Below are 226,151 nucleotides of genomic sequence, written 5' to 3' on the forward strand. Positions count from 1 at the left end.
TGGACGACCAGTACGGCGTGATCCGCGCGCAGGCCGCCACCGGACTGTGGCTGATGGGCACCAACGTGCTGCTGATGGCCTGGCTGTGTTTCCGTTGATCCTCCGCCGCCGGGATATCCGATGACGATGACGCGCACGGTGCTGCTGACCGGCTTCCAGCCGTTCGGTGGTGAACAGGTCAATCCCAGCTGGCAGGCGGTGTCCGCGCTGCACGGCACGCGCATCGCCGGGCATCGTGTGGTGGCGCGCGAGTTGCCGGTCGCGTTCGGCGCGTCACTGAAAGCGCTGCGCGCCGCGCTCAGGGACATGCGCCCTGCGCTGGTGATCTGCGTCGGCCAGGCCGGCGGTCGCGCGCAGCTCTCGCTCGAGCGCGTCGCGATCAACATCGACGATGCACGCATTCCCGACAATACGGGCCAGCAACCGGTCGATGTGCCGGTGGTCGCGGAGGGTCCGGCCGCCTACTTTTCGACGCTACCGGTCAAAGCCATGCGCCACGCGCTGAACGCAGCGGGATTTCCAGCGGAGGTTTCGCAGACCGCCGGCACCTACGTCTGCAACCACGTGTTCTACGGACTAATGCATGCGCTGCGGCGCCAACGCATCGTCCGCGCGGGCTTCATCCACATCCCCTACTCGCCTGCCCAGGCATCCATGCATCCCGGCACACCCAGTGTGGCGGTGGAGACGGTGACCGAAGCGCTCCGTCTTGCCGTGAAGGTGGCGCTGAATACACGCATGGATGCCCGCCTTGCGGCCGGCGCGGAGCACTGACGCGACGACGTTCTATCAGTTGGCGCGGATGACGCGCGTGCCCGCGATCAGGTCGTGCAGACAGCGCTGGTCCTGGCGGAAGATCATCAACGAATCGACCAGCACGTACAGCATTCCCAGGCACGGGATATTGGCGATGGCTTGCGTCGGCAGGTAGCGCTTCACCAACAGGTCCACCAACGAAGGCTTGTTGCCCTGCAGATCGACGATCCTGACGGACAGCAGCTTCTTGCCCCAGGTCTGGCCCGTCGCGTGCAAGGGGTAACCCTGGATGAGCACGAACACGACAAAGCCAATCACGGCCCATAGCAGCGTCGTACCAAGCGGCATCAGCCCGAGACCACCGGACCGTCCCGCTTCGAATGCCGCCTGCCAGTAGCCTCCGACAAACATCAGCGGCACGATCGCCACGAGCCCGATGCAGCCATCGATCAGCACGGCGGCCAACCGTAGCCAGCGCAAATCGGAATCCGGTGCCCCCGCGCCGTGCGGACCGGCAACATCGGCGTCGGGAGCGTGGTAGGGATCTTGCGGCATCTGCGGCGGTGTCTGCATGCTGATTCCTTTCAACGTGATCGAGAGACGCTCAGGTGCGCGGCAGCGTCACGCCCGTCTGGCCCTGGTACTTGCCGCCACGGTCCTTGTAGCTGGTCTCGCAGACATCGTCGGCGTCGGACTGGAAGAACAGCATCTGCGCCACGCCTTCATTGGCGTAGATGCGTGCCGGCAGCGGCGTCGTGTTGCTGAACTCCAGCGTCACGTGGCCTTCCCACTCCGGTTCCAGCGGGGTGACGTTGACGATGATGCCGCAGCGCGCGTAGGTGCTCTTGCCCAGGCAGACCACCAGTGTGTCGCGTGGAATGCGGAAGAACTCCACCGTGCGTGCCAGCGCGAAGCTGTTGGGCGGGATGATGCACTCGTCGGCTTCGATGTCCACGAAGCTCTTCGGGTCGAAGTGCTTGGGGTCGACGATGGTGGAATTGATGTTGGTGAACACCTTGAATTCGCGCGAGCAGCGCACGTCATAGCCGTAGCTGGAGGTGCCGTAGCTGACGATCCGTTCGCCGTTGACTTGCTTCACCTGCCCCGGCTCGAACGGTTCGATCATGCCTTGCTGTTCGGCCATGCGGCGGATCCAACGGTCGCTCTTGATGCTCATGCAATTCCTGGTCTGGGGGACAAAGGTCGCGCGGGCGGCGCGCGACGGACGGGGAATTGTAGGGCGGGCCCCGGCCCGCCGTCTTCGGCTGGCCGCTAGACCAGCGACGAGGCGATGGGCACGGTCGCCCGCGGCCTGAGCGCGAGCGTCGCCGCCATGACCCGCGCGGTCTGCCGGTAAGCCTGTGCCGCAGGCGAATCCGGTGCGGCCACGACGACAGGCCGCCCGGCATCCCCCTGCTCGCGGATGGCGATGTCCAGCGGCAAGGACCCCAGCAGCGGCACGCCGTACTGCGCCGCCATCCGCTCGCCGCCGCCCTGGCCGAACAGGTGCTCCACGTGGCCACAGTTCGAACAGGTGTGGACGGCCATGTTCTCGACGATACCCAGCACCGGCACTTCGACCTTCTCGAACATCTTCAGCGCCTTCTTGGCGTCCAGCGTCGCGATGTCCTGGGGCGTGGTCACGATGACGGCCCCCGCGACCGGGATCTTCTGCGCCAGCGTCAGCTGGATGTCGCCGGTACCCGGCGGCAGGTCTATCAGCAGATAGTCCAGATCGCCCCAGAGGGTGTCGTTGAACAGCTGCATCAGCGCCGACGTGGCCATCGGTCCGCGCCAGATCATGGGGGTGTCCTGATCCACCAGCAGCCCGATGGACATGGCCTCCACCCCGAACGCCCGCATCGGCTCGATCGATTTGTTGTCCGGGCTGTCCGGCCGCCCCGACAGGCCCAGCATGGCCGGCACGCTGGGCCCATAGACGTCGGCATCCAGCACACCGACCCGCGCCCCGTCGGCAGCCAGCGCCAGGGCCAGGTTCACCGCCGTGGTGGATTTCCCCACCCCACCCTTGCCGGAGCCGACTGCGATGACGTTGCGGACGCGGGGGTGCGGGGACAGGGCGCCCTGGACGGCGTGGACTCGAACTGACATGGAAACGCTACTCGGGACGTGGCAAAAGTGCGTGCCAGTGCGTCGAGAAAGCACCGCGCGCATCGGCAGGGCGGGCACGGATCATCTCATACTCAAGAACGAGGGACTTTCCTGTCCGCGCCCGCTGCACTACTCTGGCCCGCAAGCCAATGTCTGAACGAGATGTTCAGTATCGGATCATCGGACAGCATCAACCGTCCATTGGCGCCATTTCATAAGACTCCAGGGTACGAAACAGACCATGAAGATTGGAAAGGGATATTTGATCGTTGCGTCATTGCTTTTGATCACCGGCACCGCCACAGCTCGAGAAGCGATTCCGATCGAATCCTTCGCACGCCTGCCCAACATCCAGTCCGTGTCCATGAGCACGGATGGCAAGAACTTGGTTGCCATCGTGGCGATGCCCGGCTCCAACAACCAGGAAACAGGTTTGGCGACCTGGAATCTGGACGATCTGGATGCGGGCTCGGTCATCACGCCCTCCGGCGACAGGATGAAGTTCATCGCCGCCAATGCGATGAAAGCCAACCGGGTACTCGTGCTGGGGCGCCAGGAGTGGACCGGGCAGTTGGGCGGCTGCGGCGAAGGCAGCACGGTTGGCGCGACCAAGACGTTCGTCGTCAAACCGTATCTGACTGATGTCAAGCAGCAGAAGTTCGACGAGGCGTTCGCGGACAACACCCGGCGCCTCGGCGTTGGCGAGGATCTGAAGCGCTGCCTCGAGATCGCCGGCACGGCCAACCTGGTACATACCCTGCCGCTGGATCCGGACAATGTCATCATTTCGCAGACGAGCGGCCTGTCGCTCAGCGGCGCCTACTACCTGTACAACCTGCGCACCAACGACACGAAGCTGCTGTTCCGCGCCAACAGCCGTACAAGCCCCGGCCTGTTCAATCCGCGCAATGGCGAACTACTGACCCGTAGCCAGCTGGAACCGATCTCGCCTGGCGAATACGAGCAGCGCATCCTCATCCGCAACAAGGCGGGCGAATTCGAGGTACACCAGCCGCTTACCAGCAAACTCAGCGAGCGCAATGCCGTCGACATCGTGGGCATCGACGAGCAGACCGGCAAATTCTATGTACTGACCGACATGTTTTCGGATCTGGTGCAGGCATGGATGTACGACCCGGCAACGCGCAAGTTTGATAGCGAGCCACTGATCGCCCACCCCAAGTTCTCGATCAGCCGCCTGATCCTGGGCTCGCAACCAAGCAACTTCAACCGCGTGCTCGGCTTTGTCGTCGATGGTCCGGAACCGGAGGCGACGTACGTCGACCCCGAACTGACCTCGATCCACGCCGGCTTGAAGAAGGCCTATCCCGGCCGCACGGTCGCCATCACCGGTTACAACAACGATCTGTCACGGGTGCTGTTCACCACCGAAAGTGCGCAGCAGGCATCCAGCTATCGCTTGTTGATCGATCGCAAGCGTGTAGTTGATCTCGGCGACGAGCGTCCCTGGATCGACTCCAAGCAGATTGGGGAGCAGCGCTGGGTCAACTATCCCGCCCGTGATGGCCTGAGCATCCCTGCCCTCCTCGACCTGCCGGCCGGCTGGAAGGAAAGCGATGGCCCGCTGCCCACCATCATTCATCCGCACGGCGGTCCCTGGGCCCGTGACTACGGTGGCTGGGACGCGTCAGGCTGGGTGCCGTTCCTCACTTCGCGGGGTTACGCCGTACTTCGTCCTCAGTATCGTGGGTCAAGTGGCCTCGGCCGCAAGCTGTGGCTGGCTGGCGACGCCGAATGGGGCCAGAAAATGCAGGATGACAAGGACGACGGCGCCGCCTGGCTGGTCAAGCAGGGCATCGCCGATCCCGAACGCCTGGCCATCTTCGGTTATTCCTACGGCGGCTTCGCTGCAGCGGCGGCCGTGGTCCGACCCAACAGTCCCTATCAGTGCGCAATCTCCGGCGCGCCTGTGACCGACCTGACCAAGCTGGGTTGGTCATGGAGCGAGAGCCGCCTGCAGCGGATCCTGCAGGGCCGGACCGTCAAGGGTATGGACCCCATGCTCAATACGGACAAGGCCAACGTCCCGGTCCTGCTGTACGTGGGCGATCGCGATGTACGCACACCTTCCTTCCATGCCCGCGGCTTCTACGATGCTGTCAAGGACAAGGTCCCGGCCAAGTTCGAGCTGATCGCCGACATGCCTCACAGCATGCCGTGGTACTACCGCCACCAGCAGCAAGCCCTGGGCTTGATGGAGAGCTTCCTGGCCAAGGATTGCGGCCCAGGCGGACTCTGAGCCCCTTCGCAACCTCGCTCATTGAAACCCCGCCTCCCGGCGGGGTTTCTTTTTGTCGCCGGTGGCCGCCGTGTACAGAGACGGGGGCTCAAACCGGCACTCTTGGCCCATTCCGGCGTGGCGACGTGGCCCGTGACCAGACCGCTCCAGCCCTCTACCACAGCTAGGCAGTAGCGGGTACATGACCATGTCACATGTTTCTAACATTTGGTTGCTATGGGCGCCGGACGGTGCATATACTCGCTTAACCCCTGCATAACATGCAGGGGCACTCATCTAGCGGGACTCTTAGGGGATTCAACCATGCAGCAAGCAAAGAAAGGCACTGCCTTCAAGAAGTTACCTTTGTTCGTCGCCGTCCTCGGCTGCCTGTACGGCGGCAACGCCTTGGCACAAGACGAGGCAACCGAGAATGAACCGGAGGAGAAAAAAGAAGCCGTTCAGCTCGACAAGATCACGGTTACCGGCTCACTGCTCAAGCGTGTCGAATACGACTCCGTGTCACCTGTCCAGGTCATCACCGCTGATACCAACATCGCGCTGGGCCAGGTCGAAACCTCCGAGTTCCTGCAGAAGTCCAGCATCGCCGCCGGTGCCACCCAGATCAGCCACCAGTTCGGCGCGTTCGTGACCGAAGGCGGCGTGGGTGCGCAGACCTTGTCGCTGCGCGGCCTTGGCCCGAACCGCAGCCTGGTCCTGCTCAACGGCCACCGCCCCGGCCCGGCCGGTACGCGCGGCCAGGTGGGTGCGTTCGACCTCAACGTGCTGCCCTCTTCGATCGTGCAGCGCATCGAACTGCTGAAGGACGGCTCGTCCTCGATCTACGGCTCGGATGCCGTCGCCGGTGTGGCCAACGTCATCACACGCAAGAACATCACCTCGCCGGAAATCTCCGTGAGTTTCCGCGCTCCGTTCTTTGGCGGCGGCGAAGTGATCAACCTGTCCGGCGCGACCGGCTGGAACTTCGACAACGGCAGCATCACGCTGGCGGGCGAGTACTACAAGCAGTCTCCGCTGACCGTCGGCGACCGCGACTTTCTGAAGTGTGCTGAAGACCTAGTGTGGGACCAGGAAGGCAATCGCATCGACCGAGAGGACCGCTCCATCCTCGCCGGCACCCCGCTCGGTGGCTGCACCAGCGGCAACCTGTACGCGAACACCGTCAGCGACCTGCTCACGGGCGCACGCTACGTGCCTACCTGGAATGGCCAGACCATCGGCAACATCCCGGGCTACCGCCCGCGCGTAAGCACGACCTACGCGAACTCGCCGCAGGCCAGCTACACCGACGTGCTGAACTTCCCCTTCTTCGGCGAGCAGTACGTCATCCAGGATCTGGAACGCTTCAGCGGTTATCTGTCGACCGACTTCTCTTTGGGTGAGGTCAACTGGAAGACCGAACTCCTCGTCAACCGTCGCGAAAGCGAATACAGGGGTTTCCGCCAGTTCTTCCCGGTCATCGTCGGCGGTTCGGGCTACTTCTACGCCAACGATCCCGACTTCCGGAATACTGCAACACCCTCCGGTGTCTCGCAGCCGGTCATGCCTTTCCGCTCGAACAGCAGCCAGAAGGTCGACTACTACTACGTCAACACGAACTTCAACGGCTTGTTCGCCGACACGTGGTCGTGGGACGTCAACGCTTCCTACTCGCGCTCCAGCGGTACTTACAGCGACCTGTCGATCGATGCATCCAAGACCGGCGACTGGAACTACGGTGAGGACGCGCCGACCATCAACTACTTCGATCCGGGTTTCCTAAACGGCACCCGCATGGACGAACTGGTCGGCTTGATCGGCGTATGGGACACGGGTAAGACCGTCTACGACCAGACCGTCGTGACCGGCGTGGTGACCGGTGAGCTGTTCAACCTGCCGGCAGGTGCGGTGGGTGCGGCGATCGGTGCCGAGTACCGCGAATTCAGCATTGACGACCAGCCGGGCTTTTACTCGGTCAACGGTCTCCTTTGGGGCGCGTCCTCTGCACAGCAGACCAAGGGCGACGATTCGGTGAAGGAAGTATTCGCCGAAGTCGAAGTGCCGCTGCTGAAGGGCCTGCCGGGCGTCGAGTCGCTGACGTTCAATGCTTCGACCCGCTGGTTCGACTACGACTCGGTAGGCGACAGCGACAATGTCTGGAAGATCGGCCTGGGCTGGCAGATCGTGCCCTCGCTGCGCCTGCGTGCAACCAAGGGCACTTCGTACCGCGCGCCGGGTCTGTATGAGCTGTATCTGGGCAATCAGTCGGCCTTCCTGGGTCAGACAGCGATCGATCCCTGCATCAACTGGGGCGAAAGTTCCAATGCCAACATCCGTGCCAACTGCGGCGCAGCAGGTATTCCGGACAACTACAACGGCGCACCCAGTTCCGCCACCATCTACCAGGGTGGCGGTGCGGGCTTCCTGACACCGGAACATTCCAACGCCTTCACCGGCGGGCTGATCTGGACCCCGGAATTCGCCCCGGTAAGTATCGCTCTGGACTACTTCGAAATCGAGGTACTGGACCAGATCGGCGAACTGGAAGCGCAGACGATCGTCGCCAGTTGCTACGGCTCGGACGTGTATCCGAACAACTTCTGCTCGATGTTCACGCGTAACGCGCCGAATGCTGCGATCGAACCAAACGGCATCCAGGAGGTCTATGCGACCTACGTCAACATCAACAAGCAGAAGGTGCGTGGCTACGACCTGTTGGTCCGCTACCAGGACGATTTCTCGTTCGGTAAGCTCACGCTGGAATCACAGATGACCTACATGAAGGAAGATGTGGTGCAGCTGTTCGACAGTCCGCTGGAGGGCGGCTCGACGATTTCGGACTACGTTGGTGGCATCGGCCGGCCGAAGACCGTCGGCAACCTGTCGGCCTCGCTGGAACGCGGAGACTGGACCTACAACTGGGGTATCGACTTTGTCGACAGCACCCGTCGTCTGACGCCACTCACCTCCACCGGCAGCTACACCTACTTCGGCCACCCCAACGCCGTTGTCGACACCAAGGCCGACAGCCGCACCTACCACACGGTATCGGTGCAGTATGAACAGCCGAAGTGGTCGTTCCTGATGGGTATCCGCAACCTGTTCAACAAGGAACCGGACACCATCTCGGCCGCCGCTGGCTACAACCGCTACGGCAACGTACCGGTGAGTGCCACCCAGTACGACTACCTCGGCGTTTCGCTGTTCGCCCGTGTGAACTACAAGTTCTGACGGCCGATCCGCGCATCGCGGTGTGACAGGCAGGGGCGGCGAAAGCCGCCTCTGCTTTTTTTTGCGGAACCTCTGGCAACAAGTCGAGCACGACCCGTCTTCCATACCCCACCGGATGCGGTATAAAGAGGCCACCCCGCCGATCCTCGTCGGCGGGTCTGACCGACATCCCTGGGAGGGGAACATGCGCAAGACCCTGTTGGCCGCCTGCCTGGCCGTTCCGTTGCTTGGCCTGTCGCTGTCGGCCGCCGCTGCCGACGCGACCGGGCGCTGGAAGACCATCGACAGCGATACCGGCAAGCCCAAGTCCATCGTGGAAATCACCCGTGCCGCCAACGGTACGCTGAGCGGCCGGATCATCGAGCTGCTCAATCCGAGCAAGCCGAATCCGGTCTGCGACAAGTGCAAGGACGACCGCAAGAACAAGCCCATCACCGGCATGGAGATCATCCGTGGCATGAAGGCCGACGGTGCCAACGAATGGAGCGGCGGCACGATCCTGAAGCCCGACGAAGGCAAGGTGTACAAGTCGAAGATGGAACTGATCGAGGGCGGCAAGAAGCTGGAGGTCTCCGGCTGCATCGCCTTCATCTGCAAGTCGCAGACCTGGATCCGTCAGTAACCGCTGTTCCAGCAGTGCTGCGGGCCCGGTCATGCCGGGCCCGTCGCGTTCCGGGCGCAGGAAGGGCGCGCACCGGTCCATGCGATAATCGCGGCCCCCCGTCGCGAAGCACCCCATGAGCCGCACCGCCCTCGTCACCAACGCCCTGCCGTACGCCAACGGACCGCTGCACCTCGGTCACCTGGTGGGCTACATCCAGGGCGACATCTGGGTGCGGGCACGGCGCATGCGCGGCGACACGGTCTTCTTCGTCTGTGCCGATGACACTCATGGCACGCCCATCATGCTGGCCGCCGAGAAGGCGGGCGTCACGCCCGAAGTCTTCATCGCCGGCATCCAGGCCGGGCACGAACGCGACTTCGCCGCCTTCGGCGTGGCGTTCGACCACTACGACTCCACCAATTCGGTCGCCAACCGCGAGCTCACCGAAGCGTTCTACGGGCGCCTGGAGGCCGGTGGCCACATCGCACGCCGCAGCGTCGCGCAGTTCTACGACCCGGCCAAGGGCATGTTCCTCCCGGACCGCTACATCAAGGGCATCTGCCCCAACTGCGGTTCGGCCGACCAGTATGGCGACAACTGCGAAGTGTGCGGGGCCACCTACGCACCGACGGAGTTGAAGGAACCGAAATCCGTGCTGTCGGGCGCCACCCCCGAGATCCGCGATTCCGAACATTACTTCTTCGAGGTCGGCCGTTTCGAGGCATTCCTGCGCGAATGGCTGGCCGGCGACGTTGCACTGCCGGGCGTCAAGGCGAAGCTGCGCGAATGGCTCGATGCGGAGGGTGGCCTGCGCGCCTGGGACATCTCGCGCGACGCGCCCTACTTCGGCTTCGAGATCCCCGGCGCGCCGGGCAAGTATTTCTACGTGTGGCTGGATGCGCCGATCGGCTATCTGAGCAGCTTCCGCACGCTGTGCGCGCGCCTGGGCATGGACTTCGACCCGTACCTGAAGGCGGGCACCGACACCGAACTGCACCATTTCATCGGCAAGGACATCGTCAACTTCCACGGCCTGTTCTGGCCTGCCGTGCTGCAGGGCGTCGGCCTGCGCGCGCCCACGCGCCTGCACGTCAATGGCTACCTGACCGTGGATGGCGCGAAGATGTCCAAGTCGCGCGGCACCTTCATCATGGCGCGTACCTACCTGGACGTCGGCCTGGAGCCGGAGGCGCTGCGCTACTACTACGCGGCCAAGTCCGCGGGCGGCGTGGATGACCTTGATCTGAACCTGGGCGACTTCATCGCACGCGTGAACGCGGACCTGGTGGGCAAGTTCGTCAACCTGGCCAGTCGCTGCGCCGGCTTCATCGACAAGCGCTTTGGCGGGAAGCTGGCGGACGTATTGCCGGAACCGGCGATGTACCAGCGCTTCGTCGACGCAATCGGCCCCATCACCGAGGCTTATGAACGCAACGAGCCCGCCACCGCACTGCGTCTGACCATGGCGCTAGCGGACGAGGCCAACAAGTACATCGACGACGAGAAGCCCTGGGTGATCGCCAAGCAGGACGGCGCCGACGCCGAATTGCAGGCCGTCTGCACGCAGGGCCTGAACCTGTTCCGCATCCTGGCCGCCGCGCTGAAGCCGGTGCTGCCGCGCACGGCGGCGGAGGCCGAAGCCTTCCTCAGCGCGCCGGTGGTGGTCTGGGGCGACATGACTGCGCCGCTGCTCGGCCACACCATCCAGCCCTACTCGCCGCTGTTCACCCGTATCGACCCGAAACTGATCGACGCCATGACCGACGCCTCCAAGGACACCCTGGCCGCACCCGCGCCTGCCGTAGCGGAGAAGAAGACGGAAACGAAACCCGTGGCGACGGCGGAAATCCAGGATGCAGCGAGCGTCATCGGCATCGATGACTTCGCCCGGCTCGACCTGCGAATCGGCAAGGTGCTGGAATGCGGTTTCGTCGACGGTTCCGACAAGCTGCTGCGCTTCCTGCTGGACGCGGGCGACCTGGGCCAGAGGCAGATTTTTTCCGGCATCCGCACCAGCTACGGCGAGCCGGAGAAGCTGGTGGGTCGCAACGTGGTGTTCATCGCCAATCTCGCCCCGCGCAAGATGCGCTTCGGTGTCAGCGAGGGCATGATCCTGTCGGCCGGTTTCGACGGTGGCGCGCTGGCGCTGCTGGATGCGGATGCCGGCGCCCTGCCCGGCATGCCGGTGCGCTGATTCGCGAGGCCGCGCCACGGCGATGAACGCCGATCTGGTCGAACGGCTGGACCGCCTGCTGCCGCAGACCCAATGCGGCCAGTGCGGCTATGACGGATGCCTGCCGTACGCCCAGGCGATGGCGCGTGGCGACGCCCGCGTGGACCATTGCCCGCCCGGTGGCGATGAGGGCGCGCGAGCCCTCGCCAGGGTGCTGGAAGTGCCGCCGCTGCCCTACGATCGCACGCGCGGCACCCACAAGCCGGCCATCGTCGCGGTGGTGGTCGAAGCCGACTGCATCGGCTGCACGAAGTGCATCCAGGCCTGCCCCGTGGACGCCATCATCGGCGGTGCCAAACACATGCACGTGGTGATCGATCCACTGTGCACGGGCTGCGAACTCTGCGTGCCTGCGTGCCCGGTCGACTGCATCGTGATGGAGCCGGTCCAGGCGCCCTGAGTTCCAGGCGGGTCAACGACCGCCGTTCGCGCATGCCGAGCACACGCGCTCGACCGCATACCCCTGCGCCTTCAATTTCTCCACCACGCCATCCTTGCCCAGCAGATGCAAGGCGCCGACGACGACCAGCGCATCGTCGTCGCCGGGCTGGGTGAGGATCTGCCGGATCTTCGGCACCCACGCGTCGTTGCGGTCCACGTTGATGCGCTGGTACAGGCGCGGGTATTGGCGCTTCATGTCGGCTGCCATGCCGGCCCACAGGCCTTCGGCATCGCCGCGACGCCAGGCCTGGTGCAGTCGCTCGGTTTCCGCCGACCCCTTGTCGGCCTGTTCCAGCGCTTCGGTGACGAACTGGCGCTGCTCGCTGGCGTCCATACCGTCCAGCACGCCGATCTGTTCCTGCGCACGTTCCAGCCCGCCGGTCGGCTTGCCGGCGACCTTGGCCTTGTCCATGAAGTGGTTGTCCAGGCCCAGCTTCGGATCCAGTCCCTGCTTGGTCATCTCGACGATGCTGATGGTGAGACCGACGAACCAGGGCTCGAAACCGTTGAAGGTAGCCAGCGGCACACCGTTCTTGCCGGCCCACGCGTCAAGCCGGGTCCATGTCGCCGCGTCCAGGTCCTGCTGGAGCGTCTTGCCATCGGTGCGCATGGCCGCCTGCATCATCAGCTGCGGCAGCGCCGGGGATTGCATTTCCTCGGGCGACAGTTCGAACAACAGTCGCTCGGCATCGGCGAATGCGGCGTCGACGTCGACGGAAAGCGGATAGTCGCTGGTCCGCAGCAGGTGGAACGAGCCGAGCAGGTAGACCGCGTTGTCCTTGTCGGACACCTTCCACAGCAGCGGTACGGGCGCTCCCGTCACCTTGGGGGCGTCTGCCGCCAGCACGGACGCGCTGCCCAGCAGCCCGGCCAGCACGAGGGTTTTCAGCGAACGGCGCAACAGCATCGGATCCTTCCTTTCAGAGCACTTTGATGGGCTTTGCATATGCCTTTTCACCTGCGTCGACCAGCAGGTCGAGCCGGTTCTCCGCCGGTGGTAGCGGACAGGTGGCGTACGGCGTGAACGCGCACGGCGGGTTGTAGGCGCGATTGAAGTCCAGCACCACCTTGCCGTTGCTGGGTCCGTCCGCATCGAGGAAACGGCCTGCAGGATAGCTGCCGTGCCCGCTGGTGCGGTCGGCCAGCACGAAGAACAACGGCCCCTGGGGCGGACCCAGCGCTTCGAGCCGGAACGTCTTGCCATCGCGTTCGAATTCGACTGCGCCGGGATTCGGTGACTCGTTGGTCACGCCGATCACGTCCACGATGGTCAACGTCTTGCCCGGCGGGTGCGCGATGTAGCGCCCCTCCACGCGCCAGGCTTCCTGGATGGGCCAGTAGTCCAGTCCCACGAACTGCGTACGCGACTCGGCATCGGCATGCTTCACGCGCAAGGCGTGCCGTCCTCCGCGTTCGATGACCGACAGCGTGCCCTTGGCTTCATCGAATCCGACGGTGCTTGGCGAAGGATCGCGATCACTCTGCAATTCCACGCGCCCCTTCAGCGGTTCGCCGTCGAACGTCAGGTCGACACCGCGTTCGGGCGTGAAGAAGATGCGGCCTTCCTGCTGGGTCAACATGCCCATCTTCGCCGGGCCCACGGCGAGCTTGATGCCACTGGCCGGTCCGCTGCCGAGGAAGTGCGATTTCAGTTCGATCCAGTGCAGGCCGACGAGGCTGGTCCAGCCGTCCGGTGCCACGAGCTCATTCTTCCGCTGCTCGCGCCAGGCGGTGTTGTCAGCCAGGAAGCCGGCATCCACGACCTTGCCGGTCGTCGCGCCCTTCCCGCCATCACCCCCACACGCGGCCAGCAGGCCCAGCAGCATGGCCATCCCCAGCCATCCCGTGTTCTTCCCCATTTCAGCGTCCTCGCAGGAACCAGCGGTCGATCTCGCTCAACGAAAAGCGCGTCCAGGTCGGACGGCCATGGTTGCATTGCCCGGAGCGCTCGGTGATTTCCATCTCGCGCAGCAGTGCATTCATTTCAGGCAGCGTGAGGCGCCGGTTGGCACGCACGGCGCCGTGGCAGGCCATCGTCGCCAGCAGTTCGTCGCGCGCGGCGGCGACGCGCCGGCTTTCGCCATGCTCGCGCAGGTCCGCCAGCACGTCGCGCAGCAATGCCTCCGGCTCGGCATTGGACAGCAGGGCCGGGATGCTGCGCACGCTCAGCGACTGCGGACCGCTGCGGGTGACATCGAACCCCAGCGCAGCGAGCGTGGAGGCCTCGCGCTCGGCCACGTCCGCCTCACGCTCGGCCACCGCCAGCACCAGCGGCACGAGCAGCGGCTGGGTCCGCAGGCCGATGCTGTCGTGCGCGCCCTTCAGTTTTTCGTAGCCGATGCGTTCGTGGGCAGCGTGCATGTCCACCACGATCAGCCCGTCGGCGTTCTCCGCCAGGATATAGATGCCATGCAGCTGCGCGATGGCAAAGCCCAGCGGAGGAATGCCTTCCGCGTCGTTCGCCGGCATCACCGGCATGGATGACGGGGAATACATCGCCTGCGAGTCCGGGGACGTCGTGGGCGCGGACGCATAGAGCGCTGCGTATGCCGCCGGCGCTTCGGCCACGTTGAGTCCCAGCGGAGACTGCTGCGTGGGCATCCATGCAGAAGGCACGGACGTGGCGGATTGCGAGGCAAACGGTGCCGCAGCGCCGCCCTGCGGCACCATGCCCGCCCGCGTCTCCGCCAAAGCTTCATGCAGCGTGCGGTAGACGAAGTCGTGGATCAATCGCGTGTCGCGGAAGCGGACTTCGTGCTTGGCCGGGTGGACGTTCACGTCCACACGCGTGGGATCGAGCTCCAGGAACAATACGTACGCAGGCTGGCGGCCATGGAACAGCACATCCTGATAGGCCATCTTCACCGCATGCGCGATGTTGCGGTCGCGCACGGAACGCCCGTTGACGTAAACGTACTGCTGGTCGGCGCTGGCCCGTGAGTAACCGGGCTGCGCGATCCAGCCATGCAGGCGCAGGCCGGCAGCGGCATGGTCCACGCGCAGCGCGCTGCGCGCGAACTCCTCGCCCAGCGTCTCGCCCAGCCGCGCAAGCGATTCCAGTTCATCGGCCTTGTAGCGCCGCGACGGACGCCCGTTGTGCGACACCCGCAGTTCGATGTCGGGGCGCGCCAGCGCCAATGATCGCAACCACTCTTCGATGTGGCCCATCTCCGTGCGTTCGGCACGCAGGAACTTGCGCCGCGCCGGCACGTTGTAGAACAGTTCGCGCACTTCCACCGTGGTACCGACCGCGTGCGGTTTGGGCGCCACTTCACCGACCTTGCCGCCTTCCACCTGCAGCGACGCGCCATGCTCGTCCTGCGCACGGCGCGACGTCAGCGCAAAGCGGCTGACCGAGGCGATCGACGGCAGGGCCTCGCCACGGAAGCCGAGCGTGGCCACCGCCTCCAGGTCGTCGAGCGAAGCGATCTTGCTGGTGGCATGGCGCGACACCGCCAACGGCAGTTCGTCCGGCGCGATGCCGCCGCCGTCGTCGCGGATGCGGATCAGGCGGACTCCGCCCTCTTCCAGGTCGATGTCGACGCGGCGAGCGCCGGCATCGAGCGCGTTCTCCACGAGTTCCTTGACCACGGACGCGGGGCGTTCGACGACTTCGCCGGCGGCGATCTGGTTGATGAGGGTATCGGGGAGCTGGCGGATCGGCACGTGCTGGCGGCGCTGGCGCGCCGTCCCGGGGAATTCAGACGTGATGATAGCCGAGCGCGTGCGGGATCAGGGCGCGCCGGCAGCACCACCGGCGGCGACGGTACGCGCCTCGGCTTCCGCCTGCGCGCGCGCGGCGAACAACGTGCCCGGCGGCGGCTGGCGGGTGAAGTAGGACTGGATACCCTCCAGCACGGCGCTTGCCACCTTGCGCTGGTGGGCCGGGTCGAACAGGCGCTTCTCCTCGTCCGGATTGGAGATGAAACCTGTCTCCACCAGCATCGCCGGCATGTCGGAGTTGCGCAGGACTTCGAAGTTGGCGAACTCGATCTGCGGCTTGTGGGTCTTGCCCAATCCCTTCAGCGAGGTCAGCACGTGCCCTGCCGCGTCCTGCGACGCTTTCATGTGGCCGCTCTGGGCGAGATCCAGCAACACGTTTGACAGCGTGTCCTTGGTCAGGCGCACACCGCCGACCAGGTCGGAGGCGTTTTCCTTGTCGGCCAGCCAACGCGCGTGCTGCGACGATGCGCCGCGCAGGGACAGGACGTATACCGACGAACCCCACGCACTGCGGTTTTCCGCAGCATCCGCATGGATCGATACGAACATGTCGGCCTTCGCGCCACGCGCCTTGCGGGCACGTTGCGGGCGTTCCACGTAGACGTCGGTATCGCGGACCAGGTAGGCCCTCATGCCCGGCGTGGCATTGATCTGCCGGGCCAGTTCCTTGGAAATGGCGAGCACTGCATGCTTCTCGTAGCGGCCACTGGGGCCGATCGCGCCCGGATCCTGGCCGCCGTGACCGGGATCGATGGCCACGACGAGCGGCCGCGTACCGGCAACGAGGCTGCTGGAAGGCTTCGGAGCCTCCGGCGCGGGTGCGGTTCCGGTCGCCGGCGTGACGGCCGAGCCAGGTACAGGGGCCGGCTGACCGGTGGCGATGGTATAGGCAGGACGCTCGCCGCCCACCGTGGATGCCGGCGCGGTGTTCGGGATCGGCTGGCCATTGAGGATGGCCTGCGGCGAGGGCGTCGTGGCGGCACTCCCGACCGTCGTGGGTGCCGATGGTGCCGGCACGGGTGCGGAGGGCGCACTTCCCGCCTGCACCACCTGCGCGGTCAGCAGCGCGGTGGCGCGGGCGGCATCGGCCTGCGGCGAGGCAGTCGATGCGGCTGTCGACGCGGCCGTGGTCGGCACCGTCGTTGCCTGCGTGGGCGGGGCCGTCGGCGCCAGGGCCGTGGATGCGGGCATGCCATCGCCGGGCCATTCGATCACCAGGCGCGAGTTCCCACCGGCCTGTTCCATGCGGGGCTTCAGCGCGGCAACCGGCGATGCCAGGTCGAACACGATGCGCAGGGTGGTGGGATCGGGCTGGCCGGTGCGGACTGCCCGCACGATGCCCGCAGGCACGGGCAGACGCAGGCCTGCCTTCGCTTTCGAGGCCGGCAGGTCGACGACCAGCCGGTCCGGTGCTTTAAGGGTCAGGGTCTTGTACTGCCCGGCGCCCGCAAGCTGGATCTCCGCCCGTGTGCCGGTGCTGCCCTGGCTCAGGCTGACGGCGGTGACTTCACCCGCACGCAGCCCGCAAGGCGCCAACGCCAGCAGGCCCGCGAGGGCAAGGCGCAACGCGGCGGCGGTCGTGGTGGGCATCCCCGGGATCATGCCGCGGATTCAAGCACCATCGAGTCACGAATGCAAGGCGTTTTCCCTTAATAATCCGTGACCTGCCGGATGTTCCTAACCAGTCTGGAGAGATGGCGCATGCAACTGCGTTGCTTCGGCCAGCCGGAACAGCCACTGCTGCCCTGCCTCGGACGACGCGACAAGGCGCGCCGAGCGCCCCTCTCCCTCCACGTCCAGCTGCACCTTCAGGTCTGCCTGCGGCAGCGCCGCAATGCCACGCTCGGGCCATTCCACCAGCCAGAGCACCGCAGCCCCTTCATCCAGGCCCAGAAATTCGAGTTCACCGGCATCGCCGATCCGGTAGAGATCCAGATGCCAGGCTTCGCCACTTTCCAGAGGGTAACGCTCGACAAGTGTGTAGGTCGGGCTGCGTATCGCGCCGGTCACACCAAGCGCACGCAGCAGGGCGCGTGCGAGAGTCGATTTGCCCGCGCCCAGGTCACCCTGCAGGTGCACTACGGCGGGTTGCGGACGGGTGCGGGCAAGCGCGTGGCCCAACGCTTCGGTGGCGTCGCTGTCGGCGAGAAGGATGTGCATGCGGCGATTCTAAGTGCTGGCCGGTGTCGGGTGACGCGTGTGCGCGCGTCAAGGATTGGCCAATCGGCGTATGTGGGGAAACAGATCCCCGGGCAGCAGGCCGCGTTCGCCATCCCACGCCGCTGCATCACCCGCCAGCGCATGCAGCAACGCACCGGCACTCGCCGCATCGAACGCGGACAGGCCCTGCGCACGCAATGCCGCGATGACGCCCGTGAGCACATCGCCCATCCCGCCCACCGCCATGCCGGGATTGCCCGCATCGATCACCCGCGGCATCTGGTCGGGCGCGGCCACGATGGTGCCTGCGCCCTTCAACACCACGACGGATGCATGGCGTTGCGCGATGGCTGCCGCAGCGCCGAATCGATCCCGCTGCACGTCCGCCGTCGTGCAACCGAGCAATCTCGCGGCTTCGCCAGGGTGTGGTGTCAGGATCGCGTCTTCCAGTGATTGCGGCGTGTCGGCCAGCAGATTGAGTGCGTCCGCATCGAGCACCAGGGGTTTCTCACTGCGCACGGCATGCTGGAACAGGGCTCGCCCCCAGTCGTGCAGCCCGAGTCCCGGCCCGATGGCGACGACGTGCGAGCGCGCCAGCATCGGCACCAGATCGCTCGTCGACTCCGCCGCCCGCACCATCGCTTCCGGCCTGCGCGACAGCAATGCCGCGACATGCCCCGCGCGCGTCGCCACGCTCACCAGGCCGGCACCCGTACGCAGCGCGGCCTCCGTGCACAAGGCGATCGCACCGCCACTGCCTTCATCGCCGCCGATACACAGTACGTGGCCGGACTCTCCCTTGTGCGTGTTGCGGCGGCGCGGCAGCAACCAGCGTGCCAGCGCATCCTGCTGCAACAGCGACGCCTGCGCCTGCACGCCGTCATGCGTGTCGGCAGGCAGGCCGAGGTCATCCAGCGCGAGTACGCCGGTGTATTCCAGCGCATCCCCTGTATGCAGGCCCGCGTGCCGCACGATGAACTGCAGGGTGCGCGTGGCCACCACCGCAGTGCCGGGCACGCTGCCTCGATCGGCGTCCACGCCGCTGGGAACGTCCAGTGCGAACACCGGCGCCACCTGCGTGTTGACCGCATCGATCACGGCCTGGACGTCCGCATCCGGTGCGCGCGAAAGTCCGATGCCGAACAGCGCATCGATCACGATGTCGCCCTTCGGCAACGCGCCATCGAACAGCGTTACGTGCCCGCCGGCCGCCACGTAGTCGGTGCAGGCACGCTGGGCGACGGCATTGCCCGGCACGTGCGCGGGAAGGTGCACCACTTCGACGCGCCGGCCCGCGCGATGTGCGTGCCATGCAAGCACGTAGCCATCGCCGCCGTTGCTGCCCGGACCGCACACCACGACGATGCGCTGGGCCTCCGGCCAGTGCAGCAACAGGTGCTGCCAGGCCGCCTGCCCGGCACGCTGCATCAGCACGTAGGGATCGTCCCCCAACGCATGCGTGGCGCGCTCGTCCAATGCCCGCGCGGCAAGCGTGGAATGAAGGGGCAAGGTGCCGGACATGGCCGGATTCTAGGACTGGCCGGGGTTGCAGGGAAGTGAATGCGGTCCAGCCACCTATAATTCCCGCATGTTCCATCCCGGCCCGACGACGCCCTCACCCGACCCGCATGCGCTGGCGCTCCGTGTGCGCGCACTCGCGCGCGAGTTCGGCTTCCAGCGCTGCGGCATCGCCGGCATCGAACTCGGCGACGACGAACACCACCTGCGCGACTGGCTGGCGCAGGGCCTGTATGGATCGATGGCGTGGATGGCACACCACGGCGACAAGCGCGCACGGCCACAGGAACTGATTCCCGGGACGTTGCGCGTCATCTCCGTGGGACTCGACTATGGCCGGAACGACAGCGACGACGCCTGGGACACGTTGCAGGACGGCACGCGCGCCTATGTCGCGCGTTATGCGCTGGGCCGCGATTACCACAAGCTGATGCGCAACCGCCTGCAGAAGCTGGCCGAACGCCTGCAGCAGGAAGTCGGCGCGTTCGGCCATCGGGTGTTCGTGGATTCGGCGCCGGTGCTGGAGCGCGCATTGGCGCGCAATGCGGGTCTGGGCTGGATCGGCAAGCACACCTGCCTGATCGACAAGGACGGCGGCTCGTGGTTCTTCCTCGGCGAGATCTACGTCGACCTGCCGTTGCCGGTCGATGCGCCCGCATCCGCGCACTGTGGCACCTGCACGCGCTGCATCGACGTGTGCCCGACACAGGCGATCACCGCGCCGTACCGGCTCGATGCGCGCCGCTGCATTTCCTACCTCACCATCGAGCATGACGGCGCGATTCCGGAAGAGCTGCGGCCTGCCATCGGCAACCGCATCTTCGGCTGCGACGACTGCCAGCTGGTGTGTCCGTGGAACAAGTTCGCCAAGCGTACCGACGAACCCGACTTCCGCGCACGCAACGATCTGGACGTGGCCACGCTGCCACAGCTCTTCGCGTGGGATGGCGATGAATTCCTGCGCCGCACCGAAGGCTCGGCGATCCGTCGCAGCGGGCATGAGCGCTGGTTGCGCAACATCGCGGTGGCACTGGGCAATGCGCCGGCGACGCCCGACGTACTCGCCGCGCTGGAAAGCCGACGCGAGGACCCGTCCCCGCTCGTGCGCGAACACGTGGCATGGGCCCTGCACAGGCACCACGCCCTGTAGGAGCAACACGAGTCGCGACCGCACGAGTGAAGCGGACGCGGGGCATGCATCATGCGAACGGACACGGCAGGTCGTCCGTGCGGGGCCGCATCCTCTGCGATCCGTGTGATCCATCGTCGATGGCGCTTCATTCGTGCGGTCGCGACTCACGTCGCTCCTACAGAATGGATGCGTCGATGCGCAGCGCCTTCAGCCGCGCGCGGCGATCTCGGCCAGCAGCGCCCGGGTCACCGGATCCTTCACCTCGGTTTCGCCCTTGAGCGCCGGCAGCAATCCGTTGGCCAGCTGCTTGCCGAGTTCCACGCCGAACTGGTCGAAGGCATTGATGCCCCACAACACCGACTGCGCGTACACGCTGTGTTCGTACATGGCGATCAATGCGCCCAGCGACTGGGGTGTCAGCGCATCCAGCAGGATCAGCGTACTCGGACGGCCGCCAGCATAGCTGCGGTGCGGATCGTCGCTGTGCTGGCCATTGGCGAGCGCCTCGCTCTGCGCCAGCAGGTTGGACAGCAACGCGCGGTGGTTCTCCGCGTAGGGCGCGTCGCTGTTGACCGTGCCGACGAAATCCAGCGGCACGATGCCCGTGCCCTGGTGCAAGGCCTGGAAGAAGCTGTGCTGCACGTCCGTGCCCGCGCCCCCCCACCACACGGGCACCGTATCGACGCCCACCGGGCTGCCGTCCAGCTTGACCGACTTGCCCAGGCTTTCCATCACCAGCTGCTGCAGATAGGCCGGCAGCAGCGCCAGGCGCTGGTCATAGGTCATCACGCCCTGCGCCGCATGGCCGAGGACGTTCCTGTTCCACACGGCCGTCAACGCATGGCGCACCGCGATGTTGCCGGCCAGCGGGGTGCCGATGACGTGTGCATCGAACGACGACGCGCCCTCGAGCAGCTGTTCGAAACGGTCGAAACCGATCGCCAGCGCGATCGGCAGACCGACCGCCGACCACAGCGAATAACGCCCGCCGACCCAGTCCCACATCGGCAGCACGCGTTCGGCCGCGATGTCGAATGCCGCCGCCGCACGCTCGGGATTCGCGCTAACGGCATAGAGCCGTTCGCTGCCGCCCAGCCAGTCGCGCAGGATGGTGCCGTTGAGCAGCGTTTCCTGCGTGCCGAACGTCTTGGAGATCAGCACCGCCGCGGTGCGTGCCGGATCCAGCGGCGCCAGCGTACGCTGCGCGGCCGCGCCATCCACATTGGACAGGAAGTGCACGCGGAAACGACCCGGCAATGGATCACGCAGGGCATCTGCCACCAGGCGTGGCCCCAGGTCGGAACCGCCAATGCCGACACTGACGATGTCGGTCACGTCGCTGCCTTCCAGCTGCGACATCAGCGCCGCCATGCGCTGCCGGACATCCACTGCCGACGCATGCGCCTCGCGTGCGACGACGGCATCGGTGTGCTGTCCGCGCAAGGCGGTATGCAGTGCCGCGCGGCCTTCGGTGACATTGACCTTCTCACCGTCGAACAGGCGCCGGAACGCACCCGCCAGGTCGGCGGCACGCGCCTGCTCGAGCAGCGCCTGCCATGCCGGCGCATCATAGGACTGGCGCGCGAAGTTGAAGTACAGCGGCCCATTGCGCACGGCGTGCTGTGCAACGCGATCGGGCTCGCGCGCCAGCAACTCACTCAACGGGCCCCCACGCAGGCGCGTGGCGTGGGACTGCAGCGCATCGAAACCGGTGGTCATGTCAGGCAGCCTGCTTGGGGATGCTGCGGTTGGTGTGGGTGATGCGGTTCTGGCCGTCCACGTAGACGAGCGTGGGCTGGAACCGGTCGGCTTCCTCTTCGCTCATCGAGGCGAACGCGGCGATGATCACCAGGTCGCCCACTTGCACGTGGCGCGCGGCGCCGCCGTTGAGCGAGATGATGCCGCTGCCCTCGTCGGCACGGATCGCATACGTCGAGAAGCGGGCGCCATTGGTCACGTCCCAGATATGCACCTGTTCGAATTCCCGGATGCCGGTCGCGTCCAGCAGCAGACCATCGATGGCGATGGAGCCTTCGTAGTTCAGCTCGGAATGGGTGACGGTGGCGCGGTGGATCTTGGTCTTGAGCAGGCTGAGGTGCATGTCGGCGGCAAGGGGGGACGGGAACGCGAAGTTTAGCCGCTCGTGCACGCCATGGCGTGCATACCCGTGCAACACCGCGTACGGCGCCGGACTGCCTGCGCCGTCAGAATTCCAGGTTGTCGATCAGGCGCGTACGCCCCAGCTTGGCGGCGATCAGCGCGACCTTCGCGCCCTGTTCGCCATCCTGCGGCTCGCTCAGGTCGTGACGGCGGACCACGGTGTAGTCGACCGCGTAGCCCACGCCGGCAAGGTGCCGCGCGGCGTCGGACTCCACCTGCGCACGTGATTGCCCGGCCAGCAGGCCTTCACGCATCGCGATCAGGGTCCTGCGGATTTCCGCGGCACGCGGCCGCTCGTCCGCGGACAGGTACTGGTTGCGCGAACTCATCGCGAGGCCATCCGCCTCGCGCACGATGCTGCCTGCCAGGACCTGCACGGGGAATGCGAGGTCGGTGACCATCTGCCGGATCACCGCCAGTTGCTGGTAATCCTTCTTGCCGAAGGCGGCGACGTCGGGCAGCACCTGGTTGAACAGGCGACTGACCACCGTGCATACCCCATCGAAGTGCCCGGGCCGGTGCGCGCCTTCCAGCACGCTGCTGACGCCGGGCACATGCACCTTGGCCGCCAGTTCGACCCCGAACGGGTACATCGACTCGACCGTCGGCAGCCACAGGACATCGCAGCCGGCGCCTTCGAGCCCGCTCATGTCCGCCTCGGGCGTGCGCGGGTACCGGGTGAAGTCCTCGTTGGGTCCGAACTGGGTCGGATTGACGAACACACTGGACACCACGCGGTCGGCGTACTGCCGCGCCAGCATCACCAGCGAGTAGTGGCCCGCATGCAGGTTGCCCATGGTGGGCACGAAACCGACACGCAGGCCCTGCTGCTTCCATTCCCTGACGCGTGCACGCAATGCGTCAAGCTGGGTAATGGTCTCGATCATCGTGGCCCCTGTGGCGTGTCGTTGCGCGCAGCGCGGTCAGTAGGAATGGGCGTCGTCGGGGAACGCCCCGCTGCGCACCGCGTCGGCATAGGCGCGCACCGCGCCCGCGACCGAACCGCCATCGGCAAGGAAATCCTTGACGAACTTCGGACGCCGATGGCCCGTGTCCAGGCCGAGGAAATCGTGCAGCACCAGCACCTGCCCGTCGCAGCCGGGGCCGGCGCCGATGCCGATGGTGGGAATGGCGATGTCGGCGGTGATCGCGGCCGCCAGCGACGACGGCACGCATTCAAGCACCAGCATCTGCGCCCCTGCCTCCGCCACGGCGCGCGCATCGTCGCGCAACTGCGCGGCGGCCGCTTCACCGCGACCCTGTACGCGATAACCACCGAACTTCAACACCGACTGGGGCGTCAGGCCCAGGTGCGCGCAGACCGGAATGTCGCGCTCGACCAGGAAACGGATGACGTCGAGCTTGTGCCCCGCGCCTTCCAGCTTGACCATCTCGGCACCCGCCTGCAGCAATGCAGTCGCGGCGTCGAGCGCGCGCTCGGGCGTGGCATCGGACTGGAACGGCAGGTCCGACACCAGCAGCGCGCGGGTCAATCCGCGCGCCACCACGCGGGTGTGGTAGGCGATGTCGTCCACCGTCACCGGCAGCGTGGAGTCGTGGCCCTGCACCACCATGCCCAGCGAATCACCGATCAACACCAGGTCGACGCCATTGGCATCCATGACCCGGGCGAAACTGTTGTCGTAGGCCGTCAGCATCACCAGCTTGCGGCCCTCGCGCTTGGCGTCGGCGAGGGCGGGAACGGTCCAGGGCTTGCTGTCTGCGTGCGTGCTCATAGCCCCGCATTATCCACTCATAAGGGATGGATGTTGGACATTTCCAGCACGGACACAGCGTCCCGCGCGTCGCCGTAACCGGGGATACGGGCGTCCGGCATGACCTCCAGCAACGGAACCAGCGCGAATGCACGCTCGTGCAGGTGCGGGTGCGGCACGCGCAGGCCGGGTTCGTCGATCACTGCATCACCGTAGAGCAGCAGATCCAGGTCCAGCGTGCGCGGACCCCAGCGTTCGCCATCGATTCGATGACGGCCAAAGTCCGCTTCCACCGCCAGCAGCAGATCGAGCAGCGCGCGCGGCGGCAGGCGGGTCTCCAGCAACGCCACCGCATTCACGAAGTCAGGCTGGTCTTCCCTGCCCCACGCCGGCGTGCGGTAACAGCGCGACATCCGGCGCACCGTCACGTCTTCGCGTTGCCCGAGCGCGATCACGGCCTGTCGCAACGTGCCTGCGGCATCGCCGAGATTGGCTCCCAGGCCGATGCAGGCCTGGACCATTGTCTTCATTCGGGCGACGAAGCCGCGCTGCGGGAACGGCGACGGCGACGACGCTTGGATGCCGGCGCACCCTCTTCGCCGAAGGAATCGCCCGGCACTGCGACGCCGAGCGCAGCCGCGAGTTCTTCGCCGGATTGCGTCTGTGCATCACGCCAGAACGCGACGTCCTCGGCGTGTTCGGGCGATGCCGCGAGCCTCAACGCAAGGAAGTCGAACGCCGCGCGGAAACGCGGATGCGACAGCAGCCGCGTGACGCGCTTGCGCTGGCGGTTGCCGAAGCGGGTCTGCAACAACCAGATTTCCTGCATGGGCAACGAGAAGCGGCGCGGCAGCGCCACGGTGTTCAACTGGTGCAGGGTGACGCGGTCGGCGGCGCGTCGCTGGGCTTCTTCGGCATGCACGCCCTGGGCCTGCAACCCCATCAGGGCGCGGCAGTACGCCGGCCAGAGCAGCAACGCGAACAGGAAGGCAGGCGATACGGGCTCATCGTTGGCGACGCGCTGGTCGGTTCCCGCCAGCCCCGCCATCACCATCCGGCGAAGCGCACCGCTGCGGTTGGATGCCAGCGCTGCCGCGGTCTCGGGGAAGAGCACCTTCAGCAAACCGAAGTGCTCAAGCCCTTCGAAACTGGCGACCGCATGGCCGGACAGGAACAGCTTCAGGATTTCCTCGAACAGGCGGGCGGGCGCGGCTTCCGAAAGCAGCGGCGCGAGCCGGCCGATCGGTTCGGCGGTCGCTGCTTCGATCTCGAAATCGAGTTTCGCCGCCAGCCTGACCGCGCGCAGCATGCGGACCGGGTCTTCCTGGTAGCGGAGTTCCGGCTCGCCGATCAGTTTCAGGCGACGCGCCATCACGTCCTCGAAGCCGCCCACGTAGTCGCGCACGGAGAAGTCGTCGATGGCGTAGTACAACGCGTTGGCGGTGAAGTCGCGGCGCACCGCATCGTCTTCCACGGTGCCGTACACGTTGTCGCGGACGAGGCGGCCGTTGTCCATCTCGCGGTCGCCACTGCCGTCATCGACGTTGGCGCGGAAGGTGGCGACTTCGATGATCTCGCGACCGAACACCACGTGCGCCAGGCGGAAGCGGCGCCCGATCAGGCGGCAATTGCGGAACTGCTGGCGGACCTGCTCCGGCGTGGCATCGGTGGCCACGTCGAAATCCTTGGGGTGGCCGCCCACGAGCAGGTCACGCACCGCGCCACCGACCAGGTAGGCCTGGAAGCCGGCATCCCGCAAGCGGTAGAGCACGCGCAGCGCATTCGGGCTGATGTCCTTGCGCGAGATGGTGTGCTGGTCGCGGGGAATGGTTCGCAGAGCAGTGAGCGGCGTAATAGCGGCGGTTCCATGCAGGTGGGTCGCACGGCTGCCAGGATGATTGCCCTGGGCCGGGTCGCCGCCTATACTAATCCGCTGAGCCGGTTTCACCAAAAACGCTCCCTTCGTCTAGAGGTTAGGACGTGGCCCTCTCAAGGCTAAAACAGGGGTTCGAGTCCCCTAGGGAGCGCCATCCGGCACAGGGCCACGGGTTGAGAACCATGGCCGGTGAATCGACTCAAGACCCCGCTCCGGCGGGGTTTTGTGTTTCCGCTGCCCGTGCCATCGCCCCATTAAAGACTGTTTAATCGCTTCCACCTAGCATGGGGCCCCCGCCATCCCCAAGGGTCGCCCGTGTCGCGCCTGCTCCTGGTTGAAGACGATCGCATGCTCGGCGACGCACTGGCCGCCGCACTGGCACAGGATGGCTGGTCCATCGATCGTGCCGAGGATGCGTCCGCGGCGCGCCTCGCCCTGGTGGACCATGGCTACACGGCGGTCCTGCTCGACCTGGGCCTGCCTCGCGGGTCCGGACTGGACGTGCTGGCTGCGCTGCGCCAGCGCTACGACACCACACCGGTCCTGATCATCACGGCCCGCGACCAGCTGAGCGACCGCGTCCGCGGCCTGGATGCCGGTGCCGACGACTACATCGTCAAGCCCTTCGAAACCGGCGAACTCGGTGCGCGCCTGCGTGCCGTGGTGCGGCGGACCCAGGGGCGCGTCGCACCCGTGCTGCGCCACGGCGACATCGTGCTGGACCCGGCGGATCGTTCGGTCCGTCAGCAGGGCCGCCCGATCAAGCTCGGTGTGCACGAGTACCGCACCCTGCTGGCGTTGATGGAACGGCCCGGCCGCGTGATCGCGCGCGAAACACTGGAGTCGCTGGTCTATGGCGGCGATGGGGCGATCGAGAGCAACACCATCGCGGTGTACATCCACCAGTTGCGCAAGAAGCTCGGCGACGGCGTCATCGCCACCGTGCATGGCTTCGGCTACCGGCTGGGAGAGAGCGAATGAGCCACCATTCACTGAAAGCCAAACTGTTGCTGGCCGTGATGACGCCCCTGGCGTTGGGGTGGGCGTGCTGGCTGGGCGGACAGCACCTCCAGATGACGCGGCAGCAGCAAGGACACGAAGACCAGTTCCTGCAGGAGGTAGCCGAGCAGATCCTGCTGTCGATGCCGGCCAACCTCGACGCACTGAGTGAAGGGCCGCGCCTCAAGTTGCCCACGCGCGCCCGCTCCACCTACAGGAAGTTCGAAACCTTGCGCTACCAGGTGTGGATCCTCGGCCGGCGCCATCCTGTGGTGCTTTCGGCCGGCGCACCGACCGAGCCGCTGCGCGCCGATTTCGAACCGGGATTCGTGGTCAGCCAGGTGGGCGGCGAACCGTGGCGCGTCTATGCCATCACCGATGCCAGCGGCCGCATCCAGGTGCAGGCCGGCATGGCGCAATCCGCCATGCGTGCGGAACTGGCCTACTGGGTGAAGATCAGCCTGTGGAGCGGGATCGGCATCCTGCTGGTACTGGCCATGACGGTGGGCCTTGCGATCCACTGGAGCCTGAGGCCGATGAACCGCCTGCGCCGGGATATGGCGCAGCGCGAGGCACACGATCTCGCACCGCTGCCGTCCACCGGCATGCCGCGGGAGATCCGGCCGCTGGTGGATTCGTTCAACCTTCTGCTCGAACGCCTGTCGCACGCCATGCGTGGCGAGAGGCAGTTCCTTGCAGACGCCGCGCACGAACTGCGCACCCCCCTCGCCGCGCTGCTCACGCAGACCCAGGTGGCGCTGCGCGCCGGCACCCAGGCCGACGCACATGCGGCACTGGAGCAGTTGGCGCAGGGCATCCAGCGCACCTCGCGGCTCGCACAGCAGTTGCTCGACTCCGCTCGCGTGGATGCGTCGCCCCTGCGCGAAGACCGCCCCGTCGTCGCGCTGCCCGACGTGGTGACGATGGTGGCGCGCGAGTTCGAATCGATGGTATCGCGACGCCAGCAGACCCTTGCGATCCACGCCGAGCCGGCCAGCGTCCTGGGCGACCTGGACGATATCGGTATCCTCGCCCGCAACCTGCTGGACAACGCCGTGCGCTACAGCGGAGAAGGCGCCCGCATCGAGATCGCTTGCGGCATGGACCCCGATGGCGCGAGCGCCTGGCTGACGGTCCGCGACAACGGTCCCGGCGTTCCCGCCGAGGAGCGCGAGCGCATCTTCGAACGCTTCTTCCGTGGCAGCCATGGCAATGGCGAGCGCGGCAGCGGCATCGGCCTTTCGCTGGTCCAGCGCATCGCGCGTGCACACGAGGCGATGATCACGGTGAGTGACGGCATCGCCGGCCGCGGCTTCGGTTGCAGGGTCGGCTTCAGCGCGGCCCAGGACGCCTGAGCCGCGCGGCATACCTCACTCGCTGCGCCACCACGGATGCGTGCCTTCCGGTTGCCTGACCACCAGCGGCTGGCCGATCACGGGGGTGGTGATGTCCACGCCTGCCTGCCGCGACAGCGTGTACAGCGTTTCCATCGGTTCGCTCCAGCCATGGAAGGCTAGGTCGAAGGTGCTGTTGTGGATCGGCAGCAACCACTTGCCGCGGAGGTCAAGATGCGCCTGCAGGGTCTGCCCGGGCAGCATGTGGACGTCCTGCCAACGGCGATCATAGGCACCACACTCCAGCAGCGTGATGTCGAAAGGCCCCATGCGCTCGCCAATCGAGCGGAAGCCGTCGAAGTAGCCCGTGTCGCCACTGAAGAAGATCCGCAGGTCGTCCGATTCGATCACCCATGACGCCCACAGCGTGGCATTGCGGTCGAAAGGCGTGCGGCCGGAAAAGTGCTGCGACGGCGTCGCGGTGAAGCGCACGCCCTGCAGCGCGACGTCGCCCCACCAGTCCAGTTGCCGGACCTTCTCGCGCGGCACGCCCCAGCGCACCAGGCGGTCACCCACGCCCAGCGGGGTCAGGAACACATCCGTCTTGGCTGCCAGCGCACGCACCGCGTCGCGATCGAGATGATCGTAGTGGTCGTGCGACAGCACCACGGCGGAAAGGTGCGGCAGTTGCTCGATGGTCAGCGGCGGCGCGTGGAAACGCTTCGGTCCGGCCCACTGGACCGGTGACGCACGTTCGGAAAACACCGGATCGGTCAACCAGAACCGTCCGTCCAGCTTCATCAGCACCGTGGAATGCCCCAACCGGTACAGCGTGCCGTCCGTAGCGTGGTCCAACTGCGCCGCCGTCAGTGCCTGCACGGGGATCGTGCCGGCAGGCACCGTGCCCGCCGGCTTGCCGCCGATGAGGAAATCCCACCAGAGCTTGCCGGTCTGGCGCCAACCCAACGGGCGCGGCTTGCGTACGTTCTGGAATCCATCCTCGCCGAACTGGGGCGATTGCGGATACGCCACCGTGCTGCAGCCCGACAGGCCGGCATACCCGAAGGCGGTGGCGGAAACGCAGGCGGCCGCGACCAGGCGCCGCAAGTGCCTGCGCCCTTTTCGGGGCTCCGGGCGGAGTGGATGGCTTCTCGGCACGTCAGTCATGCTGCTGGTCCTGCAAGGTGGGGAACACGTACTGGATCATCGTCGCGGCACCGGCGTGGCCGGGCAGCGCGATTTCCCCGCTGCCTTGCGCCAGCGGCACCTGCCAGCGCAGGTCCACGCAGCCGAGCGTTTCGGCCATGCGACGGGCCTCGGCGAGCAACGCGACGGCGACTCCCGATGGGCGCTCGCTCGCCGGAACGAACAGCGATTCCAGGTTGAAGTAATACGCGCGCTCGATCATCGAGAAGCCCACCGTGGCGAATGCATGGCCGATGGGTTCACCGCCCCGCTCCGCCATCCAGGCCCATGCGCGCAGAGGCGGCTCGAACAACGCCTCCATCAGTTCGAGCACGCCGCCGACGCGCCTGCCAGGCACATGCGACAGTTCGGCCGTCTGGCGGTCGCACAGTTGCATCAGCGCGGCAGCCTGGGTGCGCGACACGCGTCGTATCAGGACGTCGTGATCGACGGGCACGTGTGCGCCCGCCAGTTCATCCGGCGACGGCAGGTACGCTGCGGGCATCGGACCCGGCATAGGTTCCACGCCGGCATGGGGGGATCTGGAGAACATGGGGTCGCTCCGGTGGGGGAAAGGACAACTGCGTTTCAGAACCCGCGCGACACGCCGATGAAGAGGGAAGCGCTGCGGTCCTTGTCCGCCTCGACCAGCGGACTGTCCTGCAGGGCGTCGGGCAACGCGCGGTACTCCAGGTTGCCCAGCAACGCCCACCGCTTGGCGAAGGGATGGATCAGGGTGAGGCTGGCGCGGGGCACTGTCGCGGCACCCGGACGGTAGGCGACCACGCCGCGTGCGACCTCTTCATCCAGCGTGCCGTAGTAGTAGTCGGCCATGTCCGCCGACAGGCGCATCGCGCCGATGGAAGGGACCAGGGTCGTGCGCCCCAGCGTCACCGGATAGCTGTAGTCCAGCGCGATGGAGTAGCCGTCGCTGGTGCCGGTGACATCGACGCGTGCATCCAGATCGAGCTTGCCGGCGGCGCCCTTCCAGCTCGCGCCCACACCGACATCGACGCTGTCGTCGCGATCTTCCAGCAGATCGCGGTCCACGCCGCGCCGCGCCAGTTCGGCCCTGCCGAAGTCATCGGCATCGATGCCGTCCAGGCGTCCGGCGACGAAGGCACGGAATTCGAAGCGATCGTCCTGGTAGGCCCGGTAGCCGAACGCCGCACCACGCAGGTAGAAGCGGTCACCGTCATAGGCGACATTGGGCAGCAGGCGCGTCCGGGTGCCCTCGCCGGCGTATTCGCTGTCGCGGTGGACGACCGCCAGGCCGGCGCTCCAGCGCGACGACAGCTGGTCATGCGCCTGTTTGTCGGTGCGTTCGACGACCTGTGCGGCAGCGGAGAGCGGCAACAGCAACAACAATGGCGTACAGGCGCGCAACGCACTCATGGAGACCTCGCAGGTGGGGGACCGGACATCCGGCCCACCCATGCTCCCGTACGCTCTTTAAGAACTCCTTAAATCCTTCAGAGATGGAAGATCCCGCGGCGGACCGCGATGGTGACCGCATGCGTGCGGTCGTTGGCATCCAGCTTGGCGAGGATGTTCTTCATGTGCGCCTTCACCGTTTCCTCCGCGATGCCGAGGTGGTGGGCGATGCGCTTGTTGCCGTTGCCGTCCGCCACCTGCCGGAGCACTTCGATCTCGCGCAGGGTCAACGCGTCATCCGACGCATGTTCGGCGATGCCGGACGCGATCTCGGGGGGGATGCACCGGCGACCTGCATGCACGTTGCGGATCGTGTCCACCAGTTCGCGGCGCAGCATGCTCTTGAGCAGGTATCCCGACGCACCCGCCTTGAACGCGCGCAACGCCTGCGCATCGCCCTGGTACGTGGTCAACACCACGACCCGCGCCTCCGGGAATTCGCGATGGATCGCACCGATGGCATCCACGCCATCCATTTCCGGCATCTGCAGGTCCATCAACGTCACGTCCGGGCGGCAGTCGCGGAAAACCTGCAGGGCCTCGCGCCCATTGGCGGCCTCCCCCACCAGTTGCATGTCGGATTGCCCCTCGATCACCGCCGCGATGCCTTCACGCAGCAAGGGGTGATCGTCGACGGTGAGGATACGGATGGGCATTCGGACTTCGGCCTGGACGGGCGCCACGCAATCGGCGGCGCAGCGATCCTTGCACGATACGGGCGCAGCCTCCGGACAGGCAACCCGCCCCCCAATCGGGGGATCCACCCGTCGCCCGATCGGGGCTTATGCGCCATGTGCCGCGTGAGGACCATGACGTACAAGCCCTGCGCCATACCCCTGTCCGCAGGCGCCCCCCACCGCCAACACCCGAGGACACTGCCGTGGATGGTTCCCCGTCCCTGTTCCCTCTCGCGTCGACGCTTGCGCATTCCACATCAGCCGGGATGTACGCGGACAATGTGCCGGCCCCGAGAGGCCTTGGCGCGCGCGCACTCGCACGTGCGCTTGACCACATCGAACGCCATATCGGCGACAGCCTGACGTTGACCGACATCGCGGCTGCGGCCTGCGTCAGTCGCTTCCACTTCGCCCGACTGTTCCGCGTCAGTACCGGCCAGAGCCCGATGGAATACGTGCTGGCCAAGCGCATCGCCCTGGCCAAGGCGCAACTGGCGCGCGGGCCGCAGAAGATCTCCGCCACGGCCGCCTCGCTGGGCTTCTTCGACCAGAGCCACTTCACCCGTACCTTCCGTCGGATGACGGGCTACTCGCCGCGCGAGTTCCGCCACCTGCACGCGCCGATAACCCGGCACGGGTAACCCTGCCCGGCATCGCGGCGCGATCGCCGCATTCCTCCGTCCTCCACGGGAGCCGCACGATGGCCAAGGTCCTGATCCTCTACTACTCCGCCTACGGGCATATCGAAACCATGGCCCATGCCGTGGCCGAAGGCGTGCGCGCGGGCGGCGCCAGCGCGGACATCAAACGCGTGCCGGAACTGGTGCCCGAGGAGGTCGCGCGGACGTCCCACTACAAGCTCGATCAGCCCGCCCCGGTGGCGACGATCGCGGAACTCGCCGACTACGACGCGATCATCGTCGGCACCGGCACGCGCTTCGGCCGCATGTCCTCGCAGATGGCGAACTTCCTGGACCAGGCCGGCGGCCTGTGGGCCAGGGGGGCGCTGCACGGCAAGGTCGGTGCCGCGTTCACCTCCACCGCCACCCAGCACGGCGGGCAGGAAACCACGCTGTTCTCCATCATCACCAATCTGCTGCATTTCGGCATGGTGATCGTGGGGCTGGACTACGGCTTTGCCGGTCAGATGAAACTGGATGAAGTCACCGGCGGCTCGCCCTACGGCACCACCACCATCGCGGGCGGCGACGGTTCGCGCCAACCCACGCAGAACGAGCTGGACGCCGCGCGCTACCAGGGCCAGCGCGTCGCCGAGACCGCGATCAAGCTGCACGGATGAGGTTCGCGGGCAGCGCGCACGCCGATGCAAGCCAGCGTGCGCGTGCGCGCGCCACAGTGGTGCGATTCCTACCCCATGCCCGGAGCCCGCCATGCCCACCGCCACCCCCGCCGCCGGCAAGACCCTGCTCACGCCTCACGACCACACGCTGGTCCTGATCGACCACCAGTCGCAGATGGCCTTTGCCACGCACTCCATCGACGTGGCGATGCTGCGTAACAACGTTGCACTCGTCGCCAAGGGCGCGGCCGGCTTCGGCGTTTCGACACTGCTGACCACCGTGGCCGAGAAGTCGTTCTCCGGTCCGCTGTTCCCGGAAATCCCCGAAGCCTTCCCGAATGCGAACGTGCTCGACCGCACCACCATGAACTGTTGGGAAGATGCGGCGGTCATCGCGGCGGTGAACGCCTCCGGAAAAGGGCGCATCGTGCTCGGCGGCCTGTGGACCAGCGTGTGCATCGTCGGGCCGGCGCTGTCGGCGCTGGACCAGGGCTTCGAGGTCTACGTGATCGCCGATGCCTGCGGCGATGTCACCGCCGAGGCGCACGAACGCGCCATGCAGCGCATGGTCCAGGCGGGCGTCCGCCCGCTGACCAGCGTGCAGTACCTGCTGGAGCTGCAGCGCGACTGGGCACGCAGCGCGACCTACGACCTGACCACCGGCATCGCCAAACTCCACGGCGGCGGCTATGGGCTGGGCATCCAGTACGCCAAGAGCATGTTCGGGGCGTCCGAAGGCGGCCACTGACGGGACGCCGCGATGACCGCCAACGTCGCGCAACGCGCAGGCCATGAGACTGCCCCGGCCGGGCTGCTGGTGCTGCGCCTGGCCGCCGGCGGTTTCCTCCTGCCGCATGGACTGGGCAAGTTGCTGGGCTGGTTCGGCGGGCCGGGGGTCGCCGGGTTCGCGGCCGAACTCCAGCACTTCGGCCTGCCTTCCGCCGCGCCATTGCCTTTGCTGCTTGCCGCACTGCAGACCCTGCTCGGACTGATGGTGCTCGCGGGTGCGTTCACGCGCATCGCGGCCCTCGGCTCGGCGGCGTTCCTCGGCGTCACCGTGGCGCTGAACCTGTCGCACGGCTGGTTCTGGATGCACGGCGGCATCGAGTACCCGCTGCTGTGGCTGTTGGTGAACCTCGCGGTGGCATTGACCGGGCCGGGCGCATTGTCTTTCGATGCCCTGCGCACCGCACGATCGGGGTTCGCGCATGGCCGTTGACGATACGCGCCGCCACCTGCTGAAGACTGCGGCGGCGGTTGCCGCACTGGCTGCACTGCCCCGCGATGCCCGATCCGGAGAACTTCTCGTGGCCGACCTGATCCTGCGCAACGCCCGCATCACCACGCTGGATGCGGCACAGCCTTCCGCCAGCGCGATCGCCTTCGCCGACGGACGCATACTCGCGGTGGGCGACGAGGCCCACGTGATGGCGCACGCCCGCGACACCACGCGCATCATCGATGCCGGCGGACGCCGGCTGATCCCCGGCCTCAACGACAGCCACACGCACCTCATCCGTGGCGGCCTGAACTACACCCTGGAACTGCGCTGGGACGGCGTGCGCTCGCTGGCCGATGCCATGGCGATGCTGAAGACGCAGGTGGATCGCACCCCTGCGCCGCAATGGGTGCGGGTGGTCGGCGGCTTCAGCGCGCACCAGTTCGCCGAAAAGCGCCTGCCCACGCTGGAGGAGATCAACGCGCTGGCGCCGGACACGCCGGTCTTCCTGCTGCACCTGTACGACCGCGCCCTGCTCAACCGCGCCGCGCTGCGTGCGGTGGGCTACACGAAGGACACCCCCGATCCGCCCGGAGGCCAGATCCAGCGCGACAAGGCTGGCAATCCCACCGGGTTGCTGCTGGCCAAGCCGAACGCGTTGATCCTGTACGCGACGCTGGCCATGGGGCCGAAGCTGCCGGCCGAGTACCAGCTGAACTCCACGCGCCACTTCATGCGCGAGTTAAACCGGCTGGGCATCACGTCGGTGATCGATGCGGGTGGCGGCTTCCAGAACTACCCGGAAGACTACGAGATCATCCAGAAGCTGCACGCGGATGACGAACTGACCGTACGCATCGCCTACAACCTGTTCACCCAGAAGAAGGGGCAGGAACTGGCCGACTTCCAACGCTGGTCGGGCATGCTCTCGCCGCGCCAGGGCGACGACATGCTGCGCCACAACGGCGCGGGCGAGATGCTGGTGTTCTCGGCGGCGGACTTCGAGGATTTCCGCGAACCGCGCCCCGAACTGCCGGTCGGCATGGAAGGCGAGCTGGATGACGTGGTGCGCCTGCTTGCGGAAAAGCGCTGGCCTTTCCGCATCCATGCCACCTATGACGAAAGCATCACCCGCGTACTCGACGTCTACGAACGCGTGAACCGTGAAGTGCCGTTCGATGGCCTGCACTGGATCATCGATCACGCCGAGACCATTTCGCCACGCAACATCGACCGCGTGCGCGCCCTGGGCGGCGGCATCGCCATCCAGCACCGCATGGCGTTCCAGGGCGAGTTCTTCGCCGAACGCTACGGCAGCGACGCGCTGAAGCACACGCCGCCGGTGCGCCGCATGCTGCAGGCGGGCGTGCCGGTCGGCGCGGGCACCGACGCCACCCGTGTCGCCAGCTACAACCCGTGGGTGGCGCTGTACTGGCTGGTCAGCGGGCGCACGCTCGGCGGACTGCGCATGTACGGCGACGACAACCGGCTGGAACGCGAGGAGGCGCTGGCGCTGTGGACCCGGGGCAGCGCGTGGTTCTCCAGCGAACAGGACCACAAGGGACGGCTGGCGCCGGGACAGTTCGCCGACGTGTCGCTGTTGTCCGCGGATTTCTTCAGCGTGCCCGAAGCCGACATCCCCGACATCACCAGCGTGTTGACGGTAGTGGGCGGGCGCATCGTGCATGGCGACGGACCGTATGCCCCGCTCGCACCCACCTTGCCGCCCCCCATGCCGGACTGGTCGCCGGTCAACCGCTTCGGCGGCTACCAGGGCGGCACCCTGGCGCAGGCGACCGCAGCGGTATCGCATGCCCATGGCAAGCACTGCCAGGTGCATGAGCACGGCCATGCCGCGCACCACGCCACGCCCACGCATGACCTGCGGAATTTCTGGGGCGCGATGGGTTGCTCCTGCTTCGCGTTCTGACCGATGGCGACGCCCGCACCCGTCGGACCCTGGTCACCGCTTCAGCAACCGACATTCCGCGCGTTGTGGCTGGCGATCCTGGTCGGCAACATCGGCACGTGGATCCATGATGTCGCCGCCGCCTGGGTCATGGCGGAAACCACCGGTTCGCCGCTGATGGTGGCCGCGGTGCAGTCCGCCACCACCCTGCCCGTCGTACTGCTGGCCATCGTGGCCGGCACGCTGGCCGACATCGTCGACCGGCGGCGCTACCTGATCATCGCGCAGCTGTGGATGCTGCTGGTCGCCAGCACGCTGGCGGTGCTGGCGCACCTGGACATGCTGCGGCCTTGGACGCTGGTGGCGCTGACGTTCGCGCTGGGCATCGGCGCTGCGATGGCGATGCCCGCGCAACAGGCGACCACGCCCGAGCTGGTACCGCGGCCGATGCTGGGGCCGGCGGTGGCGCTCGGCTCGTTGAGCATGAACATCGCGCGTTCCATCGGCCCCGCGCTCGGCGGCCTGATTGTGGCGCAGGCCGGCATCGCGTGGGCGTTCGCGGTGAACGCGTTGAGCTTCCTCGGCGTGGTGGTCGTGCTGTGGCGCTGGCGGCGCTCGCCGACATCCTCCGCTTTGCCACCGGAAACCTTCGGCGCGGCGCTGCGCGCCGGGCTGCGTTATGCCGGGCAGGCCTCGGTACTGCAGTCGGTTCTGGTGAAGGCCGCCTGCTTCTTCGTCTTCGCCAGCGCGTTGACCGCGCTGCTGCCCATCGTGGTGAAGCAGGAGCTGGGTGCCAGTGCAGGCACCTATGGCCTGCTGCTGGGCTGCATCGGCATCGGCGCGATCGCCGGTGCCATGCTGCTGCCGGCCCTGCGCACGCGGTTCGATCCCGACGCGATGGTACTCGCCGCCACCGGCGTCTACGCAGGCTGCATGGTGGCGCTCGCCCTGCTGCGCAACATCCCCGCGCTGTATGTGGTTTCGCTGCTCAATGGCTTCGCGTGGATCACGGTGCTGTCATCGCTGCAGATCGCCGCGCAGACTTCGGTGCCTGCGTGGGTACGGGCACGCGCGCTGTCGCTGTACATCGTGGTGTTTTCCGCAGGCATGGCGGTGGGCAGCCTGGGCTGGGGCCTGGTTGCCCAGGCCTACGGAACACCGACGGCGCTCATTGTGTCGGCGGCCGGCACCGTGATTGCCGCACTGGCCAGCTGGCGCTTCCGGCTGGGTGAAGCCGCGCGGGTCAACGTCACCCCATCCGGCCATTGGCCGCAACCGGTGGTCGCGGGTGATGTCGGCGGTGACCGCGGTCCGGTACTGGTGACGGTCGAGTACCGCGTGGATATCGCACGGCGCGAGGAATTCCTGGCCCGCATGCAGCCGTTGGGGCACGCACGCCGTCGCAACGGCGCCGTGCAATGGGGCGTGGCCGAGGACAGCACGCAGCCCGGCACCTACCTGGAGTACTTCGTCGACTGCTCCTGGCACGAGCACCTGCGCCAGCACGAACGCGTCACCGAAGACGAGCGCGCCCTGCAGGATGCGATCAAGGCGCTGCTGGAAGACCCGACCCACGCACCCGTCGTGCGGCATTTCATCGGCGGTGCGCCAGGCAATCCCGTGCCGGCGCCATCGCAGGCGCCCGGAGGCATGGCATGAACCTGAAATTCCTCGCGGGCGTGCTGCTGGGCTTCGCCATCGGCTTCGGTTGTCGCTGGATGGGCATCCCGGTGCCGGCACCGCCGGTGCTGGTGGGCGCGCTGCTGGTGGTGGCGATGACGCTGGGGTATGTCGTCGCCGACCGTTTCATGGCGCGCCGCGAAGCACGCCACGTCACCCACTGCGGCGGACCGACCGGCGAAACAAGACAGGGAGGACGCCCATGATGCTGACGGTGCTCGGCCTGGTGCTCGCACTGGCCATCGGCATGGGCTGCCGCCTGCTGGACGTGCCGCTGCCCGCGCCTCCCCGGCTGCAGGGCGCGCTGCTGGTAGTCGCCATGACGGCAGGCTTCCTGGTCGCCGAGCGCATGCACGCCTGATCGACCGCGTCCCGAGAACGGAAAAGGGTGCGCATCCGCGCACCCTTTCTGGTCGATGCAGGCGCCGCAGCGCCGCCTGCCTACTTCAACGGCGGCAGGTCGAATACCAGCACTTCCGCCCCGATGCCCTGGCCCACGCTGACCAGCGGCTCGCCTTCGTAAAGCAACGCATCGCCCGCCGACAGGGTACGGCCGTTGACGGTCACTTCGCCGCGCGCCACGTGCACGTAACCCAGGCGACCTTCGGCCAGGCGCAGTTCCGCCGCTTCATCCCCGTCGAACAGGCCGGCGTACAGGCGCGCATCCTGATGGATGGAGATCGAACCATCGGCGCCGTCCGGGCTGACCACCAGCCGCAGGCGGCCCTGCTTCTCTTCGGCGGCGAAGCGCTTCTCTTCGTACGAGGGCGCCACGCCCTGCTTGTCGGGGATGATCCAGATCTGCAGGAAATGCGTGGTCCCGGTTTCGCTGTAGTTGAATTCCGAATGCTGCACGCCGGTGCCGGCGCTCATGCGCTGCACATCGCCCGGCACGATGCTGGAGCTGGTACCCATCGAGTCCTTGTGGCCCAGCGCACCTTCCAGCACGTAGCTGATGATTTCCATGTCGCGGTGGCCGTGTTCGCCGAAGCCGCGGCCGGCGGCCACGCGATCCTCGTTGATCACGCGCAGCGGACCCCAGTGGACGTGCTTGTCGTCGAAATAGCTCGCGAAGGAGAAGCTGTGCCACGAGTCCAGCCAGCCGTGGTTGGCGTGGCCGCGAGCGGTGGCGGGGCGCAAGGTGATCATGGCGGTACTCCGGTGTGTGGTGAGGCGTGCAGCATGATCCTCGACACGAATGGGATAAATCCAACAAAAACCAATAGGTCGTTCCATTAATGGAAATATAGGCCAGGCAACCTGAGTAGCGCCAAGCCTGCTGGAACGATCAGGCAGGAGGCGCCGCAGCCCTGGCCGTCGCGCACGCGGACATTCCGTGCGTGCCACGCCCCGATCCGCGCGCAAGCGCACGGGGGCTGCCGAGAAACATTTCCATCCTGGATGACGCGGTGATTTAAACTTGCACGGTTTCCTTCGCTGCACATCCAACCTCATGCCCTTCGTCGTCACCGAAAACTGCATCAAGTGCAAGTACACCGACTGCGTGGAAGTCTGTCCTGTGGACTGCTTCCATGAAGGCCCCAACTTCCTGGTGATCGACCCGGACGAATGCATCGACTGCACGCTGTGCGAACCCGAGTGCCCGATCAATGCCATCTACCCGGAAGACGACGTGCCGGCTGGCCAGGAAGGCTACGTCGCGCTCAACGCCGAACTCTCCCGGGCATGGCCGGTGATCACCACGCGCAAGGATCCGCTGCCGGACGCAAAGGAATGGGAAGGCAAGCCGGACAAGCTGCCGCTGCTGGAGCGTTGACCGGCGCGCACTGCCGCACCATGCACATAAAAAAAGGCGCCGCGAGGCGCCTTTTTTCGTCATCCCGGCGAACGCCGGGATCCATGTCGCCTTTGCCGTGGCAGTCGGAGCGCACTCGCAGGATCAAGATGGGTCCCAGCGTGCGCTGGGACGACGGCAAACACCACTATCTCCGCCGCAACAGGCTGCTCATCGGCCAGCATGACCTCCAGCGCGGCGAGCCGCTCGACTGTCATCGGCAAGTTGGCGGGCCCGCCGCAAGCACATGGAAAAGGCGCCGTGAGGCGCCTTTTCGTCATCCCGGCGAACGCCGGGATCCATGTTGCCTTTGTCGTGGCAGTCGGAGTGCACACGCAGGATCAAGATGGATCCCAGCGTGCGTAAACGGGACGACGGCAGCACATCCTTCACCCCGCCGCAGCGGATTGATCACCCGCCCAGCTTGGCCTTCAGCGCCGCCAGCAGCTTGGTTGCGGCCGGCGACGTGGCCGGCAGGCCGCGCGGATCGACTGCCGTCACGTAGGCGCCGGCTTCGACGCCCGACACCCGGACGAGGAAGCTGGCCCCCTCGTAGCTGACGTCGTAGGTGCCCAGCAGCTGGGCCCGGCTTGCGATGGTGACGCCCTCGACGCCGGCGAGCGCTTCGCCCACGCGGGTGAACGCTTCGTCACGGGTACCGGCGACGGTGAAACCACCCGCGGCTGCGGGCGCTGCGGCCGCCGTGGCCTGGCTGGCGGCAGGTATCTGCATGGCGCCACTGGTGTTGGGCAGGTTGAGGTCCGGCGGCACTTCCAGCGGACGCGTTTCAGGCGCCAGCGCGTAGTCGCCCTTCGCGCCCTTCTTGAACCATGAGCAGCCGGCGACGGAAACGACCAGCAGCACCAGGGCAAGCGGACGCACGAGGGAAGACGAAAGACGCATGAGGATCTCCTGGGTTCAGGCCGCGAGGATGTCGCGGTTGGATTGTGCTTCCAGCGCCTGCGCCATGGCGGCGAGACGATCGGCAGTATCGGTATGGATGGAGGACAGCGAAAGCAGCGGCAGGCGCAGGCCATCGCCGAAGCCTGCGCGCTGCAGCAGCGCCTTCACCGGAATGGGGTTGGATTCCACGCCGAGGAAGGCATAGATCTCCTGCAATTGGGCATCCAGTCCGGCGACTGCGGCCGCCTCGCCCGAACGGGCGAGGTCGCACAGGCGGCGGAAGGTGCGCGGCAGGGCATTCGAGCCCACCGAGATGAGGCCATCGGCACCGGCCAGCATGGCGCGGGAGGCCGTCGGGTCGTCGCCGCTCAGGACCGCGAAGCCGTCCTTCCGCAGCGCCAGCAGGGCCGCCATGCGTTCGGGTTCGGCGCGCGCTTCCTTGATGCCCACGATGTTCGGATGATCGACGAGCTCGGCCACCGTTTCCGGCAACAGATCGCATCCGGTGCGGCCGGGCACGTTGTAGAGCACCACGGGCAATCCGCCCTGGTCGGCCACCGCCCGGTAATGCGCCACCAGCCCGGCCTGCGTCGGGCGCACGTAGGGCGGCGTGACGACCAGCGCGAGCTGCGCACCCGCTGCTGCCGCGCGTCGCGTGGCGGCAATGGTCTTGGCGGTATTCATCTGGCCGGTGCCGGCCAGCACGGGAATGCGCCCGCGCACGTCCTCCACCGCGATGCGCAGCAGTGTGTCGTATTCGTCGTCGGAGAGCGCAGCCGCTTCACCGGTCGATCCCGCCACCACCACGCCCTGCGTGCCTCCGTCCAGTTGCTGTTTGAGCAGCGAACGCCAGGCTTCCAGGTCGAGTTCGCCCGACGCCAGGAACGGCGTGGCCAGTGCGGTGATGCTGCCGGAAAGATGCAAGGGATGGCTCTCGGTGGGGTGTCCGGCGTCCGGAGGCGCCCATAAGCGCAGTTGGCCGGTTCGCCTGCAATGTCGGCCGCATGTTACTTGCGGGCTCAAAGGGCGGGCAAGTATGCTGCCTGCGTCGCCGGGACGCTGCCCGGCCGCCATTCAGCCTGACCGCAACGCCGGAAGCTCTCTTGACCGATTCCACGCCCCGGCCTTCGCCGACCGAAAACCACCTCCTGATCACCGCCTATACGACGCATCCGGAGTCGCCGCTTCTGTCGGTGACGCGCCGCATCGCCGACAGCGGCTGCAATCTGGTGGATGCCAGGCTGTCCACGGTGGGGCGCGACGTCTCCGTCACGGCGCTGGCGACGGGTTCGTGGGACGCGGTGGCGAAGCTGGAAACCATGCTCACGCGGCTCGAGCGCGACGAGGGCCTGAAGCTGGTGTTCTACCGCACCGGTCCCAAGGTGGTGCAGTCCAACCTGCTGCCCTACATCGTGGAAGTGGTGGCCGCGGACAAACCGGGCATCCTGTTCCAGCTGGCCGACTTCTTCGACCGCCAGGGCATCACCATCGAAAACCTGCAGAGCACGCGCTACCGCGCCATGCAGACCGGTGCGGAGATGTTCTCGGCGCAGGTGACCATCGGCGTGCCGGCCAACATGCACATCGCCGCGCTGCGCGACGACTTCCTTGAATTCTGCGACCATCTGAACCTGGACGCGATCATGGATCCGATGAAGTTCTGACGATGACGGCGAAAAGCGCGAACGCCCTGCCCAAATCGACACTGAAACTGCCGCTGGCCTTGTCCGGCGGCGAGACCACCACCCTCGCCGACCATGCCGGCCACTGGCTGGTGCTGTACTTCTACCCGAAGGACAGCACGCCCGGGTGCACCACCGAGGGCCTGGACTTCAATGCGCTGCTGCCGAAGTTCCGGAAACTGGATGCCACCGTGCTGGGCGTCTCGCGCGACTCGGTGAAGTCGCACGACAACTTCTGCGCAAAGCAAGGGTTCAAGTTCCCGCTGGTGAGCGATGCCGACGAAGCGCTGTGCAGGGCCTTCGACGTGATCCACGAAAAGAACATGTACGGCCGCAAGGTGCTGGGCGTGGTGCGCAGCACGTTCCTGATCTCGCCCGACGGCCGCATTGCACAGGAATGGCGCGGCGTGAAGGTTCCCGGCCATGCCGACGCCGTGCTGGACGCCCTGAAGGCCCACCAGGCCCAGTGACCGAATTCCCCTCCACCCCATCCACCATCCCGCGCCGCGGCGGGTCATGGTGGTTCGCTGCTGTCCGCGGAAAAGTCGCCCGTGTTCACACATCTTCCTCGATGAGGTTGCCCGAATGACCCGTAGCAAGCGTATCTATGTGTTGGACACCAACGTGCTGATGCACGACCCCACCGCGCTGTTCAAGTTCGAGGAACACGACGTCTACCTGCCGATGCAGGTGATCGAGGAACTGGACAACGGCAAGAAGGGCACGTCGGAAGCGAGCCGCAATGCGCGGCAGGTCAGCCGCTTCCTCAATGAACTGGTCGAGACCTCCGGCCTGGACAACGTGGCCGCCGGCATTCCGCTGATCCAGCCGAACAGCCTGCAACTGCGAGGCTCGCAGAGCGCGGGCCTGCTCCGCTTCCAGACCAGCCATTTCGACGCCGGCAAGAGCTTCGGCGCGGTCATCCCCGACAACGCCATCCTCGGCGCCATCCTCGCGCTGAAGGAGAGCGAGCCGGAGATCCCGGTGGTGTTCGTGTCCAAGGACATCAACCTGCGCATCAAGGCGGCGATTGCCGGGATCGTGTCGGAGGATTACGAGAACGACCGCGCGCTGGACGATTTCAGCCTGCTGTACACCGGCGCGGATCCGCTGCCGGAGGACTTCTGGCAGCGCCACGGCAAGGACCTGCGCTCCTGGACCGACAAGGGACGCACGTATTACGAAGTCACCATGACCGAGGGCGCAGGCTGGTACCCGAACCAGTACCTCTACCTGCCCGGTGATGACGAATCGGAGTTCCGCGTCAGCCGGGTGGAAGGCGACAAGGCGACGCTGCAGATCGTCGACGACTTCCGCCACAGCCAGCACGCGGTATGGGGCATCAATGCGCGCAACCGCGAGCAGAATTTCGCACTCAACGCGCTGATGGATCCGGAAGTCGACTTCGTCACCCTGCTCGGCACCGCCGGCACCGGCAAGACGCTGCTGGCACTGGCGGCCGGCCTGGCGCAGACGATGGACCAGCAGCGCTACCGCGAGATCATCATGACCCGCGCCACGGTCAGCGTGGGCGAGGACATCGGCTTCCTGCCCGGTACGGAAGAGGAAAAGATGACGCCTTGGATGGGCGCGCTGACCGACAACCTGGAAGTACTGACGCACAACCAGGAAGGCGGTGCGTGGGGGCGCGCGGCGACCAACGACCTGCTCGCCTCGCGCATCAAGATCCGCTCGATGAACTTCATGCGCGGGCGCACGTTCCTGTCGCGCTACCTGATCCTCGATGAGGCGCAGAACCTCACGCCCAAGCAGATGAAGACGCTGATCACCCGCGCCGGCCCGGGCACCAAGATCGTGTGCCTCGGCAACGTGGAGCAGATCGACACGCCGTACCTTACCGAGACGACATCCGGCCTGACCTACGCGGTGGACCGCTTCAAGAACTGGGCGCACAGCGCGCACATCACGCTGCGGCGTGGCGAGCGGTCGCGTCTGGCGGATTACGCGTCGGAAGTGCTGTAACGGCGTGTGGCCGCTGCGCTCACCGGTCAGCGCAGCGGCCACACGTGAACCCGCCATGCACGATCCCTACGCCCCGACACACTACGCCTCGGATCCCGTCCTGCAGGACGCGGAGGCTACGGCACCGCACGGCATGCAATGGCGGCGCATCGTGCTTGCCAGCGCAGCGATTTTCCTGGCGATCGCAGTGTCGGCCACCGTTTCCGCATTCTCCCTGTCGATGCTTGCACTACGCTTCGCAGACGGCCGGTGGCAGGACGTGGCGGACATCTCTTACATCGTCCAGAGCACGATCTTCGTCCTCGTCGCCTCGGCAGGCTACGGGTGGTTCGCCGCAGGCGTCAGGTATCGACGCCTGCTGCATGTACTGATCGCCTGGAGCCTGGTCCAGTTGGCTGCGCTCGCCGTTCTGCTTGTCGTTCGACCGGGCGGCCTCGGTCCTCCCGCTTGGCAGCCCTGGCTGCTGGAACTCCTGCCTGCGTTCACCGGTTGGGCGCTGACGGGTCTGTGGCCGGGACGCAGCCGCCGCGCCCCGCGCGTGACGGGGTAATCCGGTCATGGGTCTGCACCTTCCCCGCTGGGTCTGGATCGGCGCCGTCCTGCTGGCGTGCGTGGCGGGGATGGTCAATGTCATCGGCTACCTCGGCTTCGAACACCAAGCCGTGAGCCACCTGACCGGCACCACCAGCCTGCTGGGCGCGGCGATCGCGCATGGCGACCTCCGTTCCGTGATCCACCTGTGGGGCGTGCTGATCGCGTTCTGCGCAGGCGCGATGCTGAGCGGCCTGATCATCCAGGACCAGACGCTGAAACTGGGGCGTCGCTACGGCGTGGTACTGGCCCTGGAAGCGGTCGTGCTGCTCGCCGCGATTCCGCTGTTCAAGCAGGAACAGATCTGGGGCGCCCTGCTCGCCGCCATGGCGTGCGGACTGCAGAACGCGATGGTCACCACCTACAGCGGTGCCGCCGTCCGTACCACGCACCTCAGCGGCATGTTCACCGACCTCGGCATCGGACTGGGCCACCTGCTGCGCGGGATGCCGCTGCCGGTGCGCCGACTGACCCTCAGCGGCCTGATCATCAGCGGTTTCCTCGCCGGAGGCGTGCTCGGCGCGTGGCTGTACCTGCGCCTGGCCTACGACGCGCTGCTGGTGCCCGCGATGCTCACCGGGCTCACGGGTATCGCGCACGTCGTATATCTGCATCGACGTTTCGTCGATACGGGCACGGAGCCGGTGGATCACGGCGTCGAACGCGGACCACCGGATTGATCCGTCCTTTCCCGGGTCTCAGTGCCTGAATCGCTCGCGTAGCCGGATCAGCGGCTTCTCCACCGCGAAATAGCTGGCGCAGGCCGCCAGGAAAGGCAGGACGATCGCCAACGGCAGCATCTCGCGGGCGAGCGGGACATTCCTGCCCAGGAAGATCTGTTGCCACAGATAGAGCGAGTAGCTGATCGTACCGATGAACACGGCCACCTGGCTGTTCAGCACGCGGTCGATTCCGGCATTGACCCGGAACACGACACCGAGCAGGCAGACCGCGATGGCGATGTTGACCAGCGTCGCACCCACCGGCAGGTAGAACGACGGCCACTCGGAGAACGACGCCGCCACCACGGCAACCAGCGCCGCGAGCGGATAGGCTGCCGCCGGAATCGCGCCCGCCAACCGCTCCTTGCCGAACCGGTGCACCAGCAGCGCTGTCAGGCAACCCGTGGCCAGTGAATCCGCCACGTACTGGAACTCTTCGTCGATCCCGATGCGCGCCTGCGGCCACCCCATCCACGCGACCACACGCACCAGCGGTGCCAGCGCGATGATGACCCCCACCACGACGGCGGCGCGCTTGCCCGACCACAGGAACAGCAAGGGCCAGAGCAGGTAGAACTGCTCCTCCACCGCCAGCGACCACAGGTGCCCCAGCGCCCATCCACGGTCGTGGTGGTAATCCATCGTGTAGGTCAACGCATGCAGCACGTCCCCGGGCTTCAGCGTCGCCCAGCCGATGGACGCCACCACGACCGCGCACGCAATGTACAGATAGGCAGCGGGGAAGATCCGGATCGTCCTGCGCAGGTAGAAGTCGCGCAACGAAACACGCCCCCGCCGGCTGCGTTCGTCGATCAGCAGCGTGGTGATCAGGAAACCGGAGAGCACGAAGAAGATCGCCACGCCGAAGCGTGCGATGTCGAGCACGAGCAGGTTCCTGATCACCACCGGGAACTGGGGAAGGCCGGCGGCGTGCCCCAGCAGGACCATGAGCACGGCGATCGCGCGCACGCCATCGAGCCCTGAAAGCCGTTTTCCCACGCCATCCCCTGTCGCCGTTCCCGGCACGCCTTGCGATACCCCCCTAGACGCAGGATGCGCGCCAACGGGGCCATCCGGCGCGAGGCTGACGGCATAATGGCCGCATGCGCTCACCTTCCATCGTCTCCGCCCTGACCATCGCCGGTTCCGATTCCGGTGGCGGCGCCGGCATCCAGGCCGACCTCAAGACCTTCGCGGCGCACCGCGTGCACGGCCTCTCCGCGATCGCTGCGCTGACCGCGCAGCACACCCGGGGCGTGACCGCAGTGAACGTGCCGCCGATGGAATTCCTGCGCGCGCAGCTGGATGCGTGCTTCGAGGACTTCGATATCCGCGCGGTCAAGCTGGGGATGCTGGCCACCGCCGAGGTGATCGGCACCGTGGTCGAAGCGCTCGTCCGGCACCGCCCTGGCACGGTTGTCGTCGACCCGGTGATGGTCGCCACCAGTGGCGCGAGGTTGCTGGAGAACAACGCGCTGGACGCCATGCGCCGCCAGTTGCTGCCGCTGGCCGACGTGCTGACACCCAATCTGCCCGAAGCCGAACTGCTGCTGGGGCGCACGATCCCCGATGTGCAGGCGATGCGCGACGCGGCGCGGGACCTGCTGGCGCTGGGCGCGCATGCCGTGTTCCTCAAGGGCGGCCATCTGCCCGGCGACGGGGACGTCGTCGACCTGTATGCGGATGCGGAAGGCGTGGCGGAAACGGCACATCCGCGCCTCGCACTTGAAGCCCATGGCACCGGCTGCACGCTGGCGTCCGCCATCGCGGCCCGCCGGGCGCAGGGCATGGCGATGAAGGAGGCCTGCCTCGCCGCATCCGACTACGTGCACGCCGGGCTCCGGGGCGGCTACCGCCCGGGACGCAGCGACATCCTCGTGCTGGACCATTTCGGCGCCGCGCCCGTCTGATGGACGACATCCACATGCCCACGATTTCAGCGCAGGACATCCCGCTGACCACGCCCGACGGCCATGCGTATGCGTTGATGGCGCGCATCCCCGCGCAGGCGAACTCCGCCGTGCTGTGGGTCCCCGCCCTCGGCGTGGCGGCGCGGCATTACATGCCGTTCGCGGAGGGCCTGGCCGCACGCGGCATGGCGGTGTTCGTGCACGAATGGCGCGGCAACGGCAGCAGCTCGCTGCGCGCGGACCGTCGCCACGACTGGGGCTACCGAGAGCTGCTGGGCATGGACCTGCCGACGAGTCATGCGGAACTCCGCCGGCAGCTACCCGATATGCCGCATGTGATCGGCGGGCACAGCCTGGGTGGGCAACTCGCGGCCTGCCATCTGGGCCAGCATCCCGACGCATTCGCAGGGCTGTGGCTGGTCGGCAGCGGCACGCCTTACTGGCGTGCGTTCCCCGCGCCCCGCGGCTACGCGCTGCCGTTCTTCTACCAGTTCGCGCCCTGGCTGGCACGCGCATGCGGTGCGCTGCCCGGTCGTCGCCTGGGATTTGGCGGCGACGAAGCACGCAGCCTGATCCGCGACTGGGCACGCGTGGGCCTGAGCGGCCGCTATCGCGCCGCCGGCTTGCCGGCGGATCTGGAAGCCGGCATGCGCCGGGTCCAGGCACCACTCCATGGCGTGCTCTTCGACGACGACTGGCTGGCGCCGGAAAGCTCGCTGCGCGCGCTGGCGGCCAAGATGCCCGGAAGCCCGACCCGCGTCACCACGCTGCACCACGCGGCGCTGGGCACGCATGCGGATCACTTCGCCTGGATGAAACAACCCGCCGCCGTGATCGACGCCCTGCTGTCCTGATCGCGGATCAGCAGCCCACGACGATGCTGTCGCGTCCCTGCGCCTTGGCACGGTAGAGCGCACTGTCCGCGCTGTTGATCCAGTCCGATACCGATGCGATGCCGGGATGCGCTTCGGACAGGCCGATGCTGACGGTGCAGCGCAGGCCGCGTGCGGAAAAGGCACAGGCGGCCACCTGCCGCCGCAGCCGCTCCGCCGCCACGATCGCTTCTTCCCAGCGCGTATCGGGCATGACGACGCCGAACTCGTCGCCGCCATACCGGCCGCCCGTGTCCACATCGCGCAGGCAGACCTTCAACAATCGCGCGAACTCTTCCACCACTTCATCCCCGACCGTGTGGCCGTAGCCGTCGTTGATGTCCTTGAAGCGGTCGATGTCGATCAGCACCAGCACCGCCGTCCGGCCCGAGCGCTGGAAGCGCTTGAGCTCGGTGGTGGCGGCATGCAGCCATTGCTGCCGGTTCATCAGCCCGGTGGCCGCATCGAAGCGCGCCATCTTCTCCAGCAGGTCCTTCTGCTGCCGCGCCTTGCGCGACAGCGAATGGGTGGCAACGCCGATCGCCATCGGATAGATGGCCAGGAACGGCAGGCAGGCCAGGACCACGGGGTAGCTGGTGTAGGGATCGAAGGCAAAACCCCACGCTGCGCTGGCCGCCAGGCAGGTCAGCACCATCGTGCCCAGCGTGCGGATGCCGAAGCGTCCACCGCCGATGATCACCTTGTCCATCGTCAGCATCACCGCCAGCAGCACGCTGGGCAGCGCATCGAAGTGCATGGCGGCGATCCAGAAGCCGCCCATCGCCGCATCGAAGGTCAGGTTCTGGAATTCGGCCTGGATGGGTTCATCGCGGCTCAGCTTCACCCGCAGGTAGGCCAGGTGCGGCCACAGGAAGCCATTGGCGACCAGCAGCGCCCACAGGGCGGGCGACGCCGAATGTTCGTAAAGCACGGCCGCCACGCATATCGCGCCCAGCCCCAGCCCCAGCGCGCGCATGCGGTACATGCGCAGGCCATAGCGTGAGCGGTTCTGTTCCGCCATGTCGCGTGCAGCGTCGGAGGACAAGCGGATCCAGGCGGTGGGAATTGAGCGGATTCTCGGCCAATCACGCGGGCGGTACCAGCCCGCGACACGACGCCGCGCCCCCGCTTATGCCAACCGGGTCACGTTAGGCGCATCGATCACGCCGCCGGGTAGCCCTGGGGATTCCGGGATTGCCAGCGCCACGCATCGCGGCACATCGCTTCCACCCCCAGCTCGGCCTGCCAGCCGAGCGCCTGCCGGGCCAACGAGGGATCCGCGTACACCTCCGCCACGTCGCCGGGGCGCCGCGCGACCACTTCGTAGGGAATGTCCCGCGCGGCCGCCTCCGCGAATGCCTTCACCAGCTGCAGCACGCTGACCCCCTGGCCCGTGCCCAGGTTGACGGTCAGGTTGCGTTGCTCGCGGGCAAGGAAATCCAGCGCATCGGCATGCGCGCGCGCCAGGTCCATCACGTGGATGTAGTCGCGCACACCGGTGCCGTCCAGGGTTGGCCAGTCACCGCCAAACACGCTCAGCCGGTCGCGGCGCCCCACCGCCACCTGGCAGATGTACGGCATCAGGTTGTTGGGAATGCCGGTGGGATCTTCGCCGATGAGCCCCGATGCATGCGCGCCCACCGGGTTGAAGTAGCGCAGGTTCGCGGCATGGAATCCCGCATCGCTGCGGCACAGGTCGCCGATGAGCTCTTCCATCACCAGCTTGGTGCGGCCATAGGGATTGGTGACCTGGAGGCTCGCATCTTCGCGCACGGGTACGCTGGCGGGGTCTCCGTAGACCGTGGCGGAGGAGCTGAATACCAGCCGCCTGACGCCGGCCGCCTGCATGCCGTGCAACAGGTTGAGCGTGCCACCGATGTTGTTGTGGAAATAGTCCAGCGGACGCTCGCAGGATTCGCCCACCGATTTCAGCGCGGCGAAATGCACGACCGCATCGAACGGCTGGCGTTCGAAGAATCGCGAGACGGCCTCGCGTTCGCGCAGGTCCAGCGGCTGGAAAGGCACCGGGTGGCCAGTGATCTGCTGCAGCCGGGTCAGCACGCCCGGCGAGCTGTTGCTGAAATTGTCGGCCACCACCACATCGTGGCCGCGTTCCACCAGCACCACGTAGGTGTGCGCGCCGATGTAGCCGGCGCCGCCGCACAACAGGATCCGCATCTCGACTCCCCCGGTCGCAGGTCGCAGGTCGCGCCATCTTCCCGATGGACGATTGCCCCTTGTTACGCAGGCAGCGGCCCATTCAGGCCAATCCTGGCGCGTGTCCTCCCGGGCGTGCTTTGGACGTTGATCGACTCGACACCAGGCCGGGAACCGGGCGAACGCGCCCACCGCGCCACCGTATAGACTTCTCGACAGACGCGACACACAGGGGATCTCCACATCGATGAACGCACCACTGCCTACCCTGGACCAGGCCAGGATCGCCGTGATTGGACTGGGGTATGTCGGCCTTCCGCTGGCCGTCGCCTTCGGCCGCAGGTTTCCGACCCTCGGGTTCGACATCAACGGCAAGCGCGTGGCCGAACTGCGCGGGCATCATGACCACACGCTGGAAGTGACCGCCGAGGAACTGCGCGACACGCCGCAGCTCGACTTCAGCGACGATCCGGCCGCGCTGGCGGGCTGCAACGTATTCATCGTCACCGTCCCCACGCCGATCGACGACTACAAGCGCCCCGACCTGCATCCGCTGGAATCCGCCAGCCGCGCCGTCGGCCGCGCCATCGGCAAGGGCGCGGTCGCCATCTACGAATCCACCGTCTATCCCGGTGCGACCGAGGAAGTCTGCGTGCCGATCATCGAGCGCGAATCCGGGCTTGTCTTCAACCGGGATTTCTACGCCGGCTACAGCCCCGAGCGCATCAATCCCGGCGACAAGCAGCACCGGCTGGAGACGATCATGAAGGTCACCTCCGGTTCCAGCCCCGAGGTGGCCGACTTCGTGGACGCGCTGTACGGGAGCATCATCACGGCCGGCACCCACAAGGCCAGCAGCATCCGCGTGGCGGAAGCCGCCAAGGTCATCGAGAACACCCAGCGCGACGTCAACATCGCGCTGATCAACGAACTGGCCCTGATCTTCCACCGCCTGGGCATCGACACCCACGAAGTGCTGGAAGCCGCCGGCACCAAGTGGAACTTCCTGCCATTCCGCCCCGGCCTGGTCGGCGGCCACTGCATCGGCGTGGATCCGTACTACCTGACCCACAAGGCGCAACAGATCGGTTACCACCCGGACGTGATCCTGGCCGGACGACGCATCAACGACGGCATGGGCAGCCATGTCGCCCGCCGCGTGGCCAAGCTGATGGCCAAGCGCAACCTGCCCACGGCCGGCGCCAGGGTGCTGGTGCTGGGCCTGGCCTTCAAGGAAAACTGCCCCGACGTGCGCAATACGCGGGTGGTGGACATCGTGTCCGAACTGCGCAGCTACAACACCCACGTCGACGTGCACGATCCCTGGGTCAATGCGGACGAAGCGCGGCACGAATACGGCCTGGAACTGGTGGCGGAGCCACAGGCCGGCCAGTACGATGCCATCATCCTGGCGGTCGCGCACCGGGAGTTCACCGAACGGGGCGCCGAAGGTGTCCGCGCACTCGGCAAGCCCGGCGCCGTGCTCTTCGACGTGAAGCGGGCCCTGCCCCGCCACGCCGTCGACGACTGCCTGTAAGCGACCCGATTCCACGAGATCCTGTTGATGCGCGTACTGGTCACCGGCGCTGCCGGCTTCATCGGCTCCCACCTCAGCCATCGCCTGCTCGATCGCGGCGACGAGGTGCTGGGGTATGACAACCTCAATGCCTACTACGACCCCACGTTGAAGGAGGCCCGCCTGGCCCGGCTCCTGCCGAAGGCGGGCTTCCATTTCGTGCGCGGCTCGCTGGAAGACCGCACGGCACTGGAGGCGGCTTTCGATGCGTTCAAGCCGCAGCGCGTGGTCAACCTGGCCGCCCAGGCCGGCGTGCGCTACTCGCTGGAGAACCCGCACGCCTACATCGACAGCAACATCGTCGGCTTCACCAACATCCTGGAAGCCTGCCGGCACCGCGGCATCGAGCATCTCGTCTACGCATCGTCCAGTTCGGTCTATGGCGCGAACCGGAAACTGCCGTTCGCGGTGGAGGACAGCGTCGACCATCCGGTCAGCCTGTACGCGGCCACCAAGAAGGCCAACGAACTGATGGCGCACACCTACAGCCACCTGTTCGGCATGCCCACCACCGGACTGCGCTTCTTCACCGTGTACGGCCCATGGGGCCGGCCGGACATGGCGCTGTTCCTGTTCACGAAGAACATCCTCGAGGGCAAGCCCATCGATGTGTTCAACCACGGCCACCACAGCCGCGACTTCACCTTCGTCGACGACATCGTGGAAGGCGTGATCCGCACGCTGGACACCGTGCCCGGCCCGGATCCGGCGTACGACCCGCTGCTGCCGAACCCGGGATCGTCCAGCGCCCCGTACCGCGTCTACAACATCGGCAACCACCAGCCCGTGCAGCTGCTGCGCTACATCGAGGTGCTGGAGGACTGCCTGGGCCGCAAGGCGGAGAAGCGCCTGCTGCCGATGCAACCCGGCGACGTGCCCGACACCGAAGCCGACGTGGAAGCCCTGCGCCGCGATACCGGCTATTCGCCGACGACGCCCATCGAGACCGGCATACGCCGGTTCGTGGACTGGTACCGGACGTTCTACGCCGAGTAAGCCCGATCAGGAGCGCCGGCAAGGCGCTCCGCAGTGGCCGGATTCCCCTGTCGCCGCCGTTGTTACCGGCATCAGCAACTCCAGGGGATCCTCCGATGAAACGCCTCTTTGCCGGCCTTGCCGCCACCTTCCTTTCCGTGCTGCTGGCGTCGTGCGCCACATCCTCCGGCAGCGAGACGCCACCACCTGCGACAAGCACGCTGGGTACCGATGCGTACCACATCGGCGTGGACGACATCGTGCAGGTCTCCGTGTGGCGCAACCCGGAACTCGGCATCACCGTGCCGGTGCGTCCCGACGGCATGATTTCGGTGCCGTTGGTGGGCGACGTGCCGGCCGGCGGCCGCACCCCGGGGGACGTCGCGAAAGACATCCAGGAACGCCTGGCGACCTACGTGCGTGATCCGCAGGTGGCCGTGATCCTGACCGACCTGCGCAGCCACGAGTATCTGTCCCGGGTGCGCGTCACCGGTGCCGTCCGCCAGCCCGTGTCGCTGCCCTACCGCCCCGGCATGACGGTGCTGGATGCCGTGCTCGCCGCCGGTGGCATCACCGAGTTCGCGGCCGCCGACAGGTCCGACCTGCACCGCAAGGGCGCCGAGCAGACCCAGACCTATGCGGTCCGGCTTGACCGCATCCTCAACCGCGGCGACCTGAGCACCAACTACACGGTGTCGCCCGGCGACGTCATCACCGTTCCCGAGCGCACGTTCTGATGAGCCAGAGCAATCTTCCCGCGCGGCGCGGATACGCTGCGCCGGCCGCGCCTGCGGGCGCGCTGTCGCCCAACGAACTGGCCCCGATCCTGCTGCGCGAAGCACGTCGCCACCGCGTGGCGCTGGTCGGCATCTTCGCCGGCGTCGCCCTGCTGACGCTGGTGGTCGGATTGCTGGTGCTGCCGAAGAACTACACCGCCTCGACGACGATCCTGGCGCAGGAAAGCGACATCATCCAGCCGCTGCTGGAAGGCCGCGCAGTGGCGACCGGCGTCGTGGACCGTGCCGGCATGGCCCGGCAGGTGATCTACAGCCAGCGGGTCCTGCAGGATGCGCTGAAAACCGGCGGCTGGCTGGAAAACGTGCCCAACGCCGTCCAGCAGGACCGCCTGATGGAACAGATCAAGGGCCGCATCGCGATCACCAGCCCGCGCCCCAACCTGATCCAGATCACCTACCGCGACAGCGATGCCAAGCGCACCTACGAGGTGACGGAGCGCCTGAGCGACATGTTCATCAAGGAGAGCCTGGCGGCGAAGGAGCGCGAAAGCCGCGAGGCCTACGAGTTCATCAACAAGCAGGTGCAGGACTACCACGCCAAGCTGCTTGAGGCCGAAGAGCGCCTGCGTGCATACCGCTCGGCCAACACCGACGCCCAGCCCGGCAGTGCGACCGATGCCAACACGCGCATCAGCTCGCTGCGCACCACGGTCGAACAGACCCGCATGGCACTGCTCGAACAGCGCTCGCGCGAAGGCGCGATCGCCTCGCAGCTCTCCGGCGAATCGGCGGTCACCGCCGTGCAGACGCGCGAAAGCCTGTACCGCGGGCAATTGCTGGAACTGCAAGGTCAACTGGACCGCCTGCTGCTGAACTACACCGAGCAGCACCCGGACGTCGTGCGGGTGCGCCACCAGATGGCCGACCTGCAACAGTCGATGGTCAATGAGCAGAACCGTCGCGCCTCCGCGCCGCAGGGCGGGAGTCCGTTCGACGAAGCCCAGATGAACCCGCTGTACCAGGAGCTGCGCAGCCAACAGGCGCAGACCCGTCGTGAAGTGGCGGCGACCGCATCGCGCATGTCGATCGCGGAGTCGATGCTCAACGACGAACTCAACCGCAGCCGGCGCATCGCCGATTCCGAAAGTGCGCTGGCCGAACTCACGCGCGACTACGAGGTCAACCGCGACATCTACCAGGACCTGCTGCGCCGGCGCGAGAACGCCCGCGTCTCCATGCAGCTGGACCGCGAAGAACGCGGCCTGACCCTGCGCGTACAGGATCCCGCGACGATGCCGTTGCGCCCGACGGGCCTGCGCTTCATGCACTTCGCCATCGGCGGGCTGCTGATGGCGGTGGGCATTCCCCTCGGCCTGCTGTTCCTGCGCGCACGCTTCGATCCGCGCATCCGCTCGGCGCACCAGGTGCAGCGTCTCACCGACCGGCCGCTGCTCACCGTGGTACCGACCTACCACTCGCCGCGTGACCGTCGCCAGGAGTTGACCCGCAACGCGATGAGCGTCGGCATCCTCCTGGTCGTCGTGCTCGCGTATGGGCTCGTGTTCGGCCTCAAGCAGCTTGCCGCCTGAGGCCTCCGCCATGACCCAACACGCCACAATGGAAAAGCCAGTGACCCCGGACAACGACCGACTGCACGGCGTGCCCTACCGCGCCGATACCTCCCGCTCGCTGGCCCTGATGGACGAGCCCACGGCATTGACGCCACGCGAACTGGAAGAACGTCGCGTCATCCATCGCAACGATTCCGTGCGCGAACAGGCCGATGCGTTCCGCGAGCTGCGTACGCGGCTGCTCGCGCTGGGCGGCGAGCGCAACTTCGTCACCCTGGTGGCGCCGGTGAGCCACGGCTGCGGCGGCAGCTTCGTTGCCCGCAACCTGGCCACGGCGTTCGCGTTCGACGACACCAAGAGCGCGCTGCTGGTGGACTGCGACGCGCTGCACCCGACCCAGCACACCGCGCTGCGCGTGGATGCCGGGCACGGCGGGCTGATGGATTATCTGGATGACAGCGACACCGATCTCGCCCGCATCCTCTACCGCACCGGCGTGCCGCGCCTGCGCCTGATTCCGAGCGGCCGCCAGCGCGAGATGACCGGCGAAGCGTTCAGTTCGTTCCGCATGCGCGCGATGATGGATTCACTGCGCAGCCGCTACCCCGACCGCTACCTCGTCCTCGACAGTCCGTCGGTACTCGGTTCGCCCGATGCGCGCATCCTCTCCGAGCTCGCCGACCTGGTGGTCCTGGTCGCGGGCTACGGCAAGGTCACGCCGGAAAAGCTGGAGAAGGCCATCGGCAGTTTCCCGGCCGACAAGGTGGCCGGCGTGGTGTTCAACGAAATCCCGTGAAGCAGCCAAGGAGCATCGGCATGCGCGTCACCCGCCTTCGCGTTTCCGCCATCGCGGCCTCCGTGCTGGCCACGTTCTCCGGCCACGCATTCGCCGCGCGGGTCGATTACACCGTGGACCTCGGCATGGAGCACAACAGCAACGTGACGATGGTGCCGGCCGACCCTATCGAACAGCGCTACCTGCGCGCCGGCGTCGGCTTCAGCATCACCGAAAACATCTCGGCGCTGCAGCTGAGCCTGGACGGGCGCGCCGAGTACCGCGACTACGAGGACGACGTCTTCGCCGACACCGTCGATGGCACGCTCTCCGGCCGCATGAACTGGGTGGCCATTCCGCAGCGCCTGTTCTTCGTGGTGGAGGACAATCTGACGGTGCAGCCGGTGGACTCGCTGGTACCCGATGGCCCGGGCAACCGCCAGCAGGTGAACGTGTTCTCCGCCGGCCCGACGGTGCTGTTCAACTGGACGTCTTCGCTGCATGGGCAGGCCGAGCTGCGCTACGTGCACAGTGATGCCGAAGTGACCGACGAGTTCAATTCGCAGCGCCTCGCCGCCGCGGTCCGCACGATCAAGGAACTCTCGCCCACCAGCCGCGTGTCGTTGAACCTGCAGGCGCAGCGCGTGGACTTCGACGACGACATCGTGGCCCGCGACTACAACCGCTACGACATCTACGGACGCTATGTCCGCACGCTGGCCAACTTCGAGCTCGGCGCGGACCTGGGCTATTCGCGCATCGACTACCGGCAGGGCGAGTCGCGCTCCGAGCCGCTGCTGCGCGCGGATGCCGAGTGGAACCTGTCTCCGCACAGCCAGCTGATCGCGGCCGTGTCCAGCCAGTTCTCGGACACCGCGACAGATGCACTGACCGGCATCCAGTCCGAGGCCACAGTGCCGGAGAACGTCCTGACCGGCGACGCGGTGGTGAATGCCTCACCGTACGAGGTCCGCAGCATCGACCTCGGCTACCGGTACACGGGCACACGGTTGACCTTTTCCGTCACCCCGTACGCACAGAAGCGCGACTACGTGGATTCGGACACGTTCGACCAGAAGACGCGCGGCGCGCGCTTCGACCTGCAGTGGTTGATCCGTCGTTCGCTGACGCTGGGAAGCTACGCCACCTGGGAGCGGCTGGATTACACGCAGCTCAACCGCGAGGACGAGACCTCGCGCGTGGGCGCGAGCCTGGAATACCAATGGGCGCCCCGCTGGTCGGCGCGCCTGCACGCCGAGCGCTACAAGCGCGACAGCACCGACGTTGGCCAGAGCGTCTCGCAGAACCTGATCTACCTGAGCATCGCCTACTCCAACCGTTGAGGTGTCCGGCATGCGCGCCACGCCCTCCAGATTGAAGACGCATGGCATTCCCAGTGCAGTGTTGCTGACGCTGGCGCTGCTGGCAGCCGCCATCGGCCATTGCGGTGCAGCCGATGCACCGGAGGCGACCGCGGCGCAGGAGCCCCGCGCGACGCAGGCCTCCGCCGATGCGCCGCAGGCGACGGCCGCGCCTGCCCCCCCGCCGGCAACGGCAGGGACCGACCAGCTGAAGATCGACCTGACGTTCGTCGATCGCAGGTCGCCGGAGTACGGCCGCTTCCGCAACTGGGTGGACACCGCCGTGTCGGGCAGCCCGGGCTATGCGTTCAGCGCCAGCGACGCCGCCCTGATGTTCCTGCTCAGCGGCGGCGAGAAGTATTGCAAGCTCGCCGTCCGCATGGTGGAAAAGGAAGTCGCTGAAGCCGAGGCGGCGATTGCGGCCGGTTCGCGCCCCGCGATCGCCGGCGATTCGTACCTGGAGGTCGGTCCCCGCATCGCGGACCTGGCCATGACGCTGCACGCCTGCACCAGCATGATCGATGCCGCGCAACGGCAGCGCTGGTCCGCCCTTGCCGAGCAGGCGGTGTGGAACGTCTGGAACCCGGGCCGGGCGCAGTGGGGTGGACGCACCCACGCATGGACCGGCTGGTCCATCGACAATCCCGGCAACAACTACTACTACAGCTTCATCGAAGCGACCATGTACTGGGCGCTGGTCAGCGGCAGCAAGACCTGGATGGACGAGCTGAAGACACGCCGCCTGCCGCCGCTGAAGGCGTACTACGCCGAACTGCCGGGCGGCGGCAGCCGCGAAGGCACCGGCTATGGCGCTGCGCAGATGCGCCTGTTCGGCCTTTACCGCCTGTGGAAGGACAGCACGGGCGAGGACCTGGCCGCGGCCAGCACGCATGCGCGCGACAGCATTCCGTACTGGATACATGCCACGGTGCCCGCGCTGGATCGCTTCGCGCCGATCGGCGACCAGGCACGCAGTTCGATACCCGAACTGTTCGACTATCACCGCCGCCTGGTGCTGGAAGCGCGCCAGCTGACGACGGATGCCGATGCGCGCGCGATGTCGTCGTGGTGGCTGCGCAGCATCTCGGTGCCGCGCATGAGCCAGGGCTTCAACAGTCGCTATGACCTGTTGCCGGCCGGCGATGGCGGCGATCCGCCCCCGGCCCTGGTCTACCACGCTGAAGGTGCCGGCCACCTGTTCGCGCGCAGCGACTGGGGCAAGGACGCGATGTGGATGTCGTTCGTCGCCGGCCCCTACAACGAGAGTCACGCGCACCAGGAACAAGGCGGATTCACCCTGTTCGCACGCGACTGGCTGGCGGTGACCGAGAACATCTGGAGCCACAGCGGCATCCAGCAGGGCACGCCCGTGCACAACGTGGTGCGCTTCGAACGCGCCAATCCGGACGCGCAGCAATGCGCGGCGCCGCGCGGCGACACCGTGGTACACCAGTGCGAAACACCGCGCTCGCGCTCCCGCGTGACCGTGACGCCGCGGCCCGATGGCGGCATCACCGCGACGGCCGACCTGACCCCGGTGTATCGCGACAATCCGGCCCTGGAGTCCTGGCAGCGGCGCATCGAGTTCGGTGGCCGCAAGCTGCTGGTGCAGGACGATTTCCGGCTGGGCACGGGGACCCGTGCGATCTTCCAGGTCAATGTCCCGGAGCGCCCCACCGTCCAGGGAAACGAAGCCATCGCCGGGCGGCTGCGCATCCGCGTGCTGGAGCCCGCGAATGCGACGCTGCGTGTCCACACCTGGAGCGACGATGACGCGCAGGAGTTCAGGCGCGGCTGGCGGGTGGATGTCTCGGGCGGACAGACCGGCTACAAGGTGGAACTCAGCGAGAAATGACCCGGGTCGTAGCGGGCGACGCAAGCGCCGCAAACAGTGCGGCGCGTCGCAAAGCCGTCCTCACGGGCCCGTGACCTCCCCTGCCGCCGGCTGAACCAACCTGCGTTTCTGTGACCCAGCCCGTCCGTTTTGACGGAAGCCCCACGTTATGATCCGCCCGCCGTTGCGCGGATCGCATGTAGCGAGGGGGCGCTGCAGCGGGTAGTCACCAGCCTCGAGGGCTGTCGTCTTCCAATTCGTTCGTGCGCGGTTTTCTTGCCAGGAGAACCCCTTTGTCGCGCACGCCCGCTTCCCCCCGCCGCACCCGCCGGTTGCCCATCGCCCTGTTCCTGGGCGCCGCATCGCTTACTGCCTTGACCGCTGCCAGCGCCGCCGGCGGCCTGTTCGGGCTTCGTGCCCAGGCCTTCGCATCCCACGCCTGGATCCAGGCCGAAGATGACTTCGCCGAGTTGCGCCAGGATACCCGCGACCACGTCCTGCGCTTCTGGACGCGCGCTTCAGCCAATACCCGGCTCGCCCGTCGCGCACGCGAACGCGCTGCCGTCGGCACCCCCGGCACCAGCACGGCCAATCCCGTCGTTCTCACACCGGTTGCCCCCACCGTAGATTCAACCCCGGTCCTGAGCAGCGGCGGGCGGATCAGTTCGAATTCCTCCCGGCCACGGCTGGTGAACCTGCCCATGCCGGTGCCGGCGGTCGACAAGGCCTCTGCGGCCTACACCCGCTTCAAGGGCTGGGTGGATGCGGCCGTGGCCGGCAATCGCGGCTACGGCTTCAGTGCCGCCGAGGCCGCGCTGATGTACCAGCTTTCGCCCGAGGCCAAGTACTGCACGCTGGCTGTCAGCATGGTCGAGGCGCAGGTCAGCGCGGCGGAATCCGCGATCGCCGGTGGCGGCCGTCCTGCCGTGGCGGGAGATTCCTATCTCGAGGTCGGCCCGATGATCGCCGATGTCGCAGCCACCATGACCGCCTGCGGCGGCAGCATCACCGCCAGCCAGCGCACCCGCTGGTCCGCATACGCGGAACAGGCGGTGTGGAACATCTGGAACTACAACAACGCCCAATGGGGCGGTCGCAGCCATCCGTGGTCCGGCTGGTCGGTGAGCAATCCCGGCAACAACTACTACTACAGCTTCGTCGAAGCGACGATGTACTGGGCGCTGGCCAGCGGCAACAGCACCTGGTTCAACTTCCTCCGCGACAACAAGCTGCCTGCGCTGCAGACCTACTTCGCCCGGCTGCCCGGCGGCGGCAGCAGCGAGGGCACCGGCTACGGCACCTCGCACATGCGGCTGTTCTCGCTGTACCGCATCTGGCGCGATGCCACCGGCACCGACCTGGCCAACGCCAACAGCCATGCGTCCGACAGCATCCCGTATTGGGTGCATGCCACGGTGCCCACGCTGGACCGCTTCGCGCCGATCGGCGATCAGGCACGCAGTTCGGTTCCCGACATCTACGACTACCACCGCCGCCTGATGCTGGAGGCCCGTTCGGTGGCGACCAATCCGGTCGTGCAGAACCAGGCGACCTGGTGGCTCAACAACATCTCGATCGCGCGCATGGGCTCCGGCTTCAACTATCGCTACGACCTGCTGCCTGCCGGCACCACGGGCGCCGTACCGTCGGAGCTGGTCTACCACGCCCGCGGTACCGGACACCTGTTCGCGCGTACCGGATGGACGCGTGATGCGATGTGGCTGGCGATCGTGGCCGGACCCTACAACGAGAGTCACGCCCACCAGGACCAGGGTTCGTTCACGCTGTTCTCCGGCGACTGGCTGGCGGTCACCGCCAACATCTGGAGCCACAGCGGCATCAACCAGGGCACCGATGTGCACAACCTGGTGCGCTTCGTGCGCAATGGCACGGTGGCACGCCAGTGCGAATCCACCACGCGGGCCTCGACGCTCACGGTCAATCCCGGCAGCGGCGGCTCCTTCACCGCCGATGCCAACCTGACCCCGGCGTTCTGCAACAGCGACGCGGTCACCAACTGGCAGCGCAACTTCACCTTCGCCAACCGCCGCCTGACCGTCCGCGACAGCTTCAGCATCACCAGCGGCACCACCGCGACGTTCCAGGTGAACGTGCCGGTGGCGCCGACACTGGTGAACAGCCGCGAAGCCACGGCGGGCCGCCTGCGCGTACGCGTGCTGGAGCCGGCCAACGCGACGATCAACAGCAACTTCAGCTCGGGCAAGTACGTCGAGGATGGCGCGCGCTTCCGCATCGACGTGCAGGGCGGCACCACCGGCTATGTCGTCGAACTGAGCGAAATCTGACCTGCCCCGTCACGGGCAGGGGTGAGGCCGCCGCCCGCGCGCGCGCAGGCGGCGGCGCATGTCCAGCACGGGGATGGGCATGCAGCTGATCGACATCAGGCTGATGCGTTCCAGCGTGGGCCGTGCGACCAGCGCCGGCAACAGCAGGTGGCGTGCCGGCTGCAACCGGCGCGCATGGATCAGGTGGCGGGCGAACTCCGTGCGGATCACCCGCACCTTCCACGCCACCATCGCGGCAGGCAGCGACAACTGTTCGCCCAGCGTCTGCGCGTTGTGGATCTCCGCAGCGGCGCAGCGTTCGATACGACTGGTCAGGCTGCCTTCCACCGGCGTGTAACGGCCCACCAGGCCAGGGCAGGCTCGCACCCGCCAGCCTGCGTGCGCGATGCGCAACCACAGGCTGTAGTCCTCGGCACCGATGAGCTCGCGCGCTTCGAAGAAGCCGCCCAGGGTATCGAAGACTTTACGGCGCACCACGCTCATCGAGGTGCATATCCGGTTGCACCGCCACAGCAGGTCGAAATCCATCTCCGCCGGCAGCGCCAGGCGGTCCTCGCGCGCACTGCCATGCAGAAGACCGGCACGCGGATCCACCGCCAAGGGCATCTGTGCCTGCATCTTGTGCGGCAACCAGGTGTCGTCCGCATCCAGGAATGCCACCCATGCCGCCGATGTCGCGCGCACGCCCGCATTGCGCGCACTGGCGGGTCCGCCGTTGGGCTGTCGCAGCAGTTCGACGACGCCGCCATAACCCGCCACGATGCGCGCCATCTCGTCGCCATCGGGGGAGCCATCGTCCACCACCACGATCTGGCGCGGCGGCAAGGTCTGCGTCACGACACTGTCCAGTGCGCGCGCCAAAGTGGCAGCGGCCTGGTACGCCGGAATCACCACCGCGTAGTCCGGCATCGTCACGGGGGGAGACGATGCCATGGTCACGCCAGCCTTGAGACGGGACGTCGCTTGAGCAGCGCATGCGCGATGTAGTGCAGCATGCACCACGCCGACCGCGCCCAGGGCAGGCTCTCGATGTCGCGGTAGATCCGCCACTGCCAGCCGGCGGCACGCAACTTGTTCGACGACACCGAACCTTCGCGGACGAGGTAGTACGCCAGCGGCCGCTCATCCGGCACGCGTTCGGCATGGCCGGCACGTCGCACCCGATCCAGCCAGAACACGTAGTCTTCATGCCCCATCTTCTGGAACGCCACCTCGCCCAGCGAGCGCTCGTAGATGCCGGTCAGGTTGCCGATGCGGTTGCTGTAGAGCATGCCGGCATAGTCCACGCGCGCCGGGGGCAGCACGGTCGCCAATGGCCTGCCATCCTCGCCCACGCGCTGATAGGCGGTGTAGCACACGCGCACGCCGGTCCGCCGCATGTGTTCGAGTTGCAGGGCGAGCTTGTCGTGCGTCCACCAGTCGTCGCTGTCCAGGAACGCGACGTGGCTTCCGCGCGCGGCCTGCAGGCCCCGGTTGCGTGCAGCCGCGACGCCCCCGTTGGCCTGGTGGATCGCCACCACGCGCGGATCGCGTGCTGCGTACTCGTCCATGATGGCCGGCGAACCGTCGCGCGAGCCGTCGTTGACCAGGATCAGTTCCAGGTTCGCGTGGCCTTGCTGCAGGACCGAATCGATGGACCGGCGCATCGTGGCCTGCGCGTTGTACACGGGCATCACCACGCTGACCATCGGCGCATCCAGCGGGGCAGCTGGCGTAGCGTCCGTCACGCGGCCGCCTGCGCCATCTTGCCGCCGGCCCAGGATGCGCGCGGGGCCGGCAACGCATAGTCGCGGTAGGCACCGGGATTGCCCTGCATGCCCGCCTCTGCGGCCTTGACGATGTTGTAGGCCTCGCGCGCGGTGACGTAATGCAGCACGTACTGCTTGCCATCGTTGTAGGCGGATTCGAGATAGTCGTGCATCGCATCGACCGGCGGACCGAGCAGCGTATCGATATCGCCTTCCTGCGTGCCGTGGGTATGGATCTTCACGAACAGCCAGTCGGGCCTGCCCTGCACGTGCACGCCGGCGCGCACCCAGGCATCGACCCGTTGCGGCGTCGGCGGCTGGCCCCTGCGCACATCGGCATTCTCGATGCGCGGGATGATGCCCATGCGTCGATCCTTCCAGTTCAGGCCAAGCGGCCCCTGGATGAGCATCAGGTCGCCACTCGCCTGTCCGCCGACGCGGACCGGCACGCCCTGGTCGTGCGACTTCGGCGCGTGCGGATCGTCGGTGGCGTAGTAGATGCTGTTGATGGTGCTGGTCTGGGTGTCGCTGGGTGCGGAAGGCAGCGTGAAGTCCGCGTAGCACCCCAGCTCGCGCAGCAGGATCAGCTCGTTGTCCAGGCCGCACCAGCGGCCATCGGGCCGCGAATTGTCCAGGCACCAGTTGCCGTGGATGAAGCCGAAACGGAGTTCGCCCGTGGCCGGATCACGCGGCAGCGCGCCATGGCGTTCGTGCAGCACGCGGCAGAAACGCGACATACCTTCCTTGAAGTTGGCCTCGGTATCGTTGTCGTGGTGCAGGTGCACTTCGATCTCGCCATAGCCGTCTGTGCACAGCGCAGAGAGCTTGTCGAGATACTCCGGCACGTACTCCTCTTCGGGATAGAAGAAGCTGTGCTGGGGCGGCCGGCCATCCGCATCCCGGTGGCGTCCGGCCAGCGTGCGGTAGTCACGGCACCAGCGGTCCACGCGCTCGCGCTGCGTCGCTTCATCCGCGCCATGCCACATGGGCTCGAAGTGGTCGACGAAGCAGAACATCACGTGCACGGGCCCCTCCACGGCGCGCATGCGCGGGCGCCGCAGGTAGTTGCCGATCCAGAGTTCCATGTTGCGCGAACGCAGCAACTTCCAGACCGCCAGCACGGTCGCCAGGATCACGACGGCCAGCCCCGCCAGCCACATCACACCGTCCAAGCATCCCCCTGTCGTTGCCGGCGCGTGGTCGCGCCATCGTCACTCCAGAAAACGCGACAACGCGGATGCACCGGCCACCCCATGCCGGGGTGCGGCAAGGTCAATGCACGTGCGGCAGGGCGCGCAGATCGAATCCCTGGGCTTTCCATGCCGGGATCAGGCGACGCAGCAGTTCGAGCGAATGGTCGCTGTCGTCGTGCATCAGGATGATGTCGCCACCGCGCGGCGGATGGCGCCCGATCGTCTCCAGCAACTCCGGCACGGGACGGCGGCTGTAGTCCAGGCTGTCATACGACCAGTAGTCGATGCGGTGCCGGCGCCCCACCAGCCGCGCCAGCATAGGCACGCTCAACACGCCGCGGGGTGGACGGAATGCGTGGCGCGCGCGGCCATCGATGCCCTGCAGGAGTTTCTCGGTGCGATCGATCTCTTCCATCTGCTGCCCCAGCGTCAGCGATTCGAAGACCGGATGCGAGTACGAATGGTTGCCCAGCGTGTGCCCTTCCGAAGCGATGCGGCGCGCGAGTGCGTCGTGCCGTTCCACCTCGCGCCCCACCAGGAAGAAGCTGGCCTTGGCATCATGCTCCGCCAGCAGGTCCAGCAACGGCGGCGTATGGGCAGGATGCGGGCCATCGTCGAACGTCAGGTACAACGCGCGCCGCTCCCCGCTCGGGCCGGCGGTCGACAGCCAGCCGTTCGGCAGGAAGCGCAGCAGTTTCAGGCGTCGTGGACGTGGATTCATGGCGATCAGATTACCGGGAAGCGCAAAGTTTCATGAGATGCGTCCCTGCACGGCCATCGCACCGGATGACATGTCCTGGCCATCATCCTCGTAGAGGCCATGGTAACGCTCGGCCATGGTGCGGAACGAAGCTTCCGCCTGCGCCCACGCCTGCCCTGCCCGGCCCATCGTCGCGGCACGGTCGCCGCCGCGCAGCAGCGCGATCAACGCCGTGGCGAGCGCGGCCGCATCGCCCGACGGCACCAGCCGGCCGTTCACACCCTCGCGGACGATCTCGCGGTTGCCACCCACATCCGTGGCCACGATCGGAAGTCCGGCCGCGCACGCCTCCAGCAGCGCGATCGAATAGCCTTCGCTGGACGACGACAGCGCGAACACTTCCATGCCCATGAGCAGGCGCGGCACATCATGGCGGTCACCGAGGAACCTGACCGCGTCCGCCAGTCCGGCCTGCGTGGCCTGCGCCTCCAGCGCCTCGCGCAACGGGCCGTCGCCGACGATGGCGAGTACGGCTTCCGGCACCTGCATGCGCACCTTGGCGAAGGCGCGCAGCAACAACGCGTGGTCCTTCACCGGCTGCAGGCGCCCCACGGTTCCGATGATCCGGCTGCCCGCGGGCCAGCCAAGTTCGGTGGCAAGCGTCTGGCGTGCATCCGGGCCAGCGGAACGGAAGCGCTCCAGACGGATGCCGTTCGGCACCGCCAGCAGGCCATGCCGCGGATGCACGCCTTCTTCTGCGAAGCGCTCGCGTGCGGCTTCGCATACCGCGACGGCGTAGTCGGTGAAGCGCATGCTCTGCCGGTACAGCCATTCCTGGCGACCGCTGCGCGAGCGACCGCCCATGCCGTGGCGGGTGTTGATGCGGCACTTCACGGGCAAGCCCAGCGACGCCATCACCGCGTAGTAGTGCGCCATGGCGTTGTGCGTGTGGATGACGGCGTTGGGCGACTGCCGCAGCAACGCGCGTGCGCGACGCAGCGCGCGCAGGTCCAGGCCAGGCTGCTTGCCGCAGGCGTCTACCCGGACACCGCTGGCCAGCAGTTCCCTGGCCAGCAGGCCCAGCTTGAACAGGCAGATGACCCGGCACTGGTGACCCGCCTCGCGCTGGCTCGCGATCAGGTCCACCACGGTGCGTTCCAGCCCGCCCCGGTCAAGGTTCTCGACGAAATGCACGATCTCCACGCTCTTCCTACCCTCCAAGTTCCGACACGGTGACCCGCTGTTTGCCGCTGGGCGTCAGCGGGATCTCGTCCGTGAGGCGGAAGTTCAGGGCGACACTGTCGCCCACGACCTTGACCAGTTCGCTCCGCACATGCTCGATGATGCCGGCATCGAAGCCTGCGTCCGGCACGATCAGGATCTCGAATGCATCCAGTTGCTTCTGCACCACCTGGTAGCGCCGGATGCCGGTCGCGCCCAGGAAGGCATACACCACGTACTCGCCCGGCACGAACCGGCCATCACGGGTGCGCAACGCATCCAGCTTGCGTCCATCCACGCGCGCGAGTCGCGGCAGTCCGCGTCCGCAAGCGCAGCGGCCATGGCCGGGCGTGGCAAGGTCGCCATTGACGTAGCGGAGCAGCGGCATGCCCAGGTTGTGCAGGTCGGTGATCACGAGTTCGCGCGGCCCTTCCCCACCGGCACTTTCGCCATGGCCGAGTTCCACCTTCAGATGGTCCGCGTTGACGTGCAGACCATCGCGGTGCTCGCATTCGGCGGCGATCAGCATGAACTCGCGGCAGCCGTAGGTGTTGTAGGCCGGCGCGCCGAAGGCCTGTTCGATGCGCGTGCGCTGCGCGTCATGCAGCGCCTCGGCGGCACCCAGGATGCGCAGCGGCGCATGCAACCGGCGACCGCTGGCGATCAGCCAGTCCGCCATCTCCACGATGGGCGCGACGTAGGACACGATGGTTTCGGGCCGGAAACGGTCGATCGCATCGGCGTACTCCGCCATGCGCGTGCGGTCCATCTCGAAGGCATTGAGCATGCGGCGGTTGAAGGCGCCGTGGTACAGGAGGTCCTTGCGCTTCTGCGCGCCGAGCGGCGTGCCCCACAGGTAGAGGGTGCGCTGCCCCAGCCGTGCACCGGCCCATCCGTAGCCACGCCACATGATCGCGACGCGGCGCTCATAACTATCGCGCGTGTAGCCGAACTTCAGGGGTTCGCCGGTCGAGCCGCCGGTGGTCTTGTAGAGCAGGCCGGCCCGCTGCGGGCCGGCGATCAAGCGCTCGAAATTGGCGCGGATCGTGGGCTTGTCCAGCACGGGTAGCCGGGCGTAGTGCGCGGGATCGCGGATGTCCTCCGGCGCGGCAATGCCAAGCCCGGCCCAGGTTTCCCGGTAGTAGGGCACGTGCTCCCAGCAATGGCGCAGCAGGTGTTGCAGCTTCTGCCACTGGAGCGCATCGATCTGCTCCGGCGCCAGCCATTGCTGGCGCTCGTACTCGCGCAGGTACGACAGCGTCTTGCGCCCGCGCAAGCCGGATTCGTACGCGGGGAAAAGCACGTGGCGGAACAGGGGTTCGTAGAGACCCGTCATGAGGCGCCTTCCCCCGCACGTTCGTGGGCCCACGCCAGCAGGCGCGCGCCCATGCGCGGACGACCCGCGGCGAAGCGGCGGTGCAGCAGTTGCAGGTGCTCGATGTCGTCGCGGCTCCAGCAGCGCAGCAGGAGCGTGAACAGCGCATACGACAGCACCAGCAGCACGCCCCCCAGCAGGACCGCCGCCCAGGGCACCAGATGCCCCCGCAACGGCCACGCCAGCGCCGCTGCCAGCGCGCCCGCCAGCAGCACGCGCCCCAGCGCGCCCCAGGCCAGCCGTGCGTGGCTGACCCGGATCGCAAGCGAGATGTACAACGTGGCGTTCACCAGGGCCACGGTGAGGTAACCGATCACCGCGCCCACCAGGGCGAAGTGCGCGATCAGCACGGCGGACAGCGTCAGCTTCAGCACGCCGCTGGTCACCGCCAGCACCAGGATGCTGCGCTGCCGGTCCGCGCTGACCAGCATGCTGGAGGCCCCCTGCGCCATCGTGGTCAGGCACGTGGCGAACAGGCAGGCGGAGAACAGCGGGCCCGCCGCCCAGTATTCGGGTCCGTACAACAGGTGGATCACGTCGTCGCCGAACACCAGGCCGAACGCCATCAGCGGCGTCGCCAGCAGCGACAGGTAATGCGTGGTGCCGGCGAAGCGCCGCGCCGCGACTTCCCTGCCCTGGCTGAGCGCGCTCGCCATCATCGGCAGCAGCAGCGCACCGAACACCCCCGGCACCAGCGCCGCCGCGCCGACCGCCAACTGGTAGGCCACCTTGAACTGGCCGGCATCGTGACTGTCCGCGTACAGGTTGAGGAACATCACCTCCACCTCGCTGGCCACCAGGAAGCTGACCGACACGGTCAGCGCCGTCCAGCGCATGTGGTGGCCGATGCGCGCACGCAGTGTCGGCGGCAGCACCACGCCGGGCTGGCGTGGCGGAAGCAGCGGACGGATCTGCCGCAGCGACACCACGTAGAAGACGATGCCCGACAGCGAGAACACCGCCAGCAGCCATTCCACCGGCGCGTCCAGCTGCCACGCCGCGATGACGAGCAGCAGGTTGATGGGGGTGGACACCAGCGCCACGATCGCGGTGGCGCGGAAGTTCTCGAAGCCCTTCGCCACCCCGATGTTGAACATGTACGACGAGCGCAGCACCACGCCGAGGATCAGGAACCCCAGCAGCAGCGTGTGGTTCATGCCGGGCGCGACATGGTCGCCGGCGAAGATGAACAACGCGGCGCCCGCCAGCAGCACGAACAGCATGAACACCCGCTGCGCGCGCCGCAGGTAGGTGAGCACGTAGGGGATCTGTTCGAGGTGCCCGGATCCGCGCAGTTCGGCGATGAACTTGATCGCCGCACTGGCCGTGCCCGAGTTGGTGGTCGCCACGCCCATCGCCACCAGCCAGATCACCAGGCTGTAGGTGCCGAAACCCTCCGGTCCCAGGTGCCTGGCGATGATGATCGACGTCAGCATGCCCAGCACGTACTCGGTGTACATGCCCACCGAGGAGAACAGGGTGTTGCTGAGCGTGCGCGAGCGGGAGTTCATGCCAGGGCCAACAGGACCTTCACGGTCAGATACAGCCCGATAACGCCGATTACGGCAATAAGGGGCCAGCGGATGATGTCCCTGTCGAGCGAGAACTGCGGCAGGCTGGGGTACGTGGACCGCATGCGCGTGTAGTGGCCGACGACCAGCGCGACCAGCAGGTACAGGATGATCACGTAGCTGCGGCTGAGGAAGAACGCCGCCGTGAAGAAGCCGGTCAGCGACAACAGCAGGCTCAGGCTCAAGGCCTTGTCGGTCCTCCATTCCTTCAGCGCGATATCGTCGGGCACCTCGAGCGGCACGTCGTCGATGATGTCGTCGCCGCGGTTCACGATGGCCAGCATCATGCGGAAGCAGTAGCCCACGATCGCCAGCCAGACGGTGAAGCCCACGATGCCCGTTTCCGCGAGCACCAGGACGAAGGAGTTGTGCGCCGTCAGTTCATGCAGGTCCGAGTAGCCGCCGGCACCGATGCCGAACACAGGGCTGCCGATGAACATCTGGATGCCCTCGTACCACGATTCGACGCGTCCCATCGCGGAGGCTTCGGACACATCCATTTCCTGCATGCGCGAGGGCAGCATCATCAGCCCTCCCAGTGCGCCGGCGCCCATCAGGCCCGCCAGGAACAGGCCGCGCGTGCGCCAGACGTACACGCCCAGCATCGCCACCAGCGCCAGCAGCGTGCCGCGCGAATTGGTCAGGTAGCAGCCCCAGACCAGCAACACGATGGCGGTCCACCAGAACAGCCGCTTCAGCCCCAGCCAGCCACCCTGTGCGCTCAGATAGAAGGCCATCGGCAGGCACATCACGAACAGCATGCCCAGGTCGTTGGGGTCGTTGAAAATGCCCACGTACTGGATGCGCGTGCCCTGCGAGAGCTCGACGCCGGTCCAGCCGATGCCCGTGCTGGCCTGGTCGATGCCGTGCACCGCCAGCACCGACGCACACACGATGAACACCCCCATCGCCACCTGCATGCGCTTGCGCGTATCCACGGCATTGGCGAGCAGCACGTAGGCCAGCAGCACGGGGGCGAACACGAAGAACACGAACAGCGCACCGCCCGCCCAGCCGTTCACCACCTTGGACACCATGGCGATGAAGAGGAAGATCGGGATCAGCAGGTACTGCGGCTGGTTGAACGACTTGCGCTGCGAGAACACCCACAGGCCCGCCGCCAGCACCAGCGCGATGGACTGCAGGGGCGGGCCGGGCGATTCGGCCACCGCCGGGTAATCCTGTGGCCTGATCAGCACCAGGATCAGGTACACCAACAAGAAAAAGAACATGGTCCCCTGTCGCTCCCTGCCTCAGCCCGTGCGCAGCCGCGAGGCGTAGGTGAACAGCTCCGGCAGCGCCATCATCGCCTGGAACCACGGCATGTCCATGTGCCGTTCCACCGGCAGGCGGGGCAGCGAGAACTGCGTGCCCGGCCCCAGCCGGCCAACGCCGGCCACGTAGCTGCACGCCAGCCCGAAGCCCGCTGCGCGAACCGCCTCGACCGTGTCGTGGTTGAACGCATCGGGCCCACCCACGGGATACGAGATGACCCGCGCGGGCACGCCCAGTTCGCGCTCCAGCGCGATCTTGGATTCGCGTACCTCGCCCACCATGCGCTCCAGCGGCAGCTTCGCCAGCATGCGGTGGTCCACGCCGTGCGACCCGATCTCCATGCCACCACGCTGCATCTCGCGCAGCTGGTCCCAGGTCATGGGCCGGCAATCCGGGTGACCCACGGTGCGCGGGATGCCCCAGGTGGTTTCCAGCCGGGCGACCAGTGCCGCCTGCTCGTCGTCATCCAGCAGCTTCACCCGGTACAGCAGGTCGGAAGCCTGGCGCCGGCGCTCCGTCAGTGTGGCTTCCAACCCCCAGTCGATACCCAGTTCGGGCACCTGCAGGCGCGCGCCGTCGGGCACCGAGCACAGCATGTGCACCAGCCAGTCGTACGCGTACGGCCGCCCGGAATCGATGTGGCCCGTGGACACGAAGAACATCGCCGACATGCCCAGGTCGCGCAGGATCGGGAACGCGATGCGGTAGTTGTCGTCGTAGCCGTCGTCGAAGGTGACCAGCGTGGCTCCTGCGGGCAATGGCCTGCGGCGGTCGAGATGGTCCAGCACCTCGTCGAAGCGCATCGGCACGAAATTCGCCTTCAGGTGCTGCATCTGCTGGCGGAAGACGTCCGCGGACGCGCTGATCAACTCCGGATCGAAACTGAAACCCTTCGGGTCGGACGACTCCAGCACGCGGTGATACGCCAGCACGCGCACTTCTCCGTGCGCCCCCGGCCTCACGCGCTTCAGCAATGGCAGCGCGCCAAGCCGATGGCACCAGCGTGCCAACAGCTGCCGGCGCCCCACGCGCGCCGCGACGCTCATCGATGATCCCCTGGTCATCATCATCCGCAGTTCGGCAACCTTGCCTGTGCTGGTGAATACGTAGAAAGCCGGCGCGCGCGGCCAGCCCCTGGACTGGCCGGATCGCGCCCCGGAACGCGTATAGCTGGGAAAGCAGACATCACGCGCCAAGAAGGCGCCGACGGCGATACAGGGGCGCGTCACCAATGTCGGACGATACCGACTTCGTCAGCATGTACGAAGAGCTGGGGCTGGACGCGGAATGCGGCATGGCCGCGTTCAAGCAGGCCTATCGCCGGCGCGTGGCGGCCCTGCACCCGGACATGCAGGGCGATGCCTCGGACCTGCCGCGACTGCAGCGCCTGAATCGCCTGTACGAAGCGACCCTCGACTTCCACCGCGTGCATGGACGGCTGCCGGGCGCCTCCGCACCCCGGCGCAGCATGCACGCCCCGGCCCAGGCCGAACCCGTCGCCCACGACATGCCCGCGTACGACGAAACACCCGCGCCGCCCCGTTCACGCCGCTACCTGCTGATCGGCGCCCTGGTCGCCGCGTTGCTGTACTGGCTGGGCGCCAACCGCACCGCCATCCCCACCCTCGATCCCGCCGGCCCCGGCGATGCCTCCGCCGCGGCATGGCAGCCACGCGCCGCGCGGCAGCTCGAACTGGGCATGGACACCGGGCAGGCGCGCAGGATCCTGGGCGAGCCGACAACCGAGCATGCTGCGCGCTGGCATTACGGCCCTTCGTGGGTCGACATCGAATGCGACAGGATCACCGGCTGGTACAGCGCACCTTCGCGTCCGCTGCCCGCAGGACGTGACTCCGCGCACCAGGCAACCGAGGGCCCACGCGGCCCGGCCGCGTGCGGCTGAGCGGACAAGGAAAGAGGACACGCGAATGTGGAGTGATACCGCCCGATTGCTGAAGAAGGCCCAGCGTCGCCTGTGGATGAAATATGCGCTGCGCGGCGTGGGCGGCAACGACAACCATGCGCGCCTGGATCTGGCCTATCGCGTCGAGGATCCATGGAACATGGACTCGGCCATGGAGCGCACGCGCTTCGAAGCCACCAACCGTGTCATCGAGCAGGCGTTCGGGCGCGTGGGTTCGGTACTCGAGATCGGATGTGGCGAAGGACACCAGACCCAGCATCTGGCCCGCCTCAGCGACGAACAGTACGGCCTGGATGTCAGTGCTGCCGCGGTGGAACGCGCGCGCCTTCGCCTGCCGCAGGCGCACTTCGCCGCCGCCGACCTGTTCCAGCAACCGTGGGGCGACGAACGCCACCGTTTCGACCTCGTCACCGCCTGCGAGGTGCTCTACTACCTGAGCGATCCTGCGGCCACGATCGCCCGCATGCGCCATCTCGGCCGCTGCGGCCTGGTGACGTTCTTCGCGCCGGCGTGCGGTCGCGTGGGGCCGCACGTCGAGGCCATTCCCGGCCTGCAGAAGACCTGGATCCATCATGGCGGCACCGCCTGGCTCATCGGCTGGTGGCGTGATGAGTGATCCGTCCACCGCGCTGCAGGGGCGCGGCGTGGTCTATTTCGGCAACGACTGGAACGCGGAGAACCGCACCAGCAGCCATCACGTCGCCACGCGCCTGGCGAACCGCATGCCCGTACTCTACGTGGACTCCCCGGGCATGCGGGCGCCCAACACCTCCGGGCGCGACCTCAAGCGCGCATGGCGCAAGCTGGCCGCCGCGCTGCGGCCGCCGGTACCGATCCGCGAGGGCTTCTGGCATTGCACCGTGCCGCAGCTGCCGTTCCGGCGCATTCCCGGCGTGGAGCTCTTCAACCGGCTCTTCAGCCGCTGGGCCGTGCGTCGCGCGCTGCGCATGGTCGGCATCACCCGTTACCTGTCGTGGTTCGTCGTCCCCCACCCGGGCTTCCTCGCGCACCGCCTGGGCGAGGACTTCTGCGTGTACTACTGCATCGACGACTATGCAGCGCATCCCGGCGTGGATGCCGACCTGATCGGTCGCCGCGACGAGGCGCTCAGCCGCGAGGCCGACCAGCTGTTCGTCGCGCCACCGTCGTTGCTGCCCCTCAAACAGGCGCTCAACCCCACGGCCACGTACGCCCCGCACGGCGTGGACCTCGACCTGTTCCTCACCGCGCGCATGCCCGACACGCCCGTGGCGGAAGGCGCACGCGACCTGAAGGGGCCCGTGGTCGGCTACATCGGCTCGATCCACGAATGGATCGACATCGAGCTGATCGCATGGCTGGCGCAACAGCGCCCGCAATGGAGCTTCCTGCTGGTCGGCCATCCGGCGGTCGATGTGTCTTCGCTGCGGGCACTGCCCAATGTGCGGCTGGCCGGCCCCCAACCCTACCCCACGCTTCCGCAATGGGCGAAGGCGTTCGACGCCGCCATCATCCCGTACCGGATGAACCGCCAGGTCGCCAACGCCAACCCGCTCAAGCTGCGCGAGTACCTGGCCACCGGCAAGCCCGTGGTGAGCACGTACAACCCCGAGATCGCGAAGTTCGCGCAGTGGGTCCGCATTGCGGAAGACCGGGGCGGCTTCCTCGCCGCCCTCGAGCAGGCACTGCGCGACGACAGCCGCGAGGCCGCCGACGAACGCGTCGCCGCCGTGGCGGCGCAGACCTGGGACCGCCGGGTCGAGGACGTGCTGGCCACCGTGACCCACGCGCTCGATCACCGACCACATACCTCCATGATGACCCCTGCCCCATGACCGTTCCCGCTTCCACCCGCCTGCGCGTTGCCATCGTCGGCGCGGGCTATGTCGCCACCCATCACCTCGCCGCCCTGGCCGAGCTGGATTTCGTCGACGTCGTCGGCATCTGCGACCCGAACCTCACCGCGGCGCAGGCGCTGGCCGACCGCTTCAAGGTGCCGCGCGTCGCGGCCCATCTGGACGAACTGGCGGACCAGCGTCCCCAGGCGGTCTATGTGCTGACGCCGCCCGCCTTCCATGCCGCCATCGCCCTGCGGGCGATGGACATGGGCTGCCATGTGCTGGTGGAAAAGCCGATGGCCGATACGGTGGCCGATTGCGAGGCGATGATCGCCGCCGCGCGCACGCGCAAGCTGCAACTCGGCGTGAACCACTCCGACCTCTTCGATCCCGTGCTCATGCAGGCCATGCAGGCCGTGCGCGATGGACGCATCGGCGACGTGGTGTCGGTGGAGATCGTGCGCAACTCGGAATATCCGCCGTATGCCGGTGGCCCGCTGCCGGGCTCGGTCACCCAGGGCTCGTATCCGTTCCGCGACCTGGGCGTGCATGGCCTGTATACCCTGGAAGCCTGCCTCGGGCCGGTGCGCGAACTGCGGGTGGATTGCCAGGCCCGCGGCACCGACCCCAACCTGCACTTCGACGAATGGCAGGCGCATGCGATGGCGCGCGATGGCGTGGGCCGCCTGCTGCTGTCGTGGAACGCCCGGCCGATGGAGAACCGCGTGTTCGTGCGCGGCACGCGTGGCACGATCGAGGTGGACCGCTTCCTGCAGACATGCCGCATCCATCGGGTGCTGCCCGGGCCGAAGTTCATCGGCATCGTGATCAACGCCTTCGCCAGTGCATGCAAGGACGTGTTCCGCGTGCCATGGAACGTGGTGCGGTTCGCCACCGGCATGCTCAAGCCGTCACCCGGCATCCGGCGGGGCGCGGCGGAGTTCGCACGCGCCGCGCGCGACAATGCATCTCCTCCCTTCACGGGCGAGGACGCGTTGCGTATCGCGCAGCTGCTGGAACCGGTCTGCGCAGACCCTGATGCTGAGCGCATCGCGCTGCTGGAAGCGCGCTACGCCGCGCTTCCGCCGGCGGACGTGCTGGTCACCGGCGCCGCCGGCTTCCTCGGCAAGCGCGTCGTCGCACGCCTGCGCGAACAGGGCAGGACGGTGCGCGTGCTGGTGCGTCGCCCGGTGGCGGCTTTCGCGCAGGACAAGGATATCCAGACCGTCATCGGCGACCTGGGCGACCCGCGCATCGTGCGCCATGCCGTCGACGGCGTGCCGCTGGTCTACCACGTGGGCGCCGCGATGCGTGGTGGACCGCGCGACTTCGAGGCCGGCACCGTCTGGGGCACGCGCAACATCGTCGATGCCTGCGTCGACGCTTCGGTGAAGCGGCTGGTGTACGTCAGCTCGATGAGCGTGTTCGACCACGCCGGGCGCGACGTGAACGCGGTGATGACCGAATCGTCGCCGCTGGAGCCGCATCCCGACTGGCGCGGTGCCTACACCCAGACCAAGCTGTCGGCCGAACGCATGGTGCTGGATGCGGTGGCGCAGCGGGGATTGCCCGCCATCGTCGTGCGTCCTGGCCAGATATTCGGGCCCGGCGCCGAGAAGGTCACCCCGAACGGCGTCATCGCCCTGGCCGGTCGCTGGGTCGCCGTCGGCGACGGCGCGCAGGCCTTGCCGCTGGTGTACGTGGACGACGTGGTGGACGCACTGCTGTGCGCGGCCGACGCACCGGCACCGGCGCACCCGCTGTTCAACGTGGTGGACACCTCGCACATCACCCAGGCCGACTACCTGGCCCGCTGCACGCGGAAGTTCGGCGACGAAGTGAAGGTCGTGCGGGTTCCGCGCTGGATGTTCATGACGCTGGGCTTCGGCGTGGAGCAACTGGGCAGGATCCTGCGCCGCGACGTGCCGCTGACACGCTATCGCGTGCGCTCGCTGCGGCCGTTGGCGAACTTCGACACCACGGCCGCACGCACCGGCCTGGGCTGGACCCCGCGGGTGGGCGTGGAGAGGGGACTGGATGCGACGTTCGGGTGACAGCGTGACGCCGTCTGCCCGGTATGACGTGCGGGTGGAGCCGCTGCCCCCGCTGGACCTGCTGGAAACGCAATGGCGGGCCCTCGAGCAGCAATCGCGTGGCAGCTTCTTCCAGAGCTGGATGTGGATCGGCACCTGGCTTCGTACCCTGTGCCCGCTGCGGCGCGCGCGCCTGCTGTCGGTGCATGTCGAGGGCCGTGTGGTCGGCCTGGGTATCGTGGTGGAACAGCGGCGCTGGTTCGCATTGGGGCTCAAGCATGTGCGCCTGCACCAGGTCGGTGATCGCGTGGCGGACAGCATCACCGTCGAGTTCAATGGCGTGCTGTCGCTCGCGGGACACGAGGACGATGTGCTGGTCGCCTGCGTCGACCACTTCGAACGCCGTGAGCGCCACTGGCTGACCCTCTACCTGCCGGGCATCGACATGGACGCGCTCCCGCTGGAGCGATTGCGCTCACCGCGCCTTCGCCTGCAGCGGACCAGCAGCGCGACCCCGTATGTCGATCTGGCCGGCCTGCGCCTGGGCCACCAGGATTACGTCACCACCGTGCCGGGCAGCCGCACGCGCGCCAACCTGCGCCGCACGGCTCGCAAGCTGATCGACCAGTTCGGCCCACTGGCCTGCTGCACGGCGGTGACGCTCGCCTACCGGCTGGAATTCTTCGACGAACTGGTCCGTCTGCACCAGGCGCACTGGGACGAGGATTCCGGCGAACAGGGCGCGTTCGCCGATCCGCGCATCATCGCGTTCCACCACGCCCTGATCGCGGCCTCCACGCAGGAGACCGGCGTCCATCTCATGCGCCTTGAGGCGGGCGGCACCATCGTGGGCTACCTGTACCACCTGGTCTGGCGCGGCATCGCGTATTTCTACCAGGCCGGCATCAACTACCGGCAGATCGGCGGCACGGGAAGCCCGGGACTGCTGCTGCTCAGCACGGCCATCAACGAGTTCGCCGGCCATGGCTTCGACCGCTACGAACTGATGGCCGGCAACGCCGAGTACAAGCGCTCACTGGCCATGGCCGAAGGCCGCATGGCATGGCTGTCGGTGGACCGGGTGGGTTGGCGTGCACGCATCGTCGACCTGTACCGCCGCCGGCATGGCCAGGAGGTCCTGCCGTGAGCATGTTGCGCACGCGGCTGCGGACGCTCGACGAACTCACCGCGGCCGACTTCGAAGCCTGGGACGGATTGGCGCGTGCCACTGCGGCCTCCGTGCCCTTCCTGCTGCCGGGTTTCGTGCAGGCGGCCGCACGCTGGCTGACGCCGGATGCGCCTCCGGTGGTACTGACCATCGAGCGCGGAAGCGATCTGCTGGCGTTGACCTGCCTGCAGCGACGCGCCGCCAATCTGTTCGTGCCGGTGCCGCACTGGCGCGCGTATCGGCATCTGCATGCGTTCCAGTCCGGCATCCTGCACCTGCCGGGCGAGGCCGGCGCCATCGCCGGGGCTTTCGCCCGCCTGATGCACCGGGGCAGTTGGCGCGAGCGCGCGATCGTGTGGCACAACGTCGCCGCCGACGGCGAACTGTGGGCGGCGTTGCGCGAGGGAACCGGACTGCGCTGGAGCCAGACCGGCTTCTCGCGCAGACCGGTACTGCGCCGCATTCCGGGTGATGTGCCGGCCGCCGCGCGGGTCCGGCCGAACGTGGCGAAGGACCTGCGTCGACGGTCGCGTCGACTGCAGGAACGCGGCGATGTCAGCCTGCGCATCCTCGAAGGGCGTGAGGCCGATTCCCATGCGGCCAGCCGCCACCTGACCCTGGAGGATGCGGGCTGGAAGGGCGCACAGGGCAGCTCGATGCTCGCATCCGGCGCGGAGCGCACGTTCTTCCTGGAAGCCAGCGCGCGCCTGGCGGATCGCGGCCACATGGTGTTCGTGGAAACGCTGTGCGGCGACCGCGTGGTGGCGTCCAGCAGCAACCTGCTGTGCGGCAATGCATTGAGCGGATTCAAGACGGGCTGGGATGCGGACTTCGCCAACGCCAGCCCCGGCAAACTCAACGAATGGCACCTGCTGCAGGCCCTGGACGGGCGATGGCCCGGGCTGGCCCTGTTCGACAGCCAGGCCCACGAAGATTCCTACATGGGCGAGTTGCTGCCCGACCGCCAACCCATGGCCTCCGGCATCCTGCACGCAGGCGGGCTGCCGCGCGGATTGATCGCGGCGGCGCGCCCGTTGCGCCCGCTCGCGTACAGGCGGGGACACGACAACTGACGCCGCCCGGCATCACGCGATCTGTTCGCGGTGCCAGGCGATCTCTTCGGCCGTCAAGCGCAGGCGGCGCTGCGCAGGCCTGATCATGGTCGGCGCCGGGAATTCCTCCGGTGGCAGGCTGCGCCAGAACCATGCGTCGCCAATCCGCAGGCTGCGTACCGTCGCATACCGACTGAAGCCCATCGCGTCGTGGGCCCGCAACGACGGCCGGTTGGACACGCTCACGTCGGAGAAATACTCCATCGGCGTGGATTCGACGCTCATCCCCTGCCCCATCATCGCCACCAGCAGGCGCCGCCCGCGCCGCCTGGGTACCACGAACGCATCGCGCAGCCATACCTGGGAGGGTGTCAGCGGCAGTTGCCACGCCAGTTCGTCCATGTAGCGCGGCACGCCATGCAGCGCCCAGAACCATGCCACCAGTTCCTCGCCCTCGAGGATGCCGAAGCAGCGCATGCCGTGGCGATAGCGCCGCAGGATGCGTTCCGGTTTCCCCGACATGCCGTTCGCGCGGTACGCTGCCACCAGGCGGTCCATGTCCGCTTCCCGCAGTTCGACGAAGCGCTGCTCCTCCGACAGCGCCATCGTGCACTGCTTCGCCGCCGGCCGTCGCAGCAAGGCGATGGCATCGAAATGAATCATGGTGTGCTTTCCCCTTCTCGCACCCGATCTTCGAGGTGTCGCCGACGCGACATCCCCAGTCCCGCCAGCGCGTCCCCGACCAGGTCGCGCCCGACGCCCCACATCGCACCACCATACACAACCATGCCCACCAGCACTTCGCCCGCCAGCCGCCAGCCGATGGCCAGGTGCGCCCGCGTGGCCCACCGCCAGGCCAGCACGGCCGCTCCCATCACCACGCACGCCAGCGCGATGCGCAGCCAGGGCGCCGCCAGCCCCTGCAGGCGCAGGCCGTCGGCGCGGCATGCCCTCACGGTGAGCAGCCACTGCACGAGCGCAGCCACGCCGATGGCACCCGACGCCATCAGCACACCGCCCTTCGACAGCAGCCACAACGACGACACCAGGGTCGCCATCGTCGCCACCTCGATCCACATCAGCCAATGATTGCGCGCATGTGCCGCGAGGAACGCGGACAGGATGAAGCTGCCCGTCCCGGGCAGCGACGCGAGGGCGAGCACGCCCAGCAACGGCGCGACCTGCGACCAGGCCGGGGGCAGCAGCGCGGCGACCAGGGTGGGCGCGCATATCGCCAGGCCCGCCGACATCGGGAACAGGAGCAATGCCGCGAACGTCAGCGCACGCACCATCAGTGCAGGCCGCTCCTGTGGCGGCGCGCGCGTCACGGCCGGCACCATCACCGTGCCGATATGCCCTCCCACATAGACCGCAGGCAACTGCGCAAGGTTGAACGCCATGCCATAGCTGCCTGCGTCATGCGCGCCCACGAGCCGGAACATCAAGGGCTTGTCCCAGTAGCGCGCACCCTCGCTGAGGACGATCTCGCCCGTGATCAGTGCGCCGAAGCGGAGAATGTCGCGCAGCCGTGCGGCGGATACCTTCACCGGCAGCAGCCAGTCGCGCAGGCGCGTGGCCGTGATCGTTGCGCCGGCAATGACGCAGGACTGGACGATGAAGGCGATGATCATCGCCTGCCCGCCCAGCGTGGTCGTGCTGACCAGCGAGACGGCCACCACCGCATAGGCCACGTCGCCGAGCGCGGTGCCCAGCGCGATCCGTCCGAAGCGCAGCTCGCGTGCGAGCAGCTTGTCCGGCATCGCGCCGAGGCGGCGGATACCGATGCCCAGCAGGGCGCCAGGCAGGTAGTCGGCCACCCGCGGGGCCTGCAGCCAAAGCGCGAGCGTCGGTGTGGCCCACCAGAGCACTGCGATCATGGCGATGCCTGCAAGCAGGTACACCATGCTCGCGGCGAAGATGGCCTCCCTGCCCTCGCCCCCACGGACCACGACATACTGGCCGCACCCCCACGCGGCGATCCAGTTGCCGGTCAGCGCGATGACCGTGGCCACGGTCACTTCGGCCACGATGTCGGGCGTCAGGTGGCGTGCGATCAGCAGCGTTCCTACCAGGCCCACGGCGCGCCCCGACAGGCCGCCGATGATGCCGAGTGCGGCGCCGGAAAAGATCTTTCGGTGATCGTTCAAGCAAGCGTCCCGTGCCGGTGCGAGTATCCGGTGACCGGATGATCGCTCACGTCGTCTCCAGGCGCATCCCGCGCCGCCGCCAGCCTTCGCGCATCCACGCCATCATCGGCCGTTCGACGCCACGGTTCAGGCCCACCGCCAGGGCCAGCGACAGCGCAGCGGCCACCGCGCACGCCAGCAACGCCGGCACGCCACGCTGCTCCAGCTGATGGATCACCACGAAACCGATGGCCTGGTGCACCAGATACAGCGCATACGAGATGCCGCCCAGGAACACGAACAGGCGCGTGTCGAGGAATCCCAGCCCGCCCTGGAGGAACAGCGCGAAGATCGCGCAGCAGGCCAGCGCCACCGGCAGGAACACCGGCCGTTCGCCGATCGCGATGGCCAGCAGCGCCAACAGCACCATCACGAAGTTGAGCCGCCACTCGCCCGGATAGCGATGCATGCGATAGAAGAGAATGCCCAGCGCGAAGAACGGAATGAAGCGCAGGACCAGCAGTTCCCGCACCCAGTACGAGAAGTGCCAGTGATGCTTCTCGCACAGGCCCTCGACCGTCGCCAACAGCAGCCATCCGCCGATGATCCAGTGGATGCGCCCGAGCTGGCCGACCACGAACCAGAACAGCATCTGCACGTAGAAGAACAGTTCGATCTGCAGGGTCCAGTAGGACCCGTCCAGATGCTCGGCACCGAGGATCTCCTGCACCATCGTGAAATTGAGCAGCAGCGCCCCCAGCGGAAGCTGCTGCATCGACAGCCCGGCGGCATACACCACGGCGGCGGTGAGCAGGACGGCCGCCCAATAGCCCGGAAAGAGCCGGGAGAAGCGCGACACCACGAAATCCATGGCGTTGCGCGTGCGCTCCAGCGTCATGAAGATCACAAAGCCGCTGATCAGGAAGAACAGGTAGACGCCGTACTTGCCCACCCGCAGGTCCAGCGCCATGCCGCCGGCATGGCCTATCTGCTCCTGATAACGCGTTGTGAAGTGGTAACCCAGCACGGCGACAGCGGCGATACCGCGCAGGGCGTCCAGTTCCACCATCCGCGAGGGCGTAGACGTTTCGTGACCCACCCTGTTCCCCTGCATCGGCATGACTCGGTTCTGATAACGCCAACCACACCGTGCTGCGGACAGCATGGCCGCCTCTCCTCCACGGCTCCTGCATGCGTATCCTGATCGTCACCTCCCAGTTCCCGATCGCCGGCGAACCCAACCGCGGCCGCCCCGTCTACCAGACCGCGCGCGAACTGTCGCGGCTCGCCGAGGTGAAGGTGATCAGCCCGGTCGCTTCGTATCCCCGCTGGGCACAGCCGCGCAGCTACCTGTATCGCCCCGTGGAAGATGCGCAGGTCGCGCCCGGCTGCGACGTGGACCATGTGCGCTATCCCGCGTTGCCGGCGATCAGCCGTCCTTTCAATGGCCATCTGTGTGCACGGGCGCTCGCCGCGCCGCTGCGCGCCTTCGCGCCTGACGTGGTGCTGGCCTACTGGCTGTATCCGGACGGCTACGGCGCGATGCGGGCTGCACGCGCGGCCGGCGTCCCCTTCGTCGCAGGTGCGCGCGGCTCCGACCTGCGCGTACGGGATGCCATCAGCCGCCGACTGACCCGACCCGTGGTCCGCGCGGCGCGCCGGCTGCTGGTGGTCAGCGAAGACCTGGGACGCGTCGCAGTCGAGGGCTACGGCGCCGAACCGCATCGTGTCCGCGCGATTCCGAATGGCTGCGATGCCAGTCTGTTCCATCCCGGCGACCGCAGCGCCGCGCGGGGCGCGCTCGGCGTGGCGGAGGATGCCGAGGTGGTGCTTTACGTGGGACGTCTCGTCGCCGAGAAGGGCCTGCGCGAACTGCTGCAGGCGTCGCGCCGCCTGGTGGCGCAGCGGCCACGCGCCCGCGTGGTGCTGGTGGGTGAAGGACCCCTGCGGGGCGAGCTGGACGCGGCGCTCGCCGCCGATCCCTCGTTGCCGCTGCAACTCGCCGGTGCACAGGCCCCCGCCGAAGTGGCGCGCTGGATGGTCGCCGCCGATGTAGTCACGCTGCCCAGCTATTCGGAAGGTCATCCGAACGTGCTGGTCGAAGCGCTGGCGTGCGGCAGGCCCGTGGTGGCGACCCCTGTCGGCGGCATCCCGGAAGTCGTGGATGCGGCCAACGGCGTGCTGGTCCCGGCGCGCGATGCGGACGCACTGGCGGCCGCACTGGTGCAGGCACTGGAACGGACCTGGGACGAAGCCGCACTCGCGCGGCGCTTCTCCCGGGATTGGGAGCAGGTCGCCCGGGAAACCCTGGATGCCTGCGGGGAAGCGGTCGCCGAAACGCATGCCGGCCGGGCGTACTACGCCACCGGCCAGGCCTGACAAGAACACGGACAGGGGAAGCAGCACATGTGCGGAATCGCGGGTTTCATGGGTCCCAGCGTCGTCTCGACAGAGGCGCGGCCTTGGCTGGAGCGGATGATCCAGCCACTGGCGCACCGCGGCCCGGACGGCTTCGGTTTCCACGCCGCGCCGAGTATCGGACTGGCACACGCGCGCCTGTCGATCATCGACCTGTCCACCGGCGACCAGCCCATCCACAATCCGCGCCGCACCGTGTGGACGGTGTTCAACGGGGAGATATTCAACTTCGTCGAACTGCGCAGGATGCTGGAGGACAAGGGCCACGTGTTCTACACGCAGTCCGACACCGAGGTGATCGTGCATCTGTACGACCGCTACGGCGAGGACTTCGTCCATCACCTCAACGGCCAGTTCGCCATCGCCTTGTGGGACAGCGAACGCCAGCGCCTGGTGCTGGCGCGCGACCGGGCCGGCATCCGTCCGCTGTACTACACCCGCCAGCGCGGTCGCCTGTGGTTCGCCTCCGAAGTGAAATCGCTGCTGGCGGTACTGCCGGAGTGCGCGCACCTCGAGCCGCAGGCGTTGCTGCAGACGCTGACCTACTGGGCCCCGGTGGATCCGGAGACGCTCTACCAGGGCGTGCAGAGCCTGCCACCGGGGCATGTGCTGACGGTGGAGCGCGACGGGCGCCAGCACCTGCGCCGCTATTGGGACTGGACGTTCCCCGACGCGGACGCGACATCGCCTTCACGGTACCCGCTCACGCTGGAGCAGGCCACGGCGGAGCTGCGCGAACTGCTGGTCGATGCGGTGCGCCTGCAGCTGCGTGCCGACGTTCCGGTGGGCGCCTACCTCAGCGGCGGCCTCGACTCCTCCGGCATCGTCGCCCTGATCCGCGGCTTCACCGACACGCCGGTACGCACGTTCTCGGTGGCGTTCGAGGATGGCGAGTTCGACGAAAGCGCGCACCAGCAGGCAATGGTGCGGCACCTGGGCACCGACCACACCACGCTGATGTGCACGCGCCGCGACATCGGCAATGCGTTTCCGCGCCTGATCCGCCACACGGAAACACCCGTGCTGCGCACCGGGCCCGTCCCGCTGATGCTGCTGGCCGGCAGTGTGCGCCAGCACGGCTACAAGGTCGTGCTGACCGGCGAAGGCGCCGACGAAGTGTTCGGCGGCTACGACCTGTTCAAGGAAGCCAAGGTGCGACGCTTCTGGGCGCGCCAGCCCGGCTCGCGCCTGCGACCGCGCCTGCTGGAGAAGCTGTACGGCTACCTGCAGAACTCGCCGGTGAGCAGTCCCGCGTTCGCGCAATCGTTCTTCGGCCAGGGCATGGAGCACCTCCACCGGCCGATCTTCGCGCACGTGCCGCGCTGGACCACCTCGCAGCGCGCCTTCGCCTTCCTGTCGCCGGACCTGCGGACCACGGCCGCGCACTGGGACCCGCTGGAGGCGTACGAGCACACGCTGCCACCGGACATCGCGCGATGGAGCGATCTCGCGCGCGACCAGTACGTGGAAGCCAAGTCGCTGCTGGCCGGCTACCTGCTGTCCTCGCAGGGCGACCGGGTGGCGATGGCGAACTCGATCGAGGGCCGTTTCCCGTACCTCGACCATCGCGTCATCGAGTTCGCCAACCGCCTGCCGCCCAGCTTCAAGATCCGCGGCATGACGGAAAAGTACCTGCTGCGGCGCGCCCTGGCGGAACTGCTGCCGCCGGATATCGTGCAGCGGACCAAGCAGCCGTACCGCGCACCGGACAGCCAGAGCTTTTTCTTCGACGGCAAGCCGCTGGACTACGTCGCCGACCTGCTGTCGCCCGATGCGATCCGCGATGCCGGCTATTTCGACCCCGCGCCGGTATCGCGGCTGGTGGAGAAGTGCCGGCTTGGACGGGCGACGGGCTTTGCCGACAACCAGGCATTCGTGGGCATCCTTTCCACGATGCTGGTGCACCGGCAGACCGTCGAGGCGCGCCTGTCGCCCCTCCCGGCGGCACACCCTTCCGGCGCGGTCGCGTAGGACGCACACTCGGACATCTCGAGGGGAGCAAGGCATGGATTGGCGGGTCAAGGGCACCATCCAGAAAATTCTCGGCGCGCTGCCCGGTGGGCACGGGCTGCACTTCCACCTGCAGCGCCGCTTCGGCGGCCTGCGCGATTTCGACGGTGAACTCGCGACCAAGGTGGACGACTGGGAAATCATGATCGGCCACCTGCGCGGCGCCGGCGTGGTGCTGCCCGGCGTCCGCTGCTTCGAGATCGGTACCGGGTGGTACCCGACGTTCCCGTTCGCCTGCTATCTGGCAGGTGCCGCACGCGTGACCACGTACGATCTCAATCCGCACCTGCGCATGGACCTGACATTGCGCTGTGCGGACGTACTCGGCCGTTTCCTCGACCGCATCGCCACCGCCGCCGGAGTTCCACTCGCGGACGTCGAACAGCGCCATCGGCAGCTGCTCGACCGCCTGCGCGCGGGTGCCGACCTCGACGCCGCCAGTGGAAGCGTGATCCATTACCGCTCGCCGGCGGATGCCACCCGCACCGCGCTTCCGGACGGCGATGTCGATGTGGTGTTCTCGAACAGCGTGCTCGAACACGTGCCGCCGGATGTGATCGATGCGATGTATGCCGAATCCATGCGGATCCTGTCGCCGCGCGGCCTGATGTTCCATTCGGTCAATTGCGGCGACCATTACGCCTACGTGGACCGCAGCATCCACCAGCTGCACTACCTGAAGTATTCCGACAACCAGTGGCAGCGCTGGAACAACGCCTTTCTCTACCAGAACCGCCTGCGCGCGCACTGGTTCGTGGAAGGTGCGCGCCGGCATGGATTCGACATCGACCTGGACACGTCCACGACGCGGCCCGAACGCATGCGCCAGCTCGCCGGCACGCCCGTGCACCCGCAGTTCGCCCACGTCCCGGCCGAGCAGCTGTGCATCACCAGCGTGGATTTCATCGCGCGCAAGCCGGCTGCGAGCGCGGCCGGCTGACCCTCGCGCGCTACTGCGGCGCAGCCTGTGCCGGTGCGGGTGTGGCGGGCGCAGGGGCGATACGCAGCAGCTTGCCGTCGGGTGCCGGCGCATCCACCAGCACGTACAGCGCGCCATCCGGCCCCTGCCGCACATCGCGGATCCGCTGGTTGCGTTCGGTCAGCAGGCGTTCTTCGTGCACCACGCGGTCGCCGTCCAGTTCCAGGCGGATCAGCGCCTTGTCAGCCAGCGCGCCCAGGAACAGGTTGCCCTTCCAGCCCGGCAACGCGTCGCCGGTGTAGAACGCCATGCCGCTGAGACCGGGGGACTTCGCCCAGACGTGATGGGGCTGCTCCATGCCGGGCGCCGCCTTGCCCTGTGAACCCGGTACGGGCCGGCCGCTGTAGTCGATCCCGTGCGTGATCACGGGCCAGCCGTAGTTGAGGCCGGCTTTGGGCAGGTTGAGTTCATCGCCGCCCATGGGCCCATGTTCGGTGGCCCACAACTGGCGCGTCACGGGATGCAGGGCTGCACCCTGCACGTTGCGATGTCCGTACGACCAGATCTCGCCACGGGCACCTGCGCGCGACACGAAGGGATTGTCGGCCGGCACCGTGCCATCGGGATGGATGCGCGCGATCTTGCCCGAGAGCTTGTCCAGCTCCTGCGCCGTGGCCGCACCGACGCGATTGTCGCCTTGGGTGACGAACAGGTTGCCCTGGTCGTCGAACACCAGCCGTGCGCCGACATGGGTGCCGTGCGAGAGCTTGGGCTCCTGCCGGTACACGACGGTCGACTCGACCAGCGCATCACCCTGCAGCTTGCCGCGCACGACTGCAGTCCCTGCCTTGTTGCCGCGGAAATTGGGCTCGGCGAAGGCCAGGTAGACCCATCCGTCCTGCGGGTAACCGGGTGACAGTGCGACGTCCAGCAGGCCGGCCTGTCCGTCGACGAAGATCTCGGGCAACCCGGTGAGGGGTGCCGACACGCTGCCGTCGGCGGCGATCCTGCGCAGTCGCCCCGCCCGTTCGGTGACCAGCATGCCGCCGCCGGGCAGGAAGGCGAGCGACCACGGATGGTCGAGGCCGACGACCTGTTCCGACACCACGAAATCCTGCCTCTCCGACGCGTAGGCCGTTGGCGCCGGATCCTGCACCGAGCGGGGAGGCGCCGCGGGCGCGGCGACGGGATCGGCCTGGCGGCACGCCGCCAGCGCCACGACCAACAGACACAGGGAGAAACGCATCGTGGACTCCTGTCGGCGCGGATACTGGGCGGCGATGGTAGCACCGGCGGATCGGCGGCCAGCACCTCATCCGGATGGCCGGTGATACGCGGAACCGCCGTTCATGTGAGCAGCAACGGAACAAGAAGCGTTGGGGAAACCATGCCGCAGAAGCAGCAGATCAAAACCTTCATCCTGCAGAACTTTCTCTTCTCGGATGACCCTTCCGCCGTGGGCGATCAGGATTCGCTGATCCAGGGCGGCATCATCGACTCGACAGGGATCCACGAGCTGGTGTTCTTCCTGGAGGACGCGTTCAAGCTGCAGATCGCGGCGGAGGAGATGACTCCCGCCAACTTCGATTCCATCCAGACCGTCGACGCGTTCGTCTCGCGCAAGCTGGCCGGCTGACCCGTCCCGTACGCCGTCGCCATGGAGCGCCTCGCCACCCGACTCGCGCGGATCGCACGTACCACGCCGCAACGCACCGCGATGGTGGAGGGCGATCGCACGATCGACTACGGCAGCTTCTGGTCGCAAGCGTCCGGCTTCGCGCACCACCTGCGTGAGGCCGGCCTGCAGGCCGGCGAACGCGTGGCGCTGGTGCTTCCGAACAGGATCGAAGCCGCCGTTGCGCTGTATGGCATCTGGCTGGCCGGCGGCGTCGCCGCGCCCCTGAATGCGCAGGCACGCTCGCGCGACTTCATGCCCTGGCTGCGCCACTGCGGCGCGCGCTTCGTGGTGCATGAGAGTGGCCATCGCGACATGGAGCAGACGCTGGCGCAATGGGACGACACCGCCCCCATGCCACGCGCGATCGCGCTGTCCCCGGACGACGACCTGCCACGTGCCGAGGGCGACGACGACTGGCCGCAGGACGATGCCGACGACACGCTGGCACAACTGCTCTACACCTCGGGCACGACAGGTGAGCCCAAGGGCGTGATGCTGAGCCATGGCAATCTCGCCGCCAACACCGATGCCGTCGTCGCTTATCTGGAGCTGACGCGCGACGACGTGATCGTCAGCGTGCTGCCGTTCTACTACGCCTACGGCGCATCGGTGCTGCATACCCACCTGGCCAGCGGTGCGTGCATCGTGCTTGGCCCGGGCATGGTCTTCCCGATCCAGGTGCTCGACGCGCTGCAGCGCCACCGCGCGACCGGCTTCTCCGGCGTTCCGTCCACCTACGTGTTGCTGATGGACATGCTCGAGCGCCGCAGCCACGACCTGTCTTCGCTGCGTTACCTGACGCAGGCGGGAGGTGCGATGGCGCCCGCCGTGGCCGACCGTGTCCGCGCCGTGCTTCCGGATGCGCGCCTGTTCCTGATGTACGGCCAGACCGAAGCCACATCGCGGATCAGCTGGCTCCCGCCGGAACGGCTTGACGACAAGCGAGGTTCGGTCGGCATCCCGGTGCAGGATACGCAGTGGCGCATCCTGCGCGAGGACGGCAGCCCCGCCTCGACGGGCGAAGCAGGCGAAGTCTGCGTGCGTGGGCCCGGCATCATGCAGGGCTACTGGAACCATCCCGCCGGCACCGGGGCAGTCCTGCGCGATGGCTGGCTGCATACCGGCGATCTCGGCCATGTCGACGCCGACGGCTATCTGTTCCTGCAGGGCCGACGCAGCGACATGATCAAGACCGGTGCCCACCGCGTACACCCCAACGACGTGGAAGAAGTCATCGCAGAACTTGCCGGTATCCGCGAAGTGGCGGTGGTCGGTATCGACGACGACACGCTGGGCCAGGTCATCAAGGCCTTCGTGGTGGCGGACGAATGCATCCCCCGTGCGGAAGACCGCATCAAGGCACACTGCCGTGCACGCCTGCCGGCTTACAAGATTCCCCGACACATCACCTTCGTCGAAGCCCTGCCGCGGACTGCATCCGGCAAGGTAAGACGCGTCCAACTGACGGAGCAGACCACGACACCATGAGCCAGCTCGATCACCATGTCCTCGACATCGACTACCAGAGCGAAGCCGACCGTATCGCGGCGCGCCTGCGCGAGATCACCGCGCGCCAACTGCACCGGCGCGGCCTGGTGGTCGCGATCTCCGGCGGCATCGACAGCTCGGTCAGCGCCGCGCTCGCGGTGCGCGCATTGGGGCCCGACCGCGTGTTCACGCTGATCCTGCCCGAACAGGATTCCTCCGACGACAGCGCCGCGCGCGCGCGCATCCTGGCCGAGCACCTCGGCGTGCGGACCGAGACCGTGGACATCGCCCCTGCGCTGGCGGCGATCGGCTGCTACCGCGCCCGCGACGAAGCCGTGCGCAACACCCTGCCCGAGTACGGCGAGGGCTGGAAGTTCAAGATCGTCATCGACGGCGGCACCGAAGGCCGCATCAACCGCTTCCGCCTGATCGCGCAGTCGCCGGATGGCGCCATGCACGAGCGCGATCTCGCGCTGGCCGACTACCTGACGATCGTCGCCGCGACCAACTTCAAGCAGCGCATCCGCAAGACGTTGGAGTACTTCCACGCCGACCGCTTGAACTACGGCGTCGTCGGCACGCCGAACCGGGTGGAGTACGACCAGGGCTTCTTCGTCAAGAATGGCGACGGCTCGGCCGACGTCAAGCCGATCGCGCACCTGTACAAGTCGCAGGTCTACGGCATGGCACGCCACCTCGGCCTGCCGGAGCGCGTCTGCGCCGCGATCCCGACCACCGACACCTACAGCCTGAGCCAGGGCCAGGACGAGTTCTACTTCGCCCTGCCCTACCAGCAGATGGATCTCGCCATCTGGGCGCTCAACCATGGCCGCCCCGCCAGCGAGCTCGCCATCGCCCTGGGCATCACGCCGGCGCACGCGCAGGCCGTCTACGACGACGTCCGCAACAAGCGCCGCACCACGAAGTATCTGCACATGGCGCCGGTGTTGGCCGGCGACGTTCCCGAACTGGACTGAGCGATGAACGCCATGCCCACCCCGCCGCAGTACCTCGTGGGAGCCGGCCATCCGGCGCGCGACCGGGAGACGGTGCTGTCGTTGTGGCGTGGCAATCTGGGCCAGGACGCCCGGATGACCGCAAAGTACGAGTGGTTCTACCTGCGCTGCCCGCATGGCGAACCGCTGTTGCAGTTGCTGCTCGATGTCCCGACGCAGACGCACGTGGGCACGGCATCCGCAGGCAGGCGCCGCCTCGTGTGGCAGGGGCGGGAACTGCGCGGAGGCGTGCTCGTGGACCTCGCCGTGCTGCCCCAGCATCGTTCACTGGGGCCCGCACTGATGTTGCAGCAGGGATTGATCGCGGCCGCGGGTGAGGCGCTCGATGTTCTCTACGGCTTCCCGAATCCCAAGGCCGCCCCGGTGTTCAAGCGGATCGGGTATGCCCAGTCCGCGCATCTGGTGCGTTACGCACGCGTGCTGCGCCACGCCCACTATCTTCGCAGCCGCCTGCCAGGCTGGCTCGCGTCGCCCGCAGGCTGGGCCGCCGACAGGGTGGTCGCGCTTCGCGATGCATGGTCGCGCCTGCGCGGCCCGGCGTTGCGCTCGGCATGGACGGACCAGGCCGACGCCCGCATCGATGCCGTGTGGGCGGACTCCCACAAGGGCGACGATGTCATGGCGGTACGCGATGTCGGCCATCTGCGCTGGCGCTTCGACGAATCTCCGCTGGCGACCACCCGCTATCTGCTGGTGAAGCGCGCACGCGACCGTGCCCTGCAGGCCTGGTTCGCCGTGCAGCGCATCGAGGGTACGCTGCATGTGCGCGACTTCTGGTCTCTCGACGGCGCCAACGGCATGGCGGCCATGCACGTGGGCGAGCTGCTTCGTGCCGCGCGTACGCTGGGCTGCGCGGCTGTCTCGGTGGAGATGTGCGCCTCGGACGCGCAACGCGCGGGATGGCAGGCGCTGCATTTCGTCGAGCGCGGACGCAGGCCGGTGTTCACGCGCTGGAGCTCGTCAGGCGAACCGGCAGCCGCCGCGTCGCTATTCCTGACCTCGGCGGACGAAGACGAATAACGCGCGCAGCGGCACCCGTGCCTGACAGCGTCAGGCCAGGCGGCGCGCCTGTCGGCGGAACAGGTACAGGGCCAGCCAGTCTTCGCGGAACCGTCCCTTGGCATCGACCACCGCGTCGGTTTCGAAACCGGTCCGGCCCAGCAGCCAGCCGACGCCCGGCGTCGTGGGATTCAGTACCGGCACGCTGGTGAACAGCAATTCGTAACCGGCTTCCCGCGCCTGCTGCGCGATGGCGGCATCGAACGATCCATGGGGAAACGACATCGACTCCGCACTGGCATGCGTCTGCCCCAGATGCTGGGCGAGCGCTGCGCGTGCGCCGGCAAGTTCCGCATCCAGATCAGCCGCGAGCCTCATCGGCGTGTGGGTCTTGCCATGCAGGCCCAGGGCAACGCCCCCGGCTTCAAGCTGATGCAGTTCCTCGGCAGTGACCATGTGGCGGTGCCCGTCATCGAGCCGCGCCATGAAAGGCTCCAGTACGCGTGCGCGGACATCCGCCTCCAATGCTTCGAGGCGCGCGATCACCTCGCGCAGGGCGCCGATGGTCTCATCGACCTGGGCCCCTGGCGCCTCGCCAGCCGGCAACGCAGCCGCCAGTTCGTGCACACCCAGCGCTCCGCGTCGCCAGGCGCCGATGAGGCGTTCCTGGAAGAAAGGCTGCCGGGTTCCCACCGCATCCGCCACCACGAACAGCAGCGCCGGCAAGCCCGCCCGCTTCAACGCGGGAAGCGCGTAGTGGGCATTGTCGGCCCAGCCGTCGTCGAAGGTGATCAACAGGGATCTTGGCGGCAGGGGCGCGCCTGTCCTGCGCGACGCCAGCACCTGCTCCAGCGATACCACGCTGTAGTGGCGGCGGAAGAACACCAGCGACTGTTCAAGCCAGCGCGTGGCCAGCGTGTAGTCGGGGTCGCAGGTCGCCCAGCGCGGATCGTCCGGACTCAAGGTACGATGGAACATCACCACCGTCAGGCTGTCGGCGTTGCGCAGCCGGTGATAGAGGCCGAGCAACCCGCTCGTGTACAACAGCTTCTTGGAGACGTCCTTCAGCATGGCGCCCGACATCGAAGTTTCAGTGATTATACCGACGTACAACCGTCGGGACCTGTTGCCGCGCGCCATCGATTCCGTGCTGGCGCAGACCCACCGCGTCGACGAGATCATCGTGGTGGACGACGGCTCCACCGATGGCACGGCCGACATGCTGCAGGCGCGCTACGGTGAACGCGTGAAGCACGTGTGGCAATCCAACGCAGGCGTATCGGCCGCACGCAACCATGGCCTCCGCCTCGCCCGTGGACGCTATCTCGCCTTGCTCGACAGCGACGACGAGTGGTTGCCGGAAAAGACCGCGCTGCAGGTGGCCTTCCTCGAATCCAGGCCGGACTTCGGCATGGTCGTCTGCGACGTCGAGCGCATCGATGGCGACTACCGGCACATCGACGTCTTCCACCGCCGCGAGGTGATCCGCGAGGATGGCTGGGCGTTGCGATGGCTGCTGCACAATCCCGCATTGATTCCCGCATCGGTCATGCTCCGCCGGCAGGTGGTGGACCAGCTGGGCGGGTTCGATGAGGCATTGCGCACTGCCGAGGATCTCGAATTCCACCTGAGGGTCGCACGTCACTGGCCGATCGGTGTCGTCGAACTGGCACTGGTGCGCGCGATGCGGGGCCATGATGGCCTGTCGGCGGCGAGCAGCACGTACGACGACTATGTCCGCGTGGTCGAAGCCGCTGTCGCCGGTGCCCGCGGCACGCTTGACGACGGCGAACTGGACGCCGCGCTTGCCGGCACCTACCTGCGCAATGCGCGCGGCATGCTGATACGCCGCCGCTGGGTTGCGGGCGGCAGACTGGCCAGCCGCGCCTGGCGGCTCTCGCGGGACAGGGGACAGCGTCGCGAAATCCTGGCCCTGTTGCCGTTCGGCCTGAAACGCTTCCTGCGCGGACTGCTCCCCGCCGGCTGAATTTCCCTTCCGCATGCGCGGCCGCTCAGCGCGCGCCGCGGCCGAACAGCACGACCTCTACGGTCTGCAGCAGGATCATCACGTCGAACACCAGACCATGGTTCTTGACGTAGAACAGATCGAACTTGAGTTTCTCTTCCGCATCGCGCACCGATGCACCGTAGGGGTAGCGCAGCTGCGCCCACCCGGTCAGACCGGGCTTGACGCTGTGCCGCACGCCGTAATAACGCACTTCATCGTTGAGCATGTCGACGAAATGCGGGCGCTCCGGTCGCGGCCCCACGAAGCTCATGTCGCCGCGCAGCACCGCGATGAGCTGCGGCAGTTCGTCCAGGCGCGTCTTGCGGATGAAGCGCCCCACCCGCGTGCTGCGGTCGTCATCCTTGCTGGCCCAGATCGCGACGCCGCCCTTCTCGGCATCCACCCGCATGCTGCGGAACTTGGTCAGCGTGAAATGCCGCCCACGCTCGCCCACGCGTGTCTGGCTGTAGAAGACAGGCCCGCCCGACTCGACCCAGACAGCAAGGCCCACGAGGACCATCAGCGGCCAGCTGACCAGCAACAGCGCGCCCGCCGCCAGAAGGTCGAAGAAGCGCTTGCTGAGGCGACGTGGCGTGGAGTAGTCGAAGCCCCCCGAAAACACCAGCCAGGACGGGTCCACCGCGTTGAGCTGCACCATGCCCGCTTCGCGTTCGAAGAAGCTGGACAGGTCGACCACGGATATCCCTTGTTGTACGCACTGGAGCATCTGCTCCATGGGTAGCCCGCCGCGACGCTCATCGGGCGCGATGACCAACTCGTCGATCAGCAGGCGTTCGGTCAGGGCATGCAGTCCTTCATCCCCCATGTGGACCAGCATGTCCTCGCGTACCAGCACGGGCTGGCCTGGCACCGGCACGAATCCCACGACGGAGAACGTGCGACGGTCCGAGCGGCGCCGCATGCAGGAATTGATCAGGTCCGCATTGCGGCCTGCACCGAGAATCAGGACGCGCTGCTTCAGGACGTCCGAATGGAACACCCGCACCCACCCGATGCGGACCAGCACGATGCCAACCACTCCGATGCCCAGCGAGATGGCCAGCACGCCGCGACCGAGATACGCAGGAGGCACCAGGTAATACAGGACGACGAGCGCGATGCCGCCAAACGCGAACGAGAGCGCCAGGCGCAGGACGAAGTCCATGCGGGAGTGCCGGACGTGGGTCTGGTAAAGGCCGAAGGCGGTCATGGAGCCGGTGATGGCCAAGGCCACCAGTGCCGCGCGCCACGGCGTCTGTTCCAGGAACATCACCTGGTATTCCGAATCCGTGTGGAAGCGGATCCACGCCGCCGCCATCACGGCTGCGAACAGTACGACGACTTCCCCCAACCACAGGAACCGGATCACCCGGTCCTTGCGGCTCTTGTGCGCTGCCTTCATCGACGCCCCCTGCTGCCGTACCGGCCAGCACCCTCGGCCCGTACCGCGATACGTTTCATTCCGTCGCCACGCGGCCATCCCTTCCCGGGAAAACCATCGCCCTGGCGCCGGTACGTCTTCTTACTTCCGACACACCTCCTCGAACGTGACTTTCCGCCAGTGCCGGACACGGGAACGAAAAAAGGCCGCCCCGAAGGGCGGCCTCTGGTCGCAACAGGGGAAAACGGCCGCGCGTCAGCGGCGGACAACGCCCCTTCGGTAACGTGCAGCGGGTGCTTGCCGCCAGCGCGGCCGCTCGCGGACCGCCGGCAGCGTGGCCTGCGCAGGGGTGGCAATGGCCGGTTGGGACGCGGTCACCGGCTGTGCCGCCGCTCCGGACGCGCGTGACGGGATCAACGGTTGCGACCCATTCACCCGGATCGGGTCGGAGACCTGGTCGATGTCGAACTGTTCGAACGCCCCCACATCGATGCGGTTCTCCAGCAGAAGACGGGCATGCGCATCGCCCATCGCGAGTTTGGTCCGCAACGGCGGATCGAAGGCCGGCAGCAGCTGCGGCGACGGGAACGGGAAAGCGGTTGGCGTCACGGGCGTATTGTTGCCCGCGTTCAACAGGGGACTGCCCGCGCGCGGACGAAGGTTGCGCTGCGCCAGATCGACGAACATCGGGTCGTTGCCGCGCAGCGTGCCCGTCCATTCCGTCGGCACCATCGCCGCCGCCGTCTGCACCCAGTTGTTGGAGCCGGCGACCTTGCGGCCATCCGACCAGGGCTCCCTGCTCTGCGGACCACAGTACGGCGTGTCGACATTGCTGGCCGGATTCTCGCGGACGATGCTGGGCGCACTGCCCGCTGCCGGCTGGTAGATCACATTGTTGTGCATCTCCAGCGAGCCCTGTCCCAACTGGACCAGCACGGCGTTCGCCGTGCCGGAGCGGTCCATCAGGATGGTGTTGTTCACCAGGCGCGTGCGCCCCTGGTTGCGTCCGTTGAGATCGCCGCCAATGCGCAGCGCATTGCCCGAACGACTCGTCGAACGATGGATGATGACGTTGCCGACGAGCTCGGCGTCTTCGCGCCGGAGATCCGCCGTCCAGCCGGACTTCTGCGTCTCGCAGTCGGGCCCGATCAGCTCGACTTCGTGCAGGTCCGACCCCTCGATCCAGTTGTAGTGGATTTCGGCACGCTGGTGGCGCACGCGCACCAGCACGCCACCCGTGGCGCTGTGCACGTAGTTGTAGCGCATCCTGAAGACGGTGTCCGGATAGGCCACTTCGTCGGACTGCATGTAGATCGCGTGCCGGCGGTCACCCTGACCCGAGCGGGCGATCTCGCTGTATTCGAGCGTGAACGAACCGGAGTTCTGGTCGGCGCCCAGGATGCCGTGCGAGGGACAGTCATGCACGTAGGCATCGCGTACCGTGGCGTTGTGGGCTTCGCTGAAAATGCAGGAGCTCGTTCCGCCGGTCACCTCGAAGCCTTCCAGCACGACGTGGTTCGACTGCTCGAACTTGATGGTATGGGTGCCCCCCGAAAGCACCGGCCGGGTTGCCCCGGCGACACGGCGCCACCTGATCGTCACCGGGCTGGCTTCCGTACCGCTGTCATCGCTGCCCACCACGATATTGCCGGCGTAGGTCGCATTGCCGTCCACTTCGACGATGTCGCCAGGCGCCAGATTGACGCTGCTGAAGAGGGTCGTGAGCTGCGTATAGGTGCGCCCCGGGCCGACGTTGTAAGTCGCGGCAGCCGCGCTCAAGGGGACAGCCGCCAGCAGCCCCAGCCCAAGCAAGGGTTTTGAGAAATGCATCAAATGGACTCCCGCGATTGCTCGCGTTCTGTTGTTTCCCCTGCCCGATCATTGTCCCGACGCGGGCGTGAACAGCCTGCTAATCCGGACCTTCATTAAGCGCTGCGGATGAGACGCGCGCCCCATTTCGGTGATCGGATCTGCCTTCAAGTACGCGAAGGACCGCCGAAGGCGGCCGCAGACGTCGTGCCCAAGGAATCTTTCCATCAGGTTATTGACGGGTGAAATTCGTTCGTGCAAAATTCCGCTTCTAACGAAACGCGCCCGTAGCTCAGCTGGATAGAGTACCTGGCTACGAACCAGGCGGTCGGGAGTTCGAATCTCTCCGGGCGCGCCATTTTCGAAACAGGCTGACTTAGGTCAGCCTGTTTTTTTTCGTCCGCGAGAAGAGGAGCATCGTTACAGCTCTCATGCGGACAAAAAGAAGCCCCGCATTGCGGGGCTTCTTTCATCAACTGGCGGAGTGAGAGGGATTCGAACCCTCGATAAGGCTTTTGACCCTATACTCCCTTAGCAGGGGAGCCCCTTCGGCCACTCGGGCATCACTCCGGTTTTTGTCGCACGTTGCAGCCAGGCTGCAGCGGCCGCCTAGGATAGCGGCTCACCGCGCAGGCGGCAAACAAATTCACTCCGAAGTGACGTTTTCAGACCCTGCCGGCGAAGCGATCTCTTCGCCGCGCTGGATGCGCTGGTAGATTTCTTCGCGATGCACGGCCACATCCTTGGGCGCGGTGATACCGATACGCACCTGGTTGCCTTTCACGCCAAGCACGGTCACCGTGACCGAATCGCCGATCATCAGGGTTTCGCCGACACGGCGGGTCAAGATCAACATGTTTCTTCTCCGTAATCCGGCAAAGGATAGTGCCGGGGGCGCGCCAGCCTTGTGAAAACCGGCCGACAGCTTCCTGGTACATTCATGAACCTAAAGCATGGTAGCGGCCGGAGGCACACGGCCGCAAGCGCTGAATGACCCCATGACGGGTCAGGCGAGGCGTTGCTGGACCCATGCCGGGACGCTCTCAAGGGCCGCAGCAAGGGCGGGCCCGTCCTCACCACCACCCTGGGCGAGGTCCGGGCGACCACCGCCCTTGCCCCCGATCTGACCGGCGATATGTGACAGTAGTTCCCCCGCCTTGACCCGGCCGGTTGCGGCACCGTTCACGCCCGCCACCAGTGCCGCCTTGCCGTCCGCAGTGCCGGCGAGGACGATCACGGCGTCACCCAGCTGCTGTTTCAGGCGATCCATGGCATCGCGAAGCGCCTTGGCGTCGAAGCCTTCCAGCCGTGACGCGAGTACGCGGACGCCCGCGATATCGACCGCCCCCCCTGCCAGGTCGGACGTGGCGCTGGAGGCCGCCTTTGCCTTCAGGGACTCCAGTTCGCGCTCGAGCTTCTTCTGCCTGTCGGCAAGAGCCCGGATCTTCTCGACCACTTCACTGGCGTTCCCGCCCAGAAGGCCTGCAGCTTCGGACAGCCGGCGCTCCTCATCCGCCACGTAATCCAGGGCACCCTGCCCTGTCACCGCCTCGATGCGTCGCACGCCTGCGGATACGCCACTTTCACCGACCAGCTTGAACAGGCCGATGTCCCCCGTGCGTCCGACGTGGGTGCCGCCACACAGCTCCGTGGAATAGCCGCCCATCTTCAGCACACGCACGTTCTCGCCATATTTTTCGCCAAACAGGGCCATGGCACCGAAATCCAGCGCCTCCTGCATGCCCATGTGATGCACTTCGGCCTCGTTGTTGGCACGGATCTGCGCATTGACGCGACGCTCGATCTCGGCCAGCTCCGCGGGCGTCATCGGCTGGAAGTGGGAAAAGTCGAAGCGCAGGCGATCCGGCGCGACCAGCGATCCCTTCTGCTGCACATGGGTGCCCAGCACTTCGCGCAGTGCCGCATGCAACAGGTGCGTGGCGGAGTGATTGAGGATGGTGCTGGCGCGACGCGCCGCATCCACCGACGCCACGACGTGGTCACCCACCTTCAACGAACCCTTCGCGACGCGACCTGCGTGGCCGTGGAATTGGCCAGCGAACTTGAGCGTGTCCGCGACATCGAACTCGACACCCTGCTCGGCCAGCACGCCGGTGTCGCCGATCTGGCCACCGGATTCCGCGTAGAAGGGGGTACGGTCCAGGATGACAACGGCCTCGTCACCCGCCTGCACCGCTTGCACCGGGCGCCCATCCTTGAGCAGCGCGACAATCTCCAGGCCGCCGGCATCAAGCTGGTCGTAACCCAGGAATCCAGTAGGCGAAAGCTGCGCCACCAGGTCGGCAGGCAGGCCGGTCGTCGAGGTGAACTTGCCGGCGGCACGCGCGGTTTCGCGCTGCTGCTCCATCGCGGCATCGAAACCCGCCATATCCACGGTCAACCCACGCTCGCGCGCGATATCCGCGGTCAGATCGACGGGGAAGCCATAGGTGTCATAGAGCCGGAACGCATCGACGCCCGGGATCACGCCATCGGTGACGCGAGAAGCCACATCGTCAAAGATGCGCATGCCCGAATCCAGGGTCTCGGCGAAGCGCTCCTCCTCGGCCTTGAGTGCGCGCTCGACGAGCTCACTAGCGGCGGGCAGTTCGGGATAGGCATCACCCATCAGGTCCGACAGTGTGCCGACCATCCTATGGAAGAACGGCTGCCGCACGCCCAGCATCCAACCATGGCGCAGCGCGCGGCGGATGATCCGGCGCAGCACGTAACCGCGCCCTTCATTGGAAGGCAGGACGCCATCGACGATGAGGAAGCTGCAGGCGCGGATATGGTCCGCGATCACGCGCAACGACTTGTTCTCGAGATCGGCCGTGCCGGTCAGCTCGGACGCCTTGCGGATCAGGCCCTGGAACAGATCGATCTCATAATTCGTGTGGACATGCTGAAGCACGGCCGCCAGGCGCTCCAGTCCCATGCCGGTATCGACACAGGGGGCCGGCAGCGGTATCAGCGTGCCATCGGGTTGCCGGTCGAACTGCATGAAGACGTTGTTCCAGATCTCGATATAGCGATCACCATCTTCATCCGGCGAGCCCGGAGGACCACCCGCGATGTGGTCGCCATGGTCGTAGAAGATTTCAGTGCAGGGACCGCAGGGGCCGGTATCGGCCATCTGCCAGAAATTGTCCGATGCGTAAGGGGCGCCCTTGTTGTCGCCGATGCGCACGATGCGTTCAGCGGGCAGGCCGATCATGTCATGCCACAGGTCGTAGGCTTCGTCATCGGTGTGATACACCGTGACCAGCAGGCGGTCCTTGGGCAGCTTCCAGACCTCGGTCAGCAATTCCCACGCCCAGCCGATGGCTTCCTTCTTGAAGTAATCGCCAAAGGACCAGTTGCCCAGCATCTCGAAGAAGGTGTGATGGCGGGCCGTATAGCCGACTGAGTCCAGATCGTTGTGCTTGCCGCCTGCGCGAAGGCAGCGCTGCACGTCGGCGGCGCGTACGTAGCTCCGCTTCTCCGCGCCCAGGAAGACGTCCTTGAACTGCACCATGCCGGAATTGGTGAACAGCAACGTGGGGTCGTTACCGGGCACGAGTGAGGCAGACGGCACGATGGTATGGCCCTTCCCGGCAAAGAAATCGAGGAAGTCCTGGCGGATCTGGCGGGTGCTGAAAGTATTGGGAGTGGTCATCTGGCAGGCATTGGCTGGAAGGCGCATCACCGCGCCGCGCTCTCCGCTACATGCGGGTGCGGCAGGGTGGAAGCAACCCAATGCCCTAGATTATCAGGCCGCTCCGTCCCAGTCCTCCGCCTCCAGCCGACTTGCGGCACGGATGGCGGCACCATCGAAGCCGCGTCGGATCAGGAAATCAGCGATCTTGCGCCGTTGAGCCTGGTCGATCTGGCGGGCTGGACCGAAACGACGGCGGACGAGGTCGCACGCCGCTTCGGTCCAGTCGCCATCGAAGGTGGCCATGGCCGCCGCCACTGCCTCACGGTCCAGCCCATGCGTGGACAGCTCAGCCCTGATCCGTAGCGGACCATAACCACCCGAGGCCCGGCTGCGGACAAGGGCCTCCGCAAAGCGCGTGTCGCTCTGCCAGCCCTCACCTGCCAACCGGTCCACGGCCGATCGCACATCGGCCGCTTCCACTCCACGGGACGTCAATTTTCGGGACAACTCCCGCCGGGAATGCTCCCGACGGGTCAGGAGTCCGAGCGCGCGCTGCAGGGGTGTCTGCTCGACCGGCTTGCGACGGCGGCGTCCCGCCCCCGGTGCATCTCCTGCTTCATCGACCATGACACGCGCCCATCTGACCTGCCGCGATGCTTATTCGCCGTCGTTGTCCGCACTTTCTTCGCGCTGCGCTTCAGCCGGCTGGAACTTCTCACGCAGTTCGGCTTCGAGCTTGGCGGCGATGGCGGGGTTCTCGCGCAGGAAGGTACGGGAATTGTCCTTGCCCTGGCCGATGCGCTCGCTGCCGTAGCTGTACCAGGCGCCCGCCTTCTCCACCAGCTTGGCTTCCACGCCCATGTCGATCAGTTCGCCTTCACGACTGATGCCTTCGCCGTAGAGGATCTCGGTGACGACCTGCTTGAACGGAGGCGCCAGCTTGTTCTTGACCACCTTGATCTTGGTCTGGTTACCGATGATCTCGTCGCCCTTCTTGATGGCACCGATGCGACGGATGTCCAGGCGGACCGAGGCGTAGAACTTCAGTGCATTGCCGCCGGTGGTGGTCTCCGGGCTCTGGCCGGGCATCATCACGCCGATCTTCATGCGCAACTGGTTGATGAAGATGACGGTGGTGTTGGAGCGCTTGATGTTGCCGGTGAGCTTGCGCAGGGCCTGGCTCATCAGGCGCGCCTGCAGGCCGGGCAACTGGTCGCCCATCTCGCCCTCGATTTCAGCCTTCGGGGTCAGCGCCGCCACGGAGTCGATGACCACGATGTCGATGGATCCGGAGCGCACCAGCATGTCGGCGATTTCCAGCGCCTGTTCGCCGGTATCCGGCTGCGACAGCAGCAGGTCATCCACGTTCACGCCGAGCTTGGCGGCGTAGATCGGGTCCAGCGCATGCTCGGCGTCGATGAATGCAGCCGTGCCGCCCTGCTTCTGGCACTGGGCGATGGCCTGCAGGGTCAGCGTGGTCTTGCCCGAGGATTCCGGACCGTAGATCTCCACCACGCGACCACGCGGCAGTCCGCCGATGCCCAGGGCGATGTCCAGCATCAGCGAGCCGGTGGGGATGATTTCCACGGGCTCGATGACCCGGTCACCCATGCGCATCACCGAGCCCTTGCCGAACTGGCGCTCGATCTGGGTCAGTGCGGCGGAAAGGGCGCGCTTCTTGTTCTCATCCATTGTCGTGGTCCTAGTCAAGGTGGTCAGGTGCGATCAGTGTGGGGAGCGGCCATCGCACAGGCTGCGACGGAACGGGCATGGGAGAAATTAGTTGCTCACGGGGGCTGCGGGGATCGGCGCTCGCCGCAGTGGGAGGTCGGGAAACACCGTGCTTCGATGCAGGAAGGCATCCCGACCGATCTAGCGCCATGCGTCACCGGTTCGGCCTCACCAGCCCGCAGTACAGGCCTTCGATGGCGAAGTCCTGGTCGGGCAGCACCTCGATGGGGGCATAGTCGGGATTGCGTGGCAGCAGACGGATGCGGTCCTTGCCGATCTTCAAGAGCTTGACGGTGATGGCGTCGTCGATCCGCGCCACTACGATCTGGCCGGAACGGGCGTCGCGCGTGCGGTGCACCCCGATCAGATCACCATCGAAGATGCCCTCATCGCGCATCGAATCACCCTTGACCTTCAGCAGGTAGTCCGGCGCGGGTGCGAAGAAGGCGCGATCCAGCAGCACGTAATCGTGGTGCCCTGCGTCCGCGCCGATCGGCGAACCCGCTGCTACCTGCCCCAGTACCGGGACACGCAGGCCGTCTTCGTTGGCGGCGGGAAATGCAAGGTCCGACTGGGGGGGCAACGGCGCCTTGAGCAGGCGGATGCCGCGCGCGCGGCCGGGGACCCGTTCGATGGCCCCCGCCTGTTCCAGCGCCTCCAGGTGGTACTGGGCGGCACGCACGCCCTTGAAGCCGAAGGCCTTGGCGATTTCCGCCTGCGACGGCGGCATGCCCTCGGCTTCCAGCCGTTCGGCAATCAGGGCGAGGATGGCGTGCTGGGTATCGGTCAGATCCATGGTTAGTAGTAATACTACTAACTTCGCCGATTGGCAACCCGGGGAGCGCTAGCGCCTCCCGCTGCGCAGGATCGAGAACAGGATCCACACCCCGCACAGCGCGGCGCCGAGGAAACCCAGCACGCCGAGCGCCATCAGCCACCGGTTGGAAACACCTCCGCCCACGCTGTTCATCACGATCGACGAACCGATGATCAGGGCGGCCGTGATGATGCCCATCGTCAGGCGGTTGGCAGCCCGGTCCACCTGCTCGCCGAACACCTTGAGCGTATCGACCTCGATGTGCATCTGCAGCTTGCCGCGCCGGGCCGACTGCAGCAGTCGATGCACGTCGCGCGGCATGTCGCGCAACAGGTCCACCAGCCCGGACAAGGTCCGTCGTCCGCGCCTTACCAGGACATCGGGCGCATAGCGCTCCAGCATGGCGCGCTCCAGGTAGGGGCGCGCTTCGCTGGCCATGTCGAAATCCGGGTCGAGCTGGCGCCCCATGCCTTCCAGGGTCAGGAACGCCTTGATCATCAACGCCAGATCCGCGGGCAGGCTGAGGCCGTGCTCGCGCAGCATCGCGGTGACGTCGCCGAGCATGGCACCCATGCGCAGGTCCTTCAGCGGCACGCCGCGATACTGGTCGACGAAGGCACCGGCGGACTCTTGCAAGCGCAGTTCGTCGACATCGTTGTTTTCCTCGGTCCAGTCGGACAGGACTTCCGCCACGGCTTCCGGGTCGTGTGCGACCAGGCCATGCAGCAGGCGCACGATCTGGAAGCGGCGCTGCTCGGTGACCCGCCCGACCATGCCGAAATCGATCACGCCGATGGCGCCGTCCGGCATGTAGAAGATGTTGCCGGGGTGCGGATCAGCGTGGAAGAAACCGTCCTCCAGCACCATCTTGAGCACGATCCCCGCCCCGGTGCGCGCGAGCTGCCTGCGGTCCAGCCCCGCCGCATCCACGGCGGCGAGGTCGCGCCCGGGAATGCCGTCCAGACAGGCTTGCACGTTGAGCCGCTCGCAGGTCCACTCCCAGTAAACGCGCGGGATCACGATGTCCTCGCGGCCGGCGAAATTCTGCGCGATGCGCTCGGCATTGCGGCATTCCGCAGCGAAATCCAGCTCGCGGCGCAGCGAGGCGCTGAACTGCTGCACGATGCGCTGGGGATGGTAGCGGCGCAGTTCGGGAAGATTCTTCTCGACGATGACGGCCAGGTGTTTCAGCAGCCGGAGATCGGCTTCCACCGTGTCGCGGATGCCGGGGCGGCGTATTTTCAGCACCACCGCGCTGCCGTCGGCCAGCCACGCGCGGTGTGCCTGGGCCAGTGAGGCGGCAGCCAGGGGCTCCTGCTCGATCCGGTCGAAGACCGCTTCGGGATCCGCCCCCAGGTCTTCGCGCAGTTGCGGCAGCACGTCCTCCCATCGCAACGCAGGCACGGCATTCTGCAGCTGGCAGAGTTCGTCGATCCACGTGGGCGACAGCAGGTCTACCCGGGTGGCCATCACCTGGCCCAGCTTCACGAACGTGGGGCCCAGGTCCTGCAACGTGCAGCGCAGCCGCGCAGGCACGTCCATGCGCAGGCGCCCTTCTTCGACCGCCTGCCAGTGCAGCAGGCGCCCCGCCTTCTCCAGCACGCCGGCCATACCGATGCGCTTGACGACATCGCCGAAGCCCCAGCGGATCAGTACCGACGCGATTTCCTGCAATCGGCCCAGATCGCGCACCGTGCCCAGCGTTTCCCACATCACCGCATTCCTCCGCGGCGGATAACCGCGATCACAGCTTTTCCAACCCGTCGAGCGCGGTCGCTACCGTCTGCCGGCGCACGGCATCGCGATCACCCGAAAACTGGAAAACCTCGGCGCGCGCATAGCCGCCCCGCCGCTTCCAGCCGATCCAGACCGTACCCACCGGCTTGTCCACGCTACCGCCGCCCGGGCCGGCAATGCCGGTCACGGCGACCGCGACGCTGGCACCCGAACTCACCAGTGCGCCGGACACCATTTCGATCACCGTCTCGCGGCTGACCGCGCCATGCGTCTCCAGCGTCTGCGGCCGCACGCCCAGCAGGGCCTGCTTGGCTTCGTAGCTGTACGCCGCCAAGCCGCAATCGAACCAGTCCGATGAGCCGGCGATATCGGTGACGCACTTGGCGATCCAGCCCCCCGTGCAGCTTTCCGCCGTGACCAGATGATCGCGGCCCTGCCTGAGGCGTTCGCCCAGACGGTGGGCCAGGACGCGCAGTTCTTCATCGGTGGGGACGGACATCATCGGTTCCGGCTGGGGGGCGTGCGTGTTGTAGCCGATTTGTCCGGCGCTGTCGCCCCGCCATGCCGCCCCAAAAGAAAACGGCCCGCCTGGGAGGCGGGCCGTTCGCGATGTTCTGCGAAGGGGATCAGTAACGCACGCGCAGGGTCACGCCATACATGCGGGGTGCGCCGAGGAACGCATTGAAGGTGTTGAACGGGTTGTTCGGCGCCGGCGAAACATTCTGCAGCGGCCCATCGAAGCCGACCTGCACGTAGTCCTCGTCGGTGATGTTGGTGCCCCAGAACTCCAGCATCCAGCGCTGGTCCTGCGCGCCGATGCCGAACCGTGCGTTGGCCACGGCGTAAGCATCCTGCATCTTCTCCGGATCCAGATCGGAACCGGTGTTGTACTTGGACACGTACTTGGCCCCGATGTTGAAGCGCGCCATCAGGCTGCCGACGTCCCATTCGTAGGTCAGCGACGCCGAACCGGACCACTTCGGCGCGAAGCTCATCTGCGCGCCGGGCAGCTTGTACAGCGCACCCGTGGGCGCCACGAAATCCCCGCCCGGGATGCTGTCGCCGTACTGCGTGTCGGCGTACATCAGGCCGCCCTGCAGCATGAGGCCGCGGATCGAGCGCGGCTGCCACATCAGCTCGGCATCCAGGCCCTGCGAAGTGACTTCCGGGATCGAGCGCACCACGAAGCTGGTGCCGAGGAAGCTGTTGAGCTGGAAGTCCTCGTACTTCTGGTGGAACAGGGTGGCGTTCAACAACAGGTTGCCATCCAGCCACGTGGTCTTGGCGCCCAGCTCGTAGCTGTCCACGAACTCGCCTGCGAACGAGGTGTCGAGCACCGGCAGGATGCCCGTGCCGCCACTGGACAGGCCGTTGGACGACTGCACGCGATCGAGGTTGAAGCCGCCGCCCTTGTAGCCGCGCGCGAACGAACCGTAGGTCATGACGTGCTCGTTCCAGCGGTATGCCGCCTTCAGCGTGCCGGACCATTCCTTCTCTTCACGCTCCTGCACCGTGTCGCGCGTGGGCGCGTTGTGCAGGGGGTTGGCCCACGGCAGGCAGCCGTAGCCGACCACCGTCGGCGCCGCAGCCACCGCCTGCGCCTGGGACAGGCCGCGCGCCATCAGCGCACCCACGACGCCGGCCTGGTTGGCCAGCATCGCGCCGCAGCCCGCACCGCCGTTGGGGTTGCTGTAGTTCGACACCAGCGTCTTCTTCTCGCGGGTGTAGCGCAGGCCCAGGGTAAGGTCGAGCGCATCCGTGGCGTGCCAGGTGTTGTTGGTGAACAGCGCCGTGCTCTTGGCGCTCTGCTCGTAGGTATCCAGCGCCCCCAGGCCGGCGAACACGGTGCCGAACGGGCGGCCCGTCGCCTGCGACAGGAACAGCGGCGCGGTCGGCGACTGGCCCAGGGCCGGATTGATGATCGACAGCAGCGCAACCGACAGATAGGGCTCGTAGTGCGAGCCGATGCGATAGGTTTCGGTACGGTCCAGGTCCTCGTCGGTGTAGAACGCACCGACCATCCAGTCGATGTGGTCGTTGCCGCCCGTCAGGCGGAACTCCTGGCTGAAGGTCTTGAAGCCGGTGAAGGACTCGTCCTCGTCTGCCACGCGGTACAGGATGTCGGCCGTGCTGAAATCGTAGTCCAGGCCGTTGATTGCCTCCCACTCGCGCTGTGCGGTGATCGATGTCAGCGTGGCGCCACCGAACCAGGACGAATCCCAGTTAACCTCGACCGCCACGCCGTTTTCCTTGATGTCCTGCGTAGTCGGACGGTTGCTGTAGGCCACCCGGTCGAACGGATCGTCGCCCGGCGCGGCAACCGCCTTGCCCCCGACCAGGGCGTTGAGGATCGCGGCCGTGGCACCCACGGTAGTCTGCACCGCCGCGCAGCAGTTTTCCTCACGGCTGGTGAAGTCACCGGACACCAGGATTTCCAGGTTCTCCGAGGGCTCCAGCAACAGCTTGCCACGCACTGTGTGGAAGTTCTGGTCGTTGTCGTCGGTTTCCTGGCGTGGGCCGTTGCCCGTGCGGACATCCATCCAGCCGTCGCGCTTGCGCTTGGCCGCATAGATGTTGAATGCACCCGCTTCGCCCAGCGCGTCGTTGTAGCTGGCGGACACGCCGATCGCGCCGTAGTTGCCGACCGTGACCTCGCCTTCCGCACTCTGCGTGTAGCTCGGGCGACGGGTCACCACATTGATGACGCCGGCCGAGGTGTTCTTGCCGAACACCGTGCCCTGCGGCCCCTTCAACACCTCGATGCGTTCAAGTTGCCCCAGATCACCGAAGCCGACGCTGTTGCGCGGACGGTACACGCCATCGATCACCACGCCGACCGATGATTCCAGGCCGACGTTGTCGCCCACCGTACCGACGCCGCGGATACGGGCGGTAGTGATGGCTTCACTCTGGGTGCTGGTGACAGTCAGGCCGGGCACGAGGACCTGCAGGTCCTTGATGTCGCGCACGCCGGTGTCCTGCAGAAGCTGTTCGGACACCGCCGTCACCGCGATCGGCACGTCCTGCATGGCCTCCTCGCGCTTCTGCGCGGTGACCGTCATGGTCGCCAGGGTGGTGGGTTCTTCCTCTGCCGCGGGTGCGGCCTGCTGCGCATACGCATGCGAGCTGGCGCAGAGCGCGGCGAAGACGGCAAGTGAAAGCGCTTTGTGCCTGGGCGATGCGGTGACCATGTTCTCCCCTCCAAGGGTCATGTGCTGGCGACGGGTGCTTGTGTGTTTCCGGATGTAGCGTGCAGTGATGCCGCTGTGGCGAACGCAACTCCCCTTGCGTCAACGCGAAATTAACACCCACTTCACAGCACGGCATTCTGCACTGCGTCGATACGCAGGCCATCACTTTGGCATGGATAAGTCACTGATTTTCCGAACGATCGTGCGGAACTTCGATTACGCCGGGTGCTGCTCGCTGTGCCAGCCCCCTGTTCCACTCCGCGGCCACGCACGCCCAGCCGCTACAATCAGCACCCTTTCGCACTTCCCCTCCCCACAGGCCTCGTGAGCAAAGACAAGTCGGAACACACGCCCCTGATGAAGCAGTTCTTCGCCGCCAAGGCGGAGTACCCGGACCTCCTGCTGTTGTTCCGGATGGGCGACTTCTACGAGCTGTTCTACGACGATGCCCGCAAGGCGGCCCGGCTGCTCGACATCACGCTGACCCAGCGCGGGAGCTCGGGTGGTGCGCCCATCCCGATGGCGGGCGTACCGGTCCATGCCTGCGAGGGTTACCTGGCCCGGCTGGTGGCGCTGGGCGAATCGGTGGCGATCTGCGAGCAGATCGGTGATCCGGCGCTGGCAAAGGGGCTGGTCGAACGGAAAGTGGTGCGCGTGGTCACCCCGGGCACCGTGACCGACGAAGCGCTGCTCAACGAGCGTCGCGATACGCTGCTCATGACCGTCGCGCGCGGCCGCTCGGGCTATGGCCTTGCATGGGCAGACCTGGCCGGCGGTCGCTTCATGGTCAATGAGGTGGACAGCGACGACGCCCTGGAGGCCGAACTCTCGCGCCTGGAGCCGGCCGAGCTGCTGGTTCCCGACGAAGAAGGCTGGCCGGCATTCCTGCAGCAGCGCACGGGCGTCCGCCGGCGCGCGCCCTGGCTGTTCGATCCCGACAGCGGCCGGCGGCAGCTGCTGAACTTCTTCGGCCTGCACGATCTCAGCGGCTTCGGCATCGACGACAAACCGCTCGCCACGGGCGCTGCGGGCGCCCTGCTCGGGTACGTGGAAGAAACCCAGAAGCAGCGCCTGCCCCACCTGACCGCGATCGCGGTGGAATCGGCCGGCGATGCCATCGCCATGAACGCGGCCACGCGCCGTCACCTGGAACTCGATACGCGCGTCGACGGCGACACGCGGCACACGCTGCTCGGCGTGCTCGATTCCACCATCACCCCGATGGGGGGGCGCTTGCTGCGTCGCTGGCTGCACCGGCCGCTGCGCGACCAGCGTGTGCTGGGCGAACGCCACCAGGCCGTGGCCACGCTGATCGAACACGGCACCGACCGCGAACTGCGGACGGGCTTCCGTGCGCTGGGCGATGTGGAACGCATCCTCACCCGCGTGGCGTTGCGCTCCGCGCGGCCGCGCGACCTGTCCACGCTGCGCGACGGCCTTGCCCTGTTGCCGGACGTGCGTTCGCACCTGCTGCCGCTGGACGCGCCGCGCCTGCAGGCGTTGGCCATGGCGCTCGGTGAGCACGCCGATACCGCCTCGCTGCTCCTGGCCGCCATCGCACCGCAACCGCCGCTGAAACTCAGCGATGGTGGCGTGCTGGCCGATGGCTACGATGCCGAACTGGACGAACTGCGCCAACTCAGCACCCACGCGGACCAGTTCCTGATCGACCTGGAGATCCGGGAGCGTGAGAGCAGCGGCATTCCCACGCTGAAGGTGGGCTACAACCGCGTGCACGGCTACTACATCGAGATCAGCAAGGGCCAGGCCGACAAAGCACCGGTGCACTACACCCGACGGCAGACGCTGACCGGCGCCGAGCGCTACATCACCGAGGAGCTCAAGCAGTTCGAGGACAAGGCGCTGTCGGCGCGCGAGCGCTCGCTGTCGCGCGAGAAGCTGCTGTACGACGCGCTGCTGGACACGCTCAACGAGCGACTCGAACCGCTGAAGCGCTGTGCCGCCGCGCTCAGCGAACTCGATGTGCTCACCGCCTTCGCCGAGCGGGCGCAGGCGCTGGACTGGACCCAGCCTGAGCTCAACGATGTGCCGGGCCTGCGGATCGAGCGCGGCCGCCACCCCGTGGTGGAAGCCGTGCGCAAGGAACCCTTCGAGCCCAACGACCTGCACCTGCACGAAGACCGGCGCATGCTGGTGATCACCGGTCCGAACATGGGCGGCAAGAGCACCTACATGCGGCAGAACGCGCTGATCGTGCTGCTCGCCCACATCGGCAGCTTCGTGCCTGCCTCGCGCGCCGTCATCGGCCCGGTCGACCGCATCCTGACCCGCATCGGTGCGGGCGACGATCTCGCACGCGGGCAGTCCACCTTCATGGTGGAGATGGCGGAGACCAGCTACATCCTGCACCACGCCACCGCGCAATCGCTGGTGCTGATGGACGAAATCGGCCGCGGCACGTCGACCTACGATGGCCTGGCACTGGCCGACGCCGTCGCACGCCATCTCGCCGCGACCAACCGCTGCCACACATTGTTCGCCACCCACTATTTCGAGCTCACCGCGCTGGCCAACGAAACAGGCAGCGGCATCGCCAACGTGCATCTCGATGCCGTCGAACATGGCGATACGCTGGTCTTCATGCACGCGGTGAAGGAAGGCGCCGCGGACCGCAGCTTCGGCCTGCAGGTGGCCGCCCTCGCCGGCCTGCCGAGGACCACGCTGCAGCAGGCCCGTCGCCGCCTGGCCGAACTGGAGCAGCGCGGCCGCGAGACGCACGCCTCGGACATGGCGCCACAAGCGCTCGATGCCCCGCAGCAGTTCGCCTTGTTCGCTGCCCGGCCTTCGGCCGCGCAGGAAGCGCTTGCCGCGATCGATCCCGACGAACTGACGCCCAAGCAGGCACTCGAAGCCATGTACCGGCTGAAGGCCCTGCTCTGACCGTTTCGCGAGAACCCCGCGAACGCCATTGGCTGATCCGGTGCATGCCGGCAGGCAGCAGTACAGTGGGACGCGCACGCTCGTACAACATCCGCGTAACGTGCGCGGCGTATCGTCATATGCGCCGCCCGGGGATCGTCGATTGCGCAATGCACCATTGAATCGCGCTATCGAACTCTTCGTCACAAACGATTTTCATTGATCGTTCGCATTGCCTAGTCTGGTCGCCATCCGCCAACGCCCGCAGGACGTCAGCCATGTGCATGCCCGCCATCCGGTACGCCCCGCACGCGCCCACCGTCTCGAAGAACCGCTGGCCCGTTTCGCTCCCCACCCTCCAGCACACGCGGCCGCCCCGCGCCGCTCGCGCGCCGCAGGCATGGCGACCGCAGTCGCCCGCTTGATCCGACTCCTTCCCACCCACACCCGACGGCAAAAGGAAGCATACGCATGACCACCGAATCGAAGTGCCCGTTTCACCAGACCGCTGGCGGCGGCACCGGCAACCGCGACTGGTGGCCCAACCAGCTGCGCGTGGACCTGCTCAACCAGCATTCCTCGCGCTCGAATCCGCTCGACGGCGGTTTCGACTATGCCGAGGCCTTCAACAAGCTCGACTACCACGCGCTGAAGAAGGACCTGCGCGACTTGATGACCGATTCGCAGGACTGGTGGCCGGCCGACTTCGGCCACTACGGCGGTCTGTTCATCCGCATGGCCTGGCACAGTGCAGGCACCTACCGCATCGGCGATGGGCGTGGTGGTGGCGGTCGCGGGCAGCAGCGTTTCGCGCCCCTCAACAGCTGGCCGGACAACGTCAGCCTGGACAAGGCGCGCCGCCTGCTGTGGCCGGTCAAGCAGAAGTACGGGCAGAGCATCTCCTGGGCCGACCTGATGATCCTGGCCGGCAACGTGGCGCTGGAAACGATGGGCTTCCGCACCTTCGGTTTCGGTGGTGGCCGCGAAGACACCTGGGAACCCGACCAGGACGTGTACTGGGGCCGCGAAACCACCTGGCTCGGCGGTGACGTGCGCTATGCGCATGGTTCCGAAGGCGTGGAGAAGCCGGCCGATGAAGGCGTACTGGTCTCCGACGACGATGCCGACGGCGACGTGCACTCGCGCCGGCTGGAGAACCCCCTGGCCGCCGTCCAGATGGGCCTGATCTACGTCAACCCGGAAGGTCCCGATGGCAATCCCGATCCGCTGCTGGCCGCCAAGGACATCCGCGACACCTTCGGCCGCATGGCGATGGACGATGAGGAAACCGTCGCCCTGATCGCGGGTGGCCACACCTTCGGCAAGACCCACGGCGCCGGCCCGGCCGACAACGTGGGCGCCGAGCCGGAAGCGGGCGATCTGGAGCAGCAGGGCTTCGGGTGGCACAACAAGTTCGGCAGCGGCAAGGGCCGCGACACGATCACGTCAGGCATCGAAGTGACCTGGACGCAGACGCCGACGCTGTGGAGCAACAAGTTCTTCGAGAACCTGTTCGGCTTCGAATGGGAACTGGAGAAGTCACCGGCCGGCGCGCACCAGTGGGTTGCCAAGGACGCGCCCGAGGATGTGCCGCACGCACACGACGCATCGAAGAAGCAGCGCGTGAAGATGCTGACCACCGACCTGTCGCTGCGCTTCGATCCGATCTACGGGCCCATCTCCAGGCGCTTCCTGGAGAACCCGCAGTCCTTCGCCGATGCCTTCGCGCGCGCATGGTTCAAGTTGACCCATCGCGACATGGGGCCGCGCGTGCGCTACCTCGGCCCGGAAGTACCGAAGGAAGAACTGGTATGGCAGGACCCGCTTCCCAAGGCGGACTACGCCACCGTAGATGCGGCCGACATCGACGCATTGAAGACGAAGATCGCAGCATCGGGGCTGTCGGTACCCGAACTGGTCTCGACCGCGTGGGCGTCGGCCTCGACCTTCCGTGGCGGTGACAAGCGCGGTGGCGCCAATGGCGCGCGCATCCGCCTCGCCCCGCAGAAGGACTGGGCCGTCAACCAGCCCGGGCAGCTGGCGAAAGTGCTGAAGACCCTGGAGCGCATCCAGATGGAGTTCAACCTCGACGCTGCCGGCGGCAAGAAGGTCTCGCTGGCCGACCTGATCGTGCTCGCCGGCGGCGTTGGCGTGGAGCAGGCGGCGAAGGCCGGCGGCATCGATGTCAGCGTGCCGTTCCAGCCCGGCCGCACCGATGCGCGCCAGGACCAGACGGACGTCGAATCGTTCGCCGTGCTCGAACCCTTCGCCGATGGCTTCCGCAACTACCTCAAGGGACGCTCGGTGGTGCCGGCCGAACACCTGCTGGTGGATCGCGCCCAGCTGCTGACGCTGACGGCGCCGGAGATGACGGCCCTGGTCGGCGGCCTGCGCGTGCTGGGTGAGAATGCCGACGGTGGCAGCGAGGGCGTGTTCACCGACAGGCCGGGCGTGCTGAGCAATGACTTCTTCGTCAACCTGCTCGACATGGCCACGGAATGGAAAGCGACCGGCGCGAACCGCTATGAAGGCCGCGATCGCAAGACCGGAGCCGCGAAATGGACCGGTACGCGCGTGGACCTGGTGTTCGGCTCGAACTCCGTCCTGCGCGCGCTCGCCGAGGTTTACGCCAGCGCCGACGGCAAGGAAAAACTGGCCAAGGACTTCGTCGCCGCCTGGACCCGGGTGATGGAACTGGACCGCTTCGACCTCAAGTAAGGCGATCGACCCGATCAGCGCTCGCGTCGCTCTGTCAACGCCGCATGCCCCGAAAGGCATGCGGCGTTGCTGTTTCCGTCGGTCGGCCGACCGCTAGTGTGAGTCGGCGACGGGTCAGATTGGCGCTAGCATGATGCGCCGCTTCCCACCGCGTCCAGGAGGACGACCGCACCATGAGCAACGCATCCCTCGCAGAAGACCTCTTCGCCCAATTGCAGGGCGCGCCGCTGCAACAGGTGTCGCAGCAACTGGGTATCGGCCAGATGCAGGCATCCAGCGCCATCGGCGCCGCACTCCCGTTGCTGTTGGGCGCATTGGGTCGCAACGCGGCACAGCCGCAGGGTGCGGAGGCACTCTTCGGTGCCCTGCAACGCAACCACGGCGGGCTGGACATCGGCAGCGTGCTGGGCGCGGTGCTGGGTGGCGCTTCTTCGCCGCAGGCCAACGGTGCGGGCATCCTCGGACATGTCTTCGGCGGCCAGCAGAACCGTGCAGAACTGGGCCTGGGCCAGGCGACCGGGCTGGGTGGCGAACGTGCAGGCCAGTTGTTGAAGATCCTCGCCCCCATCGTGCTCGCCTTCCTCGCCCAGCGCATGAGCCAGGGCAGCGCGCAGAACAACCCGCTGGGACTGGCTGAAGTGCTGGGACAGGAACAGCGCCAGGTGCAGCAACAGGGCGGTCTGGGCGGCGGATTGCTTGGCGCCGTGCTGGACCAGGACGGCGATGGCCAGCTCGGCCTGGGCGATATCCTCAAGATCGGCAGCGGCATGTTCGGCGGCGGACGCTGATCCGCTTCCACGTAGCGCACAGTTGCAACCAGGAAGGGCGCCATCGGCGCCCTTCTTCCGTTTCAGGCGCGGGTATCGCTACAGCGCATCGATGTCGCCCAACGCACGGATCAGGCGACGCGCGCGCTTGTCCGGTCGCGACTGCGGCGCCTGGTAACCGGCACGCTCCGCACGGCGCGCCGCGAGTGCGGCCTCACGCCGCTGCCTGGAGGCTGCCGATTCGGAATACAGCGCCTGCGCCACCGCGGCCGAACCGCGACGGTCACTCAGCGCAAGCACCTCGATCTCGAAGACCTCTTCACCACGCGTGATCACCAGCACATCGCCCACGCGCACCGCACGCGACGACTTCGCGCGCTGCCCGGCCGCGTCGACCTTGCCGGTCTCGACCGCCTGCTTGGCCAGGCTTCGGGTCCTGAAGAAGCGTGCTGCCCAGAGCCAGAGATCCAGGCGCACGGTTGCAGTGGGGAGTTCAGTCATCGTGATTGAGGAACAACAGGTGCATGAGCGTCATGCCGCGGCGCCGGGATTCCGCCGCCGGAAACGCGAACGGCCACCCGGAGGTGGCCGTTCCTGCAGCGCTATCCAGCCAGCCGTTACTCGGCGGCGGAAGCCGCAGCAGCGGCGGCCTGGCGGGCGACCTTGGCGGCGGCGTTGGCAGCCAGATCTTCCTTGATGCGGGCGGCCTTGCCTTCCAGTTCGCGCAGGTAGTACAGCTTGCCGGCGCGGACCTTGCCGCGGCGCTTCACTTCGACCGAGTCGATGGTGGCGCTGTGGGTCTGGAACACGCGCTCGACGCCGTAGCCGTGCGAGATCTTGCGGACGGTGAACGCAGAGTTCAGGCCGGCGTTCTTCTTGGCGATGACAACGCCTTCGTACGCCTGCACGCGCTCACGGTTGCCTTCCTTCACTTTCACGTTGACGACCACGGTGTCACCGGGGCCGAACGCGGGCAGCTCGCGCGTGATCTGGGAGGCTTCGAATTCCTGGAGGAGCTTGCTCATGTTGGCACCAATGCTTGTATGCGTGATTGTGTCTTGCGACAACGAAAACTGATGCAGTCGCCGAATTGCGCCGCACGATATTGTTATGGGATCCGGGGGCGTGAACCGCCCAAGGGTCGCGCATTCTACCGGATTCCCGGCCGGACTGGCTACCCTGCCCCGTCCCCGCCGGCCTGACCTGCCCGGAAGGCCGCCAGCAGGGCCTTGTCGGCCTTGGTCAGGCCCGCCTCGTCCAGCAGGTCGGGCCGGCGCAACCAGGTACGCCCCAGCGCCTGCTGGCGACGCCAGCGGGCGATGGCGGCATGGTCGCCGGATCGCAGGACCGCCGGGACGTCACCCAACGGGTGGCTGGACGGGTGGGTGAAATGGGGGCAATCGAGCAGGCCATCGCCTTCGAAACTGTCCTGGATGGCCGAATCCGCATCGTTCAGCGCGCCGTCCTGCAGACGGCCGACCGCGTCGATGACCACGGCGGCCGCCAGTTCTCCCCCGGACAGCACGTAGTCACCGATGGACAGTTCCTCGTCCACCTCGGCATCGAGGAAACGCTCGTCCACGCCCTCGTAGCGGCCACACAGCAGGATCATGCGCGGCAGCGCGGCCAGTTCGCGCGCCTTCTTCTGGGTCAGCGGCGCACCCTGGGGGCTCAGGTAGATCAGTGGCGCCGGCGCGGCGTCCGCGGCACGGACCGCCTCCAGGCAGGCCTGCAGCGGCTCGATCATCATCACCATCCCGGGACCGCCACCGAAGGGACGATCATCCACGCGGCGATAGCCGCCGCTGGCGTAGTCGCGCGGGTTCCAGCCATGCAGCGACAGCAGCCCGCGTTCCTGCGCGCGCCCGACCACGCCCACGGCGGCGGCCTGGGCGATGAACTCGGGGAACAGGGTCATGACGTCGATACGCATGGCGATCGGCTGCAACTTGGTGGGGACGCAGGGTAACCGCCACGGCGGCCGCCCGCGAGGCGGCTAGAACTCGGGATCCCAGTCCACGGTGACCACGCCCGCCTCGAAATCCACCGAGCGGACGTAATCGGGATCGACGAACGGAATCAGGCGCTCGCGGTCGCCCCGTGCGACCAGCACGTCGTTGGCACCGGTCGAGAACAGGTGCGAGACGGTGCCGAAATCGGTGCCGTCCACGTTGACCACGCGCAGGCCTTCCAGATCGACCCAGTAGAACTCGCCGGCACTCGGCGGCGGCAGCGCGGAGCGCGGGACGAAGATCTCCAGTCCGCGCATGGCCTCCACCTCATCACGGTCTTCCACGCCCGGCAGCGTGGCCACCAGGTGCTTGCCCGATGCCTTGCCACGGGCCCCCGTGAATTCGCGTTCGGCGCCGCCGGCGTCGCGCAGCGTCCACGGCTGGTAGCGGAAGATGGCCTCGCGCGGCTCGGTCCAGGATTCGATCTTGATCTGGCCACGCACACCAAAAGCGCCCAGAAGCCTTCCCAGCAGAATCATCTTCTGCGGAGTCGGTGGGCGCTCGGTGTTCATGCGTACGGAAGGCCGCGCGGTCTGCGCGGCCAAGACCATCAGGCCGCCGGAGCGGTCTTGATTTCCTTGTACAGGTTGCGGACCTTCTCGGTCAGCTGCGCACCGTTGCCGACCCAATGGTCGACACGGGCCACGTCGAGTTCGACGCGCTTTTCGTTGCCGGCGGCGACCGGGTTGTAGTAACCCACGCGCTCGATGTTGCGGCCGTCACGCGCGCTGCGCGAGTCGGTGACGATGATGTGGTAGAAGGGGCGCTTCTTCGCGCCGCCGCGGGTGAGACGGATCTTGACCATGGTGTTTTCCAGTGTTGCCCAGTCGCCAGAATGGCGAGGTAAGCCGGCTATTCTAAGCCATTGAATCGGTCAGGAAAACCCACCCCCGGACAGGTCGCCCGGACGGTCAGGCCAGCGGCTCCCAGGGCACGGCATCCAGCGCCTTCTTCAATACCCCCATGAGGGCGGTATCAAGGCCCCATGCGACGCCATCGACGGCCACCACCGGCTGCAGGCCACTGGCATTGCAGGCGAATCCAGTCCGATACCGGCCCAGCTCGGCCAGCGGGATAGGCCCGCACCGCTGCGGGACGCCCACCTCTTCCAGCGCCTGTCGCAGCAACCGCTCGGCCGTGCCGCGCAATGCAGGTCCCTCGGGCCAGGTCACTGTTTCTCCGTCCCACAGGCCCAGGTTCCAGATCGACCCCTCGACCACCTGCCCGGCCGGATCGACGAACAGTGCGTCGTCGTATCCGTCCGCCACCGCCTGGCGGCGATAGTGGAACAGCGGGAAGGTGCCCACGTGCTTGTACTGCGGCAAGGGACGCACGAACGGATAGGACTTCACCCGCAGCGCGGGCTTGTCCGGCGATGACGGCGGCGCCAGCGACACCAGCACGTCGGGGGTGACGATTCGCGCAGGATCGCGGTAGTCGAACCGCGTGGAAAACACGGTGATGCGCACCGACGCATCGCGCAGGCCAGCCTGCTCCATCACCTGCGCGGCCTGTTTCAATGCATTGTCGCCGTCCAGCCCGCTGCCGAACAGCGCGAGCGTGGCCTCTTCCAGTCGCCGCACATGCAGCGCACGTCCCTGCACCGCGACATCGCGCACCTGCATCGAAGTGAAATGGCCATAGTTGGCCAATGCCAATGCGCGCAGGTCGTCGGCGGTGGCGGGGTTGCCGTTGAGGAAAGCCGAGGTCATGCGGGCGCCTTCTGATTCCCTTGTAGGAGCGACGTCAGTCGCGACCGCATGCCAACAGAGCTCATGGTGCTTCGTTCTCGCGGTCGCGACTGACGTCGCTCCCACAACAGGCAGAAAGCCTCAACGGAACGGCATGCCGCCGCGCGAGCCCATCATGCCCTTCATGTTGCGCATCAGGCCCTTCATGCCGCCGCCGGCCAGCTTGCCCATCATCTTTTCCATCTGCTGGTACTGCTTCATCAGCTTGTTGACGTCGGCCGGGGTCAGGCCGGCGCCCTTGGCGATGCGGGAACGGCGCGAACCGTTCAGCAGCGCGGGATTGCGGCGCTCCTTCTTCGTCATCGAGTTGATGATGGCGATCATGCGCGGCACTTCCTTGCCCTGCTGCACCTGCTGCTTCACGTGCTCGGGGATCTGGCCCATGCCCGGCAGCTTGTCCATCAGGCCGCTGATGCCGCCCATGTTCTGCATCTGCTCCAACTGGTCGCGCATGTCGTTGAGGTCGAACTTCTTTCCCTTGATGACCTTGGCCGCCAGCTTCTCGGCCTTCTCGCGATCGACGTTCTGCTCGACCTGCTCCACCAGCGACAGCACGTCGCCCATGTCGAGGATGCGGTTGGCCACGCGCTCGGGGTGGAACACGTCCAGCCCGTCGGGCTTCTCGCCCACGCCGATGAACTTGATCGGCTTGCCGGTGATGTAGCGCACCGACAGCGCCGCGCCACCGCGCGCATCACCATCGGTCTTGGTGAGCACCACGCCGGTCAGCGGCAGCGCTTCGCTGAAGGCCTTGGCGGTGTTGGCGGCGTCCTGACCGGTCATCGCGTCGACGACGAACAGCGTTTCCACCGGCTTCACCGCCGCGTGCAGGCCCTTGATCTCGGCCATCATGGCCTCGTCGATCGCCAGGCGGCCGGCGGTATCGACGATCAGCACGTCGACGAAGGACTTCCTCGCATCGTCGATGGCGGCGCGGACGATGGCTTCCGGCTTCTGGCCGGCATCGGACGGGAAGAACAGCACGTCGACCTGCTGGGCGAGCGTCTTCAGCTGCTCGATCGCGGCCGGACGGTAGACGTCCGCGCTGACCACCATCACCTTCTTCTTGCGCTTCTCGCGCAGGTGCTTGGCCAGCTTGCCGACGGTCGTGGTCTTGCCGGCACCCTGCAGGCCGGCCATCAGGATGACGGCGGGCGCGGGCACGTTGAGGTTCAGGTCGCTGGCCTGCGAGCCCATCACCGCGGTCAGCTCATCGCGCACGACCTTGATCAGCGCCTGGCCCGGCGTCAGCGACTTCAGCACTTCCTGGCCCACGGCGCGCACCTTGATCCGCTCGATCAGCGCCTGCACCACCGGCAGCGCCACGTCGGCTTCCAGCAGGGCAATGCGGACTTCGCGGGTAGCCTCGCGGATGTTCTCCTCGCTCAGGCGGCCGCGGCCACGGAGGCGTTCGATGGTGCCGGAGAGGCGCTGGGTCAGGGATTCGAACATGGGGGAAGGGACCGGGGAAAATCGGACCGGAATTATATGCGGTCGCGCCGCGCCCGCCCCCCTGCCTTCCTGCCGGCCCGCTGTGCGACACTGCTCCGATGACAGTCATTCTCATTGCCGTCGCGCTTTACCTGTTCGCCACCGGCCTGCTGGTCCGCTCCGTCGGCCGCGATCCGGGCGAAGGCATGCGCCTGTGGCTGTGGCCCGCGGTCGGCGGCGTGCTGCTGCATGGCGCCTACCACCTGCTGGTGGCCTGGCGGACGCCGGGCGGCCCGGACATGCACTTCTTCGCGGCCCTGTCCCTGGTGTCGCTGGGCATGGCGGTAATGACCCTGCTGGTCGCCATCCAGGGCCGCATGGCCGCCCTCGGCGTAGTGGCGTTCCCGCTGGCCGCGTTGCTGCTGGTGGTCTATCACCTGTACGGGCACCGCGCCTCCAGCGGGCTGGACTGGCGCCTGCAACTGCACGCCTGGCTCGCGCTGCTCGCCTACGCGGCACTGGCCATCGCCGCCTTGCTGGCGCTGATGCTGTGGGCGCAGGAACGCGCCCTGCGCCGCCGCGAGTTCCACCTCTGGCTGCGCGCCCTGCCCCCGCTGACCGAACTGGAAGACCTGCTGTTCCGCACGATCACGGTCGGCTTCATCCTGCTGACCGCCACGCTGCTGACCGGCGTGCTCTTCGTCGAGAACTTCCTGATCCAGAAGCTCACCCACAAGACCGTGCTGAGCGTGCTGTCGTGGCTGACCTTCGGCGCCCTGCTAGTCGGACGCTGGCGCTACGGCTGGCGCGGTGCGAAGGCCGTGCACTGGACGCTGACGGCCATGGCGCTGTTGCTGCTGGCGTTCTTCGGCAGCAAGTTCGTGTACGAGATGGTGCTGAGGCGGGCTTGAGTACGCCGCTGGGCGACCGGATCCTGAAGGTCGATCACGCGGGCGAACACGGCGCGGTCAACCTCTATCGTGCACAGATCCTGGTGTCGCAGTGGACCGCGCCGCAGCGGGTGCCACTGCTCCGGCATTTCCTCGATCACGAACTCGGTCATCGCACCCTGTTTCACGATCGCCTCCAGGCACGCGGTGTCCGTCGCTGCCGCAGCTATGCGCTGTGCGGTGTCGGCGGCTGGACGTTGGGATTGGTGACCGGCCTGCTGGGACCATCCGCCATCGCGGCCACCACGTATGCCGTCGAAAGCGTGGTGCTGCAGCACCTGATGGCGCAACGGCAGCAGCTCGCGTCCACCGACGCGGATGCCTTCGATGCGGTGTCTCGCATCGTCGTGGAAGAACAGGAGCATCACGATCACGGCCGTGACGCGATGCACTCCGGCGCTTTCTGGCCGCCGATCCTGACCCCGATCGTGCGCGTCTCGACGGAAGCGGTGATCTGGCTGGGAATGCGGCTCTGATGCTCGTCGCGACCTGCTTCTTGCAGGAGCGACGTAAGTCGCGACCGCACGGCTGACGCGCGCGCCAACCCTCCAAGGCATGTCGATCTCGCGGTCGCGACTTACGTCGCTCCTACAATGGATCCGCGCCCCGCCCTACTCCGCCGCCGCTTCCAGCGCCTGCGACAGCCGCTCCACCGCCACCACCTCCAGTCCCTTGAACGCACCCGACTTCGGTGCGTTGCCTTTGGGCACGATGGCGCGCTTGAAGCCGTGCGTGGCCGCCTCGCGCAGGCGCTCCTCGCCGTTGGGTACAGGGCGGATCTCGCCGGACAGGCCCACTTCGCCGAAGGCCACGGTCTTCTCCGCCAGGGGGCGGTCGCGCAGGGATGACAGCACCGCCAGCAGCACGGGCAGGTCAGCGGCGGTTTCCTGCACGCGGATGCCGCCGACGACATTCACGAACACGTCCTGGTCGCCCACCACCACGCCGCCGTGCCGGTGCAGCACGGCCAGCAGCATGGCCAGGCGGTTCTGTTCCAGGCCCACGGCCACGCGGCGCGGGTTGGACAGTGGCGAGCTGTCCACCAGCGCCTGCACTTCCACCATCAGCGGGCGCGTGCCTTCGCGGGTGACCAGCACGCAGCTGCCGGGTTGCTGGGTGCTGCCGCCGGACAGGAAGATCGCCGACGGGTTGGGCACTTCCTTCAGGCCCTTCTCGCCCATGGCGAACACGCCCAGTTCGTTGACCGCGCCGAAGCGGTTCTTGAAGGCACGCAGCACGCGGAACCGGCTGCCGCTCTCGCCCTCGAAATACAGCACGGCGTCCACCATGTGCTCCAGCACGCGCGGGCCGGCAATGCCGCCCTCCTTGGTCACGTGGCCGACCAGGAACACGGCCGTGCCGGTCTCCTTGGCGTAGCGCACCAGCCGTGCCGCACTCTCGCGCACCTGGCTGACCGAGCCGGGGGCGGCGGTCAGGGATTCGGTCCACAGGGTCTGCACGGAATCGGCCACGATCAGCTTCGGCCGTGCCACCGAGGCGTGCTGCAGGATGTTCTCGATGCCGGTTTCGGCCAGGGCCTGCAGGTTGTCCAGCGGCAGGTCCAGGCGCACGGCGCGGCCGGCGACCTGGGCCAGCGACTCCTCGCCGGTGACATACAGCGCCGGCAGGCTGGCCGACATCTTCGCCACGGCCTGCAGCAGCAGCGTGGACTTGCCGATGCCCGGGTCGCCGCCCACCAGCACCACCGCACCCTCCACCAGGCCGCCGCCCAGCACGCGGTCGAACTCGCCGATGCCGGTGGTCACGCGCGCTTCCTCGCTGTGGCGCACGTCCTTCAGCGCGGTGACCTTCGGCGCCTCGGCCTTGCCGGCCCAGCCGGAGCGACGGGCGGCGGCGGGTGCGCTGGCGGCGGTTTCCAGCACGATCTGGCTGAGGGAATTCCACGCCCCGCAGTCGGCGCACTGGCCCTGCCATTTGCTGTGGTCGGCGCCGCATTCGGTGCAGACGTAGGCGGTACGGGACTTGGCGGAGGTCTTGGCCACGGGAAACCTGTCGTGAAGGCGAACGGCTACTGTATCGGGCCGCCGTCTCCGGGTGCGAGACCCGGAAAAAACAAAACCCCGCCGAAGCGGGGCCTTGTCACAACTGGTGCCGGAAATAGGAATCGAACCTACGACCTACGCATTACGAATGCGCCGCTCTACCAACTGAGCTATTCCGGCGGAGCCGCGAATTTTAGGGGTTGGGGTGGGGGCGGGTCAATGTGGGGGTGTCGGGGGATGGGCGGTAAGCCGTCGGAAAGCCGGGGGGGGCTCATGGCCCAACATCACTCCTTGACCAGCAGACCCCAGTTGTCATCCGATTCCTCGACCACGATGTTCACAGCGCAAGTGGACTCGATGCCCTCCTTACGGAAGTAGCGGAACAGCCGCGACCGGACGCGTCGTATGTAGACTCCGTACAGCAGTTCGACCTCACCGCACTGGAATATGAAAATGTGCGCGGCCTTGACTTTGCCCGTGACGAGGTCGCAAAGGTGCTAACCACAAAGTTCCGGCACTGGGAGTATGAAGATGAAATGCGCGCCTTCTGTCTACTTGACCACTCAACCGCATTGGATGGCCTGTACTTCTACGAATTCGGCGCCGAACTGCGACTTCGCGAAGTCATCATTGGCGCTCGATGCGAAGAAAAGGTGGAGCGCGTTTGTGAAACTGCGCGATCGGTTTCTAACGACATCAAGGTTAGGAAATCCCGGCTCGCCTTCACAAAATTTGAGGTGATCGAGCACGCAGGCTTCACCAAGCGAATCTCCCGCTACATGCAAATGAAGCCTTGACCAAGGCCCGAACTACGGAACCATTGCACCATACACGTACGCGGCGAGCTGATGTGCTGCCGCAAGGTTAGAAGCATCAAAGTAGTCTTTGTGGCACCCGACCTTCGGGACTTCAATCAATTTGTACCGACGCGCGTAAGAGGCAAGCACTTCCTCGATCTCCCCCTTTGTTCGCGCAGCGCATACGATAACGTGGCACCTGTCGGACTCAAGGTCTTCGATGAAGCCTGCCAGGTCGGCAGCAACATCACCCCGACTGACAATGCCGACACGTTTGCCGGCGTAATCAATAATTGTCGAGAAATCCAGCTTGTAGCCGTACTTCGTGAACTTCACCGTCTTCGCATGGGGTTCCGACAAAAGAAGCCGGTTCAAATTATGCAAAGAGGTGGTCTTGCCAACTTGACCTTTACCCCGCAACGCAACCAAACGCTTTGTCACTTTCGTCGCCTTAAATTGTCAGCCCGGGAACTTAGGGAACTTCTCGTCCGGGTGCCTTGCTTTCCATTCCTTGTAAGCAGCCGTACCTTCCCAAGCCGTGAAGGCACGGGGCGGACGACCCCGACCAGTCCAAGTCTCCCCGGAATGCGGCAACCAGTACTTCGGGGCTACTTCCTTGCTTACGGGGGCCTTCTTAGGACGGCTGGGGCTGCCCGCACCGACGGCCGTAACGATCTCGGCCTTTTGCTTGGCTGTGAACAATGCCCCGTATTGGGCCAACAAGCCCATGATCTCGGTGTACGCGTCAGCGGACTGTTGCTGGCGTAGCTGGACTTCCTGCTCTTCCAGCTTGCGGAGCTCCTCCTCCAACTTGGCCTTGGCCGCGGCGATGGAGTCGAGAGTTGGTTTGGTCATTCGGTTGAAACCTCATGTTGCATGCTAACTGGGACAATCTGACTACCGTCAGTTCTTCTCTCGAACGACTGGCAAGTAGGCTCGATATGTATCCTGTACCACTTGGGTAAGCTTTTCTATCGTAGCGCCTTGGATGTTTTCCAGGACTGTCGGGCATACGACTGCGGGGTCATACTGCTTAAACTTGCCGAGCGCGCCATCGTTGAAGGTTTGTACGCGCTGTCGTATCGCTTCTTGCACAGGCGCATTGAACTCAGGGTCGTCATTCAATTGTTCCATTAGGGGCTTATTCGCCTCGCTAAGCTTGACGACAAATCCCGCCCTTTCCTTCATCAACGGTTCGCTTAGCTCGGGAAGCTTCTGGGAACAATGCTCAATGATTGGGTCCAACGTACGTGCCGGCATCGAAAGCAGGTAGCGACCGACTGTTTCGGGCTCCTCACCAATTTCCTGCAAATCCTGTGCATACAGACTTCCCGCGAAGACCGCGAACGACCAACCAAGGATCGACGAGACTCGGATCATTGTTCACCCCACCTTCCCGAATTATGCCAGCAGTCCAGCTACAGCCTGAGGTGAATCTTAGGCGGCAATGGGCCGAAAATGCGAAGCCGGCACTAAGCCAACTTACGCCCCAAACGTCGATTTCGCGCTTGGACGCATATCATCCGTATCGGTTGGAAACACCTGAAAAAAACAAAGGCCCGCATCTGCGGGCCTTGTTCGGTGTTGCTGGTAAACATCACTTCGGAACTGCGCTGGAGGCTTTACGAATGCGCCGCTCTACCAACTGAGCTATTCCGGCGGAGCCGCGAATTTTAGGGGTTGGGGTTGGGGTTGGGGTTGGGGTTGGGGTTGGGGTTGGGGTTGGGGTTGGGGTTGGGGTTGGGGTTGGGGTTGGGGTTGGGGTGGGGGTGGGGGTGGGGGTGGGGGTGGGGGTGGGGGTGGGGGTGGGGGTGGGGGTGGGGGTGGGGGTGGGGGTGGGGGTGGGGGTGGGGGTGGGGGTGGGTCAATGTGGGGTGTCGGGGATGGGGTGGTAAGCCGCTGGGAAGCCGGGGGGGCGAATGCGTGGGTTACATGCCTCGCCATCGTCCAGCATGTTGGGGTTCAACAATCCACCCGAACCCGTGACCCTAAGCTAAGCCGGAACACGAGACCGACAAGACCCTGCGTGCTTCGTACTCATATTCAATTCGAATGACACTGCATCCCCCGTCAAAGACAACGGGAAGCTTATCAAGCGTAACAAGGTGAATCCCCATATCCCCCCCTAGTACAAGTACGCCACTGAGCATTCCCGCATCCGTCCTTGCATAGTAGCGAGTGTACGAGCTTATATCGGACGCTCCAGCGGGAAGGGTAAGTCCGCGCTCCAACTCTTTGACATGAGAAGCCATGTCCGAATCCAACTCGCGCACGGTGCTGCACCCTGTCAGAAGAAAAACAAAAAAAACTAATCTCGTTGCTAGCGCCATAACTCGAACCTCTAGAAGTATGTCGGCCTAATGGGTATCCCATGCTCCTGCCTGATCTTATTCTCAATCGGGAGGGACTGGTACTCAGCTGGCGGTGTCGTTCCCTTGATGGGGGCTCCATATACAGAGCTTTGGACACCTTCATTGATCGCTTTTGAATGTCCCATTTCATGCCCAAGACCAACAAAAGCAGGCCTCTGCGTAGATCCAGTCGCATCTTGCCCCCCAGTGTTATTGCTCGGGTTGTATTTGATCTCTGACCCCAACCCTACGCCTTTGTTTGCAGAGGGGCTGGCGCTAACCCTAGTAGAGTTATCGCCCGTTGACTCTCTAATTAAGATCACGTTCTTAGTGTCCCGTAGAGAATTGACCAGAGCCCTCCCCTCAGGCTTACTTTCCAGCTCCTTAATGTCTTCTCTGACCTGCTGCTTGAACTCTCTCGTGCCCTCAATTCGGATGCGTCGCCCGTCTGGGTCCGTGTACTTGTAGGGGTTCTGGTTTGCGTACCAATACCGATTGAAGTTAACCCCCGGCTTTTCGTGCGCCGTCACCGGATCAACCGAAAGAAACACCCCCACATGCGGATCGTAGTACCGCTGCTGCATGTACGTCAGGCCAGTGGCCGCATCCTGCACATGCCCCGTGTAGCCGATGCCCTGATAGTTGGGCTTGCCGATTACGGCACCGTAGGGCTCGTAGTCGTTCCGCTCGATGACGGTGCCGGCTTGGTTGGTCACCGCGATCGGGCTGCCCAGCGCGTCGGTGTGCTTGAACAGCGATTGAAGAGACTGCGTTGAGTGCGTCCAGACCCTATCGGCGATCAAGCTCCCAGCGAGATAGATGTGCTCGAAATTCTTTCCCGCGCGATAGTCTTCCGTGTAGAGCACCTGCCCCGACTGACTGTACTGTGATGCAATCAAATTGAGAGACGTCCCCCAAGCATTAACACGCCGACCTTGGGCATCGTAGCGGTACCACTCTGGCCCACCGACAGCCCCGGTCGGACCATATGCTTCGCGCAACCGATTGCCGTAATCGAAGGTGTACGGACTACCGTTCTTGTTGGCCAGATTGCCCTGCACGTCGTAGCCGAAGCCGATAGTGGTCGCACCCGCGCTGTTCTTGATGTTCCCAAGTCGATTCTGCGCGTCATAGACATACTCGGCATAGTCCTTCACCCCTGGAAGCTTCCAGGATTTCAGGTTGTCGATTGCGTCGTAGGTAAAACGATGCCAGCAGTCTCCGCCAAACATGCAGGAGCCGGCATCAGTCAGGCGATCCAGACCATCGTAGTGCAGCCATCTGCTGTAGGTGCCGTCATTCCTTCCCGGCGTCTCATCGGCAATCACAGAGACATTGCCGTTGGGATCGTAGAAATAGCTGAGGTCGGAAACGCCACCACTACTCAGCACTCGCTGAGGTAGCTGGCGAGCATTCTGCGCCATCGAATGAACAATTCCATTGCCATAGGTGAACTGCTTGATCGCCCCATTGGGGTAGTAGCTGGCACCAGAGGCGTAGTAGTAGCCGGACTGATCGCGCGCTTGCGTGGCCTGCCCCAAAGCATTGGGGGCGTAGGTGATGACAAGACCGGTCGGGTAAGTTTGCGTGGCCAGGCTTCCGTTGGCGTCATAGCCATACCCCAGACCCCACACATACCAGTTCGGCTGATGAATCGACTCCCCAGTCAGCATGCGTCGCTTGTTGTAGACGTAGTCGCTTACCACCGGCGCCCCGCCTCCGGCGTCATTCCATACCGTCACCTGCGAAGGCAGGCCATCCGGCGTATAAGTCCAGAGCTGATTGCCTCGACCATCGGGGAATAGCAACTGATGCAGCCGGCTCCGAGCATCGTAGTACCGCGTGACCTTCCGCCCCGAATCCCGCCCAGCAATGGTGTCGCAGCTGGTCGTCCCCATCAGATGATGCAGGCCCGCTGCGCTCCATTGCAGATTTCCTGCGTTGTCATAGTCCATGATGGTAGCGCCCGTCTCGGGCTCCACCGCTTTACAGAGTTGCTGATAGCCGTCATACACGTAATGCCGATCAACGAAAAGGCTGCCACTCGCATTGCGCTTACGAATACGCACCGGCTTGCCGAACACATCGCGATGGATCTCCGTCGCCGACGTATCAGCGCCGGCAAACTGGGTGATGCCTGTCGGAAAATCATGGCTTGGCTGATCGAACGCCTGATACTGAATGAGTGTCTGGAAGCCCCGCGGGTTCGTCACACGCGTCTGCAATCCGGGCAGGTACTCCGTCAGGGTGGTCAACAGACCTTGCTCACTGTCCTGCGAAGAAGACGTCGTGCGTCCCAGGGCGTCGTAGATCGTGTGGATACCTTGTGACTCGTTCGGCCGGTCAACACCCCGCTTGGGATAGGACTGGAAGACAATCCGCCCTTCGTGGTCATACCGCTTCACCACTTGCGAAAGCGTGCCTCCGATGTCGGCATAGTCCAGCGACTCCTCCAGTACAGGCCGCCACAGCGCGTCGTAATAGGTGTTTACATGCCGGTTGCCGAGTCGGCGGCGCATCGTCCAGTGCCCGGGCGCCAGACCATGCTCATCGTGCGGAATCGGTGTGAACGTGAACGTCTCGGTGTTCCACGCCGTGCTGTCGCCCGTTGGATACACGATGCTGGCCAGTCTGCCCATGGCATCGTAACCGTAGCCAGTCGTGTAGCCATTCTCGTCGGTGACCGAGGTGATCCAGCCATTGTCGTTGACCACCGCCGACTCCACCGCGCCCGCAGGTGCTTCCGGTGTAGACGGGTGCTGGATGGCCTGCGGGACGCCACGCTTCCAGTTGCTGGCGGCAGTAACGTTGTTGTTGCCGTCCTTGACCGTGGCCACCGTGCCATCGGCGTTGTAGGTCAACGTCTGCATGATTCTGCCGTACGACTCACTTACCCACGGCCGCGCCAGCGCGTCGAACGTCGACTCCGCGACCTCCTGTCCATTCACGACAAGCCTTTGCGTCTGACCCAACACCCAGAGCGATTGACTGTCGTGGTAATCCGTCAGTTCCGTCTTGACCTGGCTGCCCGCAATCGAACTGAAACGCGTGACGGTTTTCGGCCTGGCCAACGCATCGAACAGCTCGACCTGGTACTTGAAATCCACGCCATCGCGGGTCGTCGTGGTGCTCAGCTGCGGACGGTGGTACTCGGACACGAAACCATCGAAGTTCTCACGCAGGCTGTAGCCAAAGCGTTCCGGATAGACCTGCGGCGCCATGCTCAGGTCGAAGGTCGAAACCTGCACATCCATGAGCGGCGTCGTGGTACTGCCCCGCTCCACCCGCAGCAGCTTGCCTTCGTTGTAGCGATAGCTGTTGCCATGGAAGTACTTGGTGCGCTCGTCATTGGGACCCAGCACCAGCGTTTCCGCGCGACCGGCACATGCGTCACTGGTGCAGATCGGTTCGCCACAGGACGTGCCCATCGGACACGGCGTCAACATGTCGCCGCCCGGATAGAACTGGTAGCTGATGTTGGGCGTGTAGGTGTAGTTCCACTCCGACGCCGTCAGACCCGGCCCCGTGATGCGCTTTTTCGTCAGCGAATACGCCTCGTAGGCAATCGTCCATTGATTGGTGTCATCGTTGGTATTGGTGCCGAACTCGCCACCTACATCGAAGTTCTGGCATGCCACGGGCACGTTGCTGCGGCCGTGCCTCAACCACCCGACCGTAAACGTTCCGGTTGCACCTGAGGGATGCTGGATCGTTCCTGATACCTCCGTAGGACCGATCGGCCCGGAGAGACGCACGAAGCAATCACGCGTGGGCTCGTTCGCGGCACCCATCGGATACTGGATCGTCGCCGAGGTGAAAGGGGAAAAGCCGATCGTCCACTGCGCCCCATCCGGCTGTATGACAGCCGACAGACTTCTTCTCGTGCCGGCGGCGACGTACTGGTACGTCCAGGTACGTGTCCCCTGCACCACAGTGGCGATATGCCCCTGTCCATTGTAAGTGATGGCCAATTGACGCCCATCGCTGGACACGATGCCGGTCAGCCGACCGGGCGCATTCCAGGCATTGGTATACGTGTATTCGACCGTATTGCCGAAGCGATCCTGCACCTTGGTCGCATACAGCACGTTCTTGCGGCGCGCGATACTGCTGCCGCCATTCGCACTGCTCAGGTTGGGCTCGCGGTACTGGGCCATCCAGTCGAACCAGTACTTGGTTCCGTCCGGCGTGATCGCCAGGAAGCCCTCACCCGTCGTGTTCTTGATGGTGGGCAGGCATGACACATAGGTCTGGCCCGTGGTCATCCAGTAGTAGGGCCCGCCTGTCGATGGCAGATAGGCGCCGGGGCGCACCTGGAGAAGCTCGCCACCCGCACCGGGCACATTGAGCGTGTTGCCTTGCCAGAAGTCCCAGACATTGATATCCCACACCGGCGAGGGAGGCGAGGCCTGATGCGCAGGCGCCGAACAACGGCGTCCGGGATCGCCGGGCACCCGGCTCTGCCAATTGGAAGCAAACGAACCGCTGATGCTGGGCGCATCGATATCCCAGTCCGCCATCATCTGATCCGTTACGGTCTCGTATCGGTTCTGTACCGAGTAGGACCGGGAAATACCGACCGGCAGTGCGTTGTTACCCGGGATGGCCACATCGGTGGCCGTAAACGACAGCGACCCGTTCGCGAGATTGACCTGATCCCCGAACAGGTCGGATTTCAGCGCGGCTGCCTGCTTGGCGGACTCGACACGCTTGTCGTATTCGTCCCAGGGATACTTGGAGGGCGTCTGCGCGGATGCATCCACCCCTGCACCCACTCCCAACATCAACAGCATCCACCCAGCCACCCGCTTGCGCGCTGTCTCCATGGCATCCCCTCGATCATTGTCCCGGCGGCTCCATCATGGAATCCGCACCCCTTCGAAGAACATACTTCCTGGATGCCTTGCGGGAAAGATCCAGCGACGAGTAAATGAATGTAGTTGGGGCGGGCTCGGTGCCAAGCCTGGCAGGACTGGAGCACTCGCATGGAGTGCATCCGCCCTGGCCTCCACTCCGACTCACCCGGCGCGGTAGTTCCGACGCCCTTCCAAGACTTCCAGGCCCCGCAGTGCAACTCGTCCACACTGGGGTCGTTCCGGAGCGCGGCGCATTGACCATGCGTCGCGTCGCGCCGTCTCTGTATCAGCCATGCGGTGGCAATAACGCCGGACAGGGCCCCGAACCAACTGCCCATGCGCCACCCAGCAAAGCCATCACGCGCGACGCATTACCCCCATCCGCCTTCACCCACCTGCCCCAACACCTCACGCAGCCGTGCGTTCTCCTCCACCACACGCCCATAGGCACGGAACAAAGACCACGTTCCCCACACGCCCAGCACCAGGGCATGGGCGAACGGGATCGCGGCCAGTGCCATCAGCGAGGCCAATGCGGTTGCGTCGAGGGTGCGTACGTAGGGAATGGCCATCAGCCCCTGATTGATGAGGGCGGTCACGGTGGAGATGGTCAGCAGGCCGAAGCTGACGTGGCGGAAGCGGCGCCATGCGCGCCACTGCAGCACCAGCGCCACGACGCTGTACACCAGTCCGGCCACGATGAAGACCCAGCTGAGGATCATGTAGACGGGCATGCAGGCTCCTGGGCACGGGTGCGGTGACGGGGTTTTACCACGTGGATGTGCGCTTGCTCGAGCGCACATGAAAAGGCCCCGCGGTGCGGGGCCTTCTGTTTTCCGGGCGGGCTGCGTGTCAGCCGTTGCTGCCGCTCGAGCCGACGGGTTCGTCGGGCGAGGCGGTGCGGTTCCTGCGAACGAAGCGCTGCGAGAGTTCGCGGCGGGCTTCGTCCACGCCCTTGTCCTTGCCGGCCACCTTGATAACGCCGTAGACCTCCAGCGAGGCGGCCATCAGGTCGCTGCCGAGGGCGAGTTCGGTGTCGGTGACGCGCTGATACAGGTGGGCCAGGCGCAGGGAACAGGGGCGCAGGGCGTCGAGTGCCATGTGATCCTGCTGGAAGGCGGCAAGGTCGAAGTCGCGCGGCATGAGGCCGGCGTGCTGTTCCGCCACGCTCAGCGCGGTGGTGCAGAAGGCCTGCGATTTGGTGCCCATCTTGAAGAGGTCGCGGCGCTCGTCGTTGGTGAGCGCGACGAGCTGCTGCAGGTCGGCCTCAAGTGCAGTGATGGAGGCCAGGATGCGCTCCACCGTGGTGGGGTCGAGGGTGAGGCTGATGCGGTTCTGGGTCATGGTCCGTCCTTAGTTGTGTTCTGCGTAATGCCGGCCGGGTCCGACCGGCGCATGCAGCGTAGCGCGCACAAACGCCGATGCGGCGTTGCACGCGCTAATGTTGGATTTCTCACGCGAACAATATCGATCGAGGCAAATAGCCTGGTGCGTCAGGCGTTGTGTGTGTTGACCCAGTCAAAAAGCCTGACGGCCCAGGCTTAGTGTGTGTTGAAACAGTCAAATTGCCTGACGCGCCAGGCTTGGTGTGTATTGAGCCAGCCGAAATGCCTGACGCCTGAGGCTTACTGTGTGTTGATACAGCCGAAAAGCCTGACGGGTGAGGCTTAGTGTGTGTTGAGCCAGCCAAATCGGCTGAAGCGTCAGGCTTTGTGTGAGTAGAGGGAATTCCGTCTACCGGCATCCATGCAACGGTCAGGTGTCCCCGACTCCTTCACCCTGGCGTGTGATGTCGCGTGGCGGGGGGCGTTCCATCGGTGGCATGCAGACGCTCGCCAGCGCGAGCAGCCGGCCAGACACCACGCCACGGCCGGGGCTAGCGGCAGCCATCCGCATCATATTCACCAGCAACAATCAAGCACCCAGTGCTGATAGGTATGTCCGTCCTGACCTGGAACTGATGCGCCGAGTGGCCCGCTCGACAGCCAAGCGGCTTTGAACTGCGTTGGGCCATGCGGCCACGCCAACCAGCATTCTCCGCCGCAATGCAGAATAAGGCGCCCGATGAAGGGGGGATCGACGCCCTTCTAAGCCCCTTGTCCACGCTTGCCGATGAGGCGCCGACACCAGCCCCCAGGGGACCCAAGGTCGCACCCCGGCGCTCAAGTAACTTCGGTTACGATAATGTGAATGAACCGCGACCAGCTCAAAAAACTTGAAAACGACCTGTGGACGGCAGCCGACAAGCTCCGGGCCAACTCCGATCTGAAGGCCAGCGAGTACAGCACCCCGGTGCTGGGCCTGATCTTCCTGAAATTCGCCGACAACAAGTACCGTCAGCACGAAGCGGCCATCCAACAGGAGTTCAAGAAGCTCCAAGGCACTCGTCGGGAGCGGAGCGAAGAAGACATCGCCATTGAAAAATGCGGCTTCTACCTGAAGCCCAAGGCCCGCTACGACTACCTGCTGAACTTGCCGGAAAAGGAAGACATCGCCAAGGCCATTCGTGCGGCAATGGCCAGCATCGAGAAGACCAAGCCCGAGCTGCGGGGCGTGCTGCCGCAGGAGGAGTACGACCGCTTTACCCGCAGCGACAAGAACAAGGGAATCCCCAAGGACCTGCTGAAACTGTTCTCCGACATCCCCGTGGATGCCTCGGGCGATGTGTTTGGCCAGATCTACGAATACTTCCTAGCCAACTTCGCGCTCAGCGAGGGCCAGGGCGGCGGCGAGTTCTTCACGCCCCGATCCGTGGTCAAGCTGATGACGGAGATCATCGAGCCCCACGGCGGTACCGTGTTCGATCCGGCCTGCGGCTCTGGCGGCATGTTCGTACAGTCGGCTGACTTCATCCTGCAGCACCAGACCGACAAGGCGGCAGACCTGGACGTGTTTGTCTGCGGCACCGAGAAGACGCTGGAGACCGTCAAGCTCGCCAAGATGAACCTCGCGGTGAACAACCTGCGCGGCGACATCAAGCAGGCCAACAGCTACTACGAAGACCCCTTCAACGCCTTTGGCGCCTTCGACTACGTCATGGCCAACCCGCCGTTCAACGTGGACGACGTGACGCTGGACGCCGTGGAGAAGGACCGCCGATTCAATACCTACGGCGTGCCCCGCAACAAGACCAAGGCCAAGAAGTCGGAAGGCAAGGACGGGAAGCAAAAGGCCGTCGAGACCGTACCCAATGCCAACTACCTGTGGATCAACCTCTTCGCGACGTCGCTCAAGCCCGGTGGCCGCGCGGCGCTGGTGATGGCTAATTCGGCCAGCGATGCCCGCCATTCTGAAGCCGACATCCGACGCACGCTGATCGAACAGAACCTCATCTACGGCATGCTCACGCTGCCGTCCAACCTGTTCTACACCGTCACCCTGCCGGCAACGCTGTGGTTCTTCGACAAGGGCAAGACCGACGACAAGGTGTTGTTCATCGATGCCCGGAACATCTTCACCCAGATCGACCGCGCCCATCGCGAGCTGAGTGACGAGCAGATCCAGAACATCGCCCTCATCCCTCGCCTGCACAAGGGCCGGCGTCAGGACTTCGTGGATCAGGTGGACCGCTACCTGCATCAAGGTATGGCACAACTGAAGGAGGCCGCCGAGCATCTGCCGGGCTTGAGCGAACGCCTACTGGCCGTGCTGGCCGAAGAGGCCGCAGAAGATGCCCAGACCAATCAGGCCGCACGCGATGCCATCGCCGCGCTGCAGGCCCAGTGGGGCCAGCTTGCCGCGCTGGAACAGGCGCAGGCTAAGCACGAGCGCAGCCGCGGTCAGAAGCACAGCGTGGACGGCCGCAACACGGCGCAGCACGCACTGCGCGCCCAGTTCACGCCCTTCTTCAGCGGCCTGCACGCAGCGGTGAAGGCGCTGGACAAGGCCATCCGCGAGATGGACAAGCGCAAGGCTGAAGCGGCCAAGGCCGACGGCAAGCGCGCCACAACCAACCGCCAGACGAAGGGCGTGAAGGCGGCAGTGCAAGCTTTGCATGACGAGCTGAAGGCTGCCGAGTTGTACTACCAGCATGTGAGCTGGCTGCAGGAGCGCTTCCCAAAGGCCGCCTACGAAGACGTCACCGGCCTGTGCAAGCTGGCCAGCCGCGAGGAGATTGCCGAGCAGGATTGGTCGCTGAATCCTGGGCGGTATGTAGGTGTGGTGATTGAGGACGATGGGAAGACGGAGGAAGAGTTCATTGCTGACCTACAGTCATCGATGGATGAGTTGGACGAGCTTGATGGGGCAGCGCTCCGCTTGAAAGCCGTGATTGACTCCAACCTCAAGGCCATCTGCGAGGCTAGCTGAATGAGCGTATGGCGTGACATCAAGCTCAAAGAGGTGAGCGAGTACGTGACCGTCGGCTTTGTTGGTTCCATGGCAGATCAATACGTCGAGACTGGTGTGCCGTTCTTGCGGTCACTGAACATCCAGCCGTTCAGGCTCAACTACAACGACTTGAAGTACATCCCCGAGTCGTTCCACGATGCCATCAAGAAGTCGAAGTTGCGGCCTGGCGATGTGGCTATCGTTCGCACCGGATATCCGGGCACAGCCTGCGTGATTCCTGCTGATTTGCCCGATGCCAACTGCAGTGACCTCGTCATCCTCCGCCCCGGCCCGGAGCTGAATCCGCATTACATCGCCGCCGTCTTCAATTCCTCCTTTGGTCAGAGCCTCGTCGGTGGCAATCTGGTGGGTGCTGCGCAGCAGCACTTCAACGTGACGGTCGCGAAGGAACTGAGATTGCGACTGCCGCCTCGGGCCGAGCAAGACAAGATCGCTGCCGTGCTTGTTGGTCTGAACGACCTGATCGCCAATAACCAGCGTCGCATCGCCGTGCTGGAGTCCATGGCCGAAGAGATCTACCGCGAGTGGTTTGTGCGGATGCGGGCTCCAGTGAGTGACGCAAGCGAAAGCCCAGCTCAGGCAGAGCTCACCCCTCTGGACGAACTTGGCTCGTTTCTCAATGGCTACGCCTTCGATCCAACAGAGTTGCACGAGGAAGGACTGCCAATCATCAAGATCAAGGAACTGAACGCAGGCGTCTCGACTAGCACACCCCGAAACACCGGCGAGAAGATTCCCGATAGATACACATTTGGTGACGGGGACATCATTTTCTCGTGGTCTGGCTCGCTCGTTGTGCAGATCTGGCATCAAGGGCCAGCCCTGCTCAACCAGCACCTATTCAAGGTGACGCCAGCAACGGATGTCCCGCGGGTATTTCTTTATTTTTCTATCAAGTTCTCTATTCCGATCTTCGAGTCATTGACGACTGGTGCGACCATGCAGCACATCAAGCGCAAGGAACTGCGATTCGTCAAAGTGCGGGTTCCCGAGCGCGATGTCATGACGGCATTCGATAATTTGGTTTCGCCTTTGATGGATCAAGCTATCCAACTCAAACAAATCAACACAAGGTTGCAAGCCCAGCGCGACACCCTGTTGCCCCGATTGATCTCCGGCAAACTAAGCGTCGATGCCTTGGACATCCAGTTTCCGCCCAGCATGCTGCAGCAGCCGTCCGCAGAGGCAGCGCAGCCCACAGCAATATCCAATTAGCAGGTCTTCTTCTTAACCAGCAACACCAGGAAGGTGCCATGGCCGCCGCGAAGAACTTCATCAGCGAAGACGATATCGAGCAGGCCCTGCTACAGAGGCTGCAACACGAGTGCGGCTTTGATGTACTGAATTGCTACACGGCCAAGTCGGACGACCTGAGCGATGGCTCGGGTCGCAGCGACAAGCGCGACGTGGTCCTCACCGACCGATTGCGCGCCGCCCTGGAACGACTGAACCCGCAGGTCCCGACCCACGCGGTAGAACAAGCCCTAGCCGAACTACTGCTGCCACGCACCGCGATGACGCTGGTGGCAGCCAACCGCCAGATGGACGCCCTGCTTCGCGACGGCGTGCCGGTGACCTACAAGCCGGAGACTGGCCCGCAGGCGGGTCAGACCGTCACCGAGCGGCTGCGCGTGATCGATTTCGATGCGCCCAGCCCGCAAGCGGGACACAACCACTACCTCGCCGTCACCCAACTCTGGGTGCGGGGCGAGCATGGCTACCGCCGGCCGGACATGCTGTTGTACGTGAACGGTCTGCCGCTGGTGTTCATCGAACTAAAGAACAGCAACGTCAAGCTGCGCGCCGCCTTTGAAGACAACCTGACGACCTACAAGTCCGAGATCCCGCAGCTGTTCACCACCAACGCCCTGTGCGTGCTGAGCAACGGCATCGAAACCAAGCTGGGCAGCCTCACCGCCCAGTGGGAACACTTCTTCACCTGGCTGCGGGTGGATGACGAGAAGGAAGCGCTGGACCGCAAGGCCATTGCGGCGCAAGGCCTGAGCGTCGAACGCGTTGTCGCTGGCCTGCTGAGGCCGGAGCGGCTACTCGACTACATGGAGAACTTCTGCGTCTTCTACCGAGAGACACAGAAGATCATCGCGCAGAACCACCAGTTTCTTGGCGTGAACAATGCCTTCGCCCAGTTCCAGCGTCGCCATGAGCTGAAAGGCAGGCTGGGCGTGTTCTGGCACACCCAGGGCTCAGGCAAGAGCTTCTCGATGGTGTTCTACACACGCAAGATCTTCCGCAAGCTCACCGGCAACTTCACCTTCGTCGTGGTGACTGACCGGGACGACCTGGACGGGCAGATCTACCGCAACTTCCTGCACACCGGCGTGGTGGCACCCAAAGATGAGGTGCGCCCCCGTGACAGCGCCAAGCTGCGCGAGATGCTGGGCAAGAACAAGCGCGTGGTGTTCACGCTGATCCAGAAGTTCCGCTACGACAAGGGCAAGGACTATCCGCTGCTGTCCGACCGGGACGATATCGTGGTCATCGTCGACGAAGCGCACAGGACGCAGTACGCCAGCCTGGCGGAGAACATGCGCGCCGGCCTGCCACGCGCCAACTTTCTGGCCTTCACCGGCACGCCGCTATTGGGCAAAGAGCGCAAGACCAACGCCTGGTTTGGCGACTATGTATCCGAATACAACTTCCAGCAGAGCGTGGAGGATGGCGCCACCGTGCCGCTGTTCTACGAGAAGCGCGTGCCCGAGGTATTGATCCAAAACGAGGATCTGAGCGACGAGTTCGCCGAGATCCTCGAAGACGAGAACCTCGACGATCAGGCGCAGGAGAAGCTGGAGAGGCGCTTCGCGCAGGAAATGGAGGTCGTCAAGCGCGAGGACCGGCTGGACAAGATTGCCCGCGACATCGTCTACCACTTCCCACGCCGTGGGTACTTGGGCAAAGGCATCGTCATCTCGGTAGACAAGTTCACCGCCGTGACGATGTTCGACAAGGTTCAGGCGCTGTGGAAAACCGAACTGAAGGCACTCAACGGGCGCATCGTGGCCACGACCAACGATGTTGAGCGCCAGCGTCTCAAGCAGCTCAAGGCCTGGATGAGCGCGGTCCAGATGGCGGTAATCGTCAGCGAGGAAGCCGGCGAGGAAGAGAAATTCGCCAAGAAGAAGCTGGACATCAAGCCGCACCGGGAGCGCATGAACGCCCTGGACGAGCATGGGCACGACATCGAGTTCAACTTCAAGGATGCCGAGCACCCGCTGCAACTGGTGTTCGTTTGCGCCATGTGGCTCACAGGCTTCGATGCACCGACGGTCAGCACGCTCTATCTCGACAAGCCGATGCAGGGCCACACCCTGATGCAAACCATCGCACGGGCCAACCGGGTAAGCGGCCACGAGATTCTTGGCGTAGCCAAGCGCAACGGCGAGATCGTGGACTACTACAACGTCTTCAGGCGTATGAAGAAAGCGCTCAAGGACTATGCCGCCGGTCCCGAGGACGAGGAATTCCTCATCCAGGACAAGAGCCAGCTCTTCGTGCTGTTGGACGACGCTATCGACCAAGGCCTTGCGTACTGCCGGAGCCAGGACGTGCCGCTGCACGAGGCATTGGAGCAGAGCGATGTATTCACCAAGCTGGGGCAGTTCAACGGCTTTGCCAACACACTTCTCGGCTCTGAGGAGCAGCGCAAGTCTTTCAATGTCTACGAGAACGCTATCTCGTCGTTGTATGAAGCATGCAAGCCCGAGGTGCTCGGCCAGAAGAAGGGCCGCGTGGTGTCAGCCTTCCAGTACCTGCGCGGCGTGATGGATAGCATTGTCGAACAGGCCGATATCGACAGCGCGGTGCAGCGCATCGAGGCGCTACTGGACGCCAGCGTGGTCGTGGACAATGCCGAGACCTTTTCAGTCAAAGAGTTCGAGGCGCAGTACGCGATCGTGCAGCGTGGCAAGGCGTGGGATCTGAGCAAGGTCAACGTCGATAAGTTACGCGAAGAGTTCAAGACCGCTCCCTTCAAGAACATCGAGATCGCAGATCTCCAGGCCTTTCTGAAGCGGAAGCTGGCCGAGATGCTGGCACAGAACAGCACGCGCGTGGACTTCCTGCAGCGGCTTCAGAACGTGATTGACGCCTATAACGCAGGTGCAACCTCCACCGAAAACTACTACGAAGAGCTGACCGCGTACGCCCAGGAACTCAAGGAAGAGGCAGAGCGCCATATTCGCGAGGGTCTAACCGAGGACGAATTGGAACTCTTCGATCTATTGAAGAAGGATGCCCTCACTCAGGATGAAACGCAGCGTGTGAAGCTTGCTGCCAAGCATTTGCTGCGGCGCTTGGTGGAAGAGCAACCCAAGGTGCTGGTGCAGAATTGGCACCAGAGTACGCAGACGCAGCAGCAGGTGCGCGCCGAGATCGAACGCGTGCTCGACGACGATCTGCCGGAAAGCTATGACCGCACTACCTTCAAGCAGAAATGCGAGAACGTTTACGACCTTGCCATTGAGTATGCGCTGCGCGGCAGGAAGTGGGCGGCATGAGCGCGGGATAGCGGCGAGTTGATGGCGTCGCTGCAAGCGTAAGCAAGAGCGCCCCTCATCCGCCTTCGGCACCTTCTCCCCGTTTCACGGGGAGAAGGAAAAGCGGGTCTTGCGCGCGAATGATTCGGGATTGCCTCAATCCCTCAACTTCAACGCCGGCTGCTCATCAATCGTCCCATCCTCATTGACCACCACGTAGCGATCACCCTCGCGGTTGAACAGTACGGGGATGGGGATCTTGAAGAGGGGGCGGCGGATGAACTTCAGGCGCCAGTGGAAGGCTTCCATCGTATGGATGGTGGCCTGCTGCTGCGGGGTGAGGCCGGCCAGCAGCGTGGCGTCGTCCATCTTCGGCGCGCCCTTGCGGCGCTCCGGCGTGCGGGGAGACGTGCCCGGGGTGTCCGGGTCGGGGGGGTCGCGGGGGCGATGGGGATCCGTCATCCGGTCGGGGGCTCCTGATGGCGTGGAACGGGAACGTGCATGCCGCTGTGGCGGCCGCTTTACCTTCTATCGGCCGGGCTCAAGGGAACGTGAGGACCGCGTTGTGTCGCGGAGAGAGCGTTCAGGGAAGGGGGTTGGCTGGCGCGGGAAAGTCTCGCTTGCCCCTCATCCGCCCTTCGGGCACCCACCCCGGCCGGGCGAAGCACGCCCGGCGTTCCGACGATCGCGCGGCATGCCGCGCAAGCAGATCGTCTTCACCCCGCCCGCGGGGAGAAGGATATGCAGCCGTCAGGCGCGCAGGACGAGCGTGGGGGTTTCGTTGAGGGTGCCGTCTTCTTCGATCACCACGTGACGCGTTGCGTCACGATCGAACAATACCGGGATGGGCGCGCAGAACAGCGGGCGGCGCACGAAGGCCAGGCGCCACTGGAAGATTTCCAGCGCTTCCAGCGTCATCAACTGCGCGGGCGTGAGGCCGGCGCGCAGGTCGGCGGCATCCTGCGCCGCGGTGGATTTGCGGCGCTCGGGCGCGCGCGGGGCCGCCGCCTTGGGGGCGGAGGCCTGCCAGGGGCCATTGATGACGGAGGCGTGGGCAGCAGTGCGATGCATGGGGGTGGGGGCTCCAACAAGTGCGGGTGACATCTGTTGCTACTAACGGCCACGGACGGCCGCTATTTAGGGTGATGACCGCGATGCAAGCCGTGTGCCGGAATGTGGGGCGCGCAAGAAAAAAGCCCCGCGTGAGCGGGGCTTTGTCGGTGGTGATGGATCGCGCTTGCCCCTCATCCGCCTTCGGCACCTTCTCCCCGCTTGCGGGGAGAAGGAGAAGCATGCGCCCCGCTTGCGGGGAGAAGGAGAAGCATGCGCCCCGCTTGCGGGGAGAAGGAAAGGCAGGCTCCCGCCTCGCGGGGAGAAGGAGAGCATGCGCCCGCGTTGCGGGGAGAATCCCTCAGGCGAACGGGTCCTGCAGCACCATGGTGTGGTCGCGGTCGGGGCCGGTGCTGACGATGGCCAGCGGGCAGCCGGACAGTTCTTCCAGTGCGCGCAGGTAGGCACGCGCGGCCGGCGGCAGCTTGTCCCACTCGGTGACGCCATGGGTGTTCTCGTCCCAGCCCGGGAATTCCAGGTACACCGGCGTGCACTCTTCCCACCCGCCCGCATCCAGCGGCGCGTACTCGGTGCGCTTGCCGCGGTATTCGTACGCGATGCAGATCTTCAGCGTCTTCATGCCATCCAGCACGTCGAGCTTGGTGATGCACAGGCCGGAGATGCCGTTGATGGCCACGGCGCGCTTCAGCGCGACGATGTCCATCCAGCCGCAGCGGCGCGGACGGCCGGTGGAGGCGCCGTATTCCTGGCCGCGGTCGCGGATGCCCTGCCCCACTTCGTCGTCCAGCTCGGTCGGGAACGGACCGCCGCCCACGCGCGTGGCGTAGGCCTTGCAGATGCCCAGCACGTAGTCGATCGCGTCCGCGCCCACGCCGGTGCCGGCGAACGCGCCGCCAACCGTGGTGTTGGAGCTGGTGACGTAGGGATAGGTGCCGTGGTCGATGTCGAGCAGCGCGCCCTGCGCGCCTTCGAACAGCACGCGCTTACCCTGCTTGCGCAGGTCATGCAGGATGCCGGCCACGTCGGACTTCATCGGCTGCACGTATTCGCCGAAGGCGAGCGCTTCGTCGTAGGTCTTCTGGAAATCGACCGCGTCCACGCCCAGGTACTTGGTCAGCACGAAGTTGTGGTAATCCAGCGCGGTGCGCAGCAGTTCTTCCAGCTGCTTGGGGTAATGCAGATCGGCCACGCGGATGCCGCGACGCGCCACCTTGTCTTCGTACGCCGGGCCGATGCCGCGACCGGTGGTGCCGATGGCCTTGCCGCCGGCAGCCTTCTCGCGCGCCTGATCCAGGGCGATGTGGTACGGCATGATCAGCGGCGTGGCCGGGGAGATCTTCAGGCGCGAACGCACTTCCACGCCGGCCGATTCCAGTTCGTCGATTTCCTTGATCAGCGCGGCCGGCGACAGCACCACGCCGTTGCCGATCAGGCACAGCGCGTCGGGGCGCAGGATGCCGGAGGGAATCAGGTGCAGGACGGTCTTCTTGCCCCCGATGACCAGCGTGTGGCCGGCATTGTGGCCGCCCTGGAAACGGACGACGGCTCCGATTTCCTCGGTGAGCAGATCGACGATCTTGCCCTTGCCTTCATCGCCCCACTGGGCGCCGAGAACGACGACTGACTGACCCATGACGGGTAACTCCTCGATTGTTGGCGGCCATCGGGGCCACCGGAAGGGTCGTGCTGGTCCACGGCGCCGTTGATGCCGGCAGGCTCCATCGGGGAGCCGCCCGCCACGCCGGGCCCAGACACGGAAAAAGCCGGCGGTCTTCCCACGCAGGGAGCCCGTCCGGCTTTTGTGCATTATCCGGGTTTAGGGGGACGGGGGCTACCCTGCCGGGGGCCCGCGCTGCGGGTTCAGGAATCGCGCGAAGAGCGGCCCCTCATCCGGCCTTCGGCCACCTTCTCCCCGCTTCGCAGGGAGAAGGGGAGGAGCGGGCGCCTGGCGTTTCCTTCTCCCCGCCTGCGGGGAGAAGGTGGCCGAAGGCCGGATGAGGGGCGCCTTCCGATTCGCCGACGCGGCACTTCCGGATATCGTCAAGGTCAGCCGTGGACCGACGCTGCCTCCCACAGGAGGCAACATCATGCGAAGGAAAACAGACCACGCGCGCCAGCGTCAGCTACGACGCGACCAGACCGAGGCGGAACGCGTGCTGTGGCAACCCCTGCGTGACCGGCGCCTGTCGGGGTGGAAGTTCCGCCGGCAGCATCGGATAGGGCCCTACTTTGCGGACTTCGCCTGCGTGGAGGGGCGCCTCATCGTGGAGCTGGATGGCAGCCAGCATTTGACCCAACAACGTCACGACGACGCGCGCACGAGCTTCCTCAAGACTCAAGGATTCCGGGTCCTGAGATTCTGGAACGATGACGTGCTGCGCGACACGGAAGCGGTACTGGCCACAATCGCCACCGCGCTCGCCCCTCATCCGCCTTCGGCACCTTCTCCCCGCAGGCGGGGAGAAGGAAAGAGCGAAGCCGTAACGGCTCCCTTCCACTGCGAAACCAGTAGAAGGAAAGAGCAAAGCCGTGATTGCTCCCTTCTCCCTGCGAAGCGGGGAGAAGGAAAGAGCCAAACCGTGACGGCCCGTTCCACTGCAAAACCAGCAGAAGGAAAGAGCGGAGCGATGATTGCCCCCTTCTCGGGGAGAAGGTGCCGAAGGCGGATGAGGGGCGCTTTCCGATCCGCTGACGCGAATGCCGCGCCGCAAGCGACTCCTCAGCGCTTCAACACCCACAAGAACGTCAGCCCGAAGATCAGGATGAAGCCGCCGACCGCGCGCACCTGGCCATCGGACATCTGCAGCAGTTGCACCACGGCGCGCTTCCAACCCGCGGGAATGGCGAACAGCACCAGGCCTTCGAGGATGGCGACCAGGCACAGGGCGGACCAGAGTTCGGACATGGGGGAAGTCCCGGCGCCGCCGTGGTGGCGGGGCGATGGAGAACAGGGCTGAAACGGCACCGGCCGCCCTGGGGCGGCCGGTGGAGGAGGCTCAGCGGTCGCTGCGCATGTACTGGAGGAAGGGGTCGTCCTTGTCCAGCACGATCACGCCCTGCCCGTCCTTGAACGAGGCCCGGTAGGCCTCCAGGCTGCGCTGGAAGGCGTAGAACGCCGGATCGCGGTTGGCGGCCACGCCGTAGAGGCGGGCCGCTTCGGCATCGCCTTCACCGCGCAGCTTCTGCGCATCGCGCTCGGCTTCGGCCAGCAGCACCGCCACGTCGCGGTCGGCCTGCGCCCGCACGATCCGCGCCTGCTCGGCGCCCTGCGCGCGCAGGGCGCTGGCCACCTGGGAGCGTTCGGCGCGCATGCGGTTGTAGACCTGGTCGATGACTTCGCTGTCGGTCGGCAGGTCGATCTGCTTGAAGCGGATGTCCACCACCTGCATGCCCAGGTTCTTGGCGCCGGCATTGATCGCCGGCAGCTGCTTCTCGATCAGCTCGTTGCGGTTGCCCGACACCAGCTGGGTGAGCGTGCGCGAGTTGATCTCGTTGCGCAGCGATTCCTTGATGATGGGCGCCAGGCGCTCGGTGGCCAGGTCGGCCTGGCCGCCGGTGGCACGGTAGAAATCGGCCGCGTTGACGATGAAGCCGATGGCGATGAAGTCGACGCTGACGTCCTTGCGCTCGGAGGTCAGCGAGCGTTCCGGCGGGAACTCGTTGGCGGTGAAGCGGCGATCGAACACCCGCGCGGTTTCCACCAGCGGCAGCTTGAAGTGCAGGCCGGGGCCGATCTCGCTGCGCACCACGCGACCCAGGTTGAGCACCAGGCCCACCTGCCCTTCGCGCACCACGTAGACCGAGCCCATCAGGCCCAGCAGTACGGCCACGGCGATGCCGACGATCAATGAAGTCTTCATGGCTGCGCCTCCTCACGGCCGGCCGGGCGCGGTGAGCGCACCGCATTGCGGGAACTGGACGGGGTGCTTTCCACGGGCGGCATCATTTCGGTGGGAATCACGCCCGTGGGCAGCTGGCCGGCGGACGAGCCGGCGGCATTGCCCATGGGCACGTAGATCAGCTGGCGGCTGTCGCCGCCGATCACCTTGCGGTTGTCGGCGAGCACCTGCTGCACGGTATCCAGCCACAGCCGCTTGCGGGTGACCTCAGGCGCGTTGCGGTACTCGTCCAGCAACAGGCTGAAGCGGGTCGCGTCACCGGTGGCGCGGGCGATGGCGGCGGTCTTGTAGCCTTCGGCCTGGGTACGGATCTGCTGCGAATCGCCGCGCGCCTCGGGGACGATCTTGGCCGCATAGGCACGCGCCTGGCTGACCACGCGCTCGTTTTCCTGCTGTGCGCTGTTGACCTCGTCGAACGCCGGCTTGACGGCTTCCGGCGGGCGGGCGTCCTGCAGGCTCAGTTCGGTGACGACCAGGCCGGTGCGGTAGGCCTCCAGCGAGGCCTGCAGCGCCGTGCCGGCGGTGGCGGACAAGGGGCCGCGATTGTTGAGCGCCGCGTCCAGATCGGAACGGCCGATCACTTCACGCACGGCGCTCTGCGCGGTCTGCTCCAACACGCGGGTGGCGTCGGTGGTGCCGAACAGGAACAGCTTGGGATCGCCCACGCGGTACTGCACGTTGAACGACACGGTGATGATGTTCTCGTCGCGGGTCAGCACCGGCAGGCTGTTGCTGAAGGTGCGCACGCCGGTGGCGTTGACCTTGGTGACGCTTTCGATGGGCCAGGGGAACTTGAAGTTCGGGCCGGGCTGCATGGTGCGGTTGTACTGGCCGAAGCGCAGCACCACGCCACGGTCCTGCTCGCCGATCAGCTGGAAGCTGGAGAACAGCACCAGGATGCCCACGCCCAGCAGCACCCAGCGCAGCGGATTGCCGCCGCCAGCGCCGCCGAACAGGCCGCGCAGGCGTTCGACCACGTCGCCGATGCCGCCGCCCTGCCGGTTGCGCGGCTTCCAGCTGTTGTTCCGGTTGCCGTTGTTGCCAGATCCGCCGCCGCCACTGCCAGGGGTGTTCCAGGCCATGCCCACTCCGTATTGAAAGATTCGCGCGGCCGGGGCCGGCGCAGGTTTCGATTCTACTAGATAGGGGCGACCGGGCCCGGAGGCAAGGCCGGGAGGTCATGCGCGCCCCGGATTCGGGCCTTTGTAGGAGCGACGTGAGTCGCGACCGGGACACGTCCCGGCCATGACGAATGATCCTGCCGATCCGGCCGTGCGGTCGCGACTGACGTCGCTCCTACAGAAAGCAGGCAATCCCTACTGCCACTCCTCCCGCTCCATCTTCGGCAGCAGCGCCTCCAGCGGATGCCCGCCGGCCTGCGAAGCGAGCCGCTGCGCGTCGGCCAGGGCCAGGTCGAGGGTGACGCGCCAGCCGTTCTCCTCGAAGTCCTCCGCGAGCACCGCGCCGAGTGCGTGCAGGCGCGAGCGCAGGCGCGCCGAGTTCGCCGGCAGATGCAGTTCACCGCGCACGCGCTGGAAGCCCAGCCGCTGCGCCAGCGCGCCGCGCAGCAGATCGATGCCCGCGCCATCGCGCGCCGACAGCCATACCCGCTCGCGGCCCATGCCGGCACTGGGGGCGTCGCCTTCGTCCACGCCGGGGTCGGGCTGGTCGTGGCGCGGTTCGGCGCCTTCGATGCGGTCGATCTTGTTGAACACCAGCATCTGCGGCAGGTCGCCGGCGCCGATTTCCTGTAGCACCTCGTCGACCTGCGCGATGCGCTCTTCGCGGTGCGGATCGGCGGCGTCGATGACGTGCAGCAGCAGGTCGGCTTCGCGCGCCTCGCTCAGGGTGGAGCGGAAGGCGGCGACCAGTTCATGCGGCAGGTCGCGCACGAAGCCCACGGTGTCGGCCAATACCACGGCGCCGCCGGGCAGGCCGATGCGGCGCACGGTGGGGTCCAGGGTGGCGAAAAGCTGATCGGCCGCGTAGGCCTCCGCGCCGGTGAGCATGTTGAACAGGGTGGATTTGCCGGCGTTGGTGTAACCCACCAGCGCCACGCGCGGCAGTTCGCTGCGCACGCGGGCGCGGCGCATCTGGGTGCGCTGCACCTCGACTTTCTCCAGCCGCTTCTGCAACTGCTCGACCCGCTTCTGCAGCAGACGGCGGTCGGTTTCCAGCTGGGTTTCGCCGGGACCACGCAAACCGATGGAACCGCCGCGCTGGCGCTCGAGGTGGGTCCAGCCACGTACCAGGCGCGTGGCCATGTGGCGCAGTTGCGCCAGTTCGACCTGCAGCTTGCCTTCATGGCTGCGCGCGCGCTGCGCGAAGATGTCCAGGATCAGCCCGGTGCGATCCAGCACGCGCCGCTCGAGGAATTTTTCGAGGTTGCGTTCCTGGCCCGGAGACAGCGGGAAGTTGACCAGAATGAGATCGGCGCCGGTGGCATCGGCGGCGGCCTTCACCTCTTCCAGCTTGCCGCTGCCGATCAGCGTGGAGGGATTGGGGCGGTCGATGCGCGCGGTAAGCAGCGCGGCGATGGTGGCGCCGGCCGAGCGGGCCAGGTCGCTGAATTCCTCGGTGAGGCCGTCGTCGGGACGGCCGCCGGCATGCGGCTGGATCAGCAGCGCATGCTCGCCCTTGCGGGATCTTTCAAACAATGGGGTCGTGCCTCTTCACTAGAGGCACGCATTATCACGCGGTTTCGTCGTCGCCGCCTTCGGCGTCTTCGTCACCCTGCTGCACGTAGCCGCCGCCCGGTCCCACGCGCACGTTGCGCGCCGGCACCACGGTGGAAATGGCGTGCTTGTAGACCATCTGGCTGACCGTGTTGCGCAGCAGGACCACGAACTGGTCGAAGGATTCGATGGTGCCCTGCAGCTTGATGCCGTTGACCAGGTAGACCGACACCGGGACGCGCTCGCGCCGCAGTGCATTCAGGAAAGGATCCTGCAGGGATTGCCCCTTGGACATGACGTACTCCCGCCTTGCGTTCTTATAGTTAGGTATGTGGTGCCGTGCCGGGCCGACGAACAGCTCCCCTGTCGTCCCGGAGCCCCGATGTTACACAACATCGGCCCGGCGGGGCGTTGCCAAGTCAGGCAACGGGTCCCAATTCCGGACAATGTGACCCAAACGGTCCACGATCACGGCAGGAACAGGGCCAGTGCATCGTCCAGGCGGGCGCGATCGATGGCCGGATCGAACCAGCGCGCGTCCAGTTCTCCGCGCAACCAGGTCAGCTGGCGCTTGGCGAGCTGGCGGGTGGCGGCGATGGCGCGCTCACGGAACGCCGCCGCATCGCCCTGGCCGTCGAGGTACTCCCACGCCTGGCGATAGCCCACGGCGCGCACCGCCGGCAGGTCGAGGGGGACGGCGACGGCCTGCATGCCGGGCAGTGCGCGCAGGCGGTGGACTTCGTCGAGGAAGCCTTGTTCGAGCATCAGGTCGAAGCGGCGCGCGATGCGCTCATGCAGCACGGTGCGGTCGGCCGGTGCGAGGACCAGCTTCAGCACGCGGAACGGCAGGCGCATGCCGCGTGCTTCGCGCTGCCATTGGCTGATGGGCTTGCCGGTGAGGCGGTACACCTCCAGCGCACGCTGGATGCGCTGCGGGTCGGTGGCATGGATGCGCGCGGCGGCGGCGGGATCGACCTGGGCCAGCGCCGCATGCAGGGCTGGCCAACCCTGCGCCTGCGCTTCCGCGGTGATGTCGGCACGCAACGCGGCATCCGCCGCCGGCATGGCGGCCAGCCCTTCGAGCAGGGCCTGGAAATAGAGGCCGGTGCCGCCGGCGAGGATCGGCAATCGTCCGCGCGACGCGATGCCATCCAGCGCGACGCGTGCCTCCTGCGCGAACTCGGCCGCCGAATACGCCTGCCACGGGTCGCGCACGTCCAGCAGGTGATGCGGCACGCGCGCCCGCTCTTCCACCGTGGGCTTGGCCGCACCGATGTCGAGGCCCAGGTAGACCAGCGCCGAATCCACGCTGACGATCTCGCCACCGAAACGTTGCGCCACTTCCAGCGCGAACGCGGTCTTGCCCGACGCGGTCGGGCCCATGATGGCGATGGCGAGGGGACGGGCATCGAGCGGCATGCGGGTATTGTCGCATCCGTCCGCCACGCAGCCCGGCGTGGCGGCTGGGCCGGCCCTCTACTCGTCGTCGGGCCAGCGGATCGTCGGCGCGGCGGTCGGCTTGCGGGGCGCCGGGATGGCGGCGACGGCATTCCATATCTTCAACGCATCCACCGTGGCGGCCACGTCGTGTACCCGCACGATAGCCGCGCCGCGCTGTGCGGCGATCAGGTGCGCAGCCACCGATCCGGCCACGCGATCAGCCGGCGGATCACGACCGGTGAGTTGCCCGATGCTGCGCTTCCGCGACAGGCCCGCCAGCACCGGCACGCCGAGCTCGACGAACCGCTCCAGCTGCGCCAGCAACTGCAGGTTGTGCGGGGTGTCCTTGCCGAAACCGAAGCCGGGATCGATGACGATGTGCTTCTTGGCGATGCCGGCCATCTCGGCCGCGAAGATGCGCTCGGCGAGGAACCGGTGCACCTCGCCGACGACGTCGTCGTACTGCGGCGCGGCCTGCATCGAACGCGGCTCGCCCTGCATGTGCATCAGGACCACCGGTACGCCGAGCGTCGCGGCGGTGTCGAGCGCACCGTCGCGGCGCAGGCCGTAGACGTCGTTGATCATGCCCGCACCGGCCTGCACGGCGGCGCGCATCACCTCAGGCTTGGAGGTGTCGACGCTGATCGGCACCGCAATCTGCGCGGCAAGGCGCTCGATCACCGGTATCACGCGGCGCAGTTCCTCCTCCAGCGCCACCTCGTCCGCGCCCGGGCGCGTGGATTCGCCCCCGATATCCAGCAGGTCCGCGCCCTCTTCCACCAGTTTCAACGCGTGCGCGACAGCCGCTTCCGTCGTGTCATGCGCGCCGCCATCGGAAAACGAATCCGGGGTGACATTGACGATGCCCATCACCTGCGGGCGGTCGAGCCGGAGGATGCGGCCGGCGCAGTCGAGCTGGGGGACGGTGTCGAACATGCGCTTCTCCCGATGTGCTGCGCGCATTGTAGAGCGCGTTGTTGTGGGAGCGACGCCAGTCGCCACCCACCGTGACGGACGCGGCACGAGGAAGCATCGCGCCTCGCGTCGCTTCCGCCAGGCCGGAACGACGAAGGCCTGGCATGGCCAGGCCTTCGCGTCACGCAACGGGTGGATCAACGCGCCTCAGGTCTGCGCGGCAGGACCCCCGATCGGCGGCAGCGGACGCGACTCGGGCTTGTCGTCGTCCTTGCCGGTCTTGTTCCAGCCCATCGGCGGCGGCGGCTCGCGCCCTTCCATGATGGCGTCGATCTGGGGCACGTCGATCGTTTCGTACTCCAGCAGCAGCTGCGACATGGTGTGCAGCTTGTCCATGTTCTCCGTCAGGATCGTCTTGGTGCGCGCATAGGCGCGATCCAGGATGGCGCGGACGACTTCGTCGATCCGGCGCGCGGTCTCGTTGGAGACGTTCTTGTGCTGGGTGACCGAACGGCCGAGGAACACCTCGTCCTCTTCCTCGCCATAGGCGATCGGACCCATCTCGTCGCTCAGGCCCCACTTGGTGACCATGTTGCGCGCCATCTTGGTGGCGCGTTCGATGTCGTTGGACGCGCCCGTGGTGACCTTGTCGGCACCGAAGATCAATTCCTCGGCGACGCGGCCGCCATACAGCGAACACAGTTGCGACTCGATGGCCACGCGGTTCAACGAATACTTGTCGCCTTCCGGCAGGTACATCGTCACGCCCAGCGCACGGCCGCGCGGGATGATGGTGACCTTGTAGACCGGATCGTGCTCCGGCACCAGACGGCCGACGATGGCATGGCCGGCCTCGTGGTAGGCGGTGAGCGTCTTCTCGTCCTCGCTCATCGCCATCGAACGGCGTTCGGCGCCCATCAGGATCTTGTCGCGCGCACGGTCGAAGTGGTCCATGCGGACTTCCTTCGCATTCTCGCGTGCGGCGAACAGGGCGGCCTCGTTGGCGAGGTTGGCCAGGTCGGCACCGCTGAAGCCCGGCGTGCCGCGCGCGATGACCATCGGCTCGACATCATCCGCCAGCGGCAGCTTGCGCATGTGCACGCGCAGGATCTGCTCGCGGCCCTTCACGTCAGGCAGCCCGACCACGACCTGGCGGTCGAAGCGGCCCGGACGCAGCAGCGCCGGGTCCAGCACGTCGGGACGGTTGGTGGCGGCAATGACGATGACGCCTTCGCCACCCTCGAAGCCGTCCATCTCGACCAGCAACTGGTTCAAGGTCTGCTCGCGCTCGTCATGACCGCCGCCGAGGCCGGCACCGCGGTGGCGGCCGACGGCGTCGATTTCATCGATGAAGATGATGCAGGGGGCGTGCTTCTTGGCCTGCTCGAACATGTCGCGCACGCGGCTGGCGCCGACGCCGACGAACATCTCGACGAAGTCCGAACCGGAGATGCTGAAGAACGGCACCTTGGCTTCGCCGGCGATGGCCTTGGCCAGCAGCGTCTTGCCGGTGCCGGGCTGGCCGACCATCAGCACGCCGCGCGGGATCTTGCCGCCCAGCTTCTGGAACTTGCCCGGATCGCGCAGGAACTCGACCAGTTCGCCGACTTCCTCCTTGGCTTCATCGCAGCCGGCTACGTCGGCGAAGGTCACCTTCACCTGGTCCTCGCCCTGCAGCTTGGCGCGCGACTTGCCGAACGACATCGCGCCCTTGGCACCGCCGCCACCGCCCTGCATCTGGCGCATGATGAAGATCCAGAAGCCGATGATCAGCAGCACGGGCAGGAAGTTCAGCAGGATCGCGACCAGCGAGATGCCGCTGTCGGGCTGCTCGCGGTCAAAGGTGACGTTCTTGCTGATCAGTTCGTTGACGAGGCTGGGATCCTGCGGACCGTAGACCGTGCCGGTCTGGCCGTCCTTGCGCTTGAAGGTGATCGCGTTGGTCGACAGATTGCTCTCGTTGGTGAACTGCACCGACGCGACGCGGCCCGCTTCGACTTCCTGCAGGAACTCGGAATACGTAATCGCGCCACTGGTGGTCGTGGCCCCGCCCTTGGGCGAGAAGCTCTGGAAGACGACCATCAGCACGACGGCGACGACTACCCACAGCAGAAGATTCTTGGTCAGGTCGTTCATCCTCATCGGCTCCGGCGTTCCTCTTTCGTAATACGCACTTTACGTCACCTTACTTGATCTGGATCCGCTTGCCCTGTCCCAGGGCATACACCTCGGGGGAGCGCTTGCGGGACGCGTCCGGTTTGCGGATCGCCACCTTGTCATAGCGGCGGCGAAGCTCGCGGATGTAGTCGTCGGAACCGGTGCCCTGGAACAGCTTGATCAGGAACGCCCCACCCGGCTTCAGGTGGCTGTCGGCGAACTCCATCGCCAACTCCGCCAGATGCATCATCCGCGGCTGGTCGACCGCATCCACACCACTCTTATTGGGGGCCATATCCGACAGCACAAGGTCCACGGGAGCGCCGTCCAGCATGGCTTCCAACCGGGATAGGACGCTGTCTTCCCTGAAATCCCCATGAAGGAACTCCACTCCGGCCAGCGGCGGCATGTCGAGGATGTCCATCGCCACCACGCGGCCACTGTCGCCCAATGCCTGGCGGACGAACTGCGACCAGCCGCCCGGCGCGGCGCCCAGGTCGACGACGACCATGCCCGGCTTGAGCAGGCGGTCGCGCTCCAGCAGTTCTTCCAGCTTGTAGGCAGCCCGCGACCTCAGGCCCTCGGCCTGGGCCTTCTTCACGTAGGGATCGGAGAAGTGTTCCTTCAGCCAGCGCTGGCTGCTCTTGCTGCGGGTGGCCATGTCGGCGAGGTCTCCGGGCACGCTGCGACGGGAGCCGCCGGAGCCGTTCGTGGGGGTGGCCATGATACCCTGATCACCCTTTTGAACCCGTACCGTGCCGCATGCCTGTTGCCCTGACCGCTGCCCAGACCCGTTTCCTGCGCGGCCAGGCCCACGACCTGAAGGCGCTGCTGCAGATCGGCAACAAGGGTGTCACGCCGGCCTTCATCGCCGAGCTGGATGCCGTGCTTGAGCAGCACGAACTGGTCAAGGTGAAGGTCGCCGGTGAGGACCGCGACGCCCGCGACGCGATGATCGACGACCTGGCCGACAAGGCCGACGCCGCCCTGGTGCAGCGCATCGGCCACACGGCCGTGCTGTATCGGCCCAGCAAGGAACGCCGGCACATCGTGCTGCCGCGCGGCTGATCCCGGCGCGGTCGCCCGCCATGCAACTGAACCACGAACTGCCCGACTACGCCTTCACCCTGCGGTCCGCCGACGGCCAGTCCGCCCGGGTGAACGACCGGACGCTGTCGGCCAGCTTCATCCTCTCGCCGCAGCAACTCGTCGAAGACTGGCCGGTACGCGACAGCGCTTCGCTTGCACCGGACGATCTGGCGCCGCTGCTGGCGCTGAAGCCGGAAGTGGTCCTGCTGGGCACCGGCGAGCGCCAGGTGTTCCCGCCTGCAGCGGTCATGGCCGCGTGCCTGAGCCAGGGCGTCGGCCTTGAGGTCATGACGAACGCCGCCGCCGCCCGCACGTTCAACGTGCTGGCCAGTGAATCTCGCAAGGTCGTGGCCGGGTTCCTGCTGGCGCCACGCTGACCGCGTCATGGCGATGCAGTACCTGCTCCTGCTGCCCGCCATCCTGTTCGCCACCGCATGCACCCGGGCCCCACCGGATGCCGCGCAGCGCTACGACGATTGGCGGCAGGGCGCCGGCGCACAGAGCCTGACCGCTTACGAACGCATGCTGACCGACGCCGGTGTCGGTGGTGTGGTGCCGATGCATGCGCTGCTGCGCTCCAGCCGCCGCTGGCGGACCTGCCTGGCGCCGGAGTTCCTGTTGCCCCCTTCCGACCGCGCCGCCGCCATCGTGCCGACACTGCGCGTGGTCGCGCAATTGCAGGCCTTGGGTATCGTCGAAGGCAGCAACGTGCGCTCCGGTTACCGTTCCGCCGCGCTGAACCGCTGTTCGGGAGGGAGCACGCGCAGCCGCCACCTCCTCAACACTGCACTGGACTTCGACCTCGCCGACGGCAGCCAAGCAAGCGTCCTGTGCGAGTTCTGGCGCACGCAGGGTCCGTCACTGGCGATGGGACTGGGCTTCTACACGCCGACCAGGATCCACATCGATACGTCCGGGCACCGTACCTGGGGCAACGACCACCGGCGCGGAACCTCGCTGTGCGCCACCGGCGCGGCGGGTCAGTCGGCCGCGCGGGCCAACCGCACCCGGACAGCGTAGTGGTCGGACGGCCAGGCGCCCTTCGCGTCGGACTGGTCAAGGATGATGTCCGCGTCGACGACGCGGAACGCCTCGCGCTGGGCGAAGACATGATCGATGCGGATCGGCGGATGACCCAGGTGCGTGTTGAGCGTGGTGTGCACCGGCGTGTTGGTGTCCACGCCCGCGTGCGCCTCGGAGTAGGCCTCGAGGAAGCGCGTGCGCAGCGGCGCCAGTTCCGGCGTGTCCGAACGCGTGTTGAAGTCGCCGCCGATGATCGAGGGTGCGTCACCGGCCGTCTCGTCGATCAGCGCGAGCACGCCCGCGATCTGTTCGGCACGTATCGCCCCGCCCTCCGGCTTGTAATGCAGATGGGTCACGTAGACGTTCAACGGCATCCCGTGCACCGTCGTCCGCACCCAGCCCGCATTCCGGTAATCGTCGAGTGGCGCGAGCTTCACTTCACGCGACTGTTCGATCGCGCCCTTGACCAGGATGGCGTTGCCATAGCGCCGTGGCTGTTCCGGTGCGTCGGCCGAGAAGAACCGGTACCGGTAGCCGAGGCGTGAGGCCAGCACCTGCGCCTGGTTGGGCAGCGCGGCATCCTGCAGCACTTCCTGCAACACGATCACGTCCGGCGACAGCGCTTTCAACCCGGCGACGATCATGTCCTGGCGATGGGGCCAGTCCTGCTTGTCGTGCCACAGGTTGAGGGTGACCACGTCGACGGTCGATGCCGCCGGTGCGCTGCGTGGCCGCTGGCAGGCGACCAGGGCCACCACTGCCATCAGCCCCAACGCCATCAGGGCCCGCTTCCGCCATATCGACACGGTCATCGGCACGATACTCAACGCGCGGGGAGATACTGCAGCGGATCGACCGGTTTGCCGTTGTGGCGGATCTCGAAGTGGAGCATCTCGCGCGATGCGCCGCTGCTGCCCATTTCCGCGATCTGCTGGCCAGCCTTGATGTTCTGGCCTTCATTCACCAGCCGCTTGCGGTTGTGGCCGTATGCGGACAGCCAGGCTTCGCTGTGCTTGATGATGATCAGTTCGCCATAACCCACCAGGCCGGCGCCGGAGTACACCACCACGCCGTCCGCCGCCGCGCGCACCGCCTGGCCGCTGCTGCCTGCGATGTCGATACCCTGCTTGGTGGCATCTCCTGCGACGAAACGTCCGATCAGATGGCCTTCCGCCGGCCAGCGCCACGAAAATCCGGCGTTCGCCGGCGCTGGCGTCGCGACAGGACGCGTGACCGGTGCGGGCGGTGTCGGGCGCGTGGTCGCGCCGGTGACGGGCTTGGGGGGCGTGGTCGTCGCGGTGGGCCGGCTGCCGGCGCTGCCCGGATACAGCTTCAGCGATTGCCCGGGGTAGATCGTGTAGGGCGGCGCGATGCCGTTCCAGCGCGCGAGGTCGTTGACATCGACCCCATTGCGGAATGCGATGCCGAACAGGGTATCGCCGCGCTGCACGCGCACCGTCGCGCCCGGCTTGGCCTGCGAAGGTTTGCGGGTCGATGACGAGGACGGCTCGCGCACCACCGTGGTCGAGCAGGCGCCCAGCATCGCCACGGCAAAGCCGATCAGGAGGGCGCGCGTCATTCGATTGCGGGAGCGGAGCGTCGTGGTCATGCGTGGAGTCGTTTCCTCAAGGCGTGGCTTGGCGGCCTCAGCCGGTCAATCGCTGGAACAGTTCGCGCACCGCGACGCCGCCGCCGCCGATCAGGACGCTGAAGTAGACGATCGTGCCGATGTTGGCCAGATGGCCCAGCAGGATCGCACCCCCGTCGCGCTGGATGAAGCCGATGGCGTACAACAACAGCGCCAAGGCTGGCAGGGTATTGCTGAATGGCACGAATCCGAACGGCGCCATCAACAGCAGTGCGGCCAGGATGAAAGCAAGATTGTTGAGCGTCCCCTGCCCCGCACCGTCGACGAAAAAGCGCAGACGGCGCGGCCGGCTGATCTTCTCCATCCTGCGGACCCATACAAGTCCGCCGATCAGGCCCGGTCGCAGGCGATCGGCCGGCAATGCCTTGTCCTTCACGCGCGCCGGCAGCCACAGCGGGCGGTTGATCAACCGGCTTACCCCGACCAGCAGGATGGCCGCGCCGAACACGGTGCTGACGCCCGGGATCGACACCGGGATCAGGAACACAAGCGTCAGCAGGATGGTCAGCAACAGCAGCCCTTCGTCACTGAAGACATCCAGCAGTTCGCCCAGGCTCAAGGTGTCCGGCGGAAGGCGCTCGATGATGTCCGCCAGTTGCTCGCCCAGCGAAGCCGCCTGATCGAGCGCATCTGCGTCGTGTTGCGGATCCGTCACGCCGCTCAATCCAGGGTTCCCGACAGCAGCGGCACGAAGACCACGGGGGCCAGCGTGGTTTCTTCCACGCTGCCATCCGGGCGCTTCAGCAGGCGCACCAGGGATTGCGAACCACTGCCGCCGACCGGCGCGACAAGTTGCCCGCCCACGGCGAGTTGTTCCACCAGCACGGGCACCAGCGCGGGAGCGGCGGCGGTCACGATGATCGCATCGTACGGACCGTGCTCGGCCCAGCCGATGCGGCCATCGTCGTGCTTGCTGCGCACGTTCATGCCCAGCTGGCGCAGGCGCTTGCGGGCTTGCCGCAGCAGATCGCCGATGCGCTCGACGGTATGCACTTCGAGCCCGAGCATGGCGAGCACTGCGGCCTGGTAACCCGAACCCGTGCCGATCTCCAACACCTTCTTCGGCGAGGTCTCCAGCAGCACTTCGGTCATCCTCGCCACCACCCAGGGCTGGGAAATGGTCTGGCTGTGGCCGATCGGCAGCGCCGTGTCCTCGTAGGCGCGCGTTGCCAGCGCCTCATCGACGAACAGGTGACGCGGCAGCGTGCGGATGACATTGAGCACGCGCTCGTCGGTGATGCCGGACTCGCGCAGGCGGTCCACCAGGCGATCGCGCACGCGCTGGGACGTCATGCCCATGCCGACGGCCTCGGGCTGCAGACGCAGCCGCGGCGTCATGGGGCGTCCTCTAGTGCGGCAGTCAATCCGCCCACCCAGCCGGCGACCTTCTCCAGCGCCTGATAGCGCGTCAGATCGACGTGGATCGGTGTGATGGAAATATGGCCGGTACGCACGGCATGGAAATCGGTGCCGGGGCCTGCGTCCTGCTCGCGCCCCGCGGGACCGATCCAGTACACGGTATGGCCGCGCGGGTCAGGCTGCGGCACGCAGGGCTCGGAGCGGTGGCGGTTGCCGAGGCGGGTGACCTCGAAGCCCCGCAGGTCGGACCAGGCCAGGTCGGGGACGTTGACGTTGAGGATGGTGTCAGCCGGCAACGGATCGGACTTCAGCCGGGCCACGATCTCCACCGCAGCGCGCGCGGCGGTTTCGTAGTGCTTCGCATCGTGGTTCCGGGTGACCAGCGACATCGCCACCGCCGGCAAGCCGAGGAAGCGGCCTTCCATCGCCGCCGACACCGTGCCGGAGTAGATGACGTCGTCGCCCAGGTTGGCCGTGTTGTTGATGCCCGACACCACGATGTCGGGCTCGAACTCCAGCATCCCGGTCAACGCCAGGTGCACGCAGTCCGTCGGCGTGCCCGCCACGCTGCAGGTGTAGTGATCAATGCGCTTGAGCCGGATCGGCAGGTCCAGCGTCAGCGAATTGCTGGCGCCCGAGCGGTCGCGGTCGGGGGCGACCACGTACACTTCGTGGCCCGCACTGCGCAGGCCTTCTGCCAGGATTCGGATGCCGGGGGCGTCAACGCCGTCGTCGTTGCTGACCAGTACGCGCATGGGTTTCCTCGGGGACGGCCCCATGATACCGGAACCACGCCGCAGCTTCCCGCGCTTGCGTCACGTGCCGATGCCGCTACGCTGGCGACATGTCCCGCCCCACGCCTCCCGACGACGATGACGCCGCGCTGTTCCGCGATGCGATCGGCGAGGTGCGGCGACTGGAGGAAGCGCCGCCACCGCCACGCAAGGCGCCGCCGAAGCCTTCGGCGCGCATGGCCGATCGCGACGAGCACGAAGCACTTGGCGAGTTCCAGCGTGGCATGGAATCCCTGGATGTACGCGCCGCCGGTGATGTATTGAGCTACCGCCGCGAGGTGCTTTCGCCGCGTGCTTTCCAGCGCCTCAAGCGTGGGCAGTTCTCGGTGCAGGACGAGCTGGACCTGCATGGCGCCACCGCGCTGCAGGCGGAGGGCCTGCTACGCCGGTTCTTCGCGGAAGCGCATGCGCATGACCATGGCTGCGTGCGCGTGATCCATGGCAAGGGCCAGCGCTCCGAAGGCGATGCACCGGTATTGAAGAATCTCGTGGACCGGGTATTGCGCCAGCGCGCGGACGTGCTGGCGTTCCATTCGGCACCGCCCGCGCAGGGCGGCACGGGCGCGGTCCTGGTATTGCTGGCACGAAGCCGCAGCTGATCAGGACGCCCCTGCCGCCGCTCCGACAGGCATGGGCGTCGACCACTCTGGGGCCAGACTCACTGCTTGTTGGCAGTGCTGTCCTCGATCCGCGGGGGATTCACCCACGTCAGGTGGATGCCACGACGCTTGGCGATCCGCTCGACATAGGCGATGTACTGCTGCTCGGCGGTCAATTGACGCTGGGCGGGCGGCGGCGAACTGGCGGTTCCACGCGTACTGGCGCATGCGGCCAGCAAGGCGCAGACGGACAACACAACTGCAAGGCGAAGCATGGTGTTCATGGCGACCCTCCGGCGTGTGGAAAGAACCTGTGGGGCGCCCTCCAGCGGTCTGCAGCCGGCACGTCGCTGGCGACGCCTGTTTCCGCTTATACGCCTGCTGGACGGCGCTTCCAGTGTCTTCAGGCGCGTTCCGACGGACGGTCTTGCGGCTGCGACGCATCCCGCGTCGAACCCAGTTCGTGGAGCACCGCCGTCGCGTAACTCCCCGGCGGCAAGGCGAATGCCAACCGCAGCACATCGGTCGACAGCCATTGCCAGGCCAGCCCGTCGGGCCGCAATCGCAACGCACGCCGCTCCTGCTTCAGCCCTTCGCGCTCCAGCCCGGCCCGCATCGCGGCCGCATCATCCCCCTGCAGCGCGCGCTCCTCGCAAAGGCGTGCCGCAGCCTGCACACGCGGCTCTCCCTGGCCCCACAACGGACCGGAGGGATGGATGTCGAAACCGGCCAGCCGCTGTGCCAGCGCATCGCTCCAGGGTTCCGGCCCGAACACGCTGCGGCTGCCCGCCAGCGTCCAGACTTCGCCCTCCAGCCCCCGATTCCAGCTGCCATCGGCGATCCGGGCCGCCAGCACCCGGTTGAACAAGGCCGAACGCGCCGCCGACAGCAGTATCGAGCGTTGTTCGCGACGCACCCGCCGACCCGCGAACATCGCCAATGCCGCCGCGACATTGCCGCCGTCGCGACCGAATCGCTGTTCGCCGAACCAGTTCGGGAGGCCATGCAGGGCGATGTCGCGCAATCGCGCCTCAATGGCCCCGGCATCGCCAACGACATCGCGCAGCACCAGCTCGAAGCGATTGCCCGCCAAGGCTCCGCGCGGGAGCTTGCGCGAATGCCAGGTCGACTCGATCACCGCCAGATCGTCGGAGGCAAGAGCCGCCAGATCGGGCGCCGTCTTGCGCGGCAGATGGACGCTGAAACGCTGTCGCGTGACCGCGTGCCGATCCTTCAGGCCCGCATACCCCACGCCCATCTCCGCGATGCCCGCCCATGCGGCGATGCGCTTGGCCGCGAACTGGGTGTTCATGCCGCGCTTCTCGACGGTCAGCAGCAGGTGCTCACCCTCGCCGGAAGGCGCGAAGCCGGGCAATTCCTCCACGAAGAAGTCTTCCGGCGCGTTGCGCATGGTCGCGGACAGCACGGATGCGCCGAACGCACGGGGCAGCTCTTCGCTCACGCCTTCACCAGCAGCACGACCGCCTGCGCCGCGATGCCCTCGCCGCGACCGGTGAACCCCAGCGTCTCGGTGGTGGTGGCCTTGATGCTGATGGCATCGGTATCGACGCCCAGGTCTTCCGCCACGCATGCCCGCATCGCACCGGCATGCGGGCCGACCTTCGGCCGCTCGCAGATCACGGTGACGTCGGCGTTGCCGACGCGCCAGCCCCGCCCGCCGATGAGGGCGTTGCAATGGCGTACGAATGCGCGGCTGTCCGCCCCTTTCCAGCGGTCATCCGACGGCGGGAAGTGCAGGCCGATATCGCCCAGCGCCAGCGCGCCCAGCATGGCGTCGCACAGCGCATGCAGCACCACGTCACCATCGCTGTGCGCGAGCACGCCGCGTTCATGGGGCACGCGCACGCCCCCGAGCATGACATGGTCGCCGTCGCCGAAGGCGTGCACATCGAAGCCCTGCCCGATGCGGATGTTCAATGAGTCGGACATGTCGTTCCCGGTTCGGCGTCAGCGATCGCGTTGTGCCAGTTCGTAGGCGAACCGCGCCAGGTCCGCCGGCGTGGTGATCTTGAAATTGCTTTCGGAGCCTTCCACCAGCAACGGCCGCAGGCCCAGGCGTTCCATCGCCATCGCTTCGTCGGTGACTTCCACACCGTCGGCCGTGGCGGCCTCCAAAGCACGGGTCAGCTGCAGGCGGCGGAACAACTGCGGGGTGAAGGCCCGCCACAGCCGCTCGCGCGGCTCGGTGGCGTCGATGCCGCCATCGTCGCCCGCACGCTTCAACGTGTCGCGCACGGGGGCGGCGAGGATGGCGCCGACCGGATCGTTGCGGCCGCGCTCCAGCAGCTGCGACAGGTCTGCGAGCGACAGGTTCGGACGCGCGGCGTCGTGTACCAGCACGAAGTCATCCGCGCGCACATCGCCCGGCAGCGACTGCAGGCCGGCCAACACGGACGCCGCACGGCTCGCACCCCCGATACAGGCGCGCACCGGTTTGCCCGCGAACTCGGTCCAGCGCGGCCAGTCCGGGTCGTTCTCGGAGACCGGCACCACCGCACCCTCCACCGCGTCATGCGCGAACAGGGCCGCCAGCGTATGCGCAATCAGGGGCGCGCCATCGACAACGAGATACTGCTTGGGAAGCTCGCCGCCGAAGCGTGTACCGCGTCCGGCGGCAGGCACGACGGCCCAGATGCGGGCCATCAGGGAACGGGCTCCGCGACATCACTGTCGCTTCCCGCCTCGTCACTGGTCGCGACCGGTGTCGGCGCCGCCGGTTCGACCACGCGGTAGAACTTCTCGCCCGGCTTGATCATGCCCAGCTCGCTGCGCGCGCGCTCCTCCACCGCCGACTCGCCCGACTTGAGGTCCTCGACTTCGGCGGCGAGGGCGTCGTTGCGCTCCTGCAGACCGGCGTTTTCGCGCTTCTGCGCCTCGACCTGCTGCTCCAGCGCGACGACCTGGCCGGAACTGCCCACGCCGAACCAGAACTTGTACTGCAGCCATCCCAGCAGCAGTACGAGCACCAGCAGCAACCAGGGCGCCTTGCGCATGGATTACTTCTTCAGCGACACGAAGGCGTTTCGACCGGCATAGCGCGCCTTGCCGCCCAGCGCTTCTTCGATGCGCAGCAGCTGGTTGTACTTGGCCACGCGGTCGCTGCGGCACAGCGAACCGGTCTTGATCTGCGTGGCCGTGGTGGCCACCGCGATGTCGGCGATGGTGGTGTCCTCGGTTTCGCCGGAGCGGTGCGAGACGACCGACGCGTAGTTGGCGTGGTGCGCCATCGCGATGGCTTCCAGCGTTTCGCTGAGCGTGCCGATCTGGTTGACCTTGATCAGGATGGCGTTGGCGGTGCCGGACTCGATGCCTTCCTTGAAGATCTTCGGGTTGGTGACGAACAGGTCGTCGCCGACCAGCTGCACCTTCTTGCCGATCCGGTCGGTCAGCAGCTTCCAGCCCGCCCAGTCGTCCTCGGCCAGGCCATCCTCGATGGTGATGATGGGGTACTGCGCGGCCCAGTCCGCGAGGAAGTCGACGAACTGCTCGCTGGTCAGGCGCTTGTTCTCGCCCACCAGATGGTACTTGCCGTTGTCGAAGAACTCGCTGGAGGCCACGTCCAGGCCCAGCAGCACGTCTTCGCCAGCGGTGTAGCCGGCCTTGCCGATAGCCTCGAGGATGGTGTCCAGCGCTTCCACGTTGCTGCGGAAGTCGGGTGCGAAGCCACCTTCGTCGCCAACCGCCGTACTCAGGCCGTGGCCCTTCAGCACCGACTTCAGCGAGTGGAAGATCTCGGTGCCGGCACGCAGCGATTCGGCGAACGAATCGAAACCGACCGGCAGCACCATGAACTCCTGGAAGTCCACGTTGTTGTCGGCATGCGCGCCGCCGTTGATGATGTTCATCATCGGCACCGGCAGGGTGACGTCGTTGCCGTTGGCGAGGTGCTGCCACAGCGGGATCTTCTTCGACGCCGCCACCGCATGCGCGTTGGCCAGCGACACACCCAGCAGCGCATTCGCGCCCAGGCGACCCTTGTTCTCGGTGCCGTCCAGATCGATCAGGCGGCGGTCCAGGCCTTCCTGGTCGGTGGCGTCGAAACCATGCAGCGCGTTGGCGATGGGGCCGTTGACGTTTTCCACCGCCTTGCGGACGCCCTTGCCCAGGTAACGCGTCTTGTCGCCATCACGCAGTTCGACCGCTTCCTTGGTGCCGGTCGAGGCGCCGGACGGCACCATCGCGCGACCGAAGGAACCGTCGTCCAGCGTGACCTCGGCTTCGAGGGTGGGATTGCCGCGGGAATCGAGGATTTCGCGGGCGTGGATCTTGGCGATGTTGGTCATGGTGGGGTCGGATTGGAGGATGAGAGGGAATGTTCGACTTCCGCCAAGGCGGCAAGGCTCTCGGGGCCCTGGTCGATAATAAACGTGCCGTAACGAGGCTCGATCTTGTCGCCGGACTCAGCCGTCGTCTGGGCAAAGATAAGGTAATCGCGCCCTTCCATCAGCACGACATCGCAACTTGTGGTGCCGCTGCCGATGCGCGCACCTTTGGGGACCGTTCCCTTCAGGCTGCGCATCACGGTGACATCGGCGGACTGGCTCGGCAGGCGGATCGGTACGTTCAACGGCGGATCACTGAAGATGCGCTCGGTGAAGGCGGCTTCCTCGGCTGTCAGTGGATGGATGCGATCGACATGGACGATGGCGACCACGTCCGACGTCTGCACCAGCTCAGCGATCGGCGGCGCGCGCATGGGCGGGATCGTCCTGCATGCTTCCGCGCGAAACGGAACCCCTGCGAAAGTCAGTAACAGGCCTACGGATGCCGTCCGCACCGCCCAGGATAGACCGCTCGCCGATCCCATCAGACCGAGCTCTCCAGGAACCCGTTCTTCTTGGTGATGCCGTCCAGCGCCAGCAGGGTTTCCAGCAGCGCTTCCATCTTGTCCAGCGGCCAGGCATTCGGGCCGTCGGACAGGGCCTTGGCCGGGTCGGGATGGGTTTCGGCAAACAGGCCGGCCACGCCCACGGCAACCGCCGCACGCGCCAGCACCGGCACGAATTCGCGCTGGCCGCCGGAGCTGGTGCCCTGCCCGCCCGGCAACTGCACCGAATGGGTCGCATCGAACACCACCGGGCATCCGGTATCGCGCATCACGCTCAGCGAGCGCATGTCGCTGACCAGGTTGTTGTAGCCGAAGGACGCTCCGCGCTCGCAGACCATGATGTCCTGGTTGCCCGTGGACTTGGCCTTGTCGACGACCGGCTTCATGTCCCACGGCGACAGGAACTGGCCCTTCTTGATGTTGACCGGCTTGCCGGCGGCGCAGACCTTCCGGATGAAGTCGGTCTGGCGGACCAGAAAAGCGGGCGTCTGCAGCACGTCAACGACGGCCGCGACTTCGTCCATCGGCGTGTATTCGTGCACATCCGTGAGCACCGGCACGCCGACCTGCTTCTTCACGGCGTCGAGCACCTTCAGGCCTTCCTCCATGCCGGGACCACGGAAGCTGGTGCCGGAGGTGCGGTTGGCCTTGTCGAAGCTGGACTTGAAGATGAAGTTCATCCCCAGCTTGCCGGTGATTTCCTTCAGGCGGCCGGCGACATCGATCTGCAACTGCATCGACTCGATCACGCACGGGCCGGCGATCAGGAAAAGGGGCTGGTCCAGGCCGACGTCAAAACCACAGAGTTTCATGCATTCACCTTTGGTCAGAGCCCCTCTCCCCCCGGGAGAGGGGTTGGGGTGAGGGTACGGCGGAATCAGCAAGGCTGGAACATCCCGGACTTCGCCGTACCCTCATCCGCCCCTTCGGGGCACCTTCTCCCGGAGGGAGAAGGAACAAGCCTTCAAGCCCGCGCTTCCTTCAACAGCTTGCCGCCGGCCTTCTTCTCGCGCGCGGCGCGGATGAAGCCGACGAACAGCGGATGGCCATCGCGCGGCGTGGACAGGAACTCCGGGTGCGCCTGGCAGGCCAGGAACCACGGGTGCACGCTGCGCGGCAGTTCCACCATCTCCACCAGCAGGTCGTCCATCGACTTGGCGGCGATGACCAGACCGGCGTCTTCCAGTTGCGTGCGGTAGCGGTTGTTGAACTCGTAACGGTGGCGATGGCGCTCGGCCACCACGTCCTTGCCGTAGAGCTCGCGCGCCAGCGTGCCAGGCTTCAGGCGCTGCTCCTGCAGGCCCAGGCGCATGGTGCCGCCCAGGTCGGAGCGTTCGTCGCGCTTCTCCACGTCACCCGTCGCGGTGCGCCATTCGGTGATCAGACCGATCACGGGGTGCGGCGACTGCTTGTCGTTCTCGGTACTGTTGGCGTCCGTCAGGCCGGCCACATGGCGTGCGTAATCCACGACCGCCGCCTGCATGCCATAGCAGATGCCGAAGTAAGGGAGCTTCTGCTCGCGCGCGAAGCGCGAGGTCAGCACCTTGCCTTCGAAACCCCGGTCGCCGAAACCGCCCGGCACCAGGATGCCGTCCACGCCCTGCAGCAGGGCCATGTCGGTGCCTTCGAGTTCCTGGGCTTCGATCCACTTGAGATTGACGCGGGTACGCTGGCGCAGGCCACCGTGCTTGAGCGCCTCGCCGACCGATTTGTACGCATCCTGGTGGTCGACGTACTTGCCGACCACGGCGATGGTCACTTCGTCCAGCGGATTGAGCGTGGCGTCGACCGCCGCTTCCCACTCGGAAAGATCCGCGGACTTGGCGCTTTCGATGCGGAACTGGCGCAGGACGATCTCGTCCAGGCCCTGCCCGTGCAGGCCCATCGGAATGCGGTACAGCACGTCGACGTCCGGGACGCTGATCACGGCGCGCTCGGGCACGTTGGTGAACAGCGAAATCTTGCGGCGCTCGGAATCCGGGATCGGCTGCTCCGACCGGCACAGCAACACGTCGGGCTGGATGCCGATCGACCGCAGTTCCTTCACCGAATGCTGCGTGGGCTTGGTCTTCAGCTCGCCCGCGGCCGCCACGTACGGCACCAGCGTCAGGTGCATGAAGAGGGCCTTCTCGGGACCGCGCTCGGTGCGGATCTGGCGGATGGCCTCCAGGAATGGAAGCGATTCGATGTCGCCGACCGTGCCGCCGATTTCCACCAGCGCCACGTCGAAGCCTTCGGTAGCCTCGTCGATGCAGCGGCGGATCTCGTCGGTGATGTGCGGAATCACCTGGACGGTGGCGCCCAGGTAGTCGCCGCGACGCTCCTTGCGGATCACGTTCTCGTAGATCCGGCCGGTGGTGACGGAATTCTTGCGGCTCAGGCGCGTGCGCACGAAGCGCTCGTAATGGCCGAGATCCAGATCGGTCTCGGCGCCGTCATCGGTGACGTACACCTCGCCGTGCTGGAACGGGCTCATGGTGCCCGGGTCGACGTTGATGTAGGGGTCCAGCTTCATCATCGTGACCTTCAGGCCACGTGCTTCGAGAATGGACGCAAGCGAAGCGGCGGCGATGCCCTTGCCTAGCGAGGACACAACGCCGCCGGTAACGAAAATCAGGGGAGTCATGGGCGGGGCTCCGGAAAGCCATAGTCTACAGGCAACACGTGTCGCCCGGAAGCGCGACGCCCCGCCGGAGCGGGGCGTCTGCCATCAGTGATGAGCCACGAAACCCTTGCGACGCAAGGGTTTCGACGGATCTGCGGAAGGTCAGGGCTTGCGCTCTTCCTCTTCCTCGCCCGCCTTCTTCTGCTGGCCCTCGGCGGCCTTGCGCTTGGCAGCGGCCTCGTTGGCGGCACGGCGGCGCGCCTTGGCGTCGGGGTCGGACGGATCACTGGTCTGGGACTGGTCCTGCTTCGGCTTGTCGGCATCGGCGCCCGCCTTGGACTGGGCGAACGCATGGACCGCGAACAGCGCGCCGGCGAGGGCGGCGGAGAGCAGCAACAGGTTGCGCGACTTCATGGGAATGCTCCTCGTGGGATGGCGGGAATCTGGGGGCACCGGATGGCGCCCGCAAGGGCTTCCATGTCCACGCCGCAAGCGTACTGCGCCCTGCCCGGCCCTGGACTGAACATGGCAAAAAAGCCGCACTGGCCGCACACTGCCGCCCGGTCCGGGATTCCGGACGGGAACAGGGCGCGTCGCGTGGCCTGCGACGACCTTCGGGTCGACTGTCCCCACCATCACGTCATCCTGCGGCGTCCATGGCGCCGCGCCGCCGCACCGAGAACCTGAAAACCCCATGAGCAGTCGCTACAACGCCGCCGACATCGAAGTCCTCTCCGGCCTTGACCCCGTCAAGCGCCGCCCGGGCATGTACACGGACACTTCGCGCCCGAACCATCTGGCGCAGGAAGTCATCGACAACGCAGTGGACGAGGCGCTGGCCGGACACGCCGGCAGCATCGAAGTCACGCTATTCAAGGATGGCAGCTGCGAAGTCAGCGACGACGGTCGCGGCATGCCGGTGGACATCCATCCCGAAGAGAAGATCCCGGGCGTGGAACTGATCCTCACCCGGCTGCATGCGGGCGGCAAGTTCAGCAACAAGAACTACACCTTCTCCGGCGGCCTGCATGGCGTGGGTGTCAGCGTGGTCAACGCGCTGTCCACCCTGGTGGAAGTGCACATCAAGCGCGACGGCAGCGAGCACCGCATCACCTTCCGCAACGGCGACCGCGCCTCGCCGCTGGAAGTCGTCGGCAGCGTGGGCAAGAAGAACACCGGCACCCGCGTGCGCTTCTGGGCCGATCCCAAGTATTTCGACACGCCCAAATTCAACGTGCGCGCGCTCAAGCACCTGCTGCGCGCCAAGGCGGTGCTCTGCCCCGGCCTGAATGTCACCCTGTTCGACGAAGCCAGCGGTGAGCGCGACAGCTGGCATTACGAGGACGGCCTGCGCGATTACCTGCGGGGCGAAATGGCGGGCCGCGAACTGCTGCCGCCGGACATCTTCGTCGGCCAGTTGAAGAAGGACAGCGAGGTCGTCGACTGGGCCGTGGCCTGGGTGCCGGAAGGTGAACTGGTGCAGGAAAGCTACGTCAACCTGATCCCCACTGCGCAGCACGGCACGCATGTGAACGGCCTGCGCAGCGGCCTGACCGATGCGTTGCGCGAGTTCTGCGATTTCCGCAACCTGCTGCCGCGCGGCGTGAAACTGGCGCCGGAAGATGTGTGGGACCGCGTGGCCTTCGTGCTGTCGCTGAAGATGACCGATCCGCAGTTCAGTGGCCAGACCAAGGAACGCCTGTCGTCGCGCCAGGCCGCCGGCTTCATCGAAGGCGCCGCCCACGATGCCTTCAGCCTGTGGCTGAACCAGCACGTCGAGCTGGGCGAGAAGATCGCGCAGATCGCCATCGAGCGCGCCAGTGCGCGCCTGAAGACCGAGAAGCAGGTCATCCGCAAGAAGGTCACCCAGGGCCCCGCCCTGCCCGGCAAGCTGGCCGACTGCATCAGCCAGGACCTGTCGCGCACGGAGCTGTTCCTGGTGGAAGGCGACTCCGCAGGCGGCAGCGCCAAGCAGGCGCGCGACAAGGATTTCCAGGCCATCCTGCCGTTGCGCGGCAAGATTCTGAACACCTGGGAAGTCGCCAGCACGTCGGTGCTCGCTTCCGACGAAGTGCACAACCTCGCCATCGCCATCGGCTGCGATCCCGGCAAGGACGACATCAGCGGGCTGCGCTACGGCAAGGTCGTGATCCTGGCCGACGCCGACTCCGACGGCCTCCACATCGCTACGCTCCTGGCCGCCCTGTTTCTGCGCCATTTCCCGGCGCTGGTGCAGGCGGGCCACGTGTTCGTCGCCATGCCGCCGCTGTTTCGCGTGGATGTGGGCAAGCAGGTGTTCTATGCGCTGGACGAGGAAGAGAAACGCCTGCTGCTGGAGAAGATCGAGCGCGAGAAGATCCGCGGCCAGGTCAACACGACCCGCTTCAAGGGTCTCGGCGAAATGAACCCCGCCCAGTTGCGCGAATCCACCATCCACCCCGATACGCGGCGGCTGGTGCAGCTGACCGTGGACGACAGCCTGCAGACGCACGGCCTGATGGACATGCTGCTGGCCAAGAAGCGGGCGGGCGACCGCAAGACGTGGCTGGAAGCGAAGGGCGACCTGGCTTCCCTCGAAGTCTGAGTCCCGGCGGCGATCGATTGTCCGGGGCCGCACCTGCGGCCTCTTCACCCGCGATAGCGGCGCCATGGCGGGTGCGGTTCAACATGCCGTTCACCCTCCCGGTGAGATAACGCGGACATGGCGCAGACACCACCGCACGGAGCCCACCCTTACACCTTCGGACTCGAGGAAGAGTACTTCCTCGTGCGCAGCAACGGCCGGCGCCTGCGGCACATGCCACGCCGCTTCTTCGAGGAATGCCGCGACGCGCTGGGGGACCGTTTCGGCAGCGAGATGCTGCAGACCCAGGTCGAAGTGCAGACCCGGGTACACGACGACCCCTCTGACGCGGAATCCGATCTGCTGGCATTGCGTCGCAGCGTGAGTGGCGTTGCGCGCAAGCATGGGCTGGGGATCCTGGCGGCCGGCACGCATCCTTCGGCGCAATGGCGCGGGCAGCTCAGCACCGACAAGCCGCACTACGACCAGGTGATGGATGAGCTGCAGATGCTCGGTCACCGCAACCTGCTGTGCGGACTGCATGTGCACGTGCAACCAGCCGATCCTTCCTCGCGCGTCGCGCTGATGGCACGCATGCAACCTTTCCTGCCGCTGCTGCTGGCCTTCAGCACATCGTCACCGTTCTGGATGGGGCATGCCACCGGACTGATGGGATACCGGCAGACCGCCTACCAGGAGATTCCGCGGACCGGGCTGCCGCCGCTGTTCCGCGACCAGGCGGAATACGACCGCTACGTGCAGCGCATGGTCGACGGCCGCGCCATTCCGGATGCGAGCTTCCTTTGGTGGGCACTGCGGCCCTCGCTCGCCTTTCCGACACTGGAACTGCGTGTCACCGACGCGTGTACCGATCCGCGTGACGCATTGGCGATCGCGCAGTTGTTCCGCTGCCTGGTACGGCATCTGGAGCGCAGGCCGGTCTTGCATGCGGAACTGGGGTCCGGCGACCAGGCCGTGGTCGCGGAGAACCTGTGGCGTGCGCAGCGCTATGGCTTCGATGCCGGGCTGATCGACCTCGGCAGCCTGCGCCTGGTATCGGTGCGCGAGATGCTGGACAACACGCTCGATGCCTTGGCCGGCGACATCGACGCCCTGGCATGCAGGCCGCAGATCGATCGCTTCTGGCGCATCCTCGACGAAGGCACCAGTGCCCATCGCCAACTGCAGTTGCACCGCGAAAGCCGCCTGGCCGGCGACACGCATGCCGAGGCTCTCACCCATGTGGTGCAGTGGCTCGCGCGCGCAAGCGCCGCCACGTGACCGGTGTGTGCGCTCAGCGCACGATGGCCTTCTGCTGCGACACCACGAAAACACCCGCCATCACCAACACCGTGCCCGCGATCTGCCACGGACCCATCGGCTCGCCCAGCAACAACAGGCTGAGCACGATGGTCGACACCGGCCCGATCATCCCGACCTGCGCCGCGAGTGCAGAGCCGATGCGGGCCACCGCCATCATGACCGCCAGCACCGGCAACACCGTACATAGCGTGCCATTGACCAACGAAAGCGCGTACACCTCCCACGGCAACACCAGCGCACCGAGCGGCCGGAGCAGCAGGAACTGGAGCAGGCACAGCACGCTGGCCACACTGCTGGCGTACGCCGTCAGGCGTACCGCACCGACGCGCGCCACCACCTCACCGCTGCCAACGAGGTAGAGCGCGTAGGCCAGCGCACTGCCGAACACCAGCACGCTGCCGAGCGCGATGTTGGAACCGCCTGCCTGCAGGTCATGGCCAAATGCCAGGGCCACGCCGGCATAGCTGACCCCCAGCGCCCACGCCTGCCTGCGCGAGATGCGCTTGCGGAACGCCAACCAGCCGATCAGTGCCACCAACGTCGGCGTGAGGTACAGGATCAACCGCTCCAGCGTGGCAGTGATGTAGGCCAGGCCCGCGAAATCGAGGAAACTGGCCAGGTAGTAGCCGAGGAAACCCAGCAGCAGGATTCTGCCCAGGTCGCCCTTCGACAGCGCCGCGCTACGCCGCGCGGCCCACAGCCCCATCAGCAGGAAGAACGGGAACGCGACCAGCATGCGCAGCGCCAGCAAGGTCACCGCGTCGGCACCGTAGCGATAGCCCAGCTTGACGATGATCGCCTTGCCGGAAAAGGCGATGGCACCCATGGCGGCGAGCAGCAGGCCGGAGCGGCTGACCGCGTGCAGGCCCGGTCGCGCCTGCGGCGCTTCCACTGCCTCGGCCGGTGCCACGTCGAGTGGCTGCGCCAGTTCGTCTTCCGCTTGCGGCTGTGTCATCGCGACCGCTTCACGCCAGCGTGCATTCCAGCAGGCGACGGATCAGCACTTGCGTGCGCCCGGCGCGCTCGGGCAGGTAGGCGAAGCTGTCTTCGTCCATGTAGTTCAGCTGCGCCAGTTCGAGCTGCACCGCCTGTATGTCCCGGGTGACATCGGCGTAGTGGCGGGTGATGTAACCGCCGCGGAATCGACCATTCACGACGAAGCTGAAGTCCACCTGCGACGCAAGCACGCCTTCCAGCGCGTGCTGCAGGCCCGGCGAACAGCTCGCTCCACCGGCGGTACCGAGATTGAAATCCGGCAGGCGACCCTCGAACAGGAACGGCACCTCGCTGCGGATGGAGTGGCCTTCCCACAACACGACGCGCCCGTGCGCTTCGTGGAGGCGCGCGATCTCGGCCTGCAGGGCTCGATGATAGGGGCGCCAGTAGGTGTCCACGCGTGCTGCGATCTCCTCCGGCATCGGCTCCTGTCCCGGCAGGTAGACGGACTCGCCGCTGAAACGCACGACGGGGCACAGGCCGGTGGTGTTCTGGCCCGGATAGAGCGAGACATCATCCTCGGGCCGGTTGAGATCGACCACATAGCGCGAGTACGCAGGCACGATGATCGATGCGCCGAGTCCGCGCGCGAAGGCATACAGCTCGGCGACATGCCAGTCAGTATCCGGCACGCGGCGTGCCTCGGTCGTCATGCGCGCAGCGAGTTCGTCCGGCAGCGCGGTGCCATGGTGCGGCAGGCTGATGAGCAGCGGCGCCGTGCCGCGATGCAGGGTGTAGGTGTCCATGCCGCCATTGTATCGCCGCCCCCACCGGGGCAGGCGTCAGCGCAGGAGCACCACTTCCTCGGCGCTAGTGGGATGGATGGCCATCGTGTCGTGCAGGTCGGCCAGGGTGATGCCCTTCTTCAACGCCACCGCGAACCCCTGCAGCATTTCGTCGGCCCCCTCGCCCAGCAGATGCAGGCCGACCACGCGCCGGTCGTCGCCCGTGCAGACCAGCTTGAACAGGCTGCGCTGCGGCGAATCGGCCAGTGCATGCAGCATCGGCCTGAAGCGCGTCGCATATACGCTCACCTGCTCGCCGAAGCAGGCACGCGCCTCGGCTTCGGTCAGGCCCACTTTTCCGACCGGCGGATGGGAGAACACCACCGTGGCGATGTTGCGGTAGTCGAGCTTCGCATCGGCCTGTCCACCGAACACGCGATCCATCAGGCGACGTGCCGCCGCGATGGCCACGGGCGTCAGTGCCGCCTGTCCCGTCACGTCGCCCACGGCGCAGATCCCGGCGACCGAGGTGTTCTGGTACGCGTCCACCTGGACGAATCCGCGTGCATCGATCGCCACGCCCGCCTTCTCCAGGCCCATGCCGGAAGTGTTGGGTGTTCGCCCCGTCGCGAAAATCAGCGCGTCGAAGCGCTCGCTGCGCGTTCCGTCCACCGCCAATACCGTCACTCCGCCCCCGGACGCCTCCTCCAGCGCTGCCACGGCATGTCCGAAATGCAGGCGCACCCCGTGCTGGCGCATGTCATCCGCCAGCTCCGCGGTGATCTGCTCGTCGAAGCCGTCCAACAACCGTTGGCCGCGCACGAAAAGTTCCACCTGGCTGCCCAGCGCCTGCAACACGCCGGCCAGTTCGACCGCGACGTAACCACCGCCCACGATCGTCACGCGGGGAGGCGCCGCGCACAGGTTGAAGAAGTCATCCGAGACCATGCCGAGCCCAGCGCCAGGAATCTCCGGTCGTGATGGCCGGCCCCCTGTCGCGATCAGCACCTGCCTGCCTTGCAGCGCCACGCCGTCTGCGTTGACCACGGTGTGCGCGTCGCTGAAACGGCCATGGCAAGGCATCAGCACCACGCCACTTTCATCCAGCCGCTTGCGATAGCTGGCATGGATGCCGGCGATGTAGCGCTGGCGATGGACGATGAACTCCTTCCAGTCCAGCGCGGGCGGCGAGACATCGAAGCCCAGCGATGATGCCAAGGCGATCTTCTGCGACAGTTCGGCCGCCAGCCACATCGCCTTCTTGGGTACGCAACCCACGTTGACGCAGGTGCCCCCCAGTTCCCTGGGTTCCAGCAACGCCACCTTCGCACCATGCGACGCCGCCCGGAATGCGCCGGCCAGGCCACCCGAGCCGCCCCCCAACACGATCAGGTCGAATTCCTGCGGCTTCATGCAAATCGCTCCGGTCGGTAGGGCAAGGGATCGAGAGCCGGGGTGCGGCCCGTCATCAGGTCGGCCATCAGCTGGCCGGTCGCCGTGCTCATGCTGATGCCGAGCATGCCGTGGCCCGCCGCCATCCACACGTGACGATGGCCGGGCGCGCGCCCCAGCAACGGAAGATCATCCCACGTCATCGGGCGCCACCCGTACCAGCGCTCGAGCACTTCGGCACCGAAGGGCTCACGCAGGAACTCGCGCGCGCCGCGTTCGAGAGCAGCCAGCCGCGTCTCGTTGAGGGTGTCGTCGAGGCCCGAGAATTCCATCGTGCTGCCCAACCGGAAGCCGCTTTCCCACACGGTCACGCAGACCGAGCGATCCTTCAGCACCATCGGGTGACGCGGCACGCGCAGAGGCCGCGCGTAGGTGATCGAATAACCCTTGCCTGGCTGGATGGGCGCCTTCAATCCCAGCGTGCGCGCGAACGCAGGCGTCCAGGCTCCCAGTGCGATGACGGCATCATGTCCCGCGCGCGTGCCCTGCGTCGTTGCCAGCCGCACGCCGGTGGAAGTCGTTTCCAGCCTTTCCACGCGACAGTGTTCTTCGATGACACCCCCGCGCTCGCGCACCGCGCGCGCGAGTTCCGCCACATAACGGTCCGGACGCAGCCGCGCATCGCCGGGGAACCGGATGGCGCCCGCGACGCCAGGCAGCATGGCGGGCTCCTCGCGCTCGTAATCCTTGCCTCCGAACACCTGCGTGGCAATGCCGAACTCCGCCAGTGCCTCGCATTCATCCACGTACCGCTGGAATCTGCGTGGATCGCGGAACACGTAGTCGAGTCCTTCCTCCTCGAACTCACACTCCAGTCGATAGCGGCCTACCCAGTCCGTCAGCCGGGCCCGCGCGTCATTGAGCAATGCGGCACGCGCCTGCGTGCTGCGACGCCAGTCGCGCAGGTTGCAACGGGCGGCGAAGCGCAGCAGCCAGTGCCACAGCGCGGGATCGACGCGGGGCTTGAGGTAGAGCGGCGCATCCGGCGTGAACATCCACCGCAATGCCTGTGCCACCACGCCCGGCGCGGCCAGGGGGGGCGCGTGGCTGGGCGTGATGGTGCCGCAGTTGCCATGCGAGGCGCCGCCGCCGACGCGGGCGGCGTCCAGCACGCGCACGCCCCGGCCTGCTTCGAGCAGTGCCAGCGCGGTCGCCAGGCCAATGGCACCGCCACCGATGATCAGGACGTCGTCGCGGGGAATATCCACCCTGTCAGTCTAGTCGCTCTCACCCTGCGCGAAGCCGCAAAGGTTGCAGCTCCGCGTACGTCAGCGAACGCCACAGCCATTCGACGGGACCGAACCGGAACCGCGACAGCCAGAGCCGGCTCAACGCCACCTGCAGGCCGAACAGCACCACCGCGAACACCGGTTGCCATGCACGCGGCAACTGCTCGAAATGACCCAGGCCATAGCCGTAGAAGATCCAGGTGCACACCAGCGACTGCATCAGATAATTGGTCAGCGCCATGCGCCCCGCCGGCGCCAGCCAGGCGAACGGCCGTTGCCACGGCGCCGAGGCCAGCGCGCGCATCACCCAGGCCACATAGCCAAGGCACATCAGCAGGTTCGCCAGCATCTGCAGCGTGAACGCCGTGGACACCCGCAGGTTGAACGTGGCGAAATCCATCGTCGGTTCCAGCGCCACCGAACCCAGCATGGACAGCAACCCCAGCGGCCATGCCACCCAGCGCAGGGTCGCGTACATGCGCGGGAATTCTCCGGGCCGCGCGATGGCGCCACTGCGCACGAACCAGGCGCCCAGCAAAAACAGGCCGAACGCGATGAAGCCGAACATGGTGATGTTGCTGAGCGCCATGCCCGTGCTCTTCAGGCGTTGCCAGGTGGCATCGGCATAGCTGCCACTGCCGTACGCGATGCGCTCGCTGTCGATCAGCGCCCGCATCTGCGTGCCGATCTCGGTCATCGCCTTGTCCCAGCCCTCTGTGCCGTCCAACAGCGACCCCATGCCTCCCATCAGGAGCATGAAGCCGATCGGCATGGCATATGCGACCAGGCCGAGGCCGACATACCAGCGGTATGGCATTGGCCGGAACGCAAGCAGCAGGAAGGAACACAGCGCGTACATCATCAGGATGTCGCCGGCCCAGATGAAAAGGGCATGGATCGCGCCGAAGGCCAGCAGCACCAGGCCCCGTCGCCAGTACACGCCGGCGAACGGCCGGCCCGCCAGCTCGGCGCGCTGCGACATGATCGCGAAGCCCATGCCGAACAACAGCGAGAACAGCGTGTAGAACTTGCCCTGCACCAGCACATACACCAGCAGGTCGACGATGCGGCCGATCCCCGCAAGCGTCGGGTCCAGGCCGGTGCCCGACGCCATCACCGGCCCCACGAAGCCCTCCATGTTCATCAGCAGGATGCCCAGCAGCGCGAAGCCGCGCAGCACGTCCATCGCTTCGATGCGTTCGGCCACCGCGATGGGCGCCAGGTTATCGGTGATCGTCGCCGCCATTCCCATCCCCTGATGTCTTCGCTCCGATTAGACCATGCGCGGCCCGGGATCCCGCGCAGCCAAAAGAAACGGCCCGCTTTCGCGGGCCGTTCTGGAAGCAGGCATGCCGTGGATCAGTGGTGATGACCGCCGTCGCCGTGCACATGGCCGTGCTCGAGTTCCTCGGCGCTGGCCTCGCGCACTTCCACGATCTCCACGTCGAAGTGCAGGTCCTTGCCTGCCATCGGATGATTGAGGTCCACGTCCACCACGCTCATGCCGACCTTCTGGATGGTCACGGCGCGCGGGCCGAAGTTGGTCTGCAGCACGACCTGCTGGCCCGGCACCAGGCGCTGGTTGCCGAAGTGCTTCTTGGGCACGCGCTGGCTCAGACCGTCACGGCGCTCGCCGTAGGCGTCGGCCGCGGCCACGTCCACCCCGAAGCTCTCGCCGGCTTCACGGTCCTGCATCGCGGTCTCCAGGCCCGGGATGATGTTGCCGTGGCCGATCAGGATCGCCAGCGGCTCGCGGTCCTTCGAGCTTTCGATCGGCTCTTGGCCGGCTTCGGACACGGTGTAATGGAAACGGACGACGCTGTCTTTTGCGATTTTCATGCGGGACTCTGGACGGGGCCTGCCGGCGGGCAGGACGGGCGCGGCTTGTGGACCGCAAGGGAATGCGGCGAAGATGCGCCGCGATGAAGGCCCGACATTATCCCGGCTTGACCCTGCCCGCGCCACTTCGGCGCTGGGCCGTCCTCCTGCTCTGCGCCGGTCTGATCGCCTTGGCCGGCTGTGGCGGCTCCAAGCCCCAGGTCCGCAAATCGCCACCGCCCCACGCGCAACGCGATTGGCCGGTGGTGCAGGCCGACGATCCCGCCGCCGCCACTTCGGTCCTGATGCGCGCCATCGGCCTGGTCGGCACGCCGTACCGGTACGGCGGCAACACGCCGGAATCCGGCTTCGACTGCAGCGGTCTGGTGACCTACGTCTATCGGGACATGCTGGATGTGCGTCTGCCGCGCACGTCGCGGGAACTGGCGCAGGTGCAGGGACCCAGGATCGAACCACGCCGCCTGGCGCCCGCAGACCTGGTGTTCTTCGGCAGTCGCGGCAACGTGACCCATGTGGGGATCTACGTCGGTGAAGGCCGGTTCGTGCATGCCCCGAGTACGGGCGGTACGGTCCGGCTCGATCATCTGGACGGCCCCTACTGGCGGGACCATTACAGCGGCGCGAAACGCGTCCTTCGTTAGGAATCGGTCAAGTCTGTGACGCGGAACGTTCACACTTAACAAATAAATAACGATTTCTGAACCAAATCGCTCCGATCAGCCGGCATTATCGCCCCTGACTTGTTAAACCCATCCCGCGCGTGACGACCGACGACGACCTGCCAACAGGCCAGCCTGCCGCCACCCACCGCCTGCCGCGGAGGGTTTCCCGACTTCTTGTGGGCCTTGGCCTGTGCGCCATGGCCGCCGTGGTGCAGGCCCAGACTGCCCCGGCCACCGTCGACGCCGCGTCAACGCCGGCGTCCAGTGATGTGGTGGTGGCCCCGGCCGCCAAATCCGTCACCACCAGCGTCAAGGAAAAGGCCGCCGAGGCCGCCACCGCCACTCTCTCCGCCCTGCTCCCGCGTCTGGCCGCCAGCGATACGCTGCCGCTGGTCGACCGCTCGGCCATGGTGGCTGGCGACATCAGCAAGTTGCTGGCCGCGTACGACCTGAGCAAGGAAGGCGTCGTGGCGCAGGAACAGCAGGGGGGCAAGGTACAGGTGGTCCTCCAGCGCGCCCTCGCGTTGATGGGCACGCCCTACCGCTGGGGCGGCACATCGCCCGACAGCGGCTTCGATTGCAGCGGCCTGGTCGGTTATGTGTTCCGCACGGCACTGGGCATCGAGCTGCCGCGCGTGTCCCGCGACATGGCCGCCAAGGCCGACGCGGAAATGGTCGGCGCGCGCGAGGAGCTGCGCCAGGGCGACCTGGTGTTCTTCGGATTGAAGGGCCGGGTGAATCATGTAGGCATCTACGTGGGCGAAGGCCGCTTCCTGCATTCGCCCAGTCGTGGCAAGGATGTGCGCGTGGACAGCCTGCTCACGGGCTACTGGGCCAACCGCTACCTGAGTGCGCGTCGCGTCGCGATGTAACCGTACGGATGCCAGAGCAACGATGAAGAAGGCCGCCCCGCGCGGCCTTCTTCTTTTCCATCTTCTGTGCGCCGCAGCTTGCATCGCTCGCCGGCTTGCCTCCATCCTCCGACGATTGCGCCATTACCGCGCATCCCGTTTCTTCGCGCCGAAGGGGAGTCGTACGCGATGCAGGCATCACTGCTGACCAATCTGCTGCTGCCGTTGGCCCTGGGCATCATCATGCTGGGCCTCGGGCTGGGACTGACGCTTGAGGATTTCCGTCGCGTGGCGCGTTATCCGCGCGCCGTGCTGATCGGTCTCGCCCTGCAGACGCTGGTACTGCCCTGGGTCGCGTTCGGCCTGGCCCTGGGCTTCGGTCTGCCTGCGGAACTCGCGGTGGGCCTGATGCTGCTGGCCGCCTCGCCCGGTGGCGCCACCGCCAACATCTACAGCCACCTCGCGCGCGGCGACGTCGCGCTGAACATCACCCTGACCGCGATCAACAGCCTGCTCTGCCTGCTGACGCTGCCGGTGATCCTCAACCTTTCCCTGGAGTACTTCCTCGGCGCAGGCCAGTACGTGCCGCCACCGACGAAGAAAGTCGTCGAAGTCGCCGCCATCATCCTGCTGCCGGTTGCCCTCGGCATGATCATCCGCGCCAAGGCCGCAGGGTTCGCGGCGCGCACCGAGAAGCCCATCCGCCTGCTGTCGGTGCTGGTGCTGGCCTTGCTGGTGGTCGCGGCGGTGGCGCAGGAGTGGAAGACGCTGACCACCTACTTCGCCATCGTCGGGCTGGCCTGCCTGCTGTTCAACCTGATCAGCATGGGCGCCGGCTATGCGGCGCCGCTGGCGTTGCGCCTGCCGAAGAAGCAGGCCATCGCCATCGCCATGGAGATCGGCATCCACAACGGCACGCTGGCGATCTTCATCGCACTCAACGTGCTGCAGAACGCGACCATCTCGGTGCCTGCGGCGGTCTACAGCCTGCTGATGTTCGTCACGGCGGGCGTGTTCGCGTGGTGGGTATCGCGGGACAAGGCCGCAACCGCCTAGGCTCCCCGGCGGCCATCGGCCACATAGGCCATGCTGACCGAGGCGGGCGCCGTTTCGGCGAACCCGAACCGGCTGTAGAGGTGTCTGGCGTCACCGTCGGCGATCAGCATGACGTAGGCGGAAGCGGGCGCATTCGCGCGCAGCCACGCATCCAGGGCGGCCATGATGCGCTTGCCCTGCCCCTGGCCCTGATGACCGGGCCGCACGGCGATGTCCACGACGGCAAACACCGTGCCGTTGTCGCCAATGACGCGCCCCATGCCGATCACGTCACCCGCCTTCACCAAGCTGACGCCGTACAGCGTGTTGGCGAGGCCGCGCTCGGCGGCTTCCTGCGTCTTGGGCGACAGTCCTGCTTCGACCCGGAGCCGACGATAGGTGGCTACGTCGGGGAAGGAATCCACTAGTTGGATCGCATCGGCATTCATGGCGTCGAGGCGGCATCATCCCCGAGGCCGACATTGCTCGACGCGCTTTCGTAGATTTCGCGATCCAGCAGACCGGTTTCCTTCGCCACCAGCACCGGCACCAGCATCTGGCCGGTCACGTTCGTCATCGTGCGCATCATGTCCAGGATGCGGTCGATCGCCACCAGCAAGCCGATGCCCTCCAGCGGCAGGTTGGCCGCGCTCAGCACCAGCGTGACCATCACGGTCGCCGTGCCGGGTACGCCGGCCGTGCCGAAGCTGCCCAGCACCGACGCCAGCAGGATGACGAAGTACTGGTTCACCGACAGGTCCAGGCCGAAGTACTGGGCCACGAAAATCGAAGTCAATGCCGGATAGATCGCGCCGCAGCCATCCATCTTGATGCTGGCGCCCAGCGGCACCGCGAACGCGGCATAGTCCTTGTCCACGCCCAGATTGTGGGTGACGCTACGCAGCGCCACCGGCATCGAAGCGAAGCTGGACGAACTGACGAACGCCACCTGCATGCCCGGCGCGGCGCCGCGGAAGAACTTCCACGGGTTCAATCCGTGCGCCAGCAGCAGGCTGCCGTAAACGACGACGATGTGCAGCGCGCATGCCAGGTACAGCGCGCCGATGTAGCTGCCCAGTGGCAACAGTTTCTCGAAACCGTATGTGCCCACCAGCGCGCCGATCAGGCCGAACGTGCCCAGCGGCGTCATCTCCAGCACGAAGCGCGTGACCTGCACCATGGTGTCGCTGGCCTCGCCGGCCAGCTTGCGCAGGCCCGCACTGCGCTCACCCAGCTTGACCAGGGCGAAGCCCAGCAAGCCGGCGAAGAAGATCACCTGCAGGATCTTGCCCTCGGTGAGCGCCTTGAAAGGATTGGACGGCACGATGTCCAGCAGCACCTGCACCGGCGTCGGCACTTCGCGTACCTGATAGTCCGGCGCCATCATCAAACCGGTCAGGCCCTTGCCGGGCTGCACTACCCAGCCCACCGCCAGGCCCACGCAGACGGCCATCGCCGCCGTGATCGCGAACCACAGGAACGTGCGTCCGCCCAGCGCAGCGACCGACTTCTGCCCGTGCAGGCTGGAGACGGCGTTGATGACCGCGAAGAACACCAGCGGCACCGCGATCATCTTGATGAGCGTGACGTACAGGTCGCCGAGGGGTTTGAGCCAGACCCCGGCCGCCGGTCCCAGCCACCATCCCGCCAGCGCGCCCAGCACGAAGCCGGCGACGACGCGCTGCCAGAACGGAATCCTCAACCAGGCCGAGACCAGACTCATCCACCGCGACTCACAAAAACGGACGCGACACCTTAGCCCATGGCTCCGCGCGGGGCGACCATGCCGACGGAATGCCGGGTGTCATGAACAGGACACTGCGCGACCGTCATAATGGGCCGACTGTCCTCCACACGGCTCCTCATGTTCCTGCGTTCGCTCGTATCGCCGTTCGCCGGCCTGGCGTGGCTCACCGTCCTCGCTGGCTGCGCCAGCACCTCGCCCGCCACTCCCTCCCCGCTCGCCGTCGACGTCCCGCCCGTCGCGCACCCGCAGGGCGAGACACCGCAATGGTGGTACCGCAGCGGTGCCGCCAGGGCCGCAGCCAATGGCGCCATGCAGGGACGTGCGAAGAACGTGATCGTCTTCCTCGGCGACGGCATGAGCCTGACCACGGTGGCCGCCGCGCGCATTTTCGAGGGCCAGCGCAAGGGCATGCCGGGCGAGGAGAACCTGCTGAGCTGGGAGCGCTTCCCGCACACCGCTTTCAGCAAGACCTACAACACCGACTCGCAGACCCCCGACTCCGCGGGCACGATGACGGCGGTAGCCACGGGCGTGAAGTCGCACATGGGCGCCATCGGCGTGTCGGCCGGACGCAAGGGCGAATGCACGCCCGACGGCAGCAAGGACCTGGTCAGCTGGCTGACGCTGGCGGACAGCGCGGGACTGGCGACGGGTGTCGTCACCACCGCCCGCGTGACGCATGCGACCCCCGCCGCGACCTACGCGCATGTCTCGCATCGCGACTGGGAAAACGACAGCGACCTGCCAGCGGAAGCGATCGACGCCGGCTGCAAGGACATTGCACAGCAATTGCTGGTCGCCGCACGCTTCGGACATGGCCCGTCGGTGGTACTGGGTGGCGGGCGCGGCGAGTTCCTGCCCGTAGACGTGCGCGATCCGGAAGAAGACGACAAGGTCGGCCAGCGCCTCGACGGCCGCAACCTGGTCGCCGAGTGGCAGCAGGCGCATCCGCAGGGTGCCTATGCCTGGAACACCCGGCAATTGGAAGCCGCCGCGGATGCGCCTCAGTTGCTGGGCCTGTTCGAGTACGACCACATGCAGTTCGAGCACGACCGTCGCAAGGACGACCAGGGCGAACCCTCGCTCGCCGACCTGACCCGCGCCGCGATCCGCACGCTCTCGCGCAATCCGGAAGGCTTCGTGCTGCTGGTGGAAGGCGCGCGCATCGACCACGCCAACCACTACGGCAATGCGTATCGCGCGCTCGATGAAACCGTCGCGATGTCAGATGCCGTGCGCGCCGCGACAGAGGCCACTTCACGCGACGACACGCTGATCGTGGTCACCGCCGATCATTCGCACACGCTCAACTTCGTCGGCTATCCCGTGCGCGGCAATCCGATCCTGGGCAAGGTGCGCGGCCAGGGCGGCGAAGACGACACGCCCGGCGACCTCGCGCGCGACCAGACCGGCATGACGTTCACCACGCTGACGTACGCCAATGGTCCCGGTTACACCGGCGCCAGCAACCGCCAGCCGGCAGGGCCGAAGCATTTCCTGCATTCCCCCAGCAGCGTCGAGCCGTCCGAAGGCCGGCCGGACCTGAGCCATGTCGATACCGAGCATCCCGACTACCTGCAGGAAGCCCTGGTGCCGCTGAAATCGGAATCACACGGCGGCGAAGACGTCGGCATCTGGGCCATCGGTCCAGGCAGCGACGCCTTCCGCGGCACGCTGGAACAGAACGCGATCTACCACGTCATCGTGCAGGCCGCCCCGAAGCTGCGCGCGCGCCTGTGCGCGGCGGGTACGTGCGATGCGAATGGCGTGCCGGTGGAGCTGCCGAGCCCGGTGGATTTCGAGAAGAAGTAGATCTTGGACCGGTCTGCGTGGAGGCATCCGGGACACGATGTGCTTCCACTGCCAAAAAGCGATTGCCCCGAGGCGCCGCCGCAGTTCAAGCAGGTACGGCTACGGTGTCCGGCGCTGGCCGCTGAGGCCTGATCTCCTGCACGATGCGACCCTGCTCCATCATCAGCACGCGGTCGGCACTGGCGATGGTCTCGGGACGGTGGGCGACGATCACCTTGGTCAGGCTCAGGGCCTTGACCGCGTCGTTGACCAACCGCTCCTTCACCACGTCGAGATGGCTGGTGGCCTCGTCGAGGAACAGGAGCTTGGGATTGCGGTACAGCGCCCGGGCCAGGATCACGCGCTGCTTCTGCCCACCCGACAACGAACTGCCCATGTCGCCGATCAGGCTGTGGTAGCCCATCGGCATGGCCGCGATCTCGTCATGGACCGCCGCCAGTCTCGCCGCGTGCTCGATGCGGCACTGATCCATCTCCGGATCGAAGAAGCTGATGTTGTCCGCCACGCTGCCGGCGAACAGCTGGTCGTCCTGCATGACAGCGCCGACGAGGGTGCGGACACTACGCGGGCCGATCTTGTGCAGGTCGTGCCCGCCCACCCGAACGATGCCCTCCGTGGGCGGCAACAGGCCCAGCAGCACCTTGACCAGCGTGGTCTTGCCGCAACCGGAGGCGCCGACGATCGCCACCGATTCGCCCGCCTCGACCGTGAAGCTGCAGTCCTTCAACACCCATGGCTCACCGTCGCCGTAGCGGAACGAGAGGTTCTCCGCCTCGATCCGGGTACTGGCCGGGGGCAACACTTCTGGCTGGGCGGCCTGCTCCTCCGGCGGCGTCAGCACTATGTCGGCCAAGCGTTCGCCATGCAGACGCAGCATGCGGAACTCGATCCACTTGTCGATCAGGGCTGCCATGCGTCCGGCGAACTGGTCCTTGTAAGCCAGATAGGCGATCAGCATGCCGACCGAGAACACGTTCTGCAGCGCGAGCGTGGCGCCGATCCAGATCACTGCGATGCGCTCGATGCCGAACACCAGTTGGCTGGCACTGTTGAAGCCCAACCCCATCCACGCCAGCCTGACTTCCTGGTTGACGGTGTCGTGCATCAGGTTGTCGTAGGTACTGCGGCGCTGCGACTCCTCGCCCGCAACTTTCAGGCTCTGCATGCCGCGCAACGATTCCAGCAGGTGGGTCTGCTGCTTAGCACCGGCGACCAGTTGCTGCTCGGTACGATCACGGACGGGCCGATACGCGACGGCACGGATGCCGAGATACAGGGTGACGGCCAACAACGTCACCAAGGCGAGCTTCCAACTGTAGAACAGCATCAGCCCCAGGGTGACCACCGCCATCAGGCCGTCGATGATCGCCTCGACGAAACTGGTGGTCAGCGTGCGTTGCATGGCCTGTACCGACGACATGCGGGAGGTGATGTCGCCGAGATGACGCTTCTCGAAGTAGTCCAGTGGCAGTTTGAGCAGATGGGCGAACACATTACCCATCCATTGCAGTCCCAGTCGCGACGACAGGTAGACCACGGACCAGCCGCGAAGCAGGCTGATGCCGATCTGCAGGACTAGCGCCAGTCCGAATCCCAATCCGAGCACGGTCAGCAGGTCGCGATCGGCGGAGACCAGCACCTGGTCCACCACCCACTGCATGTAGAACGGCGCAAGCACCACGAAAACCTGAAGCGCCGCAGACAGCAGCAGGATCTGCGTCAGCGCTCGCCAGAATCCCTGCACCCGACCCGTGAGCTGCCGTGCCGTTACGACAGGCATTGCCTTTTGGTGCTTGAGCTCGGCGATGGGAGTCAGCTCCAGCGCGACGCCGGTGAAGTGATCCGACACCTGTTTAAAAGACAAGCTGCGCTCACCCACTGCGGGATCTAGAATGATGACCTTAGCTTTGCTCACCTTCCAGAGGACGACGAAGTGGTTCAAGTCCCAGTGAAGGATGCAAGGAAGCTTGAGATTACCGAGGTCTTCCATGTCCAATCGCAACGGACGAGCCGAAAACCCCAGACGCTGCGCCATCTGAATCAGCTGACTTAGCTTTGCGCCTTTAGCGGACGAAGGAAAGCGCCTTCTGCACTCTGTTAACGACAACGCTACGCCATGCGCACGAGCTATCGCCACTATAGAAGCCAACCCACACTCGGCCGCTTCAGACTGAAGTACTAGCTTCATCTATACCCAATAAAGACAACTGCCATAAGGCGTGATTACAACCTATATCCCGAGAGTAGCGAACTCAGATTCTACTTCCCACCCTTTCCTGCAACTGAAATTCGACCGCACTTTCATTTATCTCTGACAGGCTTAGAGGTGAATGGGACATCAATCCCATGCTTGGCCACTGACTCCTTCATTTCGTCATCAGTCCAGCAGCCACACTCCGAAGAAACATTGATCCCATATGATCGCAGCGTCGGAACATCAGGAATCCAAATCGGAGCAACAGTAGTAAACGAGTATTCGCCACTGACATCATCAAAAGAAAAACTTGGCCGCAGCCCAGCAGACACCTCTGCGGTAGCCACGACGGAGTCATTGAGTATCTCTCTGTTCACTCCAGCTATCTTGAAGAATCTATCCTCTCGCACCTTAAAATCGCCAAGCCATGCCGCATAAACGTCAATTAATTCATCCGGAACGCCTGAGGTCTTCATCTTCATTTTCTCGTCTGCTATTGATCCAAGCGTTCCATGCCAAGCCAAGACGGAGTCGCATCTGACGGCTAGTTCTCTTCCAGAAACGGCTAGATAATTGGCGCACGCAGACATGCATACGCCATCTACGACAATCTCAACCTGTCGAAGCACCAGATCTTCAGCAATATTCAGCGCCACCAACGGCAAGCCGCCGCCACTATTCAATGAAACTGTTGAAAACCCTCCTTCTGCGACGCGCATGTACTCTCGATAGGAATCCCTTCCAATCTCTCCATCCAACCTAATTTCATCCTTGGAGATCCGACCCCACCCCGCATGTGCGAAGCTTGCTACACACATGAGCAGAAGTACTGCAGCTAGCCTTATCATTCTAGATCGTCTCCAACAGCGCCGAAGATGGCCGTCCCTCACAAGATTAGAGGGACGGCCGCCGATTTCTCAGTTATTCAACCTTGAGCGCTGTATTAACCTGACAATGCGTGGTTGTAGTGGTCGTCTTAGACCCGTCGGCATGGGTAGTAGTCGAGGTCGTCTTGGTGCAGGAGGCGCCCCCCGAAGCGGTACCCGTGATGCCTCCAGTGACGTAGTTAACTTCGTGAGTTTGCAGAGTACGCATAGGATTTCTTTTCCTTTACTTGATAGAGGCTGAGCTGCTCTGGTCTGCCGTCGACTTGTCGCCCACGGGACCGCTCACGGGATCGGTGCAGCTTTGACCATTGGCACCTTCTTTCACGCCACCGACAACTGAACTGTACTCACTTTCCTTAAGATATCGCATTTAAAAAGTTCCTCACTTTGCCTTACATCTATTGACACACCTCCCCTGTGCCTAGGGTCCGGGAGAATCCCCGAAATTCCACACTCGATTACCACTAGTCGACCGTCTTCCCAACCAGCGAATACAACGGTTCAGAAACCCATTCGATTATTGTCCTGCGCTCACCAAGCACATCAGCATCCACCAGCATTCCTGGTTTCAATGCCTCTTGCTTCCCATAAGCCGTAATGGCCTGCTGCGCGAGGGAGACGGTTATGCGGTACGGCGGCTCACCTTGCCGCGCACTACCAATCAGTGCCTCCACTTCGCCGGCGCTCAGCGCGCTACGACTGATCGCCGAAACCCGCCCCTCTTGATGACCAAACTTTTGGTAAGGAAATGCCTGATAGCGCAGAAGCACACGATCACCCGGCTCGATGAAGCCGATAGCTCGACTCGGCACAAGCAGCTCCGCCTCCAGCCGCCCGTCACCCGGCAAAAGCGTCATCAACGGTTGACCGGCCTGCACCGCTTGACCCGGTTTGACCACCTGTGTCGCCACCATGCCCTCGACCGGCGCCTTGACCACCAGCGCACCGCTGGCCTGCGTCTGCACGCGCTCCTGTTCCAGCTGTGCCATTTCACGCTGGAGGCCTGCTTTGCTTGCCTGACCCTGCGCGGGCAATTCGCGCTCCGCCTGCTGAAATTGCGCAATCAGACGGCGCGTGCCGATGGCCTGACGCTGCAGGGCCTGCATCTGCCCCGTGTATTCCAGCACCGCGGCTTCCTGCTGCTTGATCTGCAACACGCTGACATACTGTCCACCCTCCAGCCTGCGCAGGCGTTCGAGTGTTTCGTTGGCGATACGAATCTGGTCCTGGCGGGTCGCCACTTCCGATTCGATCTGTACCAGTTCACGTTGCGCGACTGCCAGTTGCTCGCGTGCACCTTGCGCTTGTGCCTGCAGCTGCCGCTGCTGCGCCTGCTGCGCAGACACGAGGCCCGCTTGCCGCTGGCCGAACTGCTGTTCCAGCGCGACCTGCGTGTCGCCTGATGCCAATGTCGCGCGAGGAACGGTGACCACCGCCAGTGCTGTGCCCAGCCCAACACGGTCGCCTTCCACCGCATCCAGCCTGGCCACCACGCCAGTGGCCGGGGCCAGCACGGTGGCGAGTCCCTGCGAGGGCACCAGTTGACCGGTTACGGTGGAGCGACGCGTATAGGTGCCCAGCGTAACGAACAGGACGACGACCGTGGCTGCGGCGACCGCCGCGAGCGTAAGCACCCACAACCTGACCGGCTGCGCCAACGAGATGCCGCCCAACCAGCTGCCGCGCTTGGCTTCCAGGACTTCAGGGCGGAACAGCGGTTGCGTCATTGCGGTCTTGCGTCCTTGAGTACGAAAGGCATCGACCCCCTCTGGGGCCAGAGCGCGTGGGGGATACCCTTGCGCCAGCCTTCGTCGTCATCCTCTAGCAGCCGCGCCGCCGCGAGCAACACGCGCTTCAGCGCCGCGCGTCAGTTCTGCTGACAGTCACGTTTGGTCGACCCTTTCGCATCAATCGCTTGCACATGCACGTCAGCCAGGCTGTACAAGTTGACGTCAGTATCGCTGACGCAAAAATGTTAATTGCGTCCCGGAATCAGGCGGGCTAGCGTGGAGACCCCACAGCGGAACGAGCAACACGGCACATGAAGCTGTCCATGCGCATCCGGATAGCGCGCCAGCGCGCCAGGCTGTCCCAGGAGGCCCTGGCCTTGAACCTTGGGGTCACCCGCAGCGCGGTGGCCAACTGGGAAGGCGCGGACGGCGTTTTACCTGCTTCCGCGCGGCTGGTCCACATCGCCCAGCTGACCAACGTCAGCTTCGAATGGCTGGCCACCGGACGCGGCCCTTTCGATCATGGCGGCAATGACGACACCCCTACCGTCACGGGTGAGATGGTCCATGACGAGTACGAGCGACGCCTGTTGGCCGCGTTCCGGCGCATGACCGAGCATGCCCGGCTGGAGGTCGTGCTGCATTGCGAAGCTAGGGCTCCACACGCTGCACGCCAGGACGCTCGATCGCGTTGATCGGGACGCAAGGCGACGGTTTACGGATGCCGCATTCGCGCGGTACCGATACGATTGCTGGGTCGCGAGAACGCGGCAGCCCTCAGAACGGCTTCGCCAGCACCAGCCACACCACCGCGATCAAGCCGAACAAGGGCAGCTCGTTGAACCAGCGCAAGGCCGTCGGCGACGGCAGCGTCTTGCCCTTCGCCACGCCCTTCAGCCAGCGGCCGGTGACGATGAAGTGCACCAGCATCAGCGCCACCAGCGTGAGCTTGGCGTGCAGCCAGCCGCCGCTGATGCCGAAATGGAACCACAGCACGCCGCCCAGGATCACCGCGATGCCGAACATGCTGTGGCCGAAGCCGTAGAGGCGGCGTCCCATCAGCTGCAGGCGCGCCTGCACGTCGGCCTGCCCCGTGGTCTCGGCCAGGTTGACCAGGATGCGCGGCAGGTAGAACACCGTTGCCATCCAGGCGATGACGAAGACGAGATGGAAGGTCTTGACCCACAGGTAAAGGCTGGCTTTGTCCACGCTGGCCGCTCCGCCGCTCGAAAGGGTGATGCGGGATTCTCCGCTACTGTCGCAACGACTGTCCAACGCGATGGAATGCCACGGACCCGTCGTTCCAGCGTAAGCTGGAATCCAATTTGATTTTCCCGTTGCTCTGCAGATCAAGGAGAGCAACGGCGCAATGGATCCCAGCTAGCGCTGGCATGACGAGCAACACGCTTGCTTCCCTCTTCCCGAACATACCAATGACCAAGCACTACGACGCCGACTACTTCCAGCGCTGGTATCGCGACGGCGACATCGGCGGCGCGCCGCGGCTGGCGCGCAAGGTGGCGATGGCAGTGGCGGTGGCCGAGTACCACCTGGAACGGCCGATCCGCACGGTGCTCGACATCGGGTGCGGCGAAGGCGCGTGGCGCGCGCCGTTGCTAAAGCTGCGGCCGAAGTTGCAGTACCTCGGTTTCGACAGCAGTGAGTATGCGATCCGGCGCTTCGGGCGCACCCGCAACCTGCATTACGCGCGTTTCGAGAACTTCCAGTACCTGCGCCCCTGCGAGCCGGTCGACCTGCTGGTGTGCTCGGATGTGCTGCATTACGTGCCGACCCGCGAACTGAAGCGTGGACTGCCGGGGCTGGCGGAACTGTGCGGCGGTGTCGCCTTCCTTGAAACCTTCGCGAAGGAGGACGAATTCGAAGGCGACCACGAGGGATTCCAGCCACGCAGGGCGGCGTGGTACCGGGAAGCGTTCAATGGACTGGGCTTCCAGTCGATCGGCAACCACTGCTGGCTGGGCCCGGGCTTGGCGGGCGATGTCGCGGTGCTGGAGGCTGCGGATTTCCGGCCGATAACCTGAACAGGCATGCGCGGCGGTACCGGCTTTGCGGTATGCTGCGGCGCAGCACCGTGCACCAAAAGCGGGATTCCGGACAGCCATGACCTTGTACCAACTGCACGAACTCGGACGCGCATGGATGGCGCCGCTGGCCTACATGGCCGAAGCCAACGCACGGATGTTCTCCACGCCGACCAGTTGGCTCTCGAACGTACCGGGGGCCGAGCGCATCGCGGCCGGCAATGAACTCGTCCACCGCATCGGCAAGGATTACGAGAAGCCGGCGTGGGACATCCGCGAAGTCGAGGCGCACGGCCGCACGGTGCCCGTGGTGGAACTGGAGGCGGTGAAGAAGCCGTTCTGCCGCCTGCTCCGCTTCAAACGCTATACCGACGACGCCGACACCATCGCCCTGCTGAAGGACGACCCGGTGGTGCTGGTGGTGGCGCCGCTGTCGGGCCACCACGCCACTCTGTTGCGCGATACCGTGCACACCCTGCTGCGCAACCACAAGGTCTACGTGACCGACTGGGTGGACGCGCGCATGGTGCCCGCGTCGGAAGGCCCCTTCAGCCTCGACGACTACGTCGCCTACGTGGAGGAGTTCATCCGCCATATCGGCGCCGAGAAACTCCACGTCATCAGCGTCTGCCAGCCCACCGTGCCGGTACTCGCGGCGGTGTCGCTGATGGCAGCGCGCGGCGAAGCCACGCCGCGTTCACTGGTGATGATGGGCGGCCCGATCGACGCGCGCCGCAGCCCTACCGAAGTCAACAGCCTGGCCACGCGCAACCCGCTGTCGTGGTTCGAGAACAATGTCATCCACGCCGTGCCGGTGCCCTACCCCGGCGAAGGCCGTCGCGTGTATCCCGGCTTCCTGCAGCATGCCGGGTTCCTTGCGATGAACCCCAGCCGCCATTTCATGTCGCACTGGGATTTCTATGCGGACCTGGTCAAGGGCGACCTGCAGGATGCCGAATCGCATCGCAAGTTCTATGACGAATACAACGCGGTGCTCGACATGCCGGCCGAGTACTACCTGGACACCATCCGTACCGTGTTCCAGGAGTTCCTGCTGCCGCGCGGCGAATGGACGGTCAATGGCGAACTGGTGAAGCCGGCCGCCATCAGGAAGACCGCGCTGATGAGCATCGAGGGCGAACTCGACGATATCTCCGGCCAGGGCCAGACCGCCGCCGCGCATGACCTGTGCACCGGTATCGCGAAGGCGCACCACAAGCACCTGACGGTCGAAGGTGCCGGCCATTACGGCATCTTCAGCGGACGTCGCTGGCGCGAGAAGGTCTACCCGCAGGTGCGCGACTTCATCGCCAAGTACGCCGGCTGACGCATCGCTTACTGTGGGAGCGACGTCAGTCACGAAGCCTCCACGGGATCGCCAACTGCATGCCGGCGCAAGAAAAAGGCCGCCCTTTCGGGCGGCCTTTTTTGTTCGCGACCGAGGTCGCTCCCGCATCATGACCTCACACCACCGGTGTACGCACCAGCAGGTGCTTGGCCAGCCAGCCGTGGAAAAGGCCGGTCAGGCGCGCCAGGTGCAACGTGGCGAACAGCAGCAGGATGCCGGCCACCGATGCCAACGGCAGCAGCCAGGGCGCTTCGTTGACCAGGCTCCAGCCGCCGAAGTTCAGCACATAGTCGAACGGCAGGAAGTACGCCACAGGCGCTGCGATCAATCCCAGCGACAAGGCCAGCAAGGTGATGGCGACCGAGAAATACAGGATGCCCAGCGGGTGCATCAGCAGCAGGTACAGCATCGCCGTCCAGGTGCGGCCATCGGTGAACAGTTCCTTCAAGCGCGTCATCCACGGCTTGTCGCGCTGCGTGTACAGCGGGCGGCGCGGCATGCGTTCGCCCAGCAACACTTCCACCACCCGACCTTCGACCAGCGACAGCAGGCGCACCGACATCAGGAACAGCAGCAGCAACGGAATGCCGATGATCAGGATCAGCAGGCCGATCGACAGGCTGGCGCCGGTCACCACCCAGGTGAAGTAGAACGTGCCGGTGGCCAGCGACAGCAGCATGTAGAACAAGGCGCCGTAGGTGCGCGGATCGGCGGCGACCCCGAAAAACTGTCCCAGCACCGACTTGCGCTTGGGCGGCAAGGGGGGCCGAAGCGCGCGCGTCACGGTGACTTCGGTCTCGCGATAGATGTCCGCAACTTCCGCTGGTGCGCCGTAACTGCCGGCGACGGAGGCGATCACCTCGGCTTCGGACTTTCCGGGGTTTTCCGCCAGTTCCGAACGCAGGTATTCCTCCGCGTCGTACACGGCGTCCTGGACCATGGCCTTGTCGGCGCCGGCGAGCGCCGCACGCAACTGATCCAGGTACTCGGGGATGGTGGTGGGCAGGCGGCTGCCCGGGGTGGCGGTGGTGTTCATGCAGGAATCCCCTCTAGCACGGAATCGACGGAATCGCGGGTGGCACGCCAGGCGGCGATCCAGGACTGCAGGGTCAGCCGCCCTGCCTCGGTAATGCGGTAGTAGCGCCGTGGTGGGCCGGCAACGGAGGGTTCGACGAAGCTCTCCAGCAGTCCGCCGCCCTCCAGGTTGCGCAGCACCGGGTAAAGCGCGCTTTGCTTGCCGCTGAGCACGCCCTCGCCGACGCGTTCGAGCTGCTTGGCGATCAGGTACCCGTACAGCGGCTCCCCCGCCCGGGCCAGCACCGCCAGCAACGCCAGCGACACGGTGCCTGCACTCAGTTCTTTCTGGAACTTCTTCAGTTGGATATCGGGCTCACTCATGGCTCCCCCTCCGCGGCACTCCCGCTAGGTTGGAGACGATGCTATTACGAAGTTTGATATAGCGGATGTGCCAGTAGTCACTGGGACCGCCGGCCTCCCTACAATCGAGGCATCTCCCGTCCCGGACCCGCCATGCGCCTGACGCCACTGCTGCTCGCCTGCCTGTTCGCCCTTCCCGCCGCGCATGCCGAGGAACCACCGAAGCATCCCAGTGCGAAGGAGATCCTCGATGCATCGCCTGACGCGGACTGGCGCACGCTGGAGCCGGCGAACACGTTGTACATGGACCTGCCCGCGGGCCGGGTGGTGATCGAACTGGCGCCGGCATTCGCACCGGAACACGTCGCCAACATCCGCACGCTGGCGCGCGAGGGCTTCTGGAACGGCCTGGGCATCTACCGCTCGCACGACAACTTCGTGGTCCAGTTCGGCGATGCGGACGCGGAGGACGCCGCAAAAGCGAAGTCGCTGGGCACCGCGAAGACAAAACTGCCGGCCGAGTTCGCGCGCACGGCAACCGGCCTGGCCTTCACTCGGCTGCCGGACGTGGATGGCTGGGCGCCAGAAGTGGGCTTCGTGGACGGGTTTCCCGCCGCGCGCGATCCGAAGGCGGGCGATGCCTGGCTGGCGCACTGTTACGGCGCGCTCGGCGCAGGTCGCGGCGGTCCGCCCGACAGCAGCAATGGCAGCGAACTCTATGTCGTCACCGGCCAATCGCCGCGCCAACTCGACCGCAACATCACCCTGGTGGGCCGTGTGGTGAAGGGCATGGAACTGCTCAGCGCGATTCCGCGCGGGCCGGAGCCGATGGGCTTCTACGAGAAAGCGGAGGAACGCACGCCGATCACCGCCATCCGCCTGGCCAGTGAAATGCCGGAAAGCGAACGCATGCCGCTGCAGGTGCTGCGCACCGACTCGAAAACCTTCGCCGCCGCCACCGAAGCGCGCCGCAATCGCCGCGATGGCTGGTACGTGCAACCCGCAGGCCACATCGACCTGTGCAACGTGCCGCTGCCCGTACGCGAAGCGAAGCGCTGACGCGCCGGGCATGTTGTGGGAGCGAACGTCAGTCGCGATTGCATGAGGTCAGCCCCGCGAGCCATTCCGCAGCTCAGGACTTGCCGATACGTCATCGCGACTGACGCCGCTCCCGCACCTGCCACTACGACCGCGATCACGCCGCGCGCTGGCTCACCGCAACACTGCCCAGGATCAGCGCACCCGCCGCCAGCATCGCGGGTGTGACCGGCTCACCCAGGAACAGCCATGCGAAGGCGGCGCCGAACAGCGGGACCAGGTAGGTCACCGTCGAGGCGCGTGCGGGTCCGATGCGGTGGATCAGGCGGTAGTACAGCAGGAACGCGTACCCCGTGCAGACCACGCCGATGGCGATCGCGGCACTCCACGCACCGATGCCGATCGACGCCGTGGGCCAGTGCGTGGCCGCGAACGGAAGCACGAGCAGGGCTGCACACCCCAGTGTGGCCGCTGCCGCAGCGGCGGGAGGAATCCCCGCCAGGTGCCTGCGCACCAGGTTGACCCCCACGCCGTAGAGCAACGCCGCAGTGGAACCCGCGACGACGGCACCGCCCACGCTCAGCCCGCCCGCCTTGCTGGTGGCCAGTACGACCACGCCGACGAACCCTACCAGCAGCGCAAGCGACCGCCGCAACCCGATCTTCTGCCCGAAGAACAGGAACCCCACCAATGCCGCGAACAACACGGTCATGGCATTGCAGATCGCACCGATCGCGGCCGGCGAACGTTGCGCGGCCCACGCGAACAACAGGAATGGAATCGCGGAGTTGATCGCGCCGATCAGGGCCAGCTTCGGCCACATGCCGGCGCTGAAATGTGCGCGCTCGCGCCACAGGAACGGCAGCAGTACCAGCGCACCCAGCGCCAGCCGCACCTCCACCAGCGCGAACGGCCCGAACGGGTTGGCCGCGATCCGCATGAACAGGAACGAGCTGCCCCAGATCGCGCCCAGGGCCAGCAGTTCCAGCGGCGTGCGCCAGTCACGTCCCGCCACCTCGGGGAGCGTTCCCACGGCTGCGTTTCCCTGTGTCATCGCCACACCCTCATTCGTGCCTGCCGCCATTCTGACCCAACGTGCGGCCTCCACAAGCGCGTACGATACGGCCAAGCCACAAATCTGGTTTGTGCCTGGAACTGCCATGAGCCTGCGCCCCGCCCTGCTCCCCGCCCTCGGCGTCTTCGCCGCTGCGGCACGCCACCAGAACTTCGCCCATGCGGCCGACGAGCTGCACCTCACCGCCAGCGCTGTCAGCCACCACGTGCGCAAGCTGGAGGCGCTGCTGGGCGTGGTGCTGTTCCAGCGCCATGCCCGTGGCGTGAAGCTCACCGCCGAAGGCCGGCAGCTGGCGGATGCGGCCAACGCGGCGCTGGGCGATATCGATGCGGTGGCGTCGCATCTGCAACTGGCCGGCAAGACCACCACGCTGCGCCTCACCACGCTGCATTCGCTGGCCTACTGCTGGTTGCTGCCACGACTGCCCCGGTTCTGCACGCGCCATCCGCACATCCGACTGCATGTCGATACGGGTATCGCGTTGACGCGGTTCGATGACGAGGGTCCGGAACTGGGCATCCGTCATGGGCCCGGGCACTGGGCGGGCCTGACCGCGCACCACCTGATGGACGACGAATTGTTCCCGGTCGCGTCCCCGGCCCTGCCGGGCATCGACGCCGTGCTGGAGCCGCGCCAGATCGCACAGCTGCCGCTGGTCACCGACCTCGCCTTGCAGGGCTGGCGCGACTGGTTCCGTGCCGCGGGCGTGCGCGGCCTGCGGCTGCCCACCATGCACAGCTTCAACGACAGCACCGACGCGATGCGCGCCGCGGTGTACGGCGTGGGTGCCGCCCTGGCGCGCCGCCACGTTGCGCAACCGTATCTGCAACGCTACGAACTGGTGCGCCTGCCCGGTCCGGCCCTGAAGGCGCGCTTCGCGTACTACGCAGTCCACCCCGCGCACAAACCGCCAAGCGCCGCCGCACAGGCCTTCATCGACTGGCTGAAAGAGGAAGCGCGCGACGAACGCACGCCCCTGCCACCGATGCCGGATGACTTCCTGGGACGTCGCGGCGGCTGACCTGCGCGCGACCGGTCAGGGCACGGCCTTCAGTGCCTGCACCACGGCCGGTTTCAGCGCGCGGATGTTGGGGTCACCGGACTGGTCGGCTTCCAGGTGGACACTCATCAGGAACGCCATCAGATCGTGCCGGCGCGCAAGCCATACGCTGTCGGCGTACGCCTGTTCCGGGATGCCCAGCCTTGGCGGCAACGCACCGAACCAGCGCGTCCACGCCGCCTCGTCCAGCAGGCCACGCCTGGCGGCGTACAGCACCGGCCGCGCCAGTCGCCCCGGCTCGCCAAAGACATAGGCGTGCGCGCTCTCCGGCACGGCCTGTTCCGCGATCGCCTGCAGCAGCGTATCCACCTGCCCGCGGTCCACCTGTTCGTTGAGCACCAGTTGCAGCAACCAGTCCGCACCATGCGCCACGCCGTGCCGCCAACCCTCGACAGCGTCGAACCCGCGATAGTCGCGCACCGACGCCAGGTAGGCGGCGGCGCGCGCGACCATGTCGGCGCGCTCGTCTGCAGACATCCATGGCGCCACCCGGTCGGTGCGCGCGACCTCCGACAACACCAGCGCCGCGAAAGGCGGGCCGAACCCTGCGGCGGCATCCTCGCCCAGCATCGCGTACAGGCGGTCGCGCAATGCGCGCCGTTGCTGCACGTCCAGTTGTCCCGCCCGCAGCCAGGTGCTGAGACCTTCGTATGCCACACCATCGCGCACTGCGGGATCGGGATCGGCCAGGCAAGCCGGCAGTCCCGCCACCAGGGCAGCGCGCACCTCGCCGGGTACGGCGAATTTCTGTTCCCGCAGCAACCGCAGCGAACCCGGATCCGTGCCTTCGGGCGGACAGGTCGCCTGCGCCGAATACGACAGCAGCATCCCCGCCCACGCCAGCCATGCCCATGCACGCATCGTCATCTCCTCGACACTTGTTCCGCCGCCTACCTTGCGGACCCTGCTGGCTGCCAGCAACAACGTACGGGACAGCGCAGGCGAACTACTCCGTCCCCGTCGCGATCAGGCGCTGGCACCATCGAAGGCAGTGACCTTCAATGCGGAAAGGTCCACACCGGGCAGGCAGCGCACGTTGACGGCCGCCATCTGCGCACCGGTCGCCGGGTGCGCGGCCTCGCCGAACGGTGCGATGCCGCAGGTCGCACAGAAGCGATGCTGGATGTGGTGCTTGTTGAATGTGTAGGTGGACATGTCGGCTTCCGGCGTCTTCAGCACCAGGGCTTCGCGTGGCGCGAACCACAGCAGGCCACCCCGCCGACGGCACAGCGAGCAATTGCAGTCGACGACGTCGGTGATGTCGCCCTCGACCTCGAATGCGCTACGGCCGCAATGGCAGCTTCCTTCGTGTTTCATGGCGTGGTTTTCCTTCGTCCGGCGGATCAGCGTATATCGAATGGCATGGGCATGGGGGTGACCTTCGGCCTATCCTGTGCGCCTCGACCACGCTGCATTGCAACAGGACTCCCATGCGCAAGACCCTGCTCGCCGCCGCCCTCCTGGCCTCGCTGGCCGCCTGCCAGAAGAGCGAAGCCCCCACCGCCGGCCCGGGTGCCGACACCGCAGCCGCGACCGCTGACACCGCCAAGGCCGATGCCGCCTTCGCCGATCTGTCCAAGCGCGCGCTCGATGGCTGGCTGCAATTGTCGCCCGTCAGCGCCACCCAGATCGGCGAGCACAAATACGACGGCGAACTGGATGATCTCAGCACGACCGGTCGCCAGAAGAGCCTGGACTTCAGCAAGAAGATCCTCGGCGAACTCGATGCGCTCGACGTCGCCACGCTGTCGCGCGAAAACCAGGTGGATGCCGCCATCCTGCGCAACCAGTTGCAGTACGACATCTGGACCGCCGAGACGCTGCAGAGCTGGGCCTGGGATCCGCAGGTCTACAACAACGTCGCCGGCGGCGCGATCTACGGCCTGATGGCGCGCGAGTTCGCGCCGCTGCCCGAGCGCCTGAAGTCCGCCACTGCGCGCATGCAGAAGATCCCGGCGCTGCTGGCGCAGGCACGCGAGAACCTCGACCCGGCGCGCGTGCCCAAGGTGCATGCCGAAACCGTCGCCAAGCAGAACGCCGGCATCCTGAGCATCGTCGACACCTTCATCACGCCGAACCTCAAGGACCTGCCCGAGGCCGACCGTGCGCAGGCGCAGGCCGCCATCGACGGCCTGAAGACCGCCGTGGCCGAACACCAGGCCTGGCTGGACAAGACGCTGGTGCCGAACGCGAAGGGCGACTTCCGCATCGGCCAGGCGCTGTACGACCAGAAACTCCAGTTCGCGCTGCTGTCGTCGCTGTCGCGCGCCGACATCAAGCAGCGCGCCGAAGGCGAGCTCAAGCGCGTGCGCGAGGAGATGTACGGCATCGCCCGTACCGTGCTGAAGGACAAGCCCGGTGCACCGGCCCTGCCCGAGACGCCCAGCGCCGACGAGCAGCAGAAGGCGATCGAGGCCGCACTCGAGCTGGCCTACGCCGAACGCCCGGCGCGCGACAAGGTGGTGCCGGATGCGGAAGCCGCGCTGGCGCAGGCCACCGAGTTCGTGCGCAAGCACGACCTGGTCACGCTGCCCGATGCGCCGGTCGAAATCATCGAGATGCCGGAATTCCAGCGCGGCGTGGCGGTGGCCTACTGCGATTCGCCGGGCCCGCTCGACAAGCACCTGAAGACCTTCTACGCCGTCTCGCCGATCCCGGAGGAATGGAGCCAGGAACAGGTCGATTCGTTCCTGCGCGAATACAACAGCCGGATGATCCACCTGCTGAGCATCCACGAGGGCACGCCGGGCCACTACCTGGAAGGCTGGCACTCGGCCAAGTTCCCGTCCACGCTGCGCGCCGTGTTGCGCTCGGGCATGTTCGCCGAAGGCTGGGCGGTGTACACCGAGAAGATGATGGCCGACGCCGGCTACCTCGACAACGATCCGCTGTTCCGCCTGGTGCAGATGAAGTTCTACCTGCGCACGATCGCCAACGCGATCCTGGACCAGGGCGTGCAGGTGGACGGCTGGACGCGCGAACAGGCGATGGACCTGATGGTGCGCCAGACCTTCCAGCAGGAGCGCGAAGCATCAGGCAAGTGGACGCGCGCGCAGCTGACTTCGGCGCAGCTGCCCACCTACTTCGTCGGCGTGCAGGAGCACTTCGACATGCGCAAGGCCGCCGAGGCCAAGCAGGGCGCGCAGTTCAATCTGAAGGCCTACCACGACCAGGTGCTGTCGTACGGCGCGCCGCCGGTGCGCTTCGTCCGCCAGCTGATGCTGGACGAGCCGATCAAGTAATCGACGCGTGCCAGAGGCGACACCGCGAAGGGCGGGCCGCAAGGCCCGCCCTTCTTCATTCGGCCTGCAATGCCGTCGTCGCCACGATCACGCCGTTGGCATCGGCGTAGATCCAGTCGCCCGGCGCGATCGACAGACCGGCGGACGCCACGGGCACGTCCACGTCGCCCAGTCCGCGTTTCTCGGTCTTCATCGGGTGCGACGCCAGCGCCTGCACACCGAGCGGCAGGGCCGCGAGCGCATCGACATCGCGCACGCAGCCGAAGATCAGGAAGCCGGACCACCCATGCTTCACCGCGTTCGCCGCGATCTGGTCGCCCAGCAACGCGCGACGCAGCGAACCGCCGCCATCGACCACGATGACCCGGCCCTCGCCCGGCGTGGCGGCCAGTTCGCGCACGCGCGAGTTGTCTTCGAAGCACTTCACCGTCACCGCCGGCCCGGCGAAGGCGACGCGTCCACCATAGCTGCGGAACACCGGCTCGGCGACCTGCACATCGGGGTACTGGTCGCACAGGTCGGGCGTGGTCCAGGACATGCGGATTCTCCGGCGTGGGGTGGCTCGATGGTAACGCGGCGGCGACGAAGGCCGCGCTATCCTTCGCGCATGGACGATCTCTTCGCTTCTGCACCCCCGGTTTCGACCGACGGTATCCGTGTCGGCATCGGCGGCTGGACCTTCGTGCCCTGGCGCAAGAATTTCTATCCCGATGGCCTGGTGCAACGGCGTGAGCTGGAATACGCCAGCCGCCAGCTCACCGCCATCGAGATCAACGGCACCTACTACAGCGCGCAGAAGCCCGCGACCTACGCCGGTTGGCGCGACCAGACGCCGGATGGCTTCATGTTCTCGGCGAAGGCGCCCAAGCGCATCATGCAATCGCGCTCGCTGGCTTCCACGCGGGTGCAGGTGGAGGATTTCGTCGCCGGTATCGCCGAACTCGGCGCCAAGCTCGGCCCACTGGTCTGGCAGTTCGAAGCGGGCCGGCGCGTGGACGCGGACGAACTCGACGCCTTCCTGACGCTGCTGCCTCGCGAGATCGATGGACGCCCGCTACGGCATGCGCTGGAAGTCCGCGATCCCGGCGCGGTGGATGGGGACTTCATCGACCTGGCGCGTCGCCACCAGGTCGCCACGGTCTTCACCGATTCCACCGACTATCCCTCTTTCGCCGACCTCACGGCGGACTTCGTCTATGCACGCCTGATGCGCTCGCAGCCGATCGAGACCGGGTATCCGCCGAAGGAACTGGCGCAGTGGGCCGAACGCGCGCGCGCCTGGTCGCGCGGCGAAGACATCGCCGAGCTGCCGCACGTCGGCGAACCCGCGCCCGCGCTGCCGCGGCGCGATGTCTTCGTGTATTTCATCAGCAGCGCGAAGGAACGCAATCCGGCCGCGGCGATGGAACTGATCCGCAAGCTGGCGGGATAGCGCCGTCAGTAGCGCAGCGGACGCTTCACGATGACCCATGCGGCGACGCCGACACCGACCAGACAGGTGAACGACACGTAGTGCGCCGGCGCCAACGGTCCCCAGGCGACGGACACCCATGCGATCAGCGGCGGCGTCAGTCCGCCAAACACCGCGTACGCCACGTTGTACGAGAAGGACAGGCCGGAGAAGCGCACCTCGGGCGGGAACGCCGCCACCATCAGCGCCGGCGTCACGCCCACCACCCCGCAGCAGAAACCGGCCAGCGTGTACCAGGCCACGAACTGCGCCTGGTGGCCCGCCACCAGGGCGCCGTACAACGCGTACGCAGCCGCGCCCAGCCCCAAGGACCCGAACAGCAGCGCGCGCCCCACGCCGATGCGGTCCACCGCCCACCCCGCGACCAGGCAACCGAACACCAGCGTCAGCGTCGCCAGGCTGTTGCCCTGGAATGCCACGGCAGGCGCAATGCCGAAGCTGGTCTGCACCAGCGTTGGCGTCAGCAGCACGATCACCACGATGGCGGCGGTCAACTGCCACGAGGCCAGCATCGACAGGATCACTGCGGGCCGGTGTGCGGCCAGCACCTGCTTCACCGGCAGCCGTCGCGCCAGCTGCCGGCGCTCGCGCATCTCGACGAACACCGGCGTCTCCTCCAGCCAGCGCCGCAGCCACACCGCGATGAAGCCGAACGCGCCGCCCAGCAGGAACGGTACGCGCCAGATGCCCTCCTGCACCTGGGCCGCGCTGTAATGCGCGTTGATCCAGGCCGCCAGCAACGAGCCGATCAGGATGCCGGCAGTCAGGCCCGCCGTCAGCGTGGCGCAGGCGATGCCGACGCGACCGCGCGGCACGTGCTCGGCCACGAACACCCAGGCCCCCGGCACTTCACCGCCCACCGCGATCCCCTGCACGACGCGCATCGCCAGCAGCAACAGCGGCGCCAGCGCGCCGACCTGCGCGTGCGTCGGCAGCAGGCCGATCAACAGGGTGGGCACCGACATCATGAAAACGCTGAGCGTGAACATGCGCTTGCGGCCCAGGCGATCGCCGAAGTGCGCCATCACCACGCCGCCGAGCGGTCGCGCCACGTAGCCCGCCGCGAAGATGCCGTACACCTGCAGCTGTGCCAGCCACGGCGCGGTACCGGGCGGGAAGAACAACGCACCCAGCACCTTGGCGAAGAACACGAACACGACGAAGTCGTAGAACTCCAGCGCACCGCCCAGCGCCGACAGGCCGAGCGTCTTCGCATCGCGCCGGTCGAAGGGACGGTGGATCGGACGCGATGCGTCAGCGACGGTCATGCGGAAGCCCTGAATGTCGGTACGGTCGTGGCGCGCGAACATCGCACGCCGCGCGAGACGCGTCCAGCGCTGTCGCCCCCTGCAGGAGCGACGTGAGTCGCGACCGGACGCCTACCGGTCATGCACAGCTGCATCGCCCATAGTCCGTCGGATTGCCAAGTGCCCTGGCGAGCTTGATGCACGGTCGCGACTCACGTCGCTCCTACAGGGGACTTCTACGCCGGCCGAGCAGCCGGTCCAAGCCCACGACGACCAGCCCCAGCACCACGAACACCCCCATGACGCCCAGCGCGTTGACGCCCACGCGCGCCCAGCCAAGCTGGCCCACGTCGATGAAGGGGTACGGATACTCGCCCACCCACGCGCCACGCAGGAACACCCAGCCGACGTAACCCAGCGGGAACAGCAGCCATCCCGCCACATCGCGCCAGCGCAGCGCCCCATGCGGCACACACGTCAGCCACCACGCCCAGTACGCCAGCGGCACCGCGTAGTGCAGGCCGGTGTCGGCCCACCACTGCGCACCTTGCGGCTGCCACAGGTGGCGCAGGATGAAGAAGTAGATGCTGCCGGTGACGCCGATGTACAACGCGACCGCGCCGCGCACGCGGGCCTGCCCGAAGAAGCCCGACCGCCCCGTCGCCGCGGCGAAGGCGACCAGCGCCACCGCGATATTGCTGAGGATGGTGAAGTAGGTGACGAAGCGCACCGTGCCCAGGACCACGCCGACATTGTCGCGGGTCAGCTGCAGGATCAGGACGTACTGCAGCACCAGCGCCGCCAGGGCAAGCAGCCCCACAAGCGCTGCGAACGTGCGGGGCACGACGGGAAGGCATGTGGGCGACATCGGTCATCCTCGATCCGCGGTCCCGCCAGCTTGCCACGGCGAGCGCCCGGTCGGGAGTGGTCTCATCGCCAGCCGCGCGGCGCTTCGGCGACAATGCACGCATGCCGATGACACCGACCGCCAGGGCCCAGCTGCAGATCCACCTGTGCGTGCTGCTGTGGGGCTTCACGCCCATCCTGGGCAAGCTGATCAGCCTGTCCGCGCTGCCGCTGGTGTGGTGGCGCATGCTGATCGTGGTGGTCGCCCTCGCCTTGCTGCCACGCGTATGGCGTGGCCTGCGCGCGATGCCGTTGAAGCTGGCCCTCGCGTATTGCGGCATCGGCGTGATCGTGGCACTGCACTGGCTGACGTTCTACGGCGCGATCAAGTTGTCGAATGCGTCCGTGGCGGTGACCTGCATCGCACTGGCGCCGGCCTTCACCTCGGTGATCGAGCCGTGGCTGACACGCCGGCCGTTTTCCTGGCGCGAACTGCTGTTCGGCATCGCGGTGTTGCCGGGCGTGGCGCTGGTGGTCGGCGGGATCCCCGACGGCATGCGGCTGGGCGTGCTGGTCGGCGCGATATCCGCGTTGCTGGTGGCGGTGTTCGGGCCGCTCAACAAGCGCCTGATCGACCATGGCGAGCCGCTGACGATCACCGGACTGGAACTTGGCGCCGGCACCATCCTGCTGACATTGCTGGCACCCCTGATGCCGGTCCTGTTCCCCGCGTTCGCCGGCGAACTGTTCGTGCTGCCCGGGCTGAAGGACGGCGTGTTGCTGCTGGTGCTGTCGCTGGCCTGCACGCTGCTGCCGTTCGCGCTGTCGCTGGTCGCGCTGAAGCACCTCAGTGCGTACGGCGTGCAGCTGGTGACCAACCTGGAACCGGTCTACGCCATCATGCTGGCGATCGTGCTGCTGGGCGAGCAGCGCGAGCTGACACCGCTGTTCTACCTGGGCGTCGGCATCATCCTGGCGGCGGTGTTCCTGCATCCGCTGACGCAACGCCCCAGGCGCATCGAGCACCCGGAAGTGCTGGGCACCTCCGAGGCCAAGAACATCGTCGATTGAGCGCGGTCAGCGCGCGACCACCACCGGCACCGGACTGGTGGCGATGACCTTCAGCGCCACCGAACCGACGAGCAGCTGCTTCAACGCGCCGCGCCCGTGGGTACCCATCACGATCAGATCCGCCTTGCCGGACTTGGCCTGCTTGACGATGCTCTCGGCCGGCTCGCCCACCACGATCTTCTCCACGAAGGGCAACTGCGCGCGCTTGAGCGCGGTGCGCGCCTTCTTCAGCGCATAGGCGCCGTTCTCTGCGTGGTAACGCTCCACGCCATCGCTGCCGAGTTCCAGCGCGACCGAGCGCAGCAGCGGCGGATCGACATACAGCAGGGTCACGGTGGGCAGCTCGGCCAACGACTTGCTCAGTTCCACGAGGTGGCGGACAGCCGCCAGTCCGATCTCGCTTCCATCCACGGCCAACAGGATCTTCATCGTCGTTCTCCGCATGGGGCGGGCGCCCGCTGCGCCGCCGATGGGTACAGCATGCGTCAGTCCGTCGCGGCGCGCATTGATCCCGATCAACTCAGGTCGCCACCACCACCCGGTCGCGCCCGCTGCGCTTGGCTTCGTACAGGGCCTGGTCGGCGCGACGGAACATGGTCTCCGCGGTGTCCCCGCCCTGACGGTCCGCCAGGCCGATGCTGACCGATACCGGCAGGCCGATGGGCAGAAGGCCCACGCTCTGCCGCATGTACTCGCACTGCAGCCGTGCCTCGTCGCACTTCGCGCCGGGCATCAGGATGACGAACTCCTCGCCACCGTAGCGGGCGGCCAGTCCACGTCCGGCCGACTGGGATTTCAGCATGTCCGCCAGCGCCACCAGCACGCGATCGCCTTCATCGTGGCCATGCAGGTCGTTGATCGTCTTGAAGTGGTCCACGTCCAGCACCGCCACCGCCAGCGGCTCGCCGGACTCCTCGGCCTTGCGCATCGCAGCCTCCAGCGCAGCCGCGAATGCCCGCCGGTTGGGCAGCCCCGTCAGCACGTCGGTGCGGGTCTGCTCGGAGAGATCGGCGTTCTGCTGCTCCAGCTGGTCCTGGTAGAGCTGCATCTGCTGTTCGTACCAGCCGCGCTCGCGCAATTGATGGCTCAGTTGCCGGCTTACGCGGCGCAACTCCAGCAGTTGGGAGACCTGCCGCGAGAGCGCATCCAGTGCGGTGAGCTGGAACGGCTCCAGCTGCCGCGGCTGCGCGTCCACCAGGCACAGCGCGCCCAGGGCGAAGCCATCCGACGTCACCAGCGGTGCGCCCGCATAGAACCGGATGCCGTTCCCGGCGGTGACCAGCGGATTGTCGGCGAAGCGCGCATCACGCGTCGCATCCGGCACCACCGTCATGGCGCCCGGACTGAGGATGGTGTGCGCACAGAAGGACGTTTCCAGCGAAGGGTCCGGGTTGTCCATGCCGACCTGGGCCTTGAACCACTGCCGGTTGCGATCGATCAGCGTGACGGCGGCCATCGGCACATCGCAGATCGCGGCGGCGATCCGGACCAGGTCGTCGAAGGCGCGTTCGGGATCGCTATCGAGAATGTCGAAGCTGCGCAGGGCAGCCAGGCGTTCTTCTTCGTTGTCGGGCTCGAGGGGTCGGCTCATGCCGGCAGGGGATGTGGAGACCGGAGCAGTATGCCGGTGTTCGTGCGCACCGTAAGTCGCCGCCGCGCGACGACGATCACGCTATGCGTCACCAGGTTTCCTGCTGCGGCAGCAGGCCACGCAGTTCCTGATCGGTGAGGTTGCGCCAGCGGCCCAGCTTCAGGTCACCCAGCTTCACGTTGTCGATCCGCACCCGGCGCAACTGGGTGACGCGGTAGTCGAAGGCAGCGGCCATCAGGCGGATCTGGCGGTTCAATCCCTGGGTCAGGGTGATGCGGAAACCGAACCTGGCGATCCGGCTGGTGCGGCACGGCAGCGTCATCTGCCCGTGCACGCGCACGCCGCGCGCCACGCCGCGCAGGAACTCGTCCGTCACCGGCTTGTTGACCGCCACCAGGTACTCCTTCTCGTGGCGGTTCTCCGCGCGCAGGATCTGGTTGACGATGTCGCCGTTGCTGGTCAGCAGGATCAGGCCCTCGGAATCCTTGTCCAGGCGCCCGATCGGGAAGATGCGCTGCTCGTGGCCGATGAAGTCGACGATGTTGTCCTTCACCGACGACTCCGTGGTGCAGGTAATGCCGACCGGCTTGTTCAGCACGATGTATACGTGCTTGCGCTTGCCTGCCTTCACCGCACGCGCCTTCAGCGGCTGCCCATCGACCCGCACCTCGTCGCCCTCGCCCACCACGGCGCCCATGCCGGCGGCCATGCCATTGACGGTGACGCGGCGTTCCGCGATCAGGCGGTCGGCCTCGCGGCGGGAACAGAAGCCGGTATCGGCGATGTGCTTGTTGAGGCGGACGGTCATGCCGCCATTATCCGGGATCGGGCGCCCGCCGTCGCCCGCTTCAGGCAGGTTCCGCGTAGGCGGCGGCCGGAACGGACTCCCATGCCGCCATCAGTTCGTCCAGCGGACAGGGCACGTGGACGGCGTAGCCCTGCACGTGCCCGATGCCCACCTCGCGCAGTTGCGCCATCACCGCATCGCTTTCGACCCACTCGGCGATGGTGACCTTGCCCAGCGCCTGCCCCATCTGGCTCATCGAACGCACCAGCGCCAGGTCGACCTCGCCCCGCGCCAGGTCGCGGATGAAGGCGCCGTCGATCTTGAGGATGTCCACCGGCAACCGCTTGAGATAGGCGAACGACGACAGGCCGCTGCCGAAATCGTCCAGCGCGATCCGGCACCCGCGCGCGCGCATCGCATCGATGAAGCGGCAGGCATCGTCCAGGTTGGCGATCACCGCCGTTTCGGTGATCTCGAAGCACAGCCGTGTGGCCACGCCCGGATGCTGGTCCAGCAGCAGGTTCACGTGCTCCAGGAAAGCGGGGTCGGCGATGGACTGCGCGGACATGTTCACGTGGCACAGGTCCACGCGCGCCAGGTGCGCAGGATGCAGGGCGAAGTGGCGGCACACCGCATCGACGACGAAGGCGTCGACCGCCATGCCCTGCCCGTAACGCTCCATCGCCGGCAGGAAAACCCCCGGCGCATGCAACCGGCCCTCGCGGTCGCGCAGGCGTACCAGCACTTCGTACTGCAGGCGCTGGCTGCCATCCAGCGCGACGATCTGCTGCGCATACAGCAACAGGCGGTCTTCCGCGATCGCCAGTTGCGTGTGCGCCACCCATTCCAGTTCGTGGCGCCGACGCGAGAGGCTGGGATCGGAATCGCGATAGCAGCGGATGCGGTTGCGCCCTTCTTCCTTGGCGACATAGCACGCGGCATCGGCAGCGCGCAGCAGCCAGTCCACGTCCACTGCCGTGTCGTTTATCTCGGCCACGCCGATGCTGCAGTTCAGGCCGAACGTACGGCCGTTCCACTGGAACGAGGACTCGCCCAGCGACGCATGGATGCGCGCCATCGCCGCTTCCGCTTCCTCCAGCGTGGTGTCGTGCAGCAGCACCGCGAACTCATCGCCGCCCAAGCGCCCCAGCCAGTCTTCACGACGCAGCTGCGCCGCCACCCGGGTGGCGAAATGGCACAGGAAGCGATCGCCCGCTTCATGCCCGCAGGTGTCGTTGACCAGCTTGAACTGGTCCAGGTCGATGTAGCAGAGCGTGTGCCGCCCATCGCATCCATGTGCCTGCCCGAGCGCGCTGCCCAGCCGGCGGGCGATCTCGCGCCGGTTGATCAGGCCGGTGAGGTCGTCATGGCTGGCCTGGTGCGCGATCTCGCAGGCGAGTTCATGTGCTTCGGACACGTCTTCCACCAGCACGAACACCCGCTCCGCGCAGCGCGCGCGCGCCGCGACCACCGACGCCGTCCAGCGCACCCAGCGCACGTCGCCGTCGCGACGCACGAGCCGGCGCTCGCCCGGCTCGAGCATGCGGGTCCAGTCGATGGCGCCGTGGGCATCGCATTGCAGATCGTCGGCATGCAGGACGTCGGACAGGTGCAGCGAGCGGATGTCATGCAGCGGCATCCCCAGGATCTGCGCCAGCGCCTCGTTCGCCTGGGTGAAACGTCCATCGCGATCCAGCTTGAGCATGCCCACCGCGGACTGGTGGAACGCCATGCGGAATTCGCTTTCGGTCTCGCGCACGCGGCGCAGCGTGCTGCGCATGACGTGCAGCGCGTACGCGCAGAGCACGAGGAACGCCACCGCGCTGAGCCCCAGCAGGACGCGCCGCATGAAATGCGCACCCTCCGCCAGCGAGCGCGAGAACGCGAGTTCCTTCGGGCGCACGCGCGCGTCGATTTCCATCAACCTGTGCTGGTAGGCGCGGACGCTGGCATCGTCGCGTGTGGCGCCTGGCGGACGCGACTCGAGTTCGTCGGCCAGCGCTACCAGCTGCTGGATCTCGACTTCCGCCTCGCGCCACAGGCGCACCGATTCGCGGAAGTACGGGGCCTTGCCCAGCATGCGGTACATCCAGACCAGGCGCTCGATGTCCTCCGGCGCGTTCTCGCCCTGCAGGAACCCCGCACGGGCGGCGGCCACGTCGACCGGCGTGCGCTCCAGCGCCAGTCGGCCCGCACGGTCCCCCAGCGGCACGCGCAGGGCGGCGCGCGCATCGGCCAGGTCGGCGGGCTGCGCATGGCGGGCGTAGCGGTACAGGCTGTGCACGGCACGCTGCTGCGCTTTGGACCAGTGGCTCTCGCCGATGATGTAGGCGGTCGCGCCCGCCTGCGTTTCAAGCACGGCGGCGATCAGCAGTGCGCCCAGCGCGGACAGGACGATGAGCACCGCGACCCGGGCCGGAAGGCGCTGCAGCCCCCGGTCGCGGTCACCGCCGGCCATTCCGCCCGCTAGGGGTGCTTCCCTGTTGTCCACATGTCACTCCTGTTGGTCCACGCGATGGAAGGCATTCGCGCAGGCCTCCATCGTCGTTCATCGGCCCGGCCCCGGTGCGCTTGAGGCCATGGTCATCATTCGACACGGACCGCCGACAAATGGTCGTCCCGCGTCAGTTGCTGTCATCCGGGGCGGCCCCGGCGTCGACTACCTGGTCGCGCCCGGCCCGCTTGGCCCGGTACATCGCCTCGTCGGCGCGACGCAGCAGCGATGCCGCGTCGAGGTCCTCCGGCTCCAGTGTCGCCAGGCCGATGCTGGCGGTGACGAGCAGGCCCTCGATGCCCAGCCCGGCGCCGGTCGCGCGCACCTGCGTACGCATCGCTTCCAGGCGCGCCCGCGCGGTGGCACCGCCTATGCCGGGCAACAGCACCAGGAACTCCTCGCCGCCCATCCGGATCACGTCCGCAGGGTCGCGCACCACCGAGGTCAGGGTGCCCGCCACCGCCACCAGCACGCGGTCGCCAACCGCATGCCCGTGCACGTCGTTGATGCGCTTGAACAGGTCGATGTCGAGGAAGCCCACGGCCAGCGATTCCTCGCCCGCGCGGGCATCGCGCATGTGCTGCTCCAGCCGCTTCAGGCCGGCACGGCGGTTCGGCAGGCCGGTGAGTTCGTCGGTGTCGGCCAGGGCGCGCATCTCGTCGCGCTGGCGGCGCAACTGGCCCAGGCGCAGGTTCAGCACGTACGCGCTGACGGTCAGGAACCAGGTGATCGACAGCTGGATGGCTTCCACGCGGTATTCGATCAACAGGCGGCTGTCGACCAGGTCCATCGCGGCCATCGCCAGGAACGGCATCACGGCGGCGATTGCCGCCATGGCATCGGCGCGCTGGCGGCGCAGGAAACACAGGCCCAGGGCCAGGATGACACCGCAGCCTGCGGAAAACCCCATGTCCACGCCGGTCGCCAGCCGCGACAGGCCTTCCTGCGGCAACCAGGCCACGGCCACGCTGGTGGCGCCGATGCCCGCGACGAGCCAGGGCAGCCAGCGTCGCGTGCCGGGCCAGGCGCGCGCGCCGCCGACCAGCAGCCACATCACGTACAACAGCGTCGGCAAGCCCAGGCAGGAGAACGCGACCAGCCACCGGGATTCGCCGTCGCCGATGGGCAGCCAGGGTTCCGGGTAGCCGCTCAGACCACTGAGCACCGCCTGTCCCAGCACGCTGAGCGCGCACAGCAGGGTGTAACCCAGGAAGACCCGATCACGCGTGCTCAGGAATCCCATCAGTGCCATGAAGGCCAGCGCGATGGCGATGGCCACGCACGCCGTCCGCACCAGCAGGCGCGCGGTGTCGAACTGCTGGACCGGGCTGGGCGCACCGATGCGGACGGTGGGAATCCATCCGGGCTTCAATGGCGTGGCCCAGGCCACCTCGATGGGTTCCCGGTTGCCCGCCGGGGGCACCACCACCATGCCCACGCCGGCACGAAACCGCGAATCGCGCGTGCGGGCATCGTGCATGCGCCCGCAGACCTCGCGGTCGCCATGGTGCACCCGCACCTCGCCCGCGAAGATGTTGAACACGTTGACCGCCTGCGGGGCACCGGACCACCCTCCCGGCGGTGCGGGGACCTCGACCCGCTCGGTCAGCCCGGCCAGCATCGCGGCCGTGCAGTGCCGCTGCGGCGCCTGTTCGGAGGTCGGCGCACCGGTGACCAGATAGTCCCTGCCGGCTTCCGGAGCGGCCTGGACCGGGCACGACAGCGCGAAGAGCAGCATCAGCCACCCCGCGATTCCGCCACGTTGATCCCCGTTCCCCCTCACAGACACTCCGGTATGTCGCCGCCCTCCCGATGACCGGTGCGCTGGCTTGCGTCTCCGGAATGCAACTTCCGTGCCACTCGCAGTGCCGGGGGCACCGGCAGAGCCGTCACTCGCGCGGCGGCCCCTTGCGGTGCGGCTTGCCGGCCGGCTTGCCTGCGCCGAACGGCTTGTCGCCGCGTGGCTTGCCCTTGCCTGCGCCCTTGCCTGCGCCTGCGCCCGCGAACCGGCGTGGCGGCGCGCTGCCGGCATCCTCGCCCTGCTTGTGGATGCGCAGTTGCTGGCCGGACACCCAGACCTTCTTGAGGTGCATCAGCAGTTCGCGCGGCATGCCTTCGGGCAGGTCCAGTGTGGTGTGGTCGTGCTGGATGTCGATGCGGCCGATGTAGCGGCTCTCCAGCCCGGCCTCGTTGGCGATCGCGCCGACGATGTTCGCCGGCTTCACGCCATGGGCGTGGCCCACCTCGATGCGGTAGGTCTCCATGCCCACTTCCGGCGCACCACGCGGCTTGTCGGCGCGCGGACGGTCGGTGTCGGGACGCTCGATGCGCGAGCGCTCGGGCTTGTCGAAGCTGCGCGCCGGGCGCTCGCCCGGACCGTCCTCGTGGCGGCGCGGACGCTCGTCGCGCTCGCGGCGCGGCGCGTTGCCGTAGGTCTCGCTGCGCACCGGGCGCTGTTCGCGCGGGGTGCGCTCCTGCGACAGCAGCAGCGGCGTGTCGCCCTGCACCAGTTGCGCCAGCGCGGCGGCGATGTCGACCGCGGGCACGTTCTGTTCGCGTTCGTAGCGCTCGATCAGCGCACGGAATTCGCCGGCCTTGCCGGATGCCAGCATGTCGGTGATGCGGGCCAGGAACCTCTCCACGCGGCGGTCGTTCACCGCTTCCACGCTGGGCAGCTGCATCTCTTCGATCGGCTGGCGGGTGGCGCGCTCGATCGAGCGCAGCATGCCCTTCTCGCGCGGGGTGACGAACAGGATCGCATCGCCGGTGCGACCGGCGCGGCCGGTGCGGCCGATGCGATGCACGTAGCTTTCGGTGTCGTACGGGATGTCGTAGTTCAGCACGTGGCTGATGCGTTCCACGTCCAGGCCGCGCGCGGCCACGTCGGTGGCGACGAGGATGTCCAGCTTGCCGTCCTTGAGCTGCTGGATGGTCTTCTCGCGCGCCGCCTGCTGCATGTCGCCGTTGATCGCGGCGGCGGCCAGGCCGCGCGCCTGCAGCTTGTCGGCCAGCTCTTCGGTGGCCGCCTTGGTGCGGGCGAACACGATCATGCCGTCGAACGGCTCCACTTCCAGGATCCGGGTCAGCGCGTCCAGCTTGTGCATGCCGCTGACCCACCAGTAGCGCTGGCGGATGTTGGCCGAGGTGGTGGTCTTGGAGGCGATGTTCACCTCGACCGGATCCTTCAGGTAGGTCTGGGCGATGCGCCGGATCGCCGGCGGCATGGTCGCGGAGAACAGCGCCACCTGGCGTGTTTCCGGGGTCTTCTTCAGCACCGTCTCGACATCGTCGATGAAACCCATGCGCAGCATTTCATCGGCTTCGTCCAGCACCAGCGTGGTCAGCCCGGACAGGTCCAGCGAGCCGCGCTCGAGGTGATCGATCACCCGGCCGGGCGTACCGACCACGACGTGCACGCCGCGCTTCAGCGCCTGCAGCTGCGGGTAGTAGCTCTGGCCGCCGTAGATCGGCAGCACGTGGAAGCCGGGAATCTTGCCGGCGTACTTCTGGAACGCCTCGGCCACCTGGATGGCCAGCTCGCGCGTGGGCGCCAGCACCAGCGCCTGCGGGCTCCCGGCATTCAGGTTGATGTTGGCCAGCACCGGCAGCGCGAACGCCGCAGTCTTGCCGGTACCCGTCTGCGCCGTGCCCAGCACGTCACGCCCGGCCAGCATGGCGGGGATGGTGGCCGCCTGGATCGGGGACGGGGTTTCGTACCCCACCTCGGTGACGGCGGCCATGACCGGTGCCGGCAGGCCGAGATCGGCGAAAAGGAGGGGGGCGGGCGAAGGGGATTCTTGGGACATGCGGATACTCCGGGGCGTCGCGGAGCCGCACGCCGAGCCGCGTATTGTGCGCTTTCGGGGGGCTCCTGTCGCGCTGCAGCACCCGCTGACCCGGCGCCGGCGATGCGGCCGCGTGATTTTCCGGGCCCGTCGGCGAATCACCCTGCACACCGCACAATCGAGCCGATGCCGGAATGGATTCGACCACCGCCATGAATGCCCACAGCCCCATGGACGCCCGCGAGGGCTTCCCGGCGCTGCTGCAGGCCCACCGCGGCATCATTGCCAAGGTCGCCGGCACCTACGCCTGGCACCGCGACGACCGCGACGACCTGATGCAGGACATCGCCACGCAGCTCTGGAAGGCCTGGCCCGACTACGACCACGCGCGCCCGTTCGCCACCTGGATGTACCGCATCGCGCTGAACGTGGCGATCTCGCACGTCCGGAGCCGTACGCGCGGACCGTCGTCCGAGGCGTGGACCGAAGACCATCACGACCTCGCCGACCCGCATGCACATGACCACGAAGGGCGCCAGCAGGTCGACCTGCTGTACCGCTTCATCCAGGCACAGCCGCCGCTCGACCGCGCCCTGTTGCTGCTCTACCTGGAAGAGCACAGCTACCGCGAGATGGCCGACGTGCTGGGCCTGAGCGAAACCAATGTCGCCACCAAGATCAGCCGGCTGAAACAGCGGCTGCGCCAGGAACTCTGACCCGATGACTTCTTCTTACGGAACTATCGCCATGGAAACCGATGAACTGAAACTGGCATGGCAGACGCTGTCGCGCCGCCTGGAACGGCACGATGCCCTGCAGGCCCACGTGCTGCTGGAGCAACGCAAGCAGAAGGCGCTGTCGAGCCTGCGCCCGCTGTTCTGGGGCCAGGTGGCGCAGACGCTGTTCGGCATCCCCTTCATCCTGCTGGCGGCGCTGTTGTGGATCCGAGGCGGGCAATCCGGCGACGGCCTGCCATGGACGACCGTCGTGGCCGGCATCGTCGTGCAGCTCTATGGCATCGCGACCATCGCGATGGCCGGCCAGACGCTGCACCGCATCGGGCAGATCGATTACGCCCAGCCCATCGTCGACATCCAGAAGCGGCTGGCCACGCTGCGGCGCACCTACATCGTCAACGGAATGCTGGCGGGCTTGCCGTGGTGGTTCCTGTGGGTGCCGGTGCTGATGGTGCTGGCCGGACTCGGGGGTACCGACCTGTACGCCCGCGCACCCGGCATGGTGTGGATCGGCCTGCTGGTCGGCGCGGCGGGCTTGCTGGCCACGGCCTGGTTCCATCGCTGGTCGCGCAACCCGGCGCGGCCGCGCCTGGCGAAGGCGATGGAAGACAGCATCAGTGGCGCCAGCCTGCGCCGCGCACGCGCCCAGTTCGACGAGATCGCGCGCTTCGAGCAGGAGTGAGCCGTCACCCGCGTGGCTTACACTGCGCGCATGCAACGCATCGATTTCGAACTTGACCGCGACCACGTGGAACTCAACCAACTGCTCAAGCTGGTCGGCATTGCCGACAGCGGCGGCCAGGGCAAGGCCATCGTGGCGGCGGGCGAGGTCGCCGTGGATGGCGTGGTGGAATCGCGCAAGACCGCCAAGATCCGCGCCGGCCAGGTCGTCCGCGTCGGCGATGCGGAGATCCGCGTGGTCGCCGGTCCCGGCTGAGCCTCAACGCGAGCGGGTCAGGGCGCGGTGCCCGATGCGTCGCCGGGTTCCAGCGCTTCTTCCGCGTCGGCCATGCGGTCGAACTCCGACAACGGACTGTCGGCCGGGCATTTCGCATCGGGAAACTCGAAACGCTCGCGCAGGGTGAGACCGCACGCCTGCATCTGGTCCAGGTCCTTCCCCGCCGCTTTGCACTCGCTGTCGAAGCTGCGCAGGAAGGCGTCGCGGCGCAACACGAAATCCTCGCCGCAGCGGCGCATCAGCTGCAGGCGGTCGAGGTCGTCCTGGGCGGCATTGGTGCCATCCAGGCCGTATTCCTGGAGCTCGTCCTTGCTGAGCAGGCGCAACCTGCGGTTGGGCACCGTCATCATCAGGTCGGCGACCGCGACCGCCACGCCGTTGCGCGACAGATAGTCCTTCACCCGGTCGTAGACGCCGCGCAGTTCCTCGTTCAGTTCGCTGCGCGTGGTCGCCGTGGAACTCATGCGGATGATCCGGTGCACGCCGACCTTGCCGGAGATCATCCGGTTGTCGCCGGCACCGAGCACGAACACGCAGGCACTGTGGCAGACCGAGCCTTCGCGCACCCAGATCGTCCAGCCGCCGCCGCCGATCGCATCGCCCGCCTTGATAGCGTCCTCCACCTGCCCGCCGGCCGAGTCCAGATCGAGGATGCGCTTGTGGATGGCCATGCGCTCGGCGATGTCGGCCACCCGCGAGACCAGATCGGTGAAGTCCGCCGCGATCTTGCCCTGGTAACGCAGGCGCAGCACGCCGCCCTTCTGGCATGCCGACAGCGCATCGACCACGCTGAAGAACGCCAGCGATTCCAGCGGCTCGCCATCGCCCTGCTCGGTGTTGTAGTCGGCGCGGCAACTGACCCAGGCCTTGCCCGACTCGACTTTCGCCAGCGGCCAATCGGTAGGCAGGCCCTCGCGGGAGCCACTCTCGGCAGGCGCGCCACGCGCAGGCGACATCGGTCCGGTGGACACCGCACCGTCGCCACGTTCAGCCTGCTGCGAGGTTGTTTCCGCTGGCGGTGCGGCGTCGGTGGCCGGCGCCTGGGCCATCGCATCGGGCGCATCGCCGTCCGCCTCGCGCGCACCACAGCCGGCCAGCACGAGGCTGGCGGCGAGCAGCAGGGACAGGGGAAGGTGCAGGGTGCGGGACAACATCCGGTCGATCAGGGCGCGACGCCTGCGCACGAAGGCACGGGCATGGGTGAGGGTCGGCCTAGTCTAGTGTCAAACCCGCGGCGCGGGCCCACCGTGCGATGAACCCACCGTCCGTGGCGACGTCACAGCAACGCCCAGAGTACCTGCAGCAGGCCCCACAGCGAGACGGTCCAGACGATGGTACGGAGGTACGGCACGCCCGCCGCGTACAGCGGCACGTAAGCAAGACGCGCCCAGAAATAGCACTGCGCGCCAAGCGCGGTGCCGGCGTCGCCACGATCGAGCGCCACCACCGCCAGCGTGGCGGCAGCGAAGAACGGGAAGGTCTCCAGGAAGTTGCGCAATGCACGATCCATCCGTGCCGCGGCGCCCTCCAGCGGCGGCAGCACGGCATCGCGCGCACCGACATTCCACTTCAGCCCACGTTGCCGGGTGGTCAGCGCGGCCCCCAGCAGCACATGCGCCACTCCCAGTGCGATGGACCAGGCGAGCATCTTCAGTTCGATCGGCATGGTGGACGGCCTCGTGCAAGGTCCGCCCACTCTAGCGCAGCCCCGCGCACGCCTGCGCGCACCTGGCGGCTGCAGTCTTCGCCGTAGTTCACGGCTTGCACGCGGCGCTGGCCCAGGCGCTTGTTGTAGCGCGATGGTGCCGGACGGATCGGCGAAACCTTCGCAGGCTGACGGCGAGCACGCCGCTGCGCCACGGCGGTGCCATCTGCGCACGCGGGTGCAATCGGCACGCCGCCCCCGATGGGAAGGTGGAGGCCCCACCGCACCGCGACCCCGGGTCGCCTTCACCGGACCGGAAGCATGGCCCTGCCACCCTCCCCGCATGACATAGACCTGCAACGCCGGCACGTGATGCTGGCGGGCGCCGCCGTCACCGCCGCCGCGCTGCTGCCCCTGGCGGCGTGCAGCCGCCCGCCGGCGGCTACTTCCGCGACATCCGCGCTGCCTTCCCCTCCCCCCGCCATCGAGAGAACCACCATGGGCCTGTTCACCACCAAAGACGACGTGCAGATCTACTTCAAGGACTGGGGTCCGAAGGACGGACCTGTGGTGACCCTCAGCCACGGATGGCCACTCAACGCGGACAGCTGGGAATCCCAGGCCTACCACCTGGCCGCCAACGGCTTCCGCGTGATCGCACACGACCGGCGCGGCCACGGACGTTCGAGCCAGCCCTGGGACGGCAACGACATGGACCACTACGCCGACGACCTGGCGCAGCTGATCGAACACCTGGACCTGAAGGACATCACGATGTTCGGCTTCTCCACCGGCGGCGGCGAAGTGGCGCGCTACATCGGCCGCCACGGCACGAAGCGGGTGAAGAAGGCCGGCCTGGTATCCGCTGTGCCGCCGCTGATGGTGAAGACCGAGGCCAATCCCGGCGGCCTGCCCATCGACGTGTTCGACGGCATCCGCGCTGGCCTGCTGGCCAACCGTTCGCAGCTGTTCAAGGACATCCCCTCGGGCCCGTTCTTCGGTTACAACCGCCCCGGCGCGAAGCCGTCGCAGGGCGTCATCGACGCATGGTGGCTGCAGGGCATGATGGGCGGGCACAAGAACACGTACGACAGCATCAAGGCGTTCTCGGAAACCGATTTCACCGAGGACCTGAAGAAGTTCGACGTGCCGACCGTGATCATCCATGGCGACGATGACCAGATTGTCCCGATCGATGCCGCCGCGCGCGCGTCGGCCAAGTTGGTGAAGGGCAGCCAGTTGATCGTCTACGCCGGCGCCCCGCACGGCATCACCGATACACACAAGGACAAGCTCAACGCCGACATGCTGGCGTTCGCCAAGGCCTGACGGCCCGGGCAAGGCCTGCGCGGTCCGCACAGCGCGGGCCGCGCACCGGCAGCCGATCTGCCGGGCCGGATCACCCATTGCACCCTCCGTGCTTGCGGGTAGGCGGCGATTTGGGTATCACAGTGCGACGGGGTGTCGGCCCCCAGGGGACAGCATTGGCGATACACCAGGACCTTTGGCGGCCCGTGCACTGGGCGCAACGCTTCGCGGCGGCGTTCGCGTGGCTGTTGGCCGCCACCTTCACCCTGGTGAACATCGGCGGCGTGCACTTCGTCGACGACAGCGTGCCGGTGATCGGCGTGATGGTGGCCATCGCCACCTGGCGCAGCGAGCAGCGCCCGGTGCGCCTGGCCGTCGCCGGGCTGCTGGCGGTGCTGTTCCTGCTGCACCTGTGGCATTTCCATGCGCTCGGCACCTGCCTGGTCCTGGCCGCGACCGCGATCATCGTATGGACGCGGTTGTGGCGCGGCTTCTGGCCCGAGTTCGTCATGCGCGTATTCGCCGCGGCGCTGCTGCTGCTCGCCGTGCAGCCGGTGCTGGGTGCGCTGCAGCCCGGCGGCGTGGCCGAGATCGGCTGGTCGGTCGCGCTGTCGGCGCTGGCGATGTTCCTGCTGGTCTATACGCCATCGCTGCGCTCGGGCCGCACGCTCGACGCAAGTACCGAACTGGTCGCCTTCGTGCTGGCGTTCGCGGCGCTCGCCCTGATCGGCTGGCACGTTCCCGGCAGCCTGGTCGGCAAGATGGGCGTGGCCTATCCGCCCATGCGGCCCATCTCCACGCTTTGCGTGGCGCTGGTGGCGCTGGCCCTGCTGCTGCGCCAGCGCGAACAGGAACGTCCGGCGTGGATCTTGCTGGCCGTGGTCACCGTGCCGTTGCTGCTCACGCTGCTGCAGACGCTCGGGGGCATCGTCACCCCGGCGAATGCCCTCCTGCATCGGCTCGGCTGGCTGCCTCGCCTCACCACACCACTGATCGGAGGCTATACCGACTACGGCGTGCTCACCGCATGGCTGGCGGTCGCCGTGCTGCCGCAGGCACTGGAGCGCTGGGAAAGCCTGCGCTGGGGCATCACCCGCGGTCTCGGCATCGCGATGGCCTCGGTCGCCGGCATGGCGGCGCTGGGCCTGCTGATCCAGTTGCCTTATCACCGTGAAGGCCTGTCGATCTACCAGGTATCGCTGACCGCATCGGCGCAACTGGTGGCGGTGGGCCTGGCACTGGCGGTGGCGGGCGAAAACTCGCTGCGCCATCGGCTGCTCGGCGTCATGCCGATGGCGGCGGCGCTGCTCCTCGGCGGCATGTACTGGGTCGCCGCGACGGCCGATCGCGATGCGATGGCGCGCCGCGTGATGGAAATCCAGACCGCCAGCGCCACGCCCACCTTCCTGCGCGGCATGGAACTGCGGCGCGGTGCATTGCGCCAGTTGTCCGCCGCGCTGGCCGCGGCCCGGCCGGACGCCGCCGAAGTCCTCTTCGACCAGCATGTCGAGGACATGGTGCGCGTCTACGGCGCATTCCGTGTCGTACGCAGCGTGGGCGACGACGGCAGCGAACTGCGGTGGGTGCGGCCTGGCTTCGATGCCCCCGCGGCGCCCTCGCCCGCCGGGCCGGTGGCGGAAGAAGGCCACCTGCAATCGGTCCCCGGCGGTTGGTGGCTGACCGTCGATGTCGCGGGGCGGCGCACGCAGGCCTTCGTCGCGCTGGATGACTTCGTCACGACACTGAGCAAGGCGGTGCTCTCGGACCGCCCCGTGCGCGCCACGGCCGAGGGCATGGCCACGGTGGAACAAGGCCAGCCCGTGGGATCGCCCCTGTCGGTGCAGACGGTCGCGCTGCCGGGCCATGACGTGCAACTGGAAATGTGGTCCCCGCCAGCACTCAGCTCGTTCGTGCTGCCGCGCGCCCTCGTGGTGGGCGGCCTGAGCAGCGGACTGCTGATCGCGTTCGTGCTGTTCCTGCTCGAACTCTCGCGGCGGCGCTCGTCGGAAGCGGCGGAGACTGCGCGTTCGCTGCTGCTGGAGACCGAACGCCGCCTGGATGCGCAGCGGCGGCTGAATGATGCCGCCGCGATGGACAGCGCCACCGGCCTGCCGCGTTTCTCGGCCCAGGCCAACCTCATCACCGAGAGGATCGCAACACCCTCCATGTCGGGCCACGGCCTGGCGATCATGGACCTGGACGGCTTCGGCATGGTCAACGATTCGTTCGGCCACGACGGCGGCGATGAAGTGCTGCGCCGCATGGGCCAGCGCATTTCCGCGGCATGCGGCGAACAGGGCTTCGTGTACCGCTACGGTGGCGAGGGCTTCCTCGCGCATTTCGCCGACATCGACATCGACCAGCTCACCCGCATCGCCGAAGACATCCGCCGCGCCGTGGGGCAGCCGATCGCGCTGTATTCCACGCATCCCTCCTTCACCGTCACGGCCAGCATCGGCCTGGCCCATTCGCCCGAACACGGCGTTGACCTGCAGACCCTCCTGCGCAGCGCCGACGATGCCCGGCACCTCGCCAAGCGCGCAGGCCGCAACCAGGTGCGACTGCCTTCCGCCAGCACGCAGCAGGAAGCCAACGACCGCCTGAGCCGCGTGACCGCCCTGCGCGAAGCCGTCGCCCGCGGCCAGTTGCGGCTGGCGTACCAGCCCGTGGTGGCAGGCGACACGCTGCAGCTGACCGGATTCGAGGCGCTCGCACGCTGGCGGCATCCCGCTTGGGGCGAGGTGCCGCCATCGGTGTTCATCCCGCTGGCGGAAAGCGCGGGGTTGATGGAAGACATCGGCCATTTCGTGCTCGAACAGGCCTGCCAGCAGCTGTCGCGCTGGCGTGCGATGGGCCTGCGCACGCTGGGCATGGCGGTGAACCTGTCGCCCAGCCAGCTGGGCCAGCCCACGCTGGCACCGTGGATCGCCGACTGCCTGCAGCGCCACGCACTGCCCGCCAACGCACTGACGCTCGAACTCACCGAGAGCGTGCTGGTGGAAGACATGGGCGCGGCGCAGCAGATGCTGCAGTCCCTGCATGCGCTCGGCGTGCAGCTCGCGCTGGATGACTTCGGCACCGGCTATTCCAGCATGTCGTACCTGCAGCGGCTGCCGCTGGACATCATCAAGATCGACCGCAGTTTCGTCGACGGCATCGCCGCGGAAAGCACCGACCGCGCCATCGCGCGCACCATCCTCGTGCTCGCCCACGAGATGGGCCTGCGCACCATCGCCGAAGGCGTCGAGACCGCCGAACAGATGCACGCACTGCAGCAGATGCGTTGCGACGAGATGCAGGGGTATTTCTTCGGCCGGCCGATGGAAGTCGAAGAGGCCACCGCATTGGCGCGCGGCGAGCTGCGCCAGGCACAGACATAGCCGGGCGCGTTTCGCCTTATCCGCGCAGCAGGCCCCGCATGGCCGTCGCAGCGTGGCTGTCCGGGAAGACGCGGGCCTCCAGTGCCGATGTCGCGATGCCCAGGTGGTCACCGATCACGCCTTTGAACACGCTGCGCAGGTCGGTCGTCGCACGCAGGTCGCGGCCCTCGTTGAGCTGTGCCGGCGCCAGGCCTGGCCAGTCGCCTGCGATGCGCCCTCCCGCCACCGCACCGCCGGCCAGCATCGCCAGCGTGCCGGTGCCGTGATCGGTGCCGCCGGTGCCGTTGACGGCGGCCGTGCGCCCGAACTCGGTCACCACCATCACCACCGTGCGCGCCCAGAGCGCGCCGATGCCGTCATGGAACTGGCGCAGGCCCAGGTCCAGTTCGGCCAGCTTGCGCGCCAGCACCGGCCCCTGCTGCGCATGGGTGTCCCAACCGGTGTTTTCGACAAAGCCGATGCGCGGGCCATCGGGCGCGGCCATGAAGCGCGCCGCCGCCGCCATCGCCTGCGGCAGGCGCGCCACGTTGCCGCCAGCCTGCATGGCCTGCGCCGCGACCGCCTGTTCGAACGGCTGCGCGAGCTGCGCATCGGCGGCGTAGAGCGGTTGCAAGCGCTGCAGCAGGATCGGATTGACGTCTTCAGGCAATGGCGGCGACCACGTCGTCGCGTCGGCCGGCCCGCGCAGGATCAGCGGCATTACCGTGCCGACCGCAAGTGCACGCGATGACGGCAACGCGGCGACGCAGCGGTTGAGCCAGCCGTTCGAGGCTCCACCGCCCGCGGCGGTGCCGCTCTCCAGATTGTCCTGTGCCTCGAAGTGCGAGCGCAGCCGATACGGCGGTGCCACGGCGAGCACCGGCAACCATTCGCGACGGGCGTGGAGTTCATGACTGAAGGCCAGCGCCGGATGCAGCGCGAAGTCGCCATCGAGCCGGCGCGCATCCTTCACCATCAGCGCCCCGCGCATGCGCGCCAGCAGCGGGTCGCCGACGGGGATCACCGCGTGCAGGCCGTCCAGCCCGCCCCGCAGCAGGACGACCAGCAACCGCGTGTCCTGCGCATCGGCCGCGCCTGCCAGCCGCGGCCACAGGCTGAGCGTGGTCGCGGCACCGCCGGCCGCGAGGAAATGGCGTCGGGTCAGTTTCACTGTCAGCTCCTCCACTGGAAGGCGGGACTGGCGAACAGCAACGCCAGCCCTTCGCGCGGCGATTCGGCGCGGCGCAACGCCAAAGCGGTATCCGCACCCAGCTGCGGACCGAAGACGTCTCCGGCGACGCGCAGCGGATCCGGGCCGGTGCCCGTCGCGGTTTCGGCCAGCGTCTGCGCGGCCTGGATGCGCTTCCATACCGCATCGGCGCCACTCCATTCCGCCGCATCGTCGGCGAAGCCGGCGGGCGAGCGCGGCGTGAACGGCGGTTGCCCCAACCTTCCCAGCAATCCGACCAGCGCGCGCGGCTGCTCGCCCGGCAACGTGCCGGTGCTGCGCAGTGCCGACACGACGAAGTCATCCGGTGTCTTCAGCTTGCGTGCGTCGGGCGCCCAGGCGTAGGGGCTGTCGATCATCGCCGCGTACACGGCGCGCAACGCACCGCCGCTGCGCTCCCACGCCCCTGCCATGCGATCCACCAGCGTACGTGGCGGTGCGTCGCTGACGAAATGCCGCGCAAGCTTGCCGCAGACGTGGCGCGCCGTGGCGGGGTGCACCGCCAGGTCGCGCAGGATGGCGCGGCCCTGGGCTTCGCCCTCCGCCGCATAGCGACGCCCGAGTACGTCGCGCGTGCCCGCTTCGTGCGCATTGGCGCGGAACCGGAACGCCGTCGCGGCATCCGCCCCGGCGTCGCGCGGCAACGGCACGCTCCAGCCGGTGATCGCGCGCGCGAGTTCGCGCACGTCCTCCTGGGCGTAACCGCCATCGACGCCCAGCGTGTGCAGTTCCAGGATCTCGCGTGCGAGGTTCTCGTTGAGGCCTATGCGCGGCGCATCGTCGTCTCCGTCTTCCCGGCGGCGACGCGCGCGCTGCGCCAGGCGCGACTGTTCGCCCATCGACCGCACGTTGTCCAGGTAACGCAGCATCGCGGGGTGTTGTTCCACCGCGACAAGCAGGTCGGCGAAGGTACCGGTCACGTGCGGGCGGATCGCTTCGCGCTCCATGGGCGCGGCATACAGGGCCGCCGTTCGCTTGTCCGCGGAGACGGCGAAGTGGTTCGACCAGAACCGTACCAGCCGTTCGACGAAGTCCTGTCCGGTGGCGACCGCCTGTCGGTAGCGCCAGCCGAGTTCGTCCAGCTGCGATCGGGCGAAACGTTCGCGGAACCCCATCGCCGCATCGCGGTCGCCATTGCGAGCCGCGCGCCGCGCACGCAGGTAGTCGTATTCCTGCCGAAGGTAGTCCACGCTGGTAGGCAATGCGGCGCGCGGCGCGACGGCTGGCGCCTCGAGCTGGGCATGCAGCCAGCCTCGCGGGTCGTCGACCTGCGCCAGCGTGCCGGGTCGCGCGCCCAGGCCGAAGCGGTTGGCGGCGCTGATGGTTTCGCGGCGGATCATCGCGGAGTTCCGTGGGGCGATACTCCTTCCAACGCGCGGCCCGCATCCGCGTTGACACGCTCCACGTATCGTCAGCGATGTCGAAGCGGTTTCACACGACTGGAGCGCCGACCTGGCCCTCGCGCAATTGCGCCATGAACGCGCGTCCCGCCGGGCCCGGTGGCGTGTCCTTGCGCCACACCGCGCGCATCGGCATCTGCGCGTAGCGTGGATCCGCGTCTGCGATGCGCAGGCGTTTCAGGCGGCCCGCCGCGAGGTCCTCTTCGACGATGTGCATCGGCATGTGACCCCAGCCCAGCCCGGCGCGCAGGAAGGCATGCTTGGCGCCAAGGTCTGCAAGCCGCCACGTCAGCGGCGACTGCACCGCGAAATCGCGACCTGCCGTCAGCGGTGTGCGATCGGTGAGCACCAGTTGCACATGCTGCACCAATGTCTTCGTCGGAACGGTGCCGCGGATGCCGGCCATTGCATGCGCGGGCGCGACCACGGTGACGAAGGGCACCGACACCAGCGGCTCCACTGCCAGCACGTCCGGCAGTTCCGGCAACGAGCCCACCACGCCGATGCGGCAAGTGCCGTCCAGCACCGGCTGGATCACGCCGCCCAGCACTTCCACGTAGAGCCGCAACGGCGTGTGCGGAAACGCGATGCCGCTGTGCGCGGCGGCGCGCGTCAGTGCGTCCATCGGGAACATGACGTCCACCGCGACCGACAGTTCCGGCTCCAGTCCCTCGGCCATGCTGCGGGCACGCGCCTTGAAGGTGTCCATGTGCCCAGCCACCGCGCGCGCTTCCACCAGCAGCGCACGGCCGGCGTCGGTGAGTTGCGGGTAGCGGGCACGGCGGTCGAACAACGTGACGCCCAGTTGCAGCTCCAGGTTCGCCAGCGTCTGGCTGACCACCGACTGCGCACGCCGCAGCTTGCGTCCTGCGGCGGAGAAGCTGCCCTGCTCGGCGGCGGCAATGAAGGTGCGCAGCTGGTCCAGGGTGACGGCATCGAGCATATATCGCTCCAAACGATGGATTTCATCGAAATATATAGGCTTCCGGGATGCATGGCGACGGCCTAACCTGCGCTCCGTACCCGCTGCACCCACCACCCCATTCCTGGAGTCCACCATGTCCACCGTTACCGCCACCCCGACCACCACCCGCCTTCCCGCCCTGCGTGGCGCCGCCGACCTTGTCGGCCGCAGCCTGCTCGCCTCGCTGTTCGTCATCTCCGGCCTCGGCAAGCTGGCCGCCTACGCCGGTACCGCCGGCTACATGGAGTCCGTCGGCGTCCCCGGCGCCCTGCTGCCGCTGGTCATCGCGCTGGAAGTGCTCGGCGGCCTGGCCATCATCGCCGGCTACAAGACCCGCATCGTCGCCAGCATTCTTGCGGTGTTCTCCATCGCCAGCGCTGTGCTGTTCCACAGCAACCTGGGCGACCAGATCCAGCAGATCATGTTCCTGAAGAACGTCGCCATCGCGGGTGGTTTCATCACGCTTGCGGCCCGCGGCGCCGGCAGCTGGAGCATCGACAACCGCTGAAGTCGCTTCATGTCCTACCTGGAACGCCGGCACCCGCCGGCGTTCTGCATTCCAGGCCCTGCCCGCACGCCGGTACAAGCGCCCGCCGGAAGCGCATGCCAACGTGGGGACTGACCCGTCCGTGGAGCCGCGCATGCCCGGTCGCCTCCTGCTCGCCTTCGGCCTTGCCATGCTCCCGGCAGCGGGGCCTTCCCATGCGGCGGACGTGGGTCGCCTGCCGGTGACCGCGTTCGCCACGTTGCCGCCCGATGCGCGGCACCCGGAGAGTCTGGACGTCGATCCTGCGAGCGGCGAGGTCTACGTCGGCACCTTCGACGCCCGTTCACCCGAGACCGACCGCGACAACCAGGTGCTGCGTTTCGGCGCCGACGGCCGCCTGCTGGCGCAACGCCGCTTCGGGGCTACCCCACTTACCGGCGTGGCGTATCGCGACGGCCACGTCTACGTACTCAACTTCGGGGCATCGAAACTCCAGCGGCTGCCGGCCCGGTTCGATGCAGACAGCACGGTGGAGGATGTCGCAACGTTCACGGCCCTGTCGCCGACAGCCCCGCCTGCACGCCGTGTCGACAATCCGGATGGCAGCCAGGACACGATCACGTATGGATCGCAGGGTTTCCCGGCGATCAACGGACTGGTGTTCGACCGCGCCGGCACGCTGTATGTCTCCGACTCCTTCCAGGGTGCGATCTACCGCATCGCGAAGGCGACCACATGCCGGCCCTGCACCATCGACGTGTTCGCGCGCGATCCATTGCTCGCGACCACGGGCGCACTGCCGTTCGGCGCGAACGGACTGGCCTTCAATGCCGACGAATCGATGCTCTACATCAACAACGCCGGCGACGGGCGCGTGCTGCGCAAGCGCATGCCGGACGGTGCGATCGACGTGCTGACCGACGGCACTTACGGCGCCGATGGCCTGCTCTTCCACCGGGGATTGCTGTGGGTCGCCGCCAACCAGATCGACACGATCGTGGCACTGGACGAACAGGGGCGCGTGCGCCATCGTGCCGGCGACTTCCTGGGCGTGGATGGCGACGGCACACCGCGCGGCCTGTTGTTCCCCGCAGCGACCGCCGTGCAGGGTCGCCGCATGATCGTCGCCAACCTGGCCCTGCCCCTCACCGCCGCGCGTGGGGATGAGTGGGAGGAGGACGTCACCCGCTGGAACCTCGTGCAGTTCGATCTTCCCGATCCGCCACCGCCTGCCCACTGAGGAACACCCCATGCTCAACATCACGCCCTTCGGCTGGTTCCACACCGCCATCAGCCTGGTCTCGCTGTTCGGCGGCCTGTACGCGCTGCTGCGCTATCACGACATCCGCTATGCGACGCCGCTCGGCAAGACGTACACGTGGTTCACCGTCGCCACCTGCATCACCAGCTTCTTCCTGATGCGGACCGGCAAGCTGAGCGAGGCGCACGGACTGACCGTGCTGACATTGATCGTGCTTGCGTTTGCGGTGCTGCTGGGGCGCAACGCCGTATCCGGCTCGTGGCGGCACGTCGCCGCATCGCTGGGATTCACCCTGACGGTGTACTTCCACTTCATCCCCGGCTTCACCGAAACGCTCACGCGCGTGCCGATCGGCGCGCCGCTGGTCTCCGGGCCACAGGACCCGCTGCTGCAGAAGCTGGTGGGCGGCACCTTCCTGGTGTTCCTCGTCGGCATGGTGCTGCAGGTGCGCGCACTGCGCCGCGGACGCACGACCCTGGCACAGCCTGCGACCTGAGCCAGCGGACGCGCGGCGGCCATGCTGATCGCGCTGCCGGCGCTGGACGCCCTGCTCGCCGCGCACGCGGCGTCGCTGGGCGGCGACGCCATCGCCTATCGCCACCACGCGTACCGGGTGGCGAACTTCTACTGGCTGCTGGCACCCGGCGATGCCCTCGCGCTCGAGAAGCTGAGCATCGCGGTCGCCTTCCACGACCTTGGAATCTGGACGGCCGGCACGTTCGACTACCTGCCACCGTCGCGCCAGCTGGCGCGCGCGCATCTGCATGCCACCGGCCACGCGGACTGGTGCGACGAGGTCGATGCGATGATCGATGCCCACCACCGGATCCGCGAGCTGCCACCCGGCACGCGGGCCAGCGTGGAGGTGTTCCGACGTGCGGACTGGATCGATGTCAGCCGGGGCGCGCGCCGCTTCGGGCTTCCTCGCGATGCCGTGCGCGAGGTGATCGCCGCCTTCCCGAATGCGGGCTTCCACCGGCGCCTGGCGATGCTCACCCTGCAGCGGTTGCGCCGGCACCCGCTGGATCCCTTGCCGATGATGCGCTGGTGACGCGATGGGCCTGTCTCGCCAAGCCGACGAACGGTCGTTGACTTATATAGTTAGGACTCCTAACTTATTGGCCATGATCGATACCCCCTTCCAGCGCAGGCAGGCCACCCGGGGCCTGGAGCAGCTCGCCCACTTGGTGCGCGCGCAATCGTGGCGCCAGGATGGCACGCCTTCGCTGCCGCCGACGCAGGCGGCAGTGCTGCGCATGCTGCAGGGCGTGCAGGACGGCCTGCGTGCCCGCCAGATCGCAGAGCGCCTGGGCGTGTCGCCGGCCAGCCTCAGCGACTCGCTGAAGGCGCTGGAAGGCAAACAGTGGATCCGTCGCACGCCAGACCCCGACGATGCGCGCGCGGCGCGCGTAAGGCTGACCTCCTCCGGCTCGCGCATGGCCACGCAGTTGCAGCGCCCGGACCAGGGCATGGGCTCGTTGGTCGAATCTCTGGGCGAAACCGACCTCGGCGCCCTGCTGCGCGTTACCCAGTTGCTGGTGAACGAGGCGCAGGAACAGGGGTTGGCCACCGGCCTGCGGACCTGCCTGGGCTGCGAGTTCTTCCGCCCCTTCGCCTCGGGCGAACCCGGGGCACCGCATGTCTGCGCCTTCCTCGGTACACCGTTCGGCGATGCCGAACTGCGCGTGGACTGCGCCGAACAGCAGCCCGCCGATGACGCACAACGGCTTGGAAGCGTGGCCCGCTTCCGCCAACCGACTCCGCCGTAGGCGGAAACAAGATGGGCGGCGCCCGACTGCAATCGGACGCCGCCCGGTACCTCCCACCCACCCTGCAAGAGCAAGCAAGAGGAATTCGATTATGCGCCAGAACACATCCCGCAAAAAAACATCCGCCACACGCTTCGCACTGGCCACCGCGCTCGCGCTGGTCGTCGGCGGTCTGCAGGCCCATGACGGCACGTCGCACACCGGCGGCATCAAGCCCGCCGCCGACAAGGCGGTGGTCGCCGATTTCGACATCGTGCACACCAGGATCACCACCGAGAAGAACATCGCCACCTTCCACATGGCCGTGTCCGGCAAGGCCGGCAAGAGCACGCCCGCCGCCACCGGCAAGCTGGCCGGCAGCGATGTGTTCTCCTACGTGTGGCCGACCACGATCGATCCGTACGAAGTCGGCTTCGAGAAAGGCGCCGGCATCCTGGCGATGGCGGTCACCGCGCATCCGGATTTCGACGACACGCCGCTGTACGACGAGAACGGCGACGGCAAGCTCGACAACGACGGCAACCTCTGGCACAGCCACTGGGTCGTGCTGAAACCGAACGAGGCCTGCGGCCCTGGCGCGCTCGCGGTGGTCGACATTCCCG

General features: G+C 66.6%; 206 protein-coding genes, 4 tRNA genes and 3 pseudogenes (2 of these 213 only partly in view). 89 read left to right on the forward strand and 124 right to left on the reverse strand.

The features are described from left to right. On the forward strand, positions 1-98 hold the 3' end of the coding sequence (locus ACIPRS_RS10900) for a DUF979 domain-containing protein (protein WP_446538570.1). 868 nt of this gene lie to the left of the window's left edge; only the last 98 of its 966 coding nucleotides appear in the window; the start codon falls outside the window, past its left edge; its stop codon occupies positions 96-98. A gap of 22 nt (positions 99-120) precedes the next feature. Further along, entirely contained in the window at positions 121-774 is a 654-nt protein-coding gene (gene pcp, locus ACIPRS_RS10905) for a pyroglutamyl-peptidase I (protein ID WP_446538571.1), read from the forward strand. 15 nt (positions 775-789) lie between these two features. Here the strand turns inward: pcp and ACIPRS_RS10910 are convergent, their stop codons facing one another. The 3 genes from ACIPRS_RS10910 to apbC all read right to left on the reverse strand — a co-directional run bounded on the left by ACIPRS_RS10910 (position 790) and on the right by apbC (position 2,868). Continuing rightward, complete coding sequence (locus tag ACIPRS_RS10910) at positions 790-1,329, reverse strand: RDD family protein (RefSeq protein WP_337731044.1); 540 nt, start codon at positions 1,327-1,329, stop codon at positions 790-792. Positions 1,330-1,360: 31 nt separating this feature from the next. Next, positions 1,361-1,933, reverse strand: coding sequence for a dCTP deaminase (gene dcd, locus ACIPRS_RS10915; RefSeq protein WP_062353420.1), 573 nt, complete (start codon positions 1,931-1,933; stop codon positions 1,361-1,363). 95 nt (positions 1,934-2,028) lie between these two features. Then, positions 2,029-2,868 carry an iron-sulfur cluster carrier protein ApbC gene (apbC, locus tag ACIPRS_RS10920; protein WP_446538572.1) on the reverse strand — a complete coding sequence of 280 codons (840 nt, stop codon included), beginning with the start codon at positions 2,866-2,868 and terminating at the stop codon, positions 2,029-2,031. Positions 2,869-3,109: 241 nt separating this feature from the next. On the opposite strand from apbC, the gene ACIPRS_RS10925 reads away from it, so the two are divergent. The 5 genes from ACIPRS_RS10925 to rnfB all read left to right on the forward strand — a co-directional run bounded on the left by ACIPRS_RS10925 (position 3,110) and on the right by rnfB (position 11,575). Continuing rightward, a complete protein-coding gene (locus tag ACIPRS_RS10925; RefSeq protein WP_446538573.1) occupies positions 3,110-5,128 on the forward strand; it encodes an alpha/beta hydrolase family protein in 2,019 nt (672 codons plus the stop codon). A 303-nt stretch (positions 5,129-5,431) separates the two neighbouring features. Next, the gene (locus ACIPRS_RS10930; protein WP_446538574.1) at positions 5,432-8,338 is read left to right on the forward strand and encodes a TonB-dependent receptor plug domain-containing protein; all 2,907 of its coding nucleotides are present in this window, start codon (positions 5,432-5,434) and stop codon (positions 8,336-8,338) included. A 184-nt stretch (positions 8,339-8,522) separates the two neighbouring features. Then, the gene (locus ACIPRS_RS10935) at positions 8,523-8,960 is read left to right on the forward strand and encodes a DUF2147 domain-containing protein (protein WP_192201453.1); all 438 of its coding nucleotides are present in this window, start codon (positions 8,523-8,525) and stop codon (positions 8,958-8,960) included. A 115-nt stretch (positions 8,961-9,075) separates the two neighbouring features. Continuing rightward, a complete protein-coding gene (gene metG / locus ACIPRS_RS10940) occupies positions 9,076-11,136 on the forward strand; it encodes a methionine--tRNA ligase (protein WP_446538575.1) in 2,061 nt (686 codons plus the stop codon). A gap of 22 nt (positions 11,137-11,158) precedes the next feature. Continuing rightward, a complete protein-coding gene (gene rnfB, locus ACIPRS_RS10945) occupies positions 11,159-11,575 on the forward strand; it encodes an Rnf electron transport complex subunit RnfB (protein ID WP_446538576.1) in 417 nt (138 codons plus the stop codon). A 12-nt stretch (positions 11,576-11,587) separates the two neighbouring features. Here rnfB and ACIPRS_RS10950 read toward each other — a convergent pair whose 3' ends face one another. From ACIPRS_RS10950 to ACIPRS_RS10975, 6 genes are all read right to left on the reverse strand, one after another. Further along, positions 11,588-12,523, reverse strand: coding sequence for a TraB/GumN family protein (locus tag ACIPRS_RS10950; protein ID WP_446538577.1), 936 nt, complete (start codon positions 12,521-12,523; stop codon positions 11,588-11,590). 13 nt (positions 12,524-12,536) lie between these two features. After that, positions 12,537-13,475 carry a DUF1684 domain-containing protein gene (locus ACIPRS_RS10955; protein WP_446538578.1) on the reverse strand — a complete coding sequence of 313 codons (939 nt, stop codon included), beginning with the start codon at positions 13,473-13,475 and terminating at the stop codon, positions 12,537-12,539. 1 nt (position 13,476) lies between these two features. Further along, entirely contained in the window at positions 13,477-15,282 is a 1,806-nt protein-coding gene (mutL, locus tag ACIPRS_RS10960; RefSeq protein WP_446538579.1) for a DNA mismatch repair endonuclease MutL, read from the reverse strand. 66 nt (positions 15,283-15,348) lie between these two features. Next, the gene (locus ACIPRS_RS10965) at positions 15,349-16,929 is read right to left on the reverse strand and encodes an N-acetylmuramoyl-L-alanine amidase (RefSeq protein ID WP_446538580.1); all 1,581 of its coding nucleotides are present in this window, start codon (positions 16,927-16,929) and stop codon (positions 15,349-15,351) included. A gap of 87 nt (positions 16,930-17,016) precedes the next feature. Beyond that, positions 17,017-17,499 carry a tRNA (adenosine(37)-N6)-threonylcarbamoyltransferase complex ATPase subunit type 1 TsaE gene (gene tsaE, locus ACIPRS_RS10970; RefSeq protein WP_337731052.1) on the reverse strand — a complete coding sequence of 161 codons (483 nt, stop codon included), beginning with the start codon at positions 17,497-17,499 and terminating at the stop codon, positions 17,017-17,019. A gap of 48 nt (positions 17,500-17,547) precedes the next feature. Next, positions 17,548-19,020: an NAD(P)H-hydrate dehydratase gene (locus tag ACIPRS_RS10975; RefSeq protein WP_446538581.1), complete on the reverse strand. Its 1,473-nt coding sequence runs from the start codon at positions 19,018-19,020 to the stop codon at positions 17,548-17,550. Between the two features lie 67 nt (positions 19,021-19,087). Between ACIPRS_RS10975 and queG the strand changes: the two genes are divergently transcribed. After that, on the forward strand, positions 19,088-20,167 hold the full coding sequence (queG, locus tag ACIPRS_RS10980) for a tRNA epoxyqueuosine(34) reductase QueG (protein WP_446538582.1): 1,080 nt from the start codon (positions 19,088-19,090) through the stop codon (positions 20,165-20,167). A gap of 189 nt (positions 20,168-20,356) precedes the next feature. Here the strand turns inward: queG and pgi are convergent, their stop codons facing one another. The 6 genes from pgi to pcnB all read right to left on the reverse strand — a co-directional run bounded on the left by pgi (position 20,357) and on the right by pcnB (position 25,897). After that, positions 20,357-21,868, reverse strand: coding sequence for a glucose-6-phosphate isomerase (gene pgi / locus ACIPRS_RS10985; protein ID WP_446538583.1), 1,512 nt, complete (start codon positions 21,866-21,868; stop codon positions 20,357-20,359). 1 nt (position 21,869) lies between these two features. Continuing rightward, positions 21,870-22,250, reverse strand: a complete 381-nt coding sequence (gene panD / locus ACIPRS_RS10990) for an aspartate 1-decarboxylase (protein WP_192201462.1) — start codon at positions 22,248-22,250, stop codon at positions 21,870-21,872. A gap of 103 nt (positions 22,251-22,353) precedes the next feature. Next, a complete protein-coding gene (gene panC / locus ACIPRS_RS10995; RefSeq protein ID WP_337731056.1) occupies positions 22,354-23,196 on the reverse strand; it encodes a pantoate--beta-alanine ligase in 843 nt (280 codons plus the stop codon). Positions 23,197-23,232: 36 nt separating this feature from the next. After that, the gene (gene panB / locus ACIPRS_RS11000; RefSeq protein ID WP_192201464.1) at positions 23,233-24,045 is read right to left on the reverse strand and encodes a 3-methyl-2-oxobutanoate hydroxymethyltransferase; all 813 of its coding nucleotides are present in this window, start codon (positions 24,043-24,045) and stop codon (positions 23,233-23,235) included. A gap of 17 nt (positions 24,046-24,062) precedes the next feature. After that, the gene (gene folK / locus ACIPRS_RS11005; protein WP_446538791.1) at positions 24,063-24,545 is read right to left on the reverse strand and encodes a 2-amino-4-hydroxy-6-hydroxymethyldihydropteridine diphosphokinase; all 483 of its coding nucleotides are present in this window, start codon (positions 24,543-24,545) and stop codon (positions 24,063-24,065) included. A 5-nt stretch (positions 24,546-24,550) separates the two neighbouring features. Further along, positions 24,551-25,897 (reverse strand): polynucleotide adenylyltransferase PcnB, encoded by a 1,347-nt coding sequence (gene pcnB / locus ACIPRS_RS11010; RefSeq protein WP_446538792.1) that lies wholly within the window; start codon positions 25,895-25,897, stop codon positions 24,551-24,553. A gap of 82 nt (positions 25,898-25,979) precedes the next feature. Between pcnB and ACIPRS_RS11015 the strand changes: the two genes are divergently transcribed. The 3 genes from ACIPRS_RS11015 to ACIPRS_RS11025 all read left to right on the forward strand — a co-directional run bounded on the left by ACIPRS_RS11015 (position 25,980) and on the right by ACIPRS_RS11025 (position 28,254). Beyond that, positions 25,980-26,054, forward strand: a tRNA-Glu gene (locus ACIPRS_RS11015). Between the two features lie 161 nt (positions 26,055-26,215). Then, positions 26,216-26,881 carry a response regulator transcription factor gene (locus ACIPRS_RS11020; protein ID WP_446538584.1) on the forward strand — a complete coding sequence of 222 codons (666 nt, stop codon included), beginning with the start codon at positions 26,216-26,218 and terminating at the stop codon, positions 26,879-26,881. After that, positions 26,878-28,254, forward strand: a complete 1,377-nt coding sequence (locus tag ACIPRS_RS11025; protein ID WP_446538585.1) for an ATP-binding protein — start codon at positions 26,878-26,880, stop codon at positions 28,252-28,254. Before ACIPRS_RS11020 ends, ACIPRS_RS11025 begins: the two co-directional genes overlap by 4 nt. A gap of 15 nt (positions 28,255-28,269) precedes the next feature. Here the strand turns inward: ACIPRS_RS11025 and ACIPRS_RS11030 are convergent, their stop codons facing one another. The 4 genes from ACIPRS_RS11030 to ACIPRS_RS11045 all read right to left on the reverse strand — a co-directional run bounded on the left by ACIPRS_RS11030 (position 28,270) and on the right by ACIPRS_RS11045 (position 31,508). After that, a complete protein-coding gene (locus ACIPRS_RS11030; RefSeq protein ID WP_446538586.1) occupies positions 28,270-29,340 on the reverse strand; it encodes an MBL fold metallo-hydrolase in 1,071 nt (356 codons plus the stop codon). Positions 29,341-29,392: 52 nt separating this feature from the next. Continuing rightward, positions 29,393-29,971 carry a GNAT family N-acetyltransferase gene (locus tag ACIPRS_RS11035; protein ID WP_446538587.1) on the reverse strand — a complete coding sequence of 193 codons (579 nt, stop codon included), beginning with the start codon at positions 29,969-29,971 and terminating at the stop codon, positions 29,393-29,395. Positions 29,972-30,006: 35 nt separating this feature from the next. Further along, positions 30,007-30,813, reverse strand: coding sequence for a MipA/OmpV family protein (locus tag ACIPRS_RS11040; RefSeq protein ID WP_337731060.1), 807 nt, complete (start codon positions 30,811-30,813; stop codon positions 30,007-30,009). A 77-nt stretch (positions 30,814-30,890) separates the two neighbouring features. Next, complete coding sequence (locus tag ACIPRS_RS11045) at positions 30,891-31,508, reverse strand: response regulator (protein WP_446538588.1); 618 nt, start codon at positions 31,506-31,508, stop codon at positions 30,891-30,893. A gap of 302 nt (positions 31,509-31,810) precedes the next feature. Here ACIPRS_RS11045 and ACIPRS_RS11050 point away from each other — a divergent pair, with 302 nt between their 5' ends. From ACIPRS_RS11050 to ACIPRS_RS11085, 8 genes are all read left to right on the forward strand, one after another. Continuing rightward, the gene (locus tag ACIPRS_RS11050; protein ID WP_446538589.1) at positions 31,811-32,170 is read left to right on the forward strand and encodes a helix-turn-helix transcriptional regulator; all 360 of its coding nucleotides are present in this window, start codon (positions 31,811-31,813) and stop codon (positions 32,168-32,170) included. A gap of 59 nt (positions 32,171-32,229) precedes the next feature. Continuing rightward, positions 32,230-32,829, forward strand: coding sequence for an NAD(P)H:quinone oxidoreductase (gene wrbA / locus ACIPRS_RS11055; RefSeq protein ID WP_192201470.1), 600 nt, complete (start codon positions 32,230-32,232; stop codon positions 32,827-32,829). 91 nt (positions 32,830-32,920) lie between these two features. Beyond that, complete coding sequence (locus ACIPRS_RS11060) at positions 32,921-33,577, forward strand: hydrolase (protein WP_446538590.1); 657 nt, start codon at positions 32,921-32,923, stop codon at positions 33,575-33,577. A gap of 12 nt (positions 33,578-33,589) precedes the next feature. Then, entirely contained in the window at positions 33,590-34,048 is a 459-nt protein-coding gene (locus tag ACIPRS_RS11065) for a DoxX family protein (RefSeq protein WP_446538591.1), read from the forward strand. A gap of 88 nt (positions 34,049-34,136) precedes the next feature. Next, positions 34,137-35,978, forward strand: coding sequence for an amidohydrolase (locus tag ACIPRS_RS11070; RefSeq protein ID WP_446538793.1), 1,842 nt, complete (start codon positions 34,137-34,139; stop codon positions 35,976-35,978). A 3-nt stretch (positions 35,979-35,981) separates the two neighbouring features. Next, positions 35,982-37,616 carry an MFS transporter gene (locus tag ACIPRS_RS11075; protein ID WP_446538592.1) on the forward strand — a complete coding sequence of 545 codons (1,635 nt, stop codon included), beginning with the start codon at positions 35,982-35,984 and terminating at the stop codon, positions 37,614-37,616. Then, a complete protein-coding gene (locus tag ACIPRS_RS11080; protein WP_446538593.1) occupies positions 37,613-37,843 on the forward strand; it encodes a DUF1427 family protein in 231 nt (76 codons plus the stop codon). Before ACIPRS_RS11075 ends, ACIPRS_RS11080 begins: the two co-directional genes overlap by 4 nt. Continuing rightward, positions 37,840-37,998, forward strand: coding sequence for a DUF1427 family protein (locus ACIPRS_RS11085; RefSeq protein WP_446538594.1), 159 nt, complete (start codon positions 37,840-37,842; stop codon positions 37,996-37,998). The genes ACIPRS_RS11080 and ACIPRS_RS11085 overlap by 4 nt, the downstream gene beginning before the upstream one ends. An 80-nt stretch (positions 37,999-38,078) precedes the next feature. Here ACIPRS_RS11085 and ACIPRS_RS11090 read toward each other — a convergent pair whose 3' ends face one another. After that, positions 38,079-38,786 (reverse strand): pirin family protein, encoded by a 708-nt coding sequence (locus ACIPRS_RS11090; protein ID WP_192201475.1) that lies wholly within the window; start codon positions 38,784-38,786, stop codon positions 38,079-38,081. A 304-nt stretch (positions 38,787-39,090) separates the two neighbouring features. Here ACIPRS_RS11090 and fdxA point away from each other — a divergent pair, with 304 nt between their 5' ends. Then, complete coding sequence (gene fdxA / locus ACIPRS_RS11095) at positions 39,091-39,414, forward strand: ferredoxin FdxA (RefSeq protein ID WP_056881145.1); 324 nt, start codon at positions 39,091-39,093, stop codon at positions 39,412-39,414. 429 nt (positions 39,415-39,843) lie between these two features. Here fdxA and ACIPRS_RS11100 read toward each other — a convergent pair whose 3' ends face one another. Next, complete coding sequence (locus ACIPRS_RS11100; protein ID WP_192201476.1) at positions 39,844-40,335, reverse strand: hypothetical protein; 492 nt, start codon at positions 40,333-40,335, stop codon at positions 39,844-39,846. A gap of 15 nt (positions 40,336-40,350) precedes the next feature. Next, positions 40,351-41,259 (reverse strand): 4-hydroxy-tetrahydrodipicolinate synthase, encoded by a 909-nt coding sequence (dapA, locus tag ACIPRS_RS11105; protein ID WP_446538595.1) that lies wholly within the window; start codon positions 41,257-41,259, stop codon positions 40,351-40,353. Between the two features lie 179 nt (positions 41,260-41,438). On the opposite strand from dapA, the gene ACIPRS_RS11110 reads away from it, so the two are divergent. The 5 genes from ACIPRS_RS11110 (at position 41,439) to ACIPRS_RS11130 (ending at position 45,271) form a co-directional block, all read left to right on the forward strand. Beyond that, a complete protein-coding gene (locus tag ACIPRS_RS11110) occupies positions 41,439-41,999 on the forward strand; it encodes a glycine cleavage system protein R (protein ID WP_142124317.1) in 561 nt (186 codons plus the stop codon). Positions 42,000-42,001: 2 nt separating this feature from the next. After that, a complete protein-coding gene (locus tag ACIPRS_RS11115; protein WP_446538596.1) occupies positions 42,002-42,487 on the forward strand; it encodes a peroxiredoxin in 486 nt (161 codons plus the stop codon). Between the two features lie 115 nt (positions 42,488-42,602). After that, on the forward strand, positions 42,603-44,000 hold the full coding sequence (locus tag ACIPRS_RS11120; RefSeq protein ID WP_337731069.1) for a PhoH family protein: 1,398 nt from the start codon (positions 42,603-42,605) through the stop codon (positions 43,998-44,000). Between the two features lie 55 nt (positions 44,001-44,055). Then, positions 44,056-44,550: a hypothetical protein gene (locus ACIPRS_RS11125; RefSeq protein WP_446538597.1), complete on the forward strand. Its 495-nt coding sequence runs from the start codon at positions 44,056-44,058 to the stop codon at positions 44,548-44,550. Positions 44,551-44,557: 7 nt separating this feature from the next. Further along, the gene (locus ACIPRS_RS11130; RefSeq protein ID WP_337731071.1) at positions 44,558-45,271 is read left to right on the forward strand and encodes a YoaK family protein; all 714 of its coding nucleotides are present in this window, start codon (positions 44,558-44,560) and stop codon (positions 45,269-45,271) included. An 18-nt stretch (positions 45,272-45,289) separates the two neighbouring features. On the opposite strand, the gene ACIPRS_RS11135 is transcribed toward ACIPRS_RS11130, so the two are convergent. Continuing rightward, positions 45,290-46,426, reverse strand: coding sequence for an acyltransferase family protein (locus tag ACIPRS_RS11135; protein WP_446538598.1), 1,137 nt, complete (start codon positions 46,424-46,426; stop codon positions 45,290-45,292). On the opposite strand from ACIPRS_RS11135, the gene thiD reads away from it, so the two are divergent. Next, on the forward strand, positions 46,417-47,223 hold the full coding sequence (thiD, locus tag ACIPRS_RS11140) for a bifunctional hydroxymethylpyrimidine kinase/phosphomethylpyrimidine kinase (protein ID WP_446538599.1): 807 nt from the start codon (positions 46,417-46,419) through the stop codon (positions 47,221-47,223). The genes ACIPRS_RS11135 and thiD overlap by 10 nt on opposite strands. A 14-nt stretch (positions 47,224-47,237) precedes the next feature. Continuing rightward, entirely contained in the window at positions 47,238-48,077 is an 840-nt protein-coding gene (locus ACIPRS_RS11145) for an alpha/beta hydrolase family protein (protein WP_446538600.1), read from the forward strand. 7 nt (positions 48,078-48,084) lie between these two features. Here the strand turns inward: ACIPRS_RS11145 and ACIPRS_RS11150 are convergent, their stop codons facing one another. Next, positions 48,085-49,140, reverse strand: a complete 1,056-nt coding sequence (locus ACIPRS_RS11150; RefSeq protein WP_446538601.1) for a diguanylate cyclase — start codon at positions 49,138-49,140, stop codon at positions 48,085-48,087. 116 nt (positions 49,141-49,256) lie between these two features. Next, complete coding sequence (gene galE / locus ACIPRS_RS11155; RefSeq protein ID WP_337731076.1) at positions 49,257-50,273, reverse strand: UDP-glucose 4-epimerase GalE; 1,017 nt, start codon at positions 50,271-50,273, stop codon at positions 49,257-49,259. A gap of 226 nt (positions 50,274-50,499) precedes the next feature. On the opposite strand from galE, the gene ACIPRS_RS11160 reads away from it, so the two are divergent. The 8 genes from ACIPRS_RS11160 (at position 50,500) to ACIPRS_RS11195 (ending at position 61,387) form a co-directional block, all read left to right on the forward strand. After that, on the forward strand, positions 50,500-51,789 hold the full coding sequence (locus tag ACIPRS_RS11160; RefSeq protein ID WP_305079808.1) for a nucleotide sugar dehydrogenase: 1,290 nt from the start codon (positions 50,500-50,502) through the stop codon (positions 51,787-51,789). Between the two features lie 27 nt (positions 51,790-51,816). Then, the gene (locus ACIPRS_RS11165; protein ID WP_446538602.1) at positions 51,817-52,824 is read left to right on the forward strand and encodes an NAD-dependent epimerase; all 1,008 of its coding nucleotides are present in this window, start codon (positions 51,817-51,819) and stop codon (positions 52,822-52,824) included. Between the two features lie 95 nt (positions 52,825-52,919). After that, positions 52,920-53,540: an XrtA/PEP-CTERM system exopolysaccharide export protein gene (locus ACIPRS_RS11170; RefSeq protein WP_446538603.1), complete on the forward strand. Its 621-nt coding sequence runs from the start codon at positions 52,920-52,922 to the stop codon at positions 53,538-53,540. Beyond that, the gene (locus tag ACIPRS_RS11175) at positions 53,540-55,129 is read left to right on the forward strand and encodes an XrtA system polysaccharide chain length determinant (RefSeq protein WP_192201487.1); all 1,590 of its coding nucleotides are present in this window, start codon (positions 53,540-53,542) and stop codon (positions 55,127-55,129) included. The genes ACIPRS_RS11170 and ACIPRS_RS11175 overlap by 1 nt, the downstream gene beginning before the upstream one ends. Before the next feature lie 10 nt (positions 55,130-55,139). After that, the gene (locus ACIPRS_RS11180; protein WP_192201488.1) at positions 55,140-55,907 is read left to right on the forward strand and encodes a polysaccharide biosynthesis protein; all 768 of its coding nucleotides are present in this window, start codon (positions 55,140-55,142) and stop codon (positions 55,905-55,907) included. A gap of 20 nt (positions 55,908-55,927) precedes the next feature. Beyond that, the gene (locus tag ACIPRS_RS11185; RefSeq protein ID WP_446538604.1) at positions 55,928-57,229 is read left to right on the forward strand and encodes a hypothetical protein; all 1,302 of its coding nucleotides are present in this window, start codon (positions 55,928-55,930) and stop codon (positions 57,227-57,229) included. 10 nt (positions 57,230-57,239) lie between these two features. Continuing rightward, positions 57,240-59,102, forward strand: a complete 1,863-nt coding sequence (locus ACIPRS_RS11190) for a hypothetical protein (RefSeq protein WP_446538605.1) — start codon at positions 57,240-57,242, stop codon at positions 59,100-59,102. A 272-nt stretch (positions 59,103-59,374) separates the two neighbouring features. Further along, a complete protein-coding gene (locus ACIPRS_RS11195; protein WP_446538606.1) occupies positions 59,375-61,387 on the forward strand; it encodes a hypothetical protein in 2,013 nt (670 codons plus the stop codon). Between the two features lie 9 nt (positions 61,388-61,396). On the opposite strand, the gene ACIPRS_RS11200 is transcribed toward ACIPRS_RS11195, so the two are convergent. The 9 genes from ACIPRS_RS11200 to ACIPRS_RS11240 all read right to left on the reverse strand — a co-directional run bounded on the left by ACIPRS_RS11200 (position 61,397) and on the right by ACIPRS_RS11240 (position 71,516). Next, complete coding sequence (locus ACIPRS_RS11200) at positions 61,397-62,320, reverse strand: glycosyltransferase family 2 protein (RefSeq protein WP_446538607.1); 924 nt, start codon at positions 62,318-62,320, stop codon at positions 61,397-61,399. A 2-nt stretch (positions 62,321-62,322) separates the two neighbouring features. After that, complete coding sequence (locus ACIPRS_RS11205) at positions 62,323-63,114, reverse strand: glycosyltransferase family 2 protein (protein ID WP_446538608.1); 792 nt, start codon at positions 63,112-63,114, stop codon at positions 62,323-62,325. Then, entirely contained in the window at positions 63,111-64,298 is a 1,188-nt protein-coding gene (locus ACIPRS_RS11210; protein WP_337731898.1) for a hypothetical protein, read from the reverse strand. The genes ACIPRS_RS11205 and ACIPRS_RS11210 overlap by 4 nt, the downstream gene beginning before the upstream one ends. A 109-nt stretch (positions 64,299-64,407) precedes the next feature. Next, a complete protein-coding gene (locus tag ACIPRS_RS11215; protein ID WP_337731084.1) occupies positions 64,408-65,049 on the reverse strand; it encodes a polysaccharide deacetylase family protein in 642 nt (213 codons plus the stop codon). Between the two features lie 30 nt (positions 65,050-65,079). After that, entirely contained in the window at positions 65,080-66,231 is a 1,152-nt protein-coding gene (locus ACIPRS_RS11220) for a glycosyltransferase (protein WP_192201495.1), read from the reverse strand. Between the two features lie 7 nt (positions 66,232-66,238). Continuing rightward, positions 66,239-67,585: a phenylacetate--CoA ligase family protein gene (locus ACIPRS_RS11225; RefSeq protein ID WP_446538609.1), complete on the reverse strand. Its 1,347-nt coding sequence runs from the start codon at positions 67,583-67,585 to the stop codon at positions 66,239-66,241. Beyond that, positions 67,582-69,135: an oligosaccharide flippase family protein gene (locus ACIPRS_RS11230; protein WP_337731086.1), complete on the reverse strand. Its 1,554-nt coding sequence runs from the start codon at positions 69,133-69,135 to the stop codon at positions 67,582-67,584. The genes ACIPRS_RS11225 and ACIPRS_RS11230 overlap by 4 nt, the downstream gene beginning before the upstream one ends. Next, positions 69,132-70,427: an O-antigen ligase family protein gene (locus tag ACIPRS_RS11235; protein WP_337731087.1), complete on the reverse strand. Its 1,296-nt coding sequence runs from the start codon at positions 70,425-70,427 to the stop codon at positions 69,132-69,134. Before ACIPRS_RS11235 ends, ACIPRS_RS11230 begins: the two co-directional genes overlap by 4 nt. Before the next feature lie 21 nt (positions 70,428-70,448). After that, positions 70,449-71,516: a polysaccharide deacetylase family protein gene (locus ACIPRS_RS11240; protein ID WP_446538610.1), complete on the reverse strand. Its 1,068-nt coding sequence runs from the start codon at positions 71,514-71,516 to the stop codon at positions 70,449-70,451. Positions 71,517-71,701: 185 nt separating this feature from the next. Here ACIPRS_RS11240 and ACIPRS_RS11245 point away from each other — a divergent pair, with 185 nt between their 5' ends. From ACIPRS_RS11245 to ACIPRS_RS11270, 6 genes are read left to right on the forward strand one after another with little or no spacing between them, the layout of a single operon-like run. After that, entirely contained in the window at positions 71,702-72,373 is a 672-nt protein-coding gene (locus ACIPRS_RS11245; RefSeq protein ID WP_446538611.1) for a hypothetical protein, read from the forward strand. 25 nt (positions 72,374-72,398) lie between these two features. Continuing rightward, positions 72,399-73,010: a class I SAM-dependent methyltransferase gene (locus tag ACIPRS_RS11250; RefSeq protein ID WP_185742035.1), complete on the forward strand. Its 612-nt coding sequence runs from the start codon at positions 72,399-72,401 to the stop codon at positions 73,008-73,010. Next, positions 73,003-74,208 carry a glycosyltransferase gene (locus ACIPRS_RS11255; protein WP_446538612.1) on the forward strand — a complete coding sequence of 402 codons (1,206 nt, stop codon included), beginning with the start codon at positions 73,003-73,005 and terminating at the stop codon, positions 74,206-74,208. Before ACIPRS_RS11250 ends, ACIPRS_RS11255 begins: the two co-directional genes overlap by 8 nt. Next, entirely contained in the window at positions 74,205-76,265 is a 2,061-nt protein-coding gene (locus ACIPRS_RS11260; RefSeq protein ID WP_446538613.1) for an NAD-dependent epimerase/dehydratase family protein, read from the forward strand. Before ACIPRS_RS11255 ends, ACIPRS_RS11260 begins: the two co-directional genes overlap by 4 nt. 4 nt (positions 76,266-76,269) lie before the next feature. Continuing rightward, entirely contained in the window at positions 76,270-77,391 is a 1,122-nt protein-coding gene (locus ACIPRS_RS11265; protein ID WP_446538614.1) for a GNAT family N-acetyltransferase, read from the forward strand. 2 nt (positions 77,392-77,393) lie between these two features. Then, the gene (locus tag ACIPRS_RS11270) at positions 77,394-78,485 is read left to right on the forward strand and encodes a GNAT family N-acetyltransferase (RefSeq protein ID WP_446538794.1); all 1,092 of its coding nucleotides are present in this window, start codon (positions 77,394-77,396) and stop codon (positions 78,483-78,485) included. A 12-nt stretch (positions 78,486-78,497) separates the two neighbouring features. Here ACIPRS_RS11270 and ACIPRS_RS11275 read toward each other — a convergent pair whose 3' ends face one another. The 3 genes from ACIPRS_RS11275 to ACIPRS_RS11285 are packed head-to-tail and all read right to left on the reverse strand — an operon-like array spanning position 78,498 to position 81,689. Further along, entirely contained in the window at positions 78,498-79,127 is a 630-nt protein-coding gene (locus ACIPRS_RS11275) for a hypothetical protein (protein ID WP_337731093.1), read from the reverse strand. Continuing rightward, positions 79,124-80,611 carry an oligosaccharide flippase family protein gene (locus tag ACIPRS_RS11280; RefSeq protein WP_446538615.1) on the reverse strand — a complete coding sequence of 496 codons (1,488 nt, stop codon included), beginning with the start codon at positions 80,609-80,611 and terminating at the stop codon, positions 79,124-79,126. The genes ACIPRS_RS11275 and ACIPRS_RS11280 overlap by 4 nt, the downstream gene beginning before the upstream one ends. Positions 80,612-80,657: 46 nt before the next feature. Beyond that, the gene (locus ACIPRS_RS11285; protein ID WP_446538616.1) at positions 80,658-81,689 is read right to left on the reverse strand and encodes an acyltransferase family protein; all 1,032 of its coding nucleotides are present in this window, start codon (positions 81,687-81,689) and stop codon (positions 80,658-80,660) included. Between the two features lie 92 nt (positions 81,690-81,781). On the opposite strand from ACIPRS_RS11285, the gene ACIPRS_RS11290 reads away from it, so the two are divergent. Genes ACIPRS_RS11290 through ACIPRS_RS11300 form a run of 3 tightly spaced genes read left to right on the forward strand, consistent with a single transcriptional unit; the run spans position 81,782 to position 85,958 of the window. Then, positions 81,782-82,969 (forward strand): glycosyltransferase, encoded by a 1,188-nt coding sequence (locus ACIPRS_RS11290; protein WP_446538617.1) that lies wholly within the window; start codon positions 81,782-81,784, stop codon positions 82,967-82,969. A 27-nt stretch (positions 82,970-82,996) separates the two neighbouring features. After that, complete coding sequence (gene asnB / locus ACIPRS_RS11295) at positions 82,997-84,979, forward strand: asparagine synthase (glutamine-hydrolyzing) (protein ID WP_446538618.1); 1,983 nt, start codon at positions 82,997-82,999, stop codon at positions 84,977-84,979. A 34-nt stretch (positions 84,980-85,013) separates the two neighbouring features. Further along, complete coding sequence (locus ACIPRS_RS11300; protein WP_446538619.1) at positions 85,014-85,958, forward strand: methyltransferase domain-containing protein; 945 nt, start codon at positions 85,014-85,016, stop codon at positions 85,956-85,958. 10 nt (positions 85,959-85,968) lie between these two features. On the opposite strand, the gene ACIPRS_RS11305 is transcribed toward ACIPRS_RS11300, so the two are convergent. After that, positions 85,969-87,183, reverse strand: a complete 1,215-nt coding sequence (locus tag ACIPRS_RS11305; RefSeq protein WP_446538620.1) for a PQQ-dependent sugar dehydrogenase — start codon at positions 87,181-87,183, stop codon at positions 85,969-85,971. A gap of 141 nt (positions 87,184-87,324) precedes the next feature. On the opposite strand from ACIPRS_RS11305, the gene ACIPRS_RS11310 reads away from it, so the two are divergent. The 4 genes from ACIPRS_RS11310 to ACIPRS_RS11325 are packed head-to-tail and all read left to right on the forward strand — an operon-like array spanning position 87,325 to position 91,139. After that, positions 87,325-87,573, forward strand: a complete 249-nt coding sequence (locus ACIPRS_RS11310; RefSeq protein WP_142124353.1) for an acyl carrier protein — start codon at positions 87,325-87,327, stop codon at positions 87,571-87,573. Positions 87,574-87,594: 21 nt separating this feature from the next. Beyond that, complete coding sequence (locus ACIPRS_RS11315) at positions 87,595-89,103, forward strand: class I adenylate-forming enzyme family protein (RefSeq protein WP_446538621.1); 1,509 nt, start codon at positions 87,595-87,597, stop codon at positions 89,101-89,103. Then, positions 89,100-90,080 carry an NAD(+) synthase gene (gene nadE, locus ACIPRS_RS11320; protein ID WP_192201511.1) on the forward strand — a complete coding sequence of 327 codons (981 nt, stop codon included), beginning with the start codon at positions 89,100-89,102 and terminating at the stop codon, positions 90,078-90,080. The genes ACIPRS_RS11315 and nadE overlap by 4 nt, the downstream gene beginning before the upstream one ends. A 3-nt stretch (positions 90,081-90,083) precedes the next feature. After that, positions 90,084-91,139: a hypothetical protein gene (locus ACIPRS_RS11325; RefSeq protein WP_446538622.1), complete on the forward strand. Its 1,056-nt coding sequence runs from the start codon at positions 90,084-90,086 to the stop codon at positions 91,137-91,139. Positions 91,140-91,169: 30 nt separating this feature from the next. Here the strand turns inward: ACIPRS_RS11325 and ACIPRS_RS11330 are convergent, their stop codons facing one another. Further along, positions 91,170-92,201, reverse strand: a complete 1,032-nt coding sequence (locus ACIPRS_RS11330; RefSeq protein ID WP_446538623.1) for a polysaccharide deacetylase family protein — start codon at positions 92,199-92,201, stop codon at positions 91,170-91,172. Between ACIPRS_RS11330 and ACIPRS_RS11335 the strand changes: the two genes are divergently transcribed. Next, entirely contained in the window at positions 92,188-93,105 is a 918-nt protein-coding gene (locus ACIPRS_RS11335; protein ID WP_446538624.1) for a glycosyltransferase family 2 protein, read from the forward strand. The genes ACIPRS_RS11330 and ACIPRS_RS11335 overlap by 14 nt on opposite strands. A 25-nt stretch (positions 93,106-93,130) precedes the next feature. Here the strand turns inward: ACIPRS_RS11335 and ACIPRS_RS11340 are convergent, their stop codons facing one another. Both ACIPRS_RS11340 and ACIPRS_RS11345 read right to left on the reverse strand, forming a co-directional pair. Further along, positions 93,131-94,528: a TIGR03013 family XrtA/PEP-CTERM system glycosyltransferase gene (locus ACIPRS_RS11340; RefSeq protein WP_446538625.1), complete on the reverse strand. Its 1,398-nt coding sequence runs from the start codon at positions 94,526-94,528 to the stop codon at positions 93,131-93,133. A 234-nt stretch (positions 94,529-94,762) separates the two neighbouring features. Beyond that, positions 94,763-96,337 carry a hypothetical protein gene (locus ACIPRS_RS11345; protein WP_446538626.1) on the reverse strand — a complete coding sequence of 525 codons (1,575 nt, stop codon included), beginning with the start codon at positions 96,335-96,337 and terminating at the stop codon, positions 94,763-94,765. Positions 96,338-96,597: 260 nt separating this feature from the next. Between ACIPRS_RS11345 and ACIPRS_RS11350 the strand changes: the two genes are divergently transcribed. Beyond that, positions 96,598-96,674: transfer RNA gene (locus ACIPRS_RS11350), tRNA-Arg, on the forward strand. Between the two features lie 119 nt (positions 96,675-96,793). On the opposite strand, the gene ACIPRS_RS11355 is transcribed toward ACIPRS_RS11350, so the two are convergent. From ACIPRS_RS11355 to ACIPRS_RS11395, 9 genes are all read right to left on the reverse strand, one after another. Further along, a tRNA-Ser gene (locus ACIPRS_RS11355) sits at positions 96,794-96,886 on the reverse strand. A gap of 76 nt (positions 96,887-96,962) precedes the next feature. After that, the gene (gene csrA / locus ACIPRS_RS11360) at positions 96,963-97,172 is read right to left on the reverse strand and encodes a carbon storage regulator CsrA (RefSeq protein ID WP_142124622.1); all 210 of its coding nucleotides are present in this window, start codon (positions 97,170-97,172) and stop codon (positions 96,963-96,965) included. Positions 97,173-97,322: 150 nt separating this feature from the next. After that, positions 97,323-99,974 (reverse strand): alanine--tRNA ligase, encoded by a 2,652-nt coding sequence (gene alaS, locus ACIPRS_RS11365; RefSeq protein WP_446538795.1) that lies wholly within the window; start codon positions 99,972-99,974, stop codon positions 97,323-97,325. Positions 99,975-100,067: 93 nt separating this feature from the next. Beyond that, entirely contained in the window at positions 100,068-100,583 is a 516-nt protein-coding gene (gene recX / locus ACIPRS_RS11370) for a recombination regulator RecX (protein WP_446538627.1), read from the reverse strand. Positions 100,584-100,613: 30 nt separating this feature from the next. Further along, positions 100,614-101,648 carry a recombinase RecA gene (recA, locus tag ACIPRS_RS11375; RefSeq protein ID WP_192201519.1) on the reverse strand — a complete coding sequence of 345 codons (1,035 nt, stop codon included), beginning with the start codon at positions 101,646-101,648 and terminating at the stop codon, positions 100,614-100,616. A 193-nt stretch (positions 101,649-101,841) separates the two neighbouring features. Then, the gene (gene lexA / locus ACIPRS_RS11380) at positions 101,842-102,483 is read right to left on the reverse strand and encodes a transcriptional repressor LexA (RefSeq protein ID WP_337731107.1); all 642 of its coding nucleotides are present in this window, start codon (positions 102,481-102,483) and stop codon (positions 101,842-101,844) included. 48 nt (positions 102,484-102,531) lie between these two features. Next, the gene (locus tag ACIPRS_RS11385) at positions 102,532-104,217 is read right to left on the reverse strand and encodes an ABC1 kinase family protein (protein WP_446538628.1); all 1,686 of its coding nucleotides are present in this window, start codon (positions 104,215-104,217) and stop codon (positions 102,532-102,534) included. Positions 104,218-104,248: 31 nt separating this feature from the next. Then, positions 104,249-104,740: a CinA family protein gene (locus tag ACIPRS_RS11390; RefSeq protein WP_446538629.1), complete on the reverse strand. Its 492-nt coding sequence runs from the start codon at positions 104,738-104,740 to the stop codon at positions 104,249-104,251. A 127-nt stretch (positions 104,741-104,867) separates the two neighbouring features. After that, the gene (locus tag ACIPRS_RS11395) at positions 104,868-107,432 is read right to left on the reverse strand and encodes a TonB-dependent receptor (protein WP_337731110.1); all 2,565 of its coding nucleotides are present in this window, start codon (positions 107,430-107,432) and stop codon (positions 104,868-104,870) included. A 357-nt stretch (positions 107,433-107,789) separates the two neighbouring features. Here ACIPRS_RS11395 and mutS point away from each other — a divergent pair, with 357 nt between their 5' ends. From mutS to ACIPRS_RS11410, 3 genes are all read left to right on the forward strand, one after another. Continuing rightward, positions 107,790-110,333 carry a DNA mismatch repair protein MutS gene (gene mutS / locus ACIPRS_RS11400; RefSeq protein ID WP_446538796.1) on the forward strand — a complete coding sequence of 848 codons (2,544 nt, stop codon included), beginning with the start codon at positions 107,790-107,792 and terminating at the stop codon, positions 110,331-110,333. Positions 110,334-110,783: 450 nt separating this feature from the next. After that, a complete protein-coding gene (katG, locus tag ACIPRS_RS11405) occupies positions 110,784-113,030 on the forward strand; it encodes a catalase/peroxidase HPI (protein ID WP_446538630.1) in 2,247 nt (748 codons plus the stop codon). Between the two features lie 173 nt (positions 113,031-113,203). Further along, positions 113,204-113,818 carry a DUF937 domain-containing protein gene (locus tag ACIPRS_RS11410; protein WP_192201526.1) on the forward strand — a complete coding sequence of 205 codons (615 nt, stop codon included), beginning with the start codon at positions 113,204-113,206 and terminating at the stop codon, positions 113,816-113,818. Positions 113,819-113,896: 78 nt separating this feature from the next. On the opposite strand, the gene ACIPRS_RS11415 is transcribed toward ACIPRS_RS11410, so the two are convergent. From ACIPRS_RS11415 to ffh, 7 genes are all read right to left on the reverse strand, one after another. Further along, the gene (locus tag ACIPRS_RS11415; protein WP_192201527.1) at positions 113,897-114,298 is read right to left on the reverse strand and encodes an RNA-binding S4 domain-containing protein; all 402 of its coding nucleotides are present in this window, start codon (positions 114,296-114,298) and stop codon (positions 113,897-113,899) included. 116 nt (positions 114,299-114,414) lie between these two features. Next, positions 114,415-114,822, reverse strand: a complete 408-nt coding sequence (rplS, locus tag ACIPRS_RS11420) for a 50S ribosomal protein L19 (protein WP_192201528.1) — start codon at positions 114,820-114,822, stop codon at positions 114,415-114,417. Positions 114,823-114,971: 149 nt separating this feature from the next. Beyond that, the gene (gene trmD / locus ACIPRS_RS11425; RefSeq protein WP_337731113.1) at positions 114,972-115,730 is read right to left on the reverse strand and encodes a tRNA (guanosine(37)-N1)-methyltransferase TrmD; all 759 of its coding nucleotides are present in this window, start codon (positions 115,728-115,730) and stop codon (positions 114,972-114,974) included. Positions 115,731-115,793: 63 nt separating this feature from the next. Beyond that, positions 115,794-116,321, reverse strand: coding sequence for a ribosome maturation factor RimM (gene rimM, locus ACIPRS_RS11430; protein WP_446538631.1), 528 nt, complete (start codon positions 116,319-116,321; stop codon positions 115,794-115,796). Between the two features lie 38 nt (positions 116,322-116,359). Beyond that, positions 116,360-116,614, reverse strand: a complete 255-nt coding sequence (gene rpsP, locus ACIPRS_RS11435) for a 30S ribosomal protein S16 (RefSeq protein ID WP_142124374.1) — start codon at positions 116,612-116,614, stop codon at positions 116,360-116,362. A 106-nt stretch (positions 116,615-116,720) separates the two neighbouring features. After that, complete coding sequence (locus tag ACIPRS_RS11440) at positions 116,721-117,521, reverse strand: aminotransferase class IV family protein (RefSeq protein WP_446538632.1); 801 nt, start codon at positions 117,519-117,521, stop codon at positions 116,721-116,723. A gap of 120 nt (positions 117,522-117,641) precedes the next feature. Then, positions 117,642-119,012 carry a signal recognition particle protein gene (ffh, locus tag ACIPRS_RS11445; RefSeq protein WP_446538633.1) on the reverse strand — a complete coding sequence of 457 codons (1,371 nt, stop codon included), beginning with the start codon at positions 119,010-119,012 and terminating at the stop codon, positions 117,642-117,644. A gap of 98 nt (positions 119,013-119,110) precedes the next feature. On the opposite strand from ffh, the gene ACIPRS_RS11450 reads away from it, so the two are divergent. Then, the gene (locus ACIPRS_RS11450) at positions 119,111-119,902 is read left to right on the forward strand and encodes a cytochrome C assembly family protein (RefSeq protein ID WP_446538634.1); all 792 of its coding nucleotides are present in this window, start codon (positions 119,111-119,113) and stop codon (positions 119,900-119,902) included. After that, positions 119,899-120,417, forward strand: a complete 519-nt coding sequence (locus ACIPRS_RS11455; protein WP_446538635.1) for a demethoxyubiquinone hydroxylase family protein — start codon at positions 119,899-119,901, stop codon at positions 120,415-120,417. Before ACIPRS_RS11450 ends, ACIPRS_RS11455 begins: the two co-directional genes overlap by 4 nt. Positions 120,418-120,552: 135 nt before the next feature. Here the strand turns inward: ACIPRS_RS11455 and radA are convergent, their stop codons facing one another. Together radA and ACIPRS_RS11465 are read right to left on the reverse strand one after the other, a co-directional pair. Beyond that, the gene (gene radA / locus ACIPRS_RS11460) at positions 120,553-121,944 is read right to left on the reverse strand and encodes a DNA repair protein RadA (protein WP_446538636.1); all 1,392 of its coding nucleotides are present in this window, start codon (positions 121,942-121,944) and stop codon (positions 120,553-120,555) included. A gap of 104 nt (positions 121,945-122,048) precedes the next feature. Beyond that, positions 122,049-122,124: transfer RNA gene (locus ACIPRS_RS11465), tRNA-Thr, on the reverse strand. 275 nt (positions 122,125-122,399) lie between these two features. On the opposite strand from ACIPRS_RS11465, the gene ACIPRS_RS11470 reads away from it, so the two are divergent. Continuing rightward, entirely contained in the window at positions 122,400-122,741 is a 342-nt protein-coding gene (locus ACIPRS_RS11470; RefSeq protein ID WP_446538637.1) for a hypothetical protein, read from the forward strand. A 12-nt stretch (positions 122,742-122,753) separates the two neighbouring features. Here ACIPRS_RS11470 and ACIPRS_RS11475 read toward each other — a convergent pair whose 3' ends face one another. From ACIPRS_RS11475 to ACIPRS_RS11500, 6 genes are all read right to left on the reverse strand, one after another. Then, positions 122,754-123,182 (reverse strand): hypothetical protein, encoded by a 429-nt coding sequence (locus ACIPRS_RS11475; protein WP_446538638.1) that lies wholly within the window; start codon positions 123,180-123,182, stop codon positions 122,754-122,756. Positions 123,183-123,200: 18 nt separating this feature from the next. Next, positions 123,201-123,596, reverse strand: a complete 396-nt coding sequence (locus ACIPRS_RS11480; protein WP_446538639.1) for an H-NS histone family protein — start codon at positions 123,594-123,596, stop codon at positions 123,201-123,203. A gap of 48 nt (positions 123,597-123,644) precedes the next feature. Further along, complete coding sequence (locus ACIPRS_RS11485) at positions 123,645-124,121, reverse strand: hypothetical protein (RefSeq protein WP_446538640.1); 477 nt, start codon at positions 124,119-124,121, stop codon at positions 123,645-123,647. Positions 124,122-125,082: 961 nt separating this feature from the next. Then, the gene (locus tag ACIPRS_RS11490) at positions 125,083-129,918 is read right to left on the reverse strand and encodes a M91 family zinc metallopeptidase (protein WP_446538641.1); all 4,836 of its coding nucleotides are present in this window, start codon (positions 129,916-129,918) and stop codon (positions 125,083-125,085) included. A gap of 401 nt (positions 129,919-130,319) precedes the next feature. After that, the gene (locus tag ACIPRS_RS11495; RefSeq protein ID WP_446538642.1) at positions 130,320-130,682 is read right to left on the reverse strand and encodes a hypothetical protein; all 363 of its coding nucleotides are present in this window, start codon (positions 130,680-130,682) and stop codon (positions 130,320-130,322) included. A 118-nt stretch (positions 130,683-130,800) separates the two neighbouring features. Further along, positions 130,801-131,292, reverse strand: a complete 492-nt coding sequence (locus ACIPRS_RS11500) for a hypothetical protein (RefSeq protein WP_446538643.1) — start codon at positions 131,290-131,292, stop codon at positions 130,801-130,803. 846 nt (positions 131,293-132,138) lie between these two features. On the opposite strand from ACIPRS_RS11500, the gene ACIPRS_RS11505 reads away from it, so the two are divergent. The 3 genes from ACIPRS_RS11505 to ACIPRS_RS11515 are packed head-to-tail and all read left to right on the forward strand — an operon-like array spanning position 132,139 to position 138,812. Beyond that, positions 132,139-134,256 (forward strand): N-6 DNA methylase, encoded by a 2,118-nt coding sequence (locus ACIPRS_RS11505; protein ID WP_446538644.1) that lies wholly within the window; start codon positions 132,139-132,141, stop codon positions 134,254-134,256. Further along, entirely contained in the window at positions 134,257-135,513 is a 1,257-nt protein-coding gene (locus ACIPRS_RS11510) for a restriction endonuclease subunit S (RefSeq protein ID WP_446538645.1), read from the forward strand. It begins immediately after the preceding gene. A 38-nt stretch (positions 135,514-135,551) separates the two neighbouring features. After that, positions 135,552-138,812: a type I restriction endonuclease subunit R gene (locus ACIPRS_RS11515; protein ID WP_446538646.1), complete on the forward strand. Its 3,261-nt coding sequence runs from the start codon at positions 135,552-135,554 to the stop codon at positions 138,810-138,812. Between the two features lie 135 nt (positions 138,813-138,947). Here ACIPRS_RS11515 and ACIPRS_RS11520 read toward each other — a convergent pair whose 3' ends face one another. The 3 genes from ACIPRS_RS11520 to ACIPRS_RS11530 form a co-directional block, all read right to left on the reverse strand. Next, positions 138,948-139,253, reverse strand: coding sequence for a hypothetical protein (locus tag ACIPRS_RS11520; protein ID WP_446538647.1), 306 nt, complete (start codon positions 139,251-139,253; stop codon positions 138,948-138,950). Between the two features lie 288 nt (positions 139,254-139,541). Further along, positions 139,542-139,862 carry a hypothetical protein gene (locus ACIPRS_RS11525; protein ID WP_225590998.1) on the reverse strand — a complete coding sequence of 107 codons (321 nt, stop codon included), beginning with the start codon at positions 139,860-139,862 and terminating at the stop codon, positions 139,542-139,544. 340 nt (positions 139,863-140,202) lie between these two features. Beyond that, complete coding sequence (locus ACIPRS_RS11530; RefSeq protein WP_192201543.1) at positions 140,203-141,495, reverse strand: adenylosuccinate synthase; 1,293 nt, start codon at positions 141,493-141,495, stop codon at positions 140,203-140,205. A gap of 454 nt (positions 141,496-141,949) precedes the next feature. Between ACIPRS_RS11530 and ACIPRS_RS11535 the strand changes: the two are divergent. Continuing rightward, positions 141,950-142,282: pseudogene (locus ACIPRS_RS11535) on the forward strand (endonuclease domain-containing protein); the annotation flags it as partial. Between the two features lie 299 nt (positions 142,283-142,581). On the opposite strand, the gene ACIPRS_RS11540 reads toward ACIPRS_RS11535, so the two are convergent. From ACIPRS_RS11540 to rlmE, 9 genes are all read right to left on the reverse strand, one after another. Continuing rightward, positions 142,582-142,767, reverse strand: a complete 186-nt coding sequence (locus ACIPRS_RS11540) for a DUF2065 domain-containing protein (RefSeq protein ID WP_192201544.1) — start codon at positions 142,765-142,767, stop codon at positions 142,582-142,584. Positions 142,768-142,858: 91 nt separating this feature from the next. Beyond that, the gene (hflC, locus tag ACIPRS_RS11545; protein ID WP_337731127.1) at positions 142,859-143,722 is read right to left on the reverse strand and encodes a protease modulator HflC; all 864 of its coding nucleotides are present in this window, start codon (positions 143,720-143,722) and stop codon (positions 142,859-142,861) included. After that, the gene (gene hflK, locus ACIPRS_RS11550) at positions 143,719-144,843 is read right to left on the reverse strand and encodes an FtsH protease activity modulator HflK (RefSeq protein WP_337731128.1); all 1,125 of its coding nucleotides are present in this window, start codon (positions 144,841-144,843) and stop codon (positions 143,719-143,721) included. Before hflK ends, hflC begins: the two co-directional genes overlap by 4 nt. Before the next feature lie 234 nt (positions 144,844-145,077). Continuing rightward, entirely contained in the window at positions 145,078-146,418 is a 1,341-nt protein-coding gene (hflX, locus tag ACIPRS_RS11555; protein ID WP_446538648.1) for a ribosome rescue GTPase HflX, read from the reverse strand. Positions 146,419-146,452: 34 nt separating this feature from the next. Further along, positions 146,453-146,731 (reverse strand): RNA chaperone Hfq, encoded by a 279-nt coding sequence (hfq, locus tag ACIPRS_RS11560; protein WP_062355623.1) that lies wholly within the window; start codon positions 146,729-146,731, stop codon positions 146,453-146,455. A gap of 173 nt (positions 146,732-146,904) precedes the next feature. Then, the gene (gene miaA / locus ACIPRS_RS11565) at positions 146,905-147,855 is read right to left on the reverse strand and encodes a tRNA (adenosine(37)-N6)-dimethylallyltransferase MiaA (protein ID WP_446538649.1); all 951 of its coding nucleotides are present in this window, start codon (positions 147,853-147,855) and stop codon (positions 146,905-146,907) included. Positions 147,856-147,912: 57 nt separating this feature from the next. Next, positions 147,913-148,812, reverse strand: coding sequence for a dihydropteroate synthase (folP, locus tag ACIPRS_RS11570; RefSeq protein WP_446538650.1), 900 nt, complete (start codon positions 148,810-148,812; stop codon positions 147,913-147,915). 186 nt (positions 148,813-148,998) lie between these two features. Then, positions 148,999-150,927 carry an ATP-dependent zinc metalloprotease FtsH gene (gene ftsH / locus ACIPRS_RS11575; protein WP_192201550.1) on the reverse strand — a complete coding sequence of 643 codons (1,929 nt, stop codon included), beginning with the start codon at positions 150,925-150,927 and terminating at the stop codon, positions 148,999-149,001. Between the two features lie 49 nt (positions 150,928-150,976). Beyond that, the gene (rlmE, locus tag ACIPRS_RS11580) at positions 150,977-151,609 is read right to left on the reverse strand and encodes a 23S rRNA (uridine(2552)-2'-O)-methyltransferase RlmE (protein ID WP_192202383.1); all 633 of its coding nucleotides are present in this window, start codon (positions 151,607-151,609) and stop codon (positions 150,977-150,979) included. Positions 151,610-151,710: 101 nt separating this feature from the next. Between rlmE and yhbY the strand changes: the two genes are divergently transcribed. The 3 genes from yhbY to ACIPRS_RS11595 are packed head-to-tail and all read left to right on the forward strand — an operon-like array spanning position 151,711 to position 153,057. Next, positions 151,711-152,016, forward strand: coding sequence for a ribosome assembly RNA-binding protein YhbY (gene yhbY, locus ACIPRS_RS11585; RefSeq protein ID WP_192201551.1), 306 nt, complete (start codon positions 151,711-151,713; stop codon positions 152,014-152,016). 20 nt (positions 152,017-152,036) lie between these two features. Beyond that, positions 152,037-152,414 (forward strand): Mth938-like domain-containing protein, encoded by a 378-nt coding sequence (locus ACIPRS_RS11590; RefSeq protein WP_446538651.1) that lies wholly within the window; start codon positions 152,037-152,039, stop codon positions 152,412-152,414. 7 nt (positions 152,415-152,421) lie between these two features. Continuing rightward, entirely contained in the window at positions 152,422-153,057 is a 636-nt protein-coding gene (locus ACIPRS_RS11595) for a D-Ala-D-Ala carboxypeptidase family metallohydrolase (protein ID WP_446538652.1), read from the forward strand. On the opposite strand, the gene ACIPRS_RS11600 is transcribed toward ACIPRS_RS11595, so the two are convergent. The 5 genes from ACIPRS_RS11600 to surE are packed head-to-tail and all read right to left on the reverse strand — an operon-like array spanning position 153,018 to position 156,822. After that, positions 153,018-153,839, reverse strand: coding sequence for an endonuclease/exonuclease/phosphatase family protein (locus ACIPRS_RS11600; RefSeq protein ID WP_446538653.1), 822 nt, complete (start codon positions 153,837-153,839; stop codon positions 153,018-153,020). The two genes, ACIPRS_RS11595 and ACIPRS_RS11600, sit on opposite strands and share 40 nt — an antisense overlap. Before the next feature lie 44 nt (positions 153,840-153,883). Next, complete coding sequence (locus ACIPRS_RS11605; protein WP_446538654.1) at positions 153,884-154,669, reverse strand: peptidoglycan DD-metalloendopeptidase family protein; 786 nt, start codon at positions 154,667-154,669, stop codon at positions 153,884-153,886. Between the two features lie 37 nt (positions 154,670-154,706). Further along, positions 154,707-155,363, reverse strand: a complete 657-nt coding sequence (locus tag ACIPRS_RS11610) for an exopolysaccharide biosynthesis protein (RefSeq protein ID WP_192201556.1) — start codon at positions 155,361-155,363, stop codon at positions 154,707-154,709. Between the two features lie 5 nt (positions 155,364-155,368). Beyond that, a complete protein-coding gene (locus ACIPRS_RS11615; RefSeq protein WP_298121883.1) occupies positions 155,369-156,046 on the reverse strand; it encodes a protein-L-isoaspartate(D-aspartate) O-methyltransferase in 678 nt (225 codons plus the stop codon). Beyond that, on the reverse strand, positions 156,043-156,822 hold the full coding sequence (gene surE / locus ACIPRS_RS11620) for a 5'/3'-nucleotidase SurE (protein WP_192201558.1): 780 nt from the start codon (positions 156,820-156,822) through the stop codon (positions 156,043-156,045). The genes ACIPRS_RS11615 and surE overlap by 4 nt, the downstream gene beginning before the upstream one ends. 89 nt (positions 156,823-156,911) lie before the next feature. Here surE and ACIPRS_RS11625 point away from each other — a divergent pair, with 89 nt between their 5' ends. After that, positions 156,912-157,460 (forward strand): Smr/MutS family protein, encoded by a 549-nt coding sequence (locus tag ACIPRS_RS11625; protein WP_446538655.1) that lies wholly within the window; start codon positions 156,912-156,914, stop codon positions 157,458-157,460. Between the two features lie 59 nt (positions 157,461-157,519). Here ACIPRS_RS11625 and ACIPRS_RS11630 read toward each other — a convergent pair whose 3' ends face one another. The 10 genes from ACIPRS_RS11630 to ACIPRS_RS11675 all read right to left on the reverse strand — a co-directional run bounded on the left by ACIPRS_RS11630 (position 157,520) and on the right by ACIPRS_RS11675 (position 165,328). Further along, entirely contained in the window at positions 157,520-157,744 is a 225-nt protein-coding gene (locus tag ACIPRS_RS11630) for a hypothetical protein (protein WP_192201560.1), read from the reverse strand. Positions 157,745-157,863: 119 nt separating this feature from the next. After that, a complete protein-coding gene (gene truD / locus ACIPRS_RS11635) occupies positions 157,864-158,922 on the reverse strand; it encodes a tRNA pseudouridine(13) synthase TruD (protein WP_446538656.1) in 1,059 nt (352 codons plus the stop codon). Beyond that, on the reverse strand, positions 158,919-159,410 hold the full coding sequence (gene ispF, locus ACIPRS_RS11640) for a 2-C-methyl-D-erythritol 2,4-cyclodiphosphate synthase (RefSeq protein WP_446538657.1): 492 nt from the start codon (positions 159,408-159,410) through the stop codon (positions 158,919-158,921). The genes truD and ispF overlap by 4 nt, the downstream gene beginning before the upstream one ends. A gap of 18 nt (positions 159,411-159,428) precedes the next feature. Continuing rightward, on the reverse strand, positions 159,429-160,124 hold the full coding sequence (ispD, locus tag ACIPRS_RS11645) for a 2-C-methyl-D-erythritol 4-phosphate cytidylyltransferase (protein WP_446538658.1): 696 nt from the start codon (positions 160,122-160,124) through the stop codon (positions 159,429-159,431). Further along, a complete protein-coding gene (gene ftsB, locus ACIPRS_RS11650; protein ID WP_446538659.1) occupies positions 160,124-160,474 on the reverse strand; it encodes a cell division protein FtsB in 351 nt (116 codons plus the stop codon). The genes ispD and ftsB overlap by 1 nt, the downstream gene beginning before the upstream one ends. A 3-nt stretch (positions 160,475-160,477) precedes the next feature. Further along, positions 160,478-161,764 (reverse strand): phosphopyruvate hydratase, encoded by a 1,287-nt coding sequence (gene eno / locus ACIPRS_RS11655; RefSeq protein WP_446538660.1) that lies wholly within the window; start codon positions 161,762-161,764, stop codon positions 160,478-160,480. Further along, positions 161,761-162,177 (reverse strand): hypothetical protein, encoded by a 417-nt coding sequence (locus ACIPRS_RS11660; RefSeq protein WP_446538661.1) that lies wholly within the window; start codon positions 162,175-162,177, stop codon positions 161,761-161,763. Before ACIPRS_RS11660 ends, eno begins: the two co-directional genes overlap by 4 nt. Before the next feature lie 110 nt (positions 162,178-162,287). Further along, a complete protein-coding gene (gene kdsA, locus ACIPRS_RS11665) occupies positions 162,288-163,121 on the reverse strand; it encodes a 3-deoxy-8-phosphooctulonate synthase (RefSeq protein ID WP_446538662.1) in 834 nt (277 codons plus the stop codon). 152 nt (positions 163,122-163,273) lie between these two features. Beyond that, entirely contained in the window at positions 163,274-164,935 is a 1,662-nt protein-coding gene (locus ACIPRS_RS11670; protein ID WP_446538663.1) for a CTP synthase, read from the reverse strand. A gap of 141 nt (positions 164,936-165,076) precedes the next feature. After that, positions 165,077-165,328, reverse strand: a complete 252-nt coding sequence (locus tag ACIPRS_RS11675) for a hypothetical protein (RefSeq protein WP_446538664.1) — start codon at positions 165,326-165,328, stop codon at positions 165,077-165,079. A 280-nt stretch (positions 165,329-165,608) separates the two neighbouring features. Here ACIPRS_RS11675 and parE point away from each other — a divergent pair, with 280 nt between their 5' ends. Next, a complete protein-coding gene (parE, locus tag ACIPRS_RS11680; protein ID WP_192201568.1) occupies positions 165,609-167,498 on the forward strand; it encodes a DNA topoisomerase IV subunit B in 1,890 nt (629 codons plus the stop codon). Between the two features lie 117 nt (positions 167,499-167,615). Beyond that, entirely contained in the window at positions 167,616-168,758 is a 1,143-nt protein-coding gene (locus tag ACIPRS_RS11685; protein ID WP_446538665.1) for a carboxylate-amine ligase, read from the forward strand. A 13-nt stretch (positions 168,759-168,771) separates the two neighbouring features. Here the strand turns inward: ACIPRS_RS11685 and ACIPRS_RS11690 are convergent, their stop codons facing one another. From ACIPRS_RS11690 to ACIPRS_RS11715, 6 genes are all read right to left on the reverse strand, one after another. Then, the gene (locus ACIPRS_RS11690; protein ID WP_446538666.1) at positions 168,772-169,755 is read right to left on the reverse strand and encodes a DMT family transporter; all 984 of its coding nucleotides are present in this window, start codon (positions 169,753-169,755) and stop codon (positions 168,772-168,774) included. A 10-nt stretch (positions 169,756-169,765) separates the two neighbouring features. After that, positions 169,766-170,542 carry an N-formylglutamate deformylase gene (gene hutG / locus ACIPRS_RS11695; RefSeq protein WP_446538667.1) on the reverse strand — a complete coding sequence of 259 codons (777 nt, stop codon included), beginning with the start codon at positions 170,540-170,542 and terminating at the stop codon, positions 169,766-169,768. A gap of 36 nt (positions 170,543-170,578) precedes the next feature. Beyond that, positions 170,579-171,934, reverse strand: coding sequence for a glutathione-disulfide reductase (gene gorA, locus ACIPRS_RS11700; protein WP_446538668.1), 1,356 nt, complete (start codon positions 171,932-171,934; stop codon positions 170,579-170,581). Further along, positions 171,931-173,181, reverse strand: coding sequence for an NAD(P)/FAD-dependent oxidoreductase (locus tag ACIPRS_RS11705; RefSeq protein ID WP_446538669.1), 1,251 nt, complete (start codon positions 173,179-173,181; stop codon positions 171,931-171,933). The genes gorA and ACIPRS_RS11705 overlap by 4 nt, the downstream gene beginning before the upstream one ends. Before the next feature lie 19 nt (positions 173,182-173,200). Beyond that, positions 173,201-174,448: a DUF418 domain-containing protein gene (locus tag ACIPRS_RS11710; protein WP_446538670.1), complete on the reverse strand. Its 1,248-nt coding sequence runs from the start codon at positions 174,446-174,448 to the stop codon at positions 173,201-173,203. Positions 174,449-174,561: 113 nt separating this feature from the next. Beyond that, the gene (locus ACIPRS_RS11715) at positions 174,562-175,041 is read right to left on the reverse strand and encodes an FKBP-type peptidyl-prolyl cis-trans isomerase (protein ID WP_192201576.1); all 480 of its coding nucleotides are present in this window, start codon (positions 175,039-175,041) and stop codon (positions 174,562-174,564) included. A gap of 83 nt (positions 175,042-175,124) precedes the next feature. Here ACIPRS_RS11715 and ACIPRS_RS11720 point away from each other — a divergent pair, with 83 nt between their 5' ends. From ACIPRS_RS11720 to ACIPRS_RS11730, 3 genes are all read left to right on the forward strand, one after another. Further along, a complete protein-coding gene (locus ACIPRS_RS11720; protein ID WP_337731148.1) occupies positions 175,125-175,682 on the forward strand; it encodes a C40 family peptidase in 558 nt (185 codons plus the stop codon). 119 nt (positions 175,683-175,801) lie between these two features. Continuing rightward, positions 175,802-176,575 carry a C40 family peptidase gene (locus ACIPRS_RS11725; protein WP_446538671.1) on the forward strand — a complete coding sequence of 258 codons (774 nt, stop codon included), beginning with the start codon at positions 175,802-175,804 and terminating at the stop codon, positions 176,573-176,575. Positions 176,576-176,743: 168 nt separating this feature from the next. Then, positions 176,744-177,610: a bile acid:sodium symporter family protein gene (locus tag ACIPRS_RS11730; RefSeq protein ID WP_446538672.1), complete on the forward strand. Its 867-nt coding sequence runs from the start codon at positions 176,744-176,746 to the stop codon at positions 177,608-177,610. Here the strand turns inward: ACIPRS_RS11730 and ACIPRS_RS11735 are convergent. Together ACIPRS_RS11735 and ACIPRS_RS11740 are read right to left on the reverse strand one after the other, a co-directional pair. After that, positions 177,607-178,038, reverse strand: coding sequence for a GNAT family N-acetyltransferase (locus ACIPRS_RS11735; RefSeq protein WP_446538673.1), 432 nt, complete (start codon positions 178,036-178,038; stop codon positions 177,607-177,609). The two genes, ACIPRS_RS11730 and ACIPRS_RS11735, sit on opposite strands and share 4 nt — an antisense overlap. Beyond that, positions 178,035-179,312 carry a dicarboxylate/amino acid:cation symporter gene (locus ACIPRS_RS11740; protein ID WP_446538674.1) on the reverse strand — a complete coding sequence of 426 codons (1,278 nt, stop codon included), beginning with the start codon at positions 179,310-179,312 and terminating at the stop codon, positions 178,035-178,037. The genes ACIPRS_RS11735 and ACIPRS_RS11740 overlap by 4 nt, the downstream gene beginning before the upstream one ends. Before the next feature lie 141 nt (positions 179,313-179,453). Between ACIPRS_RS11740 and ACIPRS_RS11745 the strand changes: the two genes are divergently transcribed. Then, a complete protein-coding gene (locus ACIPRS_RS11745; RefSeq protein WP_446538675.1) occupies positions 179,454-181,148 on the forward strand; it encodes an alkaline phosphatase in 1,695 nt (564 codons plus the stop codon). A gap of 85 nt (positions 181,149-181,233) precedes the next feature. Here ACIPRS_RS11745 and ACIPRS_RS11750 read toward each other — a convergent pair whose 3' ends face one another. The 3 genes from ACIPRS_RS11750 to ACIPRS_RS11760 form a co-directional block, all read right to left on the reverse strand. Then, positions 181,234-183,336: a peptidase domain-containing ABC transporter gene (locus tag ACIPRS_RS11750; protein ID WP_446538676.1), complete on the reverse strand. Its 2,103-nt coding sequence runs from the start codon at positions 183,334-183,336 to the stop codon at positions 181,234-181,236. 113 nt (positions 183,337-183,449) lie between these two features. After that, positions 183,450-184,061 carry a hypothetical protein gene (locus tag ACIPRS_RS11755; protein WP_446538677.1) on the reverse strand — a complete coding sequence of 204 codons (612 nt, stop codon included), beginning with the start codon at positions 184,059-184,061 and terminating at the stop codon, positions 183,450-183,452. A 632-nt stretch (positions 184,062-184,693) separates the two neighbouring features. Then, a complete protein-coding gene (locus ACIPRS_RS11760) occupies positions 184,694-185,956 on the reverse strand; it encodes an HlyD family secretion protein (protein WP_446538678.1) in 1,263 nt (420 codons plus the stop codon). A 314-nt stretch (positions 185,957-186,270) separates the two neighbouring features. On the opposite strand from ACIPRS_RS11760, the gene ACIPRS_RS11765 reads away from it, so the two are divergent. After that, a complete protein-coding gene (locus tag ACIPRS_RS11765; RefSeq protein ID WP_446538679.1) occupies positions 186,271-186,654 on the forward strand; it encodes a helix-turn-helix domain-containing protein in 384 nt (127 codons plus the stop codon). Positions 186,655-186,736: 82 nt separating this feature from the next. Here the strand turns inward: ACIPRS_RS11765 and ACIPRS_RS11770 are convergent, their stop codons facing one another. Next, the gene (locus ACIPRS_RS11770; protein WP_337731157.1) at positions 186,737-187,168 is read right to left on the reverse strand and encodes a CopD family protein; all 432 of its coding nucleotides are present in this window, start codon (positions 187,166-187,168) and stop codon (positions 186,737-186,739) included. Positions 187,169-187,392: 224 nt separating this feature from the next. Between ACIPRS_RS11770 and ACIPRS_RS11775 the strand changes: the two genes are divergently transcribed. Continuing rightward, on the forward strand, positions 187,393-188,001 hold the full coding sequence (locus ACIPRS_RS11775; protein ID WP_446538680.1) for a class I SAM-dependent DNA methyltransferase: 609 nt from the start codon (positions 187,393-187,395) through the stop codon (positions 187,999-188,001). 79 nt (positions 188,002-188,080) lie between these two features. Continuing rightward, a complete protein-coding gene (locus ACIPRS_RS11780; protein ID WP_142124441.1) occupies positions 188,081-189,328 on the forward strand; it encodes a polyhydroxyalkanoate depolymerase in 1,248 nt (415 codons plus the stop codon). A gap of 136 nt (positions 189,329-189,464) precedes the next feature. Here the strand turns inward: ACIPRS_RS11780 and ACIPRS_RS11785 are convergent. From ACIPRS_RS11785 to ACIPRS_RS11795, 3 genes and pseudogenes are all read right to left on the reverse strand, one after another. Continuing rightward, a pseudogene (locus ACIPRS_RS11785) lies at positions 189,465-189,569 on the reverse strand (sensor domain-containing protein); the annotation flags it as partial. Beyond that, positions 189,546-190,385, reverse strand: a pseudogene (locus tag ACIPRS_RS11790) (sensor domain-containing protein); the annotation flags it as partial. The pseudogenes ACIPRS_RS11785 and ACIPRS_RS11790, both read right to left, overlap by 24 nt. Further along, positions 190,382-190,747, reverse strand: a complete 366-nt coding sequence (locus ACIPRS_RS11795) for a PadR family transcriptional regulator (protein ID WP_446538681.1) — start codon at positions 190,745-190,747, stop codon at positions 190,382-190,384. The pseudogene ACIPRS_RS11790 and the gene ACIPRS_RS11795, both read right to left, overlap by 4 nt. Positions 190,748-190,879: 132 nt before the next feature. Between ACIPRS_RS11795 and ACIPRS_RS11800 the strand changes: the two genes are divergently transcribed. Next, the gene (locus ACIPRS_RS11800) at positions 190,880-191,785 is read left to right on the forward strand and encodes a peptidylprolyl isomerase (protein ID WP_446538682.1); all 906 of its coding nucleotides are present in this window, start codon (positions 190,880-190,882) and stop codon (positions 191,783-191,785) included. A gap of 136 nt (positions 191,786-191,921) precedes the next feature. On the opposite strand, the gene ACIPRS_RS11805 is transcribed toward ACIPRS_RS11800, so the two are convergent. Then, positions 191,922-192,818 carry a DMT family transporter gene (locus ACIPRS_RS11805; RefSeq protein WP_446538683.1) on the reverse strand — a complete coding sequence of 299 codons (897 nt, stop codon included), beginning with the start codon at positions 192,816-192,818 and terminating at the stop codon, positions 191,922-191,924. Positions 192,819-192,924: 106 nt separating this feature from the next. Between ACIPRS_RS11805 and ACIPRS_RS11810 the strand changes: the two genes are divergently transcribed. Continuing rightward, entirely contained in the window at positions 192,925-193,860 is a 936-nt protein-coding gene (locus ACIPRS_RS11810; RefSeq protein WP_337731161.1) for a LysR substrate-binding domain-containing protein, read from the forward strand. A 15-nt stretch (positions 193,861-193,875) separates the two neighbouring features. On the opposite strand, the gene ACIPRS_RS11815 is transcribed toward ACIPRS_RS11810, so the two are convergent. Then, complete coding sequence (locus ACIPRS_RS11815) at positions 193,876-194,760, reverse strand: DUF2785 domain-containing protein (protein ID WP_446538684.1); 885 nt, start codon at positions 194,758-194,760, stop codon at positions 193,876-193,878. A 105-nt stretch (positions 194,761-194,865) separates the two neighbouring features. After that, positions 194,866-195,216 carry a GFA family protein gene (locus ACIPRS_RS11820; RefSeq protein ID WP_446538685.1) on the reverse strand — a complete coding sequence of 117 codons (351 nt, stop codon included), beginning with the start codon at positions 195,214-195,216 and terminating at the stop codon, positions 194,866-194,868. A gap of 113 nt (positions 195,217-195,329) precedes the next feature. Between ACIPRS_RS11820 and ACIPRS_RS11825 the strand changes: the two genes are divergently transcribed. After that, entirely contained in the window at positions 195,330-197,141 is a 1,812-nt protein-coding gene (locus ACIPRS_RS11825) for a DUF885 domain-containing protein (RefSeq protein WP_446538686.1), read from the forward strand. Positions 197,142-197,196: 55 nt separating this feature from the next. On the opposite strand, the gene rraA is transcribed toward ACIPRS_RS11825, so the two are convergent. Beyond that, entirely contained in the window at positions 197,197-197,679 is a 483-nt protein-coding gene (gene rraA, locus ACIPRS_RS11830) for a ribonuclease E activity regulator RraA (protein ID WP_446538687.1), read from the reverse strand. A 69-nt stretch (positions 197,680-197,748) separates the two neighbouring features. On the opposite strand from rraA, the gene ACIPRS_RS11835 reads away from it, so the two are divergent. After that, complete coding sequence (locus tag ACIPRS_RS11835; RefSeq protein ID WP_446538688.1) at positions 197,749-198,573, forward strand: DUF72 domain-containing protein; 825 nt, start codon at positions 197,749-197,751, stop codon at positions 198,571-198,573. A gap of 5 nt (positions 198,574-198,578) precedes the next feature. On the opposite strand, the gene ACIPRS_RS11840 is transcribed toward ACIPRS_RS11835, so the two are convergent. Together ACIPRS_RS11840 and ACIPRS_RS11845 are read right to left on the reverse strand one after the other, a co-directional pair. Beyond that, the gene (locus ACIPRS_RS11840) at positions 198,579-199,880 is read right to left on the reverse strand and encodes an MFS transporter (RefSeq protein WP_446538689.1); all 1,302 of its coding nucleotides are present in this window, start codon (positions 199,878-199,880) and stop codon (positions 198,579-198,581) included. Between the two features lie 202 nt (positions 199,881-200,082). Further along, the gene (locus tag ACIPRS_RS11845; protein ID WP_337731168.1) at positions 200,083-200,727 is read right to left on the reverse strand and encodes a Pr6Pr family membrane protein; all 645 of its coding nucleotides are present in this window, start codon (positions 200,725-200,727) and stop codon (positions 200,083-200,085) included. Between the two features lie 101 nt (positions 200,728-200,828). Between ACIPRS_RS11845 and ACIPRS_RS11850 the strand changes: the two genes are divergently transcribed. Continuing rightward, positions 200,829-201,776, forward strand: coding sequence for a DMT family transporter (locus ACIPRS_RS11850; RefSeq protein WP_446538690.1), 948 nt, complete (start codon positions 200,829-200,831; stop codon positions 201,774-201,776). Between the two features lie 6 nt (positions 201,777-201,782). On the opposite strand, the gene ACIPRS_RS11855 is transcribed toward ACIPRS_RS11850, so the two are convergent. The 6 genes from ACIPRS_RS11855 to ACIPRS_RS11880 form a co-directional block, all read right to left on the reverse strand. Continuing rightward, a complete protein-coding gene (locus ACIPRS_RS11855; protein WP_337731170.1) occupies positions 201,783-202,205 on the reverse strand; it encodes a universal stress protein in 423 nt (140 codons plus the stop codon). 91 nt (positions 202,206-202,296) lie between these two features. Further along, positions 202,297-203,367 (reverse strand): GGDEF domain-containing protein, encoded by a 1,071-nt coding sequence (locus tag ACIPRS_RS11860; protein ID WP_446538691.1) that lies wholly within the window; start codon positions 203,365-203,367, stop codon positions 202,297-202,299. Positions 203,368-203,455: 88 nt separating this feature from the next. Then, positions 203,456-204,175 (reverse strand): pseudouridine synthase, encoded by a 720-nt coding sequence (locus tag ACIPRS_RS11865; RefSeq protein ID WP_446538692.1) that lies wholly within the window; start codon positions 204,173-204,175, stop codon positions 203,456-203,458. A gap of 40 nt (positions 204,176-204,215) precedes the next feature. Continuing rightward, on the reverse strand, positions 204,216-206,645 hold the full coding sequence (locus ACIPRS_RS11870) for a putative bifunctional diguanylate cyclase/phosphodiesterase (protein ID WP_446538693.1): 2,430 nt from the start codon (positions 206,643-206,645) through the stop codon (positions 204,216-204,218). A gap of 133 nt (positions 206,646-206,778) precedes the next feature. Continuing rightward, on the reverse strand, positions 206,779-208,386 hold the full coding sequence (locus ACIPRS_RS11875) for a diguanylate cyclase domain-containing protein (RefSeq protein WP_446538694.1): 1,608 nt from the start codon (positions 208,384-208,386) through the stop codon (positions 206,779-206,781). 151 nt (positions 208,387-208,537) lie between these two features. Further along, positions 208,538-210,454, reverse strand: a complete 1,917-nt coding sequence (locus ACIPRS_RS11880) for a DEAD/DEAH box helicase (RefSeq protein WP_446538695.1) — start codon at positions 210,452-210,454, stop codon at positions 208,538-208,540. A gap of 209 nt (positions 210,455-210,663) precedes the next feature. Here ACIPRS_RS11880 and ACIPRS_RS11885 point away from each other — a divergent pair, with 209 nt between their 5' ends. From ACIPRS_RS11885 to ACIPRS_RS11895, 3 genes are read left to right on the forward strand one after another with little or no spacing between them, the layout of a single operon-like run. Further along, entirely contained in the window at positions 210,664-211,149 is a 486-nt protein-coding gene (locus ACIPRS_RS11885; protein WP_337731902.1) for an RNA polymerase sigma factor, read from the forward strand. A gap of 31 nt (positions 211,150-211,180) precedes the next feature. Beyond that, positions 211,181-211,852, forward strand: a complete 672-nt coding sequence (locus ACIPRS_RS11890; protein WP_446538696.1) for a serine/threonine protein kinase — start codon at positions 211,181-211,183, stop codon at positions 211,850-211,852. A 30-nt stretch (positions 211,853-211,882) separates the two neighbouring features. Continuing rightward, positions 211,883-212,107: an RNA-binding S4 domain-containing protein gene (locus tag ACIPRS_RS11895; RefSeq protein WP_337731176.1), complete on the forward strand. Its 225-nt coding sequence runs from the start codon at positions 211,883-211,885 to the stop codon at positions 212,105-212,107. 17 nt (positions 212,108-212,124) lie between these two features. On the opposite strand, the gene ACIPRS_RS11900 is transcribed toward ACIPRS_RS11895, so the two are convergent. Both ACIPRS_RS11900 and ACIPRS_RS11905 read right to left on the reverse strand, forming a co-directional pair. After that, a complete protein-coding gene (locus ACIPRS_RS11900) occupies positions 212,125-213,282 on the reverse strand; it encodes a hypothetical protein (protein ID WP_446538697.1) in 1,158 nt (385 codons plus the stop codon). A 122-nt stretch (positions 213,283-213,404) separates the two neighbouring features. Next, the gene (locus tag ACIPRS_RS11905; protein ID WP_446538698.1) at positions 213,405-213,794 is read right to left on the reverse strand and encodes an MAPEG family protein; all 390 of its coding nucleotides are present in this window, start codon (positions 213,792-213,794) and stop codon (positions 213,405-213,407) included. A gap of 351 nt (positions 213,795-214,145) precedes the next feature. Between ACIPRS_RS11905 and ACIPRS_RS11910 the strand changes: the two genes are divergently transcribed. Together ACIPRS_RS11910 and ACIPRS_RS11915 are read left to right on the forward strand one after the other, a co-directional pair. Further along, positions 214,146-215,102: an alpha/beta fold hydrolase gene (locus ACIPRS_RS11910; protein WP_446538797.1), complete on the forward strand. Its 957-nt coding sequence runs from the start codon at positions 214,146-214,148 to the stop codon at positions 215,100-215,102. 185 nt (positions 215,103-215,287) lie between these two features. Beyond that, the gene (locus ACIPRS_RS11915; RefSeq protein WP_446538699.1) at positions 215,288-218,461 is read left to right on the forward strand and encodes a putative bifunctional diguanylate cyclase/phosphodiesterase; all 3,174 of its coding nucleotides are present in this window, start codon (positions 215,288-215,290) and stop codon (positions 218,459-218,461) included. 16 nt (positions 218,462-218,477) lie between these two features. Here the strand turns inward: ACIPRS_RS11915 and ACIPRS_RS11920 are convergent, their stop codons facing one another. The 3 genes from ACIPRS_RS11920 to ACIPRS_RS11930 form a co-directional block, all read right to left on the reverse strand. Further along, positions 218,478-219,611 (reverse strand): DUF1501 domain-containing protein, encoded by a 1,134-nt coding sequence (locus ACIPRS_RS11920; protein ID WP_446538700.1) that lies wholly within the window; start codon positions 219,609-219,611, stop codon positions 218,478-218,480. A 2-nt stretch (positions 219,612-219,613) separates the two neighbouring features. Next, on the reverse strand, positions 219,614-221,008 hold the full coding sequence (locus ACIPRS_RS11925) for a DUF1800 domain-containing protein (protein WP_446538701.1): 1,395 nt from the start codon (positions 221,006-221,008) through the stop codon (positions 219,614-219,616). A 91-nt stretch (positions 221,009-221,099) separates the two neighbouring features. Further along, positions 221,100-222,011, reverse strand: a complete 912-nt coding sequence (locus ACIPRS_RS11930; RefSeq protein WP_446538702.1) for a LysR family transcriptional regulator — start codon at positions 222,009-222,011, stop codon at positions 221,100-221,102. Between the two features lie 115 nt (positions 222,012-222,126). On the opposite strand from ACIPRS_RS11930, the gene ACIPRS_RS11935 reads away from it, so the two are divergent. The 6 genes from ACIPRS_RS11935 to ACIPRS_RS11960 form a co-directional block, all read left to right on the forward strand. Continuing rightward, positions 222,127-222,540 (forward strand): DoxX family protein, encoded by a 414-nt coding sequence (locus tag ACIPRS_RS11935; RefSeq protein WP_337731182.1) that lies wholly within the window; start codon positions 222,127-222,129, stop codon positions 222,538-222,540. Positions 222,541-222,673: 133 nt separating this feature from the next. After that, positions 222,674-223,759, forward strand: coding sequence for an SMP-30/gluconolactonase/LRE family protein (locus ACIPRS_RS11940; protein ID WP_337731183.1), 1,086 nt, complete (start codon positions 222,674-222,676; stop codon positions 223,757-223,759). 10 nt (positions 223,760-223,769) lie between these two features. Then, a complete protein-coding gene (locus tag ACIPRS_RS11945) occupies positions 223,770-224,276 on the forward strand; it encodes a hypothetical protein (RefSeq protein ID WP_337731184.1) in 507 nt (168 codons plus the stop codon). Between the two features lie 21 nt (positions 224,277-224,297). Further along, positions 224,298-224,831, forward strand: a complete 534-nt coding sequence (locus ACIPRS_RS11950; RefSeq protein WP_337731185.1) for a hypothetical protein — start codon at positions 224,298-224,300, stop codon at positions 224,829-224,831. 73 nt (positions 224,832-224,904) lie between these two features. Then, the gene (locus tag ACIPRS_RS11955; RefSeq protein WP_337731186.1) at positions 224,905-225,549 is read left to right on the forward strand and encodes a MarR family winged helix-turn-helix transcriptional regulator; all 645 of its coding nucleotides are present in this window, start codon (positions 224,905-224,907) and stop codon (positions 225,547-225,549) included. Positions 225,550-225,640: 91 nt separating this feature from the next. Continuing rightward, positions 225,641-226,151, forward strand: partial view of a hypothetical protein gene (locus ACIPRS_RS11960; protein ID WP_337731187.1) — the 5' portion only. 266 nt of this gene lie beyond the right edge of the window; only the first 511 of its 777 coding nucleotides appear in the window; its start codon is at positions 225,641-225,643; its stop codon lies beyond the right edge, outside the window.

This window comes from Pseudoxanthomonas sp. LARHCG66, from assembly GCF_052871755.1.

Excerpts from the sequence above, each read along its gene's own strand:
- pcp (WP_446538571.1), top strand. The coding sequence starts at position 121 with ATGACGATGACGCGCACGGTGCTGCTGACCGGCTTCCAGCCGTTCGGT.
- ACIPRS_RS10910 (WP_337731044.1), bottom strand. The coding sequence starts at position 1,329 with ATGCAGACACCGCCGCAGATGCCGCAAGATCCCTACCACGCTCCCGAC.
- dcd (WP_062353420.1), bottom strand. The coding sequence starts at position 1,933 with ATGAGCATCAAGAGCGACCGTTGGATCCGCCGCATGGCCGAACAGCAA.
- apbC (WP_446538572.1), bottom strand. The coding sequence starts at position 2,868 with ATGTCAGTTCGAGTCCACGCCGTCCAGGGCGCCCTGTCCCCGCACCCC.
- ACIPRS_RS10925 (WP_446538573.1), top strand. The coding sequence starts at position 3,110 with ATGAAGATTGGAAAGGGATATTTGATCGTTGCGTCATTGCTTTTGATC.
- ACIPRS_RS10930 (WP_446538574.1), top strand. The coding sequence starts at position 5,432 with ATGCAGCAAGCAAAGAAAGGCACTGCCTTCAAGAAGTTACCTTTGTTC.
- ACIPRS_RS10935 (WP_192201453.1), top strand. The coding sequence starts at position 8,523 with ATGCGCAAGACCCTGTTGGCCGCCTGCCTGGCCGTTCCGTTGCTTGGC.
- metG (WP_446538575.1), top strand. The coding sequence starts at position 9,076 with ATGAGCCGCACCGCCCTCGTCACCAACGCCCTGCCGTACGCCAACGGA.
- rnfB (WP_446538576.1), top strand. The coding sequence starts at position 11,159 with ATGAACGCCGATCTGGTCGAACGGCTGGACCGCCTGCTGCCGCAGACC.
- ACIPRS_RS10950 (WP_446538577.1), bottom strand. The coding sequence starts at position 12,523 with ATGCTGTTGCGCCGTTCGCTGAAAACCCTCGTGCTGGCCGGGCTGCTG.
- ACIPRS_RS10955 (WP_446538578.1), bottom strand. The coding sequence starts at position 13,475 with ATGGGGAAGAACACGGGATGGCTGGGGATGGCCATGCTGCTGGGCCTG.
- ACIPRS_RS10965 (WP_446538580.1), bottom strand. The coding sequence starts at position 16,929 with ATGCCCACCACGACCGCCGCCGCGTTGCGCCTTGCCCTCGCGGGCCTG.
- tsaE (WP_337731052.1), bottom strand. The coding sequence starts at position 17,499 with ATGCACATCCTTCTCGCCGACAGCGACGCCACCGAAGCGTTGGGCCAC.
- ACIPRS_RS10975 (WP_446538581.1), bottom strand. The coding sequence starts at position 19,020 with ATGTCCGGCACCTTGCCCCTTCATTCCACGCTTGCCGCGCGGGCATTG.
- queG (WP_446538582.1), top strand. The coding sequence starts at position 19,088 with ATGTTCCATCCCGGCCCGACGACGCCCTCACCCGACCCGCATGCGCTG.
- pgi (WP_446538583.1), bottom strand. The coding sequence starts at position 21,868 with ATGACCACCGGTTTCGATGCGCTGCAGTCCCACGCCACGCGCCTGCGT.
- panD (WP_192201462.1), bottom strand. The coding sequence starts at position 22,250 with ATGCACCTCAGCCTGCTCAAGACCAAGATCCACCGCGCCACCGTCACC.
- panC (WP_337731056.1), bottom strand. The coding sequence starts at position 23,196 with ATGATCGAGACCATTACCCAGCTTGACGCATTGCGTGCACGCGTCAGG.
- panB (WP_192201464.1), bottom strand. The coding sequence starts at position 24,045 with ATGAGCACGCACGCAGACAGCAAGCCCTGGACCGTTCCCGCCCTCGCC.
- folK (WP_446538791.1), bottom strand. The coding sequence starts at position 24,545 with ATGGTCCAGGCCTGCATCGGCCTGGGAGCCAATCTCGGCGATGCCGCA.
- ACIPRS_RS11025 (WP_446538585.1), top strand. The coding sequence starts at position 26,878 with ATGAGCCACCATTCACTGAAAGCCAAACTGTTGCTGGCCGTGATGACG.
- ACIPRS_RS11035 (WP_446538587.1), bottom strand. The coding sequence starts at position 29,971 with ATGTTCTCCAGATCCCCCCATGCCGGCGTGGAACCTATGCCGGGTCCG.
- ACIPRS_RS11040 (WP_337731060.1), bottom strand. The coding sequence starts at position 30,813 with ATGAGTGCGTTGCGCGCCTGTACGCCATTGTTGTTGCTGTTGCCGCTC.
- ACIPRS_RS11045 (WP_446538588.1), bottom strand. The coding sequence starts at position 31,508 with ATGCCCATCCGTATCCTCACCGTCGACGATCACCCCTTGCTGCGTGAA.
- wrbA (WP_192201470.1), top strand. The coding sequence starts at position 32,230 with ATGGCCAAGGTCCTGATCCTCTACTACTCCGCCTACGGGCATATCGAA.
- ACIPRS_RS11060 (WP_446538590.1), top strand. The coding sequence starts at position 32,921 with ATGCCCACCGCCACCCCCGCCGCCGGCAAGACCCTGCTCACGCCTCAC.
- ACIPRS_RS11065 (WP_446538591.1), top strand. The coding sequence starts at position 33,590 with ATGACCGCCAACGTCGCGCAACGCGCAGGCCATGAGACTGCCCCGGCC.
- ACIPRS_RS11075 (WP_446538592.1), top strand. The coding sequence starts at position 35,982 with ATGGCGACGCCCGCACCCGTCGGACCCTGGTCACCGCTTCAGCAACCG.
- ACIPRS_RS11080 (WP_446538593.1), top strand. The coding sequence starts at position 37,613 with ATGAACCTGAAATTCCTCGCGGGCGTGCTGCTGGGCTTCGCCATCGGC.
- ACIPRS_RS11085 (WP_446538594.1), top strand. The coding sequence starts at position 37,840 with ATGATGCTGACGGTGCTCGGCCTGGTGCTCGCACTGGCCATCGGCATG.
- ACIPRS_RS11090 (WP_192201475.1), bottom strand. The coding sequence starts at position 38,786 with ATGATCACCTTGCGCCCCGCCACCGCTCGCGGCCACGCCAACCACGGC.
- fdxA (WP_056881145.1), top strand. The coding sequence starts at position 39,091 with ATGCCCTTCGTCGTCACCGAAAACTGCATCAAGTGCAAGTACACCGAC.
- ACIPRS_RS11100 (WP_192201476.1), bottom strand. The coding sequence starts at position 40,335 with ATGCGTCTTTCGTCTTCCCTCGTGCGTCCGCTTGCCCTGGTGCTGCTG.
- ACIPRS_RS11115 (WP_446538596.1), top strand. The coding sequence starts at position 42,002 with ATGACGGCGAAAAGCGCGAACGCCCTGCCCAAATCGACACTGAAACTG.
- ACIPRS_RS11120 (WP_337731069.1), top strand. The coding sequence starts at position 42,603 with ATGACCCGTAGCAAGCGTATCTATGTGTTGGACACCAACGTGCTGATG.
- ACIPRS_RS11125 (WP_446538597.1), top strand. The coding sequence starts at position 44,056 with ATGCACGATCCCTACGCCCCGACACACTACGCCTCGGATCCCGTCCTG.
- ACIPRS_RS11130 (WP_337731071.1), top strand. The coding sequence starts at position 44,558 with ATGGGTCTGCACCTTCCCCGCTGGGTCTGGATCGGCGCCGTCCTGCTG.
- thiD (WP_446538599.1), top strand. The coding sequence starts at position 46,417 with ATGCGCTCACCTTCCATCGTCTCCGCCCTGACCATCGCCGGTTCCGAT.
- ACIPRS_RS11145 (WP_446538600.1), top strand. The coding sequence starts at position 47,238 with ATGCCCACGATTTCAGCGCAGGACATCCCGCTGACCACGCCCGACGGC.
- galE (WP_337731076.1), bottom strand. The coding sequence starts at position 50,273 with ATGCGGATCCTGTTGTGCGGCGGCGCCGGCTACATCGGCGCGCACACC.
- ACIPRS_RS11160 (WP_305079808.1), top strand. The coding sequence starts at position 50,500 with ATGAACGCACCACTGCCTACCCTGGACCAGGCCAGGATCGCCGTGATT.
- ACIPRS_RS11165 (WP_446538602.1), top strand. The coding sequence starts at position 51,817 with ATGCGCGTACTGGTCACCGGCGCTGCCGGCTTCATCGGCTCCCACCTC.
- ACIPRS_RS11170 (WP_446538603.1), top strand. The coding sequence starts at position 52,920 with ATGAAACGCCTCTTTGCCGGCCTTGCCGCCACCTTCCTTTCCGTGCTG.
- ACIPRS_RS11175 (WP_192201487.1), top strand. The coding sequence starts at position 53,540 with ATGAGCCAGAGCAATCTTCCCGCGCGGCGCGGATACGCTGCGCCGGCC.
- ACIPRS_RS11180 (WP_192201488.1), top strand. The coding sequence starts at position 55,140 with ATGACCCAACACGCCACAATGGAAAAGCCAGTGACCCCGGACAACGAC.
- ACIPRS_RS11185 (WP_446538604.1), top strand. The coding sequence starts at position 55,928 with ATGCGCGTCACCCGCCTTCGCGTTTCCGCCATCGCGGCCTCCGTGCTG.
- ACIPRS_RS11190 (WP_446538605.1), top strand. The coding sequence starts at position 57,240 with ATGCGCGCCACGCCCTCCAGATTGAAGACGCATGGCATTCCCAGTGCA.
- ACIPRS_RS11200 (WP_446538607.1), bottom strand. The coding sequence starts at position 62,320 with ATGGCATCGTCTCCCCCCGTGACGATGCCGGACTACGCGGTGGTGATT.
- ACIPRS_RS11215 (WP_337731084.1), bottom strand. The coding sequence starts at position 65,049 with ATGAATCCACGTCCACGACGCCTGAAACTGCTGCGCTTCCTGCCGAAC.
- ACIPRS_RS11225 (WP_446538609.1), bottom strand. The coding sequence starts at position 67,585 with ATGACGGGTCTCTACGAACCCCTGTTCCGCCACGTGCTTTTCCCCGCG.
- ACIPRS_RS11230 (WP_337731086.1), bottom strand. The coding sequence starts at position 69,135 with ATGAACTCCCGCTCGCGCACGCTCAGCAACACCCTGTTCTCCTCGGTG.
- ACIPRS_RS11235 (WP_337731087.1), bottom strand. The coding sequence starts at position 70,427 with ATGTTCTTTTTCTTGTTGGTGTACCTGATCCTGGTGCTGATCAGGCCA.
- ACIPRS_RS11240 (WP_446538610.1), bottom strand. The coding sequence starts at position 71,516 with ATGAGCGTCGCGGCGCGCGTGGGGCGCCGGCAGCTGTTGGCACGCTGG.
- ACIPRS_RS11245 (WP_446538611.1), top strand. The coding sequence starts at position 71,702 with ATGTCGGACGATACCGACTTCGTCAGCATGTACGAAGAGCTGGGGCTG.
- ACIPRS_RS11250 (WP_185742035.1), top strand. The coding sequence starts at position 72,399 with ATGTGGAGTGATACCGCCCGATTGCTGAAGAAGGCCCAGCGTCGCCTG.
- ACIPRS_RS11255 (WP_446538612.1), top strand. The coding sequence starts at position 73,003 with ATGAGTGATCCGTCCACCGCGCTGCAGGGGCGCGGCGTGGTCTATTTC.
- ACIPRS_RS11260 (WP_446538613.1), top strand. The coding sequence starts at position 74,205 with ATGACCGTTCCCGCTTCCACCCGCCTGCGCGTTGCCATCGTCGGCGCG.
- ACIPRS_RS11270 (WP_446538794.1), top strand. The coding sequence starts at position 77,394 with ATGTTGCGCACGCGGCTGCGGACGCTCGACGAACTCACCGCGGCCGAC.
- ACIPRS_RS11275 (WP_337731093.1), bottom strand. The coding sequence starts at position 79,127 with ATGATTCATTTCGATGCCATCGCCTTGCTGCGACGGCCGGCGGCGAAG.
- ACIPRS_RS11290 (WP_446538617.1), top strand. The coding sequence starts at position 81,782 with ATGCGTATCCTGATCGTCACCTCCCAGTTCCCGATCGCCGGCGAACCC.
- asnB (WP_446538618.1), top strand. The coding sequence starts at position 82,997 with ATGTGCGGAATCGCGGGTTTCATGGGTCCCAGCGTCGTCTCGACAGAG.
- ACIPRS_RS11300 (WP_446538619.1), top strand. The coding sequence starts at position 85,014 with ATGGATTGGCGGGTCAAGGGCACCATCCAGAAAATTCTCGGCGCGCTG.
- ACIPRS_RS11305 (WP_446538620.1), bottom strand. The coding sequence starts at position 87,183 with ATGCGTTTCTCCCTGTGTCTGTTGGTCGTGGCGCTGGCGGCGTGCCGC.
- ACIPRS_RS11310 (WP_142124353.1), top strand. The coding sequence starts at position 87,325 with ATGCCGCAGAAGCAGCAGATCAAAACCTTCATCCTGCAGAACTTTCTC.
- ACIPRS_RS11315 (WP_446538621.1), top strand. The coding sequence starts at position 87,595 with ATGGAGCGCCTCGCCACCCGACTCGCGCGGATCGCACGTACCACGCCG.
- nadE (WP_192201511.1), top strand. The coding sequence starts at position 89,100 with ATGAGCCAGCTCGATCACCATGTCCTCGACATCGACTACCAGAGCGAA.
- ACIPRS_RS11325 (WP_446538622.1), top strand. The coding sequence starts at position 90,084 with ATGAACGCCATGCCCACCCCGCCGCAGTACCTCGTGGGAGCCGGCCAT.
- ACIPRS_RS11335 (WP_446538624.1), top strand. The coding sequence starts at position 92,188 with ATGGCGCCCGACATCGAAGTTTCAGTGATTATACCGACGTACAACCGT.
- ACIPRS_RS11330 (WP_446538623.1), bottom strand. The coding sequence starts at position 92,201 with ATGTCGGGCGCCATGCTGAAGGACGTCTCCAAGAAGCTGTTGTACACG.
- ACIPRS_RS11340 (WP_446538625.1), bottom strand. The coding sequence starts at position 94,528 with ATGAAGGCAGCGCACAAGAGCCGCAAGGACCGGGTGATCCGGTTCCTG.
- ACIPRS_RS11345 (WP_446538626.1), bottom strand. The coding sequence starts at position 96,337 with ATGCATTTCTCAAAACCCTTGCTTGGGCTGGGGCTGCTGGCGGCTGTC.
- csrA (WP_142124622.1), bottom strand. The coding sequence starts at position 97,172 with ATGTTGATCTTGACCCGCCGTGTCGGCGAAACCCTGATGATCGGCGAT.
- alaS (WP_446538795.1), bottom strand. The coding sequence starts at position 99,974 with ATGACCACTCCCAATACTTTCAGCACCCGCCAGATCCGCCAGGACTTC.
- recX (WP_446538627.1), bottom strand. The coding sequence starts at position 100,583 with ATGGTCGATGAAGCAGGAGATGCACCGGGGGCGGGACGCCGCCGTCGC.
- recA (WP_192201519.1), bottom strand. The coding sequence starts at position 101,648 with ATGGATGAGAACAAGAAGCGCGCCCTTTCCGCCGCACTGACCCAGATC.
- lexA (WP_337731107.1), bottom strand. The coding sequence starts at position 102,483 with ATGGATCTGACCGATACCCAGCACGCCATCCTCGCCCTGATTGCCGAA.
- ACIPRS_RS11385 (WP_446538628.1), bottom strand. The coding sequence starts at position 104,217 with ATGTGGGAAACGCTGGGCACGGTGCGCGATCTGGGCCGATTGCAGGAA.
- ACIPRS_RS11390 (WP_446538629.1), bottom strand. The coding sequence starts at position 104,740 with ATGTCCGTCCCCACCGATGAAGAACTGCGCGTCCTGGCCCACCGTCTG.
- ACIPRS_RS11395 (WP_337731110.1), bottom strand. The coding sequence starts at position 107,432 with ATGGTCACCGCATCGCCCAGGCACAAAGCGCTTTCACTTGCCGTCTTC.
- mutS (WP_446538796.1), top strand. The coding sequence starts at position 107,790 with ATGAAGCAGTTCTTCGCCGCCAAGGCGGAGTACCCGGACCTCCTGCTG.
- katG (WP_446538630.1), top strand. The coding sequence starts at position 110,784 with ATGACCACCGAATCGAAGTGCCCGTTTCACCAGACCGCTGGCGGCGGC.
- ACIPRS_RS11410 (WP_192201526.1), top strand. The coding sequence starts at position 113,204 with ATGAGCAACGCATCCCTCGCAGAAGACCTCTTCGCCCAATTGCAGGGC.
- ACIPRS_RS11415 (WP_192201527.1), bottom strand. The coding sequence starts at position 114,298 with ATGACTGAACTCCCCACTGCAACCGTGCGCCTGGATCTCTGGCTCTGG.
- rplS (WP_192201528.1), bottom strand. The coding sequence starts at position 114,822 with ATGAGCAAGCTCCTCCAGGAATTCGAAGCCTCCCAGATCACGCGCGAG.
- trmD (WP_337731113.1), bottom strand. The coding sequence starts at position 115,730 with ATGCGTATCGACGTCATGACCCTGTTCCCCGAGTTCATCGCCCAGGCC.
- rimM (WP_446538631.1), bottom strand. The coding sequence starts at position 116,321 with ATGAACACCGAGCGCCCACCGACTCCGCAGAAGATGATTCTGCTGGGA.
- rpsP (WP_142124374.1), bottom strand. The coding sequence starts at position 116,614 with ATGGTCAAGATCCGTCTCACCCGCGGCGGCGCGAAGAAGCGCCCCTTC.
- ACIPRS_RS11440 (WP_446538632.1), bottom strand. The coding sequence starts at position 117,521 with ATGACCTCGGCTTTCCTCAACGGCAACCCCGCCACCGCCGACGACCTG.
- ffh (WP_446538633.1), bottom strand. The coding sequence starts at position 119,012 with ATGTTCGAATCCCTGACCCAGCGCCTCTCCGGCACCATCGAACGCCTC.
- ACIPRS_RS11450 (WP_446538634.1), top strand. The coding sequence starts at position 119,111 with ATGACAGTCATTCTCATTGCCGTCGCGCTTTACCTGTTCGCCACCGGC.
- ACIPRS_RS11480 (WP_446538639.1), bottom strand. The coding sequence starts at position 123,596 with ATGACCAAACCAACTCTCGACTCCATCGCCGCGGCCAAGGCCAAGTTG.
- ACIPRS_RS11485 (WP_446538640.1), bottom strand. The coding sequence starts at position 124,121 with ATGATCCGAGTCTCGTCGATCCTTGGTTGGTCGTTCGCGGTCTTCGCG.
- ACIPRS_RS11490 (WP_446538641.1), bottom strand. The coding sequence starts at position 129,918 with ATGGAGACAGCGCGCAAGCGGGTGGCTGGGTGGATGCTGTTGATGTTG.
- ACIPRS_RS11495 (WP_446538642.1), bottom strand. The coding sequence starts at position 130,682 with ATGCCCGTCTACATGATCCTCAGCTGGGTCTTCATCGTGGCCGGACTG.
- ACIPRS_RS11500 (WP_446538643.1), bottom strand. The coding sequence starts at position 131,292 with ATGACCCAGAACCGCATCAGCCTCACCCTCGACCCCACCACGGTGGAG.
- ACIPRS_RS11505 (WP_446538644.1), top strand. The coding sequence starts at position 132,139 with ATGAACCGCGACCAGCTCAAAAAACTTGAAAACGACCTGTGGACGGCA.
- ACIPRS_RS11510 (WP_446538645.1), top strand. The coding sequence starts at position 134,257 with ATGAGCGTATGGCGTGACATCAAGCTCAAAGAGGTGAGCGAGTACGTG.
- ACIPRS_RS11515 (WP_446538646.1), top strand. The coding sequence starts at position 135,552 with ATGGCCGCCGCGAAGAACTTCATCAGCGAAGACGATATCGAGCAGGCC.
- ACIPRS_RS11520 (WP_446538647.1), bottom strand. The coding sequence starts at position 139,253 with ATGACGGATCCCCATCGCCCCCGCGACCCCCCCGACCCGGACACCCCG.
- ACIPRS_RS11525 (WP_225590998.1), bottom strand. The coding sequence starts at position 139,862 with ATGCATCGCACTGCTGCCCACGCCTCCGTCATCAATGGCCCCTGGCAG.
- ACIPRS_RS11530 (WP_192201543.1), bottom strand. The coding sequence starts at position 141,495 with ATGGGTCAGTCAGTCGTCGTTCTCGGCGCCCAGTGGGGCGATGAAGGC.
- ACIPRS_RS11540 (WP_192201544.1), bottom strand. The coding sequence starts at position 142,767 with ATGTCCGAACTCTGGTCCGCCCTGTGCCTGGTCGCCATCCTCGAAGGC.
- hflC (WP_337731127.1), bottom strand. The coding sequence starts at position 143,722 with ATGAAGACTTCATTGATCGTCGGCATCGCCGTGGCCGTACTGCTGGGC.
- hflK (WP_337731128.1), bottom strand. The coding sequence starts at position 144,843 with ATGGCCTGGAACACCCCTGGCAGTGGCGGCGGCGGATCTGGCAACAAC.
- hfq (WP_062355623.1), bottom strand. The coding sequence starts at position 146,731 with ATGTCCAAGGGGCAATCCCTGCAGGATCCTTTCCTGAATGCACTGCGG.
- miaA (WP_446538649.1), bottom strand. The coding sequence starts at position 147,855 with ATGCCGCTCGATGCCCGTCCCCTCGCCATCGCCATCATGGGCCCGACC.
- folP (WP_446538650.1), bottom strand. The coding sequence starts at position 148,812 with ATGTTCGACACCGTCCCCCAGCTCGACTGCGCCGGCCGCATCCTCCGG.
- ftsH (WP_192201550.1), bottom strand. The coding sequence starts at position 150,927 with ATGAACGACCTGACCAAGAATCTTCTGCTGTGGGTAGTCGTCGCCGTC.
- rlmE (WP_192202383.1), bottom strand. The coding sequence starts at position 151,609 with ATGGCCACCCGCAGCAAGAGCAGCCAGCGCTGGCTGAAGGAACACTTC.
- yhbY (WP_192201551.1), top strand. The coding sequence starts at position 151,711 with ATGCCTGTTGCCCTGACCGCTGCCCAGACCCGTTTCCTGCGCGGCCAG.
- ACIPRS_RS11590 (WP_446538651.1), top strand. The coding sequence starts at position 152,037 with ATGCAACTGAACCACGAACTGCCCGACTACGCCTTCACCCTGCGGTCC.
- ACIPRS_RS11595 (WP_446538652.1), top strand. The coding sequence starts at position 152,422 with ATGGCGATGCAGTACCTGCTCCTGCTGCCCGCCATCCTGTTCGCCACC.
- ACIPRS_RS11600 (WP_446538653.1), bottom strand. The coding sequence starts at position 153,839 with ATGGCGTTGGGGCTGATGGCAGTGGTGGCCCTGGTCGCCTGCCAGCGG.
- ACIPRS_RS11605 (WP_446538654.1), bottom strand. The coding sequence starts at position 154,669 with ATGACCACGACGCTCCGCTCCCGCAATCGAATGACGCGCGCCCTCCTG.
- ACIPRS_RS11615 (WP_298121883.1), bottom strand. The coding sequence starts at position 156,046 with ATGACGCCGCGGCTGCGTCTGCAGCCCGAGGCCGTCGGCATGGGCATG.
- surE (WP_192201558.1), bottom strand. The coding sequence starts at position 156,822 with ATGCGCGTACTGGTCAGCAACGACGACGGCGTTGACGCCCCCGGCATC.
- ACIPRS_RS11625 (WP_446538655.1), top strand. The coding sequence starts at position 156,912 with ATGTCCCGCCCCACGCCTCCCGACGACGATGACGCCGCGCTGTTCCGC.
- ACIPRS_RS11630 (WP_192201560.1), bottom strand. The coding sequence starts at position 157,744 with ATGAACACCATGCTTCGCCTTGCAGTTGTGTTGTCCGTCTGCGCCTTG.
- ispF (WP_446538657.1), bottom strand. The coding sequence starts at position 159,410 with ATGTCCGACTCATTGAACATCCGCATCGGGCAGGGCTTCGATGTGCAC.
- ispD (WP_446538658.1), bottom strand. The coding sequence starts at position 160,124 with ATGGCCCGCATCTGGGCCGTCGTGCCTGCCGCCGGACGCGGTACACGC.
- ftsB (WP_446538659.1), bottom strand. The coding sequence starts at position 160,474 with ATGCGCAAGGCGCCCTGGTTGCTGCTGGTGCTCGTACTGCTGCTGGGA.
- eno (WP_446538660.1), bottom strand. The coding sequence starts at position 161,764 with ATGACCAACATCGCCAAGATCCACGCCCGCGAAATCCTCGATTCCCGC.
- ACIPRS_RS11660 (WP_446538661.1), bottom strand. The coding sequence starts at position 162,177 with ATGCGCGCGCCGCCGATCGCTGAGCTGGTGCAGACGTCGGACGTGGTC.
- kdsA (WP_446538662.1), bottom strand. The coding sequence starts at position 163,121 with ATGAAACTCTGTGGTTTTGACGTCGGCCTGGACCAGCCCCTTTTCCTG.
- ACIPRS_RS11670 (WP_446538663.1), bottom strand. The coding sequence starts at position 164,935 with ATGACTCCCCTGATTTTCGTTACCGGCGGCGTTGTGTCCTCGCTAGGC.
- ACIPRS_RS11675 (WP_446538664.1), bottom strand. The coding sequence starts at position 165,328 with ATGAAGTCGCGCAACCTGTTGCTGCTCTCCGCCGCCCTCGCCGGCGCG.
- parE (WP_192201568.1), top strand. The coding sequence starts at position 165,609 with ATGAGCAGTCGCTACAACGCCGCCGACATCGAAGTCCTCTCCGGCCTT.
- ACIPRS_RS11685 (WP_446538665.1), top strand. The coding sequence starts at position 167,616 with ATGGCGCAGACACCACCGCACGGAGCCCACCCTTACACCTTCGGACTC.
- ACIPRS_RS11690 (WP_446538666.1), bottom strand. The coding sequence starts at position 169,755 with ATGACACAGCCGCAAGCGGAAGACGAACTGGCGCAGCCACTCGACGTG.
- hutG (WP_446538667.1), bottom strand. The coding sequence starts at position 170,542 with ATGGACACCTACACCCTGCATCGCGGCACGGCGCCGCTGCTCATCAGC.
- gorA (WP_446538668.1), bottom strand. The coding sequence starts at position 171,934 with ATGAAGCCGCAGGAATTCGACCTGATCGTGTTGGGGGGCGGCTCGGGT.
- ACIPRS_RS11710 (WP_446538670.1), bottom strand. The coding sequence starts at position 174,448 with ATGGCGGCGACGATCACCGATAACCTGGCGCCCATCGCGGTGGCCGAA.
- ACIPRS_RS11715 (WP_192201576.1), bottom strand. The coding sequence starts at position 175,041 with ATGAAAATCGCAAAAGACAGCGTCGTCCGTTTCCATTACACCGTGTCC.
- ACIPRS_RS11720 (WP_337731148.1), top strand. The coding sequence starts at position 175,125 with ATGAAGGCCCGACATTATCCCGGCTTGACCCTGCCCGCGCCACTTCGG.
- ACIPRS_RS11730 (WP_446538672.1), top strand. The coding sequence starts at position 176,744 with ATGCAGGCATCACTGCTGACCAATCTGCTGCTGCCGTTGGCCCTGGGC.
- ACIPRS_RS11735 (WP_446538673.1), bottom strand. The coding sequence starts at position 178,038 with ATGAATGCCGATGCGATCCAACTAGTGGATTCCTTCCCCGACGTAGCC.
- ACIPRS_RS11740 (WP_446538674.1), bottom strand. The coding sequence starts at position 179,312 with ATGAGTCTGGTCTCGGCCTGGTTGAGGATTCCGTTCTGGCAGCGCGTC.
- ACIPRS_RS11745 (WP_446538675.1), top strand. The coding sequence starts at position 179,454 with ATGTTCCTGCGTTCGCTCGTATCGCCGTTCGCCGGCCTGGCGTGGCTC.
- ACIPRS_RS11750 (WP_446538676.1), bottom strand. The coding sequence starts at position 183,336 with ATGAAGCTAGTACTTCAGTCTGAAGCGGCCGAGTGTGGGTTGGCTTCT.
- ACIPRS_RS11755 (WP_446538677.1), bottom strand. The coding sequence starts at position 184,061 with ATGCGCGTCGCAGAAGGAGGGTTTTCAACAGTTTCATTGAATAGTGGC.
- ACIPRS_RS11760 (WP_446538678.1), bottom strand. The coding sequence starts at position 185,956 with ATGACGCAACCGCTGTTCCGCCCTGAAGTCCTGGAAGCCAAGCGCGGC.
- ACIPRS_RS11765 (WP_446538679.1), top strand. The coding sequence starts at position 186,271 with ATGAAGCTGTCCATGCGCATCCGGATAGCGCGCCAGCGCGCCAGGCTG.
- ACIPRS_RS11775 (WP_446538680.1), top strand. The coding sequence starts at position 187,393 with ATGACCAAGCACTACGACGCCGACTACTTCCAGCGCTGGTATCGCGAC.
- ACIPRS_RS11780 (WP_142124441.1), top strand. The coding sequence starts at position 188,081 with ATGACCTTGTACCAACTGCACGAACTCGGACGCGCATGGATGGCGCCG.
- ACIPRS_RS11795 (WP_446538681.1), bottom strand. The coding sequence starts at position 190,747 with ATGAGTGAGCCCGATATCCAACTGAAGAAGTTCCAGAAAGAACTGAGT.
- ACIPRS_RS11800 (WP_446538682.1), top strand. The coding sequence starts at position 190,880 with ATGCGCCTGACGCCACTGCTGCTCGCCTGCCTGTTCGCCCTTCCCGCC.
- ACIPRS_RS11805 (WP_446538683.1), bottom strand. The coding sequence starts at position 192,818 with ATGACACAGGGAAACGCAGCCGTGGGAACGCTCCCCGAGGTGGCGGGA.
- ACIPRS_RS11810 (WP_337731161.1), top strand. The coding sequence starts at position 192,925 with ATGAGCCTGCGCCCCGCCCTGCTCCCCGCCCTCGGCGTCTTCGCCGCT.
- ACIPRS_RS11815 (WP_446538684.1), bottom strand. The coding sequence starts at position 194,760 with ATGCGTGCATGGGCATGGCTGGCGTGGGCGGGGATGCTGCTGTCGTAT.
- ACIPRS_RS11820 (WP_446538685.1), bottom strand. The coding sequence starts at position 195,216 with ATGAAACACGAAGGAAGCTGCCATTGCGGCCGTAGCGCATTCGAGGTC.
- ACIPRS_RS11825 (WP_446538686.1), top strand. The coding sequence starts at position 195,330 with ATGCGCAAGACCCTGCTCGCCGCCGCCCTCCTGGCCTCGCTGGCCGCC.
- rraA (WP_446538687.1), bottom strand. The coding sequence starts at position 197,679 with ATGTCCTGGACCACGCCCGACCTGTGCGACCAGTACCCCGATGTGCAG.
- ACIPRS_RS11835 (WP_446538688.1), top strand. The coding sequence starts at position 197,749 with ATGGACGATCTCTTCGCTTCTGCACCCCCGGTTTCGACCGACGGTATC.
- ACIPRS_RS11840 (WP_446538689.1), bottom strand. The coding sequence starts at position 199,880 with ATGACCGTCGCTGACGCATCGCGTCCGATCCACCGTCCCTTCGACCGG.
- ACIPRS_RS11845 (WP_337731168.1), bottom strand. The coding sequence starts at position 200,727 with ATGTCGCCCACATGCCTTCCCGTCGTGCCCCGCACGTTCGCAGCGCTT.
- ACIPRS_RS11850 (WP_446538690.1), top strand. The coding sequence starts at position 200,829 with ATGCCGATGACACCGACCGCCAGGGCCCAGCTGCAGATCCACCTGTGC.
- ACIPRS_RS11855 (WP_337731170.1), bottom strand. The coding sequence starts at position 202,205 with ATGAAGATCCTGTTGGCCGTGGATGGAAGCGAGATCGGACTGGCGGCT.
- ACIPRS_RS11860 (WP_446538691.1), bottom strand. The coding sequence starts at position 203,367 with ATGAGCCGACCCCTCGAGCCCGACAACGAAGAAGAACGCCTGGCTGCC.
- ACIPRS_RS11865 (WP_446538692.1), bottom strand. The coding sequence starts at position 204,175 with ATGACCGTCCGCCTCAACAAGCACATCGCCGATACCGGCTTCTGTTCC.
- ACIPRS_RS11875 (WP_446538694.1), bottom strand. The coding sequence starts at position 208,386 with ATGCTGCTCTTCGCGCTGTCGTGCCCGGTCCAGGCCGCTCCGGAAGCC.
- ACIPRS_RS11880 (WP_446538695.1), bottom strand. The coding sequence starts at position 210,454 with ATGTCCCAAGAATCCCCTTCGCCCGCCCCCCTCCTTTTCGCCGATCTC.
- ACIPRS_RS11885 (WP_337731902.1), top strand. The coding sequence starts at position 210,664 with ATGGACGCCCGCGAGGGCTTCCCGGCGCTGCTGCAGGCCCACCGCGGC.
- ACIPRS_RS11890 (WP_446538696.1), top strand. The coding sequence starts at position 211,181 with ATGGAAACCGATGAACTGAAACTGGCATGGCAGACGCTGTCGCGCCGC.
- ACIPRS_RS11895 (WP_337731176.1), top strand. The coding sequence starts at position 211,883 with ATGCAACGCATCGATTTCGAACTTGACCGCGACCACGTGGAACTCAAC.
- ACIPRS_RS11900 (WP_446538697.1), bottom strand. The coding sequence starts at position 213,282 with ATGTTGTCCCGCACCCTGCACCTTCCCCTGTCCCTGCTGCTCGCCGCC.
- ACIPRS_RS11905 (WP_446538698.1), bottom strand. The coding sequence starts at position 213,794 with ATGCCGATCGAACTGAAGATGCTCGCCTGGTCCATCGCACTGGGAGTG.
- ACIPRS_RS11910 (WP_446538797.1), top strand. The coding sequence starts at position 214,146 with ATGCTGGCGGGCGCCGCCGTCACCGCCGCCGCGCTGCTGCCCCTGGCG.
- ACIPRS_RS11925 (WP_446538701.1), bottom strand. The coding sequence starts at position 221,008 with ATGATCCGCCGCGAAACCATCAGCGCCGCCAACCGCTTCGGCCTGGGC.
- ACIPRS_RS11930 (WP_446538702.1), bottom strand. The coding sequence starts at position 222,011 with ATGCTCGATGCCGTCACCCTGGACCAGCTGCGCACCTTCATTGCCGCC.
- ACIPRS_RS11935 (WP_337731182.1), top strand. The coding sequence starts at position 222,127 with ATGTCCACCGTTACCGCCACCCCGACCACCACCCGCCTTCCCGCCCTG.
- ACIPRS_RS11940 (WP_337731183.1), top strand. The coding sequence starts at position 222,674 with ATGCCCGGTCGCCTCCTGCTCGCCTTCGGCCTTGCCATGCTCCCGGCA.
- ACIPRS_RS11945 (WP_337731184.1), top strand. The coding sequence starts at position 223,770 with ATGCTCAACATCACGCCCTTCGGCTGGTTCCACACCGCCATCAGCCTG.
- ACIPRS_RS11950 (WP_337731185.1), top strand. The coding sequence starts at position 224,298 with ATGCTGATCGCGCTGCCGGCGCTGGACGCCCTGCTCGCCGCGCACGCG.
- ACIPRS_RS11955 (WP_337731186.1), top strand. The coding sequence starts at position 224,905 with ATGATCGATACCCCCTTCCAGCGCAGGCAGGCCACCCGGGGCCTGGAG.